The following is a 224996-nucleotide window of genomic DNA, read 5'->3' on the forward strand; positions in this document are numbered from 1 at the left end:
TATGTACAGCCCGGTGAAAGTGCGGCTTTTGATGCTATGCACGGGTTTTTGGACCGAATCTCAGGCTATTCTGCGGATCGGGACCGTCTCGATCTGGATGGCACATCGGATTTGTCCGAATACCTGTCTTTGGGAGAGATAGGCCCGCGCAGCGTCTGGCACGCGGTCCAGCGCGCCGCAATGACGGGCGCGCAGGGTACCGAGGCTTATCTGCGCCAACTGGTCTGGCGCGAGTTTGCCTATCATCTCATGTTCCATACGCCGCACTTGCTGACCGAAAACTGGAAGCCGGAATGGGACGCATTCCCGTGGAATACCGATGCCAGCCACCCCGACGTTGTCGCATGGCAGCAGGGCCGTACTGGTATTCCGGCGGTGGATGCCGGTTTACGTCAAATGTACGTGACCGGTCGTATGCACAATCGCGCCCGCATGATCGTGGCCAGCTATCTGACCAAGCATCTGATGACACACTGGAAAATCGGTATGGACTGGTTCGCGGAGTGCCTGATCGACAGGGACCCGGCAGCAAATGCGATGGGTTGGCAGTGGGTTGCAGGGTCGGGGCCTGACGCCGCGCCGTTCTTTCGGATTTTCAACCCGCTGACGCAACAGGAAAAATTCGATCCCGACGGAACTTACCTGAACCGGTGGATCGCCGAAGGGCAGGCCGCACCTTCGGTCACGGCACTGTCCTATTTCGAGGCAGTGCCGCGATCATGGGCGTTGGACCCTGCCTCTGCTTACCCGGAACCCGTGGTCAATCTTGCCGCTGGCCGGGCGCGGGCTTTGGTGGCCTATGAAGGCCGAAAAACCGGGTAAGGAACTGAAAACTTGCCAGAAACACAAACTCGGCCTAGCTTTGAACCAAGGCCGCACAGGGGAGAGCGGATGATCCTGACGACAACCGAAGGGCAGAAAGACCTGCCCAGATACTTTGCTCAAGTCTTCAAGATGCTGAACCGGATGGAGTCCGGTCGGATGGACATCGCCTTGCCTGATGGCCGGATTTTTCGGTCCGAAGGGGCCAAACCCGGGCCGGTCGCCCGAGTTGATATCCACGACCCGGACGTCTTTGCGCGATTGATCCGTGAGGGCGAGTTGGGCTTTTCCGATGCCTATCTGGAGGGCGATTGGAGTACCCCGGATCTACGATCCTTCATGGATCTGGTGCATCTGGGCACTGAGACCGTGTATGACGATTTCACCGGCATGTTCCTTGTGCAGGCATACGAACGCCTGCGTTTTTGGCTGCACCGAAACCATCGGCGGCAGGCCAAGAAAAACATCTCGTATCACTACGATCTCGGAAATGATTTCTACGGATTGTGGCTGGATGACACCATGACCTATTCCAGCGCCCTGTTCGAGACAGGACAGGAAAGTCTGGAAAAAGCACAGACCGCGAAATACGCCAGTCTGGTCGATGAAATGGGCGCAAAGCCCGGGGATCACATCCTTGAGATAGGTTGCGGCTGGGGTGGTTTCGCCGAATATGCCGCGAAAGAGCGTGGCCTACGGGTCACAGGTCTGACGATCAGTCAGGAACAGTTGAGCTTTGCGAGGCAGAGGATTGAAAAAGCAGGGCTTTCCGACCTTGTTGAGTTCAAATTGCAGGACTACCGCGATGAACGGGGTCTGTATGACGGGATCGCCTCGATCGAGATGTTCGAGGCCGTCGGGCAGAAATACTGGCCGGTCTACTTCGAGACTGTACGTGAGCGCCTGAAACCCGGTGCTCAGGCGACGTTGCAAATCATTACCGTCGCGGATCATCGGTGGGACATCTACAAGAATGGTGTTGATTTCATTCAGAAATATATCTTCCCCGGCGGAATGCTCCCGACGCCCTCGATTCTGAAACAACAGGTTTCAGAGGCGGGGCTGAACGTGGTGAAATCTCGGGAATTCGGCAAAAGCTATGATCTGACCCTGCGTCGTTGGTACGACACGTTCAACGACAAATGGGACGAAATTGCCGAAATGGGGTTTGATGAGCGTTTCCGCCGCATGTGGAACTATTATTTGACCGCATGTGGCGCAGCCTTTGACACTGGTAACTGCGATGTGACACAGATCACTATAGCAAAACCCAGTTAACAAACGGAAATACCGAATGCCCAGTGCTCCGCGTCTCGTTGCTGCAATTTGTCTTTTGGTCGTGGCCTTTCTCGTATCGGGCATGATCATCGACAACGGCGAAGAGGGTAAGGACTACGGTGCGTTCACGACAGTCAACATGATCATCGGCCTGGTATGCGGGTGGATGATCATGGGCAAACGGGTCGGCCGGGGTTGGACCGGAGCGGTCAATAACGGGCTTACGGGTATGGCTGCGCTAGTGTTCTGGGGTCTTTTTGTTCAGGGCTGCAATGAGATGATCCGGCTGGCCATGCGTCACCGGTATGATGGACCTTTCGACGCGCTGATCTCTATTTTCAAGATCGGGATCGAATACAGCCAATTTTTGCTGGCGCCGGAAATTCTGTGGACTTTGGCGATCGGAGCACTTATCGCCGGGCTAGCAACCGAAGAAGCCGGCCGTCGCTGGCGGTAACCTTCTGGAATTCAGCGCGAGTTTCAATCAAGTGCCCGATTTGTTCTTTTACGGCACGCTCAGGCATCAGCCGCTGCTAGAGCTTGTGCTTGGCCGACCTTTGTCCCAATTGACTGTGTCCCAGGCTGTGCTGCCGGATCATGCGGTTTATGCTGTGGCGGGGCAGGCTTTCCCGATGATCGTGCCGGAAAAAGGCAGCAAGGCCGAAGGTCTGCTGGTGCAGGGCTTTACACCAGAGGATCTGAAAAGGCTGGCCTACTACGAAGGTGGGTTTGACTATGATCTCAGCCCGCAAAGCGTGCAGCTTGCCGACGGATCAAGTGCTGCTGCCAGCGTGTTCTTTCCTGAACCGGGCCTCTGGACGCCGGACGGGCCGTGGTCGTTGCAGGGTTGGGTCGATGAATGGGCCGAGGTGACCTTGCTGGCTGCACAGGAAGAGCTTGCCTACTATGGCAGGGTCGATGCGACCACGATTGCCCGCAACTTCGCGCCGATCCGCACCCGCGCCTGGGCCCGGCTGGCCGCGCGCAAAAGGCGGACAGGCGATCCACGCGACACGACCAAAGATGTCATCGTCCAAAGCCACCGGCGCGCCTATGTGAACTATTTCGGATTGGAAGAGCTTGAGGTCCAGCACCGCCAGCACGACGGGACAATGGGGCCTGTTTCGCATCGCAGCGGGCTGATGCAGGGGGCCGCCGTAGTAGTTCTGCCCTATGATCCGGTTCGTGATGCGGTTCTGCTGGTCGAACAATTCCGCGCGCCCGTGTTTCTGATCGACGATCCCGAACCGTGGATGTGGGAACCGGTGGCTGGCATGATCGACCCTGGAGAAACCCCGGAACAGGCCGCCTATCGTGAAGCGCAGGAAGAGGCGCAGGTAACACTGGATACATTGGAATACGCTGGCGGGGCCTATTCCTCGAGCGGATCGTCGACCGAGTATATTTACCTTTATGTCGGGCTGGGTGGCCTGACCCGGACCATCGACAATGGCGGGTTGGCCTCGGAAGGGGAAGATATCCGCACGCAAATCCTGCCTTATGACACCTTCATGCAGAAGGTGGATAACAATGAATTCAAGGATTTGCCCCTGCTGTCGCTGGCCAACTGGCTGGCCCGGCATCGCGACCGCTTGCGGGGGTAAGGATCGCCGCTTGTGGTTGTCGCACGGCATCTGTAAATCTTCGTTGATACGTAATGATATGAGGGCGCCATGCGCATTGCACGAGACCTTGCCGACGCAGTCGGGAAAACACCGCTGATCCGGCTGAAGCGCATCAGTGAAGAGACCGGGTGCGAGATTCTCGGCAAGGCCGAGTTCATGAATCCGGGCCAATCGGTCAAGGATCGCGCGGCGTTGTACATCATCCGTGATGCCATCGCGCGCGGTGATCTCAAACCCGGCGGCACCATTGTCGAGGGCACGGCGGGCAATACCGGCATCGGTTTGGCGCTGGTCGGCGCGTCGATGGGGTTCAAGACCGTGATCGTGATCCCGGAAACCCAGTCCGAAGAAAAGAAAGATATGCTGCGCCTGGCAGGCGCGCAACTGGTGCAGGTTCCGGCCGCGCCGTACCGTAACCCTAACAATTTCGTGCATTACTCGCGCCGTCTGGCCGAAGAACTGGCGCAGACCGAGCCCAATGGCGCGATCTGGGCGAACCAGTTCGACAACGTCGCCAACCGGCAGGCTCATGTCGAAACCACCGGCCCGGAAATCTGGGAACAGACCGGTGGCAAGGTTGATGGCTTTGTCAGTGCTGTGGGCTCGGGCGGGACGCTGGCAGGTGTGGCCGACGCGTTGCAGCCCAAGGGCGTCAAGATCGCTCTGGTCGATCCGATGGGGGCGGGGCTCTATTCCTATTACACCACCGGTGAGATCGCGATGGAGGGTAGCTCGATCGCCGAAGGAATCGGCCAGGTGCGGATCACCAAGAACCTCGAAGGGTTCAAGCCCGACTACGCTTATCAGATGACCGACAACGAGGCGCTGCCCTATATCTTTGACCTGCTACGCGAGGAAGGTCTGGTCATGGGCGGTTCGACGGCGATCAACATGGCGGGCGCTGTGCGTCTGGCCAAGGATCTGGGACCGGGCCACACTATCGTGACGATCCTGTGCGACTATGGCACGCGCTATCAATCCAAACTGTTCAACCCCGAATTCCTGCGTGAAAAGGAACTGCCGGTGCCGGATTGGATGACCGAAGCTCCGCGCAGCATTCCCGGCGTGTTCGAGGACGTATGATGCTGCGGCAGGTCCGCCTGTTTCTAGCGCTCTTTCTGGTTTGCTTTGCCATGCTGGGCGGCCCCGTTGCCGCCGAGCTGACCGATCAGCAAAGCGAGTACTACCAGAAATGGCTTGCAACGGCGGACCGTGCCGAGACCGAGATCGAAGCCGACAGGACCTCAAACGCCGCGCTTGAGAACCTGCGGTCCGAAATCCACAACTATCGCGAAGAATTCAATCAGGCGCGCAGCGCCAACACGGATCGTATCCAGACCCTGGATGCCCAGATCAAGGCCCTTGGTCCTGCGCCCGAAGGGGACGCAACCGAGCCCGAGGAAATCGCCCGGCTGCGCGCCCATCTGGAAGATCAACTGACCAGCCTTCAGGTTCCGCAGATCATCTCGGAAGAGGCATTCAGCCGCGCCAACGGTCTGATCAGCGAGATCGACCGGCTGTTGCGCGACAGGCAAAAGAAAGAGCTGCTTGAACGCGGGCCATCCCCGATGAACCCGGCATATTGGGGCCCGGCTTGGACCGACATCGTCGAAGCCGTACGGGGGCTGATCACTGAATCGGCACAAAACCTGAAGGCCAATATCGTACAGGACCGTCTGAGAGATCGTGGTCTGGGCATCCTCTTCCTGACCCTCGCAGCGGGTGTGTTGCTGTATTACGGGCGCTACTGGTCCGAGGCCGCAGGTGAATATCTGCGCAACCTTGGGGGCCGCGGCATTGGCGTCTGGTCGTTTTTGGTATCGCTGTTGCGCATTCTGCTGCCTTGGCTGGGCGTCTGGCTGCTGGTGCAGGCGGTCATCATGACTGGCCTTATGGGGCTGCGCGGCTCGTTGCTGATCCAGAACGTGCCGTCTTGGGCTGCCCTAATCTTTTACTACGACTGGATCGGGCGTCAGCTGTATCTGTCGCAGGCGGCCCAAGGCTTCAATCGCTTGTCCCGCAAGAATGTCACCGAGTTGCGGGTATATCTCGATATTCTGGCGGTTTTTCTGATCACTTATGAATTCGGGCTGCTGTTCGATCAGATCGAGAATATCTCGGACGCAACCCGAGCGGTCATCAGCTTTCCGGTGGTGGTTGGAACCGCTCTGATCTTGTTGCGCATTCGTCGTATTCGGACCAGTAGGCCCGAAACAGACGAAGCCGAGGCCAGTGAAAAGCCGCGCAGTGGCGGTCTGACACAGATCATGGAGTTCCTGCGCCGGGCTTTGTTCCTGCTGGGGATGGTTAGCCCTATCCTGGCGCTTGTCGGCTATACCAATGCGGCCGAGGCGATTGTTTTCCCGGCGGTAAAAACGCTTGTGCTGTTTGCGGCCTTGGCGATCTTCCATCGGTTCCTGACCTCGGTCTACGGCTGGCTCAGCGGGCAGGGCGATGCCGCGCGAGATTCGCTGTTTTCCGTGCTGACTGCGTTTGTTATCGCGATCTTGTCTCTGCCAATTCTGGCCCTTTACTGGGGCGCGCGGGAAACCGATCTGCTCGAGGTCTGGTCGCGCCTGTTGCTGGGTTTTGACATTGGCGGCGTCAGGATCTCGCCCAGCAACTTCTTTACCTTCGTCATTGTCTTTATCATCGGTTACGCGCTGACACGACTGTTGCAGAGCGGGCTGCGGAACTCGCTACTACCCAAGACAAGTATTGACCCCGGCGGGCAGAATGCAATTGCGGCGGGCACCGGCTATGTCGGGATTTTCCTGGCGGCCTTGGTTGCGATCATGATCGCAGGTTTTGACCTGTCGTCGCTGGCGATTGTTGCGGGTGCGTTGTCGGTCGGTATTGGCTTTGGATTGCAGACAATCGTCTCGAATTTCGTTTCGGGGATTATCCTTCTGGTCGAACGTCCGATCTCGAAGGGCGATTGGATCGATGTGAACGGGATGATGGGCTATGTGCGCGACATCTCGGTTCGGTCCACGCGGATTGAGACGTTTGACCGGACGGATGTGATCGTCCCGAACTCGGACCTGATTAGCGGCGTGGTCACCAACTACACCCGCGGCAACACCATTGGGCGGGTTATCGTACCGGTCGGGGTGGCCTATGGCACCGACACCCGCGTGGTCGAGAAAATCCTGGGCGAAGTGGCAAATTCGCACCCCATGGTTCTGGCGCATCCGGCCCCCAGCGTGGTGTTTCAGGGGTTCGGCGCGGATTCGCTGGATTTCGAGATTCGCGCCATTCTGCGTGACGTGAACTGGGTGCTGTCGGTGAAGTCTGACATGAACCACGAAATCAACCGCCGCTTTGTCGAAGAGGGGATCGAGATTCCGTTCGCACAACGCGATGTCTGGCTGCGCAACCCCGAGGCCTTGCAGGGTAAACCATCAGCACCGCAGCAGAATCCCGAGAGCGACGCAGTGCAACCGTCCTCAAATCAGCCATCCTCAGCGCCGGTCGAGATGACCGAGGCCGATCTGGGCGATGGGGACGGCGACGAGATCTGACTGTATGTGTGGCGGAACTGCGGAAGGTTGAAATTTCGCTTTAATCGCCCCTTGCAAATCCCCCGGCGATGGTCCAAATATCGCGCCCACGGAGAGGTGGCCGAGTGGTCGAAGGCGCACGCCTGGAAAGTGTGTAGGCGGGAAACCGTCTCCAGGGTTCGAATCCCTGTCTCTCCGCCATACCCCACATTTTTGCAGCGATTTAGCGAGCATCAGACCGAGCGGGTAATGCCGCCGTCGACGCGGATGTTCTGGCCGGTGATGTATGCGCCACCGGCCGAGGCCAGAAAGGCCACGGTGGCGGCGATCTCGTCATAGGCCTTGCCGTAACGCTCCATCGGGATGCGCGCTTTCCATTCCGGGTTTTCCGGCAGGCTGTCGATAAAGCCCGGAAGCACGTTGTTCATGCGCACATTGTCGGGGGCGTATTTGTCGGCAAACAGCTTGCTATAGGCCGCAAGCCCGGCACGCATCACGCCAGAGGTCGGGAACACCGGGTCCGGCTCGAACGCGGCAAAAGTCGAGATGTTGATGATCGTGCCGGACTTCTGCTCGATCATGATGGGCGCGACAATCCGCGTGGCGCGTACGGCGTTGAGGAAATAGACCTCCATCCCTTCGTGCCAGTCTGCGTCGCTGATTTCCAGAACCGGTGCGCGTGGGCCGTGGCCAGCCGAGTTCACCAGCACATCCACGCGGCCCCATTTGTCCATGACCGCATCCACAAGATGCTGCATGTCCGCACTGGACCGGTTGGTGCCGGTCGCGCCAATGCCGCCAAGCTCAGCCGCCAGAGCTTCGCCTTTGCCCGAAGACGACAGGATCGCGACGTTGAACCCATCGGCTGCCAGTCGGCGCGCGCTTTCTGCGCCCATACCGCTGCCACCGCCCATGATGATCGCAACTTTCTTATCAGCCATGTTTGCCCCCATTCAGCTGGTGTCCTTAATCTGTCATCAAAATGGGGCAGGGCGCGGCGTTTGACCAATCAGTAATTCTGTCTTAACTCTGTAGAATAACTATCGAGTAAGGCGCTTGGACCATGCGCAAACTGCCGCCTTTGAACGCGCTCAAGGCTTTTGAGGCCTCGGGGCGCCATCTGAATTTCAGCCGGGCCGCCGAGGAGCTTGGCGTGACGCAGGGTGCCGTCGCTCAACATGTGAGGTCGCTTGAAGAGTTATTGAAGATCAAACTCTTCGACCGAAAGCCCAGAGGCTTGTCCTTGACAGATGAGGGACGGAAATATCTTGCTCCGATCCGCCGTGCCTTTGACATGATGGCTGAGGCAACGGTCAATCTGTCGCCGCAGGACGCCGTAGTCACAATCAGCACGACACCGTCTTTTGCTACACGCTGGCTGGTGCCAAGGCTGGGGGCATTCGCGCAGGATCATCCTGATATCCGGTTGCGTCTGGATGCGTCAAACGCGCTGGCGAACTTTCAGACGGATGGGGTGGATATCGCGGTTCGGCAGGGGAAACCGCCATTTGGCCCCGGTCTGGTCGCCGAACCCTTGTTTGCAGCCGACCTGATCGCGGTGTGTCATCCTGATCTGACCCAAGGGGACAGCCCGATCCAATCGTCCGCAGATTTGCTAGACCATGTCTTGCTGGAAGATACGCATGGCCAATGGCCCCTGTTTCTCGAGGCCGCATTGGGAGAGGCACCGCCCGCCGGTTTGAAAACGATGGCGTTCAGCCAGACCTCTCTGGCCATCGATGCGGCTATTGCAGGGCAGGGTGTGGCGTTGGCCAATCGTGAATTTGTCGCGGATGACCTTCAAGCAAAGCGTCTGTGTCAGCCGGTCTCATTTTCGACCGAAGTGCAGGAGGGGTACCACCTTGTCACCCCGCGCGACCACAGAAAGCCACGGATTGTTGCCGCTGTTCGGGCGTGGCTTCTTGCCCAGGTCTGACGGCCTGAGCAAAGCCGGAACATCGGTATGGAAGCAACCCGACCAATGCCGCAGGAAGGGCGTATTGCTGCCATAACCCGGGTGCAAAATTGCAGCAAACAAGGCGCGGTGACACTCATGGCGGTTATTCGGGTCGAGTTATGTGTCGCAACGGTAACGACGCCCCGAAATTTCGCGCTGGCCAATTAGCGAAAGCCGATTGTTGGGATATCAAGAGCCGCAAGTACAAATGAAACAAATTGCACGAGCAGCCAGATCCGAAAGACCGCGACCTGATCGCGGGGCTTTGGACATATTCTCGGTCGGAGGTCCAATGTTACTGTCCGTTGTCGTTCCCTGCATGAACGAGGAGGCCTCGATCCCCATGCTGGTCGAGCGCTTGATCGCTGCAACCGAGGCTTGGCGGGGTGATACCGAGATTGTGCTGGTCGATGATGGATCGACCGATGACACCTGGAGCGCGATTTGCGCGCAGTGTGCAGAGCATTCCGCGATCCGGGGTTTGAAACTGTCGATGAACCGCGGACATCAGGTGGCTTTGACGGCTGGGCTGATGGCAGCCAAGGGCGAGCGGATCTTCATGCTCGACGCCGATTTGCAGGACCCGCCCGAGCTGTTGTCTGACATGATGGCAATGATGGATCGCGGCTATGACGTGGTTTACGGGCGCCGCAGTGAGCGGAAGGGCGAAAGCTGGTTCAAGAAGGTCACCGCCCACGGGTTCTACCGCGTGCTGAACCGGCTGTCCGATGTGCCGATCCCCAACGATACCGGCGATTTTCGTCTGGTGACCCGGCGGGCGCTGGACGCGGTTCTGCAAATGCCCGAGCGAGCGCGCTTCATTCGGGGGATGTTCGCGTGGGCCGGATTCCGGCAGATCGGCATCGAATATATCCGCGATCCGCGAGTGGCGGGCGAAACCAAATACCCGCTGTCCAAGATGATCCGGTTTGCCTTTGACGCAATGGCCAGTTTCTCGATCAAGCCGCTGCAAATCGCGACGCGGATGGCCTTTCTGACTTTGATCGTTGCCGCCTTGATGGGCGTCTACGTGTTTGGGTCTCTGATCCTCTATAACACCGTCGCTGGTTGGGCCTCGACCGTTCTGATCATCAGCTTTTTCTCGGGCATCCAGTTGCTGACACTGGGCATCATGGGGGAATATCTGGGCCGTCTTTATGTCGAGGCCAAGGGCCGACCGCTGTTCTTTGTGGACGAGCAAGCCGGAGACACTGTCGAACCCGTCGTTGAGAAAATTGCCAACCACCAATGACCGAACGCCGTCGCATATTCCGTTTTGCGGTCGTCGGGACCGGGGTGGCCGCCTATTACATGGTGGCTTATCTGGGTTTGCTGCACCTGTTGGGATCGCCCTGGATCGCGAACCTGCTGGCCTTTGGCTCTGCGATCCTGATCCAATATGTCGGTCAGACTGTTTGGACCTTTGGCAAACATCTTGCAGCCCCGGCCCAGTTCGGACGCTTCCTTTGCATGATCGGGGTCGGTCTGGTCGTGTCCTCTGCAATTACCGGGATCATCGGCCCGCGTCTGGGGCTGCCCGAGACCGTCTCGGCCGCTTCGGTCGTCGTGATCCTGCCGGTCCTCAACTTTGTGATCCTTCGTCTTTGGGTCTACCGCGAACAAAATTCAATCTAGAGATCAGCCATGTCGCATATCTATTCCAACGAGTTCTTTGACTATATCGACCAAGGCGCGCGGCGTTCGGCCAACAGCCTGATCCGGTGTCTGCAGTCGTGGGTCAAACCGGAAAGCGTGGTCGACTTCGGATGCGGGCGGGGGGTCTGGTTGTCTGAATGGTCGGCGGCGGGGTGTACGGATATCGCGGGCGTCGATGGTGACTATGTAGATCGCGAACGGCTGGCCATCCCGGCGGATGCCTTTTTCGGCAAGGACCTTGTCCAGCCAATCGATCTGGGGCGGCGGTTTGATCTGGCCCAATCGCTGGAGGTCGGAGAGCACCTACCGCATGAGGCCTCGGTCAGTCTGGTGCAAAGCCTGACGCACCATGCCGATCTGGTCCTGTTCTCGGCGGCCGTACCGGGGCAGGGTGGCGAGTTTCACATCAACGAACAACCGCTTTCGTTCTGGCAGGGCCTGTTCGCCGAGCGCGGATACACCGCCTATGACTGCCTGCGTCCGGAGTTGTTCGACGATGCAAGCATCGAGCCCTGGTATCGCTATAACTCGGTTCTCTATGCCAACGAAACCGGCACGGCCAAACTACCGCCCGAGGTGCTGAAGACCAAAACCGACGGGGTGCTGAAAGAGGTGGGCACCTTCGGTTGGAACCTGCGGAAGATGGTCGTGCGCCGCTTGCCGCGCACAACGGTCACTGCGATCGCACAGGCGCGGGCGTCGATCATTGCCCGTTCATACAGGGGGTAAGGAATGAACACCCGACCCCTGGGGCATGAGTTCGCGCGCCTGTTCGTGTTATGCTTTTCCGTTCTGGTCTTGGTATACCTGCCGCTGATCCAGGACCCTTTCGTTCGGCATGACGACTTTCCCGCGCTGCTTGGTACGCGCAGGGCCGCGTTGTTGAAGACGCTCGATGAGGGTCGCTGGCTGAATTACTGGTGGCAGTTCCGGCCGGTTTTCCTGCCATCTCCGGTCCATTTTGTCCTCTACTTGGTTGGATGGTCGCTTTTCTCTGCCGCTACGGCGCTGAGCCTTTTGGACCGTGACGTTGATGGCTGGTATAAGGGGTTTCTTGCCATTTTTGTGGCTCTTTCGGTCCCCGCCTACCTGATGTCCTTCTGGTTCAATACTCTGCTGCCGGGTGTCTGGGTGGTCGCACTTTTTGCGGTGGCGGTCCTTTACCTTCCGCACCGCACAGCGCTTGCGTTGATGGTTGTGGCGGTGCCGTTGTCCTTTATGGCCTATACGACCTATCCGTTTCTGCTGGTTACTCTTGTCCTGCTTTCCCGCAAGGCGCCCAAAACCTATAAAAGCATGGCGATCACGCTGGGTGTGTTCGTCGTTAGTCTCGCCCTCGGTGTGCTGGCGGTGTATTCGTTGAACTACATCTATCACGGAGTGTTCGGCATTCCGGTTGCCCAATGGCGCGAGCCGACCGAGGTGAACTCCTTTGCCGATCTGCTGGCGAACATCGAAAAGCAGAAGGTTTACCTGCACAAAACCCTTGAACAAATGGGTGGGGGCGATGCGACGCACGGTGTCGTCATACCGCTCATGTTCCTTGCGGCCTGGCTGGCCCTGTTTATCTGGAACAGGATTATTGCCATCGGCATTCTTGCGGCCGTTCTGGTGGGGCTGGCACCGCTTGTAGGCAAGGCTCTGATGTCTGGTGTTCAGGTTCCGCTGCGGACTTTGGGCTGGGTTTGGGTCTTGTTCGGCTTCTGTATCGTCTCTGTTGCCGTTCACTTGTCGAAGTCCAGTGACAGATGGTTGAGTCTTGCCCGCATCGCGATTCTATGTGTGTTGTTGTTCAACATTCTGGCAATCGCGAAGACCTCGTACTTTGCGTTCCCGCCGTGGCAGGACACAACACGTAAAATGGCCAGCTCTGTGCCGGAAGGTACTGAAACCATCTATGTCTTCGGGGATTATATGGAGGTTCATGGGGCGCGAAAGGCGGCAATTCAACAAACCCGAGGGCTGCAACTTCGGTTGGCCTACCTGACAGGGGCCACGGTGTTCATCTGCGATGACAAGCCAAAGGGTTGCAATGATGTCGAGCCACCCTTCGATGCGAAAGGCCCGGAAGAAGCCCCGGTCGTCAAACCTGTGGGGCAGGATGTGTTCATTCTGCTGCCCGAGCCCGACACCGTTTCCTGAAATGCCTGTACGGGCCCTTTGAAGGTACGTTAGGCTCAGCCCGCGATACGTAAAGGTATGGCGCTTTCAACTTCTTTACGGATCTCTTCGATCAGTGCCATTGCGGCAGGGTTCCGTCGTTTCAGGTGTGTCCGCGCAACATAGGCAATGTCGGGCGGGTCGGGGAACAGGTCGTCAATGATCTCCATATCCGGGGTGACATGCAGGCCGTTCAGCAGCGCAACACCCAACCCCGAGCGCACTGCCGACTGGATACCGGCGGCACTTGGGCATTCCAGAACATTGTCGAACCGATGCGGCCCGTGACCCATGCCCCAGAGCCGGTAAAAGCACTGGCTGTCGAAGGACAGGAACGGCACAGGGGCGGTGAGGTCGACGTGAAACTCGGGCGATTTGACCCAATGCAGATCGTCCTCGAACAGGATCAGGTCATCGGGCAGCACGTCGTGGCGAAAGATCTGCATGACCGCCACGTCCAGCTCTCCGGCCTTTAACCAGGCCTGCACGTTCAGGCTTTGGCTGGTACGAGTTCGGACCTGAACGTCGGGATAAAGCCGCGTGAAGCGGCCCAGAATTCGGGCGATGCCACTGGTGGTGGTGTCTTCGGTCATCCCCAGACGAATGCTGCCGGACAGAGGTTTCTTACCCAATGTTGCCAAGGCTTCGTCATGCAACTCGGTAATCCGCCGGGCGTAGTCGCACAGCCGCTGACCGGCGTCTGTGAACAGTGGGCCTCCGGAACGGCGGGCCAGAAGATCGCAGTCCAGCGCCTGTTCCAATCGCCGGATCTTGTGGCTGACCGCCGATTGCGACAGCGCCAGATGTTCCGCCGCCCGTGTCACGCCGCCATGGGCTGCGATGGCGAGCAAGGCCCGAAGGGCGTCGATTTCCAAACGTTCGTTCATTTGCACTCACATGACAAAATCAGATGGACGAATGACAATCATTCATTTGAGTCACATCCTAGCGTCGGTTTAACCACGAGGAAAGACAAATCACCGGAGACCAACCATGTCACTACTCGTCACCGACCATGCTCTGATCAACAACACTCGCATCGCGCATGGCACCTATGGCACAGGCGAACCCGTCGTGCTGATCCACGGCACGCCGTCCTCATCCTATATCTGGCGCAACGTGCTGCCGGTTCTGGTTGATGCAGGCTACAAGGTTCATATCTACGACCTGCTGGGCTTTGGTCTGTCCGAACGCCCCTGCGACCCGTCGGTTGATACATCAGTCACCGCGCAGGTTCCGATCCTCGAGGGGCTGCTGGACCTGTGGGGACTGGATGACCTGCACGTGATCTCGCACGATATCGGCGGCGCGGTGGCCCCGCGTTTTGCCGTCCAGTCGCCCGGCCGGGTGCGGTCGTTGACCTTGATCGACGTCGTCAGCTTTGACAGCTGGCCTTCGAAACGAACCAAGGAGCAGATGCAAGCAGGTCTGCAACCTCTGATCGATGCACCTGATACCCGGCACCGGGAACACTTTCGCGAGTGGCTTTTCTCGACCGTGGTGAACAAACAGCTGCTGGCCGATACCGCGATGGAAACATATCTGGACTTTATCAGCGGCCCCATCGGGCAGGGCAGTCTGTTCCAGCATCAGGTCCGTCACTACGACCCCAAGCACACCAACAGCATCGACTATGCGAAACTCGGTGCATTGCCGGTTCAACTGATCTGGGGGGAGGATGACGCGTGGCAGGTGGTCGACTGGGCGCACAAGCTACATGACACCATTCCGGGGTCGGAACTGCACATTCTGGAAAACTGCGGTCATTTCGCGATGGAGGACCAGCCCGAACAGATATCGGCCCTATTGGTCGATTTCCTCAAGCGGAGAGGGTGAGGCATGGCAAAGATCAACACTTCTCGCCGTGGCCTGACGACTGTGTTTGAAGTCACCGGATCGGTGCTGGCCATGGCCTATGCCCTGCTGATCGCGTCGAACACAGGGGCGGAGCTTCTGGGCTTTGCGCTGTTGCTGTTGTCCGCTGGCCTGTTCGCAGCCTGGGCAGCGATCGACCGGCGCTGGACCTTTTTGTTGCTGCAGGGGTTTTACGCGACCTCGGCAATTATCGGGCTGATCCGCTGGGCGTAAACTTCGCATGGGGCTGCCGTGGTTTTCCTGCTAGTACAGCCCTATGCGCGATGGAAACAGAATCGAGATCGGCTTTTTGCTGTTTGACGGCTTTCCCATGGCCTGCCTGACCTCGGTGATCGAGCCGTTGCGGGCGGCCAACGAAATCGCCGGGCAAGAGGCGTTCTGCTGGTCGCTGATTTCAGAACGCGGTCAAAAGGTTCAATCCAGCGCCGGGGTCGGGTTTGAGGCTGAACGGTCGCTGGTCGACTGCAAGGACATCGGCATTCTGTTCCTGCTCAGCAGCCCGACCTCGGTTTTCGATAATCCGACGGCCGGGAATGGCGTGTTGCGCAGCCTTGGTCGGCACGGAACGGTTCTTGGCGGTATCAGCGCCGGGGTCTTTCCCTTGGTGCGATCAGGGGTCATGCAAGGTCACCCGGTTTCGGTCCATTGGTGTTATGAGGCCGCGTTCGAGGCCGAGTTTCCTGACTTGGATACTCGCAGCGAAGTGATCGTCAAAAGCACCGGCCGATACACGGTGTCCGGTGCCGCGGCGGGTTTTGACTTGGCTTTGCACCTGATTGAGGATCGGCTCGGCGGTGATGTGGCGCATGAGGTTGCCTGTTGGTTCCAGCACCCGATGATGCGCGGGGCAGGGGTTCGACAACAGGTACCTAGTGCCAATGCGCCCGGTACGGGTGACAGCCTGCCGCCGTTGGTGTCCCGCTGTGTTGGGCTGTTTGCAGCACATATGAGCCAGCCGATCTCAATCGCGGACGTAGCGCAACAGACTGGTGTCACGCCTCGCCAGATCGAACGCGCCTTCAAGCAAGCGACAGGGCAGAGCCCCAGCCACTATTACCGCGCCATGCGCATGAAGGCGGCGCGGCAGATGGTAGTTTATACCAAGGACCCGATCCCCGAGATCGCCGAGGCCGTCGGATACAGCTCGGTCTCGCCTCTGGTGACCCACTACCGCGCGGCCTTCGGGCTCAGCCCTAGCGAGGACAGGCGTCGCATCAACCGTTTTCGGGTCGAAGACAACGCTCCTCTGCCCTCGGTCTGAGGGTTATTGCACCGAGCGCATCGCCGTGACGATTGCGTGGTGCAGCGAACCGGCCGAAGATCGCGGACCGTATAGGCTGACCATCTCGGGCGACCGGCATAGTACGAAACAGCCCACGTGATGGATCGAACACCGCGCAGCGCTGCCCTCATCAAACTTGCGCAGATCAAGCTGGCACAGCAGTTCCAGCACCGCTTTGATGCCTTCACCGCTTAGATCAAACCGCGCCCACGCGTCAGTCTGTTCCGTCACCGAAGCCGCATCCTCAACGGTTGCCTTGACCTGAGCTGCAAGGTCTTCGTGGCTGTCGAACGGGGCTTCGGCCATCCATTGGTCCTGCCCAACCCAAAACGCTGTGACGGTCGTGCCAGCCCAGCGGCCAACCTCCGGCGCGGGCGCATCAATCAGCTTGGCAAGTGCCTTGGTGGCGTTGATTTCCTGTCCCATGCGCGCGGCGACCGATGCCAGCGCTACTTCTGGGGTTTCGGTGCATGTGACGCCACCTAGGGAGTCTACACGCGGCTCAGTTCCGCCAAGGGCGGTTATCGCTACAAGATCATGCACGCAGACGTTCTCCTTCAGGGTCAACGAAATGGGCCGAGACAAGTTCCACCTCAACAGTCAGGTTGGTCAGGGGTGAAACCAGACGCATTTTCTCACCCAGCCTTTCCGAGCCGTTTTTGACCAGACCCAGGCCAATGTTGCTGTTCAGGATCGGTGAATAAACGGCCGAGGTGACATAGCCCTGATCATGGGCTGCATCGACTGGACCGTCGGCATTCATCAGGTGACCACCTGCGGTGATCTTGTTCTCGGCCTCCAGAGGTTTGATCCCAACAAGCCGCAACCCATCCGGTTCAACCAGTGCCTCGCGTTCCGAAAGGATCGAGCCGATGCTGTCCTTCTTCTTTGACACCATCTTACCCAGCCCAAGGTTCAGCGCCGTTGTGGTGCCGTTCAACTCGCTTCCGGCCGCGTGGCCCTTTTCAACCCGCATCACGCCCAGCGCTTCGGTGCCGTAAGGCACAACGTCGAACTCTTCGCCTTCTGCCATCAGACGCCGCATCAGCGCATCGCCATAGCGCGAGGGGACGGCGATCTCATAGGCCAGCTCGCCCGAGAAAGAGATCCGGAACAGCCGCGCCCGCAGCCCGCCGCAGACGGTGACGTTGCCGCAAGCCATAAAGGGGAACGCCTCGTTCGAGATGTCGAACTCGGGATCGACGATCTTTTGCAGCAGCTTGCGCGCGTTGGGTCCAGCCACGGCGTATTGCGCCCAGCCTTCGGTGGTCGAGATCAGTTGCACGTCCATGTCGGGGCACAGGCATTGGCGCACAAATTCCATGTGGCGATAGACACTTACGGCGTTGGCTGTGGTCGTGGTGACGACGAAGTGATCTTCGGCCAGCCGCGCGGCGGTACCGTCGTCCATGACCATCCCGTCTTCGCGCAGCATCAGACCATATCTGGTTTTACCCACGGCCAGTTTGGCAAAGCCGTTGGCATAGATGCGGTTCAGGAACTCGGCGGCATCCGTGCCTTGGACATCGATTTTACCCAACGTGGTGCAGTCGCACACCCCGACAGATGCTCGGGTCTGGCGCACCTCACGGTCCACTGATTCCCGCCAGTGTGTCTCACCGGGTTGGGGGAACCACTGCGCGCGCAGCCAGTTGCCAACCTCGACAAACACCGCGCCGCGTTCCTTGGCCCAGAAGTGTGAGGGCGTCAGGCGGGTCGGGTGGAATTCCTGCCCCTTCATCCGGCCCGCGAAGGTGGCAATTGGAACCGGCGTGTAAGGCGGGCGGAAAATCGTGGTGCCGACCTCGGGGATCGACTTACCGGCCACTTCGGCCATGATCGCCAGCCCGGTGATGTTCGAGGTCTTGCCCTGATCGGTCGCCATGCCCAGTGTGGTATAGCGTTTCAGGTGCTCGACCGAGCGAAAGCCTTCCTGATAGCTCAGCTTCACATCCTTGACGGTCACGTCGTTCTGCTGGTCGACCCATGCGCGCTTGCAACCCTGCACATACCAGAAGGGTGTCTGCGCGATCGGAGCGTCCTCGGCCTCGGGCAGGTCGGGAAGGGCATCGGTCAGGTCCAGCGCCTTGGCCGCGCCCTCTGCACCGGATTGCAGAGCGCCATAGGTCGACATGATTCCGTTTGCCGCGCCTGCCACGGACATGCCCACGGGCAGTTCGCCACCGGGAACAAAAGCCGCCAGCGCTTCGTTCCAGACCGGGCGACCACGCTGGTGGCAGGTCAGGTGGACATTCGGGTTCCAGCCCCCAGACACACCCAGTGCACCGCAATCCAAGGTTCGGGTCGAGCCATCGGGCAAGGAGACTTCGACAAAGCTCAACCCGTGGCGGCCTTTGGTATTCGTGACCTGAGCGCCCTTCAACACTTCGTAGTCATAGCTGGAGGGCGCGTCCTCGCGCACATCCACCACAGCGGCGATCCTGACGCCCTTGGCGTGCAGATCAGCGGCGGTCCGGTGGCCGTCGTCGTTGTTGGTGAAAATCGCCACGCGCTGCGACGCCGTGACCGCGAAGCGGTTTGCATAGGTGCGCAAGGCGCTGGCCATCATGATGCCGGGCCGGTCGTTGTTTTCGAACGCAATCGGGCGTTCCGTGGCCCCGGCACACAACAACGCCTTTTGCGTGTAGATGCGCCACAGGATCTGGCGCGGTTTTCCCTCCGGCAGGGTGGCCAGGTGATCTCCGGTCCGCTCCACCGCGCCATAGATGCCATGATCGAATGCGCCGATCACGGTTGTGCGCGGCATCAGGCAGACGTTGGGCATCGAAGACAGTTCAGCCACCGCCTGCGTGGCCCAGTCCGAAGCGCTGTGGTCGCCGACCGTAAAGGTCTCGCTGTTCAGACGCCCGCCGAGGGCGAAGTCCTCATCGGCCAGGATGACATCGGCGCCAGCACGACCAGCGGTCAGAGCCGCCATCAGACCAGCAGGACCGGCCCCGATGATCAGCAAATCGCAGTGGCGGAATCCCTTGTCGTACTCGTCCGGATCGGCCTCCATCGACAGAGACCCCAAGCCAGCAGCGCGACGGATTATTGGCTCGTAGAGCTTTTCCCAAAACGCCGCAGGCCACATGAAGGTCTTGTAGTAGAACCCCGCCGACAGGAAGTTCGAGAACATGTCGTTCACCGCCAGCGCATCGAATTTGAGGCTGGGCCAGCGGTTCTGCGAATAGGCCTCCAGCCCGTCGAACATCTCAATGGTTGTAGCGCGGGTGTTGGGTTCTTTCCGGGCACCAGTGCGCAGTTCGACCATGCCGTTGGGTTCCTCTGACCCTGCGGTCAGCAACCCACGCGGGCGGTGGTATTTGAACGACCGCCCGATCAGGCGCACATCGTTGGCCAGCAGGGCCGAGGCCAGAGTGTCACCAGAGTGGGCGGTAAGGTTGCGCCCGTCGAAACGGAAGCTCAGAGAAGTGTTGCGATCGATCTGACCGCCATCAAGCCTGTTGGTTTGTGTCATTTGGATCGCCCCCGAGCGCGGGCCACGTCGCGGGCCATTTCCACCTTCGAAATCTCATGTGTCAGCGTGTTACGCGTGACGACCAGCCAAGAGCGATCTCCGGCCTCGTGATACCAAAGCTCCTGATGCTCTCCGGCGGGATTGTCGCGCAGATAGCCGTATTCATAGTATGCCTCGGCTGCGTTCTCGTCCTGCCAATCGGGGCGGTCGATCAGGGATGCGTCGCCCAGATAGGTGAATTCTGACGCGTCACGCGGGCCCAGAAGGGGATGGTTGATAATCATGGAACGGTCCCCTCAGTGCAGGTTGGGCTGGTTGCCCACGCCTTTTTCGTCGATCATCCGGCCGGTCTGGAACCGGTCGAGGCGATAGGCGGTGGCAACCGGGTGTGGTTCGTCCTTCGCCAGAAGATGCGCAAAGCAATGGCCTGAGGCCGGGGTCGCCTTGAACCCGCCGTAACACCAGCCACCGTTGAAATAGAGCCCTTCGACCGGGGTGCGGTCGATGATGGGCGATCCATCCATCGACATGTCCATCACGCCGCCCCACATCCGCAGCAGGCGCGCGCGCCCGATCATCGGCATCAGAGCGATACCGCCTTCGCAAACATCCTCGACCACCGGCAAGTTGCCGCGTTGGGCATAGGTGTTGTAGCCGTCGATATCGCCGCCAAAGACCAGCCCGCCCTTGTCAGACTGGCTGACGTAAAAGTGGCCCGCGCCAAAGGTGATGACGCTGGGCAGAACGGGTTTCAGGCCCTCGGATACAAAGGCCTGCAGGACGTGGCTTTCGATCGGCAGGCGCATCCCGGCCATTCCCATCACTCGGCTGGAACTGCCTGCAACCGCGCAACCCACTTTGTTCGCGCCGATGAAGCCCTTGGTGGTCTCCACGCCCAGACATTTTCCGTTCTCGATCCGTAGACCGGTGACCTCGCAGTTCTGGATGATATCCACGCCGTGCAGGTCAGCCGACCGCGCAAAGCCCCAGGCCACCGCATCGTGGCGGGCTGTACCTGCACGTCGCTGCACCAGGCCGCCTTTGATTGGAAAGCGGGCGTCGTCGAAGTTCAGGTAGGGGTGCTCCTTGCGCACTTGGTCAGCATCCAACAGCTCGGCATCCGCGCCGTTCAGGATCATCGCATTACCACGTCGTGTATAGGCGTCGCGCTGGCCGTCGGTGTGGAACAGGTTGATGATCCCGCGTTGGCTCATCATGGCGTTGTAGTTCAGGTCTTGCTCAAGCCCTTCCCACAGCTTCATCGAGAACTCGTAAAACGGTTCGTTCCCGTCGAGCATGTAATTCGAGCGGACAATCGTCGTGTTCCGCCCCACATTGCCACCGCCGATCCAGCCTTTTTCGACCACGGCCACGTTGCGATGACCATAGACCTTGGACAAGTAGTGCGCTGTAGCAAGGCCATGGCCTCCGCCACCGATCACGACGATGTCGTAATGCGCCTTGGGTTCGGGTTCGCGCCAGACCGGTTTCCACCCTTTGTGGCCGGTAAGCGCCTCTTTGATGACTCGAAAGCCGGAATATCGCATGAATCGGACCTTTTTCGCCAGAATTCACTATTCAGAGGTATTTGGATATCCTCAGATGCGACATCGGCTTGCCTGAATCAGACTTGCGCGTTTGTCTCATCGCGCTGAATTTCGGTAAACCATTGCACAAAGGCATCAACCTCGGGCGAGCGCCGTTGCACTGCAAGAAAGTACCCTTCGCTGGCCGCAGCAGAGGCATCGGATGCAAGCACGACCTGACCGGTTTGCAGGGCATGACCGGCGATCAGAGCGTTGACCAAAGCAACACCGTTACCAGTTGTGGCCAATTGCAGGGCAAGGCCATAGGAATCGACATAGAACGCAGGGGCACCGACCGGTAGATTTGTCGCTTCGGCCCACGACCCCCAATTGTCCGATGTTCCAACAGTTCCGATCAGCGGCAGGTCTTGCAGGCCGCCCGAAAGCTGTGGTGCTTTCACTGCGATCAGGTGATTGGGCCGCAGTGCTGTCGCATCCCGACCAACCTGCTTTTCAGACCCGAACCGAATCTCGACATCCGCGCGAGAAGCTGCGAATTCATCGGGCCAGATTGTACTGACGAACCGCACGGACGTATCAGAGTTTTGCTTCTGAAACTGGGGCAGTGCCGGGGAAATCACCCATTCCAGCACACTGACTGAGGCCGCAACGGTAATATGCCGCGCCCGTTCCTCCGCCAGATAGGGCGAGGCGGCGGAATGTAACATCTCAAGCGCGGCCTCGACCTGTGGCAGAAGCTTGCGGCCTTCGTCGGTCAGGGACAGCCCGCGCGCATGGCGGTGAAACAGCACCACGCCCAACCGGGTTTCCAACGACCTGATCTGCTGGCTGACGGCGGATTGGGTCAGCCCGATCTCCTCGGCGGCGGCAGTCGAACTGAGCCGTCGGGCCGCGGCTTCGAACGATCTGAACCAAGTCAGCGGGGGCAGGGATTTCGACATTGGTAACCTACATATTAGAGTCATTAATACCTAAGACCGAAGTTCTTTCGTTTGTCAAAGCGGCCCCTGGGCGAGGATAGTTTGTCAACGACAGAAAAGGGGGCGCCTGTGGAGCCAAATATTCGGAAAATCGTGACCTATGACGAAGAGGTTCTGGTCGAAGGATTTCGCAAGGCCGAGCGCCCGTGGCGGATGTTCGCAGTGGCCGCAGTGGTGTCGAACCCGTGGGCGGGCCGCTATGTCGAAGACCTGCGCCCCGAGATTCTGAGTTTTGCCCCGATCCTGGGCGAAGAACTGACCAGTCGGATGATCGCTTTGGCGGGCAGCGGTGATGCCATCGAAGCCTATGGCAAGGCCGCCGTTGTGGGGCTGGATGGCGAGGTCGAGCACGCCTCGGGCCTGATCCATACGCTGCATTTCGGCAATCACTTCCGGCAGGCAGTGGCGGCGAAATCCTACCTGTCCTTCACCAACACACGTGGTCCGGCAAACGCGCCGATCATGGTGCCGTTGATGGACAAGAACGATGCGGGTCGTCGGTCTCACTACCTGACGCTGCAATTCGCCATTCCCGATGCACCGCGCGCGGATGAGGTGGTGATCGTGCTGGGCGGTGCAACCTCGGGGCGGCCTCATCATCGGATCGGAGACCGGTATCAGGACTTGAAGGATCTGGGTCATGACGTGGACAACCCGGCCTCGGTCTGAATACGGCGAACTGGCCGCGATTGACGCGGGCACGGGGCCTCTGGTCGTTCTTTTGCACGGCGTCGGCTTGCGGGCCGAGGCGTGGGGCGCACAGATCGAACCGCTGGCCTCTGCCGGGTATCGCGTACTGTGCCCGGATATGCCCGGGCATGGCGAAACGCCGCTCACTGCGGTCGACGGGCTGGACAGCTATGCCGCGCCGGTTGCCGCGTTGATACATGAACCCGCCGTATTGATCGGGCATTCGATGGGGGCGCTGATTGCGACCTACATCGCGGCCTCGGGAAACCCGAACATCAAAGGCGTTGCCGCCCTGAATGCAATTTTTCAGCGGCCGGAGGCAGCCCGAAAAGCGGTCCTGTCGCGGGCGTATGCGTTGGATGAAACGCAATCGAACGATCCGACGGTCACTCTGCAACGGTGGTTTGCCGAGGAGGCGTCAGCGGAACGCGACGCCTGCGCGCGCTGGCTGCAAGAGGTCGATCCGCGAGCCTATAAGGCCGCCTACACGGTGTTCGCCGAAAGCGATGGGCCGTCGGGCGCGCAATTGGCAGCAATAAAATGCCCGGCCTTGTTTCTGACTGGCGCGGATGAGCCGAACTCAACCCCTCAAATGTCGCGCGACATGGCCGGGTTGGCGCCACGGGGACAGGCCGAAATCATCCCGAACGCGGCGCATATGATGCCGATGACCCATGCAGATGCGGTCAACGCCGTCCTGTTGCGCTTTCTGCAGGAGTGTTTGCCATGACGATGCTTGACCCAAGAGCCCTGCGTGATGCCTTTGGCAGCTTCATGACTGGTGTGACAGTGGTGACAACACGTGACGCAACCGGCGCTCCGGTCGGATTCACGGCCAATTCCTTTTCCTCGGTGTCCCTTGATCCGCCGCTGTTGCTGGTCTGTCCGGGCAAGTTCCTGTCCAGCTATGAGGTTTTTACCAACTGCCGACACTTCGCCGTCAATATTCTTGCCGAGGGTCAACAGGACGTCTCGAACACCTTTGCCGGATACAAGGGAGATCGCTTCGCGAAAGTGGCTCACCGGAACGGTTTGCACAATCTGCCGCTGATCGACGGAGCGCTGGCGCAGTTCTGTTGCGAAACGCATCAGGCCGTCCCGGCGGGCGACCACACCGTTCTAATGGGACGGGTGCTTGAGTTCTCGCACGCTGCGGGTGACGGCCTTGGTTATGTAAGCGGCTCGTATTTCAGCCTTGGGTTGGAGCGTGAGATCGACTCGAAAGTGCCGACGCTTTGCGGAGCTATCATCGTTTCAGGTGACAAGGTTCTGCTGGAGCATCATGACGGGCATTTGCGTCCCGTCCAGGTCGCGGGGGCCGAACCCGGTGGCCAGCGAAACAGGCTGGCACAGGGGTTGGCCGAGCGGGGCATTCAGGCGCGGATCGATCAGGTCTATTCCGCGTTCAATGATGTGGACACCAAGCTGCACTACACTTTCTTTCTGGCATCGGCCGAACAGGCCGCACCGCCCGAAAACACCCGTTGGGTCGCGGTCGAGGACCTGCCCAACTTGACCTATGTCACACCTGGCATTCACCACATGATGACCCGCTTTGCGCGCGAGGCCCAGACCGGCGATTTCGCCCTCTATCTGGGCGACGCAGAGCGGGGCGACATTCACAGTTTTCGCTAAAGGAGCCGGATGATGGAGTTTTCTCTGTTTGCCCATATGGAGCGTCTGACGCCCGACCAGCCTCATGACGTTCTCTACGACGAATTCGTGGGTCTGGCGAAGATGGCCGACGAGGGCGGCATGCGCGCGGTCTGGACTGGTGAACATCACGGGATGGAATTCACCATTGCGCCTAACCCGTTCTTGCCTCTGGTCGATCTGGCGCACCACACCAAAAACGTTCGCCTTGGCACCGGCACCGTGATCGCGCCGTTCTGGCATCCGATCAAACTTGCGGGCGAGGCCGCGGCGGCGGACCAGATCACAAAGGGCCGCATCGAGTTGGGGGTCGCACGCGGGGCGTATTCGTTTGAATATGAGCGTCTGGCGCCGGGCATGGATGCGTGGGAGGCCGGTCAAAAGATGCGCGAATCCACGCCTCTGCTGCCGAAGATCTGGGAAGGCGACTGTTCGCACGAGGGCGAGTTCTATTCCTTCCCGGCGACGACCTCGGCCCCGAAACCGCTGCAGGATGGTGGACCTCCGATCTGGATCGCGGCGCGTGATCCCAATAGTCACGAGTTCGGCGTGCACAACGGGTTCAACATTCAGGTCACACCGCTGTGGCAGGGGATGGAAGAGATCGAGACTCTGATGGGCCGTTTCAACGATGCCTGCGACAGCTATGCCGGGCCGCGCCCCAAAATCATGCTGCTGCACCACACCTACGTCGGCAAAGACGACGCTGATGTTGCGCAAGGGGTCGAGGATTTACGGCGCTATTACAACTACTTCGGCGCTTGGTTCCTGAACAAGCGACCCATTCAGCAGGGGTTGATCGAACCGATCTCTCCTGAGGAAATGGACGCAAATCCGATGTACACCACCGAGAAGCTGGGCCAGGACCTGACCGTCGGGACGGCGCAGCAGGTGATCGACCGGATCAAACGCTATGAGGATCTGGGCTATGATGAGTTTTCGTTCTGGGTCGACAGTGGCATGACCAACGACCGCAAACGCGCCTCGCTGGCGCGGTTCATCGACGACGTCATGCCAGCCTTTCAGTGAGGATCACTATGGGAAACCTACCACATTTTCAGCTGTTCATTGATGGGGATTGGACCGAGGGGTCGGATGGTCAGGTCATGACATCCGAGAACCCAGCGACCGGGCAGGGGTGGGCCACTTTTGCCTGCGCCTCGGCCGGTGATGTCGATCGCGCAATTGCCGCAGCCAAACGGGTTCTTGACGATCCGACATGGCGCGACATGACGCAAACCGCGCGGGGAAAGCTGCTGTATCGTCTGGCCGATCTGGTGGCGGAAAATGCCAGACGATTGGGAGAATTGGAGACCACAGACAGCGGCAAGCTGCTGGCAGAGACTTCGGCGCAGACGGGATATGTTGCGGACTATTACCGTTATTTCGCAGGGCTGGCGGATAAGATCGAAGGCACAGTTCTGCCCATCGACAAGCCCGACATGCACGTTTTCACAACGCGAGAACCGATCGGCGTTGTGGCGGCCATCGTGCCGTGGAATGCGCAGATGTTCCTGACGGCCACAAAACTGGGTCCGGCCTTGGCCGCGGGGTGTTCGGTGGTGCTGAAAGCCTCGGAAATCGCGCCTGCGCCGATGCTGGAGTTTGCGCGTCTGATCGAACAGGCCGGGTTTCCGCCCGGCGTCGTCTCGGTCATCACCGGCGACGCCGAGAATTGCGCCATTCCGTTGACCCGCCATCCAGATGTCGACCGGATTGCCTTTACCGGAGGGCCGGAAACCGCGCGGCATGTGGTGCGCAACTCGGCCGAGAACTTTGCGGTGACTTCGTTAGAGCTGGGCGGCAAGTCCCCGATCCTTGTGTTCGATGACGCTGATCTGGACGGCGCGGCAAACGGGCTGATCGCAGGGAACTTTGGCGCTTCGGGTCAAAGCTGTGTGGCGGGGACGCGCGGGCTGGTGCATCGGTCCATTCTGGAGCCGTTGATCGAACGGATAGAACAGAAAGCCAGCGCCATTCGGTTGGGCGATCCGCTGCACTCTGATACGCATGTCGGCCCGCTCTGTACCGCTGCTCAGGTACGCAAGATTGAGGCGACCTTGGCTGCGGCGCAGGGGCAGGGCGCGGTGATCCGATTTGGCGGTGCGCCTGCGGATCGTCCGGGCAACTACATGAGGCCGACACTGGTTCAATGCGCCTCACCCGAGACCGAAACGCTGAAGGTTGAGATGTTCGGACCCGTGATGTCTCTGCTGCCTTTCGACACCGAAGACGAGGCCATCGCGTTGGCAAACAGCACGCCCTACGGTTTGGGTTCGGGGGTCTTCACGCAGAATCTGGCGCGGGCGCATCGGGTGTCAAAACGCATCAAGGCAGGGATCTGCTGGGTGAATACCTACCGAGCGATCTCTCCGATTGCGCCTTTTGGCGGGTTCAATCAGTCGGGCTATGGGCGGGAAGCTGGGGTCGAGGCGATCCTCGACTATACCCGAACCAAGACAACCTGGATCAGCACCGCGCAAGAGCCGATGGCGAACCCGTTTGTAATGCGTTAAGCCTGTGTAAACGCAGGGGAGGGCGCTCATGAAACTGGAAAAACCAAACTTCGCGGCACCAGCGGACGCGGAGGAGCGCAAGGTCATTCCTCCGGTCATCTGCTACCCGCCCGAGACGTTGGAGCAACCGGATATGGCTGCACTGACCACGCTGCGGAATGGGGCCAGCAAAACCGCCGAGGCCATCGCAGCGCCGCGGGATGCCGCCTGCATCGACGTGCCTGCTGGGGCGTTTGTTCGGGTGTTGTCGGTCGATGGCCCTCAGGTCGGCGACCTGAATATGTGGAACAAACACGACCTGACCGAGCGGTTTTATTCCGGCAAGACCCGCGCCCTGCATGGGACCCACCTGTCGACCGGAGACCGTATGTGGTCGAGCTTTCCCAATATGCGCCCGATGGCGACCATCGTGAACGACACGCTGGACTGGTATGGGTTCGATGCCTTTGGCGGTTCGGTCCATGACGTGATCGGCACGCGCTGTGATCCCTATACCGGGCGGTTGCTGTCGGGCGATGACTATCACTATTGCTGCCATTCCAACCTGACCCGCGCGTTGGCCAGCCATTGCGATCTACCGCTGCACGAGGCCGAGATGCTGGTCCATGATGTGCTCAATGTCTTCATGTGCACCGGCTTCACACGCGACACCGGCCAGTACTTCATGAAGGCCAGTCCGGTGCGTCCGGGGGACTACCTGGAATTCTACGCCGAGATCGACCTGATCGTTGGGCTCTCGGCCTGTCCCGGAGGCGATTGTTCGTCCGAGCACTCCTCGGACGTCGCCGCCTGTTACCCGTTGGTGATGGAGGTCTATGATCCGGGCGAAGACGCCCGCGCGGCGCATGTTCAGCCGCCGCGATCCGCCTATGACCGGACACATGGAGCGGGTTAAGACGTCAGGCGACGCCTCAAACGGTCCAGCATCCGGCAGCACAGGTCGAGCTGTTCGATCTCGACATATTCATCCGCTTTGTGCGCCTGCGTGATCGAACCCGGCCCGCAGACAATTGCATGCACGCCCAGTTGCTGGAACAACCCGGCTTCGGTGGCAAAGGCGACAACGCCGGTGCCGTTCGCGCCGGTCAATTCGGCGACCAATTCGCGGGCGGTGTTTTCGTCCATGGGTTCAAGTCCCTGAACCTCGGCGACCGCCTCCTGCGTGATGTTAGCCTCGGGGTGGACCGCCTGCATGTCGGGCAGCAGCGTGTGTTGCACATAGTCCGACAGGGTTTTGCGCACCAGTTCCGCATCGCTGGATTGAACGGGGCGCATTTCCCACGCAACTTCGGCCTTGCTAGCGATCACGTTATGAGCAACGCCGCCCGAGATGCGCCCGACATTGACCGTGGTCCACGGTGGCTCGAACGGGCTGCCCTTCGGTGCGCGGGATTTCAGGATGTGGCGCAATTCCAGCAGCTTGCCGATATAGCGCGCCGCGTATTCTGCGGCATTCACACCGTCATCCGGGGCCGAGCTGTGGCCTTCGAGGCCGACAAAGCTGGTGGTGTATTCGAAGCAACCCTTATGCCCCTCGATCACCCGCATCTCGGTAGGTTCGCCAATGATGGCGATATCCGGAACGATACCGCGCTTGGACAGGTCGTCCACGAGGTTCTGTGCGCCCAGGCAGCCGGTTTCCTCGTCATAGGTAAAGGCAAAATGAAGCGGTTGGGTAAGTTTGCTGATGTCCAGCGTCTCGGCAAAGGCCAGTGCTGCGGCGATGAAGCCTTTCATGTCACAGGTGCCGCGACCATAAAGTCGACCGTCCTTCTCGGTCATCTGAAATGGGTCGGTGGTCCAGTCTTGATCTGCCACCGGAACCACATCCGTGTGGCCGGACAGCAGGATGCCTCCGGGCATGTTCGGCCCCAGCGTAGCAAAGACATTCGCCTTGGCTCCGGTCGCATCCCGCGTTTCGATGCAGAGCGCGCCCAGCGCCTCCAGCCGTTCGGTCAGATAGCGGATGATCTCAAGGTTGCTGTCGGTGGACACCGTTTCAAAGGCGATCAGGTCGGCAAGGATTTCGGTGGTTCTCAGCAGGGTCATGGTTTCACAAATAGTTTGCGGGGCCGGTTACAGAAACACTCGGCAGGTCCGGTTTCGGTGATCAGGATCGACTCGGTGATCTCAAGGCCCCAGTCATCCATCCAGAGGCCGGGCATGAAGTGGAAGGTCATGCCGGGTTCAAGAACGGTCTCATCCTCGGGGCGCAGGGATATGGTGCGTTCACCCCAATCCGGCGGATAGCTGAGACCCACCGGATAGCCGCAGCGCGCGCCGCGTTCGATCCCGGCGCGTTCCAGCGGGGCGGCCAGCGCCAACGCGATGTCTCGCGCTTGGTTGCCGGCACGGGCGGCGTCCAACCCGGCCTCGAGCCCTTCGGCTAGCGCAGCCTCGGCCCGTAACAAATGATCGGGCGGCTGGCCCAGAAAGACAGATCGGCAGAATGGCGTGTGATAGCGACGGTAACAGCCGGACAGTTCGAAGAATGTACACTCGCCGGATTTGAAAGGCGCGCCATCCCAAGTCAGATGCGGGGCGGCGGCATCCGGACCCGAGGGCAGCAGGGGCACGATGGCGGCGTAGTCCCCCCAATCGTCCCCCACGCCCGAGATCGCGTCGTGGTAAATCTGCGCAACCAACTCGTTCTTGCGCAGCCCGGGTTCAACCCGCTCCAGCACGCCGTCGATCACGTGTTCTGAAATCCGGGCAGCCTTACGCATCAAGGCAATTTCTTCACCGGACTTCACAGCGCGCTGCCAGTTCACCAGCGCGTTCGCGTCGACCAGTTCAGCCTGCGGAAGTTCTGCCAGCAAAGTCAGATGCGCCTTGGCCGAGTAGTAATAATTGTCCAACTCGACTCCAATCCGGCCTGCAGCCAATCCGCAGTCTCGGATCAATGCCGCAAGGTCCTGCATCGGGTGCCGGAGGGTTGATTGCACAAAGTGGTCCGCATAGCCGAATATCCGATCGTCCGGCATCCAGACCGTCCGCCGTGCGCCATTGGCGTCCTGATTGCGCCCCCACCAGATCGGGTCGCGGTCATGCAGGACCAGAACGCCTTGATGTACGTAAAAGGACCAGCCTTCATACCCCGTGAGCCACGCCATGTTCGACGGGTCCTCGACAAACAGCGCATCCAGCCCTGCCTTTGCCATGGCCGCGCGCGTCTTTGACAGCCGACGGTCATATTCGGCCTGGCTGAAGGCCGGATCGGCATGGGCCATGGGCTGCTCCCTTCGGTGACTGAGTTTTGTTGACAGAACTAGACGAATCCGATCACGTCAATGGGCAACACAGGGAAGACACTCAGTTGAAAATCACATCCAACCCGTATCGTGCCGGTCAGAAACTGATTGATGGCGCACCGTTTCCGTCTACGAATGTGGCGCGCGCCTCGGAATTGATCGCGCGTTGCCTGTCCGCTGACGAGACCCCATTGACCGAAGTTCCGGGGCTGGCGGATGTCGCGCACCTCTGGGTCAAGGATGAACGTGGACGGATGGGGCTGGGGTCGTTCAAGGCCTTGGGCGCGGCCTATGTTATCGCGCGCCATGCGGCAGAGACTGCCGAAACGCCGGACACCGCAACGCTGTCGGGCCGCACCTATGTCACGGCCAGCGCGGGCAATCACGGGTTAAGCGTGGCGTCAGGCGCGCGCAGGTTTGGGGCGGATGCCGTGGTCTACATCGCTGATACCGTGCCCGAGAGCTTTGCCGAACGCCTGCGTGATCAGGGCGCAAGGGTTGTGCGTGAAGGGGCGGATTACGCCGCCAGTATGGACGCCGCCAGTAAAGCTGCGAGCGACAACAACTGGACATTGCTCTCGGACAGTTCGTGGGAGGGGTACTACGATCTACCGCATACTCTGATGGAGGGGTATTTGCAGATGGCGGCCGAGGCCGCGCGGCAATGCCCTCAGGTGCCGACCCATATCATGCTGCAGGCCGGTGTCGGTGGAATGGCCGGCGCTGTTGCGGCCTATGCGCGAACCGTCTGGGGGGATGCACCGCAAATCATCGTGGTCGAACCCGAAGCGGCTCCGGCCCTGCAGGCCAGTATCGAGGCAGGTGCCTGCGTTTTTGCCGATGGCCCCGACAGCGTGATGGGACGGCTCGATTGCAAAGAGCCGTCGTTGATTGCTTTGAATGGTCTTGCGCGCGACGCAGATAGTTTCCTAACCCTTTCTGATGAGCAGGTGACCGAGCATCTTCCAGCTATGGGCGCGGCGGGTATCGCCACCACCGCGTCAGGCGGGGCAGGGGTTGCCGCCGTCATGAATGCCCAAGTGCGCGAAGCCCTGGGCATCGGCCCCGATGCCCGTGTCCTGTGTTTCCTGTCCGAGATCGCCGAATGAGAGGTTTTGAGACGTCCGAATTCGGCGTGCGAACGGAACGCGCGCAACGCCGGATGGCGCAGGTGGGCCTTTCGGCTCTGTTGCTGACGACCGAGCCCGAGATCCGCTATTTCACCGGCTACCTGACCCGGTTCTGGGAAAGCCCGACGCGTCCGTGGTTCCTGATCCTCCCAGTTTCGGGCAAACCGATTGCAGTGATTCCATCGATCGGGGCGGCGCTGATGTCGCAGACTTGGGTGGATGATATCCGCACCTGGAGCGCCCCGGACCTTACCGACGATGGTGTCAGCCTGCTGGCCGATACTCTGCGCGAGGTTTGCCCGGAGGATGCGGTCATCGGTCTGCCGGATGGGCACGAGACTCATGTCCGTATGCCGCTGGCGGACCTGAACCGGTTGAAGCAGCAGGTGGGGAACCGGGTTTTGGGCAGCGACGAAGGTATTCTCCGCGCCCTTCGGATGGTCAAATCCCCGGCTGAGATTGCGAAGATCGAAACCGCCTGCGCCATTGCGGGGCGCGCCTTTCAGCGCGTGCCCGAGATTGCCAGTGAAGGCGTCGCGCTGGACGAAGTCTTCCGCCGATTCCAGATGCTGTGTCTGGAAGAGGGCGCGGACTGGGTGCCGTACCTTGCGGGCGGGGCTGAACAGGGGGGATATGCTGACGTGATCTCACCGGCCCGTGCCTCCGCGTTGGCACCCGGCGATGTTCTGATGCTGGATACCGGGCTGGTTTGGGACGGGTACTTCTGCGACTTCGACCGTAATTGGTCGATCGGAGCGGCCAGCCCACAGGTGCGAGATGCCTATGCGACGCTGATCGAAGCCTCGGATGCCGCATTCGAGACTGCGCGCCCCGGTGCAACGGCGGCGGAGCTGTTTCACGTCATGAACAAGGTGCTGTCCCGTACTTCAGGTGAAACAGGCGAAGGGCGGTTGGGACATGGCCTGGGAATGTCGCTGACGGAATGGCCGTCTCTGATCCCCACCGATCACACGGTGCTTGAGCCGGGAATGGTTCTGACGCTGGAACCTGGCATCGCTGTGGGCGACAAAATCCTGGTGCATGAGGAAAACATAGTGATCACCGAAGGGGCGCCACGGTTCATCAGCCCCAGAATCGGTCCGGAGTTGCCCGAGATATGAGTTATCTGCCCTACACGCTGGACAAGGACGATCCCGACGCCCCGCCAATGGGGTTGATCGTGTTGCAAACCGACGAAACGATCGAGCCCGAGTTTAACGCCTATTTCGCAGACCGGCGTGCGCCGATCTATGTTTCGCGTATTCCCAGCGGGGCGGAGGTGACGACGGATTCGCTGGCGGAAATGGAGAAAGCTCTGCCTGCCGCAGCAGACTTGCTGCCCAAGATTCGCCCTTACAAGGTAGTCGGATACGGATGCACGTCGGCCAGTTCGGTTATCGGGTCCGACCAGATCGAACGGATGGTGCAAAAAACCTGCGAAACGGCAGTGGTCACGAACCCTCTGCGTGCGGCGTCCGCCTGTGCGAACCACCTAGGCGTGTCTAAGTTTGCGCTGTTGTCACCCTATATCGAAGAAGTGAACGAACCGCTGCGACGGGCCTTTGCCAAAAACGGGGTTTTCATGGACGTTTTCGGCTCGTTCGGAGAGGCGGAAGAATCGAAAGTTGTACGCATTTCGCAGCGGTCCGTGGTGGATGCAGCACTGAGTCTCGGCGCTGATCCATCGGTTGAGGCTGTTTTCATAAGCTGCACGAATCTAAGAACATTTGATGCTATCCCCGAGATCGCAAGCCGCCTGAAAAAGCCGGTTTTGTCCAGCAATCAAAGCCTTGCATGGCACATGCGGAAACTGAATTCCGCTTAATGGTGATGCAGGCGCAATCGAAAATGTCTGACCTTTGTCACATTTTGGTTGCACGCCGCGTCTCGCTTGTCCTTTAATGAGGCCAATAGGTCGTTGAGATCCGGATAAACCGGGCAAACAGCAGACCACAGGGAGCCAAGTTGGTATATGTCAAATGACGCAGCGTTCGTCGAGTTTCAGCGTGTCCAGAAGTCTTATGATGGCGAAGTACTCGTTGTAAAAGATCTAAACCTCTCAATGCCAAAAGGTGAGTTTCTGACAATGCTGGGCCCGTCGGGGTCCGGTAAGACAACTTGCCTGATGATGCTGGCCGGGTTTGAAACCGCCACACACGGCGAAATCATGTTGGATGGGAAGCCGATCAACAACATCCCGCCGCACAAGCGCGGGATCGGGATGGTATTCCAGAACTACGCCCTGTTCCCGCATATGACTGTGGCCGAGAACCTCTCGTTTCCGCTGGAAGTGCGGAAGATGGGCAAGGATCAGCGCGAGGAAAAGGTAAAGCGGGCGCTGGATATGGTGCAGATGGGCGCCTTTGGCAGCCGTCGTCCGGCGCAACTGTCGGGTGGTCAGCAGCAGCGGATCGCTCTGGCGCGGGCCCTGGTGTTTGAACCTGAACTGGTTCTGATGGACGAACCGCTGGGCGCGCTGGACAAACAGCTGCGTGAGCATATGCAGTTCGAAATCACCCGTCTGGCGCATGAACTGGGGATCACCACCGTTTACGTGACGCACGACCAGACCGAAGCGCTGACGATGTCTGATCGTGTTGCCGTGTTCGATGATGGCCGTATCCAGCAGCTGGCTCCGCCAGACCTTCTGTATGAAGAACCAGAAAATAGCTTTGTTGCGCAATTCATTGGTGAAAACAACACATTGGAAGGCGTTGTTAAGTCAATCGACGGCGACTCGTGCGTGGTTGTTCTGGATGACGGGTCCGAGATTGATGCCAAGCCGGTGAACGTCCATAAAGCTGGTGATCGGACCAAGGTTTCGATCCGCCCTGAACGCGTCGAATTCAACAAGGATCGTCTGCACGCCGATGCGCATACGCTGAAGGCCACGGTGAAAGAGTTCATCTATATGGGCGACGTGTTCCGCTTTCGCCTGTCCGTTGCAGGCAATGATGACTTCATCATCAAGACCCGGAACGCGCCGGACGCGGTCAAGTTGCGCCCCGGCCAAGAGGTCGAGATCGGGTGGCTGGCACAAGACTGCCGGGCGCTGGACGCCTGATACAGGAATTCCCCGTGTGATCCGCCCGGGTGCGCGGGACATTAGATGATCGGGTTGCCCCGTGATCCGATCTTCAAAGCTAAAATTAACGGGTATAACAGGGAGTTAACAATGAAAGTTACCATAACCACTCTGATGGCGAGTGCACTTGCCGCGGTTGCCGGTGGCGCGATGGCCCAGGAGATGACGATCGTCTCGTGGGGCGGCGCATACTCCAAATCGCAGTTGAAAGCTTATCACGAGCCCTATTCGGAAAAGACCGGTATCACCATCCTGAATGACGACAGCTCGAACGAAGCGGTCGCCAAGCTGCGTGCGATGAACGAAGCGGGCAACATCACCTGGGATGTGGTTGACGTTGTGGCCTCGGATGCGATCCGTCTGTGCGACGAAGGTCTGGCGATGGAAATCGATCATGACACGATGCTGGAGCCAGCGCCCGATGGGTCGCCGGCCTCCGAGGATTTCGGTGAACTGATTGTCAGCGACTGCTACATCCCGAGCATCGTATATTCGACCACCTTCGGATATCGCACTGACCTGGTGGGCGACAACCCTCCGACCGAAATCTGCGCAGTGTTCGATCTGGAAACCTATCCGGGTAAACGCTCGCTGGAGAAACGCCCGATCAACAACATGGAATGGGCGCTGCTGTGTGACGGCGTTGCCAAGGACGACGTCTATGACGTGCTGGCAACCCCGGAAGGGCAGGATCAGGCGCTGGCCAAGCTGGACACCATCAAGGACAGCGTCGTGTGGTGGTCTGCAGGGGCCGACACGCCGCAGCTGCTGGCCGATGGCGAGGTTGTCATGGGCTCGACCTATAACGGTCGTCTGTTCAGCGTGATCGAAGAGCAGAACCAGCCGGTTGCGATGCTGTGGGACGCGCAGGTGTTTGACATTGACGGTTGGATTATTCCTGCTGGTCTGGATGAAGAGCGCAAGCAACGCGCGCTGGATTACCTGCGCTTCGCGACCGACACGCAACGTTTGGCGGATCAGGCCAAGTACATCTCGTACGGTCCGGCCCGTGCCTCGTCGGCACCGCTGGTTGGTCAGCACGCTGAACTGGGCATCGACATGGCACCGCACATGCCGACTGATCCGGAAAACGCCAAGAACACGTTCCTGTACAACTACGAGTTCTGGGCTGATTACCGCGACGATATCGACGCGAAATTCCAGGCATGGCTGGCACAATAAGCCTGTCTTGAAACGCAAGGTTGGGGCCACCAATGGCCCCGACCCACCAAAGACCAAGGGACGCAGATGACTGACGCTACTCAATCCGGTCCGATGCTGGCCGCCGATGGCACGCCACTGAAGAAATCGCTGGCGCGATCCCTGCGCCGCCGCAAACTACGGGCGCTGGCCCTAATTGCGCCCTTGCTGTTGTTTGTAATGCTCTCGTTCGTGATCCCGATCGTGTCGATGTTGATGCGTTCGGTTGAGAACGGCATCGTTGCTGAAACGCTCCCACTGACTGTGGTTGAGCTGCAGAACTGGGATGCCGAAGGTGGAGAGCTACCCGACGAAGCTCTGTACGCCGCGTTTATAAAAGACATGATCGTGGCCGTTGAGGCGAAAACGCATACGAGACTTGGCACACGCCTGAACTATGAGCAGACGGGCATGTCCTCGATGTTCCGGAAATCAGGGCGTAATATCAAGCGCTTGGACCCCGAAGCTGATGCACCGTTCAAGGAAAAGCTGATCGAGATTCACGACGGCTGGGGCGATGTCGAGACCTGGCGCACGATCAAAACCCATGCGGTTCCGATCACGAACGGTTATTTCCTGAACGCCGTCGACATGCGTCGAACACCCGAAGGTGCGCAGGCACAGCCCGAGGACAAACAGATCCTGATCAAACTGTTTGGCCGTACGTTGATGATGTCGCTGATCATTACCGGTGCCTGCATTCTGTTGGCCTATCCGGTTTCGTATCTGCTGGCGACGCTGCCAATGCGTGTGTCGAACCTGCTGATGATCCTGGTGTTGCTTCCCTTCTGGACGTCGCTGCTGGTGCGAACCTCTGCGTGGAAAGTCATGTTGCAGCAGCAGGGCGTGATCAACGAAACGCTCGTTTGGCTGGGTTTGGTCGCTGATGACGCACGGCTTGTGATCATCAATAACCAGTTTGGCACGATTATCGCGATGACCCACATTTTGCTGCCGTTCATGATCCTGCCGATGTATTCGGTGATGCAGACGATCCCGCCGTCCTATACCCGCGCGGCCAAGTCGATGGGGGCGACCAACTGGACGACCTTCTGGCGGATCTACTTCCCGCAATCCATTCCGGGCATAGGCGCGGGGTCGATCCTCGTGTTCATTCTGGCCATCGGCTACTACATCACGCCCGAGATCGTGGGCGGCACCAAAGGTGTCTTCATCTCTAACCGGATTGCCTATCACATCTCGTCCTCGCTGAACTGGGGTCTGGCTGCGGCGTTGGGGACGATCCTGCTGGCGGTCGTTCTGTTGCTCTACTGGTGCTACGACAAGATCGTGGGCATCGATAACGTGAAACTGGGATAAAGATCATGGCAGCACTTACACCTATATCCCGCAAACCGTTGTCGGTCGTTCTGCCGACGGTCGCCATTGCCGGAGGTTTCGTCGGCATGTTCGTCGGTGCCGGGCAGGGCAATGTCCTGCTGGGTATCCTAATCGGCGCCGCGCTGATGGCGGGGCTGGCCTGGGTCTATATCACCGTGCTCGACAATGAACGTGTTGCGCGCTGGATCACCGTTCTGGGGCTTGGCGCCATCGGTTTCTTCTTTGCCGGGATCACCGGTTTGATCGCCGGGCTTCTGGTCGGCTGGTTCTTTGCCTTCTTCATTTTCTGGCTCTACGAGGGCCGCTATCGGCAAAAGCTGTTGCCCTATCTGACAGGTCGACAGGTGTTCGAGCATTACCTGTTCCGCGTGATTTGCGGTGCGATCTTTGTCTTCCTGATCACGCCGATCCTTGTGGTTCTGCCGCTGTCGTTCAACGCACAGGACTTCTTTACCTTCACGCCCGAGATGCTGCGGCTGGACCCCGAAGGGTATTCGCTGAAGCATTACCGTGACTTCTTTACCAACAACGAATGGCAGCGCAGCTTCAAGAACTCGCTGATCATTGCGCCGATTGCGACGATCATCTCGGTGTCCTTGGGGACGCTGGCGGCCATCGGCCTCAGCCAGAGCCACGTACCAGGGCGTCGGGCCATCATGGGTATCCTGATCTCGCCCATGATTGTGCCGCTGATCATCTCGGCGACGGGGATGTTCTTTTTCTACAGCGACATCGGGCGGTTCCTTGAGGGAACGCTGGGCATGGACAAGAACTTTGTGGGCTATGTGAAGGTCATCCTCGCCCACGCTGTTCTGGGTATTCCTTTCGTGATCATCACGGTGACGGCGACTCTGGTCGGGTTTGATCAGTCGCTGACCCGGGCAGCCGCAAATATGGGGGCAGGGCCGGTGCGGACCTTTTTCAAGATCCAGATGCCGCTGATTCTGCCGGGCGTGATCTCGGGCGGCCTGTTCGCCTTCATCACCTCGTTCGACGAGGTTGTGGTGGTGCTATTCGTCGGTTCGGCAAGCCAGAAAACACTGCCTTGGCAAATGTTTACCGGTCTTCGTGAACAAATCAGCCCGACCATTCTTGCGGTGGCGACGATTCTTGTGGTGATCTCGATTGCGCTGCTGACCACGGTCGAACTGCTGCGGCGGCGGTCGGAACGCCTGCGGGGTCTCAGCCCGGCTTGACGCGACTCGAAAGCTGATTTAGCCCTTTCACCATGCACCCCGGTCGCGATGGCGTCGTGACGTAAAGCGGGGTGCATGGCTCTCGGTTCCCGAGGCCGCTTGTCCTGAACGCCGGGACTTGTGGCCGGGCTGTGCCTGTCCGGCATTGAGGAGAGACCAAATGACTGATCTGCAAAATCGCCCCGAGTTCTTCACCTGTCACAATGGCGACAAGGCTCCGCTGCCCTTCAGCAAGGCGGAATATGACCGTCGTCTGGCCAGCCTGCGCGCAACGATGGCGGCGCGTGATATCCCGGCGGTGCTGCTAACGTCGATGCACAACATCGCCTATTACTCGGGTTTTCTGTATTGCTCGTTCGGCCGTCCGTATGGCTGCGTGGTGACACAGGACGCATGCACGACCGTGTCGGCGAATATCGACGCGGGGCAGCCCTGGCGGCGCTCGGTCGAAGAAAACGTGATCTACACCGACTGGAAGCGGAACAACTACTGGCGCGCTGTGGCCAACCTGATCGGCTCGGCGGGTCGGATCGGTATCGAAGGTGATCACATGACCCTGGCCATGCGTGACACCGCGCTGGACATGCTGGGCGGGCCAGAGCTGGTGGACATTGCCCCCGATACCATGGCCGCACGCATGGTGAAATCCGCCGAGGAGATCGAGCTGATCAAGGGTGGCGCGCGCACGGCAGATGTGGGCGGTGCAGCCATTCACGCTGCCATCCGCGAAGGCGCGACCGAGATCGAGATCGCCATGGCCGGACGCGACGCGATGGAAGCAGAAATTGCACGCGCCTATCCAGATGCCGAGTACCGCGACACGTGGGTCTGGTTCCAATCCGGTTTGAACACCGATGGTGCGCATAACCCGGTCACCAAACGTGCACTGCAAAAGGGCGATATCCTGTCGTTGAACACGTTCCCGATGATCTCGGGCTATTACACTGCTTTGGAGCGCACCCTGTTCCTTGGCGAACCCGACGCGGAAAGCCTGCGCATCTGGAAGGCCAACGTCGCCGCGCATGAGCTGGGGCTGAGCCTGATCAAACCCGGCGCGACATGTTCTGGTATCTGCGAAGAGATCAACCGTTTCTTTGCCGACGAAGGCTTGCTGCAATACCGCTCGTTTGGCTACGGCCATTCCTTCGGCATTCTCAGCCACTATTACGGTCGCGAGGCCGGGCTGGAACTGCGTGAGGACATCGACACAGTGTTGGAGCCGGGCATGGTTGTCTCGATCGAGCCTATGCTGTGGATCCCCGAAGGCCAGAAGGGCGCAGGCGGCTACCGCGAGCATGACATTCTTGTTGTCGAGGAAAACGGCGCCGAGAACATTACCGGCTTCCCTTATGGGCCAGAACACAACACGATCAGCGCCTGATCGTATGGCAAGGAAGGGTCATCGGCCCTTCCTTACATCCAATCCGAGGGTGGGGTTGATTGTCCAGTTCAGCGATGTGTATCTGACGATACTGCTGGAAAGGAAATGCCGTGGGACAATACGAACTGCCATCGGGAACGGGTGTCTGCTTTATCAACCTCGACCGGGTGCCAGAGCGAGCCAGCTTCATGGAAGCACAGTTCGCCCACACTAGGTTGGTGGGCGCCCAACGGTTCAGCGCGGTGGACGGGCAAGAGCCAGGAGCGCTTGACGGCAACGGCTATACCCCCGGAACCGGTAGCCGCTGGGGGCTGAAGCAAAGCGAAATCGCCTGTTTCGAAAGCCACCGCGCCGTGTGGCAGGCCGCTGTGGATCAGGGCCTGAAGGCGGTGGCTGTTTTTGAAGATGACGTTGAAATGTCCGCCCAGGCCGGCGCAGTAATCACGGCGCTGTTGGATGGTGGAGACGGGTTTGACCTCATCAAGCTGGACTATTCGCCGCGGTCCATGCGGTTTGGTCCGTTGCAGGACATCGCGGAGGTCCCGGTCAGACCGATGCTGGAAATGGCCCCCAGCGCAGCCGCCTATATCGTGACGCAGGCAGCTTGCCGAAAATTGTTGTCCTGGTCCGAGCGGTATTCGGACCACCTTGACGATTTTATCTCAATCCCGCGTCCGAACTGGCGCATGTACCAGTGTTTTCCGGCAGTTGGGGTGCAGATGATCTGGTCCAAGCAACAGTACCAGACCGCCGAATCCGTCAAGGTCAGCGAGCGATCGCAGGATCAGAAAACCAACAGCGGTCTGGACAAAGGGCCATTGTGGTTCCGCGTCCGGCGTGAACTGAAGGCGACGGGGCGCAAACTCTATTGGCGTGCGGGTGCTCAGCGCCGTTTGTTGGCAGATGGTGGGTTTGTCGGGTTCATACCGTGTGCTGACGATCTGAGTGTTTGACCGCAAATCAGGCTCGGATTCCCCTGATACCAGCCACGCAACGCATAAGCGTTAACAAAACTGTCGATTTGATATAACCTTGCAGTGTTGTTTGTGGTTAACGTTTGGGTGTTTGGTGTGGGGCAGACAATCTATGAAAGATACGGCGGGTTCAAAACCATCAGCCGGATTGTGATGACATTCTACGAAATGGCCTTGGAATCCGATCAGATCGGCGGTCATTTCGAAGACATTGATATGCCTCGCCTGATCGACCACCAAACCAAATTCGTGTCTTCCTTGGTGGGTGGGCCCGCATCCTTCAGTGACGAACGGATCGAAGCGGTTCACCGGCATCTCAATATCTCACATGCGGATTTCGACGAGATGGCCGAGCTTTTTGGCGAGGCACTGGCCATGCACGGGATGGAGGAAAGTCATATCAAAATTGCCCTGAATGCCATTGAATCCAAACGCGCAATCATTGTGGCGCGTGACGCCGCATGAGCATTCTGGCCATCAACGAACAGTTGCTTCGTGCGATTGGTGTCGGTGTCGCGGTCGTGCGCGCCTCGGATTTGACGTTTGTGTTTCACAATGGGCCGTTCTCGGAGTGGTTCGGGGTGCCAGAGGAAGGGCAGACGCTGCTGGATATCCTCCCATCGCTAGATCGGCGTGAATTGGAAGACGTAAAGCAATCGGGCCTGCGGTATTCGGTCGAGTTGCAGATCAAGCCGAAGCGCAGAACGTTGATTTTCGCAACGACTGTTTCGTTGGCAAATGGTCTGTCCGAACAGGTTCTTGTCGTTGAATGCCAGAACATCACCCGCATTCGCGAACTTGAAAGTATGATCGACAGTTACTCGACCATGGTCGAGCGCAACACGCGTGAACTGGAGCGGGAAAAAGAGCGGGTGGAACGGCTGCTGCTGAACCTGATGCCGCGCGCGGTCTACGAAGAGTTCAAGACGTTCGGAGTGGTCACGCCTCAGCTATATGATCAGGTGTCAGTGGTTATGCTGGATTTCGTGGGCTTCACCGATTTCGCGGCCAAGACCGATCCGACCGTGACGCTGAGCGAATTGAACGACATTTTCACTGCCTTCGACCGTATCGTCGAACAGTTCGGGTGTGAGCGGATCAAGACCATCGGTGACGCCTACCTTGCCGTGTCAGGGATGCCGGATGCTACGCCGGATCATGCGACCGCCGTGGCGCATTGCGCGGTGCGGTTCTTGCGGTATCTCGAGCGGCGCAATGAAAGCCACCCGCACAAATGGCAGGCCCGGATCGGTTTGGGCATGGGGGCTGCGGTGGGCTCGGTCGTGGGGATACAGAAATATGTGTATGACGTGTTCGGTCCGGCGGTGAACATTGCGTCTCGTCTGCAAGTCTTTGCAAATCCGATGAATATCGTTGCGCCTGAAGAGATGAAATACGCCCTGATCGACGAGTTTCAGGTCTCGGACATTGGGCGCGTCGACATCAAGGGTATGGGCGAGATGGACCTGATCAACGTGACCTCAGGCCTCAGCGCGCCGCAGCCGTTGTCGCGGTTCTGACCCTTAATCGTCCTGCGGAACCAGCCCAAGACCGCGCAGATAGATGCCGATCCCGGATTCCAGCAAATCCTCGGGCGGGAAGGGCGAGCTTGCGCCGGTATTGCGGGCGAACAGTTCGACAACGCCGTGGCTCATGGCCCAGATATGGGCGCTGAACATCGACGCGGGCGGGCGTTTTTCGGGCGGGATGTGTTGCGACAGATCCGAGGCCGCTTTCTCCAGTACCGCTTTCGCGCGGTTCGCCGCCAGCGCCAGTTCGGGCGTACGGTTGATGGAAATGCCGCTTTCAAACATGGCGATGTAGTGGCCCGGATGCTTGCGGGCAAAGGCCAGATAGGCACGGCCCGTTGCCTCGAACGCGGCCAAGGCTGAGGGTTGGCCTTTGTCATAGGCGTATTGCATCAGGTCCGCGAACATCTCAAATCCCTGACGTGCCGCCTCGGCAATCAGGTCTTCGCGTCCATGGAAATGCCGATAAACCGCAGCCGGAGTGACCCCCGCGGTTTTGGCAGCCTCGGATAAGGTAAAGCCGGTCGGGCCTTTTTCTTCAATCAGAGACAGGGCAGCCTCGATCAAAGCCTGTTTCAGGTTCCCGTGGTGATACCCGCGTTTCGTCATCCCCGTTTCAGGTGCCTTTGTTGTTTATGCCGTCGGAACACATGACATAATCCCCGTTGTGGCCTTCGTCCACTCTTGGTCATGCGTCCCAGATTTCCGGTCCGCCGCAGATTTTGGGATCATTCGGCCCGATGGCGTCCTCGTCCTTTTCGTCAAAGTCCAGCGCGTGCAAGACCGTCCGAATGGCCGCCAGCCGCGCGCGTTTCTTGTCGTCGGACCGGACAATGGTCCACGGACAATGCTCGGAATGGCTGCGGGTCAGGGTTTCCGAGATCGACTGGCTGTACTCGTCCCATTTGTTCAGGCCTGCAACGTCGATCGGGCTGAGTTTCCACTGCTTCAGAGGGTCCGTTTCGCGGGACAGGAAACGGTTCAACTGCTCTGCACGGCCGACATTCAGCCAGAACTTGAACAGAGTGATCCCGTCATTCACCAGCCCGGTTTCCAGCGGCAGAACTTGCCGGAAGAACCGTTCACGCTGTTCTGCGGTACAGAAACCAAACACGTTTTCTACAACTCCGCGGTTGTACCAGCTGCGGTCAAAAAACACGATTTCACCGGCCGACGGCAGATGCTGGATGTAGCGCTGGAAGTACCACTGGCTTTGCTCGGTATCCGAAGGTTTGCTGAGCGCCACGTTGCGCGCGCCGCGTGGGTTGAGGTTTTCGCGGAACCGCTTGATCGTACCGCCTTTGCCAGCGGCGTCGCGGCCCTCGAAAATGATGGCAATACGCTGATCGGTTTCCTTGACCCAGGACTGCATCTTGACCAGTTCAATCTGCAGCCTTTCCATCTCTTTTTCATACTCCTTACGCTTCATGCGTTCGTCGTAAGGGTAGGTCGGGTTCAGAATGTCGTCCTTTTCGGACTTTTCGATGGCCGAACGCACCTCTTTCGGGGCGTCCTTTTTGAAGTACTTTTCGATGGAACCTTTTTCGGAACGGGCCATGTGTTACCTCGCCATAAAATCCATATCCTACTATGGATTAGCCGAGGGCTTAACGCAAACCCGCACGTTGCGCGGCGCGGTCGATGGCGGCCGCAACTTCGGGCGCCGCCACGACCTGCGGCATGTGCCCTATGCCCGGCAGCTCGATCAGTTCAGCACCGGGGATTTCATCGATCAGACGTTGGGAATGCCATTCAAGGCCAACAGTGTCATCGGCAGTACCGTGAACGATCTCGGTCGGGACGTCGATCTCACCATACCGGGGTTGCAGGGCCGTCACTTCTTCCAAAAGATTGGCGCGTTGCTTTGAGTTGGCGTGCATCGAAGCGCGGCGCATGGTCAGACCGGGGCCGAAGTGATTGGCATACCCCTCTGGGGCTGTCTGGGGCGCGAACACCCCGTCCAGCGCTTTTTCGACGTACCAATCTGGCGCAAAGGCGGTGATAAACGGCAGGGTTACGGCGCTGCCGACAGAGGTGGACGCCAGTTGGTTGAAACCGTCCAGAGGCGTCTCCCACGGGATCGCGGCAGGTGCGATCAGGACCAGTGCCGAAATGTTGTCGGGCCGCGTTACGGCCCAGGCGAGCGACACCGATCCGCCATAGCTCTGGCCTGCGACGATAGGTTTGTCGGCCCCCAATTGGGCGGCGGCCATTTGCAGAATTTCTGCCTGTTCTTCAATGGATTCCCCGTCCGAGTTGAAGCTGGCGCTGTAGCCCAGTCCGGGGCGGTCGAACACGATGACGCGATAGCTTTCGGCCAATATCGGGGCCAGCGCAAAGGTCATGTCGCGTGTATTGCCGCTGGAGCCGTGAAGCAGCACCACATCCGGACCTTCGCCCATCACCACGGCATGGACAGGCACGCCATTGACCTCGACAATCTGACCTTCGGGGGGAAAGGCGGTCTCGGCGCGGGCCTCGTTTTTGGCTGCGCGCCAGATCGCGACGACCCATAGCATGACCATCAGGGTCAGAACTATGATGCCGACGCGCAGCACTGGGTCAGGCCCTCAGATCGGTCTGATCGACACCAATCCGGCTGATGTCATAGGGGGTGGTGCCGTAAATCTCGCTGATCCAGTTGCCGTAAAGCAAATGCGCATGGCTGCGCCATCTGTTCTGTGGCGTCTGGGCCGGATCGTCATCCGGATAGTAGTTCATCGGCACGTTGATCGGCGTGCCATTGGCGACGTCGCGGTCATATTCCTGTTTCAGGGTGTCGCTGTCGTACTCGAAATGGTTGAAGATATAGAGAGCGCGGTGCGCCCGATCCTCGACCAGACAGGGGCCGACATCGTGACTGCCCAGCAAGGTCACCAAACCATCCGCCGTATCGATCTCATTCTGCTTCATCTCGGTCCAGCGGCTGACCGGGATCACGCAATCATCCGAGAAACCGCGCAGGAATGGCGAGGCCGGGTTGAGGTTCGAATGACGGAAACAGCCGAACGCCTTGGCGTCCAGCATATGTTTCTTCACTCCATGGAAATGGTTAATCATCGCCATCCCGCCCCAGCAGACACCAAAGGTCGAATGCACGTTTGTCTGCGTCCACTCGAACACTTCGCGCATCTCGTTCCAATAGGTGACGTCGGCAAAATCTAGGTGCTCGATCGGCGCGCCGGTGATGATAAGACCATCGAATTTCTCGTCCTTGACCTCCTGAAAGGGGCGGTAAAATTCGGCCATATGCTCGGCGGCAGTGTTCTTGGTGCGATGCTCGGTCATGCGGATCAAAGATAGGTCGATCTGCAGCGGAGTCGCCCCGATCAGGCGCGCGAACTGGTTCTCTGTCTGAATCTTCTTGGGCATCAGGTTCAGCAACCCGATCCGCAAAGGGCGAATGTCCTGACGCATCGCCTGATCCTCGGCCATGACCGAGACGCCCTCTTTCGTGAGGACGTCAAATGCAGGAAGGTCGGCGGGAATCTTGATAGGCATCAGGTGCAAGCCTTTGGAGTTTCAGTGTAGAAGCGGTAATTAAGCGTGGTTCGCGCGGGTCTCAAGGGTGCGTTCGATCAACTCATCGAAATCAGCGGCGTCGCGCACCTTGTGCATGTCGTCGGCGGTAACCGCGACACCCCAGTTTTCGGCCATCGACTGATAGCGCGGCTGACGATGCGCCAGCGCTTGCGCATAGGTCCAGCGGATAAAAGCATCGGGGTCCACATCCTCGGCCCGGCAGTCGTGCTGGGTCAGGTAGTCGTCCCAGACGCGGGTCAGAAACTCGGGCTGATAGGACATCGGCTTGGGCGCCTTGTCAAAACGGCGGATCAGCTCGGCGGTGTGATCCTCATCGCCTTGTATCCAGATCATAAGGGTCTGGCGGGACAGTTCTGAAAGAACATGGTCGGCCGGGTCGTTCGGGTCTACCCATTCACAGATTGATCCGCCCGTGTCGCAGATGAAATGCGGATATTGATACAGGCGATGTGCACGGTCGATGAAGTATTCGGTATCCAGCAGGGCGTGGATTTCTGCCAGACGAAACTGTTCTTGACGGCGTCGGTATTCAGTCAGCTCCATCCCGCCCAAGTCAGGATTGCCGGGTTTGCCCAGATAGGCGGCCACAGGGGTCAGGTTCTCGAATGTGATATTCGAGCCGATATAAATCGAATCCGACAGCAGAAGATCGCGCAAGAACGGAACCTTCATCGCCTCGGCCTTGGCGTTGTCGGTGATGTACTCGCCCATGTACCGCGTGCCGATGCGGTAATCGATCGAGTAGTGGAACCAGTCGCCGGAATCGCGCAAGACGTTGGACACATAGGTCTTGCCCAGCCCCGACATGCCGAAGAACAGCACCTTTTTCCGCGCCGCGTCGCGCCAGTCTTTTGCCGAGCCGTAGATCATTGTCCGCTGTCCCTTTTTTCCGACCTAGCTAAAACGGGCAGCGGGCGGCGTCAATTGCGGGAGCTTGCACGATTGAGGATCAAAAGCCCCACGGCAAGGACGGCAAAGCCCAGAAAAGCCTGTGGGGGCAGGGCCTCATCCCGCAAAACCGCGCCCAGAACGATCGCGACCGGAGGGATGACCAGCGTGACCAGCAACAGATTTCCTGCACCGGCCATTGCCAGAACCCGATAGTACAACAGGTAGGCTCCGGCCGTGGCAATCAAAGCGTAATAGCCAATCGCTGCCCATGTGATCAGGGGCAGGTCCAGACTTGGCACGCCGTCGACCACCAGCGTGATCGGTAGGATCAGCAATGTCGATCCGGTCAGCATTCCTGCCGCGGCGACGACAGGAGGCAGGTCAGACAAGGTGACGCGCGCCCATGCACCGGCCAGCGCATAAGATACCGTGCCTGCAATGATGGCCAGTTGGGCCATGCTCTGCAGGTTGAAACTGGCAAAGTTTCGTATCCCGATAGCAATTGTGACTCCCAGAAATCCAAGGCCGACGCCAATCGCACGCCCTCGGCTGAGGCGCTCGTCCTTGAAAAACAACGCCGCGACGATCACGCCAAAAATGGCCGTCATCGCATTCAGGATCGAGGTCAGGCCGGTTTCGATATAAAGCTGCCCCCAGGCCATCAGGGAAAACGGAATTGCGTTATTCAGCAGCCCCATGACCAGAAACGCCAGCCAAACGCGCGGGCTGTGCGGAACAGCCAGCCGCCGAACCCGGACCACAAGCCAAAGCACCAGCATGGCCCAGAAAACGCGATGAAATACTGAGGTCATTACCGGAATTGTGTCCAGCGCGATACGGATTGATAGGAACGACGCGCCCCAGATCAGGCCCAGCAAAAGAAGCTCGGCCCATGCTTTCGGTGAGAGGTGTTTTTGTGCTGCCATGCCACCTTTTCGCATCCCCTGCGCACCCGTTCGACCCGAATCCTGCGCAAAGAAAAACCCCGCCGAAGTGGCGGGGTTCAAGTGTCTTTGATGCGTTGGATCAGCCCAGCGAGTAGGTGATCTGGAAACCGACGCTCCACGCGCTGTTGCCGCTGAAGTCGGCCGTCTGGCCAAATCCACCATCCGCTGTCGCATCGCCAATGTCGGTGTAGCGAACGCCGCCGGAGATTTGTGCGTTTTCCAGCGAATAGGTGCCGCCCAGACCGATGCTCCAGAAGCCGTCCGTGGGCCCGAGGTTGGACACCGGTTCGCCTTCGTCAGATTCGTAGCCCAGCGTTACAGCGCCGGCGAACTGATCGGTGAACTGGTAGCCAAGACCAAGCGAGTAGGTGAATGTCGCGTCGTCGTAGTCAACCAGCGGTCTGCCGACGATGCCAATGTACGCTGGAGGAGAATAGTCCAGCTGCGGCCAGTCCACCCAGCGGATCGAACCGAACAGCAGGGTCTTGGGTGCAACACCGGTCTGGAAGTCCAGGTTGATGGACTGCGGCGTTTCGATTTCGCTGGACGTGTCAACCGACGCAACGGTTCCCGGCGGGATCGGTGGGATCGGGAGTGGGTTGAACGACTCGTTCTGCGACAGGTCATGTGAGATTTTCGAGTTGTACGTAAGTGCCACTCGTGCCGCGATTTCTGGTTTTTCCCATGCTACGCCGACGACATAACCAAAGGCGATGTCCTTGTCCGTAGACACATCGTAACCCGCAGCAGCAGGGACCGTGACCGAGGCTTTGACGCGTTGCGCCCGTACGCCGCCGATTGCACTGAACCCGTTGTCGAACTTATAGCGCAGCAGGGCGGTAATCGCTTCGGTGTCTGCTTTGGCTCTCAGAGTTTCGCCGGTGCGGCCGAACGGAACGGGGTTGATGGACAGCGGATAGTCATCCGCATATTCGATATCGGCCCCGAACGGTTCGTCATACATGATCGCGAAATCAAGTTGATCCGTGAGTGCGGTTTTGTAGCCCAGATGCGGGGTGAAGAAATCATTCGCCACGCTGCCCGAATCTACAACTTGTCCGTTAGTCGGGCTGCCGGGGTTTGCATCAAGCAAGGTGCCGCTAACGCTTGGGTTGGTATATCCAAGCCGGAACTGAGCGACCGATCCTTCTTCGAAGATCAGGTTGATGCCTTGGCCACTGCGATCCAGGCCGCCTGCATAGGCCGCCGTCGCCCCAACGCTGAGTGCGCACGCCTGTAGTAGCGCTTTTTTCATCATGTCCTCCCTTAAGGTCTCCTGTAGGTCAGGCCTGGGTTATTGAGTGGTTACGATCGACCTGACTTATGGTGCTCGATACTTTCTTAAGGCTTACTAAACCGTCAACTGGTGACGGTGCGTTATTACTGGTGATTGTGGGGGGAATCTGTTGCCAAACTGTTACGATTTTCGGCCTGAACGTTCATAAAGATGCCCGAAAAGATTACGGCCGCCCCCAGCAAGGTCCAGTGGTCCAGTGGCTCGTGGTACAGAATCATGCCGACTACTGCGATGGTTGGCAGGCGGGCAAAATCGAATGGAACGACTATGGTTGCCGGGGCAATTGCCAGCGCATTGGTGATGCAGTAATGCGCCAACAGACCTGCCAGCCCCACCAGTAAAAGGAATGGCATCGTAGTCAGAGTGGGCAGGGTAATTTGCCCATCGGCTCCCGCCGCGATCAGTCCCAGAAACGCTTGCATGACGGTCAGCCAGAACATGATGCAGCCAATGCTGGCAAACCGCGTCAGGGTCTTGGTCGATATGGTTGTCAGGGCAAAGAACACCGCCGACAGGGCGGCTGCCAAAACACCCGCGCTGAGCGGTACGGCTCCGGGGCGGGCGACGATCAGGATGCCGACAAAGCCGATCAGGGCCGAAAGCACGCGAACCGGCGTTAGCCGTTCTTTCAACAGCAGCGGTGACAGCAGGATGACCCAAATGGGCTGTGTGAACTCCAACGCAAAAACCTGCGCCAGAGGGATGGCCGTGACCGCATAGAACCACAAGTTTTGACCGGCGAAGTGCGTCAGGTTCCGGACGCCGTGCAGACCCAGCTTGAAGGTCGAGATCTGATGCCACTTTCCGGTCAGCGACAGGATCAGCGCGACGACGCAGATGCCGACAAGGCTGCGGTAGAACATAATCTCAAAAGTGTCATGGGTGACGCTCAGCTCTCGGCCTGCAATGGCCATAGACGAGAACGAGGCGATAGCCCCGGTCATCCAAAGCGCGGCCTTGCCGATCTGCGGTTTGCTACTGTCCATTCACCTGCCTGGGGGAATCGCTGGTTTCTGGTTGAACTTAAACAAAAAAGCCGGGACAGTGCCCGGCTTTTTGGTCATTCCCACTCGATTGTTCCCGGAGGTTTCGAGGTGATATCATAGGTGCATCGGTTGATGCCCTTCACCTCATTGATGATCCGCGTGGCGGTTTCGCCAAGGAATTCGTGGGTGAACGGGTAATAGTCGGCAGTCATGCCATCGACCGAAGTGACCGCCCGCATGGCGCAGGCATAGTCATAGGTCCGTCCGTCGCCCATTACGCCCACGGTGCGGACGGGCAGAATGGCTACAAAGGCCTGCCAAATCTCGTCATACAGCCCGTGCTTGCGAATCTGGTCGATATAGACCGCATCCGCCTCGCGCAGGATGTCCAGTTTCTCGCGGGTGATCTCACCGGGACAGCGGATTGCCAAGCCCGGTCCGGGGAAGGGGTGGCGGCCAATAAAGCTCTGCGGCAGGCCGAGTTCGCGGCCCAGCGCGCGGACCTCGTCCTTGAACAGTTCGCGCAGGGGCTCGACCAACTTCAGGCCCATCTTTTCCGGCAGGCCACCGACGTTGTGGTGCGATTTGATGGTGACCGACGGACCGCCCGAGAACGAGACCGATTCGATCACGTCAGGATACAGCGTACCTTGCGCGAGGAACTCGGCGCCTTCGATGGTATCAGCATGTTTCTGGAACACGTCGATGAACAGCTTGCCGATGATCTTGCGCTTGGTCTCGGGGTCGGACTGGCCGTCCAGCTCGCCCAGAAACAGATTGCTTTCGTCCGCGTGGATCAGTTGGATGTTGTAGTTGTCGCGGAACATGCCGACGACTTCTTCGGCTTCGTTCTTGCGCAGCAGACCATGGTCGACGAACACACAGGTCAGCTGGTCGCCAATCGCCTCGTGGATCAGGATCGCCGCGACCGAACTGTCGACGCCGCCGGACAGGCCGCAGATGACTTTCTTGTCGCCGACCTGTTCACGAATCTTGCGGATCATCTCGTCGCGATAGGCGCCCATGGTCCAGTCGCCATCGAACCCGGCCAGTTTCACGAAGTTCTCATACAGCTTCGCGCCCTTGGGGGTGTGGTGCACTTCGGGATGGAACTGAACGGCATAGAAGTGGCGGTTGGTGTCGGCAGTGATCGCAAAAGGCGCGTTAGGCGAGGTGCCAAAGACCTCAAACCGCGGGGCAATTTCACTGACGTGGTCGCCGTGGCTCATCCAGACTTGTTCGTCACCATCGGTGAACCAGCCGTCCAGAATGTCCAGCTGACTTTTCGGCGTGACAAAAGCACGTCCAAACTCGGCGGTGCCGTGGCCGCTTTCGACCTTCCCGCCTAGCTGGTGCATCATCACCTGCTGGCCATAGCAAATGCCAAGGATCGGCACGCCATAGTCGAAAATCTCTTGCGGGGCGCGGGGCGAACCCTCGCGCGTCACGCTGTCCGGCCCGCCCGAGAAGATCACGGCCTTGGGCGCCATTTCGCGCACAAAGTCCATCGTGACATTCTGGTAGGGGTGGATTTCACAATAGACATTCAACTCGCGCAGGCGGCGTGCGATCAGCTGCGTCACCTGGCTGCCGAAGTCGATGATCAGAAGGCGGTCATGGGATGTCTGGCTCATGACTGGCTCTTAGGTCGCGCGGCGTCTATGTGCAAGCGTTATGAAGGCGTTTCAGGCCAGATACGCAAGGAGATCAGATCAATGACTACCATTCGGTTCATGAATGCGACACAAGAAGACGCCGAGGCGATCACAGAATGTATCGCAGCTGCCTATTCCAAAGCGCGCGAAACCATTGCTGATCTACCGGATGTGACGGCGGGTATTGAACAGGATATCTCAGATCATCGGGTGGTTTTGGCTGTTGCAGGAACCGGGTTGGCCGGGGTGATCATTTTTGCCCAGCAAGATGGCGAGATGAAGGTTTTCAATCTGGCCGTTTCGCCAAACGCGCAAGGGCAGGGGGTTGCCGGAAAACTGCTGGCACGGGCCGAGGCCGAAGCGCGTGAGGTCGGATGTACGCGTATGGTTTTGCGTACCCACCGCCTTATGACGGATACACGCGCGATCTATGCTCATCTGGGTTGGCTTGAAACAGAAGTCAGCGGCAATTCTGTTGCACTGGAAAAAGCACTCTGAACCTGTCTCTAACCCATTGATTCCGACTTTTCACTGCCACGGCGAGAGGCGCGGTTGCCATCTGCCCGATAGCTCCAGATTGCGATGACGGACCAGCACAGAATGTAGAATATGCCGGTGATTATGAGGACCTCACCGGGGATGGGGCCGACATCGGCCCGGTCGATGGCCTGAGGGAAACTCTCAACCGGGGTTGGGTGGACCGAGATCTTGACGCAGAAGGCCAGGCTCTGGATCAGCAGAATCCACAGGTAATTCCTGCGAATCCGGCGCCCGATCGCGATCATGAGGCTGACGTGGTAGCGCGGATGCAGGTAATCCTGCGCCAGAACCTTTTGCCAGTTCTCCTCCATGTGAAGGTCGCCATCATAAAGCAGCGGTGCGTAGAAATGTGTCTCGAGCCATCTGGCTCGGGCGCGCCATACATTGAAATACCTGTAGCGCCGCGCCTCAAGCATCAGGAACAGGATGATCAGAACGCCTACAAGTACCAGCGGCAGCGGTGAAGCCTCGGGCGAGGAAAAGGAAATCGACAGCGCAACACCCAGCGTGACAACCGCCCAGTTGGTCGTTGTATCCAGCCGCGTGCGCCAGATGGTGCTTCGGTAAACCTCGCCTCTGTATAGGTGCGCTACGGCCCCAATTTCGGCCGCATCAAGTGACTTGCGCTCTACTTCGGCGGAGGGTGGTTTTTGCGATTCCGGATCCATGCTCTTATCATGAGCATCACGGAATAGGGGTCAAAAAGAAAATCGAACTGGCGAACATGTCGCTTTTACCCCGATTGCGCCGTTATCCACGTTCGGTGTGATTTTCGGTTCCGGTAACACAATTTGCAACGTGAACAGACTAACGGGATTATCTCATGTCAGAGGCAAACACCCGACGCAGAGCCAGAGGCGGTGGCGGAGCCGCCCGCCGGGCCGAGCGCACCGCGGTTCGTATCGAAACGGCAAAGTACATCGAACGGAATATTCCGAATTTCGAGGTTCTCAACGAAGAAGCGTTGGAGATCATCGAAACCAACGCGGAAACCATTCTGGCCGAGGTTGGCGTCAATTTTGTTGACAACCCGGGCGCATTGCAGCGTTGGAAAGACGCCGGCGCCGATGTCGACGGTGAGCGCGTCCGTATCCCGCGCGGTCTGGCGCGTGAACTGATCAAGACGGCGCCCAGCCAGTTTACCCAGCACGCCCGCAACCCCGAGAAATCGGTGGTCATCGGCGGTCGCAACCTGGTTCTGGCCCCGGTCTACGGTCCTCCGTTCGTGCGGGACATCCATGGCGGACGTCGTTATGCGACCATGGACGATTTCAATAAGTTCGTGAAACTGGCCTATATGTCCAAGTGGCTGCACCACTCGGGCGGGACAGTGTGTGAGCCGACTGACGTTCCGGTGAACAAGCGCCACCTGGACATGCTGATGGCGCACATGACCCTGTCGGACAAGCCGTTCATGGGTTCGGTCACCGATCCCAGCCGCGCGCAGGATTCGGTCGAGATGTGCGAAATCCTGTTCGGCAAAGAATTCGTGCAGGAAAACACGGTCATGACCTCGCTGACCAACATCAACTCGCCGATGACCTTCGACGACGTGATGATGGGCTCGCTCGAGGTTTATGCGAAGAACAACCAGGCTTGCATCATCTCGCCCTTTATTGTGGGCGGTGCGATGGCGCCGGTTTCGGTTGCCGGTACGCTGACGCAGGTTCTGGCCGAAGTTATGGCCGGCGTTGCCTACAGCCAGATCATTCGTCCGGGAGCCCCTGCGATTTTTGGTGCGTTCGTGTCCTCGATCGACATGAACTCGGGCGCGCCGACCTTTGGTACGCCCGAGGCGTCGCTGGTCACCTATGGCGCAGGTCAGCTGGCGCGGCGTCTGAACCTGCCGTTCCGCTCGGCCGGGTCGTTCTGTGGTTCCAAACTGCCCGACGCGCAGGCGGCTTATGAAACAGCGAACTCGCTGAACATGGGTCTGATGGCAGGTGTGAACTTCATGCTGCACTCGTGCGGCTGGCTGGAAGGCGGTCTGGTCGCCGACTTTGAAAAGTTCGTGATGGATGCCGACCAGCTTGGCGTTCTGCACGGTCTGGCCAAAGGCGTTGCGTATGACGAGAACGCACAGGCGATGGAAGCGATCCGCGAAGTTGGCCCCGGTGGTCACTATCTGGGTTGCGCCCATACGCAGGCGAACTTCAAAGAAGCGTTCTGGAAGTCCGAGGTTCTGGACTACAAACCCTTCGAGACCTGGGAAGACGAAGGCGAGCGTGACACGCGCACACTGGCCGCTTCGCGGGTCGAGCATCTGCTGGCCAATTACCAGCAGCCGCAACTCGACCCGGAAATCAACGCCGCGCTGAATGAATACGTGGCGGAAAAGAAAGCATCCATGCCGGACGCCTTCACCTGATCACCGATATTGCGAGGCGCGGCTGGCCTGATACAGCTGCGCCTCGCCCAACAATGCGATCAGCAGATCCAAATGACGCACCAGCGAATAGGCCGCGTCTTCCTCTATCCGCTGCGCGTTAACCTCTCGTTCCATTTCCATCAGTCGAACCAGTGCCGCACCGGTTCCTGGCAACGAACCGTATCCCAGAATACGTTGCAGATGCCGTTCCCGATCATAGTCCTGCGACCCGAATTTCGCGGCCCGAGCCAACAGGCAGGGGCGGCGTAGGGTGGTAATCATGGTCATAAGGTCCTGCACTTCAGAGGTTCCTTGTTCGAGTGAAGTTGCCCCTTTTGCCACACAATCTAAGCGGATGTTTCCTAGATTGGGCTCGCGCCGAACTCTGACTTCATGAGTTTTTATGTTTTTGAATCAAATCTGGTTCTTGTCCCCGCGGGTTAACGAACGAGTAACGAAAGCAACTCTAGTTAGAATTGGTTAACAAACTCATCGGGGGCGATTGAGCACAGATTGTTGTTTCGCCCCCTGATTGCTCTGGCGCGCAGACGGGATCGGGATGGCAAGCCGTTTCTGGATGAATCGCTGGTGGCTGCGGGTGAACGTCTGCGTGAGGATTTTGAATTGGCGCAAATCGGCCCTCATGTCGCGCAGAACTGGGACCATTTCCTGACCGCCGGAAGGCGTGGCAGTTTCAAAAGCGAGGCACATGGCGGGCGGGGCTCGTCCGATGCGCGGGATCGCGTGGAGCGCGCCTTGTCGGATCTCGGGCCGGGGTTGAGCGACGTGGCGCTGCGTTGCTGCTGTTACCTCGAAGGCTTGGAACTGGCAGAGAAACGCATGGGATGGTCGGCGCGGTCGGGAAAGATCGTACTGCGGATCGCGCTGTAACGTCTCAAGCGGCATTATGAATGCCAGTCAGAGCGCAATCGCATGATCGGGTGATATGTTTTGGTTGCGTTCGCGTGGTCAAGTGATAGTCACAGGTTATGAATTTTACCCTCAGACAGTTGCAATATTTCAGCGCCGTCGCCGAACAGCGTAATTTCGGACGGGCGGCGCAGACATGTCATGTGTCGCAGCCCGCCTTGTCGGTGCAGATCAAGGCACTGGAGGAAAGTCTGGGCGGCCCACTGTTTGAACGTCAGGCCCGCGACATCCTGCTGACTCCGTTGGGGCGCGATGTGCTGGATCATGCGCGTCAGGTTCTGGGGGCCGCCGACAGGCTGGATCAATTCGCAAGGGATCGATCGGGCGGGCACAGATCGCTAGCGATTGGAATCATTCCGACAATCGCGCCGTATTTGCTGCCCGGCGTTCTGGCCGGATTGCGTGCCTCGGACGTGTCACTGCGCGTCCAGGTACGTGAGGCCAGAACCGAACGCCTGCTGACCATGTTGCGCGCCGGGGAAATCGACGCCGGTGTCGTTGCCCTGCCGGTTGGGGGAAATGAGCTGTTCGAACTGCCCCTGTTTCAGGATCGGTTCCTACTGGCCGGCAGCACAGCGCGCCTGCAGGGCATGGCAACAAACCCCGAGGCCTTGCGGCCACTGGACCTGAAAACCGCGCAGTTGATGTTGCTGGATGATGGGCATTGCCTGACGGATCAGGCGCTTGAGGTCTGTGGGCAGGACCGCAGTAGCGGGCTGATCAACATGGGCGCGTCCTCACTGGCCACTCTGTCGCGCTTGGTGGCCGAAGGGTTTGGCCTGACCCTGATGCCAGAGCTCGCGGCGCAGTCGGAATCCGAGGCTGTGCCCGGTCTGAAGCTGATGCGTTTCAGCGCGCCTCAACCTGCGCGAACGGTTGGTCTGGTGCGGCGTGCATCAACCGGTCGTGAGGGCTGGTTTGATGGTCTGGCCGAAGTGATCCAACGGGTCGGCGAAGATATCGTGACGGCCACGCGCACTTGAAAACGAAAAGACCCGCCAATGGCGGGTCTTTTGCAATGGATCGTAGAATAGCTTAGGCCAGAGCCGGCTCTTTGGCTTCGTCTAGGTGTTTTTTCAGGTTTTCCGGCGAGGACACGCCATAGGGGTCTTCGGGGCAGTTATCCATCAGGCCGGGCTCTTCGAACCATGCCTCGACCACACCGTCGTTGACGATGGCGGCATAGCGCCACGAGCGCATACCAAAGCCCAGGTTGTCCTTGTCGACCAGCATACCCATCTTGCGGGTGAATTCGCCCGAACCATCAGGGATGACTTTGACGTTTTCCAGACCCTGATCCTGCGCCCACTTGTTCATGACAAAGCTGTCATTCACCGACATGCAGTAAATCTCGTCGACGCCTTTTTCCTTGAATTCGGCATAGCCGTTTTCAAAGCCGGGCAGTTGGTAGGTCGAACAGGTGGGAGTGAACGCACCGGGCAGCGAGAACAGGATCACCCGTTTGCCGGCAAAGTAATCTGCGGTGGTCTTGTCTTCCCAACGGAACGGGTTGGGGCCTTCGACGGCCTCGTCACGGACGCGGGTGTGAAAGGTTACGTCAGGCAGTTTAGTACCGGATTTCATGCTCAATTTCCTGTGATTCATCTGTGAACTGCCGAAGATTTAAAACAGTTCTAAATTGGCTTCAACGTCATAGTTGCGGCAATCGCGAAATCTGGCAGAGACCGCAAAACGCGCTGTTTGTAATGGAAAACTGTCAGGATTTACGCGATGTTTTTCTGCAATTGCATAGTGCGCTGTTATGGCAGCTATGCACGGGTGGCGTAGCTAACCACCGCAGTTTATATTATGTCGAAGCAAAGTGACCCAAAGTCAGGAAAGCCGACCGTGCGTGATCTGAAGATCCCCGAACAACGTCATCCCGAAAAGGCGCATCGCCAGGACAATGCGCAGCCGAAAAAGCCGAAATGGATTCGGGTGAAGGCCCCGGGTGGAAAAGGGTATGCCGATACCCACAAAATCATGCGCGAGAACAACCTCGTGACCGTCTGCGAAGAGGCCGGGTGCCCGAATGTTGGCGAGTGTTGGAGCCAGGGTCACGCCACCATGATGATCATGGGCGAGATTTGTACCCGTGGCTGCACATTCTGCAACATCGCGACCGGTCGCCCCGACGATCTGGATGCGTTTGAACCCGGTCGCGTGGCGCACGCGGTGCAAAAGCTGGGGCTGAACCACGTGGTCATCACTTCGGTGGACCGGGACGATCTGGAAGATGGCGGTGCAGAGCACTTCGCACAGACCATCCGTGCGGTACGTCACCGCTCGCCCAAGACGACCATCGAAATTCTGACGCCGGACTTCCTGAAATGTGATCCTTCTGTTCTGGAAGTTGTGGTCGAGGCGAAACCGGACGTATTCAACCACAACCTCGAAACCGTTCCGGGCCTATATCCCCAAGTGCGTCCCGGTGCGCGCTATTTTCACTCGCTGCGCCTGTTGCAGCGGGTCAAGGAGATGGACCCGTCGATCTTTACCAAATCGGGCATCATGGTCGGCTTGGGAGAGGACGAGCAGCAAGTTCGTCAGGTCATGGACGACATGCGCGCCGCCGATATCGATTTCCTGACCATCGGTCAGTATCTGCAGCCCACGCCGAAACACCACGGCGTTGATCGTTTTGTCACGCCCGAGGAATTCGCATCTTACGAGAAGGCGGCCTACGGCAAGGGCTTCCTGATGGTTTCCGCGACGCCTCTGACCCGGTCGTCCTATCACGCAGGAGATGATTTTGCCCGCCTGCGCGATGCGCGCCAGAAAAAGCTGGAACAAGGGTGACCCCCGACACACTCGCCCGGCTAACCCGGCTGCGCCACGAACTGCATCAATATCCGGAGATTTCCGGGCAGGAGGAACAAACCGCTGCCCGGATTGCCGACGAGTTGCGTGCCCGCGGTGCCGATCAGGTGTTGACGGGTATCGGCGGGCATGGTGTGGCGGGCGTTTTCGACAGCGAACAGGCTGGACCAACTGTTGCCGTTCGGTGCGAACTGGACGGGTTGCCGATTCAGGAAATCTCTGACGCGGACTATGCCTCGCGTGTTCCGGGTAAAGGGCATCTGTGCGGCCATGACGGTCATATGATGATGGTTCTGGGCGTGGCTGAGCAACTGGCCCAATCCCGCTTGAAAGCGGGCCGCGTGGTGCTGATCTTCCAACCTGCCGAGGAAAACGGGCAGGGCGCCATCGCCTTTCGGGCTGACCCAAAGTTTGTCGAAATCGCGCCTGATTATGTGTTTTCATTGCATAACCTTCCGGGCTTGGCGCAAGGGGACGTGTTGCTGTGCGAAGGGCCTGCCAATTGCGCATCTCGTGGGATGAAGATTGTTCTGACCGGTAAGACCTCGCACGCGGCAGCGCCGCAGGATGGAGTCTCTCCGGCCGCGGCGCTGGCGTCCCTGATGCCGCAACTGGCGGGGTTGGGACGGGGCGGTTCTCTGGACGTCGATTTTGCCCTGACCACGGTGACACACGCCAACTTGGGTGAGCCAACTTTCGGTATTGCCCCTGGTCGGGCCGAGCTATGGGTAACATTGCGCACGGTTGCTAACGCCCGGATGCAAGCCCTGATGAACGAAGCCGAGGCGCTGGTGGCGCAGGTCGCCTCAGATCAGGGGCTGGGGTATGAGATCAGCTATGAGGACGTGTTCGAGGCCTGCGTGAACGCGCCCGAAGCTGTCGATATTCTCAGCCAGTCTTGCACCGAAACGGGTGTGACCTGCGAACTGACACCCAGCCCGCAAAAATTCTCGGAAGATTTTGGGCAGTTCGGCAAAAGCGCCAAATCTGCCATGTTCTGGCTTGGATCTGGCATGGATCACCCGCAACTGCACAACCCGGACTACGATTTTCCGGACGCGCTGATCCCGATCGGAACCGGGATTTTCACGGCCGCGATTCAGCTGGTGTTGGGGCCGCTTAGTCCTCGGTAAAGCGCACTTTGCCGATGAAGGGCAGGTTTCGGTTGCGCTGCGCGTAGTCGATTCCATAGCCCACGACGAATTCATCAGGGATTTCGAAGCCGATCCAGTCGGACCGGAAATCAACCTCACGCCGGCTGGGCTTGTCCAGAAGTGCAATGGATTTCAGGCGGGCGGGCTTGCGGCTGCGCAGCAGCTTGGTCACGTGGTTCAGCGTGTGTCCGGTGTCGACGATATCCTCGACAACCAGAACATCGCGCCCTTCAATTGCGCCGCGCAAGTCTTTAAGAATGCGGACTTCTCGGCTGCTTTCCATCGAGTCGCCATAGGACGATGCCTCAAGAAAATCCACTTCGATCGGCAGGTCTAACTCTCGCACCAGATCGGCGATGAAGACGAAACTGCCGCGCAACAGGCCAACAACAACCAGCTTGTCGGTATTGCCAAATTCGGCGGTAATTTCACGGCATAGTTCCTCGATCCGGGCGGCGATGGCCTTGGCCGAGATCATCTCATCTATCACATATGCACGGTCGCTCATCGCTGCCCCCTTGATCTTTGGCGCGCAACATACGAAATCACGCGCCATTGTCACCTGTTAATACCGGACGCCATGCCTACTCATTCGGAAACCCGCCACTTGCCGTATACGGCGCAGCAGATGTACGACCTGATCGCGGACGTGGCGAAGTACCCCGAGTTTTTGCCCTGGTGCGCAGCTGCCCGTATCCGCCGGACTTATGCCGCTGGTGAGGCGCAGGTGATGGAGGCGGATCTGGTCATCTCGTTCAAGGTCTTCCGCGAACGGTTCGGCAGCCGGGTGACGCTGTTTCCCGATCAGATGAAGATCGATACCGAATATCTGGACGGCCCCTTCAAATACATGAAATCCGACTGGCAGTTCGCGGACGCACCCGAGGGTGGGTGCAATGTGTCCTTCCATGTGGATTTCGAATTCAAGAACGCGATCCTGCAAGGCATCATCGGGGTTGTCTTCAACGAGGCCATGCACCGGATCGTTCAGGCGTTTGAATCCCGCGCTGCGGATTTGTACAGCTAGGTCTTTACCCGCAACCGGCGCACGCTAGACTGCGCCCATGAGCGATTTTTCCACTTCTCTGGCTGCGTTCGCAGCAGGCCCTGTCGAAACGACGTTGCCGACACGGGTCGTTACTTCTCTGTCCGTTCTGGACTGGATTGCCGTGGGGCGCGCCGGGGCCGCTGAGCCGGTTTCAGAAGCCGTACGTGACCTGGTGCTGGGCGAGGATGGCGCTGCACAGGCGCATCTGTTTGGCGGCGGTGCGGCCCCGATGCGCGGGGCGGCCTTGGTCAACGGCACCGTGTCGCACGCGCTGGATTATGACGACACGCATTTTGCCCATATCGGGCACCCTTCTGTTGCAGTTTTACCCGCCGCTTTGGCGCTGACCGAGTGGGATGACCGCATTCTTGTCGACTTCCTCGAGGCCGCGCTGGTGGGGATGGAAGTTTCGATCCGCATGGGCCTATGGCTGGGCCGCGACCACTATCAGGCGGGATTCCACCAGACGGCGACGGCAGGAGCGTTCGGAGCCGCCGTTGCAGCGGGCCGTGTTTTGGGTTTTGACGTCACGCAGATGCGCAAGGTGCTGGGCCTGACGGCGACCCGCGCTGCGGGCCTCAAGGCGCAATTCGGGACGATGGGCAAGCCGTATAACGCAGGTCTTGCAGCCTCGGCCGGGGTAGAGGCCGCCTTGCTCGTCGCCAAAGGTTTCGAATCCAACATGGACGCGTTGGAGGGGGAGTACGGCTTTGGTGCGACCCACAGGGGCGAGGGGGATGCGCCAAACGCTTTAGCCGGGCTGGGCGAGGAGTGGTTGTTCGAAAACGTCAGCCACAAGTTCCATGCCTGCTGCCACGGCTTGCACGCCGCGCTTGAAGCCGCGCGCGATCTGGACATTGCTGAACCCGAAGTGGCTGAAATCAAGGTCAAGACACATCCACGCTGGATGAGTGTGTGCAACCAGATGTCTCCGACCACGGGTCTGGGGGCCAAGTTTTCGTATCGGACGGTGATCGCCACGCAGGCGCTTGGCTATGACACGGCGCTGCCCGCCAGCTATACGGACAAGGTCTGCGCGGACCCGCGCCTGAAGTCCCTGCGGGATCGTGTATCGGTCGAAGTGGATGAAACGCTGTCAGAAACGCAGGCGCACCTGACCCTGTTGCGCCGCGACGGTGCACGGCTTGAGGCAACCCATGATCTGTTGGCGCCGATGAGCTTGGCGGACCGCGAAGACCGAGTGCGCGGCAAGGCCGCCAAACTGATCGGAAGCGAAGAGGCGGACGCGATCTGGTCGATGCTGCGCACCGGTGGCCGCGCCCGCGATCTGGCAAAAAGACTGGCGGGTTAGACCACGTGCCAGTGCAGCGGGAAACCCGGTTCAAAGACCGTTACCGGGCCATCTTCGGATTCGATCTTGTCGGGGTAGGCGACGGGCTCGCCCTTGGTCAGGGTGATGGTGTCCTCGTTCACCGGCAGGCGGTAGAAGGTAGGCCCGTTCAGCGAAACAAACCCTTCCAACTTGTCCAGAGCGCCTTCGCGTTCGAACATCTCAGCCACCAGTGACATGGTGTTTGTCGCCGTGAAGCACCCGGCGCACCCACAGGCCATTTCCTTGTTCGCATCTGTATGCGGTGCGCTGTCGGTGCCCAGGAAAAACCGCGCATCGCCCGAGGTCGCTGCGGCCAGCAACGCCAGCCGGTGCTCTTCCCGCTTGGCGACGGGCAAGCAGTAGTAATGCGGTTTGATGCCGCCCACCAGAATGTGGTTGCGGTTGATGATCAGATGGTGCGCGGTAATGGTTGCGCCCAGATCGGTATCGTTGGCTTTCACGTAGTCCACGCCGTTCGAGGTGGTGATATGCTCCATCACCACGCGCAGTCCCGGGGTGGCCTTGCGGATCGGGTCCAGAACACGGTCGATGAACACGGCCTCACGGTCAAAGATGTCGACCTCGGCATCGGTGACCTCACCGTGGACGCACATGGGTAGACCGATCTCGGCCATCTTCTCCAGCACCGGACGCACCTTGTCGAAATCTCGCACACCAGAGGCCGAGTTGGTCGTGGCCCCGGCCGGGTACAGCTTGACCGCCTTGATCAGCCCGCTGGCATGGGCTGCGGCCACATCGTCAGCATCGGTATCCTCGGTCAGGTACAAGGTCATCAGCGGCTCGAATGTCATACCCTCGGGCAACGCGGCCATGATGCGATCGCGATAGGCCGCGGCCTGATCGCCGCGTACCACGGGCGGCACAAGGTTGGGCATGATGATCGCGCGAGCAAAATGGCGCGCGGTTTCGGGCAGGACGGCTTGCAACATCGCGCCATCGCGCAGGTGCAGGTGCCAGTCGTCGGGGCGGCGGATCGTGATGCTATCGGTCATGGCGCCTCCGCTATCACACAGGCCGCGCGCGGGAAAGGCCTTGTCAACGCACCGGATCGCCGTACGTCCCGGAAAGACCATGGCCTTGACGCGCGCGCGTCGCCGTGACCTTTTGTGGCGAGGGAGAGACATGACATGACACAGCCAGAATCCATTGACAGCGTTCAGAAAATGTTGGGCGAGCAAGGCTACGTCTGCGGTCGAGCGCTTGCCACGGTTGTGTTTCTGTCGCTGAAGCTGGGCCGTCCACTGTTTCTGGAAGGCGAGGCCGGGGTGGGCAAGACCGAGATCGCCAAGGCGCTGGCGGCGGGTCTGAACCGGCGCCTGATCCGGTTACAGTGCTATGAGGGGCTGGATGCCTCCTCGGCCGTCTACGAATGGAACTTTCCGGCTCAGATGGTGGCAATCCGGACAGCAGAAGCGTCGGGTGGTGCGGATCGTGGCGCGCTGCAATCCGAACTTTTCTCGGACGAGTACCTGATCGAACGACCTCTGCTGCAAGCGATGCGCCCCGACGAAAACGGTGCGCCGGTCCTGTTGATCGACGAACTGGACCGCACGGATGAACCGTTTGAGGCGTTCCTGCTGGAAGCGCTCAGCGACTTTCAGGTGACGATCCCCGAGCTGGGCACAGTGCACGCGCCCGAGCCGCCCATCGTCATCGTCACCTCGAACCGCACGCGCGAAGTGCATGACGCGCTGAAACGCCGTTGCCTTTATCATTGGGTCGATTACCCCGATTTCGACCGCGAGATCGAAATCCTGCACGCCCGCGCCCCCGAGGCCGCCGAAGCGCTGAGCCGCGAGGTGGTTGCCTTCGTTCAGCATCTGCGCACTGAGGACCTGTTCAAGAAGCCCGGCGTGGCCGAGACCATCGACTGGGCCAAATGCCTGCTGGCGCTGGACGTGATCAACCTCAGCCCCGAGGTGATCGGCGACACGCTGGGCGCGATCCTGAAGTACCAGGATGATATTCAAAAATTGCAAGGGTCCGAGGCGAAACGGATTCTGGACGAGGCGAAAGCGACGCTGGAGCCTGCCTGATGGGTAACGACCCCCTGACGATTCACATCGTTGGCTGGCCTGGGTCAGGAAAACGGACCATAGGCACTGCCCTGGTCGAGATGATCGGCGGGCGCCTGATCGACAACCACCTGATGTTGAACCCGGCCAGTGCCCTATTCGACAGAGCCGATCCCAGACATGCCGCTTTGCGGCGTAGCCTACGGCATTCGGTCTATGAAGCGGCGTTGACGCTATCGCCTGATGTCCCGATCGTCTTCACGGATGCCCTCGAAGAATGCCCGGAAGATCGTGCTCTGATTGCCCCGACATTGGATTTTGTGCGTCAGCGTAGCGGTCGGTTCCAACCTTTTATGCTACGACTCAGCGAAGCCGAGAACCAAAGGCGTCTTTGTGATCCTGAGCGGCAAGGGCGTGGGAAGCTGATGGATCCGGGCGTTCTTTCGGCATATCGGCGCGATCTGACTTTGCTTCGCCTTGATGGGGTGATTGAAATACCAGTGGTAAACCTGAGCCCGAACGAGGCAGCGCGCGCAATTGTCAATGCCCTGGATGACGAGGTGCATCGTGGCTGAGCAGTGGCCTTTGGATATCCCCGACAACCCCAAGTTGGCGCAGAACATCACCCATTTTGCACGGGCCTTGCGTAAGGCAGGGCTGCCGATTGGAACGGGGCGGGTGGTTGACGCGATCCGGGCCGTGCAGGCGGCCGGGTTCTCGGAAAAGCGGGATTTCTACTGGACACTGCACGCCTGTTTCGTCAGCCGACCCGAGCACCGGACGGTGTTCGCGCAGGTCTTCCGCATGTATTGGCGCGACCCGCGTTACATGGAGCACATGATGGCCATGATGCTGCCCGCCATTCGTGGCGTGCAGGAAGAACGCAAGGCCGACCCTGCCGAAAAGCGCGCGGCCGAGGCGTTGTTGGACGGCGTTGAACGCGATCTGCCCGATACGGTTGAGCAGGAAGAAGACACCGAACTGGAGATTGACGCCTCGCAAACCGCGTCCTCAGAGGAACGGCTGCGCAGCCTGGATTTCGAACAGATGAGCACGGCCGAGATCACGCAGGCCAAACGTATGCTGGCGCGGTTGACGCTACCGGTAAAACCCATCGAGTCGCGGCGCGGACAGGCCAGCCATCTGGGCCATCGTATCGACCGTGCCCGCACCCTGCGCGCCGCAATGCGTCAGGGCGGAGAGCTGCGCAATATCGCGCGCCTGAAGCCCAAGCCGCGTTGGCCCAATCTCGTAGTGCTGTGCGATATCTCGGGATCGATGAGTCAGTACAGTCGGATCATCCTGCATTTCCTTCACTCGGTTTCGAACGCCAAAGGCGCTGGTTGGGCCAAGGTCCGTGCCTTCACCTTCGGCACGCGCCTGACCAACATCACCCGCCACCTGCAGCAGCGTGACGTGGATGCCGCTCTGGCCGCTGCCGGGGCCGAGGCGCAGGATTGGGAGGGCGGTACGCGGATCGGCGAATGCCTGCACGCCTTCAACCGCGACTGGTCCCGCAGGGTCATGGGGCAGGGGGCGGTGGTGCTATTGATCTCGGACGGGTTGGACCGGGGCGACCCCGAGGCGTTGGGGAAAGAGATGGAGCGCCTCCACCTCTCTGCGCGCCGTCTGATATGGCTCAATCCGCTGCTACGCTGGGATGGGTTCGCGCCCAAAGCACAGGGCGTGGCGGCGATGCTGCCGCATGTGGACAGTTTTCGCGCGGGCCATTCGATTGCGTCTTTGGAGGATCTTGCCGCCGTTATCTCACAACCCGACGACGTAGGAGAGAAAGCGCGGCTGATGACCGCGCTTTCCGGTTGAGCGTTAGCCCAGTTGTTCTTCGTTGCACTTGCGCGCCATTTCCATGGCCTTGTAGGTGCCGGTCAGGTCGACGGTGAAGGCGAACTCTTTCTCGGGGAACACGACCATGACCTTCTGCTTGGCAATGTCATCCGCGAACTGAGGGTCGTCGGAAAGGACATAACCGCCGGAATAGCCTTTGGTGATGTTGCCCTTCATGCCGGTGGCTTCGCCCAGATAGATGTTGTCGCCCAGCAGGATCGCCACAGCTTCTTTCTCGCCGCGTTTGATATCTGTCTTGGCTTTGGTGAACACGCCCACATAGCCGACGCTGCGGTCTTGCGTCAGCCCCATCTGAACCACGTTTTCAGCGCCATCGACAGCTTCGATCAGGCAGGACTTCTTGTCCTGATCGATGAAGACTTTCCATCCCTCGACCTCACCATAGCGCAGGAAAGTATCCGCGCTGACTGCGGTCGATGCCAGCATCCCAATTGCCATTCCGAGTGTAAAAATGCGTTTCAACTCTCTGTCTCCCTTGTGAAAAATCAATATGCGCATACTGGAATGCACCAGTCGCGCGTGTAGGCTAGAATCACGCCCGTTGACAATCAATCCTTTGCGTAAACCGTGGAAATCCGGGCTTCTTTGCGCCGAAGGCTGGTTTATTTGGGTCTGTACAACACCCTCTGGGGCATGGGTTCCTTTTCATCCCGTCAAACCTGCCTATGTTGGGGCTGAACACTCCGGGAGGGTGCAATGGACAGATTCGACAACAGCCCCGAAACGGCCCTGCGCTGGTATCGCGACGGAAGACCTGTTGCATTGGCTACGGTGGTCGAGACCTGGGGCAGCGCGCCGAGGCGTGTGGGCGCTCAGCTGGTCATCGGTGGCGACGGTCGTATCGAAGGTTCGGTCTCGGGCGGATGTGTCGAAGGCGCGGTTGTGGTTGAGGCGCTGGAGGCAATCGACGAAGGCGAGGCGCGGCTGTTGGAGTTCGGTGTCAGTGATGAGGACGCTTTTGCCGTGGGACTAGCCTGTGGCGGCACCATTCGTGTGTTGGTCGAACCAGTGGGCAAAGTGTTGCCCGAGCCGATGTTGCTTGAACTGGTCGAGGCTCGGGCTCGGCGTGAACCGATTGCCTATGAGGTGAATATTGAGACCGGCCACCGCGCCCTTCGGCGCAACGCCTATGCGGACCGCTTGCGCATGGATCGGTCGGGATTCGAAGAAGACGGCCAGACCTTCGTGGCGGTGCATAATCCTCCGCTGCGGCTGATCGTTGTTGGTGCCGTTCATATCGCGCAGGCCTTGGTGCCGATGGCGCGGATCGCCGGGTATGACCCTGCTATCATCGACCCGCGCGATGCCTTTGCCTCGAGCGCACGTTTTCCCGGTGAGACGATCCTGACCGACTGGCCGGACGAGGCCGTTGCCAAGCTGGGGATGGATGCGCGGACGGCTGTGGTGCTGTTGACCCATGACCCCAAGCTGGACGACCCGGCGCTGCAATCCGCGCTTAAGGCTGGGGTTTTCTATATCGGCGCTCTGGGTTCGACCCGGACCCATGCCAAACGCGTGGCACGGATGAAAGAAGCTGGTTTCTCCGACACTCAGATTGCGCGTATTCACGGGCCGATTGGTCTGGATATTGGTGCTGCGGACCCATCGGAAATCGCAGTGTCCATTCTGGCGCAAATGACAGCCGTATTGCGGGGCAAAGCGTGAAGTTCGGCCCCGTTCCCGTTGATCAGGCCGCCGGCGCGATCCTAGCCCATTCCGTAAAGGCCGGAGAGACAAAGCTGCGCAAGGGCCTCTTGTTGACAGCCGAGCATCAGGAGGCATTGGCCGCGGCCGGGCATAGTTCGGTTACGGTCGCTCGGCTGGAGCCGGGAGATTGTCATGAAGACAAAGCGGCCGGGATGTTGGCAGACGCTCTGGTGCCTGATCCCAAGGCAGCCGCATTGCGGGTGACGCAACCTTTCACCGGTCGGGTGAACCTGTTGGCGGATGGGCCGGGGGTTGCCGTGCTGGATGTCGCGGCACTTGAGGCGTTCAATCAGGTCAACCCGATGATCACCGTGGCCACCGTGCCGCAATATCAGCAGATGAGCGCAGGCGGCATGGTCGCGACGATCAAGGTGATTTCCTACGCCGTGCCGGGGGGCGACGTTCTTGTTGCGTCGCGTTTGGCACAGGGCGCGATCCGTCTGGCCACGCCTGTCTACCGAAACGCCGGGCTGGTTGTGACTGACATTCCCGGTGGGCCGCCGAACGAAAAAGGCATCGCCGCGATTCAGGGCCGGGTAGAGGCTTTGGGATTGGAGCTAGCCGATGTGCGCGTTGTCCCGCACAAGACCGAGGCCCTTGCAACCGCCATCGGGGAAACGCTGGGCGATGTTTTGATGATCCTGACCGGTTCGGCCACCTCGGATGTGTCTGACGTAGCCCCCGAAGCGGTACGTGCAGCAGGCGGACAAGTGGACCGCTTCGGGATGCCGGTCGATCCGGGGAACCTGCTGTTTCTTGGGGCGCAAGGTGAACGCCCGGTGATCGGGTTGCCGGGATGCGCGCGGTCTCCGGCGTTGAACGGCGCGGATTGGGTCCTGTCGCGCGTTGCCTGCGGGATCGCGACGACCGGCGCGGATATTGCGGCGATGGGGGTCGGCGGACTGCTCAAGGAAATCCCGACGCGACCGCAGCCAAGGGCTGGGCGCAAGGGATAACACGGCGGTTATTTGCCTTTCCGGTTCAACGAAATAGATGTTGGCGATTGACCAAGTGACTGACCAAAACACTCGCTAAATATTTTTGTTCTCAAACAAATTTTCCCGTGTTTAACTCTGCGCAGGGAGAGTTTCATTTTGGGAGGAACATATGACACAGGTCTCAATGACCGTGAACGGAAAATCCGTGAGCGGTGATGTCGAGGGCCGGACGCTGCTGTCCAGCTTTCTGCGTGATCACCTGTCGCTGACCGGAACCCATGTGGGCTGCGATACCGCGCAATGCGGTGCGTGTGTGGTTCATGTGAATGGCGAGGCGGTCAAATCCTGCAACATGCTGGCGCTTGAGGCTGATGGGGCCGAGGTCGGCACGATCGAAGGTCAGGCGAACGCCGATGGCTCGTTGAACGTCATCCAGCAGGCCTTTCAGGATCATCACGGTCTGCAATGCGGTTTCTGCACGCCGGGCATGGTGATGAGTGCTGCGGCCCTGCTGAAAGACAACCCACGTCCGACCGAGGCCGAGATCCGAAAGTACCTGGAAGGCAACCTGTGTCGGTGCACCGGCTATCACAACATCGTCAAGGCGATCATGGCCGCATCCGGCCAGGACGTGAGTAGCATCGCTGCCGAATGATGCCACTGCGGGCGCAAGAGGAGACGCCCGTGGGATGACAAAGGGTGCATCAGCATCCGTTTATGGGAGGAGAACAAGCAATGCCCAAAGACAGTGGCATCGGAGCCAGTTCCAAGCGGCGCGAGGACGTACGCTTTCTGACCGGAGCGGGCAATTACACCGACGACATCAACGTACATGGTCAAGCCTATGTGCATTTTCTGCGATCCGACATCGCGCATGGCCGGATCAAATCCGTGGACACTTCGGCGGCTGAAGGCATGCCTGGTGTGGTGAAAGTGTTCACCGGTAAAGATTTTGAAGGCGTGGGCGGGATGCCCTGCGGCTGGGAGGTGACCGACAAGCATGGCGCGCCGATGCAGGAACCGCCGCACCCCATTCTGGCGCAAGGCAAGGTCCGCCATGTGGGCGATCCCATCGCGGCCGTTGTGGCCGACAGCCTTGAGCAGGCCCGTGACGCGGCTGAGGCAATCGATGTGGATATCGAAGAACTGCCCGCCGTGATCGACATGAAGGCCGCCGCGCAGGATGGTGCCACGCTGGTCCATGACGATCTGAAGAACAACATCTGCTATGACTGGCAACTGGGCGAGACCGACGATGCCAAGGTCGATGAGGTCTTTGCCAATGCGGCCCATGTGACCACTCTGGACTTGGTGAACAACCGTCTGGTTGCCAACCCGATGGAGCCGCGTGTGGCCGTGGGTGAGTACAAGCGTGGTACGGATGAGTACACACTCTACACAACCTCGCAGAACCCGCATGTGATCCGTCTACTGATGTGTGCCTTTGTTCTGGGGCTGCCGGAACATAAAGTGCGCGTCGTGGCCCCGGATGTGGGCGGCGGTTTTGGCACCAAGATTTTCCACTATGCGGAAGAGGCGTTCTGCACCTTTGCCGCCAAGGCCTGCGGTCGCCCCGTAAAGTGGACCTCCAGCCGGTCCGAGGCGTTCATGTCGGATGCTCATGGCCGCGACCATGTCAGCAAGATCGAACTGGCGTTGGATGCCGACAATAACTTTATCGGCTTGCGCACCAACACATATGCCAATCTGGGCGCTTATCTGTCGACCTTCTCCAGCTCGGTTCCGACCTGGCTGCACGGGACACTGATGGCGGGCAATTACAAGACGCCGGTCATTCAGGTGAACGTAAAGGCGATGTTCACCAATACGGTGCCAGTGGACGCATATCGCGGCGCGGGTCGCCCCGAGGCGACCTTCCAGCTGGAGCGTGTCGTGGACAAGGCTGCGCGCGAACTGGGCGTCGACCCGATTGCGCTGCGCCGTCAGAACTTCATCACCCAATTCCCCTATGACACGCCGGTCGCGCTGACCTATGACACCGGGGACTATAACGGGACGATGGACAAGCTTGAGGCCGCCGCCGATCTGGCTGGCTTTGCCGCGCGTCGCGCGGAAAGCGAGGCCAACGGCAAGCTGCGTGGTCTGGGCGTCAACTGCTATATCGAGGCTTGCGGCATCGCGCCTTCGAACATCGTCGGTATGCTGGGGGCCCGGGCGGGTCTCTATGATGCCGCGACTGTTCGGGTGAACGCCACCGGCTCGATCAGCGTCATGGTCGGTGCGCACAGCCACGGGCAGGGGCATGAGACCGCCTTCCCGCAGGTTGTGGCCGATATGATCGGCATCGACGAGTCGATGGTCGAGATCGTGCATGGGGATACGTCCAAGATCCCGTTCGGCATGGGCACCTATGGTTCTCGCTCGCTGGCGGTTTGTGGCTCGGCCATGGTCAAAGCAACCGAGAAGGTGATCGAGAAAGCCAAGCGGATCGCGGCCCACCTGCTGGAAGCGTCCGAGGCGGATATTGAGCTGAAGGATGGTCAGTTCAGCGTCGCAGGCACCGACAAGTCGGTGGCCTGGGGCGATGTGACCCTGACGGCCTATGTGCCGCACAACTACCCGCTGGAAGTTGAACCCGGGCTGGAGGAAACCGCGTTTTACGATCCGGCCAACTTCACCTTCCCGGCCGGCGCTTATGCCTGTGAGGTCGAGGTCGACCCGGAAACAGGACGGGTGACCATCGAGGCCTTCACCGCCGCCGACGATTTCGGAAACATCGTCAACCCGATGATCGTGGATGGTCAAGTCCATGGCGGCATCGGTCAGGGCATCGGCCAAGCGCTGCTTGAAAACTGCGCCTATGACGAGAACGGCCAGCTGCTGAGTGCCTCCTACATGGACTATGCCATTCCGCGGGCCGATGACGTGCCGTTCTATGGTGTCGATCATTCCAGCCAGACGCCCTGCACCCACAATCCGTTGGGCGTGAAGGGCTGTGGCGAGGCCGGGGCCATCGGCTCACCGCCTGCAGTGGTCAACGCGGTTCTGGATGCGTTGAACTCGGGCGGTAAGGCTGTCGATCACATCGATATGCCGGTAAGCCCGTCGCGCGTCTGGGCGGCGATGAATAGCTGAATGGAGAGGGCGGTCCGGGGGGCAGCCCCCCGGACCCCCGAGATATTTATAGCCAGATGAAGGGCAGATCCGCGCCTTTCGGAAAGGAAGACGAAATGTACAGTTTCGAGTTTGAAAAACCCTCGACCATTGCCGACGCGGTTGCCGCGTTGGGGGCCGAGGATGCGCAGGCGTTGGGGGGCGGTCAGACGTTGATCCCGACGCTGAAGCAGCGGTTGGCGGCACCGTCCAAGCTGGTGTCAGTAAGCGGGATTGCCGAGATGAAGGGGGTCTGCGTCGAAGATGATGGCTCGGTGGCCGTTGGTGGGGCGACAACCCACGCCACGGTCGCGTCTGAGGCTTTGGGTAGCTATCCGGCCCTTGCGGCGCTGGCAGGTCAGATTGGTGATCCGGCGGTGCGCAATCGCGGCACCATTGGTGGGTCGATTGCCAATAACGATCCAGCGGCCTGTTACCCGGCCGCTGTATTGGGATCGGGTGCGACCATCGTCACCAATGCACGGCAGATCGCGGCAGACGACTTCTTTGAGGGGATGTTCTCGACCACTTTGGACGAGGGTGAGCTCGTCACCTCGGTCCGCTTCCCGGTGCCGGAGGCGGCGAGTTACCAGAAGTTCCTGCAACCGGCCTCGCGGTTTGCTTTGGTAGGCGTCTACGTGGCGCGTTTTGCCGATGGTGTGCGTGTCGCCGTCACCGGTGCAAGCGAAGACGGTGTGTTCCGTTGGTCCGAGGCCGAGGAGGCGCTGAACAAAGAGTTCCGTGCAGATGCGTTGATGGATCTGCGTATCAATCCGGCCAACATGATCGCCGATCTGCATGGCAGCAAGGAATACCGTGCGCATCTGGTCAGCGTCATGACCAAACGGGCTGTCGAAGCCTGTATGTAAGACAAAGAGCCTAAGCAAAGCCCCGGTCGAATACCGGGGCTTTTTACGTTCGGCGCAGTTTCGGCGGTTTTGAAGGTTGCCAATAGGCCCCGGTATCCTCGCGCGCTTTTTGGTAGGCATCGATCCGCTGCCGGGCCGCGTCGCCTCCGGCATCGAAAAGGTGGCCCAGCAGACATTCCAGAACAGCCATTGCTCCGGTGTAGCAGGAGAACGGATACAAGGCGCGGGTGCTGACGGTGAAGGCAATGTCGGGCTCGACCCCGGGGGCGATCACGTCGCTGTCCGAGATCAGGATCAGGCGCAAACCTTGTTGTTTTGCGAACCGCATCGATTGGATTGTGTCTGCGGAATAGGGGTGGACGGTGATGGCGACCAGGCAATCGTTTTGGTCGGCGTCCAGCAGATCATCCGCGGCCGAGCCGATATGGCGTGGCACAAGTTGGATGCCTGGGTGCGCCATGCGGCCCGTATAGGAAAAGTAATAGGCCAGCGCGTAGCTTGCGCGTGTCGCTGTGACGAAACACCGGCGGGATGTCGTGATGTGCCGGACGGCCTCGCGCGTCTTTTCGGCCTCCATCAGACGCAAGGATCGGGCGACAACGTTTTGTTCGTTCTGGGCCAGTTTGGCCTGGGCGTTGCTGAAGGCGTCCTCGGTTTGCAGGGTGGTCAGCCAGTCCTGCCCCAATTCGCCTTCCCGATCCGTGACCAAGGCGTTGCGGAAAGGGGTGCGGAAAGCTTCGAAACTGTCAAAACCCATGCGATGCGCCAAGCGGACCAGAACATTCGAACTGACGCCGATTCTGGTCGCCGTAGTTCGGATCGGGTCCAGCCCGAAATCTCCAGGATGGTCGATTACGTACTTGGCGGCCGCTTGCAAGGCCGAAGGCATTCGTTCGATTTCTTGACGCAGGCGGTCGGTGATCTGGTTTGGTGTGTTTTTCATCGGAAAAGAAAAACAAATGTTATGAAATTAACAAGTAAAAAACGAAACGCGCTGGACTAGATGGCAAATGTCACCCGAGGTATGTGCATGTCAGACACGCGAATAAAAACTGAAACTTCCCGTCGCCCCTATGTGCTGGTCGCGCCGAATGGTGCGCGGCGAGGGCGGTCGGATCACCCGGAATTGCCAGTCTCGATTGATCAAATCGTGGACACTGCGCGCGCCTGTTTTGAGGCCGGGGCACACGGGTTGCATTTGCATATTCGCGACAAGCAGGGGCAGCACGCGCTGGACGCGGGCCAATACCTTGAAACGATAGCTGAACTGCGCCGGGTCGTTCCCGAGATGGACATCCAGATCACGACCGAGGCCGCGGGTCTGTTCGATGTGCCTGTCCAGTTGGCGTGTCTGGAAAAGGTGCAGCCGGAGTGGGTCTCGGTTTCGGTCCGGGAAATTGCGCGGGCACCGGAGCTGGCGTCGCGTGTCTATGGGCTGTGCGCCGAGCAGGGAACGCGGGTCCAGCATATCCTGTACGACGCCGATGACGTTGCCTTGCTAACGCAATGGCAAAAGGCCGGGATTGTGCGGGAGGGTCAGGTGGACCGCCTATTGGTTTTGGGTCGGTATACGTCCGGCCAACAGTCCGCGCCGAAGGACTTGGATCAGTTTCCGGTAGATACATCACCATGGATGGTTTGCGCCTTTGGGGCGCAGGAACATGCCTGTTTGGCTTATGCCACCCGTCGGGGAGGGGACGTTCGGGTGGGCTTTGAAAACAGCCTGACCGACCAGAACGGAAACCAATGGAAAGACAATGCCGCGTCGGTGTCGGCGCTTATTGCCATGTTGGAAGGAGCAGTCGAATGAGCCACGTATTTCCACGCCACACAAAGTCAGATCTGCCCATCGCCGCAGGCGGGGACGGGTGCTATCTGATCGATACGCAGGGCCGTCGGTATCTGGATTGCGGTGATGCCGCCGTGTCCTGTCTGGGCCATTCCAATCCAGCGGTGATCCAGGCAGTGCAGCAGCAGGTGGAGAAGATCGCCTTTGCCCACACAGGTTTTATGACCTCGGAACCGGCCGAGGCGCTGGCGGATCTTCTGGTCGAGCATGCACCGGGAGATCTGGATCGGGTGTATTTCGTCTCGGGCGGGTCCGAGGCGACCGAGGCGGCGATCAAACTTGCGCGGCAGTATTATCTGGAGATCGGCCAGCCCGAGCGGCGGCATGTGATTGCCCGGCGGCAGAGCTATCACGGCAATACCTTGGGAGCACTGTCGGCCGGAGGGAATGCGTGGCGACGTGCGCAATTCGCGCCGATGCTGATCGATATGACCCATATCGCGCCTTGCTATGAATACGCGGAGAAAGCGGACGGCGAGAGCAGCCATGACTACGGTCAGCGCGTCGCCAATGAGTTGGAGGCCGAAATCCAGCGGCTGGGTCCCGAGACCGTGATGGCCTTCATGGCCGAGCCGGTTGTCGGGGCGACTCTGGGCGCCGTGCCTGCGGTCGAGGGGTATTTCAAACGCATCCGCGAGATCTGCGACCAGTACGGCGTGCTGCTGATATTGGATGAGGTGATGTGCGGCATGGGCCGGACGGGGCATCTGTTTGCTTGTGACTACGATGGAGTAGCCCCGGATATCCTGTGCATCGCCAAGGGGTTGGGGGCCGGATACCAACCGATCGGGGCAATGATGTGCACCGGTAGAATCTTTGACGCCATCCGCGATGGGTCCGGGTTCTTTCAGCACGGTCACACTTACATTGGCCACCCGGTCGCGACCGCGGCGGCATTGGCCGTTGTTCGCGAAATGACTGAGCGTGATTTGCCCGCAAGGGCGGTCGTCATGGGCGAAAAGCTGCAATCAGCGCTAGAGTCCGCGTTGGGACAACATCCCAATGTCGGGGATATTCGGGGGCGTGGTTTGTTCCGGGGCATTGAACTGGTCACTGATCGCGAAACCAAAACGCCGTTCGACCCTGCGCTCGGCGTGGCGGGTAAGATCAAAAAGGCTGCATTGGCTGAAGGTCTAATCTGTTACCCGATGTCCGGCACACGGGATGGGCGGTTGGGCGATCACATCCTGTTGGCGCCGCCGTTCATCATCGAAGAGGCGCAGATCGACGAGTTGGTCGGAAAGCTGAGCAAAGCAATATCAGCGGTGATCTGACGGACGAAAAAAGAAAAGCCCCCTCATCTGAGGGGGCTTCGAATTTTGGGCTGATGAAAGCTTTATTTCTGCGGCAGAGGCCCGATCATCATGATCATCTGACGGCCTTCCATCTTGGGCATGTTTTCGATCTTGCCCAGATCCTTTACGTCCTCGGCTACACGTTCCAGCAACTCACGGCCCAGATTCTGGTGCGCCATCTCACGACCACGGAAGCGCAGGGTAACTTTGACCTTGTCACCGTTTTCCAAAAACTTGAACACGTTCCGCATTTTGACGTCATAATCATGGGTATCGGTGTTGGGTCGGAATTTGACCTCTTTCACTTCAATGATTTTTTGCTTCTTGCGGGCTTCGCTTTCACGTTTCTGCTGTTCGTATTTGAACTTGCCGAAATCCATGATCTTGCAGACGGGCGGGTTCGCGTTGGGCGAAATCTCGACCAGGTCAAGTCCGACATCGGCGGCCATCTGCATTGCTTTGGCGGGATGAACCACCCCGACGTTTTCACCTTCGGCGCCGATCAGGCGAATTTCGGGGGCACGGATTTTTTCATTGACGCGCGGTCCGGTATCTCTCTGCGGCGGCGCGTTGTGAGGTCTGCGGGCTATGGGTTCATTCCTTTGATGATTGCAGAATTTCGAGCCCGGAATTTAGACTGCTGCGCGTCTTGATTCAAGCGCCAACCTTGCCGAATGACCTCAATAAATCAGGTTTAACAGCAGGTTTATGCGCGGGCCATGGTCATTCCAGTGGCCCGCGCGAGTGGATCAGCCGACAAAGGCCTTTTCGATCACGAATTCTTTGGGCTCGGAATTGGCGCCTTCGCGCAGGCCGAACTCTTCCAGAATGGCCTTGATGTCCAGGTTGAAGGCCAGCGACCCGCAAACCATGGCGCGGTCGGTTTCCGGCTGGATGCCGCCCTCGATGCCCAGATCGGCAAACACGGTGCCGTCTTTCAACAGGTTGGTGATGCGGCCCATCTTGGGGCTCTCTTCCCGCGTGGTGGTCGGGTAGTAGCGGATCTTGTCCGCAAAACCTTCGCCGATCAGCTCGGCCAGCATTTCGTCCTGACGGATGCTTTCGATCAGCTGACGGCCATACTCCAGCTCTGCCACTTCGCGGCAGGTATGGGTGATGATGACCTCATCATAGTCCTCATAGGTCTGCGGCTCGCGCAGCAGCGAGGCGAACGGCGCAAAGCCGGTGCCGGTGGCAAAGAACCACAGGCGCTTGCCGGGCAGCAGGGCGTCGTGGACTAGTGTGCCGACGGGCTTGGGACGCAGGATGATCTGGTCACCCGCTTTGATGTGCTGCAGTTTCGAGGTCAGCGGACCGTCCTGCACCTTGATCGAGTAGAATTCCAGCTCTTCGTCCCAGGACGGCGAGGCGATCGAATAGGCGCGCAGCAGGGGTTTGCCGTTGTCGCCCAGCAGGCCGATCATCACGAACTCGCCCGAGCGGAACCGCAGCGAGGCAGGGCGCGACACCTTGAAAGAAAACAGGCTGTCGGTCCAGTGTTTGACGTCCGTTACGGTCTGGGCGTCCGGCAGAACGGGGGCCTTTACGGCGGTTGCTTCGGTCACGGGCTTCATCTCTGTCATCGTTTCACTGCCGGTCTGCTAAACCGACATCTCCGTTTAAGCTTTGATCCACATCAGGAAAAGGGGCAGATTGCCCCTATCCTTAATTTAAGCTGGCGGTTGGCGGTCTTAGCCGCGCAGGCGGGCCTGATAGCTGTGGTCTTTCCAGTTGGCGCGGGCCAGCCACTGATCTTCGGGTTGACGGGTGGCCAGAGCGTCGTCGATCTCGACCTCGTCAAAGCCGCTGCGGCGGGCCATGGCGTATTGGTCGGCCAGTACGTGCCCTTTGGCGCGCAGTCGGCCAGTATAGCCTTTCAGCCGCAGAACGCGGGCAATGGTAAAGCCACGACCGTCCGCCGAGGACGGAAAGTCCACGCGAACCATCTGCGCGCCGCCCAGACGGTCAATCAGATCATCCGGGTCGGTGTCCGAGGCCACATCCAGCGCGACCACATCATTGGCCGCGTCTTCCAGCGTGACAAAGCCGTCGGTCCAGTCATCGGGGGCGAACCCCGTATCCGATACGATTACGTTCATGTTTTCTCTCCGGCGCGCACCATCTTGCCATCGACAAAATGGATGCCGCATTCTTCTTTGTTCTGATCGCGCCAGCGTCCGGCGCGGGGGTCTTCGCCTTCTTTGACCGGCGATGTGCAGGGCGCACAGCCGATCGAGGGGTAACCTTTGGCCACCAGCGGATGCCGGGGCAGGTTGTTTTCGTCCATATAGGCGCGCACGTCCTCGGGCGCCCAATGGGCCAGCGGGTTGACCTTGATCCGTCCGGTGCCGTCCTCGACCTCGAAGAACTCGAGCGCGGCGCGGGTGCCGGACTGGAACCGTTTGCGGCCGGTGATCCAGCCATCATATCCCATCAGTGCCCGCTGCAGCGGGAAGGTCTTGCGCAGGTTGCAGCACGCATCCATGTCCCGCAGGCGCAGGGCGCCATAGGGGTCGTCTCGCTGAACGTCTTCGTCCTCGGCGCGGATGACGTGGACGTTTTTCAAGCCCAAACGCTCGCTGACCTCCTGCTGGTATTCCAGCGTTTCGGTGAACAGCATCTGAGTGTCCACGAACAGCACAGGGGTCATCTTGTTGACCACCGCCGCCATGTGCAGCAACACCACCGACTCCGCGCCAAAGCTAGAGACCAGCGCAAGCTCGTCGATCTCCTCCAAAGCGCCATGCATAACGTCATGGGCGCTGTGGTGGCGGAACTGGGCGTTCAGCGCCTCGACCCTTTCGGTCAGTTCGCTTCGGTCTTTACCCAGTTCCGTCTGGATCAGGTCAAGCGGCATTAGCCTGCGCCTCGGGGTAGAGGGCCGCTTTGAACGGCGCCATGCCTACCCGGCGATAGGTCTGCAGGAAAGTTTCCTCGCTGCTTTCGCGTTGTTCCAGATACGTGTCGACGATGCGCTCAACGGCGGGCACGATCTCGTCATAGGCAAAGCCCGGACCGGTGCGGTCGCCAATGGCCGCGTTCTCGGTGCCGTCGCCACCCAGAGTGATCTGGTAGTTTTCGACGCCAGCGCGATCCAGACCCAGGATGCCGATGTGACCCACGTGGTGGTGACCACATGCGTTGATGCAGCCCGAGATCTTGATCTTCAGGTGACCGATGTCGTGCTCCAGCTTCAGGTCTTCAAAGCGGGTGGCGATTTCCTGAGCGACCGGGATCGAGCGGGCCGTCGCCAGCGCGCAGTAATCCATGCCGGGGCAGGCGATGATGTCGCTGATCAGGCCGATATTGGCGGTCGCCAGTTCGTACTCCTTCAGCTTCGCGTGGATCGCGGGCAGATCCGACTTGTGGACATGCGGCAGGATCACGTTCTGCTCATGGCTGATACGCAGCTCGTCATAGGCAAATTCTTCGGCCAAATCGGCCATCACGCGCATCTGTTCAGCAGTCGCGTCACCCGGCGTCGCGCCGTGTTTCTTGATCGAGATCGTGACGATCGCGTGGTCCGCGTTCTTGTGCGGCGCGATGTTGGTGTCGACCCACGACCGGAAGACCGGATCATTGGTGTAGGCGCTCTCGAACGACGCAACCGAGCCTTCGCGGAAGGCAGGTGCCGCGAAGTGGCCCTTGATCTCTTCCAACAGGTTCATGTCGGCGCCCTTGAACTGCGGGCGAACCTGCAGGAAGCGCTCGTTGACCTTGGCGCGGATGGTGTCGATGCCGTTTTCGTGCACGGTGATCTTGATGCGCGCTTTGTATTTGTTGTCGCGGCGGCCGATCTGGTTCCACACGGAAACGGTGGCCTCCAGATACGCCAGCAGGTCGTCAAAGGCGACGAACTCGGACAGTTCCTTGCCGATCATCGGGGTGCGGCCCAAGCCGCCACCAACGATGACGCGGGCGCCCAGAACGCCGTCACGCTCGACCAGTTGCAGGCCGATGTCATGCGCCTTGATCACGGCGCGGTCGTTTTCCGAGCCGGTGATGGCGATCTTGAACTTACGCGGCATGAACTGGAATTCCGGGTGGTCGGTCGACCACTGGCGCAGCAGTTCAGCATAAGGGCGCGGGTCGGCGACCTCATCGGCGGCGGCACCGGCGAAATGGTCGGCGGTCACGTTGCGGATGGTGTTGCCCGAGGTCTGGATGGCGTGCATCCCAACCTCGGCCAGCGCGTCCAGCATATCCGGCACGTCATTCAGCTTCGGCCAGTTGTACTGGATGTTCTGACGGGTGGTGAAATGGCCATAACCCTTGTCCCACTTTTCAGCCAGCAGGGCCAGTTGACGCATCTGTGCGCTGTTCAGAGTGCCATAGGGGATGGCGACCCGCAGCATATAGGCGTGAAGCTGCAGATACAGGCCATTCATCAGGCGCAGGGGTTTGAATTCGTCTTCGGTCAGCGAGCCGTCAATGCGGCGCTCGACCTGCGCGCGGAACTGCGCGTTACGTTCTGCCAAAAATGCTGTGTCGAACTCGGAGTAGCGATACATGATTAGCTGTCCTTGGTTGCAGCCCCGAACCTTGGGGCCTTGAAGGGGAGAGAGAGGGCCGAGGGTCAGGCCCGGGGCTGCGTTGCTGTTTCCTGCTTGCCATGGGCATAGTTCGAGGGTCCGGTGCGACGGAACTCCTCACGGAAATGGGCGGGTTCGGGGCCGTTGTCGCCCGCGACGGCATCGGCCAGATAAGCACCGACGATCTTGCTGGCCTGGCGGGTTGCGTCCAGCAGACGGACCTGTGCGTGGGCCTCATCCGTGATCAACTCGGCCTCGGACAACTCACGCGACCAGCGGTCGTCTTCGGTCAGGTATATAACGTCGCCTTCCAGCAGGTCGTTGGCGGTGACCACTTTGGGGGTAAAAGCGCGGGCCATCAGGCGTGCTCCTTCTTGAATTCGGTCAGGGCCTTGGCCGCTTGGCGCGGGGCGAGGCCGTAAAAGGTCAGGGTGGGGCCGTCCATTTCGGCGGCGTTCAGATCGGTGGGCAACTGGTCCAGTGTCGTGGCCAGAACGCGCTGATCGGGGCGTGAGGCGTTTTCGACCAGCGTCACGGGCGTATCGCGGTCGGCGCCGTGCATGATCAGGCGGCCTTGAATGAAGCGGGCAGATTTCTTGCCCATATAAATCGCTGCCACCGAACCGGGACGCGCCAGCGCGGTCCAGTCGTGATCGGCAAAGCCTTTCATGTCGTGGCCGGTCAGGAACCGAACCGAGGAATTGCGGCCCCGGCGCGTCAGGCTTTGACCAATCCCTGCAACCGCGGCCGATGCCGCGGTGATGCCGGGAACAATCTGCCACGAGATGCCAGCAGTCTCGACTGCTTCGATCTCTTCATCCAGACGACCAAACACGGTGGGATCGCCGGATTTCAGGCGCACGACGTGGTGGCCTTTCGCGGCGTAGTCGACCAGCAACGCGTCGATGTCTTCCTGTTTCCACGAGGGACCAAAGCCCGCCTTGCCAACATCAACCAGAACAGCGGACTTGCCCGCCAGTTCCAGAACCTCGGCACTGATCAGACGATCATGCAGAACGACGTCAGCGCGCTCGAAGGCATTCAGTGCCTTGAGCGTCAGCAATTCCGGATCGCCCGGACCCGCGCCGACAAAGTCGACGTGCCCTGTGCCATCATATGAACGCGTAAGCTGCATCATTGGTTCCGCTTGGTTTGACTTGACCTGCAATATAGGAAATATTCCCGGTATTGCGCTATATGGGCGCTCAAATAAGAACAAACGTTCCATCAATGCCTCGATCTGGGACGTGAGTTTCGAAACGAAGGGAAAAATGGAATGTCGGTGCGGATTGATGACACGGATCGGAAAATTCTGGTCGAGCTACAGCGCGACGCCAGCCAATCGCTGGACGAAATAGCAGCCCGTGTCGGCAGTTCCAAGACGCCTGTCTGGAATCGAATCCGCAAGCTGAAAGGGGCCGGAGTCATCGGTCAGCAGACCGTTCTGCTGGACGCCGAGGCGCTGGGTTTCGAGGCGACTTTTTTCGTTCTGATCCGCACCTCGGAACATGAGGCCGAGTGGCAACGCAAGTTCCTCAAGGCGCTGCGGGATCGGCCCGAGGTGCAGGAGGCGCACCGGCTGGCCGGTGACATCGACTATATCCTCAAGGTGCGGGTCAAGAACGCGCGGGCTTATGACGAATTCTACCAGACCCTAATCTCCGAGGTGCGTGTCCATAACGTGACCGCACTGCTGTCGATGGAGGAGATTAAATCCACCACAATGCTGCCCCTAAACGCGCTGATCGAAAGCTGAGGCTCGTCAGACCTGAACCATCAATCGGGTCAGCCCGTGGAAATGGTAAGTGTTCGAGTATTCCGGTTGCGCCGTCAGGCGCAGGTTCGGGCAGCGGTCAAACAGGGCGGTCAGGGCGATCCTCATCTCCAGCCGCGCCAGCGGGGCACCGACGCAGAAATGCAGCCCGCCGCCGAAGCTGGTATTGGTCACGATTGGGCGGGTGGCGTCAAAACGGTTCGGTTCCGCCCAGACCGATGGATCGCGGTTTGCAGCGCCCAGCAACAGCGCGACCTCATCGCCGCGTTTGAAGGTATGGCCGAACAGTTCGACCTCTTGATAGGCATAGCGGGTGAACATGTGCAGCGGCGGGTCGTAGCGCAGGATTTCCTCGACCAATCCGTCTATCGCGTGGGCGCGTGGGTCGAGGCCCAATTGCAACAGGGTTTTCACGCCATTGCCCAGCGAATGAACCGTGGCCTCATGCCCGGCGTTCAGCAGCAGGATACAGGTGGCGACAAGCTCGTCGTGTGAAAGTTTTTCGCCGTCTTCCTCGGCGGCGATCAGGCGGGTGATCAGATCGTCCTGCGGGTCGGTGCGCCGCTGTTCGATGTAGTCGCTAAGGAACGCTGTGAAATCCCGGGCGGCGGTCGCGGCGATGTCCTCGGTCTCGCGCGTGCGGCTGGCCTGATACATCGCCACCATGGCATGAGACCAGCGCAACAGGTCGGGCGACATCTCCTCGGGCACGCCCAACAGGCGGCAGATCGTAATCACCGGAACCTGCGTACAGAACGCGTCCAGCAGATCAAATGGTGTATCTGGAAAATTGTCGATCAGGTTGTGGCTGAGGTCACGAATGGTCGGCTCCAGCGCTGAGATCGCTCGGGATGTAAAGGCCCGGGTAACCAGCGCCCGCAGTCGTGTGTGGCGCGGTGGTTCGGCCTCGAGCAGCGAATGCGCCTCGACATTCAGCCATGGCGCCAGATGGGCGGGGCCGGAGCGCTGCAACTCGGCGGGAACCTCGCGCCCGAACCGGCGATCCTTCAGCAATACCTGCACGGCCCGGTGCGAGACCGCCGCGATCTTGTTGTAATCCTCCCAATACACAAGGTCCCCGTACGCACGGGCCTTGTCATAAAATGGATAGGGATCTTGCACGAAACCCGGTTCGACCGGGGATTGGAATACCGTCTTCATGCGGCGCAGACTTGCCATGCGGCGCGCTGAATGCAAGACCCTATACCATGCAAAGGCTTTGGGTAATCTTGGGATTTCTGTGTGCCGTCGGGCTGTTGTCCGCCGGAGTGTGGTCTTATGGCTATCGGCAGGCACTGTCGCAGCTGAGCGAAAAAGCCGAGGCTGACCTTGAACTGGCTGCCGACCGGCTGAGCACGCAGATGCAGGTCTATCAGGAACTGGCGGTGCTGATGGCAAATCATCCGGCCCTGCGAACGATTGAAAGCCCGGCGCAGCAACAAGCTGCCCGCGCGATCCTGCTGGACGTCGCGGACAAGACCGCAGCCGTGAACATGATGTACCTGGACCGAACCGGTCAGGTCCTGGTTTCGGCGCAGCCTGTCGAGCAAGACAACATGGCCGAGCATCCTGCCTTTCAGCGTGCGTTGCAGGGGGCATTGGGCAACGCGCATGGTGTCCTGCCGATCAGCGGTAACCGCATTTATTCCTACGCGGCCCCGGCCTTTGACGACTCGGGGCGGGTCGAGGGTGCGTTGATGGTTGTGGCCGACGTACAGGATGTGGAACAGACTTGGCGCGGCAGCACCGAGGCGGTTTTCTTTATTGATGGCGACGGGGTGGTCTTTATCTCAAACCGGTCCGATCTGTTGTTTTGGCACCGCGCCGACGGGCAGCAGGGGCTGACACCGCCGGAGGGGGGCGAGGTCGAATTCGCCTCAACCCGGGTCGGGCCGCATGAGTTGTGGAGGCTCAACTGGGGTCGCTACCTGCCCAGCCGCGCGTTGCACCTGATGCTGGATTTGCCGGTCATCGACATGACGGCCGAGGTGCTGGTCGATGTCGCCCCCGCGCGGCGTCTGGCCGGATTGCAGGCGGCGACTGTTGCGGCGATCTGTCTGGCCTTTGGTGCGTTGTTATTTCTGGCAACGGAACGCAGACGAACTCTGGCTGAAGCCAACGCGGTTCTTGAAAGCCGCGTCGCACAGCGTACCCGCGCCCTCACCGCAGCGAACACGGCGTTGCGACGTGAGGTACATGAAAGGCAAGAGGCGGAGATTGCACTTAAGCACGCGCAGGAGGAGCTTATTCAGGCCGGTAAACTCAGCGCTCTGGGGCAGATGTCGGCGGGCATCAGCCATGAATTGAACCAGCCCCTAATGGCGATCCGGCAGTTTGCAGACAACGGGGCGGCCTTCCTGTCGCGAGGGCGCGAGAAAAAGGCCGCCGAAAACCTGACGCGCATTTCAGACATGGCCGCTCGGATGGCGCGGATCATCAAGAACCTGCGCGCCTTTGCCCGCAATGAAAGTGAGCCGATGGGCAAAGTCGATCTGGTGCAAGTGATCGAAACGGCCGTGGAACTGACCGAGGCACGGCTGCGTGCCGAAGGGGTGACGGTGGACTGGCAACCGCCAGACGATCCGGTCTTTGCGTGGGGCGGTGAGGTGCGGCTGGTTCAGGTCTTTGTGAACCTGATCAACAACGCCGCAGACGCGATGAGCCAGCAGGAGGAGCGCCTTATCCGTATCGTGATCAACAACGGAAGAAAGTTGGCCGTGACAGTGCGCGATATTGGTCCCGGCATCGAAAACACCGAGAAATTGTTCGAACCCTTTTATACAACCAAGGCTGTTGGAACGTCTGAGGGGATGGGGTTGGGCCTTTCGATCTCATACGGTCTGGTCCAGAGTTTCGGGGGGAATATTCGCGGTACAAACGCGCCGACCGGTGCGATGTTCACCGTTGAACTTGAGTACTACCGGGAAGATGAGGTGGCATGATCCGCAAGGTTTTATTGGTCGACGATGACGCCGCTGTGCGCGAAGCTCTGGCGCAGACGCTGGAACTGGCTGAATACATCCCGGTCACGGCGGGATCGTTCGTGGCCGCCAAGGATCACATCCGCGCTGATTTCCCTGGTGTGATCGTGTCGGATATCCGGATGCCGGGGCGGGATGGGTTTCATTTGTTGAACTACGCGCATGAGACAGACCCGGACCTGCCGGTCATCCTGCTGACGGGTGAAGGCGATATCCCGATGGCTGTACGTGCCATGGGGCAGGGGGCGTTCGATTTCCTTGAAAAGCCCTGTGCCGCCGCCGACCTGTTGGAGGTTCTGGGTAAGGCTTTTGTCGCACGTGCTCAGGTTCTGGAACAGCGCGCGCTTAAATATGAGTTGGAACGTGGAGACCCCGCTGCGCGCATGTTGTTCGGCCTATCGCCACAAGCCGAAGCCTTGAGGGAGCGGGCGCGGACAGTTGCCCTCACAGGGGCCGAAGTTTTGGTCACCGGCCCAGCGGGCAGCGGAATCTCAAAGGTGGCCGAAGTTGTACACCTGATGTCGCCGCAGGCGCAGGGTCCGTTTGTGAAACGACCGTCGTCCGGCCTGACGCCCGACGCGCTAGTTCAGGTCTGTGAGGATGCGGCCGGAGGGTCGTTGTTCCTGGATGAGATTTCGGCAATGCCCGAGGCGACGCAATACGCTGCGCTGGAAGCGGTCGAGCAGGGCATTGGCGCGCGCATTCTGGCGGGCACAACGGCTGATCTGGCTGCGCTGTCAGCAGAGGGGCGGTTTCATGCGGATCTGTTCTATCGGCTGGACGTGATGCGGGTGCGCATACCCTCGCTGGCCGAGCGGCCCGAGGATATTCCGGTGATCTTTCGACACTACGTGGCACAGGCGGCCGAACAGGCCGGTATCCCGGAACCCGAGATCTCGTCCGAGCATCTGGCGTCGCTGATGGCCAGTGATTGGCCGGGCAATGCCCGGTCGCTGATGTCCGCCGCTATGCGGTTTGTGCTGGGAATGCCGGAAGAGGTTGCGCAGGCCACTGATCTGGGGTTGAGCGAGCAGATGGCGCGGGTGGAACGCTCATTGCTGATCGCGGCGTTGGGGCGGCACAACGGCAAGGCCTCGGACGCGGCAAAGGCGCTGAAACTGCCGCGCAAGACATTCTATGACAAGTTGGCCCGGTATCAGATTCGCCCCGAAGATTATCGCAGGTGATCCGAACCGCTCCCGCCCCCTTTGACCGCATAATCATGCGGTTAAAGGCGTTGGGCCAGGCAGCCCGCTGAAGCGGGCTGCGGGTGTGCGAGATGTAAACTGTGTGATTCTGACGAATTGATTCGGGAAGAGTGCGGAATCCCGCACAACAGGGGTCGGGCTTGTGCGAAATTTCGCACAGCGTGCTTTGAGGGAAGAAATGGGACTCTGGAATGCTCCTTTTAATTCACTGTTTTGATGCAAGAAATTCTGTGGTTGCGCGATATGAAACAAAACGTTGAGCCATAACCTCTGATTCGCTTCACTTCGCTCATACGGTGCCAAGCAGGCGCCAATTGGACGAATGAGTAAGTCTGGGAGGAAAAGACTGATGAAATTCCTGACAACGGCCGCAACGGCAGTTGCACTGACCGTAACCGCAACCGCAGGCATGGCAGCCTGTGAGGACGGCGAGATCGTCGTAAAGTTCGCGCATGTGACGAACTCGGACAAGCACCCTAAGGGCATCGCGGCATCGCTGCTGGAGCAGCGCGTGAATGACGAGATGAACGGTGTGATGTGCATTGAGGTCTATCCGAACTCCACGCTGTACAACGACGACAAGGTGCTGGAGGCGATGTTGCAAGGCGACGTGCAGCTGGCCGCGCCTTCGCTGTCGAAATTCGAGAAATTCACCAAGCAGTTCCGTCTGTTCGACCTGCCGTTCATGTTCAAGAACATCGATGCCGTGGATGCGTTCCAGGCCTCGGCTGACGGTCAGGCGATGAAGGACAGCATGCAGCGTCGTGGTCTGCAGGGGTTGGCCTTCTGGCACAATGGCATGAAGCAGATGTCCGCGAACAAACCTCTGGAGGCCCCGTCTGATGCAGAGGGCCTGAAGTTCCGCGTGCAGTCCTCGGACGTGCTGGTTGCGCAGATGGAAGCCATTGGTGGCAGCCCGCAGAAGATGGCCTTCTCGGAAGTGTACGGCGCGCTGCAACAGGGCGTTGTGGACGGGCAGGAGAACACCTGGTCGAACATCTACGGCAAGAAGTTCTTTGAGGTTCAGGACGGCATTACCGAGACCAACCACGGCATTATCGACTATCTGGTCGTAACGTCGGTTGACTGGCTGGACAGCCTGGATCCGGAAGTCCGTGATCAGTTCCTGACCATTCTGGCCGAAGTGACCGAAACCCGGAACAAGGAAGCCTTTGCGGTAAACGAAGCGGCCAAAGCCTCGATCACCGATGCGGGCGGTATCATTCGTGAGCTGAACCCCGAACAGCGCCAAGCCTGGGTTGATGCGATGAAACCGGTTTGGGACAAGTTCGCCGACGACGTGGGTCAGGACAAGATCGACGCCGCTCAGGCAATCAACGCCGGGTTCTGATCCCGGTTCAGGCCGCGCGTCAGGGACTGGGGAGTTATCGACGCGCAGGCCGGGCGGGCCGTGAATGGCCCGCCCCAAACACTCTCATCACAAAAAATGCGGGGACAGAAAGATGTCTGGTGCGAAACCCGGCCAAGGCGGGCTGGTCGACCATATCGAAGAAACCCTGATCGCGTTGTTGCTGGGCCTGATGACGGCCGTGACCTTTGCCAATGTGATCGCGCGGTTCGTATTCAATTCCAATATCCTGTGGGCGCTTGAACTGACGGTGTTCACCTTCGGGTGGCTTGTGCTGTTGGGCGCGTCTTATGCGGTGAAGAAGCACGCGCATCTGGGTGTAGATGCCATCCTGAACATGCTGGCCCCGGCGCCGCGCCGGATATTGGCGCTGATTGCTGTAGGCTGTTGTTTGGCGTTCTCGCTGCTGATGCTCAAAGGGGCATATGACTACTGGGCCGTGTTTGCCGACCTGCCGCCCACCTCGGGCCGCTGGTTCCCGACCGGGTTCAATTTCGATGCCCGCAGTCAGAGTTTCTACGAGGTTGACGACATCCCCATGGTCGCGCCGCTGCGGTTCCTTGAAGACATGATCAATTACGGCGAGTCGTACGAGAAACTGCCCAAGGTTGTTCCTTATTTCATACTGCCGCTGTCGATGCTGCTGCTGGTGATCCGCTTTGCGCAGGTCGCCGTGCAGATATGGCGCGGTGAGACCGACCGTATCGTCGCCAGCCACGAAGTCGAGGACGAGATCGAAGAGGTCCGGGCTCAGCAAGGAGAGCATGACTGATGGACGTAGTACTTCTTTTCTCGATGGTCATTGGCCTGCTGCTGATCGGGGTTCCGATTGCGGTGGCTCTGGGCCTCAGTTCGACCCTGTTCCTGCTGATCTATTCGGACAGTTCGCTGGCCTCGGTCGCGGGCACGCTGTTCGAAGCGTTCGAGGGGCACTTTACCCTGCTGGCGATCCCGTTCTTCATTCTGGCTTCGTCCTTTATGACCACCGGCGGCGTGGCGCGGAGGATCATCAGGTTCTCGATCGCCTGTGTGGGGCATCTTCCGGGCGGTCTGGCGATTGCGGGCGTCTTTGCCTGTATGCTGTTCGCCGCGCTGTCCGGGTCGTCTCCGGCGACTGTGGTGGCCATCGGCTCGATCGTCATCGCGGGGATGCGTCAGGTTGGTTATTCCAAGGAATTCGCCGCCGGTGTGATCTGTAACGCCGGTACGTTGGGCATCCTGATCCCGCCGTCGATCGTGATGGTTGTCTATGCTGCGGCCGTTGAGGTTTCGGTCGGGCGCATGTTCCTGGCGGGGGTTATTCCGGGCCTGATGGCGGGTCTGATGCTGATGATCACCATCTATGTCATGGCCAAGGTCAAGAACCTGCCGAAAGGCGAATGGAAAGGCTGGGGCGAGGTCTTCACCTCGGCGCGCGAGGCCGGTTGGGGCCTGTTCCTGATCGTGATCATTCTGGGCGGTATCTATGGCGGTATCTTCACCCCGACCGAGGCTGCTGCGGTGGCTGCCGTCTATGCGTTCTTCATCGCCAGCTTTGTCTACAAGGACATGGGGCCGCTGAGCACCGAGGACGGAGAGAAGAACCTGCCGTTGATGAAGAAGCCCTATGCGCTGCTGACGGCGTTCTTCCACCCTGATACCAAGCACACACTGTTCGAGGCCGGTAAACTGACCGTCACGCTGCTGTTCGTGATTGCCAACGCTCTGATCCTCAAGCACGTGCTGACGGATGAGCAGGTACCGCAGCACATCGCCAACGCCATGCTGTCCGCAGGCCTGGGGCCCGTGACCTTCCTGATCGTGGTGAACGTGATCCTGCTGATCGGTGGGCAGTTCATGGAGCCCTCGGGCCTGCTGGTGATCGTGGCGCCTCTGGTGTTCCCGATTGCGATCGAACTGGGCATCGACCCGATCCATCTGGGCATCATCATGGTGGTCAACATGGAGATCGGGATGATCACGCCTCCGGTCGGTCTGAACCTGTTCGTGACTTCGGGCGTGGCCGGGATGCCGATGATGAAGGTCGTAAAGGCGGCGCTGCCGTTCCTGGCCGTGCTGTTCGTCTTCCTGATCATGGTGACATATATCCCGTGGATATCGACCTTCCTGCCCAACACCTTCATGGGGCCGGAAATCGTGACCAACTAGCAAAGATCGCTTTTGTTAAAGGCCGGGCAGCGCGATCTGCCCGGCCTTTTTCTTTGCGGACCACTTGAAGATACGCCGCGCAGTCCCACATCGAGGCCAGAGGACGACCTCCCCATAACGGGTGATCATTCGGGACGACCCGAACAAGAATGAGGTGTCCTTTGGCTTGGATCTATCTGTTATTCGCTGGCCTGCTTGAAATTGTGTGGGCGGTTGCCATGAAGCAATCGGCCGGCTTCACCCGATTGTGGCCAACCGCCATCATGGGCGTGTCCATGATCGGCTCGTTCGGGTTGCTGGCGCTTGCGATGCGCGCGTTGCCTCTTGGAACAGCCTACGTCATCTGGACCGGTATAGGCGCAGTTGGTGCGTTTCTGGTCGGCGTGATGTTTCTGGGCGAAGCACTGACCCCTTTGCGTGCCTGTGCCGCTATTCTGATCGTGTCCGGTCTGGTTGCCATGAAGCTGGCGTGATGTCCCGAGGGGACGCAAGAGCCTAAAAAATGTCGACGATGTGCCCAAAGGGCCATGCAGGAAACAGGTGCAGCCCAGAACGGCTGCGCCTGAACTAAATGGCGTCTCTAATTCTTCTTCCGAAACAAGCGTGACAGCCGTCGTTTGGCTTTCTTCGTAGGTTTGTCACGCGGCACTCTGAAGTTATGCCATTTATCAATGGAAAAGCCGTCTTTTAGCAGGTCAACGTAATCTGTGGGAGCGAACTTGGGGTTAATGAAAACCAGGTCCACTTGCCATAGATAGCCACCGTAGTAGCAGAAATCGATAACATCCAAGAGCTCGAAACCGGCTGCCTGGACCAACTGCGCCCGCTCGACAAGCCTTTGGCGCGGCGCTTCAATGATCAGAACCGAGCAATTCTTAAGCGCTTCTTGCGCGCCCTCCAGAATCATTTCTTCGGCCCCATCGACATCGATTTTCAGAAGATACGGGGCAGGCGGGTTCTGCGTTGCTACAAAAGTATCGAGCTTGAGTGTTTGCACGGTGCGCAGAGACTCGGGCGCGGCTCCTTCCTCGGCGAAATTGGCATGTGTGACTTCCTGATCCTCTAGCACTGAAGAGACCCTAAGGTCTGCCGTCCCATCAGCGTTCGAAACAGCAACTTCAATCAGGTCGTAGTCGATCCCAAATTTTTGATAGTTTTCCTCAATGATCGCAAAATGATCTTGAATGGGCTCAAACAGATAGTGTTTTAAGTCCGGAAAGTTCTTCATCAGTTCGGGCGTGCAGGTATGAATGCCGATATCGAGAATGCACTCGATAGGAAATTGGGCATCCTGAAGTTGCTCAAGAATTGAGTTCTTGCTTGGTCGACGCTGATTACTTTTCATAACACCCTTAAAAGTCAGTAGTTTGCTCCCAGGCTGGTGCGCGGGAAACGCGACACCCAATCCCAAGGTCAGAATCATTTTGCTGGGCTATCCGCCACGCCTGCGAGTTTGACGATGGGGGAAGCGAATTCAACAAGTCATTTTAAAGCTGAACAAAATCAGACGAGAAGCGCTCAGGTTTTTTCCAATGCCTCGACAATGCCAGAAAAGTCCGCGGCCTTCAGGCTGGCACCGCCGACCAGCGCGCCATCCACGTTTGATACGCCAAAGATTTCGGCCGCGTTGGATGGTTTGACCGAACCGCCGTAAAGCAGGCGGACAGAACGACCAACGCCTTCACCGAAACGACGTTCCAAGCGGGCACGGATAAAGTCGTGAACCTCTCCGATTTCGTTCAGCGTGGGAACCTTGCCGGTGCCAATGGCCCAGATCGGTTCATAGGCGACGATCAGGTTCTCTCCGGTCGACTGGTCGGGGATCGAGCCCGACATCTGGCCGCCGATGATCTCCAGAGTATTGGCGGCCTCGCGCTGTTCCAGGCTTTCGCCAACGCAGATGATCGCCTTCAGCCCGGCATCCATGGCCCCGCGGGCTTTGGCGCGAACGTCTTCGTTCTGTTCGTCGTGATCCTCGCGGCGCTCCGAATGGCCCAGAATGACCGTGTTTGCACCGGCATCCACCAGCATGTCTGCGCTTATATCGCCGGTATGCGCGCCCGAAGTCGCAGCGTGGCAATCCTGCCCGCCGACGGTGATTCCTGTTCCCCGCACGGCTTCTGCCGCGCGATGCAACAAAGTGGCGGGCGGGCAGATCAGAACGTCTACGGTCGGAGAGGGGAATGCACGGGTCAGGGCCTCCAATTCGCTCAGCGCTGCCGTCGTTCCGTTCATTTTCCAATTGCCAGCCGCCAGCTTACGCCGCATGTCCCAATCTCCCTTAAGTATCGGTGTTCAGCAAACCGGATAGCACTGCCAGTCCGGACTGACAATTCCGGTTGCAGAGCGAACCGCAAAACGGCAGTGTCCGCGCGCAGAATGGAGCGGGCCTATGATCGACAACCTTGATCTGAAAAAACTGGACCAACGCGACCCTGTCGAGCTTGGCAAGCTGCTGCGTGCTGTGGGTGAGGTGGGGTTCTTAACTGTCTCGAATACCGGGCTGGACGGCGACCGCGTGCGTCATGTTCTGTGCGCGTATCGTGCATTCTTTCACCTGCCGGAGGCCGAGAAAAAACGGGTCGATATGGCGCTGACCGGGTCCAATCGGGGCTGGGGCGCGTCGCGGTCCGAGCAGGTTGACCCGGAGGCGAACCCCGATTTCAAAGAAGTGTTCGATTGCGGCTATGAACTACCTGCGAACAGCCCATATGCCAACGCGAAGCTTGGCGTGTATGCGCCTAACCAGTGGCCGGATCATCCGCCCGCGTTCAAGCAAACGATCCAGACCTATTACACGGATGCCTGCGCGGTTGCGATGCGCGTCCTGCGGGCGATCGCCGTGGCGCTGCGGCGTGCGGAAAACAGCTTTGACAACGCATTTGATACCCCGATGGCGTTGCTGCGCGGCAATTACTATCCTCAACGCCCGGACTGGGCCGGAGATCGCGACTTTGGTATCGGTGCCCACACGGATTACGGCTGTCTGACCTTGCTGGCCACCGACGGCACCTCGGGGCTTGAGGTGCAGATGCCGGATCGTAGCTGGGCAAAGGTAAAGGCCGCGCCTGGGACCTTTATCATCAATTTCGGTGAAATGCTGGAGTTCTGGACGGCGGGGCAGGTCAAGGCCACCCTGCATCGGGTGGTTGGCGGCGCGCAGGAGCGTCTGTCGGTGCCGCTATTTTTCAACCCGTCCTATGGCACCAACGTGGCACCGCCAAACTCAGGTCGGACCATTCGCGCCGGCGAGCATCTGACCCGCCGGTTCAATGAGACCTACGTCCATCTTCAGGCATCTTAGGATTGGGGCGTCAGCCCCTCGTCGAACTTGATCGACTCGCCGCACCCGCAGGCATCGACGACGTTCGGGTTGCGGAACTTGAAACCAGCCTCAAGCAGCGAAACCTCATAGTCGATCTCGGTCCCGAACAGGAACATCTGCGCCATCGGAGCAATCATGACCCGCGCGCCGTCCTGTTCTACGACCTCATCATTCGCGTCGGCCTGATCGACATAGTCCATGGTGTATTCCATGCCGGCGCAACCGCCTTTCTTGACGCCAATGCGCAGGCCAGCATGACCACCTGATTTCATCAGGCGGACGATCTGCTCTGCCGCTTTGGGCGTCATGGTCACGGCCTGTTTGCCGGGAATGCCGAACATTGTGATCTCCGTTGTCGCGCGTAGCATTCAATTTAGTGCTGACAGGGCAATGGCTCAAGACATAGCAGGGCTGCTTACCTAACTTTTCTGCCGTCGGGGGAATGGCGCTTGCCTTTTGAAATCAGGTGACCTTAGCTGAGCCCAAGGGTTTTCAGATGGTTCGAGATAAGGTGAGATGAAATGGCTACGTATAAAGTTATTTGTAAAAACATGGTATTGGCGTCAGTTCTTGCGGTAACCGCGGGTGGGGCCTTGGCTGATACAGCGCAAAAAACACATCCGGTCAGTTGTGCCACGGCCGAAGGGGATTTGCGCGCGATTGCAGCCGAGAAAAAGCACGCGCAGGATCAACAGCTTGAAAGTGTAGCCGCTCTCACGCCAGCGGGTGCGTTGTTGGGTTTGGTTACGGGCACCGAAAACAAGAGGTTGTCCATGCTCTCCGGCGATTATGTCAAAGCGTTGGATGAAAGAGCTGCTGAGATCAAATCCACGTGCGGGGTGCAGTAATCCGTTTAATGGAATGAAAAAGACCGCTCTCGGGCAAGAGCGGTCTCTTATTCTGGTCGCTAGGCCGGATTAAGCGGGGGGACAATTGCCTGTCTCGACCTGCGTTGTGCGCTCATCGGGATGCGAGCATCTACACGCCGGGACTATTCTCAAGTAAAGTAACGGTTTTTCGAAGGTCCGGTGACAGAAAAATAAATCTTTTGCGACAAAGACTTATTTTGTCTGGCTTACATGAAACCAAGTTCCAGCCGCGCTTCGTCCGACATCATCTCCATGCCCCAGGGCGGTTCCCATGTCAGTTCGACGTCAACTTCTTTGACGCCCGCGACGGGTTCGATCGCTTCGACGATCCAGCCGGGCATGTCTCCGGCGACCGGACAACCGGGCGCGGTCAGGGTCATGATGACTTTCACCGCGTTTTCCTGAGTGATGTCGATCGTGTAGATCAAACCCAGATCGTAAATATTCACCGGGATTTCCGGGTCAAAGACCGTGCGGCAGGCCTCTACCACAGCGTCGTACAGGGGATGCTCAATGGACGAAGGCGCAATCAGCGGCGTGCCTTCCAATTGTTCACTCGGATGAGTCATTCGTGCCTCGGGTCTGGTTCCTGAGCAATTATATAGGGAAAGCCTGTGGCAGCGTCCAGAGGTGCAATGACGCCCCCTAAGGGGCGCCCGCAGATCTTAGTCGTTGATGTCGTGCCGGAAGATTTTCACCTGACCATGCGGCAGGGAGTATACACGCCGCAGCACCAGCCACGCGCTCAGGGACAATGCCGCGAAAATCAGCAGCAAAACCGGCAGTGATGGCGCCATTCCGGGGATAACCAACATCAACCCGGTGATGGCTGCCCCGATCGCAAAGCCCAGAAAGATAAATCCGGGCAGCACGATCTCGAGGATCCCAAGAGCAAGCGCAGCTGCCAGCCAGATCCACCAGGTCAACCAGAAGGGATCGGCCATTATTTTCCTCCTCTCAGCATCTTGAAGGCATCGCCAAAGGCCTCAAGCGCGTTGGCGGGCACAACAATGGTTTGCGAGCCATTTCCTTTTCCCAGTGCATTCAGCGACTCAACCTGTTTCAGAGCGACCTGATACTGCGCGGCCTCGATGCCATTGTCCTGAATGGCCTTGGCGACCACGCCGGTTGCATAAGCTTCGGCCTCGGCCTGAATGCGGCGGGCTTTTGCGGTTTGCTCGGCGGCATACAGCTCGGCATCGGCGTTCAACTCGACCGCGCGTTTCTGGCCCTCGGCCTCGGTCACTTGCGCGCGGCGGGCGCGTTCGGCGTTCAGCTGTTGCAGCATCGCGTCGCGGGTTGCCTGATCCAGGTTCACGTCCAGAATCTCGGCGCGGGTCACTTCGATCCCCCAGTCATCCACGGCGGTTTCGACGCTTTCCTGAATGCGAGTGATCAGCTGCGCACGGTTCGACTGGACCTCATCCAGGTCCATTTTACCGATTTCCGCCCGAACGATACCAGCAACAGTTGTTGCAATCGCGCCGTCTACGTCACGAATACGATACACCGTCTTTTCCGGTTCGAGAATGCGGTAAAACACCGAGGTGTCGATCTGCACCAGCACGTTGTCTTTGGTGATCGCGTCCTGCGTTGCATTTGGCAGCTGGCGTTCAAGAATGGATATCTTGTGGCGGGCAACATCCAGAAAAGGCACGATAAAGTTGATGCCCGGGCCAAGCACCGAGTGCAGGCGTCCGAACCGTTCGACCACGTATTTCTCTGATTGTGGAACGATTTTGATGCCTTTGAAAATGACAACGACGATCAGTACCGCCGCCAACACGTAAATGATGTTCGACGTCAACAGACCAACGATCTGGTCTTCGTTTATGCCTATCATATCTGTCCTCTTTTATTGTGTACTATAGTATACATGTGGGGATTGAATCGCCCGATTTCAACTCTGGTATGGGGTGAACAGGCGTGGATTCAAATCTATGAAGTTGTGCTTGCGGCGTGGAATTTTCCAATTGTGACCGCTTTGCATCCCACGGTGTTTGCGATATCGGGCAGGGATGAAACTGATCATCGACACAGACCCCGGCATCGACGATGCGATGGCGATTGCCTACGCCGCTGCCGCGCCCGAAATTGACCTAATTGGCCTGACGACAGTGTTCGGCAATACCCATGTGCATCAGTCCAGTCGCAATGCACGGTTTTTGCTGAATAAACTTGGGCTGGACGCACCGGTGGCCGAGGGCGCCTCATTCGCGCTGGGTCAGAACCATCACGCGCCGTCCGAGCACGTGCATGGCCCGGAAGGCTTTGGCGACATTACTGAAATTCCCGAAATCGGCGCAAACCACGATATGTCGGCAGCAGAGTTTCTGGTTGATACAGCGCGTCGCCATATGGGCGAATTGGTCGTCTGTGCGGTTGGCCCGTTGACCAATATCGCTTTGGCGATGCAGCTGGATCCGGAGTTTTCGCGCAATATCAGTCGTTTGGTTGTCATGGGTGGCGCGGTTTACTGCCCCGGCAATGTGAGCGCCCATGCAGAAGCCAACATCTATCACGATGCCAAGGCCGCGGATGTCGTCTTTGCCACACCGCCGGAAACCGTTCTGGTGGGGTTGGATGTGACGCTGAAAACCCTCTATGAGACCGCCGATTTTGAGGCTCTGGCCGAACGTTCCAAGGATATGGGTGCGTTTCTGCGCGATATCTCCAGGTTCTATCTGAATTTCTACAAAGAGGTCGGCGGGCTGGAAGGGTGCGGCCTGCACGATTCGACTGCTGTGATTGCCTGCACGCATGAGCCGATGTTCGAAATGGTCGAAACCGGCCTGAGCGTGGTGACCGAAGGGCCAGAGATTGGCGCCACCCGTCCCGATCCGTCGCGGCCTGCGGTCCGCGTGTGCCGGGACGTGGACGGGGCAGGGGTCGTGGACCTGTTTACCGAGCGTGTCGCATCACTGCCCTGACGGGTTGCAATGGCCTGACAGATCGGGCACATCCCACCCGGTTCAGCGACCCCCGAGGCAACCCCATGACCGAGCGTTTTTCTTTTGACCTGAAAGCCACCGATGGCAAGGCCAGAACCGGTGTGATCAACACGCCGCGCGGCGAGGTGCGGACACCGGCCTTTATGCCCGTAGGCACCGCAGCGACGGTCAAGGCGATGATGCCCGAAAGCGTGCGTGCAACCGGAGCAGATATCCTGCTGGGCAACACCTATCACCTGATGCTGCGCCCCACGGCTGAACGTATCGACCGGTTAGGTGGCTTGCACAAGTTTATGAATTGGGAGCGTCCGATCCTCACGGACTCGGGCGGGTTTCAGGTCATGTCGCTGGCAGGACTGCGTAAGCTGACCGAAAAGGGTGTGACGTTCAAATCTCATGTGGACGGGTCCAAGCATGAATTGACACCGGAACGGTCGATGGAAATTCAACGGCTGTTGGGCTCGGATATCGTCATGTGTTTCGACGAATGCCCGGCCTTGCCTGCGGACCGGGATCGCATTGCCGAGTCGATGCGCCTGTCGATGCGGTGGGCTGAGCGGTCGCGCGAAGCGTTCGGAGATCGTCCGGGTCACGCGTTGTTCGGCATCATGCAGGGTGGTTTGGAACAGGACCTGCGCGAGGAAAGCGCTGAAGCGCTCAAGAAGGTCGGGTTCGAAGGCTATGCCGTTGGCGGTTTGGCCGTGGGTGAGGGGCAGGAGGCCATGTTCGACTGCCTCGACTACGCTCCTGACTTTCTGCCTGTCGACAAGCCGCGCTACCTGATGGGCGTCGGCAAGCCAGACGACATCGTTGGCGCCGTCGCGCGTGGTATCGACATGATGGATTGCGTATTGCCTTCGCGTTCGGGGCGCACCGGGCAGGTGTTTACCCGATACGGTGTGGTGAATATTAAGAATGCCCGTCATGCCGACGATCCGCGCCCGCTGGACGAGCAGTGCTCATGCCCGGCCTGTTCGAACTATTCCCGTGCCTATCTGCACCATGTGTTCCGCTCGAACGAGATGATCTCGGGGATGCTGTTGACTTGGCACAACCTGCATTATTTCCAGGAAATCATGCAAGGTATGCGCGACGCAATCGCAGCGGGCACGTTCGATGCGTGGCAGGCCGAGTTCCATGCGCAACGGGCGCAAGGCGATATCGAGCCGCTTTAATAACCCTGCGATAGCACCGCACGTTAAAAAAGGTGGATATGTCGGCGCGATACCTTGCAGTCCGGAAAACCTCGGGTCATTCTGAATCGTGATACACGACGGTAAGGTTGAAAAAGGGCGATGAGGCCCCACCTTTATCGTCCAAGACAGGAGATGGCCGAGAGTTGCCTTATTCAGGGACCGGAGCCATCTTGCCAACGATAAGGATTGAGCATGCAAGAGCCCCTTAATTCCTCATACCCCGTACTTCCGCTGCGCGATATCGTGGTGTTCCCACACATGATCGTGCCGCTGTTCGTGGGTCGGGAAAAATCCGTCCGCGCACTGGAAGAAGTGATGCAGGACGACAAGCAGATTTTGCTGTCCAGCCAGATTGATCCGGGTGATGATGACCCGGCCGTAGATGGTATTTACCGCTCCGGCGTTCTGGCCAATGTTCTGCAATTGCTGAAGCTGCCCGATGGCACCGTCAAGGTGCTGGTCGAAGGGCAGGCGCGCGTGCAAATCACCGAATTTCTTGAAAACGAAGAGTTTTTCGAAGCCCGCGCTGAATATCTGACCGAAATTCCGGGCGACGTCACTACGACCGAAGCGCTGCTGCGCACTGTTGCGGATGAGTTCGAGCGTTACGCCAAAGTGCGCAAGAATATCCCCGAAGAAGCGCTGACCGCTGTGGGTGAAACCGCCGAGCCTGCCAAGCTGGCCGACCTTGTGTCGGGACACTTGGGCATCGAGGTCGAGCAAAAGCAGGAACTGCTTGAGACACTTAGCGTCAGTGAACGGCTTGAGAAGGTCTATGGCCTGATGCAAGGCGAAATGTCGGTTCTGCAGGTCGAGAAAAAGATCAAGACCCGCGTCAAATCCCAGATGGAGAAGACGCAGCGCGAGTACTATCTGAATGAGCAGATGAAGGCCATTCAGAAGGAGCTTGGCGATGGCGAGGACGGCAGCAACGAAGTCGCCGAGCTGGAAGCCAAGATCGCTGAGACCAAACTGTCGAAAGAGGCGCGTGAAAAGGCCGAGGGCGAGCTGAAAAAGCTGCGCAATATGAGCCCGATGTCGGCTGAGGCCACCGTCGTGCGCAACTATCTGGACTGGATCCTGTCGCTGCCGTGGGGCACCAAATCCCGCGTCAAAAAGGATCTGGGCCGGGCGCAGGATATTCTGGACGACGATCACTATGGCCTTGAGAAGGTCAAGGAGCGGATCGTTGAATACCTCGCGGTTCAGCAGCGCTCGAAAAAGCTGAAAGGCCCGATCTTGTGCCTTGTTGGTCCTCCGGGTGTGGGTAAGACCTCGCTGGGTAAATCCGTTGCCAAGGCCACGGGGCGCGAGTTCATTCGCATCTCGCTGGGTGGTGTGCGCGACGAATCCGAGATCAGGGGCCACCGTCGGACCTATATCGGCTCGATGCCGGGCAAGATCATTCAGGCGCTGAAAAAGGCGAAAACCACGAACCCGCTCATCCTGCTCGACGAGATCGACAAGATGGGGCAGGACTTCCGTGGTGACCCGGCTTCGGCGATGCTGGAAGTGTTGGACCCGGAACAGAACAGCACGTTCATGGACCACTATCTTGAGGTCGAATATGACCTGTCCAACGTGATGTTCCTGACCACGTCGAACAGCTACAACATGCCTGGGCCTCTGCTGGACCGGATGGAGATCATCCCGCTGGCCGGTTACACCGAAGAGGAAAAGAGCGAGATCGCCAAACAGCACCTGATCAGCAAGCAGGTCAAAAACCATGGTCTGAAAACCAAGGAATTTGAGCTGACCGATGAAGCGCTGCAAAAGATGATCCGCACCTATACCCGCGAGGCGGGCGTGCGGAACCTCGAACGCGAAATCGCCAAGGTAGCGCGGAAATCGCTGACCAAGATCATCAAGAAAGAGGCGGACTCGATCACCGTGACGCCGGACAATCTGGATGAGTTCCTTGGTGTTCCGAAATACCGCTATGGGCTGGCTGAACAGGACGATCAGGTCGGTGTTGTGACCGGTCTGGCGTGGACATCGGTCGGTGGTGACCTGCTGCATATCGAGGCGCTGAAACTGCCCGGCAAGGGGCGGATGAAGACCACCGGTAAGCTGGGTGATGTGATGAAGGAATCCATCGACGCGGCCTCGTCTTATGTGCGGTCAATCTCGCCTCAGATCGGGGTGAAGCCGCCGAAATTCGACACGCTGGATATCCACGTCCACGTGCCGGATGGGGCAACGCCCAAGGACGGCCCGAGTGCTGGTCTGGCGATGGTGACCTCGATCGTGTCCGTGCTGACCGGCATTCCGGTGCGCAAGGATATCGCAATGACCGGTGAGGTTTCGCTGCGCGGCAACGCGATGCCGATTGGCGGTTTGAAAGAAAAACTGCTGGCTGCCCTGCGTGGTGGCATCAAAACCGTTCTGATCCCGGAAGAGAACGAAAAGGATCTGGCAGAGATTCCGGACAACGTGAAGGAAGGGCTGGAGATCATCCCGGTCACGCATGTCTCGGAAGTGCTGAAACACGCACTGATCAGTGAGCCGGAACCGATTGAATGGGATGAGGCGGCGGAAGAGGCCGCGGCAGCGGCAGCCAAGGCGGCCGAAGATGCCGGGCGATCCGCAACAGCGCATTAAACAGATCAAAGGCGGGGGCGACCCCGCCTTTTTACAACCCGATGATGGGTTTTTTCGGGTCCAGAATCTCTTCCTCGGCGATGTATTCCCGAAACTTTTCTGCGGGCAGGGCAGATCGCACTGCCAAACCAAAGATCACTGCGGAAAACAGCACGCACAGCGCGATGTCCCATCCGAACGGGATTTGCTTCAGCGCGCCGTCCCCGAACTGACCGAGATAGGAAATCAGCCCGATCCCGATCAGGTACGGCAACAGCCACAGGGCTTCGGTCACGTCCATCTCATCCAGCCGGTTGCGGAACCGTGCCAGCAGAAGGATCATTCCGATGATCAGCGCGATGCCAAGGCGCCAGACCGTGTCCCAACCGCTCCAATAGACGACGAGCGTTGCGATGGCGAAGGCCGACACCGCGACAAGTTTCACCGACGGGATGCGGATCGATCTTGGGTGATCCGGCATCAGATGGCGTAGGCACACGACGGCAATCGGCCCAACCGCAAAGGACAGCACGATCGCGGCACCGTTGAGCGCGATGACAGTGGTGAAGGGCACTGTCAACAGAAACAGGACCCCGATCAGAAAGTTCAGTGCCAGCGCCCACAAAGGTACTCCGAATGACGAGAGAATCATCAACCGTTTCGGCAGAAATCCGTTTTTCGACAAGGCCATGGCGATCCGAGCGTTCGATCCTGTCGCAACCAGCCCGTTGCCAAACGGTCCGATCACCGATCCGATGTTCAAGACACTCAGGAACCAGACAAACCCGACCGAGATGATGACGCCGTCCAGCGGGCCTTGGCCGTCGAAACTCAGGCCGGCCCAGCCGTTTTTCAGCATGTCGGCATCAAGTGCCCCGACAAATGCGATTTGTAGGCCTAGGTAAATGGCCGCGCACAGAACTATGGACAGGACCAGTGCGGCAGGGATAGCAAATTTGGGGTTTCGAACCTCTCCGGCCATGTCGACCACATGGCGAAACCCGATAAAGGAAAAAATGACCCCTCCGGTCGAAACGGCCGCCATGATGCCTTGCAACCCGTACGGCGCGAATCCGTCCGGTTGCGTGAAGTTCTGTGCATCGAAACGATTGGCGATCAGCAGGGCGGTCAAAATGACCGGGATCGCGATTTTGGCCCATGTCAGTGTGGCGTTCACCTGAGTGAAGAACTTGACGCCCAACGCGTTGACCGCGACGAAGAGCAACATGAAGAACAGGGCGATGGTGATGCCCGCTCCGGTCAGGTCTCCGGTTTCAGTCGTATGCAGCCACGGAGCATAGGGGGCGAGGTATTTCAGCATGGCCTCAACCTCGATCGGGGCGGTGGTGTTATAGCCGATCCATGCTGTCCACCCCATCGCCATCGAGACGATATTGCCATGCGAAAACTGCGGCACCCGCGCAATGCCACCGGGGATCGGCAGCATGGCCGAGATCTCTGCGAAGGTGATCGCCAGGACGAACATGGCCACGGCGCCGATGATCCACGAGATTACGGCAGCAGGACCGGCGTGCTGTACGGCAAGAAGGGGACCAAACAGCCACCCGGACCCGATGATGCCACCGACCGAGATGAAGGTCAGGCCGAGCAGGCCGATATCCCGTTTCAATTTGGCCACGACCGTACCCCATCCCTCATCGCCGCATGGTGATGCGGCTGTTCAGGACAGGATAAGCAACTGCAGCGATTTCTGGCAAGCACCTGTCAGGGCAGGGAAAACCAACGCAGCCTTACAAATAGGGGAATGGTGGGTGATAAGAGATTTGAACTCCTGACATCTTCGATGTGAACGAAGCGCTCTACCACTGAGCTAATCACCCGTGAGGACGCGTAATACAGAGAGTTCTGGTGGCTTGCAAGAGCGCCCGACGCGCAATTTTTGGAAATGCAGGCACAAAAAAACAGGCAGCGAAGACCCGCTGCCTGTTGATTTGAATTAGGACCTTAAAGGATGAAGTCGTCTGCGGTCAGATCGTGCAATCCGACGAGTTTGATCATCATCTCAGGCTCTGCGTCGCCGTCAGTGTCTACGTAGACGAAGGTCCTGTCATACAGGGTGCCTTCGTAGTCACTGTGCACGAAATACACCTCGCCCTGATCGGAGTTCGTCGCCGGGGTTTCACCGTTGAAGACAAAGGCGTCGTCACCGACCAGAACCGTGCTGGCATCGATGGCGCTCAGGTCGATCTTGTCCTCTCCGCGGGTGAAGTCCCGGATCAGGTCGGCGGTCTGACGGATGGCAGAACCCTCGTCGATCGAGTTGAAGACGAACGTGTCGTTGTCGGCCCCGCCGGTCATGTCATCCCGACCGACACCACCGATCACGGTGTCATTGCCCTTGCCACCGTAAAGCTTATCCCAGCCACGGCTGCCCATCACGGTGTCGTCGCCAGCACCGCCTCTCAGGACGTCGTCTTTGATACCACCGTCGATAACGTCGTTACCGGCATTGCCGATAAGATAGTTGATCGCTTCGTCGCCGGTGAGGTTGTCGTTTTGCGCCGAACCTATAACGTGTTCGATGTTCTGGATTGTGTCGATGCCGTAACCGGTGTCTTGCGCACCGTCGTTCGACAGGTCCACGGTGGCCCCGCTGGTGCCCGAGTACTTCAACCAATCATAGCCCTGGCCGCCGTTGATCGTGTCGTTGCCGTCGCCGTCTTTGTTTCCAAACCAGTCGTTTCCATTGTCTCCCGACAGAGTGTCGTTGCCTAAGCCGCCGGTAATCGTGTCATGGCCGTCGCCGCCGAAAAGCCTGTCGTTACCAGCACCCCCGGCAATGGTGTCGTTGCCATAGGCACCATGCAAATAGTTGTTGTGTTCGTTGCCGACCAACCAGTCATTGCCATACCCGCCAAAGGCGTTTTCGATAACAACGGTGTTGGCGATGGTGAACCCGCCTGCAATGCCAGAGGCGGACGAGATCTCTCCACCTGCATTGTGGCCCTCAAGATCAGCATCGTTGAGGTTGATGTAGACGTCGCGCCATACGCCAACCGCAGAAATCGCGTCGTTCCCACCTGTGTCCCAAATGGCCTTCCAGAACGTTCCCGCGCCGTTTACGCCCTTGATTTGGTAGATGTCGTTACCAGTTGCATTTTCAGCCGTCCCGTAAATGGCTTGGAGAGCTGCAATGTCCAACGCCATTGGGGTTGCCGAGTCACCATAGGTGTAGCTTGTTACAGGGACATTCGATGCATATCCTGAATTGTAGGACATGATCGTATAGACGCCTTGGTTTTGACCATCGGTGCCATAATCGTAGAAGGGTTCAGTCACGCCGTCGAAGATGGTCGAGCTTCCACCGTTGTCATGCGGGTGGGCCAAGCCAAGGCCGTGTAGAATTTCATGCAGGATCGTTGAGAACCCCGCGCCGCCATTTTGAAGCCCTTGGTCGTTGTAAATAATCGAATCGTACGCAAACACGCCAAAAAGTGAGGGAATTCCATGCTCCTGCAAAAGAGGCTTATCACCAGGAACTTGATGAAAGCCAACATACCCAGGGCCACCAAGTGTTTCTTGCGTGGTCGTTGCATAGACCAAACTTACTCCGTACCAATCTGACTGTACGAATGAGATCGGAATAATGGACTCGATAATGTCGAAGGCCCTTTGAATTGCAGCCTTCATCTGCGTTGAAACAGGCACATCCCCGAGGGAACCATCGTCAAACCGATAGGTGATTTGAACTGGACCATGTGATGAATTCCAACGTGCCCCCCACAACAAACCATCGACGTAGGGTTTACCTGTCTCAATCCCTTCGGGATAAACCGTTGCAAATGCCATTTATTACTTCCATTTTTTCACAACCAGAGGGCGGTGCACAAAGCACTGTCTCAAATTGCGGTAACCTTCCGTTTGATCCCAAAAAAATTGAGGCCTGCTTTTTTCCGATTACTTTCACTTCGAAACTTGCGGGCGCAAGCCGATAGTCCAAGTTAATTGGTTTTTTTTGACCTGTGTCGTCTCTTGCACACGCAATGTGGCCGAAAAATGACGGCCGGGAAGAGTGTGCCGGATGACGTTGCGAACACGAATGGTTCTATTGATTGTTATGTTCGGATTAATGCGAAGATGCACATCTTATACGTGTTTGTCGTGGAATCACTCAGGGCCGAATCCCTGAGAATTCGGCAGGCGTTTCGGGTAAGTGATTCCAGTCGCCAGCCGCGGCAAACCCGAGCGCATCATTAGTGCGTGAACGGCGCGGTTGGCAGGGGATGCGCCCCTGCGGTGGGAAACAATTTTTACGATCTGGAAAAAAACTTCAAAACGCCGCTTGACGCTGCCCGACCGTAGCCATAATACACCCCAACGTTCAGCAACGAACGGGCAGCGGGCGGTTGTAGCTCAGTTGGTTAGAGTACCGGCCTGTCACGCCGGGGGTCGCGGGTTCGAGCCCCGTCAACCGCGCCATCGCTGCCAACCTTGGTCCAGGATAAAGGCCACGAAATAGATGCGCGGTTGTAGCTCAGTTGGTTAGAGTACCGGCCTGTCACGCCGGGGGTCGCGGGTTCGAGCCCCGTCAACCGCGCCATTTCCTTCCGATACCGATGAAATTTCCACCCCTTCGCGGGGGATAGTTTGTTTCAGGGTTTTGATGTCAGGAGATGTCGGCAATAATCCGATTGTTCACACTTTGTTCTAACTTTTCTGTTGGAGACTCGGTGTGGCTCGCCTATTTCTAGGACACTTGTGTGTTGGGGGCCAAAATGGCTGAGCTGAAGAATATCGAGGTGCGCGGCGCGCGCGAGCATAACCTCAAAGGCATCGACGTCGATATCCCGCGGGATCAACTGGTGGTGATCACCGGGCTGTCTGGCTCGGGCAAGTCCTCGTTGGCGTTCGATACGATCTATGCCGAAGGCCAGCGCCGCTATGTCGAAAGCCTGTCGGCCTATGCGCGCCAGTTCCTTGATATGATGGAAAAGCCTGATGTGGATCACATCAGTGGCCTGTCCCCGGCGATTTCAATCGAACAGAAAACCACGTCGAAAAACCCACGCTCGACCGTCGGCACGGTCACCGAGATTTATGACTACCTGCGCCTGTTGTTTGCCCGTGCGGGTACGCCTTTCAGTCCCGCCACTGGTCAGCCGATTGAGGCGCAGCAGGTGCAGGACATGGTCGACCGCATCATGACGATGGAGGAGGGCACGCGTGGCTACCTTCTGGCGCCCATCGTGCGGGACCGGAAGGGGGAATACAAAAAGGAATTCCTCGAACTGCGCAAACAGGGCTTTCAGCGCGTGAAAGTGGATGGCGAGTTCTATGAGCTCGATGAACCACCCACGCTGGACAAGAAGTTCCGGCACGATATCGACGTTGTCGTCGACCGACTGGTTGTGCGTGAGGGGATGGAAACGCGTCTGGCCGACAGTTTGCGGACCGCTCTGGACCTAGCGGACGGAATCGCAGTTCTGGAGACCGCGCCTCGCGAAGGCGACCCTGAACGCATTACGTTCAGCGAGAATTTTGCCTGCCCGGTCAGCGGCTTCACCATCCCCGAGATTGAACCGCGCCTGTTTTCGTTCAACGCGCCCTTCGGGGCCTGTCCGGACTGCGATGGGTTGGGGGTCGAGCTGTTCTTTGACGAACGTCTTGTGGTGCCGGACCAGACACTGAAACTCTATGACGGTGCCTTGGCGCCGTGGCGCAAAGGCAAGTCGCCCTATTTTCTGCAAACCATTGAAGCCATCGCTCGGCACTACGAGTTTGACAAGAACACGCCGTGGAAGGACCTGCCTGCGAATGTGCAGCAAGTGTTTCTGCGCGGGTCTGGCGATGAGGAAATCCAGTTCCGCTATGACGAAGGTGGCCGGGTGTATCAGGTCACCCGCAGCTTTGAGGGCGTGATTCCCAATATGGAACGGCGCTATCGCGAAACCGACAGCGCCTGGATTCGGGAAGAGTTTGAACGCTACCAGAACAATCGCCCTTGCGGATCATGCGAAGGGTATCGCCTGCGCCCCGAGGCTCTGGCAGTCAAGATCGCCGGTCTGCATGTGGGGCAGGTGGTGCAGATGTCGATCAAAGAGGCCCTGGCCTGGGTCGAAGACGCGCCGAACCACCTGAGCGTTCAGAAGAACGAGATCGCCCGGGCGATTTTAAAAGAGATTCGCGAGCGGCTGGGTTTTCTGAATAACGTGGGTTTGGAATACCTTACGCTGTCCCGTTCAAGTGGCACCCTGTCCGGCGGCGAAAGCCAACGAATTCGTTTGGCCAGCCAGATCGGTTCGGGCCTGACCGGGGTCCTGTATGTGTTGGATGAGCCTTCGATTGGCCTGCATCAGCGTGACAATGACCGGTTGCTCGGAACACTCAAGAACCTGCGCGATCAGGGAAATACCGTGATCGTTGTTGAACATGACGAAGAAGCCATCCGTGAGGCGGATTACGTCTTCGATATCGGCCCCGGCGCCGGCGTGCATGGCGGTCAGGTGGTCAGCGAAGGTACACCCGAGCAGATCGCGTCCGATGCGGCCTCGATGACCGGTCAATATCTGGCCGGTACGCGCGAGATTCCGGTTCCGTCGAAGCGGCGTAAGGGGAACAAGAAAAAGGTCTCGGTCGTCAAAGCAACGGGGAACAACCTGAAGAACGTTACCGCCGATTTCCCGCTGGGCAAGTTCGTGTGCGTGACTGGAGTGTCCGGTGGAGGGAAATCGACGCTCACAATCGAAACGCTATTCAAGACCGCTTCAATGCGTCTGAACGGTGCGCGGCAGACACCAGCGCCCTGTGAGACGATCAAAGGATTGGAGCATCTGGACAAGGTTATCGATATTGACCAGCGCCCGATCGGACGGACTCCGCGTTCTAATCCAGCGACTTACACCGGGGCCTTCACCCCGATCCGAGACTGGTTCGCTGGTCTGCCCGAGGCCAAGGCGCGCGGTTACAAGCCCGGGCGGTTCAGCTTTAACGTCAAAGGTGGTCGGTGCGAGGCCTGTCAGGGTGACGGCGTCATCAAGATCGAGATGCACTTCCTGCCCGACGTCTACGTGACCTGCGAAACCTGCAAGGGCGCGCGCTACAACCGCGAGACTCTGGAGATCAAGTTCAAGGGCAAGTCCATCGCCGATGTTCTTGATATGACAGTGGAAGACGCGCAGGAGTTCTTTAAGGCCGTGCCCTCGATCCGCGACAAGATGGATGCGCTGGCGCGGGTGGGGCTTGGCTATATCAAGGTCGGCCAGCAGGCGACCACATTGTCTGGTGGTGAGGCACAGCGGGTCAAGTTGTCCAAGGAATTGTCCAAACGCTCAACCGGGCGGACGCTGTATATTCTGGATGAACCGACCACCGGCCTTCATTTCGAAGATGTCCGTAAGCTATTGGAAGTGTTGCACGAATTGGTCGATCAGGGAAACACCGTTGTTGTGATTGAGCACAATCTGGATGTGGTGAAAACCGCCGATCATATCATCGACATCGGCCCCGAAGGCGGTGACGGCGGTGGTGAGATCGTAGCAACCGGAACGCCCGAGGACGTGGCCGCGGTCGAGCGCAGTCATACAGGCCGGTATCTGAAACAGATGCTGGACGGGGCGCGCGTGGCGGCGGAGTAAGGTGGCTGATCCTCAGTTGAGGATATCAGCCACCGCGCCGATCAGGTTCAGCACCTTTCGCGTGTCAGGATCGACGCGATAGACATAGTCACCGGCACGGATATAGCTGCCGCGATTCAGCCCATAGCGGTACGGATCATTGATCCAGTGATAGTCGCTGTTGATGTAGTCGCCCGTGCGATACAGGTTTTTCACCTGTCCTGGCGGCACGCAAGGCACGGCTTTCTTTGCCAGACCCGGCGGGCAGTGACCGGCCTTGCCTTTGCCATTCCCGGCCATGGCGATGCCAGAGCTGAGTGCAACTGCCAGAATTGCCGTCGAAATGGTCAAAACGCGCGACATCTTACATCCTTTCGCGTGAAAACTGTGGCCAAGGATAGATGGCCGTTGCCGGTCTGTGGGTCAACCCCATGGGCAGGAAGCTGCCCATGGGGTGCGCTTTTAGCTTCGTCCGCGTTTTTCGAACCGCGGCAGCATGGCCGAGAAGTCCATACCCAGCCCATCCTCAGTCTCGACGAATTTCTCATAAAGTGCGGTTGCTACCTGTCCCATCGGCGTGTCGGCATCCGCGCTTTCAGCTGCCTGCTGGCTGAGCCGCAAGTCCTTCAACATCAATTCGGCGGCAAAGCCGGGCTGGTACTCGTTATCCGCCGGGCTGGTCGGGCCAACACCGGGAGCAGGGCAATAGGCGTTCATCGTCCAGCTATAGCCCGACGAGGTGCTGACCACGTCGAACATCTTTTGCCGGTCCAGCCCAAGTTTGTCGGCCAGCGCAAAAGCCTCGCAGGTGGCGATCATGGTGACGCCCAGGATCATGTTGTTGCAGATTTTCGCGGCCTGACCAGCGCCGGATTCTCCGCAATGCACGGCTTTCTGGCCCATGATTTCGAACAGGGGTTCGGCCTTGGCAAAAGCGTCGTCGCTGCCGCCGGCCATGAAGGTCAGCGTGCCAGCCGCCGCGCCGCCGATCCCGCCTGATACAGGAGCATCAACCGCGAGGATACCGGACTCTTTTGCCTGATCCGCGACGGCGCGGGCGCTGTTGACATCGACGGTCGAGCAGTCAATCCATACAGATCCAGACTGCATCGCTGGGATGATCTCATTCGCGACCGCGCGCAGAATCTGACCGTTCGGAAGCATCGTGACAACGATATCGGCACCGGCGGCGGCATCGGCACCCGAACCAGCCATGGTGACGCCTGCAACATCGACATCGGCCATGTCGAACCCCGTGACTTCATGCCCGGCCTTTGCCAGGTTAGCAGCCATTGGATTGCCCATGTTGCCCAGTCCGATAAACCCGATTTTCATCTCTTATGTCTCCTCAAAAGTCAGCATATCTGCGCCCAGAGGCTGCAGCATCTTGGACACCGCGACCGCAGGTACGGTCTGATCGGCAAACTGCCAGCGGGGTGAGCGGTCCTTATCGATGATCTGGGCCCGGATGCCTTCCAGAAAATCCCCATGCTCCATCGCGCGGAAGGTATAGCGGTATTCCAGTTCCAGCGCCTTGCGTTGGGTCAGGCTGGGGGTGCGCAACCGGTGCAGCATCTCAACCGTGCACGCCACGGAAAGCGGAGAATTGCGGTCCATGAGTTTGCGTGCGTCCGCCGCCATATCGTGTTTGGAGTGGGCCAGGGTGTTCAGGATGTCCCCGAGGCTCTCTCCGTCAAAACAGGCGTCGATCTCAGCCTGCCGGTGCTCCAGTTCGCTGGTTGGTGGCTCCGCCGCGTGTTTCTGCAGCATTTCGGTGTCGCCAGATGCCTCGAGCATCTCGATCAGATCAGACCAATCGGCGAGGGGGATATAGTGATCGGCGAAACCTGCATAAATGGCGTCTGCTGGCCCCATGCGGTGGCCGGTGGTGCCCAGATATTCGCCCAACCGACCGGGGGCCAGCGCCAGCATCAGCGTGCTGCCGACATCCGGCACCAACCCGATGGAGCACTCCGGCAGGGCAATTCTCGAGCTTTCGCTAACGATGCGGTGACTGCCATGGCATCCGATGCCGACGCCGCCACCCATTGTGAAGCCTTGCAGGAAACTGACAACTGGTTTGGGGTATTCAAAAATCAGCGCGTTCAGACGATATTCGTCCCGCCAAAAGGTGCGACCGTAATCGTAATCACCTTTAATGCCGGTTGCGTAGAGGTCGGCAATGTCCCCGCCGGCGCAAAAGGCCTTGTCGCCCTCGGCATCCAGAATGACCAGATCCACGGCGTCATCTTCGCGCCAGTTGCGCAGCGCTGTGTCGATAGCCATGCACATGTCATACGTCAGCGCGTTCAGTGCCTTTGGGCGGGTCAGGGTGATGCGCCCGGCGCGGCCAGTGATACGGATGTCGATGTCAGGCATGGGCCCCTCAGCGGTCTGCAAGCATTTGTCGGGCAACGATTACCCGCATGATTTCGTTTGTGCCTTCCAGAATCTGATGCACGCGGAGATCGCGGACCAGTTTCTCGATTCCATAATCCGCAAGGTACCCGTAGCCACCATGCAGTTGCAGACATTGGTCCACAACCTTGGACCCGGTCTCGGTCACAAATTTCTTGGCCATGGCGCAGAACTTGGTCGCATCGGGCGCGCCTTGGTCCAGCTTCCACGCCGCCTGCCGCAGGAAAGTGCGGGCGGCCTGTAGTTCGATCTCCATATCGGCCAGCCGGAATTGCAGCGCCTGAAACTGGTCGATCGATTGGCCAAATGCCTTGCGTTCCGACATGTATTGCAAGGTCATGTTCAGCCCGGTCTGCGCGGCCCCCAGCGAACAGGAGGCGATGTTCAACCGCCCGCCGTCCAGACCCTTCATCGCGTATTTGAAGCCATCGCCCTCGGTGCCCACAAGGTTACCTGCCGGGATTTTGCAATCATCGAACTGCACCTGCGCCGTGGGTTGGCTTTTCCACCCCATCTTCTGTTCCAGCGCGCCAAAGCTGAGGCCGGGCGTGCCGTCCTCGACATAGACGGTCGAGATGCCCTTGGGGCCGTCCTGACCGGTGCGCACCATGCAGACATAGGCGTCGGAATAGCCGCCGCCCGAGATAAAGGCCTTGGTGCCGTTCAGCGTGTAGCCTTCATTGGTGCGGTCCGCGCGGGTTTTCAGCGCGGCGGCGTCCGAGCCTGATCCGGGTTCGGTCAGGCAATAGCTGAGCACGGTGTTCAGGCTTAGCACGTCGGGCATGATGCGGGATTTCAAGTCGTCGCTGGCGAAACTATCCAGCATCTTGGCGCACATGTTGTGAATCGACAGGAACGCCGCGACCGAGGGACAGGCCATCGAAAGTGCCTCGAACACCAGCGTTGCGTCCAGACGGGTCAGGCCAGACCCGCCGCTGTCTTCCGAGACATATAGCCCGCCGAATCCCAGCTCTCCGATCTGAGGCCAGAGGTCTTTGGGAATGGTTCCATCTGCCTCCCATTGGCGGGCGTTTGGTGCGATGTTGTCCTGCCCGAAATCATAGGCCATATCGAAGATCGCGGTCTGCTCTTCTGTCAGTGCAAAATCCAAGGCTTGCCTCCCACGCTGCCGAATGAATTGAACGAGTGTTTATTTCTGAATTCTTACAGAAATTTTGCACGCTCTGCAATGACCGGCATGGGGCATTTCGGGATATCAAAGGTCGAGGTGGAATTCTTCGATCAGATGCCGGACCACGGCCTTGCCGGGATCTTCGCCCTTTGCCGCGGCCTCGGCATAGGCGCGGCGCTGTCGAGTGGCCGAGGTGCCGGTTTGCGCGATCTGCTGCAGACGGGCAAGTTCCGTCATGGTGCCCAGCGCCTCGGCGTCTTCGGCCAGCAGGCCCATCAGTTCGCCCATCAGTTCCGGCATCGGTTTGATCGAGCGATCGCCGAAGTCGATCAGCCCTTCGCCGACGCCATACCTTTGCGCACGCCAGCGGTTTTCACCGATCAAGAACTGGTCGTAATGCCGCCAACGCAGGTTCCGGTCTTTCAGGCGGCACAACATGCGCGTCAGGGCCTGGACCAGAGCTGCCAGCGACAGCGTATGTTCCAGCCGCGGTTGCACGTCCATGATCCGGGTTTCCAGCGTCGGGAACCGGTGTGACGGGCGCAGGTCCCACCAGATCTTTGTCGTGTCCTCGATCACGCCGAGTTCAACCAGAATGCCGGTCGTGCGTTCGTAGTCGGCCCAGCTTGCCAGAACCGGAGGCAGCCCTGTGCGCGGCAGGTTGTCAAAGACGGTCAGGCGGTAAGAGGACAGCCCGGTATCCTCTCCGTTCCAATAGGGCGAGGAGGTCGAGAGCGCCAGCAGGTGCGGCAGGAAATACGACAACTGCGGCATCAGATCGGCGCGCAGGGCAGGGTCCTCGACCCCGACATGCACGTGCATCCCGCAGATCAGCATACGTCGCGCGACCCCGCCCAGCGCGTGTTGCAGCGCGTCATAGCGATCCTTGCGGGTGTGGTGCTGTTTCTTCCAGTCGGCAAACGGATGGCAGGATACCGCAATCGGTGCGAGATTGTATTCGGCAGCGCGCTCGGCCACGCAAGAGCGCAGGCGTTTCAGATCCTCGCGGGCGGACTTGACGGTTGTGTGGGGCCGGGTGCCGACCTCAATCTGGCATTGCAGGAATTCGGGGCTGACCTGTCCTTCGAAGTCCGTCTGGCAGGCCTCCATCAGGGCGGCGGGCGCTTCGGCAAGCTCAAGGCTGTCGCGATCGACCAACAGATATTCTTCTTCGATGCCCAGCGTGTATTCTTGCTGCATGGCGGACCTCGTATAACTATTCCAACCAGTGAATACGGAAATTCCTGTTTTGCCAAGCGTTTGACGCACCCCTTCTTGCAGAGGCCCCGCAAGCAGCGGTAAGGAACAGGCAACAGGAAAGTGGAGCCGCCCGTGAAACCCAGAAAATTCCCCAAGATCAACGAGGCCCTGGATGAGTTGGGGGTAAAGCTGATCGACAAGGCCGCTGAAAACGACGAGCGCGCCCGGCTTGAGGCGTTCGAGCGGGCAGGCGGGCTAACCCGCCCGGCCTATGCCTTGTCACCGGGGATGGATGGTTTCGATATCGGCCAATTGGTCGCCGAGTATGGCGAACATGCCGAGGCGTTGGAGGCCCTGAAAGACCCGGCACGCAATCAGACCGGTTATCGGATCGGCAATGGCTACTATGACAGCCCCGATGCCGATGCGCTGTATCTGATGATCCGGCGGTTCCAGCCTAAGCGAGTGATTGAGGTCGGCTGTGGCAACTCGACCCGCGTGACCCGTCAGGCGATCATCGACGGTGGGCTGGACACGCAGATCACAGCGATTGACCCGTATCCCCGTGCAGATATCGCGCATGTTGTGGACCACTTCGAACAAAAACGGCTTGAGGAGGTTGACCCGGCGCTGTTCGACCAGCTTGAGGCGGGCGATGTTCTGTTCATCGACTCCAGCCATGTGGTTCGGATGAGCAACGACGTGGCGCATCTGTTCTGCCGCATCATTCCGGCGCTGAAACCGGGCGTGGTGATCCATGTCCACGATGTTTTTCTGCCCTACGAATACCCCAAGCGGTTCTTCTACGACTGCCCGGGTTGGGGTGAGCAGTACATGCTGCACACCTTGCTGCAATCTGGTGCCTTTTCAATGCTTTGGCCCGGGTATTACCTGCAACAGGACCGCCCGGATGCGGTCGAAGCCTTGCCGTTTCTGAAGGATGGACGCGCGCAGAGCATATGGGTGCAGATTAAAGAAAAGTGATCCGGGCTGGCTGAGCCGCCGTAGTCCTTTCCATAACAAGCTGGAGAGGAGACAACAGCCATGTTTCGCCGCACATTCATGGGCGCCGCCGCCGCACTTGCACTTGCCCTGCCTGTAAAAGCGCAGGCCGCTGACATCGTGGACACCGCCGTATCGGCCGGATCGTTCAACACTCTGGTCGCCGCGGTCCAGGCCGCAGGACTGGTCGATACGTTGAAAGGGGACGGACCGTTCACAGTGTTCGCGCCGACCGATGAAGCCTTTGCCGCGTTGCCAGAAGGAACGGTGGAAACGCTGTTGCTACCGGAGAACAAGGAACAGCTGGTTGAAATCCTGACCTATCACGTGGTGCCGGCCAAGGTGATGTCGGGTGACATCGCAGGAAAGCGTGCCAAGGTTCTGACTGTACAGGGGGATCGTCTGAGCGTGAATGCTAAGAACGGTGTTAAGGTCAACGATGCTGAGGTCATCCAAGCCGATATCGAAGCGAGCAACGGCGTTATTCACGTTGTTGATACGGTGATCCTGCCGGAATAACGAAGGTACGCTAAGCCCCTGACAAGAAAAAGCCCCGGTCCTGATGGCCGGGGCTTTGTGTGTCAGACCAGTCGGACCTGAGTTCCAATCTGGACCAGAGGATACAATTCCTCGACATGCTGGTTGTAGAGGCCGATGCAGCCGGATGAGCTTTGTCGACCGATCTTGCGCGTGTCGTGGGTGCCGTGCACCAGATAGGCAGGCCAATCCAGATACATCGCGCGTGTGCCCAGTGGGTTGCCGGGGTCACCGCCCTCCATCCGAACAGGCAGAGAGGGATCGCGTTCGCGCATCGAGGCGGTTGGAGTCCAGCTCGGGAATTCGGTTTTGCGGACGATCTTGGTATAGCCGCGTTTGGTCAGTTCCTCACTCATCGGAACAGAACTAGGGTACAATTTGTATGTCCCGTCCGGGCTCCAATAATGGACCGCGCGGCTGGTGATGTCGGCCAGCAGGCAGCCAACGCCCAGTTCGTCGAAATGATCCTGCCAATTCTGTTGCGAGAACGAAGACACATTGCGGCGGACCGGCAGTTGCGTGCTGATCGCTTCCTCACTGGTCGGGAACGCATCGCTGCTTTGCGCACGCACGATGGCGGGCGTCGCCAGAAGAGACGCTGCGCCCAACAATGCAGAGCGGCGAGTCATACGGGGATTTGACAAAATGGCCTCCGGTTCAGGAACTGCTCGAGCAATAATCTGCCGTAAAATATTGACCATCGTCCCGTTTTTCTAGGGTGTGCAAGCTGAATTTATCGTGAGAACGAATGTTTTGGCGGCGCTTTGCCGAAAAAAACCCGGCCTGGGAAAGGCCGGGTTTGGGAGTTTCGGAGTTCAGCAGTGGTTTAGTCCATTGCCTTGAAGTTGAACTCGCCACCTTCCTTGATGCCCGAGGGCCAGCGCGCGGTGACGGTCTTGGTGCGGGTGTAGAACTTGAAGCTGTCGGGACCATGCTGGTTGAGGTCGCCGAACATGGACTTCTTCCAACCGCCAAAGGTGTGGTAGGCTAGCGGAACCGGGATCGGAACGTTGATGCCGACCATGCCGATATTGATCCGGCTGGCAAAGTCGCGCGCAGTGTCACCGTCACGGGTGAAGATCGCGGTACCGTTGCCGTATTCGTGATCCATCGCCAGACCAATCGCTTCTTCATACGAACCTGCGCGGACGGTCGACAGAACAGGGCCAAAGATTTCCTGCTTGTAGATGTCCATGTCGGGCGTGACGTTGTCGAACAGGTGCGGGCCGACAAAGAAGCCATCCTCATAGCCCTGCAGGCTGAAGTCGCGGTTGTCGACAACCAGCTTGGCGCCTTGCTCAACGCCCGAGTTGATCAGGCCGAGGATACGCTCTTTCGCGGCGGCAGTCACAACAGGGCCCATGTCCACGTCGTCACCTGCGGTGTAGGGGCCGACTTTCAGCTTTTCAACGCGCGGGATCAGCTTCTCGATCAGGCGATCCGCAGTTTCTTCGCCGACAGGTACAGCGACCGAGATCGCCATGCAGCGCTCGCCAGCCGCGCCGAAACCTGCACCGACCAGCGCGTCAGCCGCCTGATCCAGATCGGCGTCGGGCATGACGATCATGTGGTTCTTGGCACCGCCGAAGCACTGCGCGCGTTTACCGTTGGCGGTTGCGCGGCTGTAGATGTACTGCGCGATCGGGGTCGAACCCACAAAGCTGACGCCCTGAATGATCTCGCTGTCGAGGATGGTGTCCACGGCCTCTTTGTCGCCGTTCACAACCTGGAACACGCCCTTGGGCAGACCGGCCTCGACGAACAGTTCGGCCAACATCAGCGGCACCGAGGGGTCACGCTCGGACGGTTTCAGAACCACGGCGTTACCGCAGGCCAGAGCCGGACCGACGTGCCACAGTGGCATCATCGCGGGGAAGTTGAACGGCATGATCGAACCGACCACTCCCAGCGGCTGGCGCATCGAGTACATGTCGATACCGGGGCCAGCGCTGTCGGTGAATTCACCTTTCAGCATCTGCGGTGCACCGATGCAGTATTCGATCACTTCCAGACCACGCTGCAGGTCACCCTTGGCGTCTGGGATGGTTTTGCCGTGCTCGCGGCTCAATGCCTCGGCCAGCTTATCCATGTCGCGGTTCATCAGGCCGACCATGGCCATCATTACACGCGCGCGCTTCTGCGGGTTGGTTGCGCCCCATGCAGGTTGCGCGGCAGCGGCGGCCTCGATGGCGGCGGTGGTTTCTGCGGCGCTGGCCATCGGGCAGCGATACTGAACTTCGCCGGTGGCCGGGTTGAACACGTCGTCAAAGCGGCCGGATGTTCCGGGGCTCATTTCGCCGTTGAGGAAGTGGGTCAGGTCTTGCATCGAAAACTCCTCCGATAGATTTGTGCGCACAATAGGCTTGCAGAAATCGCGCGAACAGAGGCAATGTCTCAAAAGAGCTTTGCAAAAATGCAAAAGGTGACACATGAATCCGAACTGGGATGACATGCGGGTTTTTCTGGCTGTCGCGCGTGAGGAAAGCCTGTCTTCGGCCGGGCGAATACTCAAGATTGACCCCGCCACGGTCGGACGGCGGATTGCCCGGCTTGAGGCAACATTGGATGCGACCCTGTTCACGAAGTCCCAGCAGGGTTACCTGCTGACCGCGGCGGGGGAGCGCCTGTTGGATCACGGCCTGCAGGCCGAAGAGGCGATGCGTGCAGCGGCGGGGGCGGTGGTGGGCTCGACCAAGTCTCTAAGCGGTCAGATCCGGATCGGGGCGCCTGATGGCAGCGCGAATTACTTGCTTCCGCAGGTCTGCGCGAAAATCAGCGATGCCAACCCCGACCTGGATATCCAGATTCTGGCCTTGCCGCGGATCATCAACCTGTCCCGGCGCGAGGCGGATATGGCCATAACGGTAAGCGCGCCAACCGCGGGAAAGCTGCTGGTCAAACGTATCAGCGACTACAAGCTGCATATGGTGGCGACGCAGGATTATCTGGATGGCCACGATTCCATACAGTCGGTTAACGATCTGAAGGGGCATCGGTTGATTGGTTATATTCCGGACATGATTTTCGACCGAGAGCTTGATTACCTTAACGATATCGGTGTTGACCGTGTCGCGCTTGCATCGAACTCCGTCTCGGTTCAACTGCGTCAGGTGACACTTGGTACCGGTGTGTGTGTGGCCCATGACTTTACGTTGCCGTTCCACCGGAACCTGCGGAAAATCCTGACGGATCAAGTAAGTTTGACCCGCAGTTTCTATCTTGTTCGGCACCAGGGTGACCAGCGCAACGAACGGTTGAACCGCTTTGCCGACGCCCTGACACAGGGCATCCGTGACGAAGTTGCGCGGCTTGAAGCCGATGCCGACGCTTGACAGGTCGACCCAATCGCGCAACGCTTTGGAATAAGATTATTATTTCGGAGGTGTTCTTCATGCTCGTACAGGCCATTCTGAAATCCAAGGCAACAGAAGGCGTGGTGACGATCGAGCCTTCGGCGACGGTCTCAGAAGCTTCGAAGATACTGGCGGATAAACGCATCGGTACTGTTGTCGTGTCCGAAGACGGCGGGCAGACGGCGTCCGGCATCCTGTCCGAACGGGATATCGTACGCGAACTTGCGGCAAGCGGCAGCGGATGCCTGAACCAGCCGGTCAGCGCGTACATGACACAAGAGTTGATTACCACAACGCGGCAAGCAACCGTTCAGGACATCATGGCCCGGATGACCGAAGGCCGCTTTCGTCACATGCCCGTGGTTGAGGATGGCAAGCTGATTGGAATTGTGACGCTTGGCGATGTGGTCAAGGCGCAGTTGTCGGAACTGGCGATGGAAAAAGATGCGCTGCAAGGCATGATTATGGGCCACTGACGGCCCAGACTTCCGAACTGATCGCTTGCACCTGCATCAAGTTTATGTTTGCTTGCGCAGAAATATTGTTGCGCAGGAGGGCGCGATGCGGGTCGGATTATATCCCGGAACCTTTGATCCTATCACGTTGGGTCATATCGACATTATTCGCCGCGCCGCAGCGTTGGTGGATAGATTGGTCATCGGCGTTGCCATCAACCGCGACAAGGGACCGATGTTTAATCTGGAAGAGCGCGTTGCCATGATCGAAGCGGAATGCGCGCATCTGTCCGATCAGACCGGGACCGAGATTGTTGCCCATCCGTTCGAAAACCTGTTGATCGATTGCGCCCGCGATGTGGGGGCGCAGATCATCGTGCGAGGACTGCGGGCTGTCGCGGATTTCGAGTATGAATTCCAAATGGTTGGCATGAACCGTGCGCTGGACAACTCAATCGAGACCGTGTTCCTGATGGCCGAGGCCCGGCATCAGGCCATCGCATCGAAACTGGTGAAAGAGATCGCGCGGCTGAACGGGGACGTGTCGAAATTCGTCACGCCCCGGGTCAATGACGCTCTGCGCGAAAAGTTAGGCTAGGGCGCCCATCGCGGCGGCTGTGTCCAGCATCCGGTTCGAGAAACCCCATTCGTTGTCGTACCAAGCCAGCACGCGCACCAGCGTGCCGTCAGTGACTTTGGTTTCCGCCAGCGACACGGTCGAACTGTGGGCGTCGTGGTTGAAGTCCATCGATACCAGCGGACGGCTTTCGGCAGCCAGAACGCCGGGGATTTTGGCAGCAGCGTCAACGAACAGCGCGTTGACCTCTTCTTCGGTGGTGGGGCGCGAGACCTCGACCACCAAATCCACCACCGACACGTTCGGCGTGGGGACGCGGATCGCCTGACCGGTCAGTTTTCCCGCCAGTTGTGGCAGAACCAACCCCACAGCCGCAGCGGCCCCGGTTGTGGTCGGAATCATTGACAGGGCCGCAGCGCGCGACAGGTAAGGGTCCTTGCCCGCAGTATCGTGAACCGGCTGGCTGGCGGTATAGGCGTGAACGGTGGTCATGTTGCCGTGTACGATACCCAATCCCGCGTCCAGTGCGGCCGCAACCGGGGACAGGCAGTTGGTGGTGCAGGAGGCGTTTGAAACTACGGTGTCTTCGGCGGTCAGTTCGTTGTCATTGACGCCAAACACAACCGTTTTGACTGCACCATCGCCGCGCGCAGGCGCCGAGATCAACACCTTCTTCGAGCCGTTTCTCAGGTGCCGTTCAGCGGCCTCGCGCGTACGGAACACGCCGGTGCATTCCAGAACCACGTCAACATCCGACCAGTTCAGAGCCTCTGGGTCGCGTTCACTGGTCAGACGGATCGGGCCGGCGCCAACATCCAGGCCTTCTTCGGTCAGTGAAACCTTGTTGGGATAGCGGCCATGCACGCTGTCGAATTCGAACAGATGCGCGTTCATTTCCGGCTTGGCCAAGTCATTGATGGCAACGATTTCCACGTCGGTGCGCCCGGTCTCCATCACCGCGCGTAAAACGCCGCGTCCGATCCGCCCGAATCCGTTGATTGCCAGCTTGAGTGTCATTTTCTGCTCCGTCCGAGTATCGGCTAAATATGGTTAGCGCTAACATCTCCAGATAAGCGGAAATGTCAAGCAAAACCTCAGTCAGCGCCAGATGGCGACCCAATCCAGAAAGGCGTAGAGTTTTTTTCCCAGGAAGATCAAATGCTCGGGACCATAGACTGCATAGTCGACAATGATCGCACCAAGGATCATGAGGCCGAGCCAGATAGCGATTTGATTGGTCATTGCGGCCCCAAACGAAAATGCCCGCCCAGATAACCTGAGCGGGCAAAAAGGTTCAAGATTTCGAACCGGTCTTAGTTAAGGTGACCCATGGCAACGGCCACGTCTGCCATGCGGACCGAGAAGCCCCATTCGTTGTCGTACCAAGCCAGAACGCGAACCAGACGGCCATCAACAACACGGGTTTGATCCGGTGCGAAGATCGAGCTTTCCTCGGTGTGGTTGAAGTCGGTCGAGACCAGCGGAGCGGGCTCATAGCCCAGAACGCGCTGCATCGGGCCTTGTGCGGCTTCGCGCACGATCTCGTTAACCTCTTCGACGGTCACTTCGCGCGAGGCGCGGAAGGTCAGGTCAACAGCCGAGACGTTCGGAGTGGGAACGCGGATGGCGGAACCATCCAGGCGGCCTTTCAGGTTCGGCAGAACCTCACCCAAAGCCTTGGCGGCACCGGTCGAAGTCGGGATCATCGACATCGCCGCAGCGCGGGCGCGGTACAGGTCGCTGTGACGGCGGTCCAGCGTCGGCTGATCACCGGTATAAGCGTGGATCGTGGTCATGATTCCGTTTTCGATGCCGACACCTTCGTCCAGTACCTTGGCAAGCGGAGCAAGGCAGTTGGTTGTGCAGGAGCCGTTCGAAACCATGTTGTCGTTTGCGGTCAGAGTGTTGTGGTTCACCCCGAACACGATGGTCTTGTCGACATTCTTGCCCGGAGCGGACAGCAGAACCTTGCTGGCGCCCCGCTCAAGGTGAGTCTTGGCTTTCAGACCGTCGTTGAATTTACCGGTGCATTCCAGTACGACGTCGCAGCCTTCCCAGTCCAGCTCGTTCATGTCGTAGGTCGAGAACATCTCCATCGGGCCGCGGCCCAGATCCATGGTGTTGCCATTGATCGCGATGTCGCGGGGGAAACGGCCATGTACGCTGTCGTATTTCAGCAAATGCGCGGTTGTCTCCAGCGGGCCGGTCGCGTTGACCTTGATCACTTCGATGTCGTTACGGCCCGACGCGGCGATGTGCGACAGGGTGCAGCGGCCGATGCGGCCAAAACCATTGATACCGACCTTGATGGTCATGTGACGTCTCCAAAATGCGCTTGCTTTGCAGGCCATATAACGGCGATTACTGAATCTCAAAAGAGTAAAAGCGGCATATTTTTAAGGTGTTAGCGCAAACCTCGCGCGATTGCGCTAACGCTTGCGCTAGCTGTGGGATCGGGTAGGGTCCGGTTGCGGCAGGATACAGGAAAGGATGCGCGATGAGCGGTCTATTGGCCCTTTTGGATGATGTGGCGGGGATCGCCAAGGTCGCGGCGTCTTCGGTGGATGACGTGGTGGCAGCGGCGGGCAAGGCCGGGGCCAAGACGGCGGGTGTGATCATCGACGATGCGGCGGTTACTCCGAAATACGTTCAGGGTTTTGCGCCGGCGCGCGAGTTGCCGATCATCTGGCGAATTGCGCGGGGCTCGGTGTTCAACAAGATCGTGCTGCTGCTGCCGGTGGCTTTGTTGCTGGCCAATTTTGCGCCCTGGCTGATCACACCTCTGCTGATGTTGGGCGGGTCGTATTTATGTTTTGAGGGGGCCGAGAAGATATTCCACGTCCTTTTTCCGCATGGCAGCCATGCCATCGAAGAAGACATGAACGTGCGCGATCCCGGTCACCTGGAGGAGCAGAAGGTCAGGGGGGCTATCAAGACCGATTTCATCCTGTCGGCCGAGATCATGACCATTGCGCTGGCGGCCATTGAAGCTCCGAATCTGTGGATGCAGGCCGCGACGCTGGCGGTTGTAGGGATTGGTGTGACTGTGGCCGTTTATGGATCGGTCGCGCTGATTGTGAAGATGGACGACGTGGGCCTGTACCTGGCGCAGAACGCGCCGACGCCTGTGGGTCGCGGATTGGGGCGCGGTCTGGTCAAGGCGATGCCGGGCGTGTTGAAGACCCTGTCGGTAGTCGGGACTGCCGCGATGCTGTGGGTCGGCGGATCGATTGTCATTCACGGGATGGAAGTTCTGGGCTTTGGCTGGCTGGGCCATCACATCCACGACTGGGCCTATGCGATTGGGCATTCGGTTTCCGAACAGTGGGTGGGCGCTGTGGAATGGATTTCCAAAGCCGCGATGGACGGTGTGTTTGGTCTGGCCTGGGGGTTTGTTTTGATCCCGGTTGCAACCAAGGTCATCGGGCCGTTGTTCAACAGGAAAGCTGACCACTAAGATGCGGCATTTCCGCTTAGAAACCTTAGTAGATGGGCCTATCATCCGAGAAATCGGATCACGCGGGTCGTCTCAGAGCGGAGCATCTTCGCTTCTCTCTGCGCTGAGCATTGCCGCCGACGAAGTGCCGTTCGATGAAGAAGAACTCTACGGATTCTTACATTTTCGTATTGATACCGCACTCAAGGCGCAGAAGCGTAGTCATTGGTCGGGCGGAAGAATTTACAACACTCTGACCGGGCAATCGGCAACTTACGTTCCCCTTTCAGGTACACATCTTCGCCAAGCGTTGTCTTGTATCGGCTTGCAACCACCCAAGAAAGTGTTGGTGCAAGGACGGTATGAGTTGCGATTGGATTACGCTCTGAAAGCGTATGATGCGTTAAAGCTGAAGGTTGAAGCTAAAACCAAATGAAAAGGGCGGCCAAAGCCGCCCTTTGTTCTATTCGTTGTGATTGGCTTACAGGCCCAGCAGTTCCTTGACCTTGGCAACCGTTGCCTCGGCGGTGATGCCGAAATGCTTGTAAAGCTCACCTGCCGGAGCAGACGCGCCAAAGCTCGACATACCGATGAAACCGGCCTTGGCTTCGCGGCCGCGCTCGCCCAGCAGCCAGCGGTCCCAGCCGCCGGCACGGACGGCGGCCTCGATACCGACACGAACGGCACCCGCAGGCAGAACGCGCTTGCGATAGGCTTCGTCCTGCTCGGCGAACAATTCCATGCAGGGCATCGAGACGACGCGGGTACCAATGCCTTCAGCCTCGAGCATGGCCTTGGCTTCCATCGCCAGCGAAACTTCCGAACCGGTCGCAATCAGGATGGCCTGACGCTTGCCCTCGGCTTCGGCCAGTACATAAGCGCCTTGTGCAACAAGGTTCTTAGTCTTGTGATCTTTCCGCACTGTCGGCACGCCCTGACGGGTCAGCGACAGGACCGAGGGGCTGTCCTTGAAGGTCAGAGCCAGTTCCCAGGCCTCGGCGGTCTCAACCGTGTCGGCGGGGCGGAACACATAAGTGTTCGGCGTTGCGCGCGAGATGGCCAGATGCTCGACCGGCTGGTGGGTCGGGCCGTCTTCGCCCAGACCGATCGAGTCGTGGGTCATCACGAAGACCGACGGCACTTTCATCAGTGCGGCCAGACGCATGGACGGACGCGCATAGTCGGTGAAGGCCATGAACGTGCCGCCATAGGGGCGGATGCCACCATGCAGAGCCATGCCGTTCATCGCGGCGGCCATGCCGTGTTCACGGATACCGTAGTGGATGTAACGGCCCTTGCGGTTTTCTGGCAGGAACACGCCCATATCAGCTGATTTAGTGTTGTTCGAACCAGTCAGGTCGGCCGAGCCGCCAACGGTCTCGGTCATGATCGGGTTCACGACGTTCAGAACCTTTTCAGACGAGGCGCGGGTGGCCAGTTTCGGCTGATCTTCCGACATCTGCTTCTTGAACGCGCGAATGGCACCGGCCAATTTCTTCGGCGCTTCGAACGCGTAGGCGCGGTTGAACTCGGCTTGCTTGCGCTCGGACAGCTGCGCGAAACGTTCTTCCCATGCGGCGCGCTCGGCGGCACCGCGGGCACCGATGGCTTCCCATGCGGATTTCACGTTGGCCGGGACTTCGAACGCGTCGTGCGGCCAGCCATAGCCGTCTTTCGCAGCCTTCAGCTGCTCCTGATCCGTTAGTGCGCCGTGGCCTTTCGAGGTGTCCTGCGCGGCGTGACCCAGAGCGATGTGGCTTTCACAGGCGATCATGGTCGGCTTGTTCGAGTTTTTCGCCTGAACAATGGCCGCGTCGATCGCCTTGGGATCGTGGCCATCGATTTCGATCACATGCCAGCCCGAGGCCGCGAAACGGCGCACCTGATCGGTGCGGTCGGCCATATCAACAGTGCCGTCAATGGTGATGTTGTTGTTGTCCCAGAAGACGATCAGCTTGCTCAGCTCGTGACGACCGGCCAGCGTGATTGCCTCCTGGCTGACGCCTTCCATCAGGCAGCCGTCGCCCGCGATCACATAAGTATAGTGATCGACGACCTTCTTGCCATAGTGCGCGCGCTGAATTTCCTCGGCCATGGCAAAGCCGACAGCGTTCGAGATACCCTGACCCAGCGGACCGGTCGTGGTCTCGATCCCCTCAACCAGGAAATTCTCGGGGTGGCCTGCGGTTTTGGCGCCCAACTGGCGGAAGTTCTTGATCTCGTCCAGCGTGACGTCGCCATGACCCGTAAGATAGAGCAGCGAATAGATCAGCATCGAGCCATGACCCGCCGACAGAATGAACCGGTCGCGGTCCGGCCAGTTCGGGGCCGAGGCGTCAAATTTCAGGTGCTTTTCGAACAGCACGGTCGCGACATCGGCCATGCCCATCGGCATACCGGAATGGCCGGAATTGGCGGCGGCGACGGCGTCAAGGGTCAGGGTGCGGATGGCCGCAGCTTTGTCCCAGTGTTCGGGGTTTGCATTGCGCAGCGCAGTCAGGTCCACGGGCGTTGTTCCTTTGGATTACAGGCAGATGCGCGCTCAATACCATCCGCCCCCCAAAGTGCAAGCAGAACCGGGCGTTCCGACCGGGGTGTAGTTCAAGAAAGCAGCCCAAGTTGTTGAAAGCAAACAGTGGGTATTTTCCGCCGCGTTGGGTTAGACTAGAGCAAGAAGCGGAGTAAGTTGATTCGGACAATCCCGCGTTACAAGGAACCTTGGTAAAGAGGTGGCAGGGGCATGAGCCAGATCGAAGAACTACAGCGCCGTATCATTGCCGCAATGGATCGGATCGGAACCGGCGTCGAGACGCTGCGGGACGTGGCTCCGGCCAGCGGTGGCGCGGATGACGCCCTGCGCGCGGAATTGGATGACGAACGCGTTGCAAATGCACAATTGGAACAGCGTCTCAAAACACTGAAGGAACGCCACGAGCAGGAAGTCGACGCCATGCGCGCAGACATGGAAAGCCTGCGTACGGCGCCAGTGGAAGATCCCGAAAACGGAGCCTTGCGAGAGCAACTGGCCGCAGCGACTGCAAAGCTGGCCTCGGTCGAGGCTGCGCGTGCCGAGTTGGCAGCGGCCAAAGCGGCGCTGGAAAATCAGGATGAGCTAGAGGCTTTAAAAGCTGAAAACGCGCAACTGGCAGGCGCCGTCAGTAAGGCACAGGAGGTTGAGGCTGAAAATGCGCGCCTTCGGTCGGAACTGGCTGACAGCGAACGGGTGGCCGACTTGAGTGCCGAGTTGGACATGCTGCGGGCGGAACGCGCCAGCCACGGGGCGGCGATGTCGCGTCTGGATGACGATCTGCAGCGGATGCGAAAGGCGAATGAGCAATTGCGCCAATCGGTGGACGAATTGCGGGCGGCGGCTGAAGATGGACTTCCCGACGCGGATCTTCTTAATCGCGCCACTGTTGCCGAGCTAGAGGCGACGCGCGCCGCACAGGCAACCGATGCGGCTGAAGCACACGCGGTATTGGCCCGGTTGGAGCCGCTGCTGTCGCAGGCGAAACTGGCGGAAGGAGAGGTTGAGTAATGCCCGAAGTGACCATTCAAATCGGTGGGCGCGGCTTTGAAGTCTCGTGCCAGGAAGGTGAAGAGGCGTTTCTGCATTCTGCCGCCAAGATGCTGGATGACGAGGCGCAGGTCCTGTCCGATCAGATCGGTCGTATGCCGGAATCGCGGATGTTGCTGATGGCCGGTCTGATGCTTGCCGACAAGGCAGCCGGGACGGATGAAAAGATAAATGCGCTCCAGGCGAAACTGGTCGCCGTTGAAGAGGAGCTTTTCGCGCTCAGAAACATGCCGCAACCGGAGCCCGAACGGATCGAAGTGGCCGTGGTGCCGCCTTCGGTTACAGATACCCTGGCGGAATTGGCCGCGCGGGCAGAAGCCCTTGCATCCGTGATCGAAGAAAGGTCTTCCGAATGAACTCTGTCAGGACTCTGACTTTTGCCGCAATGATGACGCTGCCGGCCGGATTGGCTGTGGCTGAAATCGACATTCTGCCGGTGACATTTACCTGTGACAATGGGGTTCCGCTGGAGGTCGCCTATTTCAACGCGCCAGACGGGTCCAGTGCGGCGGCGATGGTGGTCGACAATCAACTGGTCACGCTGCGGCAGGCCCAAAGCGGGTCCGGCATCCGCTACGAGTCTGCCGGAGGGGTAGGGACTTACATCCTGCGTTCCAAAGGTTGGGACGCCACGGTTAGCTTTCTGGCGGCAGGTTCGGATGCCGCCAGCGAGCAAGTCGTTCTTCAGAATTGCAGCAGCCGCTGATCAGGCGTTTGCTTCGCGGATCTTGTCTGCGGCTTCCTTGTTGTAGCCGACACCGTTTTCGTCGAACAGCGTGTCCAGCTCACCCGACAGGGTCATCTCGGTGATGATGTCGCAACCGCCGACGAATTCGCCTTTGACAAAAAGCTGGGGAACGGTCGGCCAGTCGGAGTAATCCTTGATGCCCTGACGTACCTCTTCGTCGGCCAGAACGTTCACGTCGGTGTAGTCCACACCCATGTAATTCAGAACACCAGCCACGCGGGACGAGAACCCACACTGTGGCATTTCCTTGGTGCCCTTCATGTACAGCACCACGTCGTTGGCTTTGACGGTTTCGTCGATCTGGGTTTTAACGTCGCTCATCTTGCTTGTCCTTTTCACCCGCATCCGGGGCGGTCGTTTCATTCTGTGACGAGTCAGAGGTCCATCCTTCTTCCTCCAACCGTCGGTGTTCGGCCTGTGCCAGTGCCAGCGGATCCAGTCCGTATCTTTCGATGCCACCAACCTTGCTGATTTTGTCCGGGTCCGGGCGCATGTCGGCAAGGTTACGTTTTCTGTTCCGCTTCACATAGGCTTCGATCAGAGCGGCGGCAACTATCAAAGTTGCAAGTGTGCATATCCAAAATAGCATGCCGCTCATAATTGGCCTTTCAACCCAGGCGCCGTTCGTACTCGCGCCGTCTCATTTTCCTTGTGACACGCCAATATCTGGGCCCGTATTTTAGCAGTCTTGGTAGATCACAAAACAAGATCGCTAACGAGTAGACTATGTCAAAGACCAGAGAGGTTAGTCGTAGCAGAACCCATCCGATCGGTTCGTCCACTATTCAGGCGCTTTCGTCGTCAACGCTAGCGCGTGCAGGTCGCCATCCGGGCCGTCCATCTTGCCTTTCAGCGCCGCATAGACCGCGCGCTGTTGCTGGACACGGTTTTTCCCGCGAAAGCTTTCGTCCACGACCATAGCGGACATATGCACGCCGTCATGCCCGCCGACCTGAATTTCCGCATCCGGAAAGGCTTCGCGCAGCAGGTGTTCGATTTCGTGGGCGCTCATCGGCATGTAGGTAACTCCTGAAGGTCTTTCCCAAGATGTAGAGCGCCAAGGCGGGGCGCGCAAGGGTGTGAAAGGGGTCTGAAAACGACAAAACCTGCGCCCGTCGGGGACGCAGGTTTTGCAATCAAATCGTGATCATCGATCAGGCCACGGCCTCGGCAAAGCTGCTGCGGAAGGTGGCGGTCAGTTCCTCAAGCGCGGCCTCGGAGTTGCCGATGCGCACGCTGTCACCGGTAAAGCGGCCAACGGAAACCAAAGGAACACCGGCCTGACCAGCTGCGATCATCAGCGCCTCGGCCTGATCGAAGTTACAAGCGACCAGATAGCGGGCCTGATCTTCGCCGAACAGGAACTCGGTCGTAGCGTCGTCGAGGTGAACACCGACGCCAGCGGCCTCGGCCAGTTCGAAAGCCGCCAGCGCCAAACCACCATCGCCCAGATCGGTGCAAGCCTTGATCATCTCGCGGTTGGCGCGGATGAACTCACCGTTGCGTTTTTCGGCGTCCAAATCGACATGTGGCGCATCACCGTCTTCGCGGTTGAAGACCTCGGCCAGCAGAGCGGATTGGCCCAGATGGCCGTTGGTTTCACCGATGACCAGTGCGACGTGGCCCTCGCGGACTTCGTTACCAATGATCTCATCGGTATGAGACAGCAGGCCGACTGCGCCAATGGTCGGGGTCGGAAGGATCGCCTGACCATCGGTTTCGTTGTACAGCGAGACGTTGCCCGAAACGATCGGCATATCCAGCGCTGCGACCGCCTCACCAATACCCTGAATGGCACCGACGAACTGGCCCATTATCTCGGGCTTTTCGGGGTTGCCGAAGTTCAGGTTGTCGGTGGTCGCCAGCGGTTTCGCTCCCACAGCGGTCAGGTTGCGATAGGCTTCGGCCACCGCTTGCTTGCCGCCCTCGACCGGGTTGGCGCGCACATAGCGCGGGGTCACGTCGCTGGTGAAGGCCAGCGCTTTGTCAGTGCCGTGCACGCGGACCATGCCAGCCCCCAGACCCGGTGTGCGGGCGGTGTCGGCCATGACCATCGTGTCATATTGCTCGTAAACCCACTGCTTGCCCGCATAGTTGGGCGAGGCGAGCAGGGCGCGCAGACCATCAATCGGATCGATCTGAGGCACTTCGGACAGTTCTTCTGCCTCGGGTGTCGCCACCCACGGGCGGTCGTATTCCGGTGCGGTCGAAGACAGTTTCGACAGAACGAGGTCGGCTTTGACTTCGCCATTGTGAACGATCAGGAAACGGTCTTCTGCAATCGTTTCTCCGACGATAGCAAAGTCCAGGTCCCATTTTTCAAACACGGCACGCGCCTCGGCTTCAAGCTCGGGCTTGAGGACCATCAACATGCGTTCCTGAGATTCAGACAGCATCATCTCGTATGCGGTCATGTTCTCTTCGCGCTGGGGTACGTTTTCAAGGTCCAGACGCACGCCCAGACCACCCTTGTCGCCCATCTCAACGGCGGAACAGGTCAGGCCAGCAGCACCCATGTCTTGGATCGAGATCACGGCGCCGGTCTGCATCAGTTCGAGCGTCGCTTCCATCAGGCGCTTTTCGGTGAAGGGGTCGCCGACCTGAACGGTGGGGCGTTTTTCTTCGATCGTGTCGTCGAATTCGGCCGAGGCCATGGTCGCACCACCAACGCCATCACGGCCGGTTTTTGCGCCCAAGTAAACGACCGGCATCCCGACGCCCGAGGCCGCCGAGTAGAAAATCTTGTCACTGTCGGCCAGACCGGCGGCGAATGCGTTCACAAGACAGTTGCCATTATAGGCCGGGTGGAAGCGAACTTCGCCGCCAACGCAGGGAACGCCAAAGCAGTTGCCATAACCGCCAATGCCTTCGACCACGCCGTTGACCAGTTGGCGGGTCTTGTGGTGTCCGGGCTCACCGAACGACAGAGCATTCATCGAGGCAATCGGACGCGCACCCATGGTGAAGACATCGCGCAGGATGCCACCCACGCCGGTCGCCGCGCCCTGATAGGGTTCGATGTAGGACGGGTGGTTGTGGCTTTCCATCTTGAAGACCACGGCCTGACCGTCACCGATATCGACCACACCCGCGTTCTCACCCGGTCCGCAGATGACCTGAGGGCCCGAAGTGGGCAGGGTGCGCAGCCACTTCTTCGAGGATTTGTAGGAACAGTGCTCGTTCCACATGGCCGAAAAGATGCCCAGTTCGGTAAATGTCGGCTCACGCCCGATGATCTCGAGGATCATATCGTATTCGTCGGGCTTGAGCCCATGTGCGGCGATCAGATCGGGTGTGATTGCGGGCTCTTGCATCTTCTGTCCTGTGTCCAAGTGGGCCGAGATTGCGCGCCTTTTAGGGCAAGGGCGCGCCCGTGGAAAGGGTTAAGACCCGCAAGGCATAGTTTGACGCGGCCTAGGGGCAAAAAAAATGACCGCCCTGTCGGATTGGCAGGGCGGCCATTGTGGCTTTCAAAGGGCTCTGATTTATTCCGGCGCGCCGTGAGCAGAACCGGGTTTCTGGGCCTGTTGCTCGGCTTGCTGGTTGGCAGCTTCACCGGCAGCGGCGCCGATGGCGGCCTTTTGTTCCTCGGTCAGGTGATCAGCGTCATCCAGGCCGGGGATCGCAACGCGTACCTCGCGGCGGGCAAAGTCGATGCCGTTTTCCTTGAACGCGGCTTTGACCCGGTTGAAGATTTCCTTGCGCAGCGTGAACTGCTTACCGGGTTTGGCCATGAACTTGCCCCGGATAATCATGCCCACATCGTCAAAGTCGAACACGCCCTGAGATTTGAAGGGCTGCAAGAAGCCGTCCTTGTGGGTCTCGTCCTCCATCATCTCGGCACCGATCTTCTTGAATATCTTCTTCACCTTGTTCGGGTCGGTGTCGAAGGGCACGGTGAATTTCAGCTTCATGATGACCCAGTCGCGGCTGTAATTGGTCAGCTTCTGAATTTCACCATAAGGAATAGTGTGAACCGGCCCTCGGTGGTGGCGCAGCTGCATCGACCGGATCGAGATTTTCTCGACCGTGCCGGTGGTGCCGCCCACATCGACATATTCGCCGACACGGAATGCGTCATCGACAAGGAAGAAGATGCCGCCGACGATATCCGCCACCAGTTTTTGCGCACCAAAGCCAATGGCCAATCCCAGAACACCGGCACCGGCCAGAAGCGGGGTGATATTGATACCCAACGCACCCAAAGCGAGCAGGACAAAGATCACCGCGATGGCGGCCTGCGCGGTCACGCGCAACAAGGGCAGAACCGTTGCCAGCCGCGACCCGCCCGAGCCACCGCCTTCGCCGGCCTCTTCGTCCGGGCTTTGTTCGGCGGCGGTTTGCTCTTTCGCCAAGCGACGGTTGATCCAGAGCGAGACGACCTCATTCAGGATGTAACCGACGGCGATGATGATGAAGAACTGAATCAGCTTGCTGCCGGACTCATCACCACCCCCAGCGATTTCCTGCAGGTCCAGATCCCACGCATTGGCGATCATCAGGATCACCAGAATGCCGGCCAATACCCGGCCAATACGGATATAGCTTCGTTTGGTAGACTTATACGCCCGCTCCGCCACAGGACCTTCGCCTTGCATCGGAGGTTGAAGATGACGCACCAATCCGCGGATCAGGGTATCCAGTGCTGGCGCAATCAGCAGCCAGAACATCGTCGTGAAATGCGCGCCTTTCAAAAGCAGGTTGCGGATCATCGGATCACGCTGTGCGGCCAGGAATTCAACCAGAAGCCAGATCACGGCCGAGACCCCGATCGCAAAATAGGGGTAATATTGCGCGACTTCCTCGTCGAACTTGGTGCGGTCCGGGTCGGTGCCCAGCATCATCTGCGACAGACCCTCACGCGCCTTCCAGGCAATGACGCCGATATAGATGTGAATCCCTGCATTGAGCCAGAAGCCGATGCGCGTTTCCCCGCCCGTTATTCCGTTCAGTCTGTTGAAATGCAGAATAAACAGTGTGAGGCCGATCAGGAACAGCAGACCGATCAGGTTACGGTGCAGGTACTTGGCCCAATGGTCATCAATATTGACAAGCCGGAAGTGCGGCTGGTTCGGGGCTAGAATGAACCGCGATGCGGCCGCACCAAGACGGGGAATCCAGATCAGGTAGAATACGAATGGCGCGGCATAGGTAATCTGTTCGGGGCTCAAAAGTCCGCGCCCGACGGCACGTATGACAACATAGAATACTACCAGACCTGCGATTTCGCGGCAAAAACGACCGAACAGGTACCGGACAGCACCCCACAGATCGTTCTCGTCTGCGGCTTCGGGCGGCCTATGCCACTTGCGCGTAAGCAAGCCGAATAGCTTTTCTGCGGCAAACCCGACGACCAGTACGCTCAGAACCAATCCCAGTAGAGTTAGAGCACCGTTTGTCCCGAAGGTGCCGATAAAGTTTTCGACTGCATGTGCCTGAGCGCTGAAAAGATTGGGAATGGTGACAATCACATGCGTCCAAGAGGACACCATCGCGGCCCAAATCTCGTTGATTTCTTTAATCGGGTCTTCGCGATCTTCGGCTTCGGCGGCCTTTTGTTCGGCGACAGCATCCAGACGCTGCAACAAAATGGCGCGGACCTGGTCGTCGGACATGCGCGCGACCAGATCGTCCACCTGTTCAGGCGTCAGATCTTCGGGAATGCTGATAGGGGCTGTGGAACCGTTCGTAGCGCTGGTTTGTGCTAATACTGGTCCGGTCAGGCAAATGACGGAGATTATCGCCAACAATAGGCGAAAGGGGTGAAACATCGAATCTGTCCTCGAACACAAGTCTTCATGATTTTTTCAAGATCATAGGTCTAAGTGCCCGGGATTCACAGATGTTTTGCCTATCGAAGCCCGTTACGTTGCCCGAAAGCAAAAAAAAGGCCGAGCACTAAGCTCGGCCGTAGTCCAACAGGGAGGTATGAAGATGATGAGCGTTTCAGCATCATCGCCTTCGAGTGCTCATTTAGGGATCAGTTTGTGAACGATCAAGATGTTTCAGACTGATTGCTGATCATGCCCGCTATGCTGCATGTGCATAGCTACAATTTTCCCATCTGCTTCAACTGTTTGCGTTGAGCAGTGATCTCGTCCTGAACAAAGTCGCGGAAGGCGGCGACGCGCTTGGAATGACGCAGTTCCTCGGGATAGGCGAGGTAGACGGGAACGTCGGCCGTTTCGATGTCCGACAGGATCGGAACAAGATGCGGGAAATCCTGCGTGACATAATCCGGCAATACGCCGATGCCCAGATTGTGCAGAACACCCTGCAGGACGCCGAAATAGTTGTTCACTGTCAGCAGCGATCCGGGGTTATACGTCATCAGGTGCCGCACCATTGCAGCGCTTGCGCCGACCTGAGGCGCCGACGGTGTCTGACAGATCAGCCGGTGATCCTTGATCTCATCCAGCGATTCAAGCATCCCGCCGTGCGTCTCGATATACTCCTGAGTTGCGTAGAGCGTCATCTGCACGGTCATAAGGCGTTTGCGGACCAGATCGGCCTGGCTGGGCTCTTTCATGCGGATGGCCACGTCGGCCTCGCGCATGGGCAGGTCCAGAACGCGCTCTTCCAGCATCAAATCGATGTTTAGGTCGGGGTATTGCTCGTACAGTTTCGGCAGGCGCGGGGCCAGCCAGAGCGTACCGAAGCCGAACGTGGTGGTTACGCGCAACACGCCAAAGACTTCTTCTTCGCTGTCACGGATACGCGCGGCGGCGGCGTCCAGACGTTTGGACATGGCCGAGGTCGCATCGAACAGCAACTCACCCTGTTCGGTCAGGATCAGCCCGCGCGCATGGCGGTGAAACAGGGTCGAATCAAGCGACTCTTCCAACGCTCTGATCTGCCGACTAACCGCGGATTGCGACAGATTCAGCTTATCACCCGCATGAGTAAGGCTGCCTGCATCCGCGACCGCGTGAAATATCCTAAGCTTGTCCCAATCCATCGCCGCAACTTTCGTTATCTTTCGGAACGCCTATATGAAATAGGTTACAACTTCCACATTCAAAGGCTGAAATCCTTGTGATTCAGTGGATAAACTCTATGCAGGTCAGGAATTATGACCTAAAATGGATGAAAAAGTAGCACACTGATCTGACGAGGGGAGGCGTCTGATGAGTCAGCCACAAATATCGCTGAATGACCGGTTCGATCTGGAAAAGAACCCCATCCTTTTGAATGGCACGCAAGCGCTTGTGCGTCTGATGCTGATCCAAAAGGCGCGGGATACGCAGGCGGGGTTAAATACCGCCGGTTTGGTGACCGGATATCGCGGGTCGCCGTTGGGGGCTGTGGACCAGCAGATGATGCGGGCGCAAAAGCAGTTAGCCGAAAGTGATATCACCTTTCAGTACGGGTTGAACGAGGATCTGGCCGCCACGGCCCTGTGGGGTAGCCAGCAGGCGGGGCTGCGCGGGGACGGGCGGTTCGATGGCGTGTTCGGCCTGTGGTACGGCAAGGGGCCTGGTGTGGACCGGTCCGGTGATGTGATGCGCCACGCCAATATGGCGGGCACGGCCAAACATGGCGGTGTGCTGATGGCAATGGGCGATGACCACACCGGCGAAAGCTCGACCGTTTTGCACCAGTCAGAGTGGTCGTTGGTCGATATGTACATGCCGATCGTCAGCCCAGCAGGTGTGCAGGAGGTTCTGGACTATGGTGTCTACGGGTTCGCACTCAGCCGGTTTGCCGGTGTCTGGGTCGGGCTGAAGACAATGAAAGACACGATTGAGGTGACCTCGGTCGTGGACGGCAGTGTTGACCGGATGAAATTGGCAGTGCCCGATTTCGACATGCCCGAAGGCGGGTTGAACATCCGTCTGGGCGACACGCCGCACCTGCAGGAAGGGCGGATCATCGATTTCAAACGTTTCGCGGCCGAGACGTTTTCGCGTGCCAACAAGATGGACAAACGGGTCTGGGGCAAGCCGGGGGCCAAGATCGGCTTTGTCGCGGCGGGGAAGAACTGGCTGGATCTGATTCATGCGATGTCTCTTTTGAACATCGATGAGGCTGAGGCTGAACGTTTGGGGATCACCACCTACAAGATCGGACAGACCTTTCCGCTGGACATGGCTGGGTTCCAGGACTGGGCTGAAGGGCTTGACCTGATTGTTATCGTTGAAGAAAAACGCAAACTGATCGAGGTGCAGGTCAAAGAAGCCATCTTCGACGACCGCCGTGGCCGCCGTGTGTATGGCTGGTACAAGGGCGGGGCCGGGGCACTGCATCGCGAGGAGCTGTTCCCCACGCGCGGCGCGCTGGATCCGATCATGATTGCCGAGAAACTCGGTGAAATTTTGATCGATGAGGGTCGCGAAACCGATGGAGTCCGCGCCGGTCTGGCCAGCCTGTCCGAGGCCCGTCGTGCCGACAACGCCGAAGAAATCGCGACGCGCCTGCCGTATTTCTGTTCGGGCTGCCCGCATAACAGCTCGACCCGGTTGCCCGATGGCAGTCGTGCCTATGCTGGCATCGGTTGTCACTACATGGTGCAGTGGATGGACCGGGAGACCACCGGCTTCACCCAGATGGGCGGTGAGGGTGCGAACTGGATTGGTGAGGCGCCATTCTCGACCACCAAACACGTGTTCCAGAACCTTGGCGACGGAACCTACAACCACTCGGGCGTGCAGGCGATCCGGGCGGCTTTGGCGGCGGGGACGAATATCACCTTCAAGATCCTGTACAACGATGCCGTCGCCATGACTGGTGGGCAGGAGAACGAAGGCGGTCTGACCGCCGAGCGGATCGTGGCCGAGGTCAAAGCCATGGGCGTTCAGCATGTTGCGGTTGTCTATGACGAGAAAGAAGACTTGAATTTCAAGGCCCTGCCTGCCGGAGTTGAAACATTCGAACGCGCCGATCTGATGCAGGTGCAGGAGCGTTTCCGCGAGATTGAGGGTGTTTCCGTCATCGTATACGTCCAGACCTGCGCGGCCGAGAAACGGCGTCGGCGCAAAAAGGGCGCATTCCCGGACCCGGATAAGCGTGTCTTTATCAACACCGATATCTGCGAAGGCTGCGGCGATTGCGGGGTGCAGTCGAATTGCGTCTCGATCGTGCCGAAAGAGACCGAGCTGGGTCGTAAGCGGGCGATTGATCAGTCCAGCTGTAACAAGGATTTCTCTTGCCTCAACGGGTTTTGTCCGTCGTTTGTTACCTTGGAAGGTGCGCAAATTCGGAAAGAAGCCACCACCGAAATTGACTTGCCGGATCTACCGGACCCGGTAATGCCTGTAATCAAAGGCACGCATAACGTGGTCATTACCGGGGTCGGTGGCACGGGCGTTGTGACCTTGGGCGCAATTCTGGCGCAAGCGGCACAAATCGACGGCAAAGGTGCGGGCATGATGGAAATGGCAGGCCTCGCTCAAAAGGGTGGTGCCGTGCATATCAACTGCCGTCTAGCCAATCGCCCCGAGGATATCAGCGCCATTCGTGTCGCCACGGGTGAGGCGCACGCCTTGATTGGTGGCGATTTGGTGGTGTCCGCGGGGGCGAAAACCTTGGGCCTGACGCGGGCGGGGCAAACAGGGGCCGTCGTCAACTCTCATGAAACCGTCACCGGTGATTTCACTCGCGATACGGATTTCCGAATTCCGGGCGACCGGCTAAAACTGTCCTTACAGGCGCGGCTGAAAGAGGATGTTTCCCTGTTCGATGCAACAGATCTGGCGCGCGCCGTGATGGGAGATTCTATCTACTCCAACATGATGATCTTCGGCGCGGCGTGGCAGCGTGGTCTGTTGCCGGTCAGCCATGAGGCCATCTTGTCGGCCATTGAACTGAATGGCACGGCGGTCGAGCGCAACAAACGCGCCTTCGACATCGGTCGCTGGGCCGTCCTGCATCCGCAGGAGGTCGCAGGGATTCTCGAGCCTAATACGGCCGAGTTACCGAAAACTCTGGATCAGATCATCAATTTCCGTGTGCAGCACCTGACCGCCTATCAAAGTGGTCGTCTGGCCAAGCGGTATCTCAAACTGGTCAATGCGTTTGATGATGAAGGTGCTCGCAAGGCCGTGGCAGAAGGCTATCACAAGCTGTTGTCCTATAAGGATGAATACGAGGTCGCCCGATTGATGCTGGACAGTCGCGAAAAGACCGCCACCGAGTTCGACGGGGATTTCAAAATGACCTTCCATCTGGCTCCGCCCATTCTGGGTGGCACCGGGCCGGACGGTCGGCCGAAGAAACGGGCTTATGGGGAATGGTTGCTGAAGCCGATGAAAGTTCTGGCCAAGCTGAAAGTCCTGCGCGGGACACCGCTGGACATCTTCGGATATAACGCCGAACGGCGGATGGAGCGGAATCTGATCAAGCAATATGAGCGGGATATCAGGGCGGTAGCGCCGCTTGTTACACCGCAGACGCGGGATGCAGTTGTCGCCCTTGCGCGTCTGCCGCTGGACATTCGCGGATTCGGGCCGGTGCTGCGCGCCAATGAGGCCAAAGCCGCCAAGCGGCGCGAAGAACTACTAACCGTAATCCGCGACGGAGGGCAGAAGCTGCGCGCAGCTGCCGAGTAAATCGTCACTGTCGTGTCACGAAACCTAGGCAAAATTGTTGCTTAAACCTATCTTGCAGGCAGCAAACCTCGGAGATTCGAATGCCTTCGCGCCGCCACGTCGCTCGTGACATTTCTTATGCCCATTCCGCCGAAACCAAGGGCGGGAAGATGGTGATCAAGTTGATGGAGAACACCACGGGCCGCTTGCGTCTGATCAAACGCGCGGATGGGTATGAGAAAGAGGTGGCTAACGGACGTGATTTCTGGTCGGTGATGGTGGACCGATACGGGCTGTCGCTGGATGTCGTTGGGGGCTCGCTGTCGAATATTCCGAAATCCGGGCCGCTGATCCTGATCGCCAACCATCCTTACGGCATTCTGGATGGGCTTATGATGGGGCACATGCTGTCCGAGACGCGTGGAGACTTCCGAATCCTGGCGCATCGCGTGTTCCGCAAAGCCGAGGATATCAACCGCATCATCTTGCCGATCTCGTTTGACGAGACCAAAGAGGCAATGAAGTTGAACCTCGAGACACGGAAAACAGCGCTAAATTATCTGGGTGAGGGCGGCGCGATCGGGATTTTCCCGGGTGGCACGGTCAGCACCGGGGTCAAACCGTTCTCGCACCCGATGGACCCGGGCTGGCGCGGATTTACAGCCCGGATGGTGGCCAAGTCGAACGCCACTGTGGTGCCAGTTTTCTTTGACGGTCATACCTCGCGCCTGTTCCAGGTCGCCAGCCATTTGCACAACACTCTGCGCATGGGTCTGTTGATCAAAGAGTTCAAAAAGCGCGTCGATACTCCGGTCAAAGTTGTGATCGGAGACCCCATTGGGCGCGACGTTCTGGACCCATTGGCAAAGGACACACGCAAGATGATGGATTTCTTGCGCAAAGCCACGTATGAGCTTTCCCCAACACCGCTGAAGTCTTACGACTACGGCTACGAGTTTGAGGAACGGCATCGCGCCTAAAGGGGCAAATGGCAGTAGGCATCTTTGATTCTGGATTGGGCGGTCTGACCGTTCTGGACGCCGCGCAGAAACGTCTGCCGGACGTGGATTTCCTGTATTTTGCGGACAGCGCTCATGCGCCCTATGGCGTGCGCGATGCCGAGAATATCTATGAGCTGACGCGCCGCGCCGTTTACGACCTGTGGAATCGCGGCTGTGATCTGGTGATTCTGGCCTGCAACACCGCCAGCGCCGCTGCGTTGCGCCGGATGCAGGAAGAGGGCGTGCCCGAGGGCAAGCGCGTTCTGGGCGTCTTTGTGCCGCTGATCGAAGCCCTGACCGAGCGTCAATGGGGCGACAACAGCCCGCCGCGCGAAGTTGCCGTGAAGCACGTGGCGTTGTTTGCCACGCCTGCGACAGTGTCCAGCCGCGCGTTCCAACGGGAACTGGCGTTTCGCGCGATTGGTGTGGACGTCGAGGCGCAGGCTTGCGGCGGTGTGGTCGATGCAATCGAAGACGGTGACATGATCCTTGCCGAGGCACTGGTGCGCAGCCATGTGGACGCTCTGAAACGGAAAATGCCGGAACCGCAGGCCGCGATTTTGGGCTGCACCCACTATCCGCTGATGGCCGAAATCTTTCAGGCCGCCTTGGGGTCGGATGTTCAGGTGTTCAGCCAAGGTGCTTTGGTGGCCGAAAGTCTTGCAGACTACCTGCAGCGGCACCCGAAGATGCACGGTGAGGGCACGGGCGGATATCTGACCACCGGTAAGCCCGGCACCGTCAGCGACCGTGCGACGCAGTTCCTCCGACGACAAATCACGTTCGAGGCCGCCTGACTTAGGTCAAGGACGGCTTAACGCATTCTCCTTTATTCGAAGGCCGTCGCATCGGCGGTCGTGATATGTGACACTTTGGAACAAGAGGTCTGACATGACCCATAAAATCGCAATTCTGGGTGCTTCCGGCTATACCGGCGCCGAGCTGGTGCGGCTGATCGCAGAGCACCCGAATATGGAAATCACCGCTCTGGCCGCCGAACGTAAGGCGGGGATGTCGATGGCGCAGGTTTTCCCGCATCTGCGCCACATGAACCTGCCGGATCTGTGCAAAATTTCTGAGATCGATTTCTCGAAAGTCGATCTGTGTTTCTGCGCCCTGCCTCATAAAACCAGCCAGGAGGTCATTCGCGACCTGCCGAAAGACCTTAAGATCATCGACCTGTCTGCGGATTTCCGTCTGCGGGACGCGGAAGAGTATGAAAAGTGGTACGGTAACCCACATGTGGCGTTGGAACAGCAGGAAGAGGCTGTCTATGGCCTGACCGAGTTCTACCGCGACGACATCCGCAATGCTCGGCTGGTGGCGGGCACGGGCTGTAACGCGGCGACGGGTCAGTATGTGCTGCGGCCGCTGATCACGGCCGGTGTAATTGATCTGGACGATATCGTTCTGGACCTGAAATGCGCCGTATCGGGGGCAGGCCGGTCGCTGAAAGAAAACCTGCTGCATGCCGAGCTTAGCGAGGGGTATAATGCCTATGCCGTCGGTGGCACCCACCGGCACCTGGGCGAGTTCGACCAGGAGTTTTCGGCTTTGGCCGGTCGCAAGGTGCATGTGCAGTTCACGCCACACCTGATCCCGGCCAACCGGGGTATTCTGGCAACCACTTACGTCAAGGGCGATCCGGCCAGCGTGTATGAGGCGCTGGCTAAAGCCTATGAAAATGAACCGTTTATCCGGATGTTGCCGTTTGGCGAGACACCCTCGACCCACCATGTGCGGGGCTCGAACTTCTGCCATATCGGTGTGGTTGGCGACCGGATCGAACGTCGCGCCATCGTGATCGGCGCATTGGATAACCTGACAAAAGGTAGCAGTGGCCAAGCCTTGCAGAACGCCAACCTGATGTTAGGTGAGGATGAAACCGCGGGCCTGATGATGGCCCCGTTGTTCCCGTGAGGACGAAATGAAAACGCTCAAGAAACGCCGTCGTGTACAAGTCATTCTGTTGGCTGTCGTGGCTCTCGCTATGGCCACGGGATTGATTGGGTATGCGTTGCAGGATGGTATCAACTTTTTCCGTTCGCCCAGCCAGGTGATCGCCGAACCCCCGAAACCGACCGAGGTGTTCCGCATTGGTGGTCTGGTTGAAGAGGGCTCGATCATTCGCGGGCAGGGCGAGACTGTGCATTTTGTTGTGACCGATGGCGGCGAGAGCGTGCCGGTGGCGTTTACCGGCGTACTGCCTGATCTGTTTGCCGAAAATCAGGGTATGGTGGGTACGGGTTCTTATGTGAACGGTGTATTCGAAGCCACTGAAATTCTTGCAAAACACGACGAGACCTACATGCCGAAAGAGGTTGTGGACGCTCTGAAAGAGCAAGGCGTTTATCAGGAGGCCGACGAAAGCTGAGTGCAGCTGTATTGCGCGCCTCCGGCGGCGGTGTTTGGGAAATGATGAAACAGGGCGTTGCGCGCAACAGGCGGGCAGCGCCCTGTTTCGTTGGGGGAACTTAACAGGTTTGAGAAACCGTGTGTCGCACCAAAGGCGGAGGGTGCGATGCAGACGGTGCGACAGATTGCAACTGAGATCGTGGCGCGTGAAGGCGGGTTTGTGGATGATCCGGACGATCCCGGCGGGGCGACAAAATACGGTGTGACCATTCACACCATGCGTCGACTGGGGCTGGACTTGTCGGGCGATGGGGCAATCAACAGTGCCGACGTGCGTTTGCTCAGCAAATCCCAGGCAGTCGATATTTTTGTGCAGCATTACTTTGAGCTGCCCCGGCTGAGCCTGCTCCCGATGATTTTGCACCCTTCGGTGTTTGACATGTACGTAAACGCGGGTGGGCAGGCCGTCAAAATCCTTCAACGTCTGTTACGTGAAATGGGGTTCGGAGTCACCGTGGACGGAATCGTTGGGCCAAAGACTGCGCGGGCCTGTGAGAACGCGGCGGACCCTGATCCGGTGGCTTTGCGGGATGCCTATGGTGTCGCACGGCGCAACTTCTACTTCCGGCTTGCCGACAACAGGCCCGCATCCCGCAAATACGCCCGGAGCCGGGCAGGTGGCAAAGGCGGGTGGATTCGCCGGGCCGAGGAGTTTGTCTCATCGGCTTATCACTTAAGCGATGCAGATTTTCAAAGGAGGGTTGCGGGATGGGAATAATCTCGAACGTCTTGACGTTTCTGTTCGGAGGCGGTCGCAACGTCGTGCGCGAAACTGCGGAAATATTTAAGGAAAATGCCGAAAACGGGGCTGCGCGCAGCCTGACGTTGCAGCAACAGGCGATGGTTCAGTTCGGTCAGGAGTTTCAGGTGCCACGCAAGGGCGCATTTGATCGGGTCATGGACGGGCTCAACCGGTTGCCGCGCCCGGCGATGGCGCTGGGGACGTTGGGCCTGTTCGTCGCGGCCATGGTCGATCCGCTGTGGTTCGCGGCGCGGATGCAGGGAATCGCGTTGGTACCCGAGCCGTTATGGTGGCTGCTGGGTGTAATCGTGTCGTTCTATTTCGGTGCGCGTCATCAGGCCAAGGTTCAGGACATGCAACGAGAGATCACGGCCACGATGCGGCGCACCCCTCAGGTGCTGGAAAACCTGCAGGTGCTAAAAGTCCTGCGCAGCGATGGAATCGGGGTTGCCGATCCGGGGACTGACGTTGCACTGGCCGAAAGTGCCAGCCATCCCGGCGACAACCCGGCGCTGGAGGACTGGCGGCGCAAACGCGCGGCCTGACCCGCGACACTATGCTCGCCCCAAAGGGGCGAAAGTGATTGGTGCTTGCCCGGCAACAGGACTATATCCGGGGCCATGATTACAGAACTTGGCCACTTTGCCCTGATCCTCGCCTTTCTGGTTGCCATCGTGCAGTCGGTTGTTCCGCTGATAGGTGCCGCCAAACGGTGGCCCGGATGGATGTCCTTTGCCGAACCTGCGGCCATCCTGCAGTTCCTGCTGGTTGGTTTCTCGTTCTGGGCGCTGGTCTGGGCGTTTGTGACCTCGGATTTCTCGCTGCGGGTGGTGGTTGAGAACAGCCATTCGGCCAAGCCGATGCTGTACAAGATCAGCGGAACATGGGGCAACCACGAAGGCTCGATGCTGCTGTGGGTGCTGATCGTGTCATTGTTCGGCGCTATGGCCGCGTTTTTCGGAGGCGGCCTGCCGCCCACGCTGAAAGCGCGGGTTCTGGCGGTTCAGGCTGCGATTGCGGTGGCGTTTTTTGCCTTCATCCTGTTCACCTCGAACCCGTTTGACCGGTTGATTGTGGCACCTTTTGACGGGCGCGATCTGAACCCCCTGTTGCAGGATCCCGGTTTGGCCTTCCATCCGCCGTTCCTGTATCTGGGCTACGTGGGCCTGAGCATGGCGTTCAGCTTTGCAGTCGCCGCCCTGATCGAGGGGCGTGTGGACGCCGCATGGGGCCGCTGGGTGCGTCCGTGGACGCTGGCAGCTTGGGTGTTTTTGACCATCGGCATCGCGCTGGGGTCGTGGTGGGCGTATTACGAGCTTGGCTGGGGCGGTTTCTGGTTCTGGGACCCGGTTGAGAACGCCTCGTTCATGCCGTGGCTTTTGGCTGCCGCGCTGCTGCACTCGGCCATCGTTGTGGAAAAGCGCGAGGCGTTGAAAAGCTGGACCATTCTGCTGGCGATCATTGCCTTTGGCTTCTCTCTGATCGGCACGTTCATTGTGCGCTCGGGGCTGCTGACGTCGGTGCACGCCTTCGCCAATGACCCCGAACGCGGCGTGTTCATCCTGTTCATTCTGGTGATCTTCATCGGCGGGTCTTTGACCCTATTTGCTGCCCGCGCGCAGGCGATGGAGGCCAAGGGCGTCTTTGGCATGGTCAGCCGCGAAAGCGCGCTGATTCTGAACAATATCCTTCTGGCCGTCAGCTGTTTCGTCGTGTTCGTCGGGACGATGTGGCCGATGGTGGCCGAGATGGCGTTTGACCGTAAGCTCTCGGTTGGGGCGCCGTTCTTCAACTCGGCCTTCACGCCGTTCATGGTTGCATTGGGAATTGCTCTGCCAGTGGGTGCGATGCTGCCGTGGAAGCGCGGCAAGCTTGGCAAAACTGCCTATTCGCTGCGCTATGCCTTCCTTCTGGCGCTGGCTCTGGCCTTGTTGGTCTGGGCAACGCAGACCGGGCGCAGTGCGCTGGGGCCGGTTGGTCTGTTCCTGGGTGCTTGGATCACTTTCGGTGCGGCCGTCGATTTGTGGAGCCGCACCGGCCGCAAAGGCAGCCTCAAACGCCTGTTCCGTCTGCCGGGTGCAGACTGGGGTAAGGCCGTGGCGCATACCGGTCTGGGTGTAACCATGTTCGCCATAGCGGGCCTGACCGCGTGGGAGGTCGAAGACATCCGTGTCGCGCAGCCCGGTCAGCCGTTTGAAGTCGGGCAGTTTACCCTGATGCTGGAAGATGTCCGGCGCGTAGAGGGGCCGAACTATTTCTCGACCATGGCAGATGTCCGGGTCGAAAAGAACGGGCGTCCAATGGGCACGCTTCATCCTGAAAAACGGGACTATCCGGTGGCACGGATGCCAACAACCGAGGCAGCGATTGACTATCGGTTCCTCGGTGACCTCTATGTTGTAATCGGAGATCAGCAGGCCGACGGCGGCTGGGTCATGCGGACCTATATCAAACCGCTGGCGAACTGGATCTGGGGCGGGTGTATCCTGATGTCTCTGGGCGGCTTGATTAGCCTTTCGGACCGCCGGTTCCGGGTTGCAGCCGGCGCACGCAAGGCCCCAACGGGCGGAGTACCTGCGGAATGAAACGTCTGATCCTGATTTTGACACTGATTGCGTCGCCACTTTTCGCCGTTCAGCCCGACGAAGTTCTGGATGATCCGGTGCTGGAACAACGGGCCCGGGACCTCAGCACCGGGTTGCGCTGTCTGGTCTGCCGCAACGAGAGCATCGATGAAAGCAACGCGGAACTGGCGCGGGACCTGCGCCTGCTGCTGCGGGAGCGTCTTGTTGCCGGAGATACGGATCAGGAGGCGATTGCCTTCATCGTCGACCGTTACGGCGAATATGTGCTGTTGAAACCGACCACTTCGGGTTCGAACCTGATGCTGTGGCTGGCTGGGCCGATCATGTTGCTGATCGCTGCGGCGATGGGGTGGAGCTTTCTGCGCAAGCGGTCTCAGGTTCAAGCCAGCGGTGAAAAGGACAAGCTGACCGAAGCCGAAAAAGAGCGGTTGCGCCAAATTCTTGAAGACTGACCCAGGGTTCCGCTTTTCCTTCCCCTGCATTTCGGTCAGGGTTCCGGAAAGACCGGAATTTTGGGGAGGGGTTCATGGAATACGAAACGATCCTGTTGGATATCACGGACGATTTGGCGGTTGTGACCCTGAACCGTCCCGACAAGATGAATGCGATGACGGCGCAAATGCGGGCCGAGGTCACGCATGCAATGAAACACGCCGCCCGTCACGCGCGGGCAATTGTTCTGACCGGATCTGGTGCCGCGTTTTGCTCGGGCCAGGATCTGGGTGATGCGTCCAGTACCGGCAAAATTGATCTGGAACGGACGCTGCGTGATGAATACGACCCGATGCTTGAGACGATCTACGATTGCCCGGTTCCCACAATCGCGGCCGTCAACGGCCCGGCGGCGGGGGCAGGGGCGAACCTTGCGCTTAGCGCAGATGTGGTGATCGCAACCGAAAGCGCCTATTTCCTGCAGGCCTTTGCCCGTATAGGCCTGTTGCCGGACGCTGGCGGAACGTGGTTCATGCCGCGCCAGATGGGGTTCGCCAAGGCCATGGGAGCCGCCTTGTTCGCCGACAAGATCAGCGCGCGGCAGGCGGATGACTGGGGTCTGATCTGGGAAGCTGTGCCCGACGACGCGTTCGACGCCCATTGGCGCAAGCGTGCGGCCTATCTGGCCAGCGGTCCCACAGCTGGATTCGGAGCGATCAAAAAGGCGATCCGCGGTACTTATGAGAAAACGCTGCCGCAGCAACTGGCGATCGAGGCGCATCTGCAGGGCGATTGTGGCCGCAGCCGCGATTTCGCCGAAGGCGTCGTGGCCTTCATGGAAAAACGCCCCCCGAAATTCGAGGGGCGCTGAATCTTAGGCGCGGCGGCGGCGGCGTGACCGCCGCTCTGGCGCGTGGGAGCCGTCTTCCGTGCCATCTGACGCCGAGGAAAACGGTCCCAGAGCGTCAGTGATCTGATCCAGCGTCGGGCGCGAACCGCGCGGTCTGGTATCCAATGCTTCGCGCATTTTGCGCAGATGGTCGGGCATGGTGCCACAGCAACCGCCAATGATCGTTGCACCGGCATCGCGCGCCATCGCCGCATAGTCACCCATCAGGTCGGGCGTGCCGTCATAGTGGATGTGGCCGTCGACGTATTTAGGAATACCGGCATTGCCTTTCGAAATCACCGGACGTTCGGTTCCCTGCGCCGCAAAGCCCAGAACGGTGCGCAGGATGTCCGAGGCACCTGTGCCGCAGTTGGCGCCGAAAGCAATCGGCGGGTTGGGCAAGGTTTCGACCAGTTGCGCCAGATCGGCCGAGGTGACGCCCATCATGGTACGCCCGGCGGTATCAAAGCTCATGGTACCGCACCAGGGCATGTCGGCCAGGGCGAAAGCCTCGGCCGCAGCGCGGAACTCTTCCGGGGCGCTGATGGTTTCCAGCCACAGAACATCTGCACCACCGGCCTTGAGCGCGTCTGCCTGTTCGTGAAACATTTCGACCGCTGCGGCGTGGGACAGGCTGCCGACGGGCTCCATGATCTCACCGGTTGGACCGACCGAACCGGCAACAACGACGGGGCGTCCGGCCTTGTCGGCAACCTCGCGGCCCAGCTCTGCGCCGATGCGGTTCAATTCGCCAACCCGGTTCTGCGCGTCGTGCAGTTTCAAGCGTGCCGAGGTGCCGCCGAAGGTGTTGGTCAGGAAAAGATCGCTACCCGCATCGACCGAGCCCTGATACAGGGCGCGGATCTTGTCCGGCGCGTCCACGTTCCACAGTTCGGGCGCGTCGCCTGATTGCAGGCCCATGTTGAACAGGTTGGTGCCTGTTGCACCGTCCGCCAGAATGGCATCGGTGGTTTCGAGAAGCTTGCTCAGTGCATTTGTCATTGGGATTTTCCAAAATAAGGCCCAATGGGCCTGACACCTATTAGAGACGCCCCGTGTCTCATGACCGGGGCGTCAAATCAAATTCATAAATCTCATGAAGATCATGAGGAGGGCGCTTTGGCCTTAGTCTGTTTCGCTGAGGACCTGTGCTTTGGCTTCGGGCAGAAGCTCGGCCATCTTGGCGCGGACTTCGTCGTCAGACGACAGCGAACCCAGATCGCCCGAAACCTTACGCACGACGTCTTCGTGACCAGCTTCTTCCAGATCGGCGGTGACAACGGCTTTTGCGTAGTCCTCTGCGTCTGCACCGGTTTTGCCCAGTTTTTCTGCAGCCCACAGGCCAAGCAGCTTGTTGCAGCGGGCTTGTGCCTTGAACTGCATTTCCTCGTCATGCGCAAACTTTGCTTCAAAGGCGTATTCGCGTTCGTCAAACGTGGTCATTGGTTGGGGACCTCTTGGATAACAACTTCTTTCCTGATGATATGACTATACGTGCGCCTGTTCGCAAGGGATTTGCGCTGCGTCAAAGCCCCTCGGGTCAGTAAACTTGCGGGAAAGGGGGGCTTGCACTATGAGAACGCCAACGTGAGGGGACTCATTCCCTCTGTTCAGAGTGGAAAGGTCGCTTATGGCGCGTCGCAAGAAAATCTATGAAGGTAAGGCCAAGATTTTGTACGAAGGCCCCGAACCGGGCACCATCGTCCAGTATTTCAAGGATGACGCCACCGCGTTCAATGCCGAGAAAAAGGATGTGATCGACGGCAAGGGTGTTCTGAATAACCGCCTGAGCGAATTCTTCATGAACGGCCTGGCGCAGATTGGCGTGCCGACCCATTTCATTCGCCGCCTGAACATGCGCGAACAGCTGGTCCGCAGCTGTGAAATCGTTCCGTTGGAAGTGATCGTGCGCAACTATGCCGCCGGTTCGATGTCCAAACGCCTGGGCATTGCCGAGGGTACGCAACTGCCGCGTCCGATCGTGGAATACTGCTACAAGGACGACGCGCTGGGTGATCCTCTGGTCACCGAGGAACATATCGCCGCTTTTGGCTGGGCTAGCCAGCAAGACATGGAAGACATTCTCAGCCTCGCGCTGCGGGTGAATGACTTCATGAGCGGTGTGATGCTGGCCGTAGGTATCCGTCTGGTCGATTTCAAAATCGAGATCGGGCGTGTCTATGATGGCGACTATCAGCGTCTAATCATCGCGGATGAAATCAGCCCCGACAGCTGCCGCCTGTGGGATATCGAAACCGGCCAAAAGCTGGACAAGGACGTGTTCCGCCGCGACCTGGGCAGCCTGACTGATGCCTATTCCGAGGTTGCGCGCCGTCTTGGCGTCTTGCCAAAAAGCAATGTGACCAAGCCGACGCTGATCAACTGATCGGTCTTTTTGCTCGGAAAATTCAATAGCGCTGTCTGCAATGACGGCGCTTTTTTCTTTTTGCTTTGGTGGTTTGACAGCGCGCCTGGTCCTTCGCATTGTCGGGGCAGGTAAAACCACGGTGGTCCCGACATGGGTGAATTGTTCGATCAGGCTGTCTTTCTGAAGTTCCTTGCCGCGCTGCTGGCGATCTTCAACCCACTTTACGGCATTCCGATCTTCCTAAGCATGACCGAAGGCTATTCGGCCGCTGAGCGTAAACGCGTGGCGCTGATCGTGACGGGCACCGTTGTGGTCGTCGCCCTAATCGCCGTGCTTGTGGGTGAAGAAGTGCTGGCCATCTTTGGCATCGACATCCCCTCATTCCGAATTGCCGGTGGTCTGATCATACTTGGGGTTGGCATGTCGATGCTGAACGCGTCTGACCGGCCGCAGGGCGATCAGCAGGCGGTGGAAGAGGGCGCCAAGAAGAAAAGCAATATTGCCGTTGTGCCGCTTGCGATTCCTCTGACCATCGGGCCGGGAACCATTGCGACGACGATAGTGTTTGCCCATACGCTGTCGGACGGGGCCGAGATTGTAACTTTGGGATCTGCAGTGTTGATCGCCTGCGCGATTGTGGGGCTGGGATTGCTGTTTGCGGACCCGATATCACGGTTTTTCGGGCCGACGATGATCAATGTGATTACACGCGTCATGGCGATTATCCTTGTCGCCGTGGCCGTTGAAATGGTGCTGACCGGCACGTTCAATGCCATAGATGCGCGTTACCCGGGGCTGACCCGCGGAGGCTGATCGGCCTGCCTGCGTCAAACTGTATGCGGACAAGGGTTGTCGAACGCCGTTTCGCACGCTATCCCCCGCGCAACGGAACGGGCCCGGAAACACGGCCCTCAGCTGGAGTTGCAGGAATGAAAGCACGGGTGCATGTGATGCTGAAGAACGGGGTCCTCGACCCGCAGGGTGAGGCCGTCCGGCACGCTTTGGGCGCCATGGGCTTTGATCAGGTCGAAGGCGTGCGTCAGGGTAAGGTGATCGACCTTGAACTGGCCGAGGGCGCGACCGAGGCCGACATCACCGAGATGTGCGAAAAGCTGTTGGCGAACACCGTCATCGAGCGTTACGAGATCGAACTGGTCTGACTTGATGCGGGCCGCCCGTCTGATCACGTATCGTCAGCCATTGGAGCTGATGAACATTCCCGATCCTGAACCGGCCGAGGACGGCGTTGTCGTCCGGGTGCTGGCTTGCGGTGTTTGCCGCTCGGATTGGCATGCGTGGTCGGGGTCTGACCCGGATGTGATCCTGCCGATGACTCCCGGGCACGAGTATTGCGGCGAAGTCGTTGCGGTTGGTACGCGGGTGACCCGATGGAAAGTCGGGGATCGGGTGATCGCGCCGTTCATTCTTGCCTGCGGTCATTGCCCGGATTGCGCGCAGGGCCACCAAACAATCTGCTCGGATCAGGTGGTGCCCGGCTTCACATGTGACGGGGCATTCGCTGAATACATTGCCGTCGCACATGCCGACGCCAACCTGACGGCTTTGCCGGACACGCTGGCACCCGAAATTGCAGCCGCCCTGGGGTGCCGAGTTACCACCGCGTGGCAGGCACTGGTCGGTCGGGCACAAATACAGGGCGGCGAATGGCTGGCCATCTTTGGCGGCGGAGGCGTCGGCGTATCGACGCTCTTGCTGGGCAAGGCACTGGGCGCGCGTGTCGTCGTTGTCGATATCGCCGACGACAAGCTGGCCTATGCCAAAAGCCTTGGCGCTGATGCTGTCGTTAATGCGGCCACCAGTGATGCGCCAGAGGCCGTAAAAGAGATCACCGGCGGCGGGGCGCATGTCGCGATTGAGGCGCTGGGGATCGAAACCACCACCGTTGCTGCCGTGAAATCCCTGCGAAAGCTGGGCCGCATGGTGCAGATCGGAATGCCGGCCGGGCAGCACTCTACTATGTCTCTGCCGATGGACGTGCTGTATTCTGGCCAATTGGCTGTTTACGGCACCCGCGGGATGCCAAGCTGGCGCTATCCTTCGCTGTTATCGCTCATTTCCGGGGGCAGCGTTGATATCAGCCCGCTGGTGACGCGAAAAATATCTCTGAACCAGGTAAGTGATGAACTTGCCGCCTTTGACCATCCAACGCCGCCGGGTGTTGCCGTGGTCACCGATTTTGTCTGTTAGGAGGGTCCGCAATGCGCGCAGCCGTCATCGTTTTCCCCGGTTCGAACTGTGACCGGGACCTTGCAGTGGCCTTTGAACAGGCTGGTTTTCAGGTCGATATGGTCTGGCACAAGGACGCCGCGTTGCCCGAGGGCATCGACATCGTGGGCGTGCCCGGCGGTTTCTCGTACGGTGACTACCTGCGGTGTGGTGCCATCGCCGCGCAGTCGCCGATCTGCAAGGCCGTGGTCGATCACACCAACCGGGGCGGTTACGCTGTGGGGATCTGCAACGGCTTCCAGATCCTGACTGAAACCGGCATTCTGCCCGGCGCGCTACTGCGCAACGCGGGTCTGAAATACATCTGCAAGACCGTTGGCCTGAAGGTAGAAACCAGCGACAGCGCCTTCACCCAGGGCTATAACGCAGGCGATGTGATCGGAATTCCGATTGCGCACCATGACGGAAACTATTTCGCCGATGACGCCACATTGTCCGCGCTTCGGGATCAGGACCGGATCGCATTCACCTATACCGAGAATCCAAACGGCTCGGTCGGGGACATCGCAGGGATCCTGTCGGAAAACCGCAGGGTACTTGGGATGATGCCACACCCGGAACGTGCGGCGGATGATGGGCATGGCGGCACCGACGGTACGGCATTGTTCCGCGCATTGTCGGGTGTCCTCGCGCCTGCGTGACTTGAGGTTGCGCTGAAGCCCGCGTAATTTCCCGGGATGAGTTTCGGCTGGTCCAATCTGACAAAACCTTTCCGCGGCGCGCCCCTTGGGTGGCGCCTGCGGTTTGCTGTGATCGCTGTGCTGATCACCGCCGTCGCGACGATCTGGATCACGAACCGTCTGCTGACCGACAGGTTCACCGAGTCGACCCGCAACCGAGCCGAGGTGCGCCTGGCGCTGTATTCCGGCAACCTGCTGAGCGAGCTGCGCAGAAACGCGATTGTGCCTCAGCTGCTGTCCCGAGATCCCACGCTGATCTCGGCGTTGCAATCCGGTGACTTTTCGCTGTCTACCCAGCGCCTGATCTCGTTTGTCGAAGAGATCGGGGCCGCGTCTCTGATGCTGTTGGATGGGGATGGGCGTCTGGTTGCCTCCACCGATCGCAACCGGCTGGGTGAGGCACATCGCAGTTCGCCTTATTTTATTGACGCGGTTCGTTCGAACGCCACGATCTTTACGGTGATCCCGAAGGAATCCGGTGGCTACAGCTTTGTCTATTCGCGCCGCATCGATTCCAATGCCGATATCCTTGGTGTGATCGTTGTCGAGGTCGATCTTCACAAGTTCGAACTGGCCTGGGCCGGTATTTCCGACGCGGTGATGGTCACTGACAGCACCGGTACGATCATCCTGTCGACCGAACCACAATGGCGCGGGCTGGAGGAAAACTCAGCGATGCTGAGGCAGCCTCCGGAAGGCGCGATCCAACGTGCGATCCGGGCCACGGCGGATTGGACCGCGCTGCCGCCCGATGCCTATCTGCAGGGTGAAGCTGTGATGCGGATGGAAACACGCATACCGTTCCGCGGCTGGCAGATGACCTCGTTCACGACCTATGCCTCGATCCGTGAAAAGGTGAACAGCGTTCTCGCGCTCGAAATCATGGGGTTTGCGATTCTTCTGGCGCTGGCCTTCTACGCACTCAGCCGAAGGGCCACGCTGCGCATGGCATTGTTCCAGCGCGAGTCGGCAGAGCTTCGCGCATTGAACGCAAGGCTGCAGCGGGAAATTGCTGAGCGGGAACGGGTTGAAAAGACGCTGGAAGTTGCTGAACAAACGCTGGCGCAAAGTTCGAAACTGGCAGCGTTGGGCGAGATGTCCGCCGCCGTTAGTCACGAGCTGAATCAACCGCTGGCTGCAATGAAGACATATCTGGCCGGCGCGCGTCTGCTGTTGCGCCGCAACCGCCCCGAAGAGGCGCTGGCCAGCTTTGGTCGCATTGATGGCTTGATCGAGCGGATGGGCGCGATCACCCGGCAGCTCAAATCCTATGCGCGCAAGGGCGCGGATGCGTTTTCCCCTGTAAACCTTGGCGAAGCGCTGGCCTCATCCCTGTCGATGATGGAACCGCAACTGCGTCAGCGGCACGTGAAGATCACTCAGATTTTGCCCGAAGAACCTGTTATAGTGATGGGAGACCGGATGCGGATCGAACAGGTGATGGTGAACCTCTTGCGCAATGCGTTGGACGCCACCAAATCTGTATCAGAGCCGGACGTGGAAATTATTCTGGCCGCAGGCGATATGGCGGTGCTGACCGTCCGCGACAACGGTTATGGGATCGAGGATATCGAGAACCTGTTTGAACCGTTCTACACCACCAAGCAGCCCGGAGACGGCGTCGGTTTGGGACTTGCCATCTCTTCGGGTATCGTAAACGACCATGGGGGGCGGCTGACCGCCCGCAACAGCCAGCACGGTGGCGCGGTGTTTGAGATGCAGCTGCCGATACTGGGAAGCGACGGCCTCGAGGCCGCTGAATAACAAAGGAAGTACTATGGCACAGGCCATGAAAATCGCCATCGTGGATGACGAACAGGACATGCGCCAGTCGATCAGCCAGTGGCTGGCACTGTCTGGTTATGACACCGAAACCTTCTCGAGCGCAGAGGACGCGCTGAAGGTGCTGGGACCGGATTATCCCGGCATTGTCATCTCGGACATCAAGATGCCGGGTATGGACGGCATTCAGCTGCTGAAAAAGCTGATGGGCGCCGACAGCACGCTGCCGGTCATCATGATCACCGGTCACGGCGATGTGCCGATGGCGGTTGAGGCGATGCGCGTCGGTGCGTTTGATTTCCTTGAAAAACCTTTCAACCCGGACCGGATGTCCGAACTGGCCAAGCGCGCCAGCAATGCCCGCCGTCTAACACTGGACAACCGGGCCCTGCGGCGTGAGTTGTCCGGTGGCACCCAGATCATGAACAAGTTGATCGGTGCCAGCCCGGTGATGGAACGTCTGCGCGAAGATATTCTGGACCTGGGGCAGGCGGACGGTCATGTCCTGATCGATGGCGAGACGGGGACCGGTAAAACTCTGGTCGCGCACGCGCTGCACGCTGTTGGCAGCCGGGCCGGCAAGAAATTCGTTCTGGTGTCCTGCGCGGCGCTTGAGGAAGACGTTCTGTCAAAACGCCTCTTTGGTCCGATGATGCCAGAGGATACGCAGCTTCCCGCCATTGAAGAGGCGCGCGGAGGCACACTGGTTCTTGAGGATGTCGAAGCGCTGAGTGACACGCTTCAGGCCCGTCTGCTGAGTGTCATGAACGATCAGGGCACGCCGGCAGAAACCCGGATCGTGGCGATTTCCAACCTGCAAGAGGCGGGAAAGACCAGCGAAGACGTGCTGCGCCCGGACCTTTTCTATCGCCTTGCGGCGCTGCGGATCACCATGCCGCCCCTGCGCCAGCGTGGCGAGGATATCCTGACTCTGTTCACGCGCCTCAGCGAGCAATTTGCCGAGGAATACGGATGTGATGCGCCACAGGTCAGTGCTCAGGAAGCTGCGCAACTGCTGCAGGCCCCGTGGCCGGGCAATGTCCGCCAGCTGATCAACATTGCCGAGCGCGCCGTGCTGCAGTCACGCCGGGGCTCGGGCACGATCGCGTCGCTGCTCATGTCGGATCACGAGGAAATGCAGCCGGTGATGACGACCGAGGGTAAGCCGCTCAAGGAATATGTCGAAGCGTTCGAGCGGATGCTCATTGATAACACGATGCGCCGTCACAAGGGCTCGATTGCGTCGGTGATGGAAGAACTGTGTCTGCCGCGGCGGACGCTGAATGAGAAGATGGCCAAATACGGCCTTCAGCGATCAGATTACCTGTAATTGGGCAGGGGGCTCTGCCCCCGCCGCCCTTTGGGCGACTCCCCCGGAATAAATTTGGCCAGATGTAGGGATCCTGAGCGGTGTTCAGGTCCCATGATGCAGTTTGCCCATTGTCTTTTCCACAGGACTGCTTTTATTGTGTCCAGACGGGCCGGGCCTTTTTGCGCCCCTAAGCCCCGAATCTTTGAGTTTCGCTGCTCTGCCGCGGATGGTGATAATCCCACGAGGCAAAGCAGACCGATTGTGCCCCAGATTGGGGCAGATGAACGCCTGAACCCGTTTATGCGGGTGATAGGAACAAATGGGCAGGACGCGGCGAACCGCGCCTGTCGGAGAAGAACCGCGATGACGCGCGCGCAACGAACGAGTATACGGGCAGGGGGCCACAGCGCCGGACCCTCCCGCGCGCCGTCCGATATCGCCCTGACAAGACACCACCCCAAAAGCGCCTGTCCCCCCGGACGGGTTAGGACAACGCGTTTGGCGCGGTGCACCAAGGACACATGGCTAAGAAAATGCTTATCGATGCCACCCACGCGGAGGAAACCCGCGTTGTGGTGGTCGACGGAAACAAGGTTGAGGAGTTCGACTTTGAATCCGAAAACAAACGCCAGCTTGCCGGCAACATCTATCTTGCAAAAGTAACACGGGTCGAACCGTCGCTGCAGGCGGCTTTTGTTGATTATGGCGGAAACCGGCACGGTTTCCTCGCGTTCTCGGAAATTCACCCGGATTACTACCAGATCCCGGTCGCCGACCGCGAAGCGCTTATGGAAGAAGAGCGCGCCTATGCCGAGGCGATGAAGGCGCGGGACGAGGCCGAAGAGAGCAAGCCCAGGAAGCGCCGCTCGCGGTCGCGCACCAAAGCGGCGGATGTGAAATCAGACGATCCGGTCGAAACGATTGAAGTTTCCTCCGAGCCTACAGGCATGGAAACAATCGATCTGGATGAAGGTGAAGAGGGTGCTGATCTGACAGTTCCCGAAGGCACCTCTCCGATGGATCATGTCGCTGAGACCCCTGTCGAAGAGCCCGATGATGAAGCGGAGGTGTCGGAGGGCGCCGAAGCTCCCTCTGCAGAAGCTGAGGTTGCGGAAGAACCCTCTGCTGAGGCTGAAGAAGACGTGGCTGACGCGTCGGAAGAAACGCCTGCGGAAGCCGAAGAGCCGGAAGGTGAAGCGGTTGAGGCATCTGCCGACGCTGACGCCGAGAGTGCCGCAGATGATGGGGACGTTGCCGAGGAAGCACCGGCAGAAGAGGCCGCAGCGGACGAAAGCAAAACTGAATCTGACGACGACGAGACGGAAGAAGAAACCCGCCCGGATGCGACCGCCAAGGATGACAGCATCGAGTCGGTGGCCGATGAGGATGACAGCGAGGACATTCGTCCGCCGCGCAAACCGCGTCCACGTCGCTACAAGATTCAGGAAGTTATCAAGGTCCGCCAGGTCCTGTTGGTTCAGGTCGTCAAAGAAGAGCGCGGCAACAAGGGTGCAGCGCTGACAACCTACCTGTCGCTTGCAGGACGTTACTGCGTTCTGATGCCCAACACAGCGCGTGGCGGCGGGATCAGCCGCAAGATCACCAACGCGCCGGACCGTAAGAAATTGAAGGAAATCGCCTCGGAAATCGACGTTCCGACCGGCGCGGGCCTGATCATCCGGACCGCAGGTGCCAAGCGCACCAAGTCCGAGATCAAGCGCGACTATGAATACCTGCAGCGCATGTGGGAGCAGATCCGCGAACTGACGCTGAAATCCATTGCGCCCGCGAAAATCTATGAAGAAGGCGACCTGATCAAACGCTCGATCCGCGATCTCTATAACCGCGACATCGACGAGGTTCTGGTCGAGGGCGATGGCGGCTACCGCATCGCCAAGGACTTCATGAAGATGATCATGCCGTCCCACGCCAAGAACGTAAAACGGTATGAAGACGCGCTGCCGCTGTTCGCGCGCTATCAGGTGGAAAGCTATCTGACGGGTATGTTCAACCCGACGGTGCAGCTGAAATCCGGTGGCTATATCGTGATCGGCGTGACCGAGGCGCTGGTGGCGATCGACGTGAACTCGGGTCGGGCGACCAAAGAGGGTTCGATCGAGGAAACCGCACTCAAGACCAACCTTGAGGCTGCCGAGGAAGTGGCACGTCAACTGCGTCTGCGAGATCTGGCCGGTCTGATCGTCATCGACTTCATCGATATGGACGAGCGCAAGAACAACGCGGCCGTTGAAAAGCGTCTTAAGGAAAAGCTGAAGACCGACCGCGCGCGGATTCAGGTTGGCCGGATTTCCGGCTTTGGCCTGATGGAGATGAGCCGTCAGCGACTGCGCCCCGGTATGCTTGAGGCGACAACGCAGCCTTGCCCATCCTGCCACGGCACGGGTCTGATCCGTTCGGATGACAACATGGCGCTGACCATCCTGCGTCAGATCGAAGAGGAAGGCACCCGCCGCCGCTCGCGCGAGGTTCTGGTGCGCTGCCCGGTCAGCATTGCCAACTTCCTTATGAACCAGAAACGCGAGCATATCGCGCAGATCGAAGCGCGTTACGGCTTGTCGGTTCGGGTTGAGGGTGATGTGCATCTGGTCAGCCCTGATTTCTCGATGGAGAAATTCAAAACAGCCAGCCGTGTCGTGCCCGAGGCAACCGCACCGGTGGTGTCGGTGGACGCCTCGCTGATGGATTTGGTGGACGCGGACGAAGAAGAAGTCGACGTCGAAGAAACGGTTCAGGCCGAAGAAGAGTCCAAACCCAAGCGAAAGCGCCGTCGCCGTCGCCGCAAGAAGAGCAATGCAGGCAGTGAAGCGTCCGAGACGGAAACCGGGACTGACGAAGACGCCTCGACCGAGGCGGGTGATGAGCCTACGTCTGAACCTGAGGCGGAAGAGGCTGCTCAGGAAGAGAAAACCGAAAAGCCCAAGCGTCGCCGGGCCCCGCGCCGCAAGAAGAAAGACGCGGAACCTGTTGAAGCGGTTGAGGAAAGCCCAACAGAAGCAGCAGTTGTAGAAAGCCCGTCTGAGGCTGAGGCTGAAGCGGCTAAGGAGGCGACTGCGCCAGAAGGCGAGGCCGTGACAGAGCCCGAGGCGGAACCGGAAAACGAACAGCCCGAACCTGTTGAGGCTGCGGAAGCGGTTGCAGAAGAAGCACCGGAGCCTGAGCCGCAGGAGGCAAGCGAACCGGAAGCCGAAAAGGTGGTCGATCCCGTTTCTGAAACTGTGGAAACTGTAGAGGTCGAAGCCACGGTGGAAGAGGTGGTCGAAGAGGACCCCGAGCCCGTGCTTGAGGCTGTCGCGGAAGAACCTGAACAGCCCAGCGAACCCGCCAAACCGAAACGGCGCGGTTGGTGGTCTTTGGGGCAATAAGGAAGAAACCGTCAGTGGGTTTTCCCACACGACAAATTCTAAGAACGCGTTGACTTTGGTCAGCGCGTTTTCTTTTTATTATTAGGCAACTTACATAAGAAACGCAGTTGGCAGAGGAGCGAGCAGAAAATGGGATTTTTGCAGGGTTATACAACGCAAAAGCTCAAGCAGAACCAGCGAAGCCTCAAGGATGCTTTCGCCCACATAAATAAGTTATCGCATGAGCGGAATGAACTTCAGGAAGAGCTGGAAGACTATGATTGTTCTATTGATAAGCGCAAGTGCGACCTCGAGGCACGCATAGCGCGCGAGGATTTCCTGATGTCTTTGCTGGATGAAGCCTACGGAAAAGATGAAAATCCAGCCCGGCAGTCAGCTTACGCAGACGATGTGGATTTCCGAATCCCGATTGGGGATCGGAAGGGTGAGATCGTCACACAGGCCGACCATGTTTACCTCACGAAATACGCAGAAGAATTTAATGAGAAATTCGCGTCGAAATGGAAGGAATATGCGAAGAACTGGGTCGAGTTCCTGCACGAAAAGATCTCGATCTAATCGTTAGAATGAGGTTTCGCAGATTCGGGTTGCTTTTAACCCCTGCCTCAGCTCGTTTTTTGAATGAGGTAGATTTGATGCCCGTCCGCGTCCTCTTGCGACAATAGTTGGTGCCCGCTTTCGGCGCAGAAATGCGGAACGTCGATTACGGCCGCAGGATCATCAGCCAGAATGCGTAAAACGGCCCCCGAGGGCATGGATTTAAGGCGTTTTCTGGCTTTCAGGACGGGCAAGGGGCACAGTAGACCCAGCGCGTCCAGCGTTTCGGTGGGATTTGACATGAGGCTCAGATATTTCCACTTTGCCCGAGTGTCCAGCACCCGTGCACGGGGATGTGACCGAATGGCCCCGTGACGCCGCCGCTTGGATACCCTATGTGCTGAACCATGTTCGGAATTGAAATCATCGACGCGGGTCTGCTGCCTGCCATGTTCATCGCGATGCTGGGCGGGCTGATCAGCTTTCTGTCGCCTTGCGTGCTGCCCATTGTGCCGCCTTATCTCGCCTATATGAGCGGCGTGACGATCAATGAGATGCAGGATGAGGCAGCGGCGCGGCGCAAGGCGACTCTGTCTGCGCTGTTCTTTGTTTTAGGCCTGTCGACGGTGTTTTTGCTGCTTGGGTTCACGGCCTCGGCCTTTGGGGCGTTTGTGCTGCAAAATCAGGTTCTGTTTGCCAAACTGTCCGGCGCGGTCGTCATCATCTTTGGCCTGCACTTTCTGAACGTGTTCCGCATTCCCTTCCTGGATCGTGAAGCACGGATCGACGCAGGTGATTCCGGCGGCTCGGTCTTTGGGGCCTATATACTGGGTCTTGCTTTTGCTTTCGGCTGGACGCCGTGTATCGGCCCGCAACTGGGGGCGATCCTGTCGCTGGCCGCGTCCGAAGCCTCGGTCGCGCGCGGAACCTTGTTGCTGGGCGTCTATGCCGCGGGGCTGGGCATTCCGTTCCTGCTAGCGGCCATGTTCCTGAACCGGTCGATGTCGGTGATGAACCGGATCAAGCCCCACATGCGCACGATCGAAAAGGTCATGGGCGGCCTGCTTCTGTTCGTTGGCATCATGCTGATCACAGGCCTGTTCACCGAGTTCAGCTGGTGGTTGTTGGAAACCTTCCCGGCACTGGCCAATTTCGGGTAACATGCCGATCCGACTTACCTTGGCCGTAAGGCTGCGCTAACCTGCGCCGCAGAAGGTAAGGGCATGAGCAGTCATACAAATAAGCCTCGGGTGCGCAGGCGTCGGGTGTTCTATATCCCCGGCTACGACCCGATTCACCCACGCCGGTATCGCGAGCTTTATCGCAAAGAAAGCCAGGCGCAGGCTGAGGTTTCCGGGTATGAAATCTCGATTTCGCCGAAGTCGGGTGAGGGGCCATATGGCTGGCACGTTCGTTCGCGTCAGGACGGTGCCGACGTTGAGGCGGATATCGACGTACTGGTCTGGTCCGATATCGTGCGCGACAGCATGTCAAACTCGATCCCCGCGACTTATCTGCAGCTGTTGCGGACGGCGTGGACCTACACCGGGTCCGGAGCATTGTGGCGCTTGATGCGGCTGCGCAAGGGGCCGGTAATCGCCGCGCTCTATCCCGTTGCGATGTTGATTGTGCAATTAGCTGTGGCGCTTTTGGTGGCCTGGGCCGTGGCCTCGCTGCTTTGGTCCGTAGCGGGATGGCTGGCCTTGGTGCCAGCGATTGCCACCGCATTTGCCCTGTTGCATTGGTTCCGCAAAATCGACAACCGTCTGTTTGCCTATTACCTGATGCACGACTACGCCTATTCCGCCGCGCAGAAGGGAGCTGTTCCAGCGGAACTGAAGACCCGGTTGCGCGCTTTCACCTCTCACATTCGGCACGCGCTTGAAACCGATGTGGACGAGGTTCTTGTCGTCGGCCACTCTTCGGGCGCGCATCTTGGGGTGACGGTTCTGGCCGATCTGATCCGCGAAGGTGGCCTGCCAGATGACCGACCGGCCCTTTCCTTTCTGACTTTGGGGCAGGTGGGGCCGATGGTTTCGTTTCTGCCCAAGGCCGAAGACCTGCGCACCGATCTGCAATTCCTGTCCGAGCAACCGGACATCACTTGGGTGGACGTGTCTGCACCGGGTGATGGCTGCGCGTTTGCGCTGTGTGACCCGGTCGGTGTCAGCGGCGTGGCGACCGATCAGAAACGCTGGCCATTGGTCCTGTCGGCCGCCTTCACGCAAACCCTGTCACCGGAGCGCTGGCAAGAGCTGCGCTGGCGCTTTTTTCGGCTGCATTTCCAGTATCTCTGCGCGTTTGATCGCCCGAAAGACTACGACTATTTCCGTATCACCGCAGGGCCTTTGACCCTGGGCCAACGGTTCGACGGGCGCGCGCCGTCGAAATCGCGGATCGAACAACCAATCTCAAAATACAAGTCGGTGCGAAGATGAATCCACCAAAGCCAACACCCCGTCCAGACAAGGTTTCGTTGTGGCGGTATCTGAAACTCTTCCGCAAGGATCTGCTGTCAGCGCAGCCGCAACGCCTGTACCGTGCGTGGATGGCCGAGTTTCGCACGCCGTTCTTCCGATCCTACATGATCAATCAGCCAGAACTTGTCGAAACGGTCCTAAAAAAACGCCCCGATGACTTCCCGAAGTCCGGTCGCATCAGCGAGGGGTTGCGCCCGTTGCTGGGGGACTCGGTCTTTCTGACCAACGGAGAGACCTGGAAACGGCAGCGACGGATCATCGATCCGGCCTTTGAAGGCGGACGGCTAAAGGACACCTTTCCGGCGATGCTGCAGGCCGCCGAAGCCTGCGTTGCGCGGCTCAAGGGGCAGGCGGGTGAGGTGATCGAATGTGAGGAGCTCACCAGCCATGCCGCGGCGGATGTGATCTTTCGAACCTTGTTTTCGGTCCCGATCGAACATGAAGTGGCCGCGCAGGTGTTTGATAAGTTCCGGGCTTATCAGCGGCAGCAACCGTTGTTGAACCTGGCGGCGTTTATTCCGGTGCCGCGCTGGGTGCCGCGGTTTCACGCGCGAAACACGCGCCGGAACGCCAAGGCCATCCGCGCATTGATCAAGCGTCTGACGACCGAGCGGGCCAAGCTGATCGCTGCAGGGCAGGCGCCCGACGATCTTGCCACCAAGATCATGACGACGCACGACCCCGAAACCGGGCGCTGCTTTGATACGCAAGAGATGGTCGATCAGGTCGCCATTTTCTTTCTAGCAGGGCACGAAACCAGCGCTTCGGCGCTGGCCTGGACTCTATACCTGATGGCGCTTTACCCCGAATGGCAGGAAAAGCTGAGCGCCGAGGCAAGCGTTCTGGATGACCCCTGCTTTGCCTCAGCGTCCAAACTGCGCCTCAGCCGGGATGTTTTCCGCGAGTCGCTGCGCCTGTACCCGCCTGTGCCGATGATGGTGCGTGAGGCGACCTGTCCGGAAGATTTCCGGGGCAGAGAGGTCGCCAAAGGATCGCAGATCGTCATCAGTCCTTGGCACCTGCATCGGCAGGAACGCCTGTGGGACCGCCCCGATGAGTTTGATCCCACTCGCTGGCATACGGAAAACGGCAAGACCTGCCAACGGCAGGCTTTCATCCCGTTTTCGGCAGGCCCGCGCGTCTGCACCGGGGCAGGGTTCGCCATGGTCGAGGGGCCATTGTTATTGTCGATGTTGTTGCGGCACTTCCGGTTCGAGCTGGTAGAGGGCCGCACGCCTGTTCCGGTGGCACATCTGACGGTACGGTCAGCGGACGGCATTTGGTTGCGCTTGGTTGAGCGCTAACAACCTACCATCATTCTGCGCCTTGCTGTATGCGATGGACAAACGCGGAATCATCATTGAACGGGAAAGTCTTATGTCCAAAGCAGAACAGCGCGAGCAGATGTCCAACGGCGCGGGTTTCATTGCAGCCCTGGATCAAAGTGGCGGCTCGACACCCAAGGCGCTGGCGCTTTATGGGGTCGATGCCTCGGAATACAGCTCGGACGAAGAGATGTTCGGTGAAATCCAGAAAATGCGCGCCCGCATCATTCTGGCCGACGACTTTACCAAGGACAAAGTGATCGGCGCGATCCTGTTCGAACGTACGCTGGGCGAAGAGATTGACGGTCGCAAGGTCGCCGATTACCTGTGGTCGCAGAAGGGTATCGTTCCGTTCCTGAAGATCGACAAGGGTCTGGAGGATCAGGCCAACGGCGTTCAGATGATGAAACCGATCCCGGGTCTGGCGGACACTCTGGCCAAGGCCGATGGCGTCTTCGGCACCAAAGAGCGTTCTGTGATCCACGAAGCCAACGCCGAGGGCATCGCCGCTGTTGTGGCCCAGCAGTTCGACGTGGCCCGCGAAGTTGTTGCCGCCGGTATGGTTCCGATTGTCGAGCCTGAAGTGAACATCAACTCGGCCACCAAAGCTGAGGCCGAGGATATCCTGAAAGCCGAGATCCTGAAAAACCTCGACCAACTGGCCGAGGGTCAAGACATCATGCTGAAGCTGACCATCCCCAGCCAGGCGAACCTGTATGACGAACTGGCCGATCATCCGCGCGTTGTGCGTGTTGTGGCACTGTCGGGCGGCTATTCGACCGAACAGGCCTGTGATCTGCTGGATCAGAACGGCAAGATGATCGCTTCGTTCTCGCGCGCACTGACCGAGGGGCTGTCGAAGCAGCAATCGGATGCCGAGTTCAACGCCGCACTGGGTGGCAATATCGACAAGATCTTCCGCGCCTCGGTCTAAGGGGCGCTATACCGGCTTGGTGAATTCGCGGCGCATTTGCGCCGCTTTTTCACGCATGGAACACCCAATGGCGTGGTCGTTCACCAACCCCATTGCCTGCATGAATGCAAAAACCGTGGTCGGCCCGACGAACTTCCAGCCACGTTTCTTCAAGTCCTTCGACATTGCGATGGACTCGGGTGAGGTCGACGCTGTTTGCGGTTCGGGTGGGTTGTCGGCCTCGTACCGCCAGACATAAGCGGCGATGGACCCTTCCGCTGCCACCAGCTCTTGCGCGCGGCGGGCGTTGTTGATGACAGCTTCGATCTTGCCGCGATGGCGTATGATGCCCGCATCCTGTAGCAGGCGTTCGACATCCACTTCATCAAACTTGGATACCGCGTTGAAATCGAACTGTTTAAACGCTTTGCGAAAGTTCTCGCGTTTGGCCAGGATTGTGCGCCAGCTTAGGCCCGACTGAAAGCTCTCCAAGCATAGTTTTTCGAACAGACGCTGTTCGTCTGCCACCGGGTAACCCCATTCATTGTCGTGGTATTCAAAGAACTCCGGTGCTGCCTGACACCAAGCGCAGCGTGGCTGGCCATCCGGGCCGAGTACGGTTTTGGTCATGGCAACCTCAGGTCAAAAGAAAGCTCAGGCGTTCGTCTGCGCGGGCAGGCTCCATCTCAAGAATTTCGGCCGTTACCACATTTGCAACGACAAAAGGATCCTGATCAACGAATTCGGATACCGTATTCAGGCTGTCAGCGACGGCCAAAATACCACCGCCTATGCCGGGGTTTAACGTTCCGGCGAGCAAGAACATTCCTGTGTCGAAGCCCTGTTTCAACCACGCTCGGTGCCCGTCCATGTTCTCGGAAGCAAGGTTCTTGTTTTCGGAAAAGCGTAGTAAAATTATATACATGAGGAGTCTTTCTCAGGTTATTATAGGTTGCGGCAGAAGGTGGTCTAGCCAGATATTCATTTGCTGAACTTCGCGGTTGATGAAGGCCTCGTCTTGATAAGCCTGCGCAAGCGTCGCGACGCCCTGGCTCTGCGCCAACAGCCGCATGGCCAAATCCGGTGCATCTTCCGAGAGCCCGACCGCGGAAAACTGACGCACCAGCCAGTCGCGGAAAAGGTCGAACAACAAGTTGGCGTCGTTTTGTGCACTGTGTTCAAGTTTCGACAATTCGGTACACAGGGTGCCGACCGGACAGCCGTAGCGCGTGATCTTTGCGCGGTTCATGATCAAGATGCCGATGAACTGACTGATGCGGTGTTTCGGGTCAGGGAAGTCTTGCTCCCAATCGTCCAGCATCTGCTTTGTCCTGTTTAGACGGAGGTCGATGACAGCTTTGAGTATCTGATCCTTTGTTTTGAAGTGATAATAGAAGTTCCCACGAGATATGCGGACCGCCTTGGCAATGTCGGCAAAAGAGGTCTGGGCAAAACCGTTCTGATAGAACAACTCGTCCGCGACCTGAACAATTTGTTGGCTTGTACTGAGATCCGTCATTTAACGCTGCTCATCTGCTGTAGGACGCTTGTCCTAAAACAAGCGTAGGACAAGTGTCCTACTGCGTCAACACGGATTAGGAAGAAGACCTGTCGCGGTACCAGTTCAGAACAAATACACGTATGGCCGAGGCCAGCCCAATTTCGGGATCGCGATTAACATCAATTTCAGCTGCTAAGGCGTTGATTGCGATGTCTTTAGACTTGGCGATGTCGCGAAAGGACTGCCAAAACTCGTCCTCCAGAGACACCGATGTGCGGTGACCCTTCAGGGTCAGTGATCGTTTGACCGGACGGCCGCTCATTCATCCAACTCGTGATTGTCGATGTCGCGGCGTTGTTTGTCTTGGTGGAACTTGTCTTCGATCTTTTCCGCCTTGCTGCGACCGAATTTGACAGCGTTCTGATCCGCGCGGGCCTTTTTCTCGGCCCGCGCTTTTTCTTTTCGATACCGGTTCAGGTTGACCGGCTTGCCCATCAGTCCTTCGGACCGATCATGTGTTCGGGGCGGACAACGGCGTCGAAAGTCTCTTCATCGACAAAGCCCAACGCGATGGCTTCTTCCTTGAGGGTCGTGCCGTTCTTGTGTGCCGTCTTAGCTACGGTGGTAGCATTGTCATATCCGATGGTCGGCGCCAGCGCGGTCACCAGCATCAGCGATTCCTTCATCAGCTTGTCTATGCGCGGCTCATTGGCCTTGATGCCCAGCAGCATCCGCTCGGTAAAGCTGTCCGTGGCGTCGCCCAGCAGCTGGATCGACTGCAGCAGGTTGTAGGACATCATCGGGTTGTAGACATTCAGCTGGAAATGCCCCTGCGAGCCGGCGAACTTCATCGCTGCGTCGTTGCCCATCACATGCGCGGCAACCTGCGTCAGCGCCTCGGCCTGGGTCGGGTTCACCTTACCGGGCATGATCGACGAGCCGGGCTCGTTTTCTGGAAGGATCAGTTCACCCAGACCCGAGCGGGGGCCAGAGCCCAACAGGCGGATGTCGTTGGCGATCTTGTAACAAGAGCCTGCGATGGTCGCCAAAGCGCCCGACAGGAAGACCATGGCGTCGTGGGCTGCCAGCGCCTCGAATTTGTTCGGTGCGGTGACGAAGGGCAGGCCAGTGATGTCCGCCATGTTCTTGGCTACGGCCTCATCCCAACCGTTGTGGGTGTTCAGACCGGTGCCAACGGCCGTACCGCCTTGGGCCAACTCGTAAATTCCGGGCATCGAGGCGTGGACGCGGGCAATACCCTGACGGATCTGGTGCGCGTAGCCGCCGAATTCCTGCTCCAGCGTCAGCGGCGTTGCATCCTGCGTGTGTGTCCGGCCGATCTTGATGATGCCTGTGAACTCTTTCGCTTTGGCTTCCAGCGCCGAAGCGAATTTCTCAAGCCCCGGCAGCAACACGTCACGCACGCTCATCGCGGTGGCGATGTGCATGGCCGTGGGGAAGGTATCGTTCGAGGATTGACCCATGTTGCAGTGGTCATTCGGGTGCACCGGATCTTTCGAACCGATCACGCCGCCCAGAATCTCAATCGCGCGGTTCGCGATCACCTCGTTCGAATTCATGTTCGACTGGGTGCCCGAACCGGTCTGCCAGACGACCAGCGGGAAGTTGTCGTCAAACTTGCCTTCAATTACCTCACCTGCGGCCTGAATGACGGCGTCCGCAATTGTTGCGTCCAGCTTGCCGATGGCCTTGTTCTCCATCGCGCAGGCTTTCTTGATCACGCCCAGCGCGCGCACGATGGCGACGGGCTGCTTTTCCCAGCCAATAGGGAAATTCATGATCGAACGCTGCGTTTGGGCACCCCAATACTTGTCAGCAGGGACTTCCAACGGGCCAAAGCTGTCGGATTCGGTGCGGGTCTGAGACATCGGTCACTCCGTCGTGTATGCAGTCGTATGCCGTTTACCCGTAACTCTGTCATCGTGCAATCGGCCAGTTGCGCGCACCATAAACTCAAGGGCGCCAGAGGTATAGCCGGAAGGGATTGGTAAAATCGGTCCGAAACGCATTGTGTGCGCTACCGGGTCAGCTACAATAGGTGGATCAACTTGCTGGAGGCTAAGGTGGGCACATTGGTTCGAACTTATCCCCTGAAAATCATTGCCTTTTCATTTGGCATTCTGATTTTGTTCGCTCTCACTGGGCTGAAGGCTCATGCTGGGGATATTGCACCCTTTGTCGGCAGCTATGTCGGATCCGCCAATGTTGTGGATGAAGATGGAAGCGAAACGCCACGTGACATGAGTGTGTCGATTCATGAATTGAAAGATGGGTTCAACGTCAGCTGGACGACTACAACCTACAAGGCGGACGGTCGGGTCAAAGAACAGAAATTCTCGATTGATTTCAAACAGTCAGACAGGGCTGACGTTTATTCCGCCGCAATGAAGCGCAACGTGTTCGGGCATGAGGTTCCGCTTGATCCGATGCAGGGTGAGCCCTTTGTCTGGGGGCGGATCGAGGGCGAAACACTGACCGTATTCTCGCTGTTCATTGGCGAGACCGGGGATTATGAGCTGCAACAGTTTGACCGCACTCTGGCAGAGGGCGGCCTTGATCTGTCGTTTTCACGATTCCGGAACGGGGTGAAGTCGCGTTCGGTCGAAACGTTTCTGAAAAAGCAGTAGATCCAGGCGGTTACTTGCGGAAACTGTCCAGCGAGACAACCTCGGCGTCGTGTTGACCAGGCTCTTCTTCAACCTCAATCGATTCTTCGATGAGTTGTTCCATCTCATCCTCGTCTTCTGGGCTTTCAAAGCGAAGCCCGAATTCGACCGAGGGATCAACGAAGGTTTTGATTGAGGAGTAGGGGATATAAAGCGGTTCCGGCGCATCGCCAAAGTTCAACGTGATCGCAAACCCATCGTCGCCGACCTCAAGGTTTTCGAACCAGTGCTGCATGACGATGGTCATTTCCTCCGGGTACCGCTCGCGCAGCCAATCCGCCAGTTCGACGCCGTCTTGGCGGGTGTCGAAGGTGATGAAGAAATGATGTGCCCCGGGCAGGCCATTGTCGGAAACGCTGGTCAGAACGGTTTTGATGAGCCCGCGCATGGCGGTGTGCATCAGGTTCCCATAGTCGATGTCTTGCGACATGTGTCATCCTCAGAAGTGGTTACCCTCAGCATAGGGGATTTCATCGGAAACGAAAGACCGCCTGTGTGAGGATTGTTTAAACGTAATGCAGTCCGGTTCCGATTGCGGCCATGATTATCAATGTGGTTGCCATTCCAAATTTAAACTTAAAAATCAACAGTCCAGCGAGCATTGTTAGGATCAGCGCGGCTGGATTGAGGCTGGTCAGCTCGGGCCAGGGCAGTGTCACAGGTCCCAATGATACTTCGGGGATTTTCTGAAACAGAACGTTCAGACTAAACCATAGGGACAGGTTGAGAATCACACCCACGACCGCGGCGGTGATGCCGTGCAGCGCGGCCGACAATCTAGGACGTGCCGCCAGTTGATCCAGATAGGGCGCCGCAAGAAAAATCCAGAGAAAACAGGGGACGAACGTGGCCCATAAAGCAACCGCGCCGGCCGCAATCGCCAGAGAGGCGCCACCTGTCATCTGGCCGGTCAGCATGGCGACGAATTGGGTCACCAGAATCAATGGCCCCGGAGTTGTTTCGGCCAATCCCAGTGCGTCGATCATCTGATCCGTGCTGACCCAGTTGTACTTGTCCACGACGGTCTGGGTCATATAGGCGAGCACGGCATAGGCTCCGCCAAAGGTGACAACGGCGAGGCGGGCGAAGAACCAGCCCAGATCACTCAGCAGTTTTTGTCCAGTAACGGTCAGCGCCAGCAACGGCCCAAGCCACATTACCAGCCAAAAAGCGGCGGTGCGAAACATACCGGTAACTTTGGGCGCAATGGGAATGTCGTCGACCCGCGCTTGACCGTCAAAGGTAACGTATCCCCATATCGCCGCGGCCAGAATGATCAGCGGAAAGGGTAGGTTCAGCGCAAAGATGGCGAGGAATCCAAGCCCTGCGATGGCGCGGTGCTGTGTATCCGTCAGCGCCTTGCGCGACAGGTTTCGAAGCGCTTGCAGGACGATCACGATCACCGTGGCTTTCACGCCCAGAAACCCGGCCTGCACCAAAGGCAGATCACCGAAGGCGGCGTAAAGACCCACCAGAATTGCGATGACGCAGGCTCCGGGCAGCACGAACAAGGCCCCGGCGATCAAACCGCCGGTCACCCCGCGCAGACGCCAGCCGGCATAGGTTGCCAACTGCATTGCCTCGGGGCCGGGTAGTAGCATGCACAGCGACAAGGCCCGCAGATAGGTCTGCTCATCCAGCCAGGGCCGGTTTTCGACTAGTTCCTGATGCATCAGCGAAATCTGAGCCGCCGGGCCGCCGAAGGACAGCAGGCCGATGCGGCCGAACACGCGGACAAGCTCCGCAATAGATGGGGTCATGATTTGCGATCCGTCGGCCAATCGTGGTGTTCGTCAAACCCGTCCCGCGCCCAACGATACAGAGCGTCATAAAGATGCAGACCCGCCTCAAGGTTCTGATGGTCGTCCCGGTATTGTCGGGACAGGCCTACCGATATCGCCAGCAGACCGGCGGCCTCGGGCGACAGATCGTGACGGTTGGTATCCGCAGCGCGGATCACAGTGGCAAGCCGGTCAAGGGCAGGGGTGTGCAGCTGAAATTCGTCCAGCATCGTATCAAAGGTGCAGCGGTCACCTCGGTGGGACCAAAACGTATCCTCGATATCGAATGGTGTCGCGTCGAAGGCCTTTGCCGTTGCTTCAACTTCTGACGGGGCCACAAACAAGAACTGCGCATCGGGGTCGACGAAACGGCGGATCAGCCACGGGCAGGCGATCCGGTCGATCTTGGGCCGGTGGCGCGTGACCCAGACCGATCGGCCATCCTCTCGCGTGGGCACGGCCGAGGCCGGAACTCTTGGCGCATCTGCCATGTCCCGCCAGCCATACATCCCGCCTTCCAGAAATTCGGCCTCACATCCCTTACTACGCAACCAGGACACAACCCCTTGGCTGAGCTTCTTGCCCTTTTGGCAAATGATGACGACGTTCCGATCACTAACTCTGCGGGCAATGCCGTCGATATCCATTGCAGGATGGCGAACCGAACCGGGGATCAGAAAGGGATCGGCTTCAAAATCCGGGTCAAGGCAAATGTCGATCAAGACCGGCGCCTGCGGCGTTCCGATCAGGCGCAGCAACTGTTTCGGTGTAATCGCGTTGGGCGCGGGCATGGCATGTCTCCTGATGCAAACGGATACATGCGAAACTTGGGCTGGCGCCTCACGGGGCGTTCGCAATCTTACCCCATGACCCTTGCTTACGATCAAGCGCCAAAGGGGTCAAGATTGCGTTGCTTGCGTCAGGCCCAATCCAACCTTTGTCCGGTCATGCAGACGGGCAGGGTGTCTTGCGGAAATTGGCCGAGCTGTTCAAACAGAGATATAAAATCAAACTGGTTATACGCCTCGACCATGCGGTCGTCCTTGAAGCGCGCGATGACGCTGCCGGTAGCCTGTAACGGCGCCCCGTTATCTGCCCGGGTGGTGCTGACATGGAGAATTCCGGACACCCAATCACCGTCTTCGATGATCTTCGGTAGTTCGACCTTGATATCCCCCAGCACATGCCGAAAGGCCATGACGAGATCACGGAAATCATCCGCACCGACCTGCATTTCAGGGATCAGCCCCTCGGCCATGGTATCGGGGGCAAAGAACTGGTCGATGGCATCAACGTTCCCGTTTTCCCAAACCTCGGCATACCAGTTTCTGAGTATATCGGCGTGTGACATCCCAGCTCTCCTTTTCCTGTTGGGCTGAGAATGAAACGAAAGGGTGAAGAAACCCTGAACGTGAACAAGATCAGAGATAAACCGCAGACATTAAGGGGGAAATGCAGGTTTCTGTTGCCAGGTACCTGCGAACCCCGCCTTACGCGGCTAGGCGCAAGGACTTAAGTTTCGGTCTTGTTACTGCTTACGCAGCAACTGCAACCGGAGCACGATTGTCGTTTGCAATTGTACTAGTTTCGCCGATAACGGTGGCAGACAGCCGAGACAAAGCTAACCCCTTTAGACGTTCGTCGATCCTGTTTCGGCCCCAGAATCCTCAAACGAAGGATGGTTGGTGGAGCCGCCGGGTACCGCCCCCGGGTCCGATCCGCTTATTACGAGCGCGTTTATGTCCATAGTCCCGAAGGACATACCCTATATAGGTGAGCGGACGTTCGGATGCAAACCAGGAATTGCGAAGAATGGTGGACGTGAAAACAAATGCTTAGGCGGGCCTGTTGAAGTTCGCCAGGATCAGCCACAGCGCCAGGACCAGTTCGATTCCACCGAATGTCACCGCTTTGGCCAAGGGAGGATTGTCCAGAACGACCGAGACGAACCGACCCAGCGCTGCCCCTGCGTAGACGACCCCTAGCATGGCATAGGCCATCGGGTTGTTCAGCCACAGCACCGCCACACCAGTTACTACGAACAGCCCGCCGACCGAGGCGCGCATCTCGCTAAGCCCCATATTGCTGTCGGTCGGTGCCAGATCCAGCGATGCGGCGGTGAACGCCGGAGCCAGAAATCCGAACAGGCCAAAGCCAATCGTCAATAGTGCGGCGATTACATTCAGCGCTGTTACCATCATTCCTCCGTCACGCGGGCTTGCGGTGTTTCTGGGCCACGTCCTGCGCCAGTTTGCGCGTGTAGTTTTCAAGTTCAACCAGCGCTGCGTCAACTTTTGCTTCGTCGCGGGCCTCCAGCGCGTCTGCGATGCGGTCGTGCAGGCCGATGATCTCTTCGCGGGAACGGGCGGTAAAGGTGATCATGTTCATCAAGGGCTGCATCGCCTCAACGGCCCCGGCCAGTTGGTATGACAGAACCGGATTTCCGGCCCCATCCACCAGAGCGCGGTGAAAGGAGACATCCGAAGAACAAAACGCTTCATCCGTCAGGCCGGGTTGCGACTGACGGAAAATTTCGGCCCGCATGGTGGCCAGTTGATCAGCCGTGCGGCGTTGCGCCGACAGGGGCGCGCAGGCACGTTCCAGTGCAAAACGGGCCTCGCACGCAGTATCGAAACTGATTGCGTTCATCGATAGCAGCAGGGTCGAAGTGGTGACTTGCTGCGAATAGGCGTCCTCAAAGCTGATCCGGTTCACGAAAGCGCCGCCACTGGCGCCGCGCTGGGTTCGGATCAGTGATTGCGCCGCCAGCCGTTTGAGCGCCTCGCGTACGGTCGGGCGTGACACCTGAAACTGTTCGGACAATTCCGCCTCGGACGGCAATCGTTCGTCCACGATCAACTCGCCCGAAATGATAGCATCGCGTATGGCCTGAGCGATCTGGGCGGATAAATCAGAAGGTTTCTGAGGTTCGATTTTCATTTTCCGGAGCCCGTCGGTGAAATTTTTATTTGTCTGACATTTAAAAGTCTGACATTTGAAAAGCAAGGGCTGAGTCGGGAGGGACACGTGAGTCGCGCAGTTCTACGCAGCGGATTGTGGCTGGGATTCTACATTCTGATCCTGTGGGCGTGGTGGATGATGTTCACCATGAGCCGCGACATGGATCTGGACTGGATCGGTCGGCCCGGCCCGATGGGGCAAGCGATGGCCGCGATGGACCCTCGTATGGACATGTATATGCCGATGGCCGAATTCGGGCCGCTGTTCTGGATGTGGGCGATCATGATGGCCGCCATGATGCTGCCGACGCTGGTGCCAACCCTGCGCAGTTACGAGGACCTGATCCGCAGCGCCAATGGCACGCGTGCGGGGTGGATCGGCGTTTTGGCCGGGTATTTCATCGTCTGGGTCGGTTTTGCTGCGCTGATCACCGGCGTTCAGCTGGCTCTGTTATTCGGCGGCGTCGTCGACATGCTGGGGATTGCCAAATCCGGCTGGTTTGCCGGCGGCCTGATGATCGCGGTCGGCGCGTTCCAGTTCACCCGCGCGAAAGAGGTCTGCCACGGTGTCTGCCACGCCCCCATGACCTATTTTCTGGGCCACTGGAAAACCGGTTTTTCAGGTGGCCTGCGTATGGGGCTGGGCCTTGGCGCGTTCTGCGTCGGATGCTGCTGGGGCTTCATGGCGCTTGGGTTTGTTGGTGGCGTCATGAGCCTGCTTTGGATGGGCCTGGCGACACTGTTCATGGTTCTGGAGAAACTGCCTCAGATTGGCCACGCGATAACGCGGCCGATGGGGTTTGCACTGATTGCAGGGGGGATTGCCCTGCTGATCTATCCCTTTGCTTACGGAGGATAAGTATATGGCTAAAAACAGGAAACCTGAGGCCGACAGGCTGCCGATCAGCCAACGCATCGACAGCCGTATGCCCAACCCCAAACGGCGCGAGATGAGCCCGACGGACTGGGCGATCAAGGGCGAGTTGATCCTGAACTGCTCGTGCGATGTGTTCTGCCCGTGCGTGGTGTCTCTGGGCGCGCACCCTCCGACCGAGGGGCATTGCCACGCGTGGATGGGTGTCATCATCGATGAAGGCCATTACGAGGGCGAAGACCTGTCCGGTCTGAACGTAGGCCTGCTGGTCGATATTCCCGGCCGTATGGGAGAGGGCCAGTGGAAAGTCGCGGCCTATGTAGACGAGCGCGCCAGCGGCAAGGCCTATAACGGGCTGCTGCAAATCTTCAGCGGTCAGGCTGGCGGCACCACAGGTCTGTTCACCATGTTGGTGAGCGAGATCATCGGGGCCGAACGCGCTCCGGTCCAGATCGAGCGTGACGGCAACAAACGTCGCATCGTGATCGGTCGCAAGATTCAGGGTGAGATCGAGATGCTCGCGGGCAAAGACCCCGAGCATCCTGTGATGGTTTCGAACTCGAAATACTGGATGGGGCCAGACATCATCGTGGCGCGCGGCACCAAATCCAAGGTACGGGACTATGGCCGTGTCTGGGATTTCGGTGGCAAGTCGGCCGAGATTTGCCCGATTGACTGGCATGGTCCGAAATGATGATCACCGGCGCCTATGCGCAAGAGATGGCGCGATATAACCGGTGGCAAAACAACCAGTTATCCGGCTTTCTGCAAGCGCTGACCCTTGATGATTTGACCAAAGAACGGGGGGCGTTCTTTGGGTCCATCATGGGAACGGCGAACCATCTGCTGTGGGGCAATTGGATTTGGATCTCTCGCTTTGACAAGGGCGAAGGACCAGGGGGCGGTATCCCCGAGAGTGTTTCGTTATGTGCCGATCTGGCCGAATGGCTGCCCTTGTGTGAAACGGTCGATGTGCGAATTGCTGAATGGGCGGGATCGCTTGGCGATGTGCCACTAACCGGTGACTTCACTTGGTTCTCGGCCGCAAAAGAAGCCGATGTTACATTGCCTTACGCGCAGTGTGTCATCCACATGTTCAACCACCAGACCCATCATCGTGGACAGTTGCACCAGATGCTGACCGAAACCGGATCGGCCGCGCCTGTCAGTGATCTGGTCTTTATGCCCAAGGAGGCTTGAATGCCGCAGATTTCCATATCTCGCCGGTTGCGGCGCACCCCGTTTTCCGATGGGGTCGAGGCCGCCGGCGTCAAGGGATACACGGTCTACAACCGTATGTTGTTGCCCACGGTTTTCGAAAGCGCCGAAGCGGACTATCGCCACCTGAAATCACATGTTCAGGTGTGGGACGTGTCGTGCGAGCGGCAGGTCGAATTGCGCGGCCCGGATGCTGCTAGGCTGATGCAGATGCTGACACCGCGCGATCTGAGGGGAATGCTTCCGGGGCAGTGTTTTTACGTACCCATCGTCGATGAAACCGGTGGGATGTTGAACGATCCGGTGGCGGTGAAACTCTCCGATGATCGTTGGTGGATTTCCATTGCGGACAGTGACTTGTTACTGTGGGTCAAGGGCATCGCCAACGGGTACCGGCTGGATGTTCTGGTGGATGAGCCGGACGTGTCGCCGCTGGCCGTACAGGGGCCAAAGGCGGATGAACTGATGGCGCGGGTCTTTGGCGATCGCGTGCGCGACATCCGGTTCTTCAAGTTCGACATGTTCGAGTTCCAGGGCCGCGATCTGGCGGTGGCGCGGTCAGGCTATTCCAAGCAGGGCGGGTTCGAGATTTACGTCGAGGGCTCGGATATCGGGATGCCATTGTGGAACGCTCTGTTTGCCGCTGGCGAAGACCTGCAGGTGCGCGCAGGCTGCCCCAACCTAATCGAACGGATCGAGGGCGGGTTGCTGTCGTATGGCAATGACATGACAGACGACAACACGCCGCATGAATGTGGTCTGGGCAAGTTCTGCAACACGCATACAGCTATCGGGTGTATCGGTCGCGACGCCTTGCTGCGCGTGGCCAAGGAAGGCCCGGTCCAACAGATTCGCCCGATTGCCATCGAGGGCGATGCCGTGCCGCCCTGTGATCGTCCGTGGTCCATTTTTGCTGATGGAAAACGGGTCGGTCAGGTGACGTCGGCCGCGTGGTCTCCGGACTTTTCGACCAATGTGTCGATTGGAATGTTGCGGCTGAGCCATTGGGACGCCGGGACAGTTGTCGAGGTCGAAACACCGGACGGTGTGCGTCGTGCAACAGTGCAGGAGAAGTTCTGGATTTGAGGGCGCACGGGGGTGCTGCCCCCGTCGCTGCGCGACTCCCGCGAAATATTTTTAGCCAGGTGAAGATTGCGATCTGGCCTTGGAAAAACGAAAGGAAATAAGATGTTCAACGCATTGGTCATGGAAAAGGACGAGGAAAGCGGACTGGCCAGCCCGTCGGTGAAACAGCTTTCGATGGATGACCTGCCTAATGGTGAGGTCACGGTGGCGGTCGAGTACTCGACCGTGAACTACAAGGACGGATTGTGCACGTCGCCCAAGGGGGGTGGCCTGGTGCGCTCGTACCCGCATGTGCCGGGGATCGACTATGCCGGTACGGTCGAGGCATCCTCGGACGACCGCTATAAGCCTGGCGACAAGGTGGTTCTGACCGGATGGCGCGTCGGTGAGGCCCATTGGGGCGGTTATTCGCAGAAAGCCAACGCATTGGCGGATTGGCTGGTGCCTTTGCCAGAAGGATTGAGCGCGCGGCAGGCGATGGCTGTTGGGACAGCAGGTTTCACGGCCATGCTGGCGGTGATGGCGCTGGAAGATCACGGAATGAAAACCGACCACGGTCCGGTTCTTGTGACCGGCGCCGCGGGTGGTGTCGGCTCGGTAGCAACAGCCATTCTTGCCAATCTGGGTTATGAGGTCGCGGCGGTCACCGGGCGCCCGGAAACGGGCGATTACCTGAAATCTCTGGGCGCGACCACGATCGTTCCGCGCGAGGAGCTGAACGAAACCACCAAACGCCCGCTGGAAAGCGAGACCTGGGCAGGGTGTGTCGATGCGGTCGGAGGTGAGATGCTGGCGCGCGTGCTGGGTCAGATGAAATATGGTGCCTCGGTCGCCGCGGTTGGTCTGGCTGGCGGCGCTGCTTTGCCAGCAACGGTGATTCCGTTCCTGCTGCGCGGGGTTAATCTGCTGGGCATCGATAGTGTGATGCAACCCTATGAAAACCGTGTGCGTGCCTGGCAGCGCGTTGCAACGGACCTGCCCATGGACAAGCTGGAAGCGATGGTTCATCCCGCAACCCTGGGCGATCTGCCGCAATTGGGCGCGGATATCCTGAAAGGGCAGGTCAAAGGCCGCGTCGTCGTCGACGTAAACGTCTGATTAGCAAGACTTACATCAAGACCGGTCGACTCGCGCGCCGATCGGTCTTTTTGTCTTTGAAACTCCCCAAAAATGCCGGAAACACATCTGGTCATTGGCGCATTTCCGCATCATCATGTGCTATACATCCCACCTGCGATGGCTTATGAGCCATGCAAACAGCACCTGAAGACGGGGAGTGAGCAGCATGTCTGACGATTTCGAACTGGATACCGATGATCTGAAACGGCGCATGGAAGGCGCCATGTCCAATCTCAGAACCGAATTTGCCTCGCTTCGGACCGGGCGGGCGTCAGCCTCGATGCTGGAACCGGTCATGGTCGATGCCTATGGCTCGATGACGCCGATCAATCAGGTAGGAACGGTCAACGTGCCAGAGCCGCGCATGGTCACCGTAAATGTTTGGGACAAGGGTCTGGTCGGTAAGGTCGAAAAAGCCATCCGTGAAAGCGGTCTGGGGATCAACCCGCAGCTGAACGGCACCATCATAATGCTGCCGATTCCCGAACTGAACGAGGAACGCCGCCGTGAGCTGGGCAAGGTCGCCGGTCAATATGCCGAGCACGCCCGGGTTTCGATCCGCAACGTCCGCCGCGACGGGATGGATCAGATCAAGAAGGCTAAGGCCGACGGCATTTCCGAAGACGACCAGAAGTTCTGGGAAGCCGAGGTTCAGGATCTGACCGACGAGATGATCAAAACTGTTGATGCCGCGCTTGAGACCAAGCAGGCCGAGATTATGCAGGTCTGAGACCGGGAAATGCTCAAAGCCCCACATACTGAGCCCGCGAACGGGCCGCGCCATGTCGCTATTATCATGGACGGGAACGGTCGCTGGGCGCAGGCGCGTGGCCGGCCAAGGCTGTTCGGGCACCACGCCGGGGCGCGGCGGGTGCGTGAAGTGGTCGAGGCCTGTCCGGGGCTTGGGATCAAGTACCTGACGGTTTTTGCCTTTTCGACCGAGAACTGGAAGCGTACGCAGGCCGAGGTCGCAGGGCTGATGAGCCTGTTCCGGCGCTACATCATCAAAGAGACGCGGACCCTGAAGAAAAACGGGATTAGGGTCCGCTTTATCGGGGACCGAGTGCGGCTCGATAAGAAACTGACTGAGTTGATGGATACGCTGGAAGAGGAAACCAAGGATAACGATCTTGTTCATCTGACAGTTGCTCTGAACTACGGCGGTCGGGATGAAGTTGCGCGCGCCACCAAACGTCTGGCGCGGGACGTGGCCGAAGGACATTTACTCCCCGAAGACGTGGATGAGGAAACCCTACCCAAGTATCTGGATACGCACGTTCTTCCCGATCCCGATCTGGTTATCCGAACCAGTGGTGAGGCGCGGATTTCGAATTTTCTTCTGTGGCAGTCCGCCTATTCCGAATATGAATTCATCGACACGTTGTGGCCCGACTTCACTGCGGCCGAGCTGGAGCGGCTGTGCCGCAACTTCGGTTCGCGTGAACGCCGTTTCGGGGCAGTTCCGGCATGAGTGACGGCCGATGGTCTGACCTGACCGCCCGGGTTCTTTCGGCTGCTGTGCTGATCCTTGTCGGCTCGATCGAGGTCTGGCTGGGCGGTTTGTGGTTCGAAGCCTTCATCGCAATCGCCTGTGGTCTGATGACCTGGGAATTGGTGCGGATGATTGACCCGGACAAAACAGGGGCGGCCGTGCAGCTTGGCATTCTGACCGGGGTTGCGGTTCTGCTCAGTTATCATTTGCCGCCGCTTTACAAACTGCCGGTTCTGATTGCCCCGGCTTTGGTCGGGGCAGGGCAGGTCAGTCGCTCCAAGACAACCTATGCGCTGTTTGCCATCTGGATTGCTGCATCCGGGCTGGGGTTCATCTCCATCCGCGAGAATATGGGGTTCGGCTGGATGGTGTGGCTGATCTCGGTGGTGGTTGCAACGGATGTGGCTGGGTATTTCGTCGGTAAAACAATTGGTGGTCCGAAATTCTGGCCCAAGGTCAGCCCCAAGAAAACATGGTCCGGCACTGCGGGTGGTTGGACAGCAGCGGCTATCGTTGGTGGTATTTTTGCTATCCATGCCGGGTTCGGTTTCATGTTTGTCGTGATCTCGGTACTGGCGTCGATGGCCAGTCAGGCCGGGGATATCGTCGAAAGCGCGACCAAGCGGAAGTTTGGCGTGAAGGACAGCTCGAACCTGATCCCGGGCCATGGGGGCTTTTTGGACCGTTTCGATGGCATGATGGGCGCGGCCTTGTTTGTTTTGATTGCAGGCCTGATCTATTCCCCCGGGGGCATGTGATGCGCAAAGTCTCGATTTTTGGCGCGACCGGCTCAATCGGGCAGAACACCATTGATCTGATTGACCGGGACCCTTCGGCCTATGACGTTGTGGCGCTGACCGGTGGGGCGAACATCGAAAAGCTGGCCGAAGATGCGCGCCGTTTGAATGCGGATGTGGCCGTGACCGCGCATGAGGATCGGCTCGAGGACCTGCGTGCCGCGTTGTCGGGCAGCGGGGTCGAGGCCGCAGCAGGGCAGGCGGCCCTGACCGAGGCCGCGGCGCGGCCCGCCGATTGGGTCATGTCCGCAATTGTCGGCGCCGCCGGCTTACCTCCTGGGCTTGAGGCGTTGAAACAAGGCGCGACGCTGGCGCTGGCCAACAAGGAAACGCTGGTCTGCGCCGGGGCGCTGGTGCTGGAAACCGCGAAAACGCACAATGCGCGCCTTCTGCCGGTGGACAGTGAACATTCGGCGGTGTTTCAGGCTCTGGTCGGTGAGGACATGGACGCCGTCGAGCGGATCATCATCACCGCCAGCGGTGGCGCATTCCGCGACTGGCCGCTGAGCGATCTGGCCAGCGCCACAGTCGAACAGGCTTCGAACCATCCGAACTGGAACATGGGACAGCGGATTACTATCGACAGCGCGTCCATGTTCAACAAAGCGCTGGAGCTAATTGAAACCAAAGAATTCTTTGGAGTCTCGCCCAATCAGATCGAAGTGCTTGTTCATCCTGAATCCATCGTACATTCGCTGGTCGGGTTCAACGACGGGGCAGTCATGGCCCATATGGGCGCACCCGACATGCGCCACGCGATTGGATATGCCTTGCATTGGCCTGAACGGCGCGATCTTCCGGTTGAACGTCTGAACCTCGCCAAACTGGGACAGTTGCGCTTTCAGGAACCGGATGAGGCGCGTTATCCGGCCTTGCGCCTTGCCCGCAATGTGATGCAACGGGGCGGCCTGTCCGGTGCGGTTTTCAACGCCGCCAAGGAACGCTCGCTGGATCACTTTATCGCGCGTCGTGTCGGCTTTCTTGAGATGGCTGATATTGTTGAAACCGTTCTGAACAGATTCGAGGCTGCAGACGGCCTTCTTGATGCCGCATTAGACCTTGATAACGTGCTGCAAACGGACCATCTGGCACGTAAGTGGGCCGATGAGGCCGCCATCCAGTCAGCAGGATAAAAACTTGGACCTACTCTCTCTGATCCCTCAATTCGGCAACCTGCTGTATACCATCTTTGCCTTTGTCATCGCGCTGTCCGTCATCGTCGCGGTGCATGAATACGGCCATTATATCGTGGGGCGGTGGTCCGGTATCCATGCCGAGGTGTTTTCGATCGGGTTCGGTCCGGTGTTGTGGAGCCGTGTCGACAAGCGCGGCACTCGCTGGCAGATCGCCGCGCTGCCATTTGGCGGATATGTGAAGTTTTTGGGGGACTCAAACGCAGCTTCCGGCAAGGACGAAGAGGCGATGCAGGAGATCACCGAGCAAAGCCCTGAAGAACTGCGCCGCACCATGCATGGCGCGCCGTTATGGGCGCGGGCGGCTACGGTTGCTGCTGGTCCGGCTTTCAACTTTGTGATGTCCATCTTGGTGTTTGGCCTGATCTTCTTTTCTCAGGGCGTGACCCGGGAACCTTTGACCGTTGGCAAGCTGTACCCTCTGCCGGGGACGGAACAACAACTGCAGGATGGTGATGAAATCGTCGCCATTGCAGGCGTTCCGGTGCCGGATTTCGATGAGCAGGGGGCCTGGTCCGATTTCACCGATGCTCTGCCGGTTGAGCCCGCACTGGATTACACGGTGATCCGCGACGGGCAGACAATGGATGTTTCCGGCCCCTGGCTGTTCCCGCCACTTATTCAGCAGGTTGCCCCGCGCAGTGCCGCCATGGATATCGACCTGAAATCCGGCGACGTCATCACGGCGATCAACGGGGAGCCGGTCTTTGCGTTCGAGCAGCTCAAGGAACATGTGGAAGGTTCGGACGGCAAGGTTTTGCTGCTGAATGTCTGGCGCGATGGGGCTGAACTTGAGTTCGCGCTGGCCCCACGTCGCACTGACGAGCCACAACCCGAAGGCGGGTTTGTGACCCATTGGCGTATCGGAATTGTCGGCGGCATGGCTCTGGAGCCTGCGACGGAACCGGCAGGTCTATTGGCATCGCTGTCCGGAGGTGTACAGCAGACTTGGCGCATCATCGACGGATCGCTTTCGGGCGTCTGGCACATGATCACCGGCGCGATCAGCACCTGCAACATGTCTGGCCCCATTGGTATCGCTGAAACCTCGGGCGCGATGGCCAGCCAGGGGGCGCAGAACTTCATCTTCTTTATTGCGGTTCTGTCGACCGCCGTTGGTTTGCTGAACCTGTTTCCGATCCCTGCGCTGGACGGTGGCCATCTGGTTTTCTACGCCTACGAGGCCGTTGCGGGTAAGCCGCCCAGCGATGGCGTTCTGCGGGTTCTGATGGGGGTGGGAGTATCCCTGATCCTCGGGTTGATGATCTTCTCGGTAACGAACGATCTGTTCTGCTGATTGTGGCGCTCGTCGCATGAAAATGCCGCAATTCCGCCCCAATTGACGCGTAGCTTTTCGGTTGAAATGTAAGCCGTGTCTGAGGTTGTCATGTCAAAGGCCCTGCGTAAATCCGCTGAAAGTGTTCGGTACCTGTTCGTGTTGAACTGGGACATGCTGCTGTTTTTTGGCGTGACCGCTGTGGCGATGGGTGGATGGGCCTATCTGATCACGATGTGATTCTCGGAACCTGTTGTGAAAAGCACGCGAGGCGGCCCAAGCGGCCGCTTTCTTTTTTGGTCTTTTGACAAGGTTTAATAATCTCGCTACTCAGCTATAAAGTCCAAAAAAATTGGGTAGCGAAAAGTATGACTAATAGGCGAGGCGTGGGCACATCCTGCGGGGGACAAGAGCCGGAAAACAAGATTTTGTGGCGGTCACTAACGTTTATTTTCCTTCTGACATTGGTAAGTTTCCTGCCTGTACCGCAGGCCGCGTGGGCGCAAACCTTTGTCATCAATTCGTTCGACGTCGAAGGCAACCGACGCATCGAAACCTCGACCATTATCGCGCGTACGGGGATTGAACCTGGGCAGTCTGTGACTGCCGGTGAATTGAACGATGCGTACCAGCGTTTGCTTGACAGTGGTGTTTTTGAGACAGTCGAACTGACCCCGCGCGGCAATTCACTGCTGATCGAGGTCGAGGAATATCCGACGATCAACCAGATCAGCATCGAAGGTAACCAGCGGGTCAAGGACGACGTGCTGCTCGAGGCGATCACCTCGCAGCCACGACGTGTCTTTACACCCCAGGTCGCCGAAACCGATGCGGATCTGATAGCCGAGATTTATTCGGCCCAAGGGCGTGTGTCCGCGACGGTCATTCCGCGCATTATCCGCCGCAGCGACAACCGGGTCGATCTGGTTTTCGAAGTCGCCGAAGGCACCACGATCGAGGTTGAGCGCGTCAGCTTTGTCGGCAACCGCGCCTTCTCCGATCGCCGTCTGCGCCGGGTTCTGGAAACCAAACAAGCGAACGTTCTGCGGACATTCCTAAGCGGTGATACTTTCATCGCCGACCGGATCGAATTCGACAAACAGGTCATTCGGGATTTCTACCTGTCCCGCGGCTATGTGGACTTCCGGGTCAACAGCGCGAATGTTGAGTTCACCCGTGAACGCGACGCCTTTTTCCTGGTGATGAACATCACCGAAGGCCAGAAATTCTCGTTCGGGCAAATCAGCACGGTCAGCGAGATTCCGGGTGTGGACCCGGCACCGTATCAGGCCGCTCTGAAGATCAAGCCGGGCGTAACCTATACGCCATCTCTGGTCGAAAACTCGATTGCCCGAATGGAACGTCTGGGGATCAAGCAGGGCGTCGACTTCCTGCGGGTCGAACCCCGCGTTACCCGGAATGCGCGTGATCTGACGCTGGATGTTCAATTCGTCCTGACCCGCGGACCGCGCATTTTTGTTGAGCGGATCGATATCGAAGGCAACACAACGACGCTGGACCGTGTGATCCGCCGGCAGTTCGACACGGTTGAAGGCGACCCCTTCAATCCGCGTGAGATTCGCCAGGCTGCCGAGCGCATTCGCGCGCTGGGGTTCTTCGCAGTGGCCGATGTCGAGCCGCGTGAAGGGTCGTCGCCCAGCCAGGTGATTGTGGACGTTGACGTCGAAGAGCAACCGACCGGCTCGTTGAGCCTGGGTGGTAGCTACTCGGTCTCGGATGGTTTCGGGATCGCGATCGGTCTGCGGGAAAGCAACTTCCTGGGGCGTGGACAAACGGTTGGACTGACCCTGTCAACTGCACAGGATGCAGAGCAGTACACGCTGAACTTTTCCGAGCCTTATCTATTGGGACGCAAACTGCGCTTCGACCTGGGGCTGGGTCTGGCTTCGACCAACTCGAGCTTTGCCAGCTATGACACCGAGACATTGTTCTTCCGTCCGCAGTTGAGCTACGCCATTGGTGAGCTGTCTTCGCTGCGGTTGCGCTATACCTGGGAAAACAGCGAAATGACCCAGCAGGATGATCAGGTCAACGGTGCGGTCATTTCCTCGGAAATCGCTCAGGGCGAGCGTTCAACCAGCGCGTTGGGCGTGTCCTATGTATATGACAGCCGTCTGGGTGGCCTGAATCCGAATGCAGGTGTGCTGTTCGAAGCCGGCATTGATGCGGCCGGGCTGGGTGGAGACAATGAGTTCTACAAAACCACAGCCCGCGGTATCGCCCAGACCCGTGTTTGGAACGAAGAGGTCGTTCTGCGCGCATCCGTCGAAGTGGGTGCTCTGCACTGGCGCGGCGATGACTTCAGCCGCACCCTGGATCGCTTTGTTCTTGGCCCCAATACCTTCCGTGGCTTCGAACCGGCCGGTCTCGGCCCACGTGACCTCTCGAACGGTCAGGATGACGCGATCGGGGGCAACTATTACTGGGTTGCACGTCTGGAGTCGGACTTCCCACTGGGGCTTCCTGAAGAACTGGGTCTGCGCGGAGGCGTGTTCTATGACTTCGGCAACCTCTACAATATCGACGATGTCGACACGACCGGCGCGAACATTGTTGGTGCGGATGGTTCGATCCGCCACGTGATCGGTGTCTCGGTTCTGTGGGAAACGCCATTCGGACCGCTGCGTTTCAACTTCTCGCAGGCGTTGAAGAAAGAAGACTTCGACAAGGAACAGAACTTTGACCTGACGGTTCAGGCCCGGTTCTGATCCTGAATGTTGATACGTGTCTTCATGAAACTGCAGGGCCCTTTACGGGCCCTGTGTGTTTTTCTGACCTTCGCCTGTGTTGCCCCGGCAATGGCACAGCAATTGGGCGTGCCACAGAGCAGCGTTGTGACCCTGTCCAGCGAGCGGCTTTTCTCTGACTCGGCCTTTGGCCAGCGTATCCTGCGCGAGATCGAGGCCGAAGGCATCCTTCTGGGCGAGGAAAACGAGCGGATCGTGGCCGAGCTGAGCCTTGAAGAAAAACTTTTGACAGAACAGCGTGCGACCATGACGGCGGATGAATTCCGCCCGCTGGCCGATGCGTTTGATGAAAAGGTTCAATCCCACCGTGAAGGACAACGGGCCAAGCTGGACGCACTAGCGCGCCGCAGCGAAGAGGCCCAACAGAGGTTCTTTGAACTGGTGCAGCCGGTTCTGATAGATCTGCTGCGCGAATCCGGAGCGTCGATCATTATTGAGCGATCCAGTGTTTTTCTCAGCTCGGACCGCACCGACATCACCGAAGCGGCCATTTCCCGGATCGACGCGGTGATAGGCGATGGCAGCACACTTGAAAACGAGGCCAGCGAATAGGTTTGCTTGCCCTTACGGCGCGGTATTGCTACCACGCCGCAAACAGATATCCAGAACGGGACAACGACACTATGAGCACGGAAACCAAAAGCGCCGACATTCAGCTGATTCAGCGGATATTGCCGCATCGCTATCCGTTTCTGCTGGTCGACAAGGTGGTTGATATCTCGGGCTATCAGTCGGCCGTTGGCATCAAGAACGTCACCATGAACGAGCCCCATTTCCAGGGCCATTTTCCCGGCACTCCGATCATGCCGGGCGTGACCATTGTCGAGGCGATGGCGCAAACTGCGGGCGTGATGCTGGGCGTGGGCATGGATGTGATCGACAGCGAGTTGCTGATCTACTTCATGAATATCGACAAGTGTAAATTCCGCCGCAAAGTGATCCCGGGCGACGTGCTTGAGATGCACGTGGAAACCGTGCGCGGCAAGAAAGGTGGCAAGATCTTCAAGTTCAGCGGCAAAGCGACCGTTGAAGGCGAGGTTGCGGCCGAGGCCGAATTCTCGGCCTATGTCGATTGGGACATGGAAAAAACAACATGAGCGGCATCCACCCAAGCGCAATTATCGAAGACGGCGCGCAGATCGGTGAGGGTTGTATCGTCGGGCCATTTTGCTACGTCGGCGCGCAGGTCAAGCTGGGCGATCGGGTTGAGCTGAAATCCCATGTTGTGGTGACCGGTGATACGACGATCGGCGACGAAACCGTGATCTTCAATTTCTCGGTGATCGGAGAAATTCCGCAGGACTTGAAATTCGGCGGTGAAGATACCCGGCTGGAAATCGGCAAGCGCAACCGAATCCGGGAACATGTGACGGTCAATACCGGTACCGAAGGCGGTGGTGGTGTGACCCGGATCGGCGATGATTGTCTGCTGATGGCCGGTGTTCATGTGGCGCATGATGTGCAGATCGGCAATCGGGTCATCATGGTGAACCATGCCGGTGCGGCGGGGCATTGTGTCATCGAAGACGACGTGATCGTCGGTGGTATTTCGGGCTTGCACCAATGGGTTCGCGTGGGTCGCGGCGCAATCATCGGTGCTCTGACCATGGTTCCGAATGACGTGATCCCTTATGGCTTGGTGCAGGCTCCGCGTGGCGAATTGGATGGTTTGAACCTGGTTGGTCTGAAACGCAAGGGTGTTTCCCGCGAGGATATTTCGGCCTTACGTGCGGCGTTCCGGGAATTGTCCGAAGGCGATGGCACGTTCATGGAGCGCGCTCATCGGGTCGGCGCAGGTAACGAAAGCGAATACGTTCAGCGGATCGTTGATTTCGTGACTGGTCAATCGGATCGATCTTTCCTGACACCGAGGAAGTAAACCGATGTTGGCGCTGATTGCTGGAACGGGCGCGTTGCCGGGCGAAGTCGTAGAGCATCTTTCCGATCGTCCGGTGATCTGCGCGATGGAAGGGTTCACACCCGACACTCTGACTGCGGATATCGTGTTTCCGCTGGAACAGCTTGGCAGTTTCATCGCGGATCTGAAGGCGCGTGGCGTGACCGAGATTTGCATGGCAGGTGCCGTTCGGCGTCCGCCTATTGATCCATCCCGCATCGACGCGGCGACGATGCCGCTTGTGCCGGTGCTGCAAAAGGCGCTCATGTCTGGCGATGACAGCGCCCTGCGCGCTGTGATCGGCATTTTCGAAGACTCCGGGCTGACCGTTCGTGCGGCGCATGAGATTGCGCCCACATTGCTGCCGCAGCTTGGGTGTCTGACCGAAGTTCAACCTTCGGAGTCTGATCTGGCCGATGCCGATCGGGCTGCGGGTATCCTCCGGGCCATGGGTGCGGCGGATATCGGGCAGGCCTGCGCTGTGTCCAAAGGTCAGGCACTGGCGGTGGAAAGCATCTTTGGTACAGACTGGATGTTGCAGTCTTTGACCCAACGACCCGATGCGGGGGGTGGAGTTCTGTTCAAAGCCCCTAAACCGGATCAGGATCGCCGCGCCGATTTGCCAACGATTGGTCCAGGCACAGTGTCTTCTGCCGTCGCGGCAGGACTGACCGGGGTTGTCATCGAAAAGGGCGGTGTGATCGTCCTGCAGCAGGACCGTGTCATCGACGAGTGCAACCGCCTTGGCCTGTTCCTCTACGTGCGCGAGCGGGCCAGCTGATGCGGGTGTTTGTGGTCGCCGGAGAACCTTCGGGCGACCGTTTGGGCGGTGCGCTGATGGAAGGTTTGCGCAGTCTCGTCCCCGACGTACAGTTCGACGGCGTTGGTGGCCCATTGATGCAGGCGCAGGGCCTGGAAAGCCGCTTCCCAATGGCCGAGCTTTCGGTAATGGGGCTGGTCGAAGTTCTGCCAAAATTCTTCCACCTCAAACGCCGGATTGCCGAGACTGCTCAGGCGGTTCTGGACACCCAGCCCGATGTGTTGATCACCATCGACAGCCCCGATTTCTCGCTTCGTGTAGCCAAGATCGTCAAGGCCCAAAGAGATATCCGGACGGTACATTACGTCGCTCCCAGTGTCTGGGCGTGGCGCCCCGGTCGAGCTGACAAGATGGCCAAGGTGATTGATCACGTTCTGGCGCTGCTGCCCTTCGAGCCACCCTATATGGAGCGCGCGGGCATGGAATGCGATTTCGTTGGCCATCCGGTGGCTAGCGAACCGGTGGCGAGTGAAGACGATATCCGGGAATTCCGTGCCACCTATGACATCGGTGACGCGCCGATCCTGCTGGCGCTGCCGGGTTCGCGCGGAGGAGAAATCGAGCGTTTGGCCCCGGTTTTTGGTGAGGCGCTGAAACTCTACCTGCAAGATCGGCCGGACGTGCGGGTAGTGGTGCCGGTTGTGGCGCATATGGTCGATACTGTCGCGCAGCACGTGCAAAGCTGGCCCGGAGATCCGGTGGTTGTTGATCCGCGCAACATGCCCTCGGATCAGGCGGTCGCCCGGAAGCGGGCCGCCTTTGCGTCAGCTGAACTGGCGCTGGCGGCTTCGGGTACTGTTTCGCTGGAACTGGCCGCGCAGGCGACGCCGATGGTAATTGCCTATAACCTCAACTGGCTGACGACCCTGATCGCCAAGCGCATGGTCAATCTGGATACCGTAACGCTGGTCAATCTGGTGTCGGAAACTCGAACAGTTCCCGAATACCTTCTGGATGATTGCCAGCCAGAGAAAATTGCAGCCGCGTTGAAACAGGTTTCGGACGCGCCGGATTTGCAACGCGAAGCCATGGTAACAACGATGGAGCGGCTTGGACGTGGTGGCGAAGCACCCGGCTTGAGAGCCGCCAAGGCAGTTCTGTCCCGGATGAACGCATGATGCTGGACTTAGCGCTTTTTGGTCTGTCCGCCTTTATGGCCCAGATCCTGACCAATCTGGACAATCTTGCGGCGCTGCTGGCGCTGACGCTGGTTTCGGGGGCAAAGCGTTCGATCTTTGGCTTTCTGATGGCGCAGGCGATCGTGATCGGTGCGGCGCTGTTGTTGGCGTTGGGGGTCGAGGATGTGGTGCCGCACTGGGCGGGCTATCTGGGGGTGATCCCACTGAGCCTTGGCATTCTGGCTCTGATCCGGAGGAAAAGCGGAAAAGATGCCAGGTCAAATCCCAATCTAGAAACCGGCGCGTCGGTCATCATGGTCACGCTGCTGTTCATCAGTCTGTCGATGGACACGTTCGCGGTTCTGGCGCCGTTGTTGGCGGATTCGGCTCCCAGTTTCAGGACTGCCGGCGTGATTGGTGCAGCACTTGCTGCGACCAGCCTGGCTACGGTCGCTTTGATGGGATCAAAAGCGCCGTTCATGAGCGGCGCTCTGGCCCGTCGACTGGAGCGTCTGGTACCCTACGTGATGATCTGTGCCGGGCTTTATATTCTCAGCAACTCGTGGACAGACGCGGTTTAGTAGCCGCGCCAGATCCAGCCACCGCCAAAAATGCGGCTGCCTTCCGAAGCATAGAACACGCAGGCCTGACCCGGGGAAACGCCCTCCTCGGGTGTCAGCAATTCGACCTCTGCCGTGGTGTCCGAGAGCGGACGAATGATTGCCTCGCGCGGTGGTCGGGTTGAACGGACTTTGACCGAGACGTGCCATTCCTCTTGAGACGTAAACGGTTCATCGCCCAACCAGTTGATCTCGCGCACGGGAATGGTGCGGGTGGCCAGCATCTCCTTTGGGCCGACGACCACCTGCTGTTTGTCTACGTCCAGCTTGACCACATAGAGCGGCTCACTCAGGCCGCCGATGCCCAGACCGCGTCGCTGTCCGATCGTATAGTGGATGACGCCGTTGTGCTGTGCCAGTACGCGGCCATCGGCATGTACGATCTCTCCGGGTTCTGCAGCACCAGGGCGCAGTTTCTCGATCACGCTGGCATAGTTGCCATCGGGCACGAAACAGATGTCCTGACTGTCGGGCTTGTCCGCCACGGCCAGCCCGTATTGCGCAGCCATTTCGCGTGTTGCGTCCTTCGAGGGCAGGTGACCCAGAGGGAAACGCAGGAAATCCAGCTGTTCAGGCGTGGTCGAAAACAGGAAATAGGATTGATCCCGGTTCGCATCTTCGGCGCTGTGAAGCTCCGGGCCGATCGGCCCCATCTTGCGCTGGATATAGTGACCTGTGGCCATGCAGTCGGCCTCAAGATCCTTGGCGGTTTCCAGAAGGTCCTTGAACTTCACCCGTTCGTTGCAACGGATGCAGGGGACCGGGGTCGCACCCGCCAGATAGCTGTCGGCAAACTCGTCAATCACCGCGTCCTTGAAGATGTTCTCATAGTCCAGAACGTAGTGCGGGAACCCACGTTCCTCGGCCACGCGGCGTGCGTCGTGAATGTCGATCCCGGCGCAGCAAGCGCCTTTCTTGGCCAATGCGGCACCGTGATCGTACAGCTGCAACGTCACGCCTACCACGTCATAGCCCTGATCGGCCAGATGGGCGGCGACAACAGAACTGTCAACGCCACCGGACATGGCCACAACCACCCGCGTTTCCGACGGGGGTTTGGCAAAGCCAAGCGAGTTCAGCGGTGTCTCGGTATCGAGGGCCATGACGATTCCAGTGCGGGTTAAGAAAGACCGGCAGAATATAGGAAAATTCTACATACTCTCAAGGGGCGGTTTCACTCTGCATTAAGTAGGCTGGTGTCAGCTTTGTCGCAGCACGAAGAGGACCGAGAGATGTATTTGCACAAAGTAGAAGGACCAAGGTCGGTAACCCTGCCGGATGGAACGGTTTTATCGCGCGCCGACCTGCCGCCCGAAGATACGACCCGCTGGGTCGCCTCGCGCAAGGCGATTGTCGTTCGGGGCGTGATTTACGGCCTGATCACGCTGTCGGATGCCAAAAAGCGTTATGGGCTGAGTGATGAGGAGTTCAATGCGTGGGTTTCTGCGGTTGCGGAGCATGGAACGGACGCTCTGAAAGTCACCGCGCTAAAAAAATATCGACAACCTATAGGCGAAAGTGAATAAATGATTCAATGGTAACGTCAGATTAACCATTTTTGAGCAGGCTCAATTTGAAATTGGTAAATTGACCCGAATTGGAGCAGTAAATGCGTATACTTCTTGTCGAGGATGATCCGACCACGTCGAAAAGCATCGAACTTATGCTGACGCACGCCAACCTCAACGTCTATGCAACGGACCTCGGCGAGGAAGGTATCGATCTGGCGAAGCTCTATGATTACGATCTGATCCTTCTGGATTTGAACCTGCCGGACATGAACGGGCACGAAGTACTGCGCCAACTGCGCATTGCGCGAGTGGAAACGCCAATCCTGATCCTTTCGGGTGCAGATGATACGGAAAGCAAGATCAAGGGTTTCGGTTTTGGTGCTGATGACTACATGACCAAACCGTTCCATCGCGAGGAACTGGTGGCCCGTATCCACGCCATCATCCGCCGGTCGAAAGGGCATTCGCAATCCATTATCCGTACAGGCCAGGTCGCGGTGAACCTAGATGCGAAAACGGTCGAAGTGGAAGGCAAGGCCGTGCATCTGACCGGCAAGGAATACCAGATGCTGGAACTATTGAGCCTGCGCAAGGGCACGACGCTGACCAAGGAAATGTTCCTCAACCACCTCTATGGCGGAATGGACGAGCCCGAGCTGAAGATCATCGATGTGTTCATTTGCAAACTACGCAAAAAGCTCAGCAATGCGACCGGTGGCGACAACTACATCGAAACCGTTTGGGGCAGGGGTTATGTCCTGCGCGATCCGCAAAGCAACAGTGTCGACGAAACGCGGATGGCCGTCGGCGCCTGATTTGGACATGGTCGCCTGTGGTCCGGGGCGACCTTTCTCACTCACTGAACAGCACGACTGGACCTAGCCATGGCCTCGCCCTATCACTGAGGTCCAAGAATACGTGACAGGGCGAGGCCATGAGCAAATTGATTCCGGTATCTGACCTCACAGAGGACGCCGCGCGGACAGAATTGGCGCAGCTTGCGGAACAGCTTGCGCGGGCAAATACGCTGTATCACGCAGAAGACGCGCCGGAGATTTCCGATGCCGACTACGATGCGCTCAAACTCCGCAATGCCGAAATCGAAGCACGATTCCCTCATCTGAAACGGGCCGACAGCCCCTCGGATCAGGTGGGTGCGCGACCGGCTGACGGGTTTTCCAAAGTCACCCACGCCGTACGTATGATGTCGCTGGGCAATGCCTTCGATGACGAAGACGTCCAGGACTTTGATCGCTCGATCCGGAAATACCTTGGGTTGAACGGTGCAGAGCCGTTGGCCTTCACCGCCGAACCCAAGATCGACGGTTTGTCGCTTTCATTGCGATATGAAAATGGAAAACTAATTCAGGCCGCTACCCGCGGTGATGGCGAGGTCGGAGAAAACGTCACTGCGAATGCCCGTACTATTTCGGACATTCCACAAACCATAGCGGATGCGCCAGCAGTGTTGGAAGTGCGTGGTGAAGTCTACATGTCGCATGAGGACTTCGAAAAGCTGAACGCCCGGCAGGAAGAGGCCGGAGAAAAGCCCTTTGCCAACCCGCGAAACGCGGCCGCAGGGTCTTTGCGGCAGCTGGATTCGGCCGTTACGCGGTCACGGCCGCTGCGGTTCTTCGCCTATGCGTGGGGTGAATTGTCCGAGCCATTGTCGGATACACAGATGGGCGCGATTGACCGATTGCATGCCTTAGGATTTGCCACCAACCCGCTAACCCGACTATGCGAAACGACTAGTCAGATGCTGGACCACTATCGGGATATCGAGGCTCAGAGGTCTACGCTGGGCTATGATATTGACGGTGTCGTTTACAAGGTGAACGATCTTTCCCTGCAGGGGCGACTAGGGTTCCGGTCCACAACCCCTCGCTGGGCGATCGCTCATAAGTTCCCGGCCGAGCTGGCCTGGACCCGGCTTGAAGCCATCGACATTCAGGTGGGGCGAACCGGCGCGCTCAGCCCGGTTGCCCGGCTACATCCGGTGACCGTGGGCGGCGTGGTAGTCTCAAACGCTACACTGCACAACGAGGACTATATTGCAGGCCGGGATGCCAAAGGTGGTACGATCCGCGGCGGCAAGGACATTCGTGTCGGCGACTGGGTGCAGGTCTATCGCGCCGGTGACGTCATCCCCAAACTGGCCGATGTGGACATCTCAAAGCGCCCCGAGGGCGCCGAACCATTCGACTTTCCAACGACCTGTCCTGAATGCAACAGCGATGCCGTGCGTGAGGAAGGCGATGCCGTTCGGCGCTGTACCGGTGGCGTGATCTGCCCCGCGCAGGCAGTCGAAAAGCTGAAGCATTTTGTCTCACGCAAGGCTTTCGACATCGAAGGGTTGGGCGCTAAACAGATCGAGATGTTCTATGACGATCCCGACCTTCCGGTCAGAGCGCCGGTCGATATCTTCACCTTGCAGGCGCGCGATGCCGGGAACCTGAACAAGCTGGCCAACCGCAAAGGGTGGGGCGCGCAAAGTGCCGGTAACCTGTGGGTCGCGATTGACGAAAAGCGCAAGATACCTTTTGGCCGACTGCTATTTGCATTGGGTATCCGCCATATGGGCGAGGCGGCCTCGAACCTGATTGCCGCCCATTATGGCACATGGTCCGACTTCGAAAGTGCCGTAACGGCCGCGGCCAATTTCGAAGGCCCCGAGTGGGACGATCTGCTGAGCGTCGACGGCGTTGGCGAAATCATGGCCCGCGCCCTCGTGTCCGCCTTTGCGCAAGAAGCTGAACGCGCCAGTATCGACGCGCTTGTTGTGCAACTGGACGTGCAAGAAGCGAAGCGCCCGGACACAACCGGCAGCCCGGTCGCAGGAAAGACTGTTGTTTTCACAGGCACATTGGAAAAGATGACCCGCGCCGAAGCCAAGGCTCGAGCCGAAGCGTTGGGTGCAAAAGTCTCGGGCTCGGTCAGCAAAAAGACCGATATTCTGGTGGCTGGTCCCGGTGCAGGGTCCAAAGCGAAAAAGGCTGCTGAGCTGGGGATTGAAACGCTGGACGAGGATGGTTGGCTGCAGCTGATCGGAACCGCATGAGCGGACGTCCAGAACAGTTATTCCCTTTGTTCGCGGGTCTTGAAACGCTGGATGGCGTGGGGCCGAAAACGGCGCAGGTTCTGATTCAGGCGGGCACTGACTCGCCGCGTGATGTTTTGTTCAGCCTGCCTTACGCCGTCATCGACCGCAGGCGCCGCGACACCATTCAGGGCGCCGATCTGCCGACTACCCTGACGGTTGAGGTGACCGTTGGCGCACATCGGCCGCCACGCAACAAGGGCGGCGCTTACAGGGTGCATGTCGAGGATAATCAAGCGGATTTCCAACTGGTGTTCTTTCATGCGCGCGGCGACTATTTGAAACGAGTTCTGCCGCAGGGTTCTCGTCGTGTAATCTCGGGCAAGCTTGAGTTGTTCGATGGCATGGCGCAGATGGTTCACCCGGATCACATGCTGCCGGTGGAAGAGGCGCAGGACATTCCCGACTTTGAACCGGTGTATCATCTGACGCAGGGGATCACGCAGAAGACCGCCTACAAGGCCGCGCGCAGTGCCTTGGCGCGTGCTCCGGACCTGAAGGAGTGGATTGACCCGGCTCTGGTCTCGAAACAGGGGTGGTCAGGTTGGTTGGCTGCAATTGCGGCTGCGCATAATCCGCAAGGGGCGGATGATGTTGCTGCTCATGCGCCCACGCGCGAGCGGCTAGCTTACGATGAGCTTTTTGCGCATCAGCTGACGTTGGCTCTGGCGCGGCTGCGTGAACGGAAGGCGCGGGGCATTGTCAGCGTCGGGACCGGAATTTTGCAGGCAAAGGTTCTGGCCAGCCTTCCGTATAAGCCCACCGGTGCGCAGATGCGGGCGATTGATGACATAGCTGCCGACATGGCCTCGGATGCGCGGATGAACCGGTTGCTGCAGGGTGACGTGGGCGCGGGAAAAACTCTGGTGGCGTTCATGGCGCTGCTTGTTGCTGTCGAAGCAGGCGGGCAGGGTGTCATGATGGCTCCGACCGAAATTCTGGCCCGACAACATCTGGAGGGGCTGCGGCCATTGGCCGAGGACGCCGGCGTTGTTCTGGACATCCTCACCGGCCGCGACAAGGGCGCTGAACGACGCGCTAAACTGGCGGCATTGAAGAACGGCGATATTCACATCCTGGTCGGCACACATGCCGTGTTCCAAAATGACGTTGAGTTCAGGGCGCTGCGTCTTGCCATCGTCGATGAACAGCACCGGTTTGGTGTCCGGCAGAGGATGGAATTGTCCGAAAAGGGGCGGGGAGCGGATGTTCTGGTCATGACGGCTACGCCGATCCCGCGCAGCCTGGCGCTGGCGCAGTATGGCGATATGGATGTCTCGGTGCTGGATGAAAAGCCCCCGGGTCGGAAGCCGATCAAAACGGCCATTGTCAGCACCGAACGTATGGAAGAGGTCGTGTCCCATTTGCGCCGCGCCATCGCCGAAGGGCGCCAGTGCTATTGGGTCTGTCCTCTGGTCGATGAGTCTGAGGTCTCGGACCTGACGGCGGCTGAGGAACGGTTCAAACGCCTGCGCGCTATTATGGGCGAAGGAACGGTCGGGTTGGTGCACGGACAGATGCCCTCGGCAGACAAAGATGCCGCAATGAAGGCGTTTCAGGAGGGGCATACAAAGGTTCTGGTCGCCACAACCGTGATTGAGGTCGGCGTCAACGTCCCGAATGCGTCGATCATGGTGATCGAACGGGCCGAGATTTTCGGTCTTGCGCAATTGCACCAGCTTCGCGGTCGTGTTGGTCGTGGCGAAGCAGATTCGACCTGTCTGCTGATGTATCAACCTCCACTCAGCGAAGGTGGGCGGAAGCGGCTTGAGGTACTGCGCGAAACCGAGGACGGATTCAGAATTTCGGAAACCGATCTGCAAATGCGTGGTGCGGGGGATTTGATCGGCACAGCGCAATCCGGTCTCCCGAAATTCCGGATCGCAGACCTTGAACGGCAGGCCGGATTGATGGCCACAGCCCAAACAGACGCCCGGGCACTGCTAGCGGCAGACCCGCAATTGAAATCGGACCGAGGGCAGGCGGCACGCGTTCTTTTGTGGTTGATGAAACAGGATCAGGCAATCCGTTTGATTTCAGTAGGTTAGGGATTATGTTCCCGTAAGTTCACAAATGTTCTCAAAAAGTTCTTTACCGACTCGGCGAAATATGAGAACAAAAGGTCAACAAAGGATTAAATCTCGACCGGAGGTGAGACCATGCTGACCCAGATCAAGACCGCAATTAGCCGTTCGCAATCGACTTTGTTGCAGGATGCTTTGGGGGCCGTGTCTCTGGTGGTCATGCTGATGGTGGCCCTTCACCTGCCCGGAACGTTCTGACCCTTTCTGCCTGCGATCTCGTGCCGATCATACCGTGCTGTCATCCCCATTTCAGTCAAGGGTGACCTGCCTGTCCCATTTCCCTTGAAGGGCCTGCCTCGGCCCTGCGCGGCTATCCGGACCCCACACGAGACACGCACAACCTGCCGCCGCCCTTTCCGCCCGGAAGGTGCGGCGGCTTTTTTTAAAGCGCACCAGTTTTGATGATTTCAAGCATGGCCGACAACACGGAATTCACCGCGACCGAGGCCAGAATCATCCCCATCACACGGCTGATGATGGCGGCACCCGAATACCGAATGAGTCGGATGATCGGGTCGGCCAACAGCATTAAAACGAACGAAATCAGAATGACGGTCAGCATCACCAATGCCGTAATGCCCTGATCTGCAGCGCTGTAGCGATGGTTGTCTGTCAGGATCACAATGGCCAACATAGCCCCTGGGGATGCAAGTGAGGGAACCGCCAGCGGAAAGATCGCCGGGTTGGGACGGTGCGACGGCCTTTCCAGCTCTTCCTCGGCTTCGTGTTGTTCGACAACCTGTTTGCTTTCGCCAAAGATCATCGTCAGTGCAAAAAGAAACAGGATGATGCCGCCCGCGACCTGAAACGAGTTCAGGCCGATATCCAGTGCTTCGATCAGCAACTGGCCAAACACCAGAAAGAACAGCAGAACCCCGGCGCTGACCAGAGCGGCGAGAAGGGCCGTTTTCCGACGGGCCGAGGCGGTCAGGGTGGCGGTGACTGCGATAAAAACGGGGATCGTGCCAATAGGATCGATAACGACCCAAAGGGTAACGAAATGCTCAAGCAGATTGTTCAAACCAGTCACTCCCCAAATTTTGGCCGAGGTTAGACAGGTTTGCGGCAGAAAGCCACGTTCAGGCGCAATTGGCCTGTTCGGCCTGCTCCATGGCCTCGGACGCCGCCTCTAACGCCAGCAGGATCGACGCATGGCGGTTCTTGTAATCCCGCGCAGGCATCAGCACTTCGAGCCCGTCAAAGGGCGCTTCAGGCGCCGGACCGTCTTTTTTCAGCATGGCGGACAGCTGATCACGAGCGGTTTCAACCTGAGCCCGTGTAGCGCCGACAATGGCGCCGCCAACAACCGCAGCCGAGGCCTGACCCAGAGCGCAGGCTTTCACGTCCTGCCCGTAATCCGAGACCTTGCCATCCTGCATCTTCACATCCACGGTCACGGTCGAACCGCACAGGGGCGAGCGTTTCTTCACCGTGGCATCGGGGTTTTCAAGCCGGTCCAGATGCGGAATATCCGCGGCCAGCGCCAGAATGCGGCCGGAATAGAGCTTTATCAGATCGTTATCGCCGGACATGGCTTTCCCTCGTTGTCTGTTCCCCATACATAGTGAGCATCCACCGGGATGCAAAAGGTTTTCTCATGTCCGCTACAGTCACATTTGACCCGACCGCACTAAAATATAACGAGGCCGGTCTGATCCCGGCCATTGCTCAGGACGAAAGCACCGGCGAGGTGTTGATGATGGCCTGGATGAATGTCCAAGCCGTTGAGAAGACGTTGGAAACCGGGCGTGTGACCTATTGGTCGCGGTCCCGTCAATCGTTCTGGATCAAGGGCGAAACCTCGGGGCATGTGCAGGAATTGGTTGATTTCCGCTTTGATTGCGACCGTGATTGTTTGCTGGTTCTGGTGCGCCAGACCGGTGCCGCGTGTCATACGAACCGCCGCACCTGCTTCTACACTGCCGTTCGGGACGGGGCCGAAGTCGAACTGATGTCACCGATGGAGTGATCCGGTCACAGACCAACCATTGCCCGGATTTCCGCAGTTGAGACCCCCTCGGCCCGGTATTTCGAGATCGCCCGCGCATCGTCGCGTTTTGCCAGACGTTTACCTACCTCATCCCGGATCAGTCGGTGATGGAGGTAGCACGGCGTCGGCAGCCCAAGCAGACCCTGCAGTACCACGTGTATGCGTGTGGCTTCGAACAGATCCTGACCGCGGATGACATGGGTGATGCCTTGCGCGGCGTCATCCAAAACCACTGACAGGTGGTAGGACGTGCCCATATCGCGCCGGGACAACACGACGTCGCCAATGGTTTTCGTCAGGTCATCCAGAGAGAACGTGATGGCGCCCGTCTCGCCATCGGGTCCAGCACCGTCTTCCTGAAACGATCCAATGGTGGTGTCGGCTTGCGTGGCGTTCAAAAGCAGCCTGCCAGCAGCGGCCATATCCAGGCGCAGTGGTACGTCCTTAGGGCGTGGACCAATTGTTGAACTCGGTTGCCATTTCGCTCGGCACGTTCCGGGATAAATGATCCCGTCCGGCCCATGCAATGGCGCGCCTTCCTGCGGCGCACTGGCGGCGGCAGCGATATCCTTGCGGTTGCATGTGCAGGGGTACAGCAACCCGCGCGCCCATAAATCATCCAGCGCCTTGTCATAGGTGGCCAAGCGATCCGATTGCCGCATCACGGGTTCGGGCCAGCGAAGGCCCAACCACCCCAGATCGTCATAGATTTGATCTTCCCAATGGGACCGCGACCGCGAGCGGTCGATATCCTCGATCCTCAGCAGGAACTGTCCGTTCTCAACTGCGGCAAAATCATGGGCCAGCATCGCCGAATAGGCATGCCCCAAGTGCAAAGGGCCAGTGGGCGACGGCGCGAAACGGGTCTTAAATATCACGCTTTCTCAACAACATATACGTCAGATTTCAAGTCCATGCCCGGTAGATGAGGGCCATATTCCCGGAACAGAAGCCGCGCGGCCCCCATATCCAGCCAGTCATTCAGCCGAACGGTATAAGATTTATCTGCAAGCGTATGATCGTTAAAGGAAAAAGCCAGCAGCCCGTTTTGGGGCAGGGCGCGCATCAGAATATCAAACACCTCGGGCGGCGCTGTACCCACACTGATTACACCGATGGCGGCGATGGCCTTGTAGGCGCCTTCCTCCAACGGGTTCGGGTCCGTGATCTCAAAAGTGGAGAGCTTGCGGTAGACACCCTTTGCCAAGGCCCCTTCAAGCATTTTGGGAGTCGGATCGATACCGTCAATCACCTGAAAACCGGCGGCATGCAGGGCCTCACCTGACAGGCCGGTGCCACATCCATAGTCCAGAACAGGTGTCTGGGGTTCGGGCATTTTGGACCATAGCGCCTCGGCCACGCGAGCGGGTGTCGCGTAACCGTGCGCACCAACTTCGGCATCATAGGAAGAGGCCCATTTTTGATAGTGCGCCCTTGAGGCCTCGGGCGTTTCCAAGCTGTAGCTTTCTTTGATCTTATTGTCGCTCATACACTGATGTTAGGACGCAGGTCGGGGTGCGTCCAGTCAGCAATGCGCGAGCCAGTTTGACCATTCGGCTTTGGCGCGATCCGTATAGGCCTTGTAACGATCCTTGCGGCCTCGGCGCCCTCCCTTCAGCCCGTCTACGGGGCGGAACAGGCCGAAATTGACGTTCATTGGCTGAAAGGTCTTGGCCTCGGCCCCGCCGGTGATGTGGTGGATCAGGGCTCCCATGGCGCTGTCTTGCGGAACTTCGGGCAACACACGGCCCAGAATTTCAGCTGCGGCCAGACGACCGGCCAGAAGCCCCATCGCCGCGCTTTCGACATAGCCCTCAACGCCGGTAATCTGTCCGGCGAAACGGATGTTCGGTTTGGATTTCAGGCGCATCTGAGCATCCAGCAGCGTGGGTGAATTGATGAACGTGTTGCGGTGGATGCCGCCCAGACGTGCAAAACTGGCGTTCTCAAGGCCTGGGATCATCCGGAACACCTCGGTCTGCGCGCCGTATTTCATCTTGGTCTGAAAGCCCACGATGTTGAACAGCGTGCCCAAGGCATTGTCTCGGCGCAGCTGCACCACCGCATGAGGTTTCACATCCGGCTGATGCGGGTTGGTCAGACCAACCGGTTTCATCGGACCATGGCGCAAGGTTTCGCGTCCGCGTTCCGACATCACCTCGATCGGCAGGCATCCGTCGAAGTAACCAGCTGTCTCACCTTCATGGAACTCGGTCTTGTCGGCGGCCAGCAGGGCATCGATGAACGCCTCGTACTGATCGCGGTCCATGGGACAGTTCAGATAGGCGGTGCGTTCTTCTTCGGTCTCGCCCTTGTCATAGCGCGATTGCATCCATGCTTTGCTCATGTCGATGCTGTCGGCATAGACGATGGGGGCGATGGCGTCGAAAAACGCAAGGGACTCGGCACCCGTCTCGATCCGAATAGCCTCACCCAGTTTAGCCGAAGTCAGGGGGCCAGTGGCAAAGATCCAGTGGCCGTCATCGGGCAGCGAGGTCACCTCTTCGCCTGTGACTTCGACCCGGGGATGTGAGCGCAACTTTTCGGTGACCGCTTCGGCAAAGGGATCGCGATCCACGGCCAGCGCGCCACCAGCGGGTAGCCGGTGCACGTCCGCAGTTGTCATGATCAGGCCGTTTGCTTGGCGCATTTCCCAATGCAGCAGGCCCACCGCGTTCTGTTCGTCGTCGTCCGAGCGGAACGAGTTCGAACACACCATCTCGGCCAGGTTGCCAGTCTGGTGCGCGAATGTGCCCACTTTGGGCCGCATTTCGTGGATCACAACATCCACGCCCATTTCCGCCGCCTGCCACGCGGCCTCGGACCCGGCCATGCCGCCGCCCACGATATGCAATTTCTGTGTCATGCGCTGCCACATAGGGCACAGCACCGCTCAACGCAACACGAGGCGCATCGTTTGTGAATTAGGGGGATTTTGGGGTCGCCGCTGCGGGAATGTCGACGCCGGTGAGAGAAACCAGCTTGGAGGGACCTTCCGCCCACGGCGACCCAAAAGTGTCTCCAGAGCATATGCTCTGTCCCACCATTGCCACAGTGTCGCCTTTTTGAAAAGTGCAAAAATGAGGACAGTCTTTAAAAATGTTGGCAACAATCGCCCTATTGATGCCAATTTGGCGGTCTTTTTTCGATAAATGCGGATATCCCTTCTTCGGTATCCCGGTGCAGCATATTCTGTGCCATTACCTCTCCGGTATAGGCGTAGGCCTCTTCGATCGACATATCCAACTGCTTGTAGAACGCCTGTTTGCCGATCTTCACAGCGGATCCCAGCTTGTCCGCGAGCTGATCCGCAAGGGCCGCCGTTTCGTGTTCCAGCAACATTTCGGGCACGACGCGGTTAACCAAACCCAGCTCGACCGCTTTTTCGGCGGAGATGAAATCGCCGGTCGTCAGCATTTCGAACGCGCGTTTGCGCGGGATGTTCCGGCTGAGCGCAACCATCGGTGTCGAGCAGAACAGGCCGATATTAACACCATTGACACCAAACCGGGTTCCTTCAGCGGCGACGGCCAGATCGCAGGTGGCGACCAGTTGGCACCCCGCTGCCGTGGCAATTCCGTGAACCTGTGCGATGACCGGCTGGGGCAGGGCTTGGATCGACAGCATCATCTGCGCGCATCTGGCGAACAGGTCCTGGAAATAGGCCTTGCCACCATCTTCGGACTGACGCCCGGCGGTCATCTGCTTCAGGTCATGGCCAGCACAAAACGCCTTACCCTCGCCTGAAAGGATCACGGCGCGAATCGAGCTGTCCTCCCGAAGGGCATCAAACTCGGATTGCAGGGCGGCCAGCATCTCATCGCTCAGGGCATTCAGGCTCTTGGGCGCGTTCATTTTTAGGGATGCTATCGCGCCTGTGTCGTTACGTTCCAGAATTGCCATCTTGCCCTCCGATCTGATGTCGGGCCAACTCTAGGTCGGCAAATCGAGGAGGGGAAGTATGGCATTGGAAATGGGCCGAGAAGATCTGATGGAATACATGAAGCAGATCTTTCCGCAGGTGCACCGGGATTTCGTTGTTGAGGAGTTGACCGAGGACTCGATTGTCATGCGGCTGGTGGTCGAAGACAGGCACTTGCGTCCCGGCGGAACCGTGTCTGGGCCCTCTATGTTCGGCTTGGCGGATGTGTGCGTCTATGCATTGATTCTGGCCCGCAAGGGGCGTCAGTCATTGGCGGTGACCACCAACAGTTCGCTTGATTTTCTGCGCAAGCCCGAAGGCGGTAAGGACATGATCGCGCAGTGCCGACTGCTGAAACTGGGTCGCAATCTGGCGGTCGGCGATGTTTTGATGTTCTCGGAAGGGTCCGACAAGCCCGTCGCCCGGGCAACCATGACTTATTCACTTCCACCCGAGGGGTCCGCTGCCGCGGCATTCGGATAAAAAAGGCCGGGCAGAGCCCGGCCAGGAAGAGGTCCCGTCAAGGGACTGGGGAACTTTTAATCCTGCCAGAAGTAGCGGGTGTATTCATTGCGGGCCTGAAATCTGGTCAGGCCGACATCTTTCAGAAGCCTGTCGTCCAGATTGGACAAATTGACTCGGCTACGGCGTTGGCGTTCCCACTGTGTCACAGTCGCCGCAAACCGCACGGCCAGCGCGGCGATCAGCGGCAGCCGGGGACTGTCGTTCAGCAGCATGAGGGCGGGGTTGTGCATTGCGCGTGTCATAGTGGGTATCCTTTCAAATTGTATTGACACAAAGCATGAGTGTTCGGTATGAACGATTGATACATTCAGGATTGTGTCAAAATCAAAGGAAGAATTGTAATGGATACAATTTGGCCAGAGTCACTACCGAAATCCAAGGGACCGAAGTACACTCTGGTCGCAGAAACAATCCGAAAAGCTATTGATAACAAATTACTGGAGGTCGGAACCAAGCTGCCTCCGGTGCGAGAACTTGCGTATCGGTTACAAATCACTCCAGGAACTGTCGCGCGAGCTTATACGATTCTAACCGATGAGGGATTGTTACAAGCCGAGGTTGGGCGTGGTACATTTGTGGCGCCTCCGAAATCGCCCATTCTGGACGATGTTTGGGCTAGGCAACTGCATCTGAGAGATGACAAATACAACGCCAATGTCAGCCTGTTCAGCCCGCGATTGGCGGATATGGGGCAGGTGTCTCTGATCCGTGAATGTCTGCAGAAAGTTTCGCAAGCCGATCCGGGGCTGTTTTTGAACTATCCGACCCGAGACGCTTATCAACCCATGCGGCAGGCGGTGGTCGAGTGGCTGTCGGACCTGCCGCTGGGTGCGGTGACCCATGACGACATTGTACTGACACATGGGGGCCAGAATGGTTTGTGCCTGGTGTTTCAGACAATTCTGCGCGGACCCAAGCCTGTGGTTCTGGTTGAGGACCTGTCCTATGCCGGGTTCCGCCGTGCCGGAGAGCTGATGCGTGCCGATGTGGTCGGCGTGAAGATGGACAAATGGGGGGTCGATCCCACGGCCATGGAACATGTGCTGCGTCAAACTGCGGCCCAGGCTGTCTGCGTTTCGCCCGAAGTTCAGAACCCGACCGGCTCACACACGCCGCTTGAACGCCGAAAAGAGGTTGTTGAGGTCGCCCGGCGTTTTGATCTGCAGATCATCGAGGACGATTGCTATCGTATGGGCGACGCACGCGAACCCAGCTATCGGGCCTTGGCTCCCGAACGGGGGTGGCATGTGTCCTCGATCTCGAAAATCCTGACGCCATCGCTGCGAGTGGGGTTTGCTATTGCCCCCCGTGAAAGGAGCGTCGATCTGCGGCGGTCTGCGGAGTACGGGTATTTCGGTTTGGCCCAGCCTTTGGCAGAGCTGACCCGGCTGTTGCTGTCCGACCCCCGGACCCGTCAGATCGCCAAGGATGTGCGCGTTCGGATGGGCGACTATGTTCGTGTGGCAGTGAACGCGCTGGGTGGGTTTGACCTCAATTGGGCGCCGGATGTTCCCTTTGTCTGGCTCAACCTGCCGTCCGGCTGGCGTGCCGGCTCCTTCACGCGCGCGGCCGAGCGGGAAGGGATACAACTGCGGTCCGCCGATGAATTTGCCTTGCGCGACGGGCGAGCTCCAAATGCAGTGCGCATTGCGATGAATGGACATGTGTCGCTGGAGCGGTTTGAAGACGCGATGCAACGGTTACGCAGGCTGTTGGACAATCCACCCGAGCAAATCAGCGTCTAAATGTGGGGTAAAATAATACCTATTTTTTAACTTATTGAAATTACTCAATTTAAAAGAGTTTGCTGTTGTTGACCTGCGCAACACTCCCCTCTAAATACGCTCCATCGAATTCGGGCCGCTCTGTCTTGGGGCGGTCTTTCACATCAAACAGGACTATCCTGCCATGAAAACCTTTTCTGCAACACCTGCAGACATCGACAAGAAATGGATCCTGATCGACGCCGAGGGCGTTGTTCTGGGCCGTCTTGCCTCGATCGTCGCCATGCGCCTGCGTGGCAAGCACAAAGCGTCGTTCACCCCGAACATGGACATGGGCGACAACGTCATCGTGATCAACGCTGACAAAATCCAGATGACCGGCAAGAAGCGCGAAGAGAACTTCTACTGGCACACTGGCCACCCGGGCGGCATCAAGTCGCGTACCAAGCAGCAGATCCTCGAGGGTGCACACCCCGAGCGCGTCGTGACCCAAGCGGTCAAGCGTATGCTGCCGGGCAACCGTTTGTCGCGTCAGCAAATGACCAACCTGCGCGTTTACGCCGGTGCCGAGCACCCGCACGAAGCCCAGGCCCCCGAAGTTCTGGACGTTAAGTCCATGAACAAGAAAAACACCCGGAGCTAATGACCGATGGCTGATCAGATCAATACTCTCGAAGAGCTGAGCGCCGTCGCAGGCGTTGAAACCGTGGCCGAAGAAGTCATCGTGCGTGAACCCGTACGTGACGAGCTGGGCCGTTCCTACGCCACCGGCAAGCGTAAAGACGCTGTTGCACGCGTTTGGATCAAGCCGGGTTCCGGCAAGGTCACCGTGAACGGCAAAGACCAGGACAAGTACTTCGCGCGTCCCGTTCTGCAGCTGATCCTGCGCCAGCCGTTCCAGGTTGCCGGTGTCGAAGGTGAATTCGACGTTGTCGCAACCGTTAAAGGCGGTGGCCTGACCGGTCAGGCCGGTGCGGTCAAGCACGGCATCTCGAAAGCTCTGCAGCTGTACGATCCGTCGCTGCGTGGCGCGCTGAAAGCTGCAGGCTTCCTGACCCGCGACAGCCGCGTTGTGGAACGTAAGAAATACGGTAAGCGCAAAGCGCGTCGTTCGTTCCAGTTCTCCAAGCGTTAATCGCTGCGGAATACGACTTTCAAAGGGCTCGCTTGCGCGGGCCCTTTTTCTGTTTGGCTATTCTTCATAAACCAGTTTCCAGGTTCCGTTTTCCACCACGCTGACAAATACGGTGTCAGCCCCCTGATGATCGTCCGGTCCATAGGTCATGCGGTTTCCAACCAGATCGTCTTGATAGTCCAGACTTTCCATGGCCGCGATAAAGCTCTCATGGGTCAGATCGGGCCCAGCGGCCTCCAGCGCTTTGACCATCATTTCGGCGGCGGAATAACCCAGCATTGAAAACCCGACGGGGTCTTCACCGGTTGCGGCCTTGTATTCCTCGATAAAGGCAGCAGGCACGGGATCATCTGCGCGCGCCCACAGGTCCTGCCATGAGGCGGCGGCGTAGAACCCATCCGTCACTCCGCCCGGAACCTGAGCGACCACGGTCAGAAAACTTGCTGCGGTGCCCATGAATTTCATATCGGTCAGGCCCATCTTTTTGGCCGTGCCAACAACCGTGATGGCCTGACGCACACCCAGGGCAATTGTGACGATATCGCAGCCTTCTTCCTTGAGCTTGCTGAGTGAGCCAACAAAGTCGGTTTCATCCGGCTTGTGCGTCGTCTCGGCCACGAAGGCGATACCAGCCTCTTCAGCACCAGCCTTACTGCCTTCCAGAATCTCTTCGCCGAAGTCTGTGGGCAAATACATGGTGCAAACGTTCTGCGACCCGAATTGGTCTGCCAGATATTTCACGCCGATACGGCTTTGGTCAAAATAGGTAGAGAAGGAGGTGAACTTATTCTTAATCGGCTCCTGCAACATCTGGGTTGATGCCGTCAGCGGGGCAACGTTCGGAATGCCCTTGGGATCCAGCAGTTTGAACCCGGCCAAGTTCATAGGGGTGCCCAAGGATTGCAGCATGGCGAACACCTTGTCGCGGTTCAGCAGCTTGTTATAGCCCTGCATCGCGCGCGGCATCTGATAGCCGTTATCCTCGACCACATAGCGGATGGTGCGGCCATGCACACCTCCGGCTGCGTTGACCCGGTCGAACACCACGTTTGCGCCTTTGGTCGCCGGCACGCCGACGGCGGCGAAAATACCGCTCAGGTCGTTGACCGAGCCGATGACGATCTCGTCATCCGTAACGCCCTGAGTCTGCGCTGAAGCCAAGGTTGCGGACACCGTCAAAACGGCGGCTGTAGCCGGGCCTTTGATCCCTTTGGTCATTACTTCTCCTCCCTGTTCAAATTTCCTTATTTGTACATGTCTTCAATAAGATACGCGTGTTTCTGTTCCACAAAGCTGCGTTTCAGTTTCATCGTCGCGGTCAGCTCGTCGTCGTCGGCGGTCAGTAGTACATCGATCAGGCGGAAATCCTTGATCTGTTCTACGCGGGCGAATTCCTTGTTGACCGCAGCGACTTCGACCTCGATCTTATCCTTGACCTCGGGCGCTGCGCAGAGCGAGGCGAAACTCGAAAACGGAATTTTCTGATCCTGCGCGAATTTCTCGACGTTTTCCTGATCGATCATGATCAGGGCGGTCAGATATTTCCGCGCGTCCCCAATAATCACCGCGTCCGAGATGTAGGGGCTAAACTTCAACCGGCTTTCGATCTCGGCTGGGGTGATGTTCTTGCCACCTGCGGTGATGATGATGTCCTTCAGCCGTCCGGTGATGGTGACAAACCCCTCATCATCGATATGGCCCAGATCGCCAGTCCTCAGCCAGCCATCAGCGGTGAAGCTTTCGGCCGTTTTGGCATTGTTGCGCCAATAACCCTGAAAGATGTTCAGGCCTTTCAGTTGGATTTCACCTTCATCCGAAATACGGATGTCATTGCTGGCGATGGCCTGACCAACGGTGCCGATCTTGTTGGCCTCAACGCTGTTTAGGGTCGCCAACCCCGAGGTTTCGGTCATCCCGAACCCCTCGACCAGCGGCACACCAATGGCCCAATACCATCGCAACAATTCGGGCGAGATTGGCGCCGCCCCGCTGCCACCGCGGCGCAATTTGTCCATTCCCAACATCCGCCGCAGGTTGCGCAACACCAGACGATCCCACAGCCAGAACCGCGCTGAAACACTGGCCGGTACAGGCTGGCCTGCACATATATACTCGGCCCGAGCAATCCCGGCCTTCAGGGCCATCCGATACGCAGCGCGGCCCGTCGGGGTGGCGTCTTGCGTCATGATCTGGACATGAGAATAAATCTTCTCCCATACACGCGGCACGGCGACGAAAGTGGTGGGAGAGACCTCTTGCAGGTTAGCGAAAACCGTCTCGGGGCTTTCGGCGAAGTTCACCACGCATTTCGCTGCCAGAGGGAAATAGATCGAAACCGCGCGTTCGAGGATATGGCAGAGCGGCAGGAAACAGAGCTGTTCGTCGGTTTCAAAGGCGGGCAGGGCGCGGGCGCCGCTTTCTATGGCGGCCAGAATGTTCTCGTGGCTCAGCATGGCGCCCTTGGGCTTGCCAGTGGTGCCCGAGGTGTAGATCAGCAGCGCTGTGTCCTGAGGGGACGCCAGCGCCAGCTCGGCCTCGAACCGTGTCGGGTCTTCGGTCTCGGCCTGTTGTCCCAGCTTATACAGATCGTCAATCATCATGCAGCGGGGATGGGTCAGGTCGTGCAAGCCCTCATCTTCAAGAATGATGATTTTCAGCAGGCCCGGAACCTCGGTTTCGACCTCAAGGTATTTGTCCAGCTGTTCCTCGTTTTCGACGATCAGGAACCGGCTGTCGCTGTCATTGATCAGGTAGTTCAACTGATTGGCTGAATCCGTCGTGTACACGCCCGACACGATGCCGCCGACGGCCTGAATGCCCATGTCGAACCAGGCCCATTCCTTTCGGTCTTCGGACAGGATCGAAACGACTTCACCGCGTTTGAGGCCTAGCTTGCGCAAGGCCAGCCCGATCCATTTGGCGTGCTGCCAATAGTCGGTCCACGAATAGGATCTCCAGATCCCAAGATCCTTTTCACGATGCGCGGTCCGGTCCCCCAGCGCGGCACAGCGTTTCTGAAAAAGTTGGGTGACGGTGGTGCATTCGTCCACATGCACCGGGCGCTGACCGGCGGTGGCGTTGAACCAGACGCCGTTGATGTTGGTCTGAGGGGGCAGGGTGCTGATATTCAACCGCTCACCTCCACGTCTTTTTGCGTTTCCAACGGCGGGTTTCCCGCGCGCCGTCTTCCCGCACGCCCAGATAGAAGTTCTGGATGTCCTCGGACTGCATCAACACATCTGCCGCGCCGTCCATGACGATGCGGCCGACTTCCATCACATAGCCGTGTTGGGCCAGTTCCAGCGCCGCTTTGGCGTTTTGTTCGACAAGCATCATGGTCACGTTCTGTTCGTCGTTCAGGCGCTTGAGGATTCCAAAGATTTCCTGCACCAGCAGTGGGGACAGGCCTAGAGACGGCTCGTCCAGCAGCATGATCTTCGGGTTCGCCATCAGACCGCGGCCGATGGCCAGCATCTGTTGCTGGCCGCCCGACAGGGTTCCGGCCTCTTGGGTGCGCCGTTCCTTCAGGATGGGAAAGTAGGTAAACACCAGTTCCCGATTGTGGTCGATCCGGGATTTGTCGGCCAAGGTATAAGCACCGAGGTTGAGGTTTTCATCGACTGACATCAAGGGAAAGACCTCACGCCCTTCGGGGACGTGAACGATGCCCATCTCGACAACCTTATGCGGCTCGGACCCCTGTATTTCGGTGCCGTCAAAGGTAATCTTGCCTTTTTCCGGGTCCATCACGCCCGAGACGGTTTTCATCAGGGTCGTCTTTCCCGCACCATTCGCCCCCAAGATCGAGACGATCTGCCCGCGATGCACGTCCAGTGACACGCCGCGGATGGCCATGATCGGGCCATAGAAGCTTTCGACGTTGCGGATGGTCAGGACGGGATCGCTCATGAGGCTTTCCCCAGATAGGCCTCGACCACGGCGGGGTGGGATTGCACCTCTGCGGGCGTGCCAAGCGCCAGTTTTGCGCCGTCGGCCATGGCCAAAACCCTGTCGGACACGCCCGAGACCAGCCCCATGTCATGTTCGACCATCAACACGGTGATACCCATCTGCCGCCGAATATCGTCGATCCACCAGCGCATGTCCGTGGTCTCTTCAACCGACAGCCCCGAGGCCGGTTCATCCAGCAACAATAGCTTGGGATCGGTGGCCAGCGCGCGCGCAACCTCAACCACCTTGCGCACGCCATACGGCAGGCCCGAGATCATCTTGTCGCGGTAAGCCTGCAGATCGAGGAAATCAATGATCTCTTCGACCTCTTCGCGATTTTCGACTTCTTGCCGCCGGGCCGAGGGCAGGAACAATACCTCGGACAGCAGGTTGGTGCGGCGATGCCGATGCCGTCCGACCAGAAGGTTCTGCAGAACAGTTGCGTGCTCGAACAGCTCGATATTCTGGAACGTACGCGCCACGCCATAGGCCGCCACGCCCGAGGGTTTAACCTGCAGCAGATTGTGGCCGTCAAAGTGGATCGCCCCGGTGAAAGGGTCATAGAACCGCGATATCAGGTTGAAGACGGTGGACTTGCCCGCACCGTTCGGACCGACGATTGCAAAGACCTCACCTTGTTCGACCGAGAAGGACAGATCGTTGACCGCAACCAGGCCGCCGAATTTCAGGGTGACGTTTTCGAACTCCAACAGGCTCATCGCAGGCGTTCCGTCTTGAGGTAGGATTTCTGGCGCTTGAACATGTCCTTTCGATAAAAGGGGAACAGCTCGAACCAGGTTCGAATTTTCAGCCAGCGACCGTAAAGGCCCATCGGCTCGAACAGGATGAAGGCGATCAGGATCATTCCGAAGATCCCGAACTCCAACCCCGGAATGGCGACCGTGTTGCCACCGAACAGCGCACCCACGTATTCCTTTGAGATCGACAGGAATTGCGGCAGAAACCCGATCACGATGGCGCCAAGGAATGCGCCGTGGATCGAGCCCAGTCCACCGATCACGATCATCATCAGCAACTGGATTGAGATCAGAACGCTAAACGTCTCGTTGTTGAACGCACCTGCGTACATGCCCATCAGTGCGCCGGCCCAGCCGGTGATGGCACAGGACAGGGCGAACGAAGTCATCTTAGTGCGGGCAATATCGATCCCCATCGCCTGCGCCGAAATCTCGGAATCGCGCACCGCGATGAAAGAGCGTCCCAAGGGCGCGCGCAGCAGGTTGATATAGCCGAGGGTGACCAGAACAGCGACACCCAGAACCAGCCAGAAGAATTGATCAGGGGTGGCCCAGCGGTCGACCAGATGGCCAAATATCTCGACACCGCCCAGATATTTGCCCGCCACGCCGCCCGTCAGCGGCTCGGCCAGAACGATCACGTCATCCATCAGGATCGACAGCGCCATGGTAAAGATCGCCAGATAGATACCGTGCAGTCGCAGGGCTGGGATGGCGACCGTCACTCCGGCAATCCCCGTCAAGATCCCGGCCAGAGGGAAGGCGACCAGAAACGGCACGCCCGCCTCAATCAGGATGACGTTGGCGTAACACCCAAAGGCCAAAAAGGCGGCATGACCCAGACTGACCTGCCCGGTATGGCCGGTCAGTACCATCAGGCCGAGCCCGGCGATGGCCCAGATCAGGACGTTTGTCAGTTCCCCTAGATAGAAATCGTCCAGCCACCACGGTGCAGCGGCGACAATTGCCAGAAGGATCATGTAGAGGCTGAGCTGATAGCGATCCTTCCAGGGGCGGATATCCTGCAGATAGTCGGTTTTGAACACGATCCGCATGGTGCTAGACCTTCTTGACCCGAACCTGACTGAACAGGCCGTTGGGGCGGAAGATCAGCACCGCCAGCAACAGCGCGTAAGGCGCGATTTGACTGTAACCCGCAGCGATGTAACGGCTGGCAAAGGGTTCGATGACGCCGACGATCAACCCTCCGGCCAGTGCGCCCGGTAAGCTGCCAAGCCCGCCGATCACTGCAGCAGCGAAGGCTTTGATCCCCAAAAGGCCGGTTGTCGGATCAACAGCGCCTTTGGCGGCGAACAACACGCCCGCAATACCGGCGACCACACCGGCCATGGCCCAGATAAATCCCTGAACACGTTTGACCGGAATGCCCATGTAATAGGCCGCCAACTGGTTCTGCGAAGCACCCTGCATCGCCAACCCAAGTTTTGTCCTGTTGAAGAACACATACATCCCCCACGTCAGCAAAACGGTGACGACGATGACGGCTACATCCTCCATTCCCAGGACAATGCCCCCAAACCGGAATTCCTTTCCGGCCAGAGGGTTCTGCAGAGTTTGCGGCTCATGCCCCCATATCAGCCCGGCTACAAAGCGGATCACAAAGCCCAAAGCGATGGTCAGGATCACCACCGCGGTCTGGCTTTCTCCGAACAGGCGACGGATGATCAGCCGGTCCAGCAGAAACCCAAGCGCGCCCATGATCCCCAGCGAGATCGGAAGCGCCAGCCAGAAGGGCAAACCCATATATTCAGTGTTAGTAAGCCCGATGGTGACAAAAGCGCCCAGCATCATGAAATCGCCCTGCGCGAAATTCACCGCCTCGGTCGCTTTGTAGATCAACACAAAACCAAGCGCGATCAGGCCATAGACACAGCCATTTGCCAGCCCGCTGATCAGCAGCTGCGCGTTGTCCAATTTCACCCTCCCAGCCGGTAGGCCCGGCGTTTTGAACGCCCCGGAGGTCCTCCGTCACCCGGGGCTTTGATCTACTATGGCGTGATAATCACCTTTCCGTCACTCTTTTTCAGGGCTTCTGCCAGATTTGGCACCAAATCCCTCAGCGCAAGCCGTTCGGAAACATCGGTTTTCCAGCGGCCATCGGCAAAGCGGGCCTGAACCTCAGCCACGATACGGGCCTGATCCTGCGGCGGGGTAGAGGTGACCCAATTGGTCAGCCAGAACCCTTCGATCTGCTTGCCCATAAAGATCAACTGGCCCATTTGCGTCAGTTTCGGCAGTTCGGCGCTCAGTTTGCCATAACAGATCCAGCGCGCCTGATTGGGCATGGCGCAGAACACCTGCTCGGACAGTTGGTCGGCCACTGCATCAAGGAACACGCGGGGTTTCAGTGACTGGCTGACTTCGGCAAAATTCTGAGCGACATCCGGATCGGTGGTCACCAGTACCTCTGCCGCGCCGTGATCTTTCAACATGCCGACAGTTTCGCCGCGCCGGACCAAGGCGATGGGTTTGAGACCAAGATCGCGCCCCAGTCCGCACATCAGCTTGCCCAACTGGCTGGTTGCCGCCGAGACGACAAACGCATCCCCAGCGCCCTTAGCGATATCAACCATCGCCATGGCGGTCAGAGGATTCACGATCTGCGCCGCGCCGTCTTCGTCGGAAATCTCGGGACGCAGGGGGATGCACATCATTGCCGGGGCCAGAACGTATTCGGCCCAAGCGCCGGAACCGGCGGTGATGAAGGCGACGCGCTGACCCATCAGCCCCTCGGCACACTGACCGGTTGCAACGACATCGCCACAGCCCTCAAACCCAGCGGGGGCTCCTTTGACACGGGCCTGTCCGTATTCTCCCTTGATGAAATGGATATCGGATGGGTTCACCGAGGCGGAGCGCAGCTTGACCAGAACCTGTCCAGGGCCGGGTTCGGGAACCGTCAACTCGGCTTCGGCCAGCCAATCCCCGGCATTCTCAATATTTGGCCCGGTGGCTTCGCCGGAATAGCCGTCGTGCGACAGGATGGTTGCGAACATGGTTTGGGGCAGGGCGGTCATGGTCGTTCCTTGTTTTATGAACTGATCGTATCGTTGACGAAACCCTGTCGCTGGCGGAAACTCTGGGCCGCCCTGTGCAACGCATGAATTTGGGTTTGTTTACAACTCGGTGACAGCCAAACAAATGAACCAAGGCGCGTCAATCGACCGACGCCCTGACGTGGATGGAACCTGCGCCGCATCCGAAAGGTGGGCCGCCCGAACCGGGCGACCCGTTCGCTTCACTGTCCCGACAGCAGGTCGCGGAGTTCCTGAATCTTCACCGCGATCGTTTCTGGTGACGCCTTGATGTCGTCCAAAATCTGGATGGCCTGCGTTTTCATGTCCTGCGCCAGTTGGCTTTCCTGAATTGAGGCAACCATCGCGTCATAGTCGAAATTCTCAAGGGTCAGCGCGCCGTTCTCGACCCACGAGTTCAGCAAATCCTGGCCCTGGTTCGCCAAAGCGGCAACTTCTTCACCGGCTTGATTGGCCAGGTCCGTGGCGGTTTGCCCGGCCTGTTCGGCCGCATCGTTTGCTTGTTCCGCGATGGACGAGGCCCCTTCGGTCGCCTGATCCGCGACCGAGCTTGCAGCCTCGCTGACCGCCTCGGTTGCGTTCTGCGCTGCCTCGCTGACCGCGTCGCCGGCATCTTGCGCCGCCGATTGCAATTGTTCGGCGGGCGTGGGTTCGGGTTGGGTAAGGTAATAATATGCGCCAGCGCCAATCGCAGCGATGGCTACAGCCAATAGAATAGTGCGCGACATGTGTCTCTCCTTTGGAAAATGTGTCGCCGAGATGGGTTAAATCTAACCGGATGCAAAGGGGAAATCCCGGAAATTCTTTTCATATCCGGGGATTGAGCCATGCTATGCCTATCCGCTGAAACGCAATGGCAATAACATGCCACTAGACTATCAAGGTAACAATCGGTGCAGGACACCCACCCGCCAAGCCTTTCGCAAAAAGACTGGATAGCCCGTTTTGACCGAACGAACGCAGAACCTCGTACAGACTCAGCCAGCATATTTCCTCGACTTCGAAGCCAGTTCCCTAACTGCGAACAGTTGGCCGATCGAGATCGGAATTGCTCGCGTTGCTCAAGGCAAGGTTGTCACCGGATCGCGTCTTATCAAACCCCATCCTGACTGGGACGCGGCGGGCTGGTCGGATGTCAGCGCCGAAATTCACGGGTTAAGCCGCACCTATCTGGAAGCGGAAGGCGATGAGCCCCGAGCGGTCGCGCAGTGGTTCAAGACAGAAAACACCGGAATTGCTGTGACGGACAATCCGGAGTTTGAACGGCGGTGGCTCATACGGTTGCTGGAAACGGACATGCCCTTTCCTAAAGTTCAGCTTTTGGACTTTGACAGCTATGTCCGGATGACCTTGGTCGAGGACATTGCGATTTCGCGCGTCTACCACACGTTGGAGAGTGCAGGACCGCCACCGCACCGGGCAGGGCAGGATGCAGCGCGTTTGGCCGAAGCCTGGTTGAGCGGTTATGAGTACCTGCAGAACTTCGCCTAGCGCACGGCGAACGCTGTCAACATACGCGTTAAGCAGCATATTTCGCCGGCTCATCTGCTTGCTCAAGCCAGAGCACCAGCGGGTTTCCTCTTGGTTTTCAGATGGGTATGAAAAGAACTGAAACAACATCATGTTGGGTTCGATATTGAAACGCCGTCAACATATCGAGTTATGGCAGCGTCCAGTGCTTTCATACGCCCTCTGAACCACAAGCGCCAACTCCATCAGTTAGTGCGCTCTATTGTCGAATCAATTCGATTTGTGTTTTGTGGCCGGGATGGTTCCCGACCGCGTTCTGCGGACCGGGATAAAAGGGAATACGGTGCGGCCCTAAAAAGCCAATTCCGTGACTGCCCCCGCAACTGTAGGCGGTGAGCGACCCGAGATCGGCCACTGGGCAAACGCCTGGGAAGGATCGGGATAGCTTCGACCCGCAAGTCAGGAGACCTGCCATCCGAATATTTACTAACCTGGGCGGGGTGTCCCAGAGGGAGATGACAATGTTTCACACGGCCTTTGCCGTTCAGAACCTTGCACTCGCTTTGCCCTCGTCCAAGCTGAGGAGGCGAAGCTATTGTCGTTGCGGAATTCTGAATCCCGACCCTGCAAAACGCGTGGGGTGAATGTCACCTCGGCCCTGTCTGGCATTTCTGTTTCTTGCGGGGCGGCCCGATGACGCGGCGGTCCACAGACTATGACGTGGCGCAACGCAGCCGCTGCCTGACTGAATACAGCGTTCCAGTGCTGGTTGCAGGCGCGCTGGCGCTGTCGGCGCTTCTGTGGCTTGCGATTTACGCGGTGATCTGATGTCGGCTGTTCTGCAAATCCGCGATCTGACGCTTGGCTACCGCGACCTGACCTTGTTTCGTCGCTTGTCCATGGATATCGAAACCGGCTCGACTTTGGCTGTTCTGGGGGCCAACGGATCGGGTAAGAGCACATTCGTGAAGGTGCTTCTTGGTTTGATCGACCCTCTTTCCGGCAGTCTTAACTGGCCGCAAGGCCGCCCCAGTGAAATCGGTTATCTAGCGCAGATGACCGAGTTTGACCGGCGCTTCCCCATCCGTGTGCGGGATCTGGCCGCAATGGGAGCGTGGCGCGGGTTCGGATACCGTACGGGGCTGGACAGTGCAGCGCGCGACCGGATGACAGCCGCACTGGACGAGGCGGGAGTTCTGGATATCGCCGATCGGCCCCTGCACATGCTGTCCGGCGGCCAATTGCAGCGCGCCTTGTTTGCCCGTGTGATCATGCAGGACGCTCCGCTTGTTCTGTTGGATGAACCCTTTGCCGCCGTCGATCAAAACACCGAGGCACATCTGCTGTCGATCATCGAACGGTGGCGTGATGAAGGTCGCGCCGTTGTTCTGGTGGTGCACGATCTGTCATCAGTTCTGGACCATTGCAGCCACGTCCTGCTTTTGGGCGGGCAAGAGGCGACCTATGGCAAGGTCAGCGATGTGCTGACCCCCGACCGGCTGGTGGCCCAAGGGTATCTTTCGGAAAGCCAGGCCTCCTGGATGTTCCGGGACAACCGTTCAACATCGGAGCACGCTCATGTTTGACCTCCTCAGCGAAATGTGGAGCTTTGCCTTCATGCGGCGTGCCTTTGTGGCGACAACGGTCCTGTCGGCCTCGGTGGCGCCCGTAGGGGCGTTTTTGGTCTTGCGTCGCTTGTCACTGGCAGGCGAGGCCATGGCCCACGCGATCACGCCCGGTATCGTAATCGGCTTTGTCACCACCGGCCTGTCGGTCATGTCGCTGCTGGCCGGTGGGCTAATTGCGGGCTTGGGCGTTGCTCTTCTGACGGCCTTTCTGGCGCGCCGGACGATCTTGCGCAGCGATGCCAGCCTTGCCTCGCTATATTTGATCGCGCTTGCTGTTGGTATCTTCATTCTGTCGGCCGCTGGGTCTGCAGTTCCGTTGAAGAGCTTTCTGTTCGGGTCGATCCTCGGCATAGACGACGCCTCGATGCTGCTTGTGGGCGGGGTCGCAACCGTCACGCTGGTTGCATTCGCCTTTTTGCTGCGGCCCCTGATCGTCAGCACCTGCGATCCGGTGTTTTTCGAAACTCAGACGCGCCGTCCGTGGCTGGTCGATCAGGGCTTTATGCTGCTGCTGGTGCTGAACCTGCTGGCGGCCTTCAAGACACTGGGCACGCTGATGGCGGTTGGCCTGATGATCCTGCCCGCAACGGCTGCTCGTTACTGGGCCAGCACAATCACGGCTCAGCTGGTTCTGGGGTTTCTCTTTGCCCTGTCCAGTTGCTGGATCGGCCTGACCCTGTCGTACCTGTTCCCGGACACGCCGTCCGGACCGGCAATTGTGCTGGTTGCAGGTGTTTTCTTCTTCTTTTCGGCCATTTTTGGTCCGTTAGGCTTTGGCAGACGGCTGCGCAAACCGTCTGTGTCAAAAGACCTCCCCGTTGCGCAAATTCAACAAGAAGAGAGAGCCAAATGACTCTTGTGAAATCCCTGTATGCCGGCATTGCCACGGCATCCTTTGCCCTGGCCGCACTGCCAGTTGCTGCTGAAGACGACGTCAAGATCGTCGCCAGCTTCTCGATCCTGGGTGACATGGTCGAAGAGGTGGTGGGCGATCTGGCCACCGTCACGACCATTGTGGGCCCTGATGCGGATGCGCATGTCTATCAGCCGTCGGTTGCTGACGCGCGCGCCGTAGCCCAGGCGGACATCATTTTTGTAAACGGTCTGGGCTTCGAGACATGGTCAGACACACTGATCTCAGAATCCGGAACCGAAGCCACCGTCCATGTTGCCACCAACGGCATCACTCCGGTCAAGGTTGACGGTAAAACAGACCCGCACGCGTGGAACTCTCTGTCGAACGGCGTGATCTACGTAACCAACGTGGCCGCCGCGATGAAAGAGGCCATGCCCGAGCACGCGGACGAGATCACCGCCAACGCCGACGCTTATATTGCCGAGCTGGAGGCGCTGGATGCCGTAACCAAAGCAAAGCTGGCTGACCTGCCTGCAAACCGTCGCACCGTTGTGACCGCGCATGACGCGTTCGGCTATCTGGCGGACGCATATGGCCTGACCTTTCTTGCTCCGGTCGGCATCGACACCGAGGCCGAGCCTTCGGCTAAGGATCTCGCTGTCCTGATCGACCAGTTGAAGGCAGAAGGCGCGGCGGCCCTGTTTGTCGAAAACATCACCAGCCCGGCCTTGGTACAGCAAATCTCGGATGAGACCGGAATTGCGATCGGCGGTCGTCTGTTCTCGGATGCCCTGTCCGAGCGCGGTGGCCCAGCGACCAGCTATCTGGCGATGTTCCAGCACAACCTCGGCACGCTGCTGGACGCGCTGGCGCACCAGACTGCCAGCTAAACATGGGATTCTGCGCGAGGCGGCGATTGATTTGCCGCCTCAAGCGTCAAATGGGCAGTTAAAGTCGATGTGACTTTCTCGGAAGCATATCGCGCGCATCGGGGCTCAATCAGCTCTGATGATTAAGCTGAAAACGTCTCGAGAACCAATTTCCTGTTCTTTACATGGCGCTCTACAAGTTTTTTCTGAAGCCGACCGGCGGGAATAGGGCAGGCCGCTGCAAACTCAAAACTCAAATCAGCCACTTCCGGCAAAATTGTAAGGATCTCTTCCCGCGCTTCGTCGGAAACTGCCTTAAGTGCCTCAGGGCCTGTGTACAGGCTTTCAGAGGGGGCACCTTCTGCGAAAACAAGTTCATGTTGATCGAACATGAGGTGAAAATACTCAACCTGATCAACATCCATGTCGACGTAGATTCCGGGAAGTTCGGTCAGTTTGGCTGCGGCGACCAGAACCTCGGAGCAACCGAACATACGTTCGGATATTTTCGACGAAACCAGCATTCTGTGCTGGCGAGAGACCAACAGGTCCCGTGTAGGCAAACCATGTCCGAGCGCACCAGCGGATATGTGGATCGGACGTAACTTTGCTGCTGCGCCGCCACAGGACGTCAGGTCGATCGTCCTTGACCCAATCCAGCGTACAACTTTGGGGCCATTGTTTTTGGTCAGTACAAGATCACCAATGGACAAATCTTCGATCTTTGTGGGCCCATTCACCGTGCTTATCACAGTCCCGCGGCCGAAGCAGACAACCTGAGCGCCCAAACTGGCGTGGGGAACGGAAGGCCCGTTTTCAATGATGTTCCCAACTGTAAAATCGGTATCTGCAGGTGGAATCCCGTCGGGAAAGACCAGAAAAAACCCATCCTCGCCGGGATCGGCAGAGTTGTTGTTAACACCGACGTCGTCGTCATTGTTCAGGTCGACGTCAATGACTGCGACACGATAGACCGTTCCATCCGAAGCAACTATTTCAAAAGTATAATCCCAGATAGCCTGACGATCTGTCCCGTCGATTTCAATCGTCTGCTGCCACTGGCCCCCGATTTGCTCTTGTGCGGCAATTTCTTCATTGGACAGGCCGTTACCGGGGCCGTCACCATTGAAGTTGACGGCGCCATCATTTTCCTTAACGGCAAAATTGGTGCTTGTGCCTGACCAGCTCCAGGTTGATCCGACTGAAGGGCCGACACCGTAGTCCACGGACCCTCCGTTGACAGTCGATTGCGTGCCCAAAATCGCGTTCTGGTAACCGTAATAAACAACCATTTAATACACCAAACTCCTGTCTTGCCCGGGATAGGCAAATATTTCGGGGAACGTAACTGACAACCTTTAGGCACCTATTATTGTTCGTATTTTTTGTCAATCTGCATCAATTTCCCCCTTGATGAATAGCAGGCCCGACGCTGGCAGATCCCGCTTCTTGAGCAAAATGCCGATGCGTTTTCTCGACCGCTGATCGGCAATAGACAATTGAACGCCCCATTTGCCGCAAATTGCGCAGCGAAGAGCGGAAATTGTTAGCTTAATAGGTGCAAAAATGTGGACATGGCATGTCACACTCTGAGCATATCAATCTCATCGAGCGCACCTTGCCTAGGGCGATCGCAACGAAAGGTTCCACAGCTTTACTGAGGGATAGTGGCGGAGAGACAGGGATTCGAACCCTGGGTGGGCTTGCACCCACAACGGTTTTCGAGACCGCCCCGTTCGACCACTCCGGCACCTCTCCGCGGGGGTCTGTGAGGGGGGGATTTAGTGAGGAACGCGCGGGGGTGCAAGCAGAAAATTCTCGAAATACACCAAGACCGGATTTTCCATTGCCAGAAGGCACAAAACACCTAGGCTTCTGGGTATGACTTATCACCTACGCCGCCTCGCTTTGCCCTGTGTCCTGTTGCTTATGACAGTTGTCATGTTGCCCGCGCCAACATTTGCGGCCGGGCGTGACCGGATCGAGGCGTTTCTGACCACCACCGGTTTTGACGTCGCGCTGGAAAGCATCGCGTTTGCGTCGGCCTCGGCCCCGCAGATGCTGGGAATCGATCCCGAAGGATTCGGGTCGGACTGGACGCGCCTGACAGAAGAGGTGTTCAACACCGAAGACATGCACGAAACCGCCGTTGCGATTCTGGAACAGACGCTGAGTGATGAGGCGCTGAACCATGCCGTCGAGTTCTATGCCTCTGATTTGGGACAAAGGCTGGTCGAGGCGGAAAATGCGTCTCATATGATTGAAGACGACGAGGCCACACAGAAAGAGGGTCAAGAAATTGTGGCCGGTCTAATCAAGAACGGGTCAAAGCGGGTCGAAAGCCTCAAGCGCATGAACGCCGCCATTGATTCTAGCGGAACGGCGCTGAGGGCACTGCAGGAGGTTCAGCTGCGCTTTTTGCTGGCCGCCAGTGCATCCGGAGTGATTGATTTGCAGCTGAGCGCTGATGAGCTGCGGCAGATGATGAAGCAAAACGAAACCAGCATGAGGCAGGCGCTGCAATTGTCCGCGCTTGCCGGGGCTGCCTATACCTATCAGGATTTCTCGGACGCGGATGTCATCGCTTATGCCGAGGCGCTGGAGCAGCCGCTGATGCAGGAGGTTTACGAGCTTCTTAATGCGGTTCAATATGAAATCATGGCAATGAAGTTCGAGGTACTGGCCTCTCGGATGGCTGAACTGCATCCGGCGCAGGACATCTGATGCGACTGTTTTTAGCGTCAGCCGCACTTTTTCTGTGGACCTTGCCGTTGCAGGCCGAAGAAAAGGTCGAACGCCTACTGCAAGCCCTGCAAATGGATGAGGTCATCGAAATTCTGCGGGATGAAGGTGGCGAAATGGGGCAAGTCCTGCAGGAAACCTTTCTGGACAACAATGGCGGGCAGGTTTTTCAGAAACAGGTCGATCAGATTTACGACGCCGACAGAATGCGCAGCCAGGTTGTGGCGGTCTTCGATCAGTCCCTTACCGATAGGGAGCTGGATCGCGCCATCCTGTTTTACGAAAGCGATCTGGGTCAGGCCATCGTTTCGCTTGAGATTACCGCCCGCATCGCGCTTGCCGATGAGGCCATCGAACAAATGGCGCAGGACGCTTATAAGAACAGTGATAAGGACACCGAACTTTACCGGCTGGTTGATGAGTTCATTCAGATCAACAACCTGATCGAAGAAAACGTCCAGAACTCTATCAGCGCAGACTACAACTTTTTCCGCGGAATGGATTTCGGAGGTGTTTTGGATGATGCCGAACTTTTGGCACAGCTACTGGCGCAAAAGGACAGCATGACCGAAGAGACGCAAACGTGGCTGTACTCTTTCTTTTTGCTGGCCTATCAACCGCTGAACGACGCCCAGATACGCGAGAATATCGCGTTTTCACGAACCGAGACGGGTAGGGCGGTCAACGCAGCCCTGTTCGAGAGCTTTGACCAGGTGTTCGACACGATCTATTTCGAACTGGGTCAGGCGGTCGGGCAGGTCCTGCGAGGGTCCGACCTATAAGCCTGTATTTGATGTTGACTTTCCCCTGTAATCTATGGATAAGCGCGCATCCCGGCCGGATTTCCGCGCCGGGTCTCGTTATTATTGACCCATGGGGCCTACTCCTAGGGTCGTCACACAGCCCGAAAAGGGCGCGCTGTTCGAGGTGGCCGAGGCCAGAAACTCCCAAATGGGGACCACAGAACGCGGATTAGAAAAGGAAATACGCATGTTTGCGGTCCTCAAGACTGGCGGCAAGCAGTACAAGGTTCAGGCGGGCGACGTGCTCCGCGTTGAAAAACTGGCTGCCGACGCAGGTGAAAAAGTTCAATTCAACGATGTTCTGATGCTGGGCGGCGACGCTCCGGTTGTTGGTGCACCTTTCGTTGAAGGCGCAGGCGTACAGGCCGAAGTGATCGAACAGGTCAAAGGTGACAAGGTCATCAAGTTCGTCAAGCGCCGTCGTAAGCACAGCTCGAAGCGTACCGTTGGCCACCGTCAGAAACTGACCCTGGTCAAAATCACCGACATCCTGTCGTCGGGCGCTGACAAGTCGGGCATCAAAGCTGCAACCGGTTCGGCACCGGCTGGCGAAGCGGCACCTGCTGCAAAGCCTGCCAAGAAAGCTGAAGCCAAAGCAGAGGCACCCGCCGCTGCTGCCGCTGCTGCCGCCGACGATCTGACCAAGCTGAACGGTGTCGGCCCCGCCGCTGCCAAAAAGCTGGCAGAAGCCGGTATCGAAAGCTTTGCCGCTCTGGCCGCCTTGTCGGACGAGCAGATTACTGCTATCGACACCATCAAAGTGAAGCCCGAATGGGTTGAGCAAGCCAAAGAGCTGGCTCAAGGCTAAGGAGAGAGAGAATGGCACATAAAAAAGCTGGCGGTTCCTCCCGTAACGGTCGCGACTCAGCTGGTCGCCGCCTTGGCGTGAAACTGTATGGTGGCCAAGCAGCCATCGCAGGCAACATCATCGTGCGTCAGCGCGGCACCAAGTTCTGGCCGGGCGAAGGCGTAGGCATGGGCAAAGATCACACCATCTTTGCAACTGTTGATGGCGCCGTGAAGTTCCATAAGGGACTCAAAAACCGCACCTTTATTTCGGTCCTGCCAGTGGCGGAGGCCGCAGAGTAAGCCGAAACCCATAAGGTTTGAAAAATTCCTGGGGGACCGGCAGAAAATGCCGGTCCCCTTTCTCGTTTTAACGCAGTTTTGATCAATGGCCCCGATGACACACGCAGCAAGCATAATCCCGTCCCTGATTCAGGGCCGGATCGCCCCTGCGGTTGAAGATCGGATGGGGCGGAAATATCTGATGGGGACGTTAATTGGTTTCACCGTTGCGTCCGCGATTTACGTGTTGTTCGGAGGAGGAACGAACTCATGAAACTTGAGACGATAATAAACCAGCCGGTCATAGAAACCGAGCGGTTCGACCTGCGCCCGCTGCGTCGGTCGGATATGGGTCTCATTGAACATTACGCAGGCGATGAGCGCGTGGCGCGCATGACAACCAGTATTGCGCATCCGTTGCCGCCCGGCTCGACCGAGGCTTTCGTGACCCGGTCCATGGCCGAGGAACGCGATGAGGACGTCTGGGTCATGGACGCCACCAAGGACGGTGGCCCGGAACTGATCGGTTTGATCACGCTGACACGGCTGGACCGCAACCAGTCCGAGGTCGGCTATTGGGTCGCGCCGGTGTATTGGAACACGGGCATAGCGTCGATGGCCGTCGAGGCGCTGGTCAAGGCCAACCCACTGGAGAACGCGACCATGTTCGCCAGCGTGTTTCAGGACAATCCGGCCTCGGCCCGGGTTCTGACCCATTGCGGGTTCCAGTACCTTGGTGATGCGGAAAACTATTCGGTGGCGCGTGATGCAAACGTGCCCACCTGGACATACAGTAAAAAACTCTGACTTGTGGCCGATGGGGCCTTTGCAGTAGGGGACAGCCATGAAATTTCTCGATCTTGCAAAGGTCTACATCCGGTCCGGGGCCGGAGGTGGCGGCTGCGTCAGCTTCCGACGCGAAAAGTACATCGAATACGGCGGTCCCGATGGCGGGGACGGTGGTAAAGGCGGGTCCGTCTGGGCCGAGGTTGTTGATGGGCTGAACACCCTGATCGACTTCCGCTATCAGCAGCATTTCTTTGCCAAGAACGGCCAACCCGGGCGCGGGCAGCAGCGTACCGGCAAGGACGGCGACGACATCATTCTGCGCGTGCCCGTCGGCACCGAGATTCTGGACGAAGACGAAGAGACCGTCATTTGTGACCTGACCGAGGTCGGCCAGCGCGTCTTGCTGGCAAAAGGCGGCAATGGTGGCTTTGGCAACCTGCATTTCAAATCGGCCACCAACCAGGCGCCGCGCCGGGCCAATCCGGGGCAGGCGGGGATCGACCGCACCATCTGGCTGCGGCTGAAACTGATCGCTGATGTGGGCCTGTTGGGGATGCCCAACGCGGGCAAGTCGACCTTTTTGGCCGCAACCTCCAACGCGCGTCCGAAGATTGCGGATTACCCGTTTACCACGCTGCACCCCAATCTGGGCGTTGTCGGCGTCGATAACGTCGAATTTGTTGTAGCCGACATCCCCGGCCTAATCGAAGGCGCGCATGAAGGGCGCGGTATCGGTGACCGGTTTCTGGGTCACGTAGAACGCTGTGCGGTGTTACTGCATCTGGTCGATGGCACATCTGAGACTGTTGCAGACGATTACCGCACGATCATCCACGAACTTGAGGCCTATGGTGGTGAACTGGCTGAAAAGCCCCGCATCACGGTGCTGAACAAGGTCGATGCACTGGACGATGAAGAACGCGATTTGGCCAAGGCTGAGTTGGAAGAAGCCGTCGGCGGCCCCGTCATGACCATGTCTGGCGTGGCGCATTTGGGTGTAACCGAAGTTCTGCGGGCGCTGCGTGCTCAGATCGACGAAAACCGCCTGCGGCAGAAGCCCGCGGAGGAGGCGAAGTCGTGGCAACCCTGACCTCGGCCAAACGTCTGGTGGTCAAGATCGGGTCCGCCTTACTGGTGGATCGGAATACGGGGTTGTTGCGGTCGGACTGGCTGCATTCACTGGCGCAGGACGTGGCATGGCTCAAGGGGCAGGGGACGGATGTCATTCTGGTCTCCTCCGGGTCGATTGCGTTGGGTCGCGGGGTGCTGAACCTGCCGATAGAGGCCTTGCCGCTTGAACAGTCTCAGGCCGCCGCGGCCGTGGGTCAAATCCGTCTGGCCCGCGCTTACGAAGAAGCGTTGACCCCGCACAATATCACCACCGCGCAGGTGCTCGTGACTTTGGAAGACAGCGCCGACCGCCGCCGTTACCTGAACTCACGTGCAACGCTCGAAACGTTATTGAGCCTCGGCGTGGTTCCGATTGTCAATGAAAACGACACAGTTGCGACGGATGAGATCCGTTATGGCGACAATGACCGTCTGGCCGCCCAGATCGCGGTCACCGTTGGTGCGGATCAGTTGATCCTACTGTCGGACGTCGATGGCTTCTATACCGGTAACCCGAACGAAGACGCCTCGGCCACCCGCTATGACGTGATCGACGACATCACGCCTGAGATCGAAGAAATGGCAGGCGATGCCGGGTCGGGTCTTTCCAAGGGCGGCATGAAAACCAAGCTGCTGGCCGCCAAGATGGCCACGGCGGCGGGTTGTGACATGGCGATCACCGAAGGATCGCCCTTGAACCCGTTGAAAACCCTTGAGAACGGCGCGAACTGCACGTGGTTTACCGCCACGTTGGACCCGCATGCAGCACGCAAGCGCTGGATTTCAGCTATGAAACCGCGGGGCGAGATCGTGGTGGATGCTGGCGCGGCACGGGCGCTCGGTAATGGCAAAAGCCTGCTACCCGCGGGCATCGTCGAAGTAACCGGAGATTTCGGCCGAGGTGATCCTGTGGCGATCCTTGACCCGACCTCGCGCCGACTGGCGCAAGGCCTCAGCCGCTATACCGCGCAAGAAGCGGATGCGATCAAGGGGCGCAAGTCCTCGGAAATCGAGGCGACTTTGGGCTATCCGGGCCGGGCCGTTTTGATTCACCGGGACGATTTGGCGCTGTAGACGCGCGATGCTAGAACACCAGAATACCGACCGAAAGGCACATGAGATGAAGGATTTCGACAGCATTCCCACCCTGATGGCCGATCTTGGAAAACGCGCCAAGGCGGCCTCGGCCGATCTGGCCTTTGCCAGCGCCGAACGCAAGCACGCCGCGCTGATTGCCGCAGCGGATGCGGTCTGGGCAAACCGGGCCGACATCATCGAGGCAAACAAGAAAGATCTGGAGTTCGGCCGCGAAAAGGGCCTGAGCCCGGCGATGATGGACCGCCTGATGCTGGACGAATCCCGCGTTCAGAGCATGGTTGACGGTCTGCGCACTGTGGCAGATCAAGCTGATCCGGTTGGCGAAGTTCTGACCGAATGGGACATGCCTTCGGGCCTGAACATCCAGCGCGTGCGCACACCTTTGGGCGTGATCGGTGTGATCTACGAAAGCCGCCCGAACGTGACCGCGGATGCGGGTGCGTTGTGCCTGAAATCCGGCAATGCCGTGATCTTGCGCGGTGGCTCCGAGAGTTTTCACTCCTCAGGCGCGATCCATGCTTGCCTGGTCGAAGGACTGAAGGCCGCATACCTGCCCGAGGATGCAATCCAGCTGATCCCCACCCGCGACCGTGCGGCGGTTCAGGAACTGCTGACCATGACCGACTACGTGGACGTTATCGTACCGCGCGGCGGCAAAGGCCTGGTGGGGCTGGTGCAGCGCGAGGCTCGCGTTCCCGTGTTCGCGCATCTCGAAGGCATTGTTCATATCTATATCGACAAGGCCGCCGAACCGCAGAAAACGCTGGATGTAGTGCTGAACGCCAAGACCCGTCGGACCGGAATTTGTGGCGCGGCAGAGTGTCTGCTGATCCATCAAGACGCCGCCGATACGCTGGGCAGGGATGTGATCGCGGCTCTGCTGGCTGCTGGCGTCGAAGTTCACGCCGAAGGCGCACTGGCTGTGGAAGGCACGATCGCCGCCACCGCTGACGATTGGGGCAAGGAATTCCTCGACAGCATTATTTCCGCCAAACCAGTGGCAGATATCGACGCGGCCATCGCGCATATCCGTCAGTATGGCTCGAACCACACCGACTGCATCATGACCGAGGATGCGGACGCCGCCGCGCGGTTCTTTGAACGGCTCGACAGCGCGATCCTGATGCACAATGCCTCGACTCAATTCGCCGATGGGGGCGAGTTTGGCATGGGCGCCGAGATCGGCATTGCCACCGGAAAGATGCACGCGCGCGGGCCAGTGGGCGCAGCGCAGTTGACCAGCTTCAAGTATCTGGTGCGTGGGAACGGAACGACCCGGTCTTAAAACCGGATCACAATGCGGGTTGAGGTGGTTTCCGCCACAACCCGCCGCCCCATCGACGCAGCGGCCTCGGGAAGCAGGGCAAACTGTACCTGCGCGGGGGTGACCTTATTGGCAAACCGGCCTAGAGGCAGGTTCTTCCACAGATCACTATCCAGATTCAGCTTGTCGGCGGAACCGGTCACCGACCAGGTATCTGAGGCACTGGAAATTGTGACCTCACCGCCAAAGGGCATCGCGCTTTCGCAGCACATCAGTGCCAGAAACGCCAGTTTCACCTGATTGCGCGGCACTGCTTCGATCAGGTGCCAGTTGACGCGTACACGGCCCGCACGTTCAACATCTTTCAGCAGCTCTGACACCTCTGCTCGTCCAAGAGGCTGATCACTGGCCGAGCCGAAGGCGACGCGGAAAAACCGTATCCGCGCCCCGGCGCTGCCGACGCTTCCCGAAATCAGTTC

The 224996-nt window shown here is 58.7% G+C and carries 227 protein-coding genes, 5 tRNA genes, 1 other RNA gene, 1 pseudogene and 1 riboswitch (2 of these 235 cut by a window edge); of the genes and pseudogenes, 140 read left to right on the forward strand and 94 right to left on the reverse strand.

What is annotated here, in order from left to right:
- The 7 genes from GOX63_RS01350 to GOX63_RS01380 all read left to right on the forward strand — a co-directional run.
- Positions 1–822, forward strand: partial view of a cryptochrome/photolyase family protein gene (locus GOX63_RS01350; protein WP_170544579.1) — the 3' portion only. It extends 603 nt beyond the left edge of the window; the window shows 822 of its 1425 coding nt (coding positions 604–1425); its start codon lies off the left edge, out of view; its stop codon occupies positions 820–822.
- A gap of 69 nt (positions 823–891) precedes the next feature.
- Positions 892–2100, forward strand: coding sequence for an SAM-dependent methyltransferase (locus GOX63_RS01355; RefSeq protein WP_170544582.1), 1209 nt, complete (start codon positions 892–894; stop codon positions 2098–2100).
- 16 nt (positions 2101–2116) lie between these two features.
- Positions 2117–2557 (forward strand): TrgA family protein, encoded by a 441-nt coding sequence (locus tag GOX63_RS01360; protein ID WP_170544584.1) that lies wholly within the window; start codon positions 2117–2119, stop codon positions 2555–2557.
- A gap of 31 nt (positions 2558–2588) precedes the next feature.
- Positions 2589–3704 carry an NUDIX domain-containing protein gene (locus tag GOX63_RS01365; protein ID WP_170544587.1) on the forward strand — a complete coding sequence of 372 codons (1116 nt, stop codon included), beginning with the start codon at positions 2589–2591 and terminating at the stop codon, positions 3702–3704.
- A 69-nt stretch (positions 3705–3773) separates the two neighbouring features.
- Positions 3774–4808, forward strand: a complete 1035-nt coding sequence (locus GOX63_RS01370) for a cysteine synthase A (RefSeq protein ID WP_170324696.1) — start codon at positions 3774–3776, stop codon at positions 4806–4808.
- The gene (locus GOX63_RS01375; RefSeq protein WP_170544590.1) at positions 4808–7249 is read left to right on the forward strand and encodes a DUF3772 domain-containing protein; all 2442 of its coding nucleotides are present in this window, start codon (positions 4808–4810) and stop codon (positions 7247–7249) included. The genes GOX63_RS01370 and GOX63_RS01375 overlap by 1 nt, the downstream gene beginning before the upstream one ends.
- 90 nt (positions 7250–7339) lie before the next feature.
- Positions 7340–7429, forward strand: a tRNA-Ser gene (locus GOX63_RS01380).
- A 32-nt stretch (positions 7430–7461) separates the two neighbouring features.
- On the opposite strand, the gene GOX63_RS01385 is transcribed toward GOX63_RS01380, so the two are convergent.
- Positions 7462–8169, reverse strand: coding sequence for an SDR family oxidoreductase (locus tag GOX63_RS01385; protein ID WP_170544593.1), 708 nt, complete (start codon positions 8167–8169; stop codon positions 7462–7464).
- Between the two features lie 122 nt (positions 8170–8291).
- On the opposite strand from GOX63_RS01385, the gene gcvA reads away from it, so the two are divergent.
- From gcvA to GOX63_RS01410, 5 genes are all read left to right on the forward strand, one after another.
- Positions 8292–9164: a transcriptional regulator GcvA gene (gene gcvA, locus GOX63_RS01390; protein ID WP_170544597.1), complete on the forward strand. Its 873-nt coding sequence runs from the start codon at positions 8292–8294 to the stop codon at positions 9162–9164.
- 313 nt (positions 9165–9477) lie between these two features.
- Complete coding sequence (locus GOX63_RS01395; protein ID WP_170544600.1) at positions 9478–10437, forward strand: glycosyltransferase family 2 protein; 960 nt, start codon at positions 9478–9480, stop codon at positions 10435–10437.
- Complete coding sequence (locus tag GOX63_RS01400) at positions 10434–10820, forward strand: GtrA family protein (RefSeq protein WP_170544603.1); 387 nt, start codon at positions 10434–10436, stop codon at positions 10818–10820. Before GOX63_RS01395 ends, GOX63_RS01400 begins: the two co-directional genes overlap by 4 nt.
- Before the next feature lie 9 nt (positions 10821–10829).
- Positions 10830–11570: a methyltransferase domain-containing protein gene (locus GOX63_RS01405; RefSeq protein WP_170324702.1), complete on the forward strand. Its 741-nt coding sequence runs from the start codon at positions 10830–10832 to the stop codon at positions 11568–11570.
- A gap of 3 nt (positions 11571–11573) precedes the next feature.
- Positions 11574–12983 (forward strand): hypothetical protein, encoded by a 1410-nt coding sequence (locus GOX63_RS01410; protein WP_170324703.1) that lies wholly within the window; start codon positions 11574–11576, stop codon positions 12981–12983.
- A 35-nt stretch (positions 12984–13018) separates the two neighbouring features.
- Here the strand turns inward: GOX63_RS01410 and GOX63_RS01415 are convergent, their stop codons facing one another.
- On the reverse strand, positions 13019–13888 hold the full coding sequence (locus GOX63_RS01415; protein WP_170544606.1) for a LysR family transcriptional regulator: 870 nt from the start codon (positions 13886–13888) through the stop codon (positions 13019–13021).
- 106 nt (positions 13889–13994) lie between these two features.
- On the opposite strand from GOX63_RS01415, the gene GOX63_RS01420 reads away from it, so the two are divergent.
- The 3 genes from GOX63_RS01420 to GOX63_RS01430 are packed head-to-tail and all read left to right on the forward strand — an operon-like array spanning position 13995 to position 16137.
- Positions 13995–14837 (forward strand): alpha/beta fold hydrolase, encoded by an 843-nt coding sequence (locus tag GOX63_RS01420; RefSeq protein ID WP_170324705.1) that lies wholly within the window; start codon positions 13995–13997, stop codon positions 14835–14837.
- 3 nt (positions 14838–14840) lie between these two features.
- On the forward strand, positions 14841–15089 hold the full coding sequence (locus GOX63_RS01425; RefSeq protein ID WP_170324706.1) for a hypothetical protein: 249 nt from the start codon (positions 14841–14843) through the stop codon (positions 15087–15089).
- A 43-nt stretch (positions 15090–15132) separates the two neighbouring features.
- A complete protein-coding gene (locus GOX63_RS01430) occupies positions 15133–16137 on the forward strand; it encodes a GlxA family transcriptional regulator (protein WP_170324707.1) in 1005 nt (334 codons plus the stop codon).
- 3 nt (positions 16138–16140) lie between these two features.
- On the opposite strand, the gene GOX63_RS01435 is transcribed toward GOX63_RS01430, so the two are convergent.
- From GOX63_RS01435 to GOX63_RS01455, 5 genes are all read right to left on the reverse strand, one after another.
- Positions 16141–16701: a sarcosine oxidase subunit gamma gene (locus tag GOX63_RS01435; RefSeq protein WP_170324708.1), complete on the reverse strand. Its 561-nt coding sequence runs from the start codon at positions 16699–16701 to the stop codon at positions 16141–16143.
- Positions 16694–19639, reverse strand: coding sequence for a sarcosine oxidase subunit alpha family protein (locus tag GOX63_RS01440; RefSeq protein ID WP_170544609.1), 2946 nt, complete (start codon positions 19637–19639; stop codon positions 16694–16696). Before GOX63_RS01440 ends, GOX63_RS01435 begins: the two co-directional genes overlap by 8 nt.
- Positions 19636–19923, reverse strand: coding sequence for a sarcosine oxidase subunit delta (locus tag GOX63_RS01445; RefSeq protein WP_170324710.1), 288 nt, complete (start codon positions 19921–19923; stop codon positions 19636–19638). Before GOX63_RS01445 ends, GOX63_RS01440 begins: the two co-directional genes overlap by 4 nt.
- 12 nt (positions 19924–19935) lie before the next feature.
- Entirely contained in the window at positions 19936–21186 is a 1251-nt protein-coding gene (locus tag GOX63_RS01450) for a sarcosine oxidase subunit beta family protein (RefSeq protein WP_170324711.1), read from the reverse strand.
- A 77-nt stretch (positions 21187–21263) separates the two neighbouring features.
- Complete coding sequence (locus GOX63_RS01455; protein ID WP_170324712.1) at positions 21264–22127, reverse strand: LysR family transcriptional regulator; 864 nt, start codon at positions 22125–22127, stop codon at positions 21264–21266.
- A gap of 108 nt (positions 22128–22235) precedes the next feature.
- On the opposite strand from GOX63_RS01455, the gene GOX63_RS01460 reads away from it, so the two are divergent.
- Genes GOX63_RS01460 through GOX63_RS01485 form a run of 6 tightly spaced genes read left to right on the forward strand, consistent with a single transcriptional unit; the run spans position 22236 to position 27920 of the window.
- The gene (locus tag GOX63_RS01460; RefSeq protein WP_170324713.1) at positions 22236–22835 is read left to right on the forward strand and encodes an amino acid synthesis family protein; all 600 of its coding nucleotides are present in this window, start codon (positions 22236–22238) and stop codon (positions 22833–22835) included.
- Positions 22807–23586 (forward strand): alpha/beta fold hydrolase, encoded by a 780-nt coding sequence (locus GOX63_RS01465; RefSeq protein ID WP_170324714.1) that lies wholly within the window; start codon positions 22807–22809, stop codon positions 23584–23586. The genes GOX63_RS01460 and GOX63_RS01465 overlap by 29 nt, the downstream gene beginning before the upstream one ends.
- Positions 23583–24491, forward strand: coding sequence for a flavin reductase family protein (locus GOX63_RS01470; protein WP_170324715.1), 909 nt, complete (start codon positions 23583–23585; stop codon positions 24489–24491). Before GOX63_RS01465 ends, GOX63_RS01470 begins: the two co-directional genes overlap by 4 nt.
- A gap of 12 nt (positions 24492–24503) precedes the next feature.
- A complete protein-coding gene (locus tag GOX63_RS01475) occupies positions 24504–25538 on the forward strand; it encodes an LLM class flavin-dependent oxidoreductase (protein ID WP_170324716.1) in 1035 nt (344 codons plus the stop codon).
- A gap of 8 nt (positions 25539–25546) precedes the next feature.
- Entirely contained in the window at positions 25547–27025 is a 1479-nt protein-coding gene (locus GOX63_RS01480; RefSeq protein ID WP_170324717.1) for an aldehyde dehydrogenase, read from the forward strand.
- A gap of 28 nt (positions 27026–27053) precedes the next feature.
- Positions 27054–27920 carry an urea carboxylase-associated family protein gene (locus GOX63_RS01485; RefSeq protein WP_170324718.1) on the forward strand — a complete coding sequence of 289 codons (867 nt, stop codon included), beginning with the start codon at positions 27054–27056 and terminating at the stop codon, positions 27918–27920.
- Here GOX63_RS01485 and argE read toward each other — a convergent pair.
- Both argE and GOX63_RS01495 read right to left on the reverse strand, forming a co-directional pair.
- A complete protein-coding gene (argE, locus tag GOX63_RS01490; protein ID WP_170544612.1) occupies positions 27917–29074 on the reverse strand; it encodes an acetylornithine deacetylase in 1158 nt (385 codons plus the stop codon). The genes GOX63_RS01485 and argE overlap by 4 nt on opposite strands.
- Entirely contained in the window at positions 29071–30255 is a 1185-nt protein-coding gene (locus GOX63_RS01495) for a M24 family metallopeptidase (protein WP_170324720.1), read from the reverse strand. The genes argE and GOX63_RS01495 overlap by 4 nt, the downstream gene beginning before the upstream one ends.
- Positions 30256–30341: 86 nt before the next feature.
- Between GOX63_RS01495 and GOX63_RS01500 the strand changes: the two genes are divergently transcribed.
- The 11 genes from GOX63_RS01500 (at position 30342) to GOX63_RS01550 (ending at position 42103) form a co-directional block, all read left to right on the forward strand.
- Positions 30342–31385 carry a pyridoxal-phosphate dependent enzyme gene (locus tag GOX63_RS01500; protein WP_170324721.1) on the forward strand — a complete coding sequence of 348 codons (1044 nt, stop codon included), beginning with the start codon at positions 30342–30344 and terminating at the stop codon, positions 31383–31385.
- Complete coding sequence (locus tag GOX63_RS01505; protein ID WP_170544615.1) at positions 31382–32527, forward strand: M24 family metallopeptidase; 1146 nt, start codon at positions 31382–31384, stop codon at positions 32525–32527. Before GOX63_RS01500 ends, GOX63_RS01505 begins: the two co-directional genes overlap by 4 nt.
- Complete coding sequence (locus GOX63_RS01510) at positions 32524–33231, forward strand: maleate cis-trans isomerase family protein (protein ID WP_170324723.1); 708 nt, start codon at positions 32524–32526, stop codon at positions 33229–33231. The genes GOX63_RS01505 and GOX63_RS01510 overlap by 4 nt, the downstream gene beginning before the upstream one ends.
- A 147-nt stretch (positions 33232–33378) precedes the next feature.
- A complete protein-coding gene (locus GOX63_RS01515) occupies positions 33379–34470 on the forward strand; it encodes an ABC transporter ATP-binding protein (RefSeq protein WP_170324724.1) in 1092 nt (363 codons plus the stop codon).
- 111 nt (positions 34471–34581) lie between these two features.
- Positions 34582–35673, forward strand: coding sequence for an extracellular solute-binding protein (locus tag GOX63_RS01520; RefSeq protein WP_170324725.1), 1092 nt, complete (start codon positions 34582–34584; stop codon positions 35671–35673).
- Between the two features lie 66 nt (positions 35674–35739).
- On the forward strand, positions 35740–37011 hold the full coding sequence (locus GOX63_RS01525) for an ABC transporter permease (RefSeq protein ID WP_170324726.1): 1272 nt from the start codon (positions 35740–35742) through the stop codon (positions 37009–37011).
- Between the two features lie 5 nt (positions 37012–37016).
- Positions 37017–38228, forward strand: coding sequence for an ABC transporter permease (locus tag GOX63_RS01530; protein ID WP_170324727.1), 1212 nt, complete (start codon positions 37017–37019; stop codon positions 38226–38228).
- Between the two features lie 160 nt (positions 38229–38388).
- Complete coding sequence (locus GOX63_RS01535) at positions 38389–39609, forward strand: aminopeptidase P family protein (protein ID WP_170324728.1); 1221 nt, start codon at positions 38389–38391, stop codon at positions 39607–39609.
- 110 nt (positions 39610–39719) lie between these two features.
- Positions 39720–40562 carry a glycosyltransferase family 25 protein gene (locus GOX63_RS01540; protein WP_170544617.1) on the forward strand — a complete coding sequence of 281 codons (843 nt, stop codon included), beginning with the start codon at positions 39720–39722 and terminating at the stop codon, positions 40560–40562.
- 117 nt (positions 40563–40679) lie between these two features.
- Positions 40680–41048 carry a group I truncated hemoglobin gene (locus GOX63_RS01545; protein ID WP_170324730.1) on the forward strand — a complete coding sequence of 123 codons (369 nt, stop codon included), beginning with the start codon at positions 40680–40682 and terminating at the stop codon, positions 41046–41048.
- Positions 41045–42103: an adenylate/guanylate cyclase domain-containing protein gene (locus GOX63_RS01550; RefSeq protein ID WP_170324731.1), complete on the forward strand. Its 1059-nt coding sequence runs from the start codon at positions 41045–41047 to the stop codon at positions 42101–42103. Before GOX63_RS01545 ends, GOX63_RS01550 begins: the two co-directional genes overlap by 4 nt.
- Positions 42104–42106: 3 nt before the next feature.
- Here GOX63_RS01550 and GOX63_RS01555 read toward each other — a convergent pair whose 3' ends face one another.
- From GOX63_RS01555 to guaA, 9 genes are all read right to left on the reverse strand, one after another.
- Complete coding sequence (locus GOX63_RS01555; RefSeq protein ID WP_170324732.1) at positions 42107–42721, reverse strand: TetR/AcrR family transcriptional regulator; 615 nt, start codon at positions 42719–42721, stop codon at positions 42107–42109.
- 79 nt (positions 42722–42800) lie between these two features.
- Positions 42801–43670 carry a polyphosphate kinase 2 gene (ppk2, locus tag GOX63_RS01560; protein ID WP_170544620.1) on the reverse strand — a complete coding sequence of 290 codons (870 nt, stop codon included), beginning with the start codon at positions 43668–43670 and terminating at the stop codon, positions 42801–42803.
- A gap of 49 nt (positions 43671–43719) precedes the next feature.
- Positions 43720–44637 (reverse strand): alpha/beta fold hydrolase, encoded by a 918-nt coding sequence (locus GOX63_RS01565; RefSeq protein WP_170545033.1) that lies wholly within the window; start codon positions 44635–44637, stop codon positions 43720–43722.
- Positions 44638–44674: 37 nt separating this feature from the next.
- Positions 44675–45613 carry a homoserine O-acetyltransferase MetA gene (gene metA, locus GOX63_RS01570; protein WP_170544623.1) on the reverse strand — a complete coding sequence of 313 codons (939 nt, stop codon included), beginning with the start codon at positions 45611–45613 and terminating at the stop codon, positions 44675–44677.
- 39 nt (positions 45614–45652) lie between these two features.
- Complete coding sequence (locus GOX63_RS01575) at positions 45653–46525, reverse strand: ATPase (protein WP_170544626.1); 873 nt, start codon at positions 46523–46525, stop codon at positions 45653–45655.
- Between the two features lie 50 nt (positions 46526–46575).
- On the reverse strand, positions 46576–47472 hold the full coding sequence (locus GOX63_RS01580) for a DMT family transporter (RefSeq protein ID WP_170324736.1): 897 nt from the start codon (positions 47470–47472) through the stop codon (positions 46576–46578).
- A 100-nt stretch (positions 47473–47572) separates the two neighbouring features.
- Entirely contained in the window at positions 47573–48748 is a 1176-nt protein-coding gene (locus tag GOX63_RS01585) for an OmpP1/FadL family transporter (protein ID WP_170324737.1), read from the reverse strand.
- A 125-nt stretch (positions 48749–48873) separates the two neighbouring features.
- The gene (locus tag GOX63_RS01590) at positions 48874–49776 is read right to left on the reverse strand and encodes a DMT family transporter (RefSeq protein WP_170324738.1); all 903 of its coding nucleotides are present in this window, start codon (positions 49774–49776) and stop codon (positions 48874–48876) included.
- A 74-nt stretch (positions 49777–49850) separates the two neighbouring features.
- Positions 49851–51410: a glutamine-hydrolyzing GMP synthase gene (guaA, locus tag GOX63_RS01595; protein WP_170324739.1), complete on the reverse strand. Its 1560-nt coding sequence runs from the start codon at positions 51408–51410 to the stop codon at positions 49851–49853.
- An 81-nt stretch (positions 51411–51491) separates the two neighbouring features.
- On the opposite strand from guaA, the gene GOX63_RS01600 reads away from it, so the two are divergent.
- Positions 51492–51929 (forward strand): GNAT family N-acetyltransferase, encoded by a 438-nt coding sequence (locus GOX63_RS01600; RefSeq protein WP_170324740.1) that lies wholly within the window; start codon positions 51492–51494, stop codon positions 51927–51929.
- Positions 51930–51937: 8 nt separating this feature from the next.
- Here GOX63_RS01600 and GOX63_RS01605 read toward each other — a convergent pair whose 3' ends face one another.
- Positions 51938–52639, reverse strand: coding sequence for a DUF2270 domain-containing protein (locus GOX63_RS01605; RefSeq protein WP_170324741.1), 702 nt, complete (start codon positions 52637–52639; stop codon positions 51938–51940).
- A 155-nt stretch (positions 52640–52794) separates the two neighbouring features.
- Here GOX63_RS01605 and GOX63_RS01610 point away from each other — a divergent pair, with 155 nt between their 5' ends.
- Entirely contained in the window at positions 52795–54339 is a 1545-nt protein-coding gene (locus GOX63_RS01610) for a trimethylamine methyltransferase family protein (RefSeq protein ID WP_170324742.1), read from the forward strand.
- Here the strand turns inward: GOX63_RS01610 and GOX63_RS01615 are convergent, their stop codons facing one another.
- The gene (locus GOX63_RS01615; protein ID WP_302477109.1) at positions 54340–54627 is read right to left on the reverse strand and encodes a DUF6477 family protein; all 288 of its coding nucleotides are present in this window, start codon (positions 54625–54627) and stop codon (positions 54340–54342) included. It abuts the gene before it with no gap.
- Positions 54628–54864: 237 nt separating this feature from the next.
- Here GOX63_RS01615 and GOX63_RS01620 point away from each other — a divergent pair.
- Together GOX63_RS01620 and GOX63_RS01625 are read left to right on the forward strand one after the other, a co-directional pair.
- Positions 54865–55230, forward strand: a pseudogene (locus GOX63_RS01620) (DUF6456 domain-containing protein); the annotation flags it as partial.
- A gap of 98 nt (positions 55231–55328) precedes the next feature.
- Complete coding sequence (locus GOX63_RS01625; RefSeq protein WP_170324744.1) at positions 55329–56252, forward strand: hydrogen peroxide-inducible genes activator; 924 nt, start codon at positions 55329–55331, stop codon at positions 56250–56252.
- A 52-nt stretch (positions 56253–56304) separates the two neighbouring features.
- Here the strand turns inward: GOX63_RS01625 and GOX63_RS01630 are convergent, their stop codons facing one another.
- Positions 56305–56853, reverse strand: coding sequence for a peroxiredoxin (locus GOX63_RS01630; protein ID WP_170324745.1), 549 nt, complete (start codon positions 56851–56853; stop codon positions 56305–56307).
- A 264-nt stretch (positions 56854–57117) separates the two neighbouring features.
- Here GOX63_RS01630 and lipA point away from each other — a divergent pair, with 264 nt between their 5' ends.
- Complete coding sequence (gene lipA / locus GOX63_RS01635) at positions 57118–58068, forward strand: lipoyl synthase (protein WP_170324746.1); 951 nt, start codon at positions 57118–57120, stop codon at positions 58066–58068.
- Positions 58065–59222, forward strand: a complete 1158-nt coding sequence (locus tag GOX63_RS01640) for an amidohydrolase (protein ID WP_170324747.1) — start codon at positions 58065–58067, stop codon at positions 59220–59222. The genes lipA and GOX63_RS01640 overlap by 4 nt, the downstream gene beginning before the upstream one ends.
- On the opposite strand, the gene hpt is transcribed toward GOX63_RS01640, so the two are convergent.
- Positions 59209–59751, reverse strand: a complete 543-nt coding sequence (gene hpt, locus GOX63_RS01645; RefSeq protein ID WP_170324748.1) for a hypoxanthine phosphoribosyltransferase — start codon at positions 59749–59751, stop codon at positions 59209–59211. The two genes, GOX63_RS01640 and hpt, sit on opposite strands and share 14 nt — an antisense overlap.
- 72 nt (positions 59752–59823) lie before the next feature.
- On the opposite strand from hpt, the gene GOX63_RS01650 reads away from it, so the two are divergent.
- Complete coding sequence (locus GOX63_RS01650; protein WP_170324749.1) at positions 59824–60270, forward strand: type II toxin-antitoxin system RatA family toxin; 447 nt, start codon at positions 59824–59826, stop codon at positions 60268–60270.
- 37 nt (positions 60271–60307) lie between these two features.
- Entirely contained in the window at positions 60308–61603 is a 1296-nt protein-coding gene (locus tag GOX63_RS01655) for an MmgE/PrpD family protein (protein ID WP_170544629.1), read from the forward strand.
- Here the strand turns inward: GOX63_RS01655 and pyrC are convergent.
- The gene (gene pyrC / locus GOX63_RS01660; protein WP_170324751.1) at positions 61600–62637 is read right to left on the reverse strand and encodes a dihydroorotase; all 1038 of its coding nucleotides are present in this window, start codon (positions 62635–62637) and stop codon (positions 61600–61602) included. The two genes, GOX63_RS01655 and pyrC, sit on opposite strands and share 4 nt — an antisense overlap.
- A gap of 135 nt (positions 62638–62772) precedes the next feature.
- Between pyrC and GOX63_RS01665 the strand changes: the two genes are divergently transcribed.
- Genes GOX63_RS01665 through GOX63_RS01675 form a run of 3 tightly spaced genes read left to right on the forward strand, consistent with a single transcriptional unit; the run spans position 62773 to position 65484 of the window.
- On the forward strand, positions 62773–63681 hold the full coding sequence (locus GOX63_RS01665) for an AAA family ATPase (RefSeq protein WP_170324752.1): 909 nt from the start codon (positions 62773–62775) through the stop codon (positions 63679–63681).
- Positions 63681–64235 carry a nucleoside kinase gene (locus GOX63_RS01670; protein WP_170324753.1) on the forward strand — a complete coding sequence of 185 codons (555 nt, stop codon included), beginning with the start codon at positions 63681–63683 and terminating at the stop codon, positions 64233–64235. The genes GOX63_RS01665 and GOX63_RS01670 overlap by 1 nt, the downstream gene beginning before the upstream one ends.
- Positions 64228–65484: a vWA domain-containing protein gene (locus GOX63_RS01675; RefSeq protein ID WP_170324754.1), complete on the forward strand. Its 1257-nt coding sequence runs from the start codon at positions 64228–64230 to the stop codon at positions 65482–65484. The genes GOX63_RS01670 and GOX63_RS01675 overlap by 8 nt, the downstream gene beginning before the upstream one ends.
- 3 nt (positions 65485–65487) lie before the next feature.
- Here GOX63_RS01675 and GOX63_RS01680 read toward each other — a convergent pair whose 3' ends face one another.
- A complete protein-coding gene (locus GOX63_RS01680) occupies positions 65488–65988 on the reverse strand; it encodes a hypothetical protein (protein WP_170324755.1) in 501 nt (166 codons plus the stop codon).
- Positions 65989–66222: 234 nt separating this feature from the next.
- On the opposite strand from GOX63_RS01680, the gene GOX63_RS01685 reads away from it, so the two are divergent.
- From GOX63_RS01685 to GOX63_RS01705, 5 genes are all read left to right on the forward strand, one after another.
- Positions 66223–67191: an XdhC family protein gene (locus GOX63_RS01685; protein ID WP_170544632.1), complete on the forward strand. Its 969-nt coding sequence runs from the start codon at positions 66223–66225 to the stop codon at positions 67189–67191.
- Positions 67188–68189, forward strand: coding sequence for a molybdopterin-binding protein (locus GOX63_RS01690; RefSeq protein WP_170544635.1), 1002 nt, complete (start codon positions 67188–67190; stop codon positions 68187–68189). Before GOX63_RS01685 ends, GOX63_RS01690 begins: the two co-directional genes overlap by 4 nt.
- Before the next feature lie 151 nt (positions 68190–68340).
- Positions 68341–68826 (forward strand): (2Fe-2S)-binding protein, encoded by a 486-nt coding sequence (locus tag GOX63_RS01695; protein WP_170324758.1) that lies wholly within the window; start codon positions 68341–68343, stop codon positions 68824–68826.
- A gap of 80 nt (positions 68827–68906) precedes the next feature.
- Entirely contained in the window at positions 68907–71267 is a 2361-nt protein-coding gene (locus GOX63_RS01700; RefSeq protein WP_170544638.1) for a xanthine dehydrogenase family protein molybdopterin-binding subunit, read from the forward strand.
- 95 nt (positions 71268–71362) lie between these two features.
- Positions 71363–72154: an FAD binding domain-containing protein gene (locus GOX63_RS01705; protein ID WP_170324760.1), complete on the forward strand. Its 792-nt coding sequence runs from the start codon at positions 71363–71365 to the stop codon at positions 72152–72154.
- 43 nt (positions 72155–72197) lie between these two features.
- On the opposite strand, the gene GOX63_RS01710 is transcribed toward GOX63_RS01705, so the two are convergent.
- A complete protein-coding gene (locus GOX63_RS01710) occupies positions 72198–73097 on the reverse strand; it encodes a MurR/RpiR family transcriptional regulator (RefSeq protein ID WP_170324761.1) in 900 nt (299 codons plus the stop codon).
- Between the two features lie 87 nt (positions 73098–73184).
- On the opposite strand from GOX63_RS01710, the gene GOX63_RS01715 reads away from it, so the two are divergent.
- Entirely contained in the window at positions 73185–73964 is a 780-nt protein-coding gene (locus GOX63_RS01715) for a 3-keto-5-aminohexanoate cleavage protein (RefSeq protein ID WP_254435841.1), read from the forward strand.
- Positions 73961–75277, forward strand: coding sequence for an aspartate aminotransferase family protein (locus GOX63_RS01720; protein WP_170324763.1), 1317 nt, complete (start codon positions 73961–73963; stop codon positions 75275–75277). Before GOX63_RS01715 ends, GOX63_RS01720 begins: the two co-directional genes overlap by 4 nt.
- Before the next feature lie 62 nt (positions 75278–75339).
- Here the strand turns inward: GOX63_RS01720 and infC are convergent, their stop codons facing one another.
- The 7 genes from infC to cobA form a co-directional block, all read right to left on the reverse strand.
- On the reverse strand, positions 75340–75930 hold the full coding sequence (gene infC / locus GOX63_RS01725) for a translation initiation factor IF-3 (RefSeq protein ID WP_437436417.1): 591 nt from the start codon (positions 75928–75930) through the stop codon (positions 75340–75342).
- A 117-nt stretch (positions 75931–76047) separates the two neighbouring features.
- Positions 76048–76881: a ferredoxin--NADP reductase gene (locus GOX63_RS01730; RefSeq protein ID WP_170324764.1), complete on the reverse strand. Its 834-nt coding sequence runs from the start codon at positions 76879–76881 to the stop codon at positions 76048–76050.
- 108 nt (positions 76882–76989) lie between these two features.
- The gene (locus GOX63_RS01735; protein ID WP_170324765.1) at positions 76990–77397 is read right to left on the reverse strand and encodes a DUF934 domain-containing protein; all 408 of its coding nucleotides are present in this window, start codon (positions 77395–77397) and stop codon (positions 76990–76992) included.
- Positions 77394–78155 (reverse strand): phosphoadenylyl-sulfate reductase, encoded by a 762-nt coding sequence (locus GOX63_RS01740; protein ID WP_170324766.1) that lies wholly within the window; start codon positions 78153–78155, stop codon positions 77394–77396. Before GOX63_RS01740 ends, GOX63_RS01735 begins: the two co-directional genes overlap by 4 nt.
- On the reverse strand, positions 78145–79809 hold the full coding sequence (locus GOX63_RS01745; RefSeq protein WP_170324767.1) for a nitrite/sulfite reductase: 1665 nt from the start codon (positions 79807–79809) through the stop codon (positions 78145–78147). The genes GOX63_RS01740 and GOX63_RS01745 overlap by 11 nt, the downstream gene beginning before the upstream one ends.
- A 65-nt stretch (positions 79810–79874) precedes the next feature.
- Positions 79875–80189 carry a DUF2849 domain-containing protein gene (locus GOX63_RS01750; protein ID WP_170324768.1) on the reverse strand — a complete coding sequence of 105 codons (315 nt, stop codon included), beginning with the start codon at positions 80187–80189 and terminating at the stop codon, positions 79875–79877.
- Complete coding sequence (gene cobA, locus GOX63_RS01755; RefSeq protein ID WP_170324769.1) at positions 80189–80965, reverse strand: uroporphyrinogen-III C-methyltransferase; 777 nt, start codon at positions 80963–80965, stop codon at positions 80189–80191. Before cobA ends, GOX63_RS01750 begins: the two co-directional genes overlap by 1 nt.
- Before the next feature lie 141 nt (positions 80966–81106).
- On the opposite strand from cobA, the gene GOX63_RS01760 reads away from it, so the two are divergent.
- A complete protein-coding gene (locus GOX63_RS01760; protein WP_170324770.1) occupies positions 81107–81586 on the forward strand; it encodes an Lrp/AsnC family transcriptional regulator in 480 nt (159 codons plus the stop codon).
- Positions 81587–81592: 6 nt separating this feature from the next.
- On the opposite strand, the gene GOX63_RS01765 is transcribed toward GOX63_RS01760, so the two are convergent.
- A complete protein-coding gene (locus GOX63_RS01765) occupies positions 81593–82765 on the reverse strand; it encodes a cytochrome P450 (protein ID WP_170325513.1) in 1173 nt (390 codons plus the stop codon).
- A 47-nt stretch (positions 82766–82812) separates the two neighbouring features.
- Between GOX63_RS01765 and GOX63_RS01770 the strand changes: the two genes are divergently transcribed.
- The 6 genes from GOX63_RS01770 to GOX63_RS01795 all read left to right on the forward strand — a co-directional run bounded on the left by GOX63_RS01770 (position 82813) and on the right by GOX63_RS01795 (position 89783).
- Positions 82813–84546, forward strand: coding sequence for a sensor histidine kinase (locus tag GOX63_RS01770; protein WP_170324771.1), 1734 nt, complete (start codon positions 82813–82815; stop codon positions 84544–84546).
- Entirely contained in the window at positions 84543–85772 is a 1230-nt protein-coding gene (locus GOX63_RS01775; RefSeq protein ID WP_170324772.1) for a sigma-54-dependent transcriptional regulator, read from the forward strand. Before GOX63_RS01770 ends, GOX63_RS01775 begins: the two co-directional genes overlap by 4 nt.
- Positions 85773–86142: 370 nt before the next feature.
- Positions 86143–87144, forward strand: a complete 1002-nt coding sequence (locus GOX63_RS01780) for a DctP family TRAP transporter solute-binding subunit (protein ID WP_217356176.1) — start codon at positions 86143–86145, stop codon at positions 87142–87144.
- A 112-nt stretch (positions 87145–87256) separates the two neighbouring features.
- On the forward strand, positions 87257–87934 hold the full coding sequence (locus GOX63_RS01785) for a TRAP transporter small permease (protein WP_170324773.1): 678 nt from the start codon (positions 87257–87259) through the stop codon (positions 87932–87934).
- The gene (locus tag GOX63_RS01790) at positions 87934–89310 is read left to right on the forward strand and encodes a TRAP transporter large permease (RefSeq protein WP_170324774.1); all 1377 of its coding nucleotides are present in this window, start codon (positions 87934–87936) and stop codon (positions 89308–89310) included. Before GOX63_RS01785 ends, GOX63_RS01790 begins: the two co-directional genes overlap by 1 nt.
- Before the next feature lie 161 nt (positions 89311–89471).
- Positions 89472–89783, forward strand: a complete 312-nt coding sequence (locus GOX63_RS01795) for a DMT family transporter (RefSeq protein ID WP_170324775.1) — start codon at positions 89472–89474, stop codon at positions 89781–89783.
- Positions 89784–89890: 107 nt separating this feature from the next.
- Here the strand turns inward: GOX63_RS01795 and GOX63_RS01800 are convergent, their stop codons facing one another.
- Together GOX63_RS01800 and tpiA are read right to left on the reverse strand one after the other, a co-directional pair.
- A complete protein-coding gene (locus tag GOX63_RS01800) occupies positions 89891–90733 on the reverse strand; it encodes an FkbM family methyltransferase (RefSeq protein ID WP_170544641.1) in 843 nt (280 codons plus the stop codon).
- Between the two features lie 95 nt (positions 90734–90828).
- Positions 90829–91578, reverse strand: coding sequence for a triose-phosphate isomerase (tpiA, locus tag GOX63_RS01805; RefSeq protein ID WP_170544644.1), 750 nt, complete (start codon positions 91576–91578; stop codon positions 90829–90831).
- A 124-nt stretch (positions 91579–91702) separates the two neighbouring features.
- Between tpiA and GOX63_RS01810 the strand changes: the two genes are divergently transcribed.
- Complete coding sequence (locus GOX63_RS01810; protein WP_170544647.1) at positions 91703–92614, forward strand: isopenicillin N synthase family dioxygenase; 912 nt, start codon at positions 91703–91705, stop codon at positions 92612–92614.
- Here the strand turns inward: GOX63_RS01810 and GOX63_RS01815 are convergent.
- Positions 92611–92976, reverse strand: a complete 366-nt coding sequence (locus GOX63_RS01815) for a HesB/IscA family protein (protein WP_170324779.1) — start codon at positions 92974–92976, stop codon at positions 92611–92613. The two genes, GOX63_RS01810 and GOX63_RS01815, sit on opposite strands and share 4 nt — an antisense overlap.
- A 180-nt stretch (positions 92977–93156) precedes the next feature.
- On the opposite strand from GOX63_RS01815, the gene GOX63_RS01820 reads away from it, so the two are divergent.
- On the forward strand, positions 93157–93483 hold the full coding sequence (locus GOX63_RS01820; RefSeq protein ID WP_170544650.1) for a hypothetical protein: 327 nt from the start codon (positions 93157–93159) through the stop codon (positions 93481–93483).
- A gap of 227 nt (positions 93484–93710) precedes the next feature.
- Here the strand turns inward: GOX63_RS01820 and GOX63_RS01825 are convergent, their stop codons facing one another.
- The 3 genes from GOX63_RS01825 to GOX63_RS01835 form a co-directional block, all read right to left on the reverse strand.
- Positions 93711–94073, reverse strand: coding sequence for an SUF system Fe-S cluster assembly protein (locus GOX63_RS01825; RefSeq protein ID WP_170324781.1), 363 nt, complete (start codon positions 94071–94073; stop codon positions 93711–93713).
- Positions 94074–94169: 96 nt separating this feature from the next.
- On the reverse strand, positions 94170–94448 hold the full coding sequence (locus GOX63_RS01830; RefSeq protein WP_170544653.1) for an NfeD family protein: 279 nt from the start codon (positions 94446–94448) through the stop codon (positions 94170–94172).
- Complete coding sequence (locus GOX63_RS01835) at positions 94448–95338, reverse strand: SPFH domain-containing protein (protein WP_170325515.1); 891 nt, start codon at positions 95336–95338, stop codon at positions 94448–94450. The genes GOX63_RS01830 and GOX63_RS01835 overlap by 1 nt, the downstream gene beginning before the upstream one ends.
- Positions 95339–95522: 184 nt before the next feature.
- Between GOX63_RS01835 and GOX63_RS01840 the strand changes: the two genes are divergently transcribed.
- The 3 genes from GOX63_RS01840 to lon all read left to right on the forward strand — a co-directional run bounded on the left by GOX63_RS01840 (position 95523) and on the right by lon (position 100252).
- Positions 95523–96434, forward strand: coding sequence for a nucleoside hydrolase (locus GOX63_RS01840; RefSeq protein ID WP_170324783.1), 912 nt, complete (start codon positions 95523–95525; stop codon positions 96432–96434).
- A gap of 65 nt (positions 96435–96499) precedes the next feature.
- A complete protein-coding gene (tgt, locus tag GOX63_RS01845) occupies positions 96500–97630 on the forward strand; it encodes a tRNA guanosine(34) transglycosylase Tgt (RefSeq protein WP_170324784.1) in 1131 nt (376 codons plus the stop codon).
- A gap of 213 nt (positions 97631–97843) precedes the next feature.
- The gene (gene lon, locus GOX63_RS01850; protein ID WP_170324785.1) at positions 97844–100252 is read left to right on the forward strand and encodes an endopeptidase La; all 2409 of its coding nucleotides are present in this window, start codon (positions 97844–97846) and stop codon (positions 100250–100252) included.
- A gap of 31 nt (positions 100253–100283) precedes the next feature.
- Here lon and GOX63_RS01855 read toward each other — a convergent pair whose 3' ends face one another.
- From GOX63_RS01855 to GOX63_RS01865, 3 genes are all read right to left on the reverse strand, one after another.
- Positions 100284–101870 carry an APC family permease gene (locus GOX63_RS01855; RefSeq protein ID WP_170324786.1) on the reverse strand — a complete coding sequence of 529 codons (1587 nt, stop codon included), beginning with the start codon at positions 101868–101870 and terminating at the stop codon, positions 100284–100286.
- A gap of 127 nt (positions 101871–101997) precedes the next feature.
- Positions 101998–102072: transfer RNA gene (locus tag GOX63_RS01860), tRNA-Val, on the reverse strand.
- 124 nt (positions 102073–102196) lie between these two features.
- Positions 102197–103678 carry a M10 family metallopeptidase C-terminal domain-containing protein gene (locus tag GOX63_RS01865; RefSeq protein ID WP_170324787.1) on the reverse strand — a complete coding sequence of 494 codons (1482 nt, stop codon included), beginning with the start codon at positions 103676–103678 and terminating at the stop codon, positions 102197–102199.
- A 916-nt stretch (positions 103679–104594) separates the two neighbouring features.
- Here GOX63_RS01865 and GOX63_RS01870 point away from each other — a divergent pair.
- The 3 genes from GOX63_RS01870 to uvrA all read left to right on the forward strand — a co-directional run bounded on the left by GOX63_RS01870 (position 104595) and on the right by uvrA (position 107826).
- Positions 104595–104671, forward strand: a tRNA-Asp gene (locus GOX63_RS01870).
- A 44-nt stretch (positions 104672–104715) separates the two neighbouring features.
- Positions 104716–104792: transfer RNA gene (locus GOX63_RS01875), tRNA-Asp, on the forward strand.
- Between the two features lie 175 nt (positions 104793–104967).
- The gene (gene uvrA / locus GOX63_RS01880; RefSeq protein ID WP_170324788.1) at positions 104968–107826 is read left to right on the forward strand and encodes an excinuclease ABC subunit UvrA; all 2859 of its coding nucleotides are present in this window, start codon (positions 104968–104970) and stop codon (positions 107824–107826) included.
- Positions 107827–107838: 12 nt separating this feature from the next.
- On the opposite strand, the gene GOX63_RS01885 is transcribed toward uvrA, so the two are convergent.
- The 5 genes from GOX63_RS01885 to GOX63_RS01905 form a co-directional block, all read right to left on the reverse strand.
- Positions 107839–108168, reverse strand: coding sequence for a hypothetical protein (locus GOX63_RS01885; RefSeq protein ID WP_170324789.1), 330 nt, complete (start codon positions 108166–108168; stop codon positions 107839–107841).
- Positions 108169–108267: 99 nt separating this feature from the next.
- Complete coding sequence (gene mmsB / locus GOX63_RS01890) at positions 108268–109140, reverse strand: 3-hydroxyisobutyrate dehydrogenase (RefSeq protein ID WP_170324790.1); 873 nt, start codon at positions 109138–109140, stop codon at positions 108268–108270.
- 3 nt (positions 109141–109143) lie between these two features.
- Positions 109144–110184 (reverse strand): enoyl-CoA hydratase/isomerase family protein, encoded by a 1041-nt coding sequence (locus GOX63_RS01895; protein ID WP_170324791.1) that lies wholly within the window; start codon positions 110182–110184, stop codon positions 109144–109146.
- 7 nt (positions 110185–110191) lie between these two features.
- Complete coding sequence (locus GOX63_RS01900) at positions 110192–111334, reverse strand: acyl-CoA dehydrogenase family protein (protein WP_170324792.1); 1143 nt, start codon at positions 111332–111334, stop codon at positions 110192–110194.
- Between the two features lie 105 nt (positions 111335–111439).
- Positions 111440–112555 (reverse strand): carboxylate-amine ligase, encoded by a 1116-nt coding sequence (locus tag GOX63_RS01905; protein WP_170324793.1) that lies wholly within the window; start codon positions 112553–112555, stop codon positions 111440–111442.
- 132 nt (positions 112556–112687) lie between these two features.
- On the opposite strand from GOX63_RS01905, the gene GOX63_RS01910 reads away from it, so the two are divergent.
- Together GOX63_RS01910 and GOX63_RS01915 are read left to right on the forward strand one after the other, a co-directional pair.
- A complete protein-coding gene (locus GOX63_RS01910; protein ID WP_170324794.1) occupies positions 112688–113539 on the forward strand; it encodes a class I SAM-dependent methyltransferase in 852 nt (283 codons plus the stop codon).
- Positions 113540–113599: 60 nt separating this feature from the next.
- A complete protein-coding gene (locus tag GOX63_RS01915) occupies positions 113600–114076 on the forward strand; it encodes a fasciclin domain-containing protein (RefSeq protein ID WP_170324795.1) in 477 nt (158 codons plus the stop codon).
- A 62-nt stretch (positions 114077–114138) separates the two neighbouring features.
- Here the strand turns inward: GOX63_RS01915 and GOX63_RS01920 are convergent, their stop codons facing one another.
- Both GOX63_RS01920 and GOX63_RS01925 read right to left on the reverse strand, forming a co-directional pair.
- Positions 114139–114723: a L,D-transpeptidase gene (locus GOX63_RS01920; RefSeq protein WP_170325516.1), complete on the reverse strand. Its 585-nt coding sequence runs from the start codon at positions 114721–114723 to the stop codon at positions 114139–114141.
- A gap of 197 nt (positions 114724–114920) precedes the next feature.
- Positions 114921–116420, reverse strand: coding sequence for a CoA-acylating methylmalonate-semialdehyde dehydrogenase (locus GOX63_RS01925; RefSeq protein WP_170324796.1), 1500 nt, complete (start codon positions 116418–116420; stop codon positions 114921–114923).
- A gap of 103 nt (positions 116421–116523) precedes the next feature.
- Between GOX63_RS01925 and GOX63_RS01930 the strand changes: the two genes are divergently transcribed.
- The 3 genes from GOX63_RS01930 (at position 116524) to coaD (ending at position 118500) form a co-directional block, all read left to right on the forward strand.
- Complete coding sequence (locus GOX63_RS01930) at positions 116524–117426, forward strand: LysR family transcriptional regulator (RefSeq protein WP_170324797.1); 903 nt, start codon at positions 116524–116526, stop codon at positions 117424–117426.
- Between the two features lie 59 nt (positions 117427–117485).
- Positions 117486–117923: a CBS domain-containing protein gene (locus GOX63_RS01935; RefSeq protein ID WP_170324798.1), complete on the forward strand. Its 438-nt coding sequence runs from the start codon at positions 117486–117488 to the stop codon at positions 117921–117923.
- An 85-nt stretch (positions 117924–118008) separates the two neighbouring features.
- Positions 118009–118500 carry a pantetheine-phosphate adenylyltransferase gene (coaD, locus tag GOX63_RS01940; RefSeq protein ID WP_170324799.1) on the forward strand — a complete coding sequence of 164 codons (492 nt, stop codon included), beginning with the start codon at positions 118009–118011 and terminating at the stop codon, positions 118498–118500.
- Here coaD and gap (GOX63_RS01945) read toward each other — a convergent pair.
- The 3 genes from gap (GOX63_RS01945) to gap (GOX63_RS01955) form a co-directional block, all read right to left on the reverse strand.
- Positions 118492–119496 (reverse strand): type I glyceraldehyde-3-phosphate dehydrogenase, encoded by a 1005-nt coding sequence (gap, locus tag GOX63_RS01945; RefSeq protein ID WP_170324800.1) that lies wholly within the window; start codon positions 119494–119496, stop codon positions 118492–118494. The two genes, coaD and gap (GOX63_RS01945), sit on opposite strands and share 9 nt — an antisense overlap.
- Positions 119497–119577: 81 nt before the next feature.
- Positions 119578–119721: a hypothetical protein gene (locus GOX63_RS01950; RefSeq protein ID WP_170324801.1), complete on the reverse strand. Its 144-nt coding sequence runs from the start codon at positions 119719–119721 to the stop codon at positions 119578–119580.
- Between the two features lie 71 nt (positions 119722–119792).
- Positions 119793–120794 (reverse strand): type I glyceraldehyde-3-phosphate dehydrogenase, encoded by a 1002-nt coding sequence (gene gap, locus GOX63_RS01955; RefSeq protein ID WP_170324802.1) that lies wholly within the window; start codon positions 120792–120794, stop codon positions 119793–119795.
- A 182-nt stretch (positions 120795–120976) separates the two neighbouring features.
- Here gap (GOX63_RS01955) and GOX63_RS01960 point away from each other — a divergent pair, with 182 nt between their 5' ends.
- Positions 120977–121936, forward strand: coding sequence for a DUF808 domain-containing protein (locus tag GOX63_RS01960; RefSeq protein ID WP_170324803.1), 960 nt, complete (start codon positions 120977–120979; stop codon positions 121934–121936).
- A gap of 1 nt (position 121937) precedes the next feature.
- Complete coding sequence (locus GOX63_RS01965) at positions 121938–122351, forward strand: hypothetical protein (RefSeq protein ID WP_170324804.1); 414 nt, start codon at positions 121938–121940, stop codon at positions 122349–122351.
- Positions 122352–122396: 45 nt separating this feature from the next.
- Here the strand turns inward: GOX63_RS01965 and tkt are convergent, their stop codons facing one another.
- Positions 122397–124421: a transketolase gene (gene tkt, locus GOX63_RS01970; protein WP_170324805.1), complete on the reverse strand. Its 2025-nt coding sequence runs from the start codon at positions 124419–124421 to the stop codon at positions 122397–122399.
- A 234-nt stretch (positions 124422–124655) separates the two neighbouring features.
- Between tkt and GOX63_RS01975 the strand changes: the two genes are divergently transcribed.
- The 3 genes from GOX63_RS01975 to GOX63_RS01985 are packed head-to-tail and all read left to right on the forward strand — an operon-like array spanning position 124656 to position 126198.
- Positions 124656–125453: a hypothetical protein gene (locus tag GOX63_RS01975; protein ID WP_170324806.1), complete on the forward strand. Its 798-nt coding sequence runs from the start codon at positions 124656–124658 to the stop codon at positions 125451–125453.
- Positions 125453–125848: a cell division protein ZapA gene (locus tag GOX63_RS01980; protein ID WP_170324807.1), complete on the forward strand. Its 396-nt coding sequence runs from the start codon at positions 125453–125455 to the stop codon at positions 125846–125848. The genes GOX63_RS01975 and GOX63_RS01980 overlap by 1 nt, the downstream gene beginning before the upstream one ends.
- Positions 125845–126198, forward strand: coding sequence for an MliC family protein (locus GOX63_RS01985; protein WP_170544658.1), 354 nt, complete (start codon positions 125845–125847; stop codon positions 126196–126198). Before GOX63_RS01980 ends, GOX63_RS01985 begins: the two co-directional genes overlap by 4 nt.
- Here the strand turns inward: GOX63_RS01985 and grxD are convergent, their stop codons facing one another.
- The 6 genes from grxD to GOX63_RS02015 form a co-directional block, all read right to left on the reverse strand.
- Entirely contained in the window at positions 126199–126561 is a 363-nt protein-coding gene (grxD, locus tag GOX63_RS01990) for a Grx4 family monothiol glutaredoxin (protein ID WP_170324809.1), read from the reverse strand.
- Complete coding sequence (locus GOX63_RS01995; RefSeq protein WP_170324810.1) at positions 126548–126829, reverse strand: hypothetical protein; 282 nt, start codon at positions 126827–126829, stop codon at positions 126548–126550. Before GOX63_RS01995 ends, grxD begins: the two co-directional genes overlap by 14 nt.
- Positions 126830–127021: 192 nt before the next feature.
- Positions 127022–127258: a BolA/IbaG family iron-sulfur metabolism protein gene (locus GOX63_RS02000; protein ID WP_170324811.1), complete on the reverse strand. Its 237-nt coding sequence runs from the start codon at positions 127256–127258 to the stop codon at positions 127022–127024.
- A 136-nt stretch (positions 127259–127394) separates the two neighbouring features.
- The gene (gene purL, locus GOX63_RS02005) at positions 127395–129554 is read right to left on the reverse strand and encodes a phosphoribosylformylglycinamidine synthase subunit PurL (protein ID WP_170324812.1); all 2160 of its coding nucleotides are present in this window, start codon (positions 129552–129554) and stop codon (positions 127395–127397) included.
- Between the two features lie 171 nt (positions 129555–129725).
- Complete coding sequence (locus GOX63_RS02010) at positions 129726–132011, reverse strand: mechanosensitive ion channel family protein (protein ID WP_170324813.1); 2286 nt, start codon at positions 132009–132011, stop codon at positions 129726–129728.
- Positions 132012–132289: 278 nt separating this feature from the next.
- On the reverse strand, positions 132290–133198 hold the full coding sequence (locus GOX63_RS02015; RefSeq protein WP_170324814.1) for a LysR family transcriptional regulator: 909 nt from the start codon (positions 133196–133198) through the stop codon (positions 132290–132292).
- A gap of 169 nt (positions 133199–133367) precedes the next feature.
- Between GOX63_RS02015 and GOX63_RS02020 the strand changes: the two genes are divergently transcribed.
- The 10 genes from GOX63_RS02020 to GOX63_RS02065 all read left to right on the forward strand — a co-directional run bounded on the left by GOX63_RS02020 (position 133368) and on the right by GOX63_RS02065 (position 144812).
- Positions 133368–136787, forward strand: a complete 3420-nt coding sequence (locus GOX63_RS02020) for an indolepyruvate ferredoxin oxidoreductase family protein (RefSeq protein WP_170324815.1) — start codon at positions 133368–133370, stop codon at positions 136785–136787.
- 80 nt (positions 136788–136867) lie between these two features.
- Entirely contained in the window at positions 136868–137746 is an 879-nt protein-coding gene (locus tag GOX63_RS02025) for a lysophospholipid acyltransferase family protein (protein ID WP_170324816.1), read from the forward strand.
- Positions 137747–137754: 8 nt separating this feature from the next.
- The gene (locus GOX63_RS02030; protein ID WP_170324817.1) at positions 137755–138564 is read left to right on the forward strand and encodes a glutamate racemase; all 810 of its coding nucleotides are present in this window, start codon (positions 137755–137757) and stop codon (positions 138562–138564) included.
- 94 nt (positions 138565–138658) lie between these two features.
- Entirely contained in the window at positions 138659–139687 is a 1029-nt protein-coding gene (gene argC, locus GOX63_RS02035) for an N-acetyl-gamma-glutamyl-phosphate reductase (RefSeq protein ID WP_170324818.1), read from the forward strand.
- A gap of 7 nt (positions 139688–139694) precedes the next feature.
- Entirely contained in the window at positions 139695–140141 is a 447-nt protein-coding gene (ccmE, locus tag GOX63_RS02040; RefSeq protein WP_170324819.1) for a cytochrome c maturation protein CcmE, read from the forward strand.
- 147 nt (positions 140142–140288) lie between these two features.
- Positions 140289–140900: a holin-associated N-acetylmuramidase gene (locus tag GOX63_RS02045; protein ID WP_170324820.1), complete on the forward strand. Its 612-nt coding sequence runs from the start codon at positions 140289–140291 to the stop codon at positions 140898–140900.
- Positions 140891–141469 carry a holin family protein gene (locus GOX63_RS02050; RefSeq protein WP_170324821.1) on the forward strand — a complete coding sequence of 193 codons (579 nt, stop codon included), beginning with the start codon at positions 140891–140893 and terminating at the stop codon, positions 141467–141469. Before GOX63_RS02045 ends, GOX63_RS02050 begins: the two co-directional genes overlap by 10 nt.
- A gap of 75 nt (positions 141470–141544) precedes the next feature.
- The gene (locus tag GOX63_RS02055; protein ID WP_170544661.1) at positions 141545–143509 is read left to right on the forward strand and encodes a heme lyase CcmF/NrfE family subunit; all 1965 of its coding nucleotides are present in this window, start codon (positions 141545–141547) and stop codon (positions 143507–143509) included.
- Positions 143506–143961 (forward strand): cytochrome c-type biogenesis protein, encoded by a 456-nt coding sequence (locus GOX63_RS02060; RefSeq protein ID WP_170324823.1) that lies wholly within the window; start codon positions 143506–143508, stop codon positions 143959–143961. The genes GOX63_RS02055 and GOX63_RS02060 overlap by 4 nt, the downstream gene beginning before the upstream one ends.
- 74 nt (positions 143962–144035) lie before the next feature.
- A complete protein-coding gene (locus GOX63_RS02065; protein ID WP_170324824.1) occupies positions 144036–144812 on the forward strand; it encodes an enoyl-CoA hydratase-related protein in 777 nt (258 codons plus the stop codon).
- Between the two features lie 3 nt (positions 144813–144815).
- On the opposite strand, the gene bmt is transcribed toward GOX63_RS02065, so the two are convergent.
- Both bmt and GOX63_RS02075 read right to left on the reverse strand, forming a co-directional pair.
- Positions 144816–145832: a betaine--homocysteine S-methyltransferase gene (bmt, locus tag GOX63_RS02070; RefSeq protein ID WP_170324825.1), complete on the reverse strand. Its 1017-nt coding sequence runs from the start codon at positions 145830–145832 to the stop codon at positions 144816–144818.
- 123 nt (positions 145833–145955) lie between these two features.
- Positions 145956–146273 carry a DUF1476 domain-containing protein gene (locus GOX63_RS02075; protein WP_170324826.1) on the reverse strand — a complete coding sequence of 106 codons (318 nt, stop codon included), beginning with the start codon at positions 146271–146273 and terminating at the stop codon, positions 145956–145958.
- A gap of 187 nt (positions 146274–146460) precedes the next feature.
- Between GOX63_RS02075 and purC the strand changes: the two genes are divergently transcribed.
- From purC to GOX63_RS02120, 9 genes are all read left to right on the forward strand, one after another.
- A complete protein-coding gene (purC, locus tag GOX63_RS02080) occupies positions 146461–147216 on the forward strand; it encodes a phosphoribosylaminoimidazolesuccinocarboxamide synthase (RefSeq protein WP_170324827.1) in 756 nt (251 codons plus the stop codon).
- Positions 147217–147348: 132 nt separating this feature from the next.
- Positions 147349–148011, forward strand: coding sequence for a MarC family protein (locus GOX63_RS02085; RefSeq protein ID WP_170324828.1), 663 nt, complete (start codon positions 147349–147351; stop codon positions 148009–148011).
- A gap of 116 nt (positions 148012–148127) precedes the next feature.
- Positions 148128–148358 (forward strand): phosphoribosylformylglycinamidine synthase subunit PurS, encoded by a 231-nt coding sequence (gene purS, locus GOX63_RS02090; protein WP_109311572.1) that lies wholly within the window; start codon positions 148128–148130, stop codon positions 148356–148358.
- Between the two features lie 4 nt (positions 148359–148362).
- Positions 148363–149406 (forward strand): zinc-dependent alcohol dehydrogenase family protein, encoded by a 1044-nt coding sequence (locus GOX63_RS02095; protein ID WP_170324829.1) that lies wholly within the window; start codon positions 148363–148365, stop codon positions 149404–149406.
- Positions 149407–149417: 11 nt separating this feature from the next.
- Positions 149418–150086: a phosphoribosylformylglycinamidine synthase subunit PurQ gene (purQ, locus tag GOX63_RS02100; protein WP_170324830.1), complete on the forward strand. Its 669-nt coding sequence runs from the start codon at positions 149418–149420 to the stop codon at positions 150084–150086.
- Between the two features lie 36 nt (positions 150087–150122).
- Positions 150123–151889, forward strand: a complete 1767-nt coding sequence (locus tag GOX63_RS02105; RefSeq protein WP_170324831.1) for a sensor histidine kinase — start codon at positions 150123–150125, stop codon at positions 151887–151889.
- A gap of 13 nt (positions 151890–151902) precedes the next feature.
- Complete coding sequence (locus tag GOX63_RS02110; protein WP_170324832.1) at positions 151903–153237, forward strand: sigma-54-dependent transcriptional regulator; 1335 nt, start codon at positions 151903–151905, stop codon at positions 153235–153237.
- 503 nt (positions 153238–153740) lie between these two features.
- The gene (locus GOX63_RS02115; RefSeq protein ID WP_170324833.1) at positions 153741–156602 is read left to right on the forward strand and encodes an Rne/Rng family ribonuclease; all 2862 of its coding nucleotides are present in this window, start codon (positions 153741–153743) and stop codon (positions 156600–156602) included.
- 129 nt (positions 156603–156731) lie between these two features.
- Positions 156732–157160 carry a hypothetical protein gene (locus GOX63_RS02120; RefSeq protein WP_170324834.1) on the forward strand — a complete coding sequence of 143 codons (429 nt, stop codon included), beginning with the start codon at positions 156732–156734 and terminating at the stop codon, positions 157158–157160.
- 47 nt (positions 157161–157207) lie between these two features.
- Here GOX63_RS02120 and GOX63_RS02125 read toward each other — a convergent pair whose 3' ends face one another.
- Positions 157208–157441: a sulfurtransferase TusA family protein gene (locus GOX63_RS02125; RefSeq protein WP_170324835.1), complete on the reverse strand. Its 234-nt coding sequence runs from the start codon at positions 157439–157441 to the stop codon at positions 157208–157210.
- A gap of 105 nt (positions 157442–157546) precedes the next feature.
- On the opposite strand from GOX63_RS02125, the gene GOX63_RS02130 reads away from it, so the two are divergent.
- The 4 genes from GOX63_RS02130 (at position 157547) to GOX63_RS02145 (ending at position 161878) form a co-directional block, all read left to right on the forward strand.
- Positions 157547–158299 (forward strand): cytochrome c biogenesis CcdA family protein, encoded by a 753-nt coding sequence (locus GOX63_RS02130; RefSeq protein ID WP_170324836.1) that lies wholly within the window; start codon positions 157547–157549, stop codon positions 158297–158299.
- Positions 158300–158362: 63 nt separating this feature from the next.
- Entirely contained in the window at positions 158363–159577 is a 1215-nt protein-coding gene (locus GOX63_RS02135; RefSeq protein WP_170544664.1) for a hypothetical protein, read from the forward strand.
- A complete protein-coding gene (locus GOX63_RS02140; RefSeq protein ID WP_170544667.1) occupies positions 159574–160923 on the forward strand; it encodes a cytochrome P450 in 1350 nt (449 codons plus the stop codon). The genes GOX63_RS02135 and GOX63_RS02140 overlap by 4 nt, the downstream gene beginning before the upstream one ends.
- A gap of 73 nt (positions 160924–160996) precedes the next feature.
- Positions 160997–161878: a fructose bisphosphate aldolase gene (locus GOX63_RS02145; RefSeq protein ID WP_170324839.1), complete on the forward strand. Its 882-nt coding sequence runs from the start codon at positions 160997–160999 to the stop codon at positions 161876–161878.
- Positions 161879–161884: 6 nt separating this feature from the next.
- Here the strand turns inward: GOX63_RS02145 and GOX63_RS02150 are convergent, their stop codons facing one another.
- From GOX63_RS02150 to fumC, 6 genes are all read right to left on the reverse strand, one after another.
- Positions 161885–162487, reverse strand: coding sequence for a DNA-3-methyladenine glycosylase I (locus GOX63_RS02150; RefSeq protein WP_170324840.1), 603 nt, complete (start codon positions 162485–162487; stop codon positions 161885–161887).
- A 7-nt stretch (positions 162488–162494) separates the two neighbouring features.
- Positions 162495–162782, reverse strand: coding sequence for a YciI family protein (locus GOX63_RS02155; RefSeq protein ID WP_170324841.1), 288 nt, complete (start codon positions 162780–162782; stop codon positions 162495–162497).
- Positions 162783–162794: 12 nt separating this feature from the next.
- On the reverse strand, positions 162795–163376 hold the full coding sequence (locus GOX63_RS02160; protein WP_170324842.1) for a TetR/AcrR family transcriptional regulator: 582 nt from the start codon (positions 163374–163376) through the stop codon (positions 162795–162797).
- Between the two features lie 76 nt (positions 163377–163452).
- Positions 163453–163680 carry a ribbon-helix-helix domain-containing protein gene (locus GOX63_RS02165; protein WP_170324843.1) on the reverse strand — a complete coding sequence of 76 codons (228 nt, stop codon included), beginning with the start codon at positions 163678–163680 and terminating at the stop codon, positions 163453–163455.
- On the reverse strand, positions 163677–163853 hold the full coding sequence (locus GOX63_RS02170; RefSeq protein WP_170324844.1) for a DUF4169 family protein: 177 nt from the start codon (positions 163851–163853) through the stop codon (positions 163677–163679). Before GOX63_RS02170 ends, GOX63_RS02165 begins: the two co-directional genes overlap by 4 nt.
- Complete coding sequence (fumC, locus tag GOX63_RS02175; RefSeq protein ID WP_170324845.1) at positions 163853–165247, reverse strand: class II fumarate hydratase; 1395 nt, start codon at positions 165245–165247, stop codon at positions 163853–163855. Before fumC ends, GOX63_RS02170 begins: the two co-directional genes overlap by 1 nt.
- A 195-nt stretch (positions 165248–165442) precedes the next feature.
- On the opposite strand from fumC, the gene GOX63_RS02180 reads away from it, so the two are divergent.
- A complete protein-coding gene (locus GOX63_RS02180) occupies positions 165443–166006 on the forward strand; it encodes a hypothetical protein (RefSeq protein WP_437436600.1) in 564 nt (187 codons plus the stop codon).
- 10 nt (positions 166007–166016) lie between these two features.
- Here GOX63_RS02180 and GOX63_RS02185 read toward each other — a convergent pair whose 3' ends face one another.
- From GOX63_RS02185 to GOX63_RS02215, 7 genes are all read right to left on the reverse strand, one after another.
- Positions 166017–166475, reverse strand: a complete 459-nt coding sequence (locus tag GOX63_RS02185; protein WP_170324846.1) for an SspB family protein — start codon at positions 166473–166475, stop codon at positions 166017–166019.
- Positions 166476–166551: 76 nt separating this feature from the next.
- The gene (chrA, locus tag GOX63_RS02190; protein WP_170544670.1) at positions 166552–167805 is read right to left on the reverse strand and encodes a chromate efflux transporter; all 1254 of its coding nucleotides are present in this window, start codon (positions 167803–167805) and stop codon (positions 166552–166554) included.
- Entirely contained in the window at positions 167802–168617 is an 816-nt protein-coding gene (locus tag GOX63_RS02195; protein ID WP_170544673.1) for a chromate resistance protein ChrB domain-containing protein, read from the reverse strand. The genes chrA and GOX63_RS02195 overlap by 4 nt, the downstream gene beginning before the upstream one ends.
- Positions 168618–168745: 128 nt before the next feature.
- Positions 168746–169177, reverse strand: a complete 432-nt coding sequence (locus tag GOX63_RS02200) for an ester cyclase (RefSeq protein ID WP_170324849.1) — start codon at positions 169175–169177, stop codon at positions 168746–168748.
- A 100-nt stretch (positions 169178–169277) separates the two neighbouring features.
- Positions 169278–169625, reverse strand: a transfer-messenger RNA (tmRNA) gene (ssrA, locus tag GOX63_RS02205).
- A 36-nt stretch (positions 169626–169661) separates the two neighbouring features.
- On the reverse strand, positions 169662–170024 hold the full coding sequence (locus GOX63_RS02210) for a DUF4345 family protein (RefSeq protein WP_170325518.1): 363 nt from the start codon (positions 170022–170024) through the stop codon (positions 169662–169664).
- Positions 170025–170034: 10 nt separating this feature from the next.
- On the reverse strand, positions 170035–170766 hold the full coding sequence (locus GOX63_RS02215) for a FadR/GntR family transcriptional regulator (protein ID WP_170324850.1): 732 nt from the start codon (positions 170764–170766) through the stop codon (positions 170035–170037).
- Positions 170767–170853: 87 nt separating this feature from the next.
- Here GOX63_RS02215 and GOX63_RS02220 point away from each other — a divergent pair, with 87 nt between their 5' ends.
- The 18 genes from GOX63_RS02220 (at position 170854) to GOX63_RS02300 (ending at position 187025) form a co-directional block, all read left to right on the forward strand.
- Entirely contained in the window at positions 170854–171645 is a 792-nt protein-coding gene (locus GOX63_RS02220) for a DUF2182 domain-containing protein (protein WP_367646682.1), read from the forward strand.
- Positions 171646–171649: 4 nt separating this feature from the next.
- Positions 171650–172354 (forward strand): DUF1326 domain-containing protein, encoded by a 705-nt coding sequence (locus GOX63_RS02225; protein ID WP_170324851.1) that lies wholly within the window; start codon positions 171650–171652, stop codon positions 172352–172354.
- On the forward strand, positions 172351–172860 hold the full coding sequence (locus GOX63_RS02230; protein ID WP_367646683.1) for a DinB family protein: 510 nt from the start codon (positions 172351–172353) through the stop codon (positions 172858–172860). The genes GOX63_RS02225 and GOX63_RS02230 overlap by 4 nt, the downstream gene beginning before the upstream one ends.
- Positions 172861–173964 carry a dimethylsulfoniopropionate demethylase gene (locus tag GOX63_RS02235; protein ID WP_170324852.1) on the forward strand — a complete coding sequence of 368 codons (1104 nt, stop codon included), beginning with the start codon at positions 172861–172863 and terminating at the stop codon, positions 173962–173964.
- Between the two features lie 102 nt (positions 173965–174066).
- On the forward strand, positions 174067–175062 hold the full coding sequence (acuI, locus tag GOX63_RS02240; protein ID WP_170324853.1) for an acryloyl-CoA reductase: 996 nt from the start codon (positions 174067–174069) through the stop codon (positions 175060–175062).
- 187 nt (positions 175063–175249) lie between these two features.
- Positions 175250–175813, forward strand: coding sequence for a ribosome recycling factor (frr, locus tag GOX63_RS02245; protein WP_170324854.1), 564 nt, complete (start codon positions 175250–175252; stop codon positions 175811–175813).
- 9 nt (positions 175814–175822) lie between these two features.
- Complete coding sequence (locus GOX63_RS02250; protein WP_170324855.1) at positions 175823–176554, forward strand: isoprenyl transferase; 732 nt, start codon at positions 175823–175825, stop codon at positions 176552–176554.
- The gene (locus GOX63_RS02255) at positions 176551–177333 is read left to right on the forward strand and encodes a phosphatidate cytidylyltransferase (RefSeq protein WP_170324856.1); all 783 of its coding nucleotides are present in this window, start codon (positions 176551–176553) and stop codon (positions 177331–177333) included. Before GOX63_RS02250 ends, GOX63_RS02255 begins: the two co-directional genes overlap by 4 nt.
- Complete coding sequence (gene dxr, locus GOX63_RS02260; RefSeq protein ID WP_170324857.1) at positions 177333–178505, forward strand: 1-deoxy-D-xylulose-5-phosphate reductoisomerase; 1173 nt, start codon at positions 177333–177335, stop codon at positions 178503–178505. The genes GOX63_RS02255 and dxr overlap by 1 nt, the downstream gene beginning before the upstream one ends.
- Positions 178506–178509: 4 nt before the next feature.
- A complete protein-coding gene (rseP, locus tag GOX63_RS02265) occupies positions 178510–179862 on the forward strand; it encodes an RIP metalloprotease RseP (RefSeq protein WP_170324858.1) in 1353 nt (450 codons plus the stop codon).
- 90 nt (positions 179863–179952) lie between these two features.
- A complete protein-coding gene (locus tag GOX63_RS23930; protein ID WP_302477111.1) occupies positions 179953–180081 on the forward strand; it encodes a hypothetical protein in 129 nt (42 codons plus the stop codon).
- Positions 180082–180209: 128 nt separating this feature from the next.
- Positions 180210–182570, forward strand: coding sequence for an outer membrane protein assembly factor BamA (bamA, locus tag GOX63_RS02270; RefSeq protein ID WP_170324859.1), 2361 nt, complete (start codon positions 180210–180212; stop codon positions 182568–182570).
- Between the two features lie 6 nt (positions 182571–182576).
- On the forward strand, positions 182577–183161 hold the full coding sequence (locus tag GOX63_RS02275) for an OmpH family outer membrane protein (protein WP_170324860.1): 585 nt from the start codon (positions 182577–182579) through the stop codon (positions 183159–183161).
- 71 nt (positions 183162–183232) lie between these two features.
- A complete protein-coding gene (gene fabZ, locus GOX63_RS02280) occupies positions 183233–183706 on the forward strand; it encodes a 3-hydroxyacyl-ACP dehydratase FabZ (RefSeq protein WP_170324861.1) in 474 nt (157 codons plus the stop codon).
- Positions 183703–184488 (forward strand): acyl-ACP--UDP-N-acetylglucosamine O-acyltransferase, encoded by a 786-nt coding sequence (gene lpxA, locus GOX63_RS02285; protein ID WP_170324862.1) that lies wholly within the window; start codon positions 183703–183705, stop codon positions 184486–184488. The genes fabZ and lpxA overlap by 4 nt, the downstream gene beginning before the upstream one ends.
- 4 nt (positions 184489–184492) lie before the next feature.
- Positions 184493–185287: an LpxI family protein gene (locus GOX63_RS02290; RefSeq protein ID WP_170324863.1), complete on the forward strand. Its 795-nt coding sequence runs from the start codon at positions 184493–184495 to the stop codon at positions 185285–185287.
- Positions 185287–186444, forward strand: a complete 1158-nt coding sequence (lpxB, locus tag GOX63_RS02295; protein ID WP_170324864.1) for a lipid-A-disaccharide synthase — start codon at positions 185287–185289, stop codon at positions 186442–186444. The genes GOX63_RS02290 and lpxB overlap by 1 nt, the downstream gene beginning before the upstream one ends.
- Positions 186441–187025, forward strand: coding sequence for a cadmium resistance transporter (locus tag GOX63_RS02300; protein ID WP_254435842.1), 585 nt, complete (start codon positions 186441–186443; stop codon positions 187023–187025). The genes lpxB and GOX63_RS02300 overlap by 4 nt, the downstream gene beginning before the upstream one ends.
- On the opposite strand, the gene mnmA is transcribed toward GOX63_RS02300, so the two are convergent.
- A complete protein-coding gene (mnmA, locus tag GOX63_RS02305; protein ID WP_170324865.1) occupies positions 187022–188167 on the reverse strand; it encodes a tRNA 2-thiouridine(34) synthase MnmA in 1146 nt (381 codons plus the stop codon). The genes GOX63_RS02300 and mnmA overlap by 4 nt on opposite strands.
- Positions 188168–188296: 129 nt before the next feature.
- On the opposite strand from mnmA, the gene sciP reads away from it, so the two are divergent.
- The 5 genes from sciP (at position 188297) to GOX63_RS23935 (ending at position 193957) form a co-directional block, all read left to right on the forward strand.
- The gene (sciP, locus tag GOX63_RS02310; protein ID WP_170324866.1) at positions 188297–188590 is read left to right on the forward strand and encodes a CtrA inhibitor SciP; all 294 of its coding nucleotides are present in this window, start codon (positions 188297–188299) and stop codon (positions 188588–188590) included.
- 83 nt (positions 188591–188673) lie between these two features.
- Entirely contained in the window at positions 188674–189390 is a 717-nt protein-coding gene (gene ctrA, locus GOX63_RS02315; protein ID WP_170324867.1) for a response regulator transcription factor CtrA, read from the forward strand.
- Between the two features lie 119 nt (positions 189391–189509).
- Positions 189510–191636, forward strand: a complete 2127-nt coding sequence (gene ligA, locus GOX63_RS02320; protein WP_170324868.1) for an NAD-dependent DNA ligase LigA — start codon at positions 189510–189512, stop codon at positions 191634–191636.
- Positions 191633–193723, forward strand: coding sequence for an ATP-dependent DNA helicase RecG (recG, locus tag GOX63_RS02325; RefSeq protein WP_170544676.1), 2091 nt, complete (start codon positions 191633–191635; stop codon positions 193721–193723). Before ligA ends, recG begins: the two co-directional genes overlap by 4 nt.
- A 111-nt stretch (positions 193724–193834) precedes the next feature.
- Positions 193835–193957 (forward strand): hypothetical protein, encoded by a 123-nt coding sequence (locus GOX63_RS23935; RefSeq protein ID WP_302477112.1) that lies wholly within the window; start codon positions 193835–193837, stop codon positions 193955–193957.
- Positions 193958–194141: 184 nt separating this feature from the next.
- Here GOX63_RS23935 and GOX63_RS02330 read toward each other — a convergent pair whose 3' ends face one another.
- Together GOX63_RS02330 and GOX63_RS02335 are read right to left on the reverse strand one after the other, a co-directional pair.
- Positions 194142–194780 carry a MarC family protein gene (locus tag GOX63_RS02330; protein WP_170324870.1) on the reverse strand — a complete coding sequence of 213 codons (639 nt, stop codon included), beginning with the start codon at positions 194778–194780 and terminating at the stop codon, positions 194142–194144.
- A gap of 58 nt (positions 194781–194838) precedes the next feature.
- Entirely contained in the window at positions 194839–195291 is a 453-nt protein-coding gene (locus GOX63_RS02335; RefSeq protein ID WP_170324871.1) for an iron-sulfur cluster assembly scaffold protein, read from the reverse strand.
- Positions 195292–195356: 65 nt separating this feature from the next.
- Here GOX63_RS02335 and hisI point away from each other — a divergent pair, with 65 nt between their 5' ends.
- The gene (gene hisI, locus GOX63_RS02340; RefSeq protein ID WP_170324872.1) at positions 195357–195728 is read left to right on the forward strand and encodes a phosphoribosyl-AMP cyclohydrolase; all 372 of its coding nucleotides are present in this window, start codon (positions 195357–195359) and stop codon (positions 195726–195728) included.
- 5 nt (positions 195729–195733) lie between these two features.
- Here hisI and gluQRS read toward each other — a convergent pair whose 3' ends face one another.
- The 4 genes from gluQRS to GOX63_RS02360 form a co-directional block, all read right to left on the reverse strand.
- Positions 195734–196627 (reverse strand): tRNA glutamyl-Q(34) synthetase GluQRS, encoded by an 894-nt coding sequence (gene gluQRS / locus GOX63_RS02345; RefSeq protein WP_170324873.1) that lies wholly within the window; start codon positions 196625–196627, stop codon positions 195734–195736.
- Complete coding sequence (locus GOX63_RS02350) at positions 196624–197238, reverse strand: class I SAM-dependent DNA methyltransferase (RefSeq protein ID WP_170324874.1); 615 nt, start codon at positions 197236–197238, stop codon at positions 196624–196626. The genes gluQRS and GOX63_RS02350 overlap by 4 nt, the downstream gene beginning before the upstream one ends.
- Before the next feature lie 36 nt (positions 197239–197274).
- Complete coding sequence (gene trmFO / locus GOX63_RS02355) at positions 197275–198615, reverse strand: methylenetetrahydrofolate--tRNA-(uracil(54)-C(5))-methyltransferase (FADH(2)-oxidizing) TrmFO (RefSeq protein ID WP_170324875.1); 1341 nt, start codon at positions 198613–198615, stop codon at positions 197275–197277.
- 251 nt (positions 198616–198866) lie between these two features.
- Positions 198867–199652, reverse strand: coding sequence for an enoyl-CoA hydratase (locus GOX63_RS02360; RefSeq protein ID WP_170324876.1), 786 nt, complete (start codon positions 199650–199652; stop codon positions 198867–198869).
- A gap of 58 nt (positions 199653–199710) precedes the next feature.
- Between GOX63_RS02360 and GOX63_RS02365 the strand changes: the two genes are divergently transcribed.
- Complete coding sequence (locus GOX63_RS02365; RefSeq protein WP_170324877.1) at positions 199711–200154, forward strand: PaaI family thioesterase; 444 nt, start codon at positions 199711–199713, stop codon at positions 200152–200154.
- A gap of 56 nt (positions 200155–200210) precedes the next feature.
- Here GOX63_RS02365 and GOX63_RS02370 read toward each other — a convergent pair whose 3' ends face one another.
- Positions 200211–200438 (reverse strand): DUF1127 domain-containing protein, encoded by a 228-nt coding sequence (locus GOX63_RS02370; protein ID WP_170324878.1) that lies wholly within the window; start codon positions 200436–200438, stop codon positions 200211–200213.
- A 99-nt stretch (positions 200439–200537) separates the two neighbouring features.
- Between GOX63_RS02370 and GOX63_RS02375 the strand changes: the two genes are divergently transcribed.
- From GOX63_RS02375 to rpsI, 3 genes are all read left to right on the forward strand, one after another.
- Positions 200538–201941, forward strand: a complete 1404-nt coding sequence (locus GOX63_RS02375) for a PLP-dependent aminotransferase family protein (protein WP_170324879.1) — start codon at positions 200538–200540, stop codon at positions 201939–201941.
- 163 nt (positions 201942–202104) lie between these two features.
- Positions 202105–202563 carry a 50S ribosomal protein L13 gene (gene rplM, locus GOX63_RS02380; RefSeq protein WP_170324880.1) on the forward strand — a complete coding sequence of 153 codons (459 nt, stop codon included), beginning with the start codon at positions 202105–202107 and terminating at the stop codon, positions 202561–202563.
- Positions 202564–202569: 6 nt separating this feature from the next.
- The gene (gene rpsI / locus GOX63_RS02385; RefSeq protein WP_039535473.1) at positions 202570–203055 is read left to right on the forward strand and encodes a 30S ribosomal protein S9; all 486 of its coding nucleotides are present in this window, start codon (positions 202570–202572) and stop codon (positions 203053–203055) included.
- 57 nt (positions 203056–203112) lie between these two features.
- Here the strand turns inward: rpsI and GOX63_RS02390 are convergent, their stop codons facing one another.
- From GOX63_RS02390 to GOX63_RS02425, 8 genes are all read right to left on the reverse strand, one after another.
- Entirely contained in the window at positions 203113–204273 is a 1161-nt protein-coding gene (locus tag GOX63_RS02390) for an ABC transporter substrate-binding protein (protein ID WP_170544679.1), read from the reverse strand.
- Between the two features lie 26 nt (positions 204274–204299).
- The gene (locus GOX63_RS02395; protein ID WP_170544681.1) at positions 204300–206186 is read right to left on the reverse strand and encodes an AMP-dependent synthetase/ligase; all 1887 of its coding nucleotides are present in this window, start codon (positions 206184–206186) and stop codon (positions 204300–204302) included.
- Between the two features lie 4 nt (positions 206187–206190).
- The gene (locus tag GOX63_RS02400) at positions 206191–206964 is read right to left on the reverse strand and encodes an ABC transporter ATP-binding protein (RefSeq protein WP_170544684.1); all 774 of its coding nucleotides are present in this window, start codon (positions 206962–206964) and stop codon (positions 206191–206193) included.
- Complete coding sequence (locus GOX63_RS02405) at positions 206961–207725, reverse strand: ABC transporter ATP-binding protein (RefSeq protein ID WP_170544686.1); 765 nt, start codon at positions 207723–207725, stop codon at positions 206961–206963. Before GOX63_RS02405 ends, GOX63_RS02400 begins: the two co-directional genes overlap by 4 nt.
- Complete coding sequence (locus GOX63_RS02410; protein ID WP_170544689.1) at positions 207722–208819, reverse strand: branched-chain amino acid ABC transporter permease; 1098 nt, start codon at positions 208817–208819, stop codon at positions 207722–207724. The genes GOX63_RS02405 and GOX63_RS02410 overlap by 4 nt, the downstream gene beginning before the upstream one ends.
- 4 nt (positions 208820–208823) lie before the next feature.
- Positions 208824–209699: a branched-chain amino acid ABC transporter permease gene (locus GOX63_RS02415; protein WP_170324886.1), complete on the reverse strand. Its 876-nt coding sequence runs from the start codon at positions 209697–209699 to the stop codon at positions 208824–208826.
- Between the two features lie 74 nt (positions 209700–209773).
- Positions 209774–210802 carry an alcohol dehydrogenase catalytic domain-containing protein gene (locus GOX63_RS02420; protein ID WP_170324887.1) on the reverse strand — a complete coding sequence of 343 codons (1029 nt, stop codon included), beginning with the start codon at positions 210800–210802 and terminating at the stop codon, positions 209774–209776.
- Between the two features lie 221 nt (positions 210803–211023).
- Positions 211024–211548 (reverse strand): hypothetical protein, encoded by a 525-nt coding sequence (locus GOX63_RS02425; RefSeq protein ID WP_170324888.1) that lies wholly within the window; start codon positions 211546–211548, stop codon positions 211024–211026.
- 217 nt (positions 211549–211765) lie between these two features.
- On the opposite strand from GOX63_RS02425, the gene GOX63_RS02430 reads away from it, so the two are divergent.
- The 5 genes from GOX63_RS02430 to GOX63_RS02445 all read left to right on the forward strand — a co-directional run bounded on the left by GOX63_RS02430 (position 211766) and on the right by GOX63_RS02445 (position 215664).
- Complete coding sequence (locus tag GOX63_RS02430; RefSeq protein ID WP_170324889.1) at positions 211766–212311, forward strand: hypothetical protein; 546 nt, start codon at positions 211766–211768, stop codon at positions 212309–212311.
- A 261-nt stretch (positions 212312–212572) separates the two neighbouring features.
- Positions 212573–212780: riboswitch (cobalamin riboswitch) on the forward strand.
- 203 nt (positions 212781–212983) lie between these two features.
- The gene (locus tag GOX63_RS23940) at positions 212984–213118 is read left to right on the forward strand and encodes a hypothetical protein (RefSeq protein WP_302477113.1); all 135 of its coding nucleotides are present in this window, start codon (positions 212984–212986) and stop codon (positions 213116–213118) included.
- Positions 213118–213876 (forward strand): metal ABC transporter ATP-binding protein, encoded by a 759-nt coding sequence (locus GOX63_RS02435; RefSeq protein WP_170324890.1) that lies wholly within the window; start codon positions 213118–213120, stop codon positions 213874–213876. The genes GOX63_RS23940 and GOX63_RS02435 overlap by 1 nt, the downstream gene beginning before the upstream one ends.
- Positions 213869–214771 (forward strand): metal ABC transporter permease, encoded by a 903-nt coding sequence (locus GOX63_RS02440; protein ID WP_217356177.1) that lies wholly within the window; start codon positions 213869–213871, stop codon positions 214769–214771. The genes GOX63_RS02435 and GOX63_RS02440 overlap by 8 nt, the downstream gene beginning before the upstream one ends.
- Positions 214768–215664, forward strand: coding sequence for a metal ABC transporter solute-binding protein, Zn/Mn family (locus GOX63_RS02445; protein ID WP_170324891.1), 897 nt, complete (start codon positions 214768–214770; stop codon positions 215662–215664). Before GOX63_RS02440 ends, GOX63_RS02445 begins: the two co-directional genes overlap by 4 nt.
- Positions 215665–215786: 122 nt before the next feature.
- Here the strand turns inward: GOX63_RS02445 and GOX63_RS02450 are convergent, their stop codons facing one another.
- Entirely contained in the window at positions 215787–216869 is a 1083-nt protein-coding gene (locus GOX63_RS02450; protein WP_367647191.1) for a Hint domain-containing protein, read from the reverse strand.
- A 442-nt stretch (positions 216870–217311) separates the two neighbouring features.
- Positions 217312–217401: transfer RNA gene (locus tag GOX63_RS02455), tRNA-Ser, on the reverse strand.
- 123 nt (positions 217402–217524) lie between these two features.
- Here GOX63_RS02455 and GOX63_RS02460 point away from each other — a divergent pair.
- The 8 genes from GOX63_RS02460 (at position 217525) to GOX63_RS02495 (ending at position 224538) form a co-directional block, all read left to right on the forward strand.
- Entirely contained in the window at positions 217525–218367 is an 843-nt protein-coding gene (locus GOX63_RS02460) for a DUF2059 domain-containing protein (protein WP_170324893.1), read from the forward strand.
- Complete coding sequence (locus tag GOX63_RS02465) at positions 218367–219167, forward strand: DUF2059 domain-containing protein (RefSeq protein WP_170324894.1); 801 nt, start codon at positions 218367–218369, stop codon at positions 219165–219167. Before GOX63_RS02460 ends, GOX63_RS02465 begins: the two co-directional genes overlap by 1 nt.
- A gap of 208 nt (positions 219168–219375) precedes the next feature.
- Complete coding sequence (locus GOX63_RS02470) at positions 219376–219996, forward strand: 50S ribosomal protein L21 (protein ID WP_170544696.1); 621 nt, start codon at positions 219376–219378, stop codon at positions 219994–219996.
- An 11-nt stretch (positions 219997–220007) separates the two neighbouring features.
- The gene (gene rpmA, locus GOX63_RS02475; protein ID WP_010440093.1) at positions 220008–220277 is read left to right on the forward strand and encodes a 50S ribosomal protein L27; all 270 of its coding nucleotides are present in this window, start codon (positions 220008–220010) and stop codon (positions 220275–220277) included.
- 249 nt (positions 220278–220526) lie between these two features.
- Complete coding sequence (locus GOX63_RS02480) at positions 220527–221063, forward strand: GNAT family N-acetyltransferase (protein ID WP_170398811.1); 537 nt, start codon at positions 220527–220529, stop codon at positions 221061–221063.
- 37 nt (positions 221064–221100) lie between these two features.
- A complete protein-coding gene (gene obgE / locus GOX63_RS02485; protein ID WP_170398814.1) occupies positions 221101–222135 on the forward strand; it encodes a GTPase ObgE in 1035 nt (344 codons plus the stop codon).
- Entirely contained in the window at positions 222123–223229 is a 1107-nt protein-coding gene (proB, locus tag GOX63_RS02490) for a glutamate 5-kinase (RefSeq protein ID WP_170324898.1), read from the forward strand. The genes obgE and proB overlap by 13 nt, the downstream gene beginning before the upstream one ends.
- A 46-nt stretch (positions 223230–223275) precedes the next feature.
- Positions 223276–224538 (forward strand): glutamate-5-semialdehyde dehydrogenase, encoded by a 1263-nt coding sequence (locus GOX63_RS02495; RefSeq protein ID WP_170325523.1) that lies wholly within the window; start codon positions 223276–223278, stop codon positions 224536–224538.
- On the opposite strand, the gene GOX63_RS02500 is transcribed toward GOX63_RS02495, so the two are convergent.
- Positions 224535–224996, reverse strand: the 3' portion of a protein-coding gene (locus GOX63_RS02500; protein ID WP_254435843.1) for a histidine phosphotransferase family protein. Its footprint extends 135 nt past the window's final position; 462 of the gene's 597 nt are visible here — the last part of the coding sequence; its start codon lies off the right edge, out of view; it ends in the stop codon at positions 224535–224537. The two genes, GOX63_RS02495 and GOX63_RS02500, sit on opposite strands and share 4 nt — an antisense overlap.

This window comes from Ruegeria arenilitoris, from assembly GCF_013031355.1.
Classification (GTDB): domain Bacteria; phylum Pseudomonadota; class Alphaproteobacteria; order Rhodobacterales; family Rhodobacteraceae; genus Ruegeria; species Ruegeria arenilitoris_C.

Excerpts from the sequence above, each read along its gene's own strand:
- GOX63_RS01355 (WP_170544582.1), top strand. The coding sequence starts at position 892 with ATGATCCTGACGACAACCGAAGGGCAGAAAGACCTGCCCAGATACTTT.
- GOX63_RS01360 (WP_170544584.1), top strand. The coding sequence starts at position 2,117 with ATGCCCAGTGCTCCGCGTCTCGTTGCTGCAATTTGTCTTTTGGTCGTG.
- GOX63_RS01370 (WP_170324696.1), top strand. The coding sequence starts at position 3,774 with ATGCGCATTGCACGAGACCTTGCCGACGCAGTCGGGAAAACACCGCTG.
- GOX63_RS01375 (WP_170544590.1), top strand. The coding sequence starts at position 4,808 with ATGCTGCGGCAGGTCCGCCTGTTTCTAGCGCTCTTTCTGGTTTGCTTT.
- GOX63_RS01385 (WP_170544593.1), bottom strand. The coding sequence starts at position 8,169 with ATGGCTGATAAGAAAGTTGCGATCATCATGGGCGGTGGCAGCGGTATG.
- gcvA (WP_170544597.1), top strand. The coding sequence starts at position 8,292 with ATGCGCAAACTGCCGCCTTTGAACGCGCTCAAGGCTTTTGAGGCCTCG.
- GOX63_RS01395 (WP_170544600.1), top strand. The coding sequence starts at position 9,478 with ATGTTACTGTCCGTTGTCGTTCCCTGCATGAACGAGGAGGCCTCGATC.
- GOX63_RS01400 (WP_170544603.1), top strand. The coding sequence starts at position 10,434 with ATGACCGAACGCCGTCGCATATTCCGTTTTGCGGTCGTCGGGACCGGG.
- GOX63_RS01405 (WP_170324702.1), top strand. The coding sequence starts at position 10,830 with ATGTCGCATATCTATTCCAACGAGTTCTTTGACTATATCGACCAAGGC.
- GOX63_RS01410 (WP_170324703.1), top strand. The coding sequence starts at position 11,574 with ATGAACACCCGACCCCTGGGGCATGAGTTCGCGCGCCTGTTCGTGTTA.
- GOX63_RS01415 (WP_170544606.1), bottom strand. The coding sequence starts at position 13,888 with ATGAACGAACGTTTGGAAATCGACGCCCTTCGGGCCTTGCTCGCCATC.
- GOX63_RS01420 (WP_170324705.1), top strand. The coding sequence starts at position 13,995 with ATGTCACTACTCGTCACCGACCATGCTCTGATCAACAACACTCGCATC.
- GOX63_RS01425 (WP_170324706.1), top strand. The coding sequence starts at position 14,841 with ATGGCAAAGATCAACACTTCTCGCCGTGGCCTGACGACTGTGTTTGAA.
- GOX63_RS01430 (WP_170324707.1), top strand. The coding sequence starts at position 15,133 with ATGCGCGATGGAAACAGAATCGAGATCGGCTTTTTGCTGTTTGACGGC.
- GOX63_RS01440 (WP_170544609.1), bottom strand. The coding sequence starts at position 19,639 with ATGACACAAACCAACAGGCTTGATGGCGGTCAGATCGATCGCAACACT.
- GOX63_RS01445 (WP_170324710.1), bottom strand. The coding sequence starts at position 19,923 with ATGATTATCAACCATCCCCTTCTGGGCCCGCGTGACGCGTCAGAATTC.
- GOX63_RS01450 (WP_170324711.1), bottom strand. The coding sequence starts at position 21,186 with ATGCGATATTCCGGCTTTCGAGTCATCAAAGAGGCGCTTACCGGCCAC.
- GOX63_RS01455 (WP_170324712.1), bottom strand. The coding sequence starts at position 22,127 with ATGTCGAAATCCCTGCCCCCGCTGACTTGGTTCAGATCGTTCGAAGCC.
- GOX63_RS01465 (WP_170324714.1), top strand. The coding sequence starts at position 22,807 with ATGACGTGGACAACCCGGCCTCGGTCTGAATACGGCGAACTGGCCGCG.
- GOX63_RS01470 (WP_170324715.1), top strand. The coding sequence starts at position 23,583 with ATGACGATGCTTGACCCAAGAGCCCTGCGTGATGCCTTTGGCAGCTTC.
- GOX63_RS01475 (WP_170324716.1), top strand. The coding sequence starts at position 24,504 with ATGGAGTTTTCTCTGTTTGCCCATATGGAGCGTCTGACGCCCGACCAG.
- GOX63_RS01480 (WP_170324717.1), top strand. The coding sequence starts at position 25,547 with ATGGGAAACCTACCACATTTTCAGCTGTTCATTGATGGGGATTGGACC.
- GOX63_RS01485 (WP_170324718.1), top strand. The coding sequence starts at position 27,054 with ATGAAACTGGAAAAACCAAACTTCGCGGCACCAGCGGACGCGGAGGAG.
- argE (WP_170544612.1), bottom strand. The coding sequence starts at position 29,074 with ATGACCCTGCTGAGAACCACCGAAATCCTTGCCGACCTGATCGCCTTT.
- GOX63_RS01495 (WP_170324720.1), bottom strand. The coding sequence starts at position 30,255 with ATGGCCCATGCCGATCCGGCCTTCAGCCAGGCCGAATATGACCGTCGG.
- GOX63_RS01505 (WP_170544615.1), top strand. The coding sequence starts at position 31,382 with ATGAGAGGTTTTGAGACGTCCGAATTCGGCGTGCGAACGGAACGCGCG.
- GOX63_RS01510 (WP_170324723.1), top strand. The coding sequence starts at position 32,524 with ATGAGTTATCTGCCCTACACGCTGGACAAGGACGATCCCGACGCCCCG.
- GOX63_RS01515 (WP_170324724.1), top strand. The coding sequence starts at position 33,379 with ATGTCAAATGACGCAGCGTTCGTCGAGTTTCAGCGTGTCCAGAAGTCT.
- GOX63_RS01520 (WP_170324725.1), top strand. The coding sequence starts at position 34,582 with ATGAAAGTTACCATAACCACTCTGATGGCGAGTGCACTTGCCGCGGTT.
- GOX63_RS01525 (WP_170324726.1), top strand. The coding sequence starts at position 35,740 with ATGACTGACGCTACTCAATCCGGTCCGATGCTGGCCGCCGATGGCACG.
- GOX63_RS01530 (WP_170324727.1), top strand. The coding sequence starts at position 37,017 with ATGGCAGCACTTACACCTATATCCCGCAAACCGTTGTCGGTCGTTCTG.
- GOX63_RS01535 (WP_170324728.1), top strand. The coding sequence starts at position 38,389 with ATGACTGATCTGCAAAATCGCCCCGAGTTCTTCACCTGTCACAATGGC.
- GOX63_RS01550 (WP_170324731.1), top strand. The coding sequence starts at position 41,045 with ATGAGCATTCTGGCCATCAACGAACAGTTGCTTCGTGCGATTGGTGTC.
- GOX63_RS01555 (WP_170324732.1), bottom strand. The coding sequence starts at position 42,721 with ATGACGAAACGCGGGTATCACCACGGGAACCTGAAACAGGCTTTGATC.
- ppk2 (WP_170544620.1), bottom strand. The coding sequence starts at position 43,670 with ATGGCCCGTTCCGAAAAAGGTTCCATCGAAAAGTACTTCAAAAAGGAC.
- GOX63_RS01565 (WP_170545033.1), bottom strand. The coding sequence starts at position 44,637 with ATGGTCATGCTATGGGTCGTCGCGATCTGGCGCGCAGCCAAAAACGAG.
- metA (WP_170544623.1), bottom strand. The coding sequence starts at position 45,613 with ATGCCTATCAAGATTCCCGCCGACCTTCCTGCATTTGACGTCCTCACG.
- GOX63_RS01575 (WP_170544626.1), bottom strand. The coding sequence starts at position 46,525 with ATGATCTACGGCTCGGCAAAAGACTGGCGCGACGCGGCGCGGAAAAAG.
- GOX63_RS01580 (WP_170324736.1), bottom strand. The coding sequence starts at position 47,472 with ATGGCAGCACAAAAACACCTCTCACCGAAAGCATGGGCCGAGCTTCTT.
- GOX63_RS01585 (WP_170324737.1), bottom strand. The coding sequence starts at position 48,748 with ATGAAAAAAGCGCTACTACAGGCGTGCGCACTCAGCGTTGGGGCGACG.
- GOX63_RS01590 (WP_170324738.1), bottom strand. The coding sequence starts at position 49,776 with ATGGACAGTAGCAAACCGCAGATCGGCAAGGCCGCGCTTTGGATGACC.
- guaA (WP_170324739.1), bottom strand. The coding sequence starts at position 51,410 with ATGAGCCAGACATCCCATGACCGCCTTCTGATCATCGACTTCGGCAGC.
- GOX63_RS01600 (WP_170324740.1), top strand. The coding sequence starts at position 51,492 with ATGACTACCATTCGGTTCATGAATGCGACACAAGAAGACGCCGAGGCG.
- GOX63_RS01605 (WP_170324741.1), bottom strand. The coding sequence starts at position 52,639 with ATGGATCCGGAATCGCAAAAACCACCCTCCGCCGAAGTAGAGCGCAAG.
- GOX63_RS01610 (WP_170324742.1), top strand. The coding sequence starts at position 52,795 with ATGTCAGAGGCAAACACCCGACGCAGAGCCAGAGGCGGTGGCGGAGCC.
- GOX63_RS01615 (WP_302477109.1), bottom strand. The coding sequence starts at position 54,627 with ATGACCATGATTACCACCCTACGCCGCCCCTGCCTGTTGGCTCGGGCC.
- GOX63_RS01625 (WP_170324744.1), top strand. The coding sequence starts at position 55,329 with ATGAATTTTACCCTCAGACAGTTGCAATATTTCAGCGCCGTCGCCGAA.
- GOX63_RS01630 (WP_170324745.1), bottom strand. The coding sequence starts at position 56,853 with ATGAAATCCGGTACTAAACTGCCTGACGTAACCTTTCACACCCGCGTC.
- hpt (WP_170324748.1), bottom strand. The coding sequence starts at position 59,751 with ATGAGCGACCGTGCATATGTGATAGATGAGATGATCTCGGCCAAGGCC.
- GOX63_RS01650 (WP_170324749.1), top strand. The coding sequence starts at position 59,824 with ATGCCTACTCATTCGGAAACCCGCCACTTGCCGTATACGGCGCAGCAG.
- GOX63_RS01655 (WP_170544629.1), top strand. The coding sequence starts at position 60,308 with ATGAGCGATTTTTCCACTTCTCTGGCTGCGTTCGCAGCAGGCCCTGTC.
- pyrC (WP_170324751.1), bottom strand. The coding sequence starts at position 62,637 with ATGACCGATAGCATCACGATCCGCCGCCCCGACGACTGGCACCTGCAC.
- GOX63_RS01665 (WP_170324752.1), top strand. The coding sequence starts at position 62,773 with ATGACACAGCCAGAATCCATTGACAGCGTTCAGAAAATGTTGGGCGAG.
- GOX63_RS01670 (WP_170324753.1), top strand. The coding sequence starts at position 63,681 with ATGGGTAACGACCCCCTGACGATTCACATCGTTGGCTGGCCTGGGTCA.
- GOX63_RS01685 (WP_170544632.1), top strand. The coding sequence starts at position 66,223 with ATGGACAGATTCGACAACAGCCCCGAAACGGCCCTGCGCTGGTATCGC.
- GOX63_RS01695 (WP_170324758.1), top strand. The coding sequence starts at position 68,341 with ATGACACAGGTCTCAATGACCGTGAACGGAAAATCCGTGAGCGGTGAT.
- GOX63_RS01700 (WP_170544638.1), top strand. The coding sequence starts at position 68,907 with ATGCCCAAAGACAGTGGCATCGGAGCCAGTTCCAAGCGGCGCGAGGAC.
- GOX63_RS01705 (WP_170324760.1), top strand. The coding sequence starts at position 71,363 with ATGTACAGTTTCGAGTTTGAAAAACCCTCGACCATTGCCGACGCGGTT.
- GOX63_RS01710 (WP_170324761.1), bottom strand. The coding sequence starts at position 73,097 with ATGAAAAACACACCAAACCAGATCACCGACCGCCTGCGTCAAGAAATC.
- GOX63_RS01715 (WP_254435841.1), top strand. The coding sequence starts at position 73,185 with ATGTCAGACACGCGAATAAAAACTGAAACTTCCCGTCGCCCCTATGTG.
- GOX63_RS01720 (WP_170324763.1), top strand. The coding sequence starts at position 73,961 with ATGAGCCACGTATTTCCACGCCACACAAAGTCAGATCTGCCCATCGCC.
- GOX63_RS01730 (WP_170324764.1), bottom strand. The coding sequence starts at position 76,881 with ATGACAGAGATGAAGCCCGTGACCGAAGCAACCGCCGTAAAGGCCCCC.
- GOX63_RS01735 (WP_170324765.1), bottom strand. The coding sequence starts at position 77,397 with ATGAACGTAATCGTATCGGATACGGGGTTCGCCCCCGATGACTGGACC.
- GOX63_RS01740 (WP_170324766.1), bottom strand. The coding sequence starts at position 78,155 with ATGCCGCTTGACCTGATCCAGACGGAACTGGGTAAAGACCGAAGCGAA.
- GOX63_RS01745 (WP_170324767.1), bottom strand. The coding sequence starts at position 79,809 with ATGTATCGCTACTCCGAGTTCGACACAGCATTTTTGGCAGAACGTAAC.
- GOX63_RS01750 (WP_170324768.1), bottom strand. The coding sequence starts at position 80,189 with ATGGCCCGCGCTTTTACCCCCAAAGTGGTCACCGCCAACGACCTGCTG.
- cobA (WP_170324769.1), bottom strand. The coding sequence starts at position 80,965 with ATGCAGCTTACGCGTTCATATGATGGCACAGGGCACGTCGACTTTGTC.
- GOX63_RS01760 (WP_170324770.1), top strand. The coding sequence starts at position 81,107 with ATGTCGGTGCGGATTGATGACACGGATCGGAAAATTCTGGTCGAGCTA.
- GOX63_RS01765 (WP_170325513.1), bottom strand. The coding sequence starts at position 82,765 with ATGAAGACGGTATTCCAATCCCCGGTCGAACCGGGTTTCGTGCAAGAT.
- GOX63_RS01770 (WP_170324771.1), top strand. The coding sequence starts at position 82,813 with ATGCAAAGGCTTTGGGTAATCTTGGGATTTCTGTGTGCCGTCGGGCTG.
- GOX63_RS01775 (WP_170324772.1), top strand. The coding sequence starts at position 84,543 with ATGATCCGCAAGGTTTTATTGGTCGACGATGACGCCGCTGTGCGCGAA.
- GOX63_RS01780 (WP_217356176.1), top strand. The coding sequence starts at position 86,143 with ATGAAATTCCTGACAACGGCCGCAACGGCAGTTGCACTGACCGTAACC.
- GOX63_RS01785 (WP_170324773.1), top strand. The coding sequence starts at position 87,257 with ATGTCTGGTGCGAAACCCGGCCAAGGCGGGCTGGTCGACCATATCGAA.
- GOX63_RS01790 (WP_170324774.1), top strand. The coding sequence starts at position 87,934 with ATGGACGTAGTACTTCTTTTCTCGATGGTCATTGGCCTGCTGCTGATC.
- GOX63_RS01800 (WP_170544641.1), bottom strand. The coding sequence starts at position 90,733 with ATGATTCTGACCTTGGGATTGGGTGTCGCGTTTCCCGCGCACCAGCCT.
- tpiA (WP_170544644.1), bottom strand. The coding sequence starts at position 91,578 with ATGCGGCGTAAGCTGGCGGCTGGCAATTGGAAAATGAACGGAACGACG.
- GOX63_RS01810 (WP_170544647.1), top strand. The coding sequence starts at position 91,703 with ATGATCGACAACCTTGATCTGAAAAAACTGGACCAACGCGACCCTGTC.
- GOX63_RS01815 (WP_170324779.1), bottom strand. The coding sequence starts at position 92,976 with ATGTTCGGCATTCCCGGCAAACAGGCCGTGACCATGACGCCCAAAGCG.
- GOX63_RS01820 (WP_170544650.1), top strand. The coding sequence starts at position 93,157 with ATGGCTACGTATAAAGTTATTTGTAAAAACATGGTATTGGCGTCAGTT.
- GOX63_RS01825 (WP_170324781.1), bottom strand. The coding sequence starts at position 94,073 with ATGACTCATCCGAGTGAACAATTGGAAGGCACGCCGCTGATTGCGCCT.
- GOX63_RS01830 (WP_170544653.1), bottom strand. The coding sequence starts at position 94,448 with ATGGCCGATCCCTTCTGGTTGACCTGGTGGATCTGGCTGGCAGCTGCG.
- GOX63_RS01840 (WP_170324783.1), top strand. The coding sequence starts at position 95,523 with ATGAAACTGATCATCGACACAGACCCCGGCATCGACGATGCGATGGCG.
- tgt (WP_170324784.1), top strand. The coding sequence starts at position 96,500 with ATGACCGAGCGTTTTTCTTTTGACCTGAAAGCCACCGATGGCAAGGCC.
- lon (WP_170324785.1), top strand. The coding sequence starts at position 97,844 with ATGCAAGAGCCCCTTAATTCCTCATACCCCGTACTTCCGCTGCGCGAT.
- uvrA (WP_170324788.1), top strand. The coding sequence starts at position 104,968 with ATGGCTGAGCTGAAGAATATCGAGGTGCGCGGCGCGCGCGAGCATAAC.
- GOX63_RS01885 (WP_170324789.1), bottom strand. The coding sequence starts at position 108,168 with ATGTCGCGCGTTTTGACCATTTCGACGGCAATTCTGGCAGTTGCACTC.
- mmsB (WP_170324790.1), bottom strand. The coding sequence starts at position 109,140 with ATGAAAATCGGGTTTATCGGACTGGGCAACATGGGCAATCCAATGGCT.
- GOX63_RS01895 (WP_170324791.1), bottom strand. The coding sequence starts at position 110,184 with ATGCCTGACATCGACATCCGTATCACTGGCCGCGCCGGGCGCATCACC.
- GOX63_RS01905 (WP_170324793.1), bottom strand. The coding sequence starts at position 112,555 with ATGCAGCAAGAATACACGCTGGGCATCGAAGAAGAATATCTGTTGGTC.
- GOX63_RS01915 (WP_170324795.1), top strand. The coding sequence starts at position 113,600 with ATGTTTCGCCGCACATTCATGGGCGCCGCCGCCGCACTTGCACTTGCC.
- GOX63_RS01920 (WP_170325516.1), bottom strand. The coding sequence starts at position 114,723 with ATGACTCGCCGCTCTGCATTGTTGGGCGCAGCGTCTCTTCTGGCGACG.
- GOX63_RS01925 (WP_170324796.1), bottom strand. The coding sequence starts at position 116,420 with ATGCAAGACCTGACCCACTTCCTCAACGGCGAAATGAGCCCCGGAACA.
- GOX63_RS01930 (WP_170324797.1), top strand. The coding sequence starts at position 116,524 with ATGAATCCGAACTGGGATGACATGCGGGTTTTTCTGGCTGTCGCGCGT.
- GOX63_RS01935 (WP_170324798.1), top strand. The coding sequence starts at position 117,486 with ATGCTCGTACAGGCCATTCTGAAATCCAAGGCAACAGAAGGCGTGGTG.
- coaD (WP_170324799.1), top strand. The coding sequence starts at position 118,009 with ATGCGGGTCGGATTATATCCCGGAACCTTTGATCCTATCACGTTGGGT.
- gap (WP_170324800.1), bottom strand. The coding sequence starts at position 119,496 with ATGACACTCAAGCTGGCAATCAACGGATTCGGGCGGATCGGACGCGGC.
- GOX63_RS01950 (WP_170324801.1), bottom strand. The coding sequence starts at position 119,721 with ATGACCAATCAAATCGCTATCTGGCTCGGCCTCATGATCCTTGGTGCG.
- gap (WP_170324802.1), bottom strand. The coding sequence starts at position 120,794 with ATGACCATCAAGGTCGGTATCAATGGTTTTGGCCGCATCGGCCGCTGC.
- GOX63_RS01960 (WP_170324803.1), top strand. The coding sequence starts at position 120,977 with ATGAGCGGTCTATTGGCCCTTTTGGATGATGTGGCGGGGATCGCCAAG.
- GOX63_RS01965 (WP_170324804.1), top strand. The coding sequence starts at position 121,938 with ATGCGGCATTTCCGCTTAGAAACCTTAGTAGATGGGCCTATCATCCGA.
- GOX63_RS01975 (WP_170324806.1), top strand. The coding sequence starts at position 124,656 with ATGAGCCAGATCGAAGAACTACAGCGCCGTATCATTGCCGCAATGGAT.
- GOX63_RS01980 (WP_170324807.1), top strand. The coding sequence starts at position 125,453 with ATGCCCGAAGTGACCATTCAAATCGGTGGGCGCGGCTTTGAAGTCTCG.
- GOX63_RS01985 (WP_170544658.1), top strand. The coding sequence starts at position 125,845 with ATGAACTCTGTCAGGACTCTGACTTTTGCCGCAATGATGACGCTGCCG.
- grxD (WP_170324809.1), bottom strand. The coding sequence starts at position 126,561 with ATGAGCGACGTTAAAACCCAGATCGACGAAACCGTCAAAGCCAACGAC.
- GOX63_RS01995 (WP_170324810.1), bottom strand. The coding sequence starts at position 126,829 with ATGCTATTTTGGATATGCACACTTGCAACTTTGATAGTTGCCGCCGCT.
- GOX63_RS02000 (WP_170324811.1), bottom strand. The coding sequence starts at position 127,258 with ATGCCGATGAGCGCCCACGAAATCGAACACCTGCTGCGCGAAGCCTTT.
- purL (WP_170324812.1), bottom strand. The coding sequence starts at position 129,554 with ATGCAAGAGCCCGCAATCACACCCGATCTGATCGCCGCACATGGGCTC.
- GOX63_RS02010 (WP_170324813.1), bottom strand. The coding sequence starts at position 132,011 with ATGTTTCACCCCTTTCGCCTATTGTTGGCGATAATCTCCGTCATTTGC.
- GOX63_RS02015 (WP_170324814.1), bottom strand. The coding sequence starts at position 133,198 with ATGGATTGGGACAAGCTTAGGATATTTCACGCGGTCGCGGATGCAGGC.
- GOX63_RS02020 (WP_170324815.1), top strand. The coding sequence starts at position 133,368 with ATGAGTCAGCCACAAATATCGCTGAATGACCGGTTCGATCTGGAAAAG.
- GOX63_RS02025 (WP_170324816.1), top strand. The coding sequence starts at position 136,868 with ATGCCTTCGCGCCGCCACGTCGCTCGTGACATTTCTTATGCCCATTCC.
- GOX63_RS02030 (WP_170324817.1), top strand. The coding sequence starts at position 137,755 with ATGGCAGTAGGCATCTTTGATTCTGGATTGGGCGGTCTGACCGTTCTG.
- argC (WP_170324818.1), top strand. The coding sequence starts at position 138,659 with ATGACCCATAAAATCGCAATTCTGGGTGCTTCCGGCTATACCGGCGCC.
- ccmE (WP_170324819.1), top strand. The coding sequence starts at position 139,695 with ATGAAAACGCTCAAGAAACGCCGTCGTGTACAAGTCATTCTGTTGGCT.
- GOX63_RS02045 (WP_170324820.1), top strand. The coding sequence starts at position 140,289 with ATGCAGACGGTGCGACAGATTGCAACTGAGATCGTGGCGCGTGAAGGC.
- GOX63_RS02050 (WP_170324821.1), top strand. The coding sequence starts at position 140,891 with ATGGGAATAATCTCGAACGTCTTGACGTTTCTGTTCGGAGGCGGTCGC.
- GOX63_RS02055 (WP_170544661.1), top strand. The coding sequence starts at position 141,545 with ATGATTACAGAACTTGGCCACTTTGCCCTGATCCTCGCCTTTCTGGTT.
- GOX63_RS02060 (WP_170324823.1), top strand. The coding sequence starts at position 143,506 with ATGAAACGTCTGATCCTGATTTTGACACTGATTGCGTCGCCACTTTTC.
- GOX63_RS02065 (WP_170324824.1), top strand. The coding sequence starts at position 144,036 with ATGGAATACGAAACGATCCTGTTGGATATCACGGACGATTTGGCGGTT.
- bmt (WP_170324825.1), bottom strand. The coding sequence starts at position 145,832 with ATGACAAATGCACTGAGCAAGCTTCTCGAAACCACCGATGCCATTCTG.
- GOX63_RS02075 (WP_170324826.1), bottom strand. The coding sequence starts at position 146,273 with ATGACCACGTTTGACGAACGCGAATACGCCTTTGAAGCAAAGTTTGCG.
- purC (WP_170324827.1), top strand. The coding sequence starts at position 146,461 with ATGGCGCGTCGCAAGAAAATCTATGAAGGTAAGGCCAAGATTTTGTAC.
- GOX63_RS02085 (WP_170324828.1), top strand. The coding sequence starts at position 147,349 with ATGGGTGAATTGTTCGATCAGGCTGTCTTTCTGAAGTTCCTTGCCGCG.
- purS (WP_109311572.1), top strand. The coding sequence starts at position 148,128 with ATGAAAGCACGGGTGCATGTGATGCTGAAGAACGGGGTCCTCGACCCG.
- GOX63_RS02095 (WP_170324829.1), top strand. The coding sequence starts at position 148,363 with ATGCGGGCCGCCCGTCTGATCACGTATCGTCAGCCATTGGAGCTGATG.
- purQ (WP_170324830.1), top strand. The coding sequence starts at position 149,418 with ATGCGCGCAGCCGTCATCGTTTTCCCCGGTTCGAACTGTGACCGGGAC.
- GOX63_RS02105 (WP_170324831.1), top strand. The coding sequence starts at position 150,123 with ATGAGTTTCGGCTGGTCCAATCTGACAAAACCTTTCCGCGGCGCGCCC.
- GOX63_RS02110 (WP_170324832.1), top strand. The coding sequence starts at position 151,903 with ATGGCACAGGCCATGAAAATCGCCATCGTGGATGACGAACAGGACATG.
- GOX63_RS02115 (WP_170324833.1), top strand. The coding sequence starts at position 153,741 with ATGGCTAAGAAAATGCTTATCGATGCCACCCACGCGGAGGAAACCCGC.
- GOX63_RS02120 (WP_170324834.1), top strand. The coding sequence starts at position 156,732 with ATGGGATTTTTGCAGGGTTATACAACGCAAAAGCTCAAGCAGAACCAG.
- GOX63_RS02125 (WP_170324835.1), bottom strand. The coding sequence starts at position 157,441 with ATGTCAAATCCCACCGAAACGCTGGACGCGCTGGGTCTACTGTGCCCC.
- GOX63_RS02130 (WP_170324836.1), top strand. The coding sequence starts at position 157,547 with ATGTTCGGAATTGAAATCATCGACGCGGGTCTGCTGCCTGCCATGTTC.
- GOX63_RS02135 (WP_170544664.1), top strand. The coding sequence starts at position 158,363 with ATGAGCAGTCATACAAATAAGCCTCGGGTGCGCAGGCGTCGGGTGTTC.
- GOX63_RS02140 (WP_170544667.1), top strand. The coding sequence starts at position 159,574 with ATGAATCCACCAAAGCCAACACCCCGTCCAGACAAGGTTTCGTTGTGG.
- GOX63_RS02145 (WP_170324839.1), top strand. The coding sequence starts at position 160,997 with ATGTCCAAAGCAGAACAGCGCGAGCAGATGTCCAACGGCGCGGGTTTC.
- GOX63_RS02150 (WP_170324840.1), bottom strand. The coding sequence starts at position 162,487 with ATGACCAAAACCGTACTCGGCCCGGATGGCCAGCCACGCTGCGCTTGG.
- GOX63_RS02155 (WP_170324841.1), bottom strand. The coding sequence starts at position 162,782 with ATGTATATAATTTTACTACGCTTTTCCGAAAACAAGAACCTTGCTTCC.
- GOX63_RS02160 (WP_170324842.1), bottom strand. The coding sequence starts at position 163,376 with ATGACGGATCTCAGTACAAGCCAACAAATTGTTCAGGTCGCGGACGAG.
- GOX63_RS02165 (WP_170324843.1), bottom strand. The coding sequence starts at position 163,680 with ATGAGCGGCCGTCCGGTCAAACGATCACTGACCCTGAAGGGTCACCGC.
- GOX63_RS02170 (WP_170324844.1), bottom strand. The coding sequence starts at position 163,853 with ATGGGCAAGCCGGTCAACCTGAACCGGTATCGAAAAGAAAAAGCGCGG.
- fumC (WP_170324845.1), bottom strand. The coding sequence starts at position 165,247 with ATGTCTCAGACCCGCACCGAATCCGACAGCTTTGGCCCGTTGGAAGTC.
- GOX63_RS02185 (WP_170324846.1), bottom strand. The coding sequence starts at position 166,475 with ATGTCGCAAGACATCGACTATGGGAACCTGATGCACACCGCCATGCGC.
- chrA (WP_170544670.1), bottom strand. The coding sequence starts at position 167,805 with ATGACCCCATCTATTGCGGAGCTTGTCCGCGTGTTCGGCCGCATCGGC.
- GOX63_RS02195 (WP_170544673.1), bottom strand. The coding sequence starts at position 168,617 with ATGCCCGCGCCCAACGCGATTACACCGAAACAGTTGCTGCGCCTGATC.
- GOX63_RS02200 (WP_170324849.1), bottom strand. The coding sequence starts at position 169,177 with ATGTCACACGCCGATATACTCAGAAACTGGTATGCCGAGGTTTGGGAA.
- GOX63_RS02210 (WP_170325518.1), bottom strand. The coding sequence starts at position 170,024 with ATGGTAACAGCGCTGAATGTAATCGCCGCACTATTGACGATTGGCTTT.
- GOX63_RS02215 (WP_170324850.1), bottom strand. The coding sequence starts at position 170,766 with ATGAAAATCGAACCTCAGAAACCTTCTGATTTATCCGCCCAGATCGCT.
- GOX63_RS02225 (WP_170324851.1), top strand. The coding sequence starts at position 171,650 with ATGGCTAAAAACAGGAAACCTGAGGCCGACAGGCTGCCGATCAGCCAA.
- GOX63_RS02230 (WP_367646683.1), top strand. The coding sequence starts at position 172,351 with ATGATGATCACCGGCGCCTATGCGCAAGAGATGGCGCGATATAACCGG.
- GOX63_RS02235 (WP_170324852.1), top strand. The coding sequence starts at position 172,861 with ATGCCGCAGATTTCCATATCTCGCCGGTTGCGGCGCACCCCGTTTTCC.
- acuI (WP_170324853.1), top strand. The coding sequence starts at position 174,067 with ATGTTCAACGCATTGGTCATGGAAAAGGACGAGGAAAGCGGACTGGCC.
- frr (WP_170324854.1), top strand. The coding sequence starts at position 175,250 with ATGTCTGACGATTTCGAACTGGATACCGATGATCTGAAACGGCGCATG.
- GOX63_RS02250 (WP_170324855.1), top strand. The coding sequence starts at position 175,823 with ATGCTCAAAGCCCCACATACTGAGCCCGCGAACGGGCCGCGCCATGTC.
- GOX63_RS02255 (WP_170324856.1), top strand. The coding sequence starts at position 176,551 with ATGAGTGACGGCCGATGGTCTGACCTGACCGCCCGGGTTCTTTCGGCT.
- dxr (WP_170324857.1), top strand. The coding sequence starts at position 177,333 with ATGCGCAAAGTCTCGATTTTTGGCGCGACCGGCTCAATCGGGCAGAAC.
- GOX63_RS23930 (WP_302477111.1), top strand. The coding sequence starts at position 179,953 with ATGTCAAAGGCCCTGCGTAAATCCGCTGAAAGTGTTCGGTACCTGTTC.
- bamA (WP_170324859.1), top strand. The coding sequence starts at position 180,210 with ATGACTAATAGGCGAGGCGTGGGCACATCCTGCGGGGGACAAGAGCCG.
- GOX63_RS02275 (WP_170324860.1), top strand. The coding sequence starts at position 182,577 with ATGTTGATACGTGTCTTCATGAAACTGCAGGGCCCTTTACGGGCCCTG.
- fabZ (WP_170324861.1), top strand. The coding sequence starts at position 183,233 with ATGAGCACGGAAACCAAAAGCGCCGACATTCAGCTGATTCAGCGGATA.
- lpxA (WP_170324862.1), top strand. The coding sequence starts at position 183,703 with ATGAGCGGCATCCACCCAAGCGCAATTATCGAAGACGGCGCGCAGATC.
- GOX63_RS02290 (WP_170324863.1), top strand. The coding sequence starts at position 184,493 with ATGTTGGCGCTGATTGCTGGAACGGGCGCGTTGCCGGGCGAAGTCGTA.
- lpxB (WP_170324864.1), top strand. The coding sequence starts at position 185,287 with ATGCGGGTGTTTGTGGTCGCCGGAGAACCTTCGGGCGACCGTTTGGGC.
- GOX63_RS02300 (WP_254435842.1), top strand. The coding sequence starts at position 186,441 with ATGATGCTGGACTTAGCGCTTTTTGGTCTGTCCGCCTTTATGGCCCAG.
- mnmA (WP_170324865.1), bottom strand. The coding sequence starts at position 188,167 with ATGGCCCTCGATACCGAGACACCGCTGAACTCGCTTGGCTTTGCCAAA.
- sciP (WP_170324866.1), top strand. The coding sequence starts at position 188,297 with ATGTATTTGCACAAAGTAGAAGGACCAAGGTCGGTAACCCTGCCGGAT.
- ctrA (WP_170324867.1), top strand. The coding sequence starts at position 188,674 with ATGCGTATACTTCTTGTCGAGGATGATCCGACCACGTCGAAAAGCATC.
- ligA (WP_170324868.1), top strand. The coding sequence starts at position 189,510 with ATGAGCAAATTGATTCCGGTATCTGACCTCACAGAGGACGCCGCGCGG.
- recG (WP_170544676.1), top strand. The coding sequence starts at position 191,633 with ATGAGCGGACGTCCAGAACAGTTATTCCCTTTGTTCGCGGGTCTTGAA.
- GOX63_RS23935 (WP_302477112.1), top strand. The coding sequence starts at position 193,835 with ATGCTGACCCAGATCAAGACCGCAATTAGCCGTTCGCAATCGACTTTG.
- GOX63_RS02335 (WP_170324871.1), bottom strand. The coding sequence starts at position 195,291 with ATGTCCGGCGATAACGATCTGATAAAGCTCTATTCCGGCCGCATTCTG.
- hisI (WP_170324872.1), top strand. The coding sequence starts at position 195,357 with ATGTCCGCTACAGTCACATTTGACCCGACCGCACTAAAATATAACGAG.
- GOX63_RS02350 (WP_170324874.1), bottom strand. The coding sequence starts at position 197,238 with ATGAGCGACAATAAGATCAAAGAAAGCTACAGCTTGGAAACGCCCGAG.
- trmFO (WP_170324875.1), bottom strand. The coding sequence starts at position 198,615 with ATGACACAGAAATTGCATATCGTGGGCGGCGGCATGGCCGGGTCCGAG.
- GOX63_RS02360 (WP_170324876.1), bottom strand. The coding sequence starts at position 199,652 with ATGGCAATTCTGGAACGTAACGACACAGGCGCGATAGCATCCCTAAAA.
- GOX63_RS02365 (WP_170324877.1), top strand. The coding sequence starts at position 199,711 with ATGGCATTGGAAATGGGCCGAGAAGATCTGATGGAATACATGAAGCAG.
- GOX63_RS02370 (WP_170324878.1), bottom strand. The coding sequence starts at position 200,438 with ATGACACGCGCAATGCACAACCCCGCCCTCATGCTGCTGAACGACAGT.
- GOX63_RS02375 (WP_170324879.1), top strand. The coding sequence starts at position 200,538 with ATGGATACAATTTGGCCAGAGTCACTACCGAAATCCAAGGGACCGAAG.
- rplM (WP_170324880.1), top strand. The coding sequence starts at position 202,105 with ATGAAAACCTTTTCTGCAACACCTGCAGACATCGACAAGAAATGGATC.
- rpsI (WP_039535473.1), top strand. The coding sequence starts at position 202,570 with ATGGCTGATCAGATCAATACTCTCGAAGAGCTGAGCGCCGTCGCAGGC.
- GOX63_RS02390 (WP_170544679.1), bottom strand. The coding sequence starts at position 204,273 with ATGACCAAAGGGATCAAAGGCCCGGCTACAGCCGCCGTTTTGACGGTG.
- GOX63_RS02400 (WP_170544684.1), bottom strand. The coding sequence starts at position 206,964 with ATGAGCGATCCCGTCCTGACCATCCGCAACGTCGAAAGCTTCTATGGC.
- GOX63_RS02405 (WP_170544686.1), bottom strand. The coding sequence starts at position 207,725 with ATGAGCCTGTTGGAGTTCGAAAACGTCACCCTGAAATTCGGCGGCCTG.
- GOX63_RS02410 (WP_170544689.1), bottom strand. The coding sequence starts at position 208,819 with ATGCGGATCGTGTTCAAAACCGACTATCTGCAGGATATCCGCCCCTGG.
- GOX63_RS02420 (WP_170324887.1), bottom strand. The coding sequence starts at position 210,802 with ATGACCGCCCTGCCCCAAACCATGTTCGCAACCATCCTGTCGCACGAC.
- GOX63_RS02425 (WP_170324888.1), bottom strand. The coding sequence starts at position 211,548 with ATGTCGCGCACTATTCTATTGGCTGTAGCCATCGCTGCGATTGGCGCT.
- GOX63_RS23940 (WP_302477113.1), top strand. The coding sequence starts at position 212,984 with ATGACGCGGCGGTCCACAGACTATGACGTGGCGCAACGCAGCCGCTGC.
- GOX63_RS02435 (WP_170324890.1), top strand. The coding sequence starts at position 213,118 with ATGTCGGCTGTTCTGCAAATCCGCGATCTGACGCTTGGCTACCGCGAC.
- GOX63_RS02440 (WP_217356177.1), top strand. The coding sequence starts at position 213,869 with ATGTTTGACCTCCTCAGCGAAATGTGGAGCTTTGCCTTCATGCGGCGT.
- GOX63_RS02445 (WP_170324891.1), top strand. The coding sequence starts at position 214,768 with ATGACTCTTGTGAAATCCCTGTATGCCGGCATTGCCACGGCATCCTTT.
- GOX63_RS02460 (WP_170324893.1), top strand. The coding sequence starts at position 217,525 with ATGACTTATCACCTACGCCGCCTCGCTTTGCCCTGTGTCCTGTTGCTT.
- GOX63_RS02465 (WP_170324894.1), top strand. The coding sequence starts at position 218,367 with ATGCGACTGTTTTTAGCGTCAGCCGCACTTTTTCTGTGGACCTTGCCG.
- GOX63_RS02470 (WP_170544696.1), top strand. The coding sequence starts at position 219,376 with ATGTTTGCGGTCCTCAAGACTGGCGGCAAGCAGTACAAGGTTCAGGCG.
- rpmA (WP_010440093.1), top strand. The coding sequence starts at position 220,008 with ATGGCACATAAAAAAGCTGGCGGTTCCTCCCGTAACGGTCGCGACTCA.
- GOX63_RS02480 (WP_170398811.1), top strand. The coding sequence starts at position 220,527 with ATGAAACTTGAGACGATAATAAACCAGCCGGTCATAGAAACCGAGCGG.
- obgE (WP_170398814.1), top strand. The coding sequence starts at position 221,101 with ATGAAATTTCTCGATCTTGCAAAGGTCTACATCCGGTCCGGGGCCGGA.
- GOX63_RS02495 (WP_170325523.1), top strand. The coding sequence starts at position 223,276 with ATGAAGGATTTCGACAGCATTCCCACCCTGATGGCCGATCTTGGAAAA.